The following is a 224,918-nucleotide window of genomic DNA, read 5'->3' as shown; positions in this document are numbered from 1 at the left end:
ATGGCGTAGCCGTAGACATGGCTGGCGGCCTGCTCGACGCTGATGTCCTTGCCGCCCTTGCCGATGGCAACCACCAGTTCCACCTCATAGTGGCAGTTGCCGGTGCCCGGCGGGTACGGGAACGTGCCTTCGGTGTCGTCGGCCACGTAGCTGACCGCGTCCGATGGCTTGCAGAAGAAGAACGGCGGCTCGCGGTCGGGGTCCGAGCCCATCTCGCGTGCGTGCGCGGCATAGTTGCGGCCCACGCAATACACGCGGCGCACGGGGAAGCTTGCGTTGCTGCCGCGCACGGGGACGCCCACCGGGGCTTGCGGGGCAAATACGAACTCGGTCATCCAGATCTCCAGCTTGTCTCTCTTGTGATGGAACGCCGCGCCGGCGCATTCGGTGGACACGGCCAATGTGGCCTCGGCACGGCAGGGAGAAAGCATACACCCAAGGCGGGGCAGCACGCCGCCGGTGCGTTGCGCGGGCCCGGCAGGTGGCGGCCACGGCATGCTCGGCGGCGGGAATCGTGGGCTATCATGAACGCCAACTCCCCACACATCCCGCAGTCATCATGACTTCTGCTTCCGCATTTTCGGCCGCCCGCTATATCAAGGAGATCGGCCGCGGCGTCAACGGCGCCCGCGCCCTGCCGCGCGAAGACGCCCAGGCCCTGTTCGACGCCATGCTGGCCGGGCGCGTGTCCGATATCGAGCTGGGCGCCGTGCTGATGGCCTACCGCATCAAGGGCGAGGCGCCGCACGAGCTGGCCGGCATGCTTGAAGCCGCCCACGCGCACTGCCAGCCGCTGGCGGCGCCCGCCGACAAACCCGTGGTGGTGATCCCCAGCTACAACGGCGCGCGCAAGCAACCAAACCTCGTGCCGCTGCTGGCCCTGCTGCTGGCGCGCGATGGCGTGCCCACGCTGGTGCATGGCGTGCGCGAGTTCGACGGGCGGGTCACCAGCCTGGCGCTGTTCGAGGCCCTGGGCGTGCCGCTGTGCGCCACCACCCAGGCTGCGCAGGATCAACTGGCGGCGCCGGCCAACCCGCTGGCCGTGCTGCCGATCGACGTCCTCTCGCCGGCGCTGTCGACGCTGCTCGACAAGCGCCCCATCATCGGCCTGCGCAATTCGTCGCACACCATCGTCAAGATGCTGCAGCCGGTGGGCCAGCACACGCCGGCCGAGGCGCTGCGGCTCTACAGCTACACCCATCCGGAATACCGCGAGACGCTGACCGATTATTTCTCGCACGAGCCCGCCAACGTGCTGCTGGGACGCGGCACCGAGGGCGAAGTGGTGGCCGACGCGCGGCGCAGCACGCGCATCGACTGGCTCCACGACGGGCATCAGCGGACCATGGTCGACCCGGTGGGCGGCTCGATCGGCGAGGTGCCCGAACTGCCGCCGGGCACCGATGTGGCCGCTACCGCCGCGTGGATTCGCCGGGTGCTGGACGGCGCGGCGCCTGTGCCGGCCCCGCTCGCCACGCAGGTGCAGACGATCAGGGATTGCCTGAAGCAGGCAACCCGGGTGGCCTGGGCCAGCCCGGTCTGAGGTCCGCGCCGCTGCCGGCTATCGGCGCGCCGGCAGCGGAATCCGCTCGGTCTCGCCCGGCACGCGCGGGAACTGGTCGTTCTCCCAGCGCTGGCTGGCTTCCTCGATCGCTTCCTTGCTGCTGGCGACGAAGTTCCAGAAGATGAAGCGCCGGCCATCGGTCGGATCGCCGCCCAACAGCATCAGCCGCGACGGGATCGTGGCCGTGACCGACACCGGCTCGCCCGGCGTCAGCGTCACCAGATGCTCGGCCGGCAGCGTCTCGCCATCCAGTTCCACATTGCCTTCCACCGGATAGATGCCGCGCTGCACGTGCTCGGGCGGAATCACGAGCGTGGCGCCCGCCTCCATCTCGATCGCCACGTACAACGTGCGGCTGTAGACGCGCACCGGCGACTCGGCGCCGAAGGCATCGCCCGCAATCACGGTCATGCGCACGCCCGGCAGTTCGAGCTTGGGCAGCGTGGCGCCGGGATGGTGGTGGAACGACGGCGCATCGGCCTCGTGGGCCTTCGGCAGCGCCACCCAGGTCTGGATGCCGTGCAGGCGCGGGCCAGCTTCGCGGGCGGCGTCGGGCGAGCGCTCGGAGTGCGCAATGCCTCGTCCGGCCGTCATCCAGTTCACGTCGCCGGGGCGGATCACCTGCTCGCTGCCCAGGCTGTCGCGGTGCATGATCTCGCCCTCGAACAGATAGGTGACCGTGGCCAACCCGATATGTGGATGCGGGCGCACATCCATGCCCTGCCCGGGCGCCATCTCCACGGGCCCCATGTGATCGAAGAAGATGAACGGTCCGACGGTTTGCGTGGTGGCGGCCGGCAGCAGGCGGCGGACGGTGAACTCGCCGATGTCCCGCACGTGGGGTTTCAGCAAGTGTTCGATAGCGGACATGTGGGGCTCCGAAATGGGGCTGGAAGACAACTTCCAGTGTAGCGAATCCTGCAATAGACCATCCCAAATTTGCCCCGAATTCGTAGGAAACCGATGGACTTTTCCGCCCTCTAACAATCCTGTCGACGGCAAGGACCGGCTGGAACCGTTGCCTGGCGCGGTTTCAACAGGCATTGTGGCAATCCCCAGTGCCTATTCGAAAAGAGTTTTCGATCGCCAGGAACTATCATTGGTGTAAGCCCTCAAATTAGCACTCACCCGGTTCGAGTGCTAAGATGCGTTGCAATGCGGTGTCCCATCGGGACACACCGGCAACCTGCCGCCGGATGCGAAAGGAGTCAAAGTGAACGCAGTCCTGTCTGCCGATCAAAACCAAGTTTCCCGCCGTCTGCCGACGGCGCCCCAGAACGCTGCCGCGAACGCTTTCGCGCTGACGTTCCCGGGCACGCTGGGCAACCTGGATAGCTATATCCAGGCGGTCCACCGTATTCCGATGCTCACCCCCGAGGAAGAGCTTCGGCTGGCGCGCGACCTGCGCGACAACGAATCCGTCGATGCCGCGCGTCGCATGGTGATGTCGCACCTGCGCCTGGTGGTGTCCATCGCCCGCCAGTACCTGGGTTATGGCCTGCCCCACGCGGACCTGATCCAGGAAGGCAACATCGGCCTGATGAAGGCCGTGAAGCGCTACGACCCCGAGCAGGGCGTGCGGCTGGTGTCGTACGCGATGCACTGGATCAAGGCGGAAATCCACGAATACGTGCTGAAGAACTGGCGCATGGTCAAGGTGGCCACCACCAAGGCCCAGCGCAAGCTGTTCTTCAACCTGCGCAGCCACAAGACCGGCCTGCACACCTTCACGCCCGAACAGGTGGAAGCCGTTGCGCGCGAGCTCAACGTCAAGCCCGAGGAAGTGATGGAGATGGAAACCCGCATGGCGGGCGGCGACCTGGCGCTGGAAGGCCAGGTTGACGATGGCGAGGAGGAATTCGCCCCGATCGCCTACCTTGCGGACAACCACAACGAGCCGACCAAGGTGCTGGAAGCCAAGCGCCAGGATCGCCTGCAGGTCGAGGGCCTGGAAGAAGCCCTGACCAAGCTGGATCCGCGCAGCCGCCGCATCATCGAGGCGCGCTGGCTCGACGTGAACGACGACGGTTCGGGCGGCGCCACGCTGCACGAGCTGGCAGACGAGTTCGGCGTGTCGGCCGAGCGCATCCGCCAGATCGAATCGGCGGCGATGAAGAAGATGAAGGGTGCGCTGGCGGCTTTTGCCTGATCCTGCGCCCCCCGCAAGTCGAAAGGCCGGTCAACTGACCGGCCTTTTTGTTTGCTGCCCCGGCGAAAACGCTCAGGACATCAGCGCCTTGAGGTCATGCGCGATCGGCTCCGGACCCTGCCCGTGGCGGATGAACAGGCGCAGCTGGCCGTTCTGGTCGAACACGTAGCTGCCGGCCGAATGGTCCATCGTGTAGTTCAGCGGTGACGTACCCGGCACCTTGGCGTAGTAGACCTTGAAGTCCTGCGCCACCTTCTTGAGCGCGGCCTCGTCGGCCGGGCGCAGCCCCAGGAAGCGCTTGTCGAACGCCGGCACGTACTGGCCCATCAGCTGGGCGGTGTCGCGCTCGGGGTCCACGGTGATGAACAGCACCTGCACCTTGTCGGCGTCGGGGCCCATTTGCTCCATGACCTGCTTGAGCTCGACCATCGTGGTCGGGCAGACGTCCGGGCAGTGCGTGTAGCCGAAGAACATCAGCACCACCTTGCCCTTGAAGTCGGCCATCGTGCGGGTCTTGCCGGCGGGGTCCAGCAGTGCGAAATCCTTGCCGAAGCCCGAGGCGCCCGAGATATCGACGTTCTTGAACGAAGGCTTCGGCTGGCCGCACCCGGCAAGAAACACGGTGCACAGCGCGAGCAGGCAGAGGCGGCGGAACGAAGCGAGAGTCGGCATGCGGCAGTCTGATGGGATCAGGGAGAGACCCGAAAGTATCGCCGATCACATCGGCCATGGCTTCCGGGCGCGGCAAGATGCCGCAGGCGGGGCATCAGACCTGCGGCACGAACTTGAAGTAGTGATCCACCAGCAGCGCCGCGAACAGCAGCGAGAGGTACAGGATCGAATAGCGGAAGGTCTTCTGCGCGAGCTGGTCCGAGTAGTTGCGGAACAGCTTCCAGGCGTAGCCCAGGAACACCAGCCCCAGCGCGAGCGCGGCAGCCAGATAGATGTAGCCGCTCATGCCGTAGACAAACGGCAGCAGCGTGGCGGCGATCATGACCAGCGTGTAGAGCAGGATGTGGAGCAGCGTGTAGCGCTCGCCATGGGTGATCGGCAGCATGGGCAGGCCCGATTTCTCGTAGTCGGCCCGGCGATAGAGCGCGAGCGCCCAAAAGTGCGGTGGCGTCCACGTGAAGATGATCAGCACCAGGAACCAGCCCTCGGCCGGCACGGTACCCGCCACGGCGGCCCAGCCCAGTGCGGGCGGCATGGCGCCCGACAGCCCGCCGATCACGATGTTCTGCGGCGTGGCTGGCTTCAACAGGATCGTGTAGATGACCGCGTAGCCCAGGAACGTGGCAAACGTCAGCCACATCGTCAGGTCGTTGGCGAAGACGTGCAGCAGGTACATGCCCGCGCCGCCCAGCACGGCCGAGAAGATCAGAGTCTGGACCGTGGTGATCTCGCCCGTGGCCGAGGGGCGCCAGGCCGTGCGGCGCATGCGCGCGTCGATTTTCTGCTCGACCAGGCAGTTGATGGCGAATGCAGCACCCGCGAGCAGCCAGATGCCGGCCGCGCCGCCGATCAGCACCGGCCACGGCACCATGCCCGGCGTGGCCAGGAACATGCCGATCACGGCGCAGAACACGGCCAGCTGCGTCACGCGCGGCTTGGTCAGCGCGGCGTACTGGCGGGCCAGGTGGACGAATCGGCCCACCGGTGATCGGGGGTGGGCGGCGGTGGCGGAGACGGCGGGGGGCATCTTGTCCTTCATGTGGCGCGCGCGGCAATCCGGGATTGAGCGGCGGCGCCGGCGGTGCGGGTCGCGAGGCCGATATTGTAGTTGAGACGGAGCAACAGCATCAGAAGCAGGGCCGCGCCGCCGTTATGGGCCACCGCCGCGCCGAGCGGCCAGTCGAACACGATGTTCGACAGACCCGTGGCCAGTTGCAGCGCCAATACCACCAGCAGCCACCGGCCATGGCGCGCCAGTCCTTCCAGCCGGCTGGCCCGCAGCCCGAACCAGAGCAGGTAGCCCAGCACCACGAACGCGAAGCCGCGATGCACCCAGTGGATGGCCACCAGCGCCGCGTGCGGGATGTAGTCGCCATCGGCCGTCATGCCGAGCTGGCGCCACAGCGTGAAGCCGTGCCGGAAGTCCATCTCGGGCACCAGTTGGCCGTTGCAGAGCGGAAAATCGGTACAGGCCAGCACCGCGTAGTTGGTGCTCACCCATCCGCCGAGGAAGATCTGGATCACCAGCAGCGCCACGCCCAGCACGCCGGCCCAGCGCAGCGCGGCGGCCTGCGGCGCCACCGGATGCGGCGGATCGTTGCGCGAGCCGAGCCAGATCAGCGACGCCAGCAGCAGCATGGCCAGCATCAGGTGCGTGACCACGATGATGGGCTGGAGCTTCATCGTCACGGTCAGCGCGCCGAACAGCCCCTGCACGCAGACCAGTACGAAGACGCCGGTGGCGAACCATGGCGATTGGCGCAGTTCGCGCCGCCTGACCCACGCCAGCACCATCAGCGAGATGATCAGCACGCCCACCGCCATGGCGAAATAACGATGGATCATTTCGATCCACGCCTTCATGAGCGTGACCGGGCCGCTCGGCAGCGCGGTTTCGGCAGCCCGGATCGGCTCCATGGCCGCGTGCGGGTTGGAGTGGCCATAGCAGCCGGGCCAGTCCGGGCAACCCAGCCCGGAATCGGTCAGCCGGGTGAAGCTGCCAAACATGATGAGGTCGAGCGTCAGGAACGCCGTGATCCACACGAGCTTGCGGTACTTGTCACGGCTGCCGCGCACCATCACGTAGGACAGCGGCAGCAGGGCGATCAGGATGCCAATGATGGCGAGCTGGAGCAGCATGGCGATACAACCGATTGGAAATCGTAAAAAGCTTAACAACCGCCCATTATCCGATACGCGAGTACTTGAGCAGCTTCTTGAGGTCGCTGCTGACCTTGGCCGGGTCCGGATCGGCGGGCCAGCGCATCATCAGGTTACCAAGCGGGTCCACCAGGAAAATCGTGTCCTCGATACGGCCGCCGTCGCGTGCCGGCAGCCATTGTGCGATGGCGGCGCGGTCCATGCGCAGGAAACGCACGCCGGCATAGGGTTCGTTGTAGGCCGCCACCAGCCGTTCGTCCACCTGGCCGCCGTCCTGGACCAGCCAGACCGGCACGATGCGCTCGCGGTTCTCGCCCTGCCCGGCCCGGATCTGGCGCATCGTGAACAGCTTGCGCGCGCAGGCTTCGCCGCAGGCCGAGGGGTCGGTCATCAGCATCACCCACTTGCCGCGCAGCGACGCCAGCGGCATGGGCTGGCCGCGCTCGTCGGTCAGCGTGGCGGCCGGCATGGGCCGCTGGGGGTCGACCAGCGCGCCATAGTTGGTGCTGCCGCCTTCGGGCTTGATCACGTAATAGGTGAAATACGAGAACAGCACGGGCGAGGCGCATACCAGCAGCAGCATGAGCATCTGCAGGCGGCCCCGGCGCGTGCGGGCGTCGATGCGGGCGTCGGCGGGGGGCCGGGGCGTGGCCGAGGGATCTTGCTGCGGCATGGGCGAGGTTTGTACGGTCATCGTTCGTTCAGGTTTGCCTGGGGTCCGGCGCGGTATTCGTTACGTGCCCGGCGCCAGCCCAGGATGGCCAGCAGCGCGAGGGTCAGCGCCGACAGGCCGAACCACTGCGCGGCATAGCCGTAGTGGCGGTCGGCGCCCAGATCGGCCGGCGCCCAGTCGCGCGCCAGCCCGTCGCCGGTGTCGGTCGTCTGCTCCAGCACCACGGGCAGCAGCGGCATGCCGGTCTCCCGCGCGAACGCGGCCAGGTCGACATTCTGACGGATCTTCTGCCCGGCCTCGGCCGCCGGGTCCTGGCCCAGGCTGTAGACGCGCGGCAAGGTGGCCAGCGCCGTGCCGGCCACCGTCACCTCCCCGGCCGGTGTTGGAAACGGGGCGATGCGGGCGCGGTCCTGCGCGTCGCGCGCCAGCCAGCCGCGCAGCACCAGCACGGCGGCGCCATCGGGCATGCGCAGCGGCGTCAGCACCAGAAAGCCGGCGCGGCTGTCGGTGCCGTTGCCGTGTGGCCGGTTGTCCAGCAGCACGGTACGGTCGGCGTCGAAGGTGCCCCGGGCGCGCACGCGGCGCTCGGCGAGCTGCGCGGCCTCCGCGGCGGGCACGGTGGCCAGGTCCACCGGCGGCTGGGCCGCCAGCGCGGCCAGCCGTTCGGCGCGGCCGATCTTCTCGTGCGCGCGGTTCAGCTGCCAGTTGCCGAGCACGGCCGTCACGGCGATCACCACCAGCGCGGCCACCACCGGCAGCGGGCCCGGCGAGCGCCAGAGCGTGCGCGGCGTGCGGGTCGTCACGGGTTTCCCCGCCCGGCCACGGTGCGATAATGGGCGCTCCGCAGAACAGGCCCCCACATGCGCTTCGTCATCATCGTCGCCTTCATCCTGATCATCGGCAGCCTGGCCTCCGCGCTGTTCTTCATGATGCGCGACCGGGGCCGCACGCCCAACATGATGCGCTCGCTGATGCTGCGCGTCGGTTTCTCGGTGGCGCTGTTCTTGTTCATCCTGTTCGCCAACTGGATGGGCTGGATCCACAGCACCGGCATCCAGATGTCGCCCTGAGCGGGCAACCTCGCCAGCCTGCCAAGACAAAAGCGCCGCCGGGCCCCTGGCCCTCGCGGCGCTTCGTATTGGTACGGCAAGCCGCCCGGGGGCGGCCTTGCTTACAGCCAGTACACCACCACGTAGAGGCCCAGCCACACCACGTCAACGAAGTGCCAGTACCAGGCGGCGCCTTCGAACGCAAAGTGGTGGTCCGGCGTGAAGTGGCCCTTGAGCACGCGGCCCAGCACCACGGCCAGCATGATCGCGCCCATCGTCACGTGGAAGCCGTGGAAGCCGGTCAGCAGGAAGAACGTCGAGCCATACACGCCCGAGGTCAGCTTCAGGTTCAGATCGCGGTAGGCATGGATGTACTCGTACGCCTGCAGGCCCATGAAGATCGCACCCAGCAGCACCGTCAGCACCAGGCCCTGGATCACCTGGTTGCGCTTGCCGGCCAGCAGCGCGTGGTGCGCCCAGGTCAGCGTCACGCCCGAGGTCAGCAGCAGCGCCGTGTTGATCGTCGGGATCGGCCACGGACCCATGGTGCGGAACGCCTCGACCGTGCCGGCCGGGCCGGTGTTGGGCCAGACGGCGGCAAAATCGGGCCAGATGATCTTGTTGTTCAGGTCGCCCAGCCACGGCATGGCGATGGTGCGGGCGTAGAACAGCGCGCCGAAGAACGCCGCGAAGAACATCACCTCGGAGAAGATGAACCAGCCCATCGACCAGCGGAACGACACGTCGATGTTCTTGCCGTACAGCCCGCCCTCGGATTCGCCGATGGCGTCGCCGAACCAGCTCTTGAGCACGAACAGGAACCAGATCAGCCCGAAGCCGCAAACGTACGGCGCCCACGGCTGCCCGTTGACCCAGCCGGCGGCGCCCGCGCCGGTCAGCAGCAGGCCGAAGGCCGCCGTGATCGGGTGGCGCGACGGGCCCGGCACGAAGTAGTACGGGGCGTTTGCGCGATTCGCACTCATTCTTCTATCTCCAGCTCAAAGTCTCGATGTCATGGTTTTCCGCCCTGCCGGCCCCGGAAGGCTGCCGGCGGGCGTGCTCGCTTTGTATCTGCTGCCCTGCTTTCTTCCTGCTACGCCTGGCTGACCACGATGTTCACGATGACGATCAGGATCGCCACGAACGCCGCCGCCGCCATCAGCCCGGCAATGATCACGTGCACGGGGTTGAGCCGCGCCATGTCCGACTCGTGCTCCGACCCCTTGCGCAGCCCGATGAACGACCACAGCACCGCGCGGATGGTCTGCCCGAAGGACAGCTTGCGATTGACTGGATCGTTGCCCGGCATCTCAGCTTCCCTTCTGTCCGGCGGCCGGCTCGGCCGGGGCCTGTGCCACCGGCGTGCCCACCTCGAAGAACGTGTACGACAGCGTGATGTTCTTCACATCCTTCGGCAGCTTCGGATCGATCACGAAGACCACCGGCATCTCGCGCGCCTCGTTCGCCTTCAGCGTCTGCTGCTTGAAGCAGAAGCACTCCACCTTGCGGAAATACTCGGTCGCCTGCTTGGGCGCATAGCTCGGGATGGCCTGCGCCGAGATATCGCGCGCCTGGCCGTTCGCCACCTCGTAGACGATCGTCGTCAGCTCGCCCGGGTGCACTTCCATCGAGTGCCGCACCGGCCGGAACGCAAACGGGCCGCGCGCGTTGGAATCGAATTCCACGGTAATCGTGCGGGTCTTGTCGACCTGCGTGTTCTTCAGCGATCCGGCGCCGTGCAGGTCGCGCGTGGTGACCACGTTCAACCCGGTGATGTCGCAGATCGCCTTGTACAGCGGCACCAGCGCGTAGCCAAAGCCGAACATGAGCGTGACCAGCACCAGCAGCCGCATCAGCATGCCGCGGTTGAAACGCTTTTCGAGGGCCTTGTCCTGCGCGTCCACCGTTGTCTCCTGCTATCTCATATTTTCTTTAATTTGGAGCGGTTCAGCCGCCAAGCAGGATCATCTTGGCGAAGAACCCCAGGAAGAAGACCGCCACGATCGACAACAGGATCAGGCCCAGGCGCCGGTTCGCGGCTTTCTGGCTGGCTTGTCTTTCCGTGTGCGACGGGCTTTTTGCTGGGGTCTGCATGATTCGGATTCCGTGGGCCGGATGCGCGGGGCATCCGGCCCTTGTCGACAACTTCGTAAAACAGCGATTACTTGACCTGCGGCGGCACTTCGAAGGTGTGGAACGGGGCCGGCGACGGCACGGTCCACTCCAGGCCCTCGGCGCCATCCCACGGCTTGTCGCCGGCGGGTTCGCCACCACGGTACGACGGCAGCACCACGGCAAAGAAGAAGTACACCTGCATCAGCCCGAAGCCCAGCGCGCCCAGCGAAGCCACGGCGTTGAAGTCCGTGAACTGCGTCGGGTAGTCCGCATAGCGGCGCGGCATGCCGGCCAGGCCCAGGAAGTGCATCGGGAAGAAGGTCACGTTGAAGAAGATCAGCGAGCCCCAGAAGTGGATCTTGCCGCGCATTTCGTCATACATGAACCCGCTCCACTTCGGCCCCCAGTAGTAGAAGCCGGCAAACAGCGCGAACAGCGAGCCCGCCACCAGCACGTAGTGGAAGTGGGCCACGATGAAGTACGTGTCCTGGAGCTGGATGTCGATCGGCGCCACGGCCGGCATCAGGCCCGTGAAGCCGCCAATCGTGAACACGAAGATGAAGCCGATGGCGAACAGCATGGGCGTCTCGAACGTCATCGAGCCGCGCCACATCGTGGCAATCCAGTTGAAGATCTTCACGGCCGTGGGCACCGCGATCAGCATCGTGGCGTACATGAAGAACAGCTGGCCCGTGACCGGCATGCCCGTCGTGAACATGTGGTGCGCCCAGACGATGAACGACAGGATGGCGATCGACGCCGTGGCGTACACCATCGAGCTGTAGCCGAACAGCCGCTTGCGCGCGAAGGCCGGCACCACGTGCGACACGATGCCGAACGCGGGCAGGATCATGATGTAGACCTCGGGGTGCCCGAAGAACCAGAAGATGTGCTGGTACATCACCGGATCACCGCCGCCGGCCGCCGAGAAGAAGCTCGTGCCGAAGTGGCGGTCGGTCAGCACCATCGTGATGGCGCCGGCCAGCACCGGCATCACGGCGATCAGCAGGTAGGCGGTGATCAGCCACGTCCAGCAGAACATCGGCATCTTCATCAGCGTCATGCCGGGGGCGCGCATGTTGAGGATGGTCACGATGATGTTGATCGAGCCCATGATCGACGACGCGCCCATGATGTGCATGGCGAAGATGGCCATGTCCATGCCCGGGCCCATCTGCACCGAGAGCGGCGCGTAGAGCGTCCAGCCCGCGGCGGTGGCGCCGCCCGGCACGAAGAACGAGCCCACCAGCAGCAGCGCGGCCGGCGGCATCAGCCAGAAGCTGAAGTTGTTCATGCGCGCGAACGCCATGTCCGAGGCGCCGATCTGCAGCGGGATCATCCAGTTCGCAAAGCCCACGAAGGCCGGCATGATCGCGCCGAACACCATGATCAGGCCGTGCATCGTGGTGAACTGGTTGAACAGCTCGGGGCGGAAGAACTGCAGGCCCGGCTCGAACAGCTCCAGGCGGATCAGCAGCGCCAGCGCGCCGCCGGACAGCAGCATCGTGAACGAGAACAGCAGGTACAGCGTGCCGATGTCCTTGTGGTTGGTGGCAAACAGCCACCGGCGCCAGCCGTGCGGGTGATCGTGCGCGTGGTCATGATCGTGGTCGTGGCCCACACCATGGCCATGGCCGTGATCGTGCGCGTGGTCGTGCGGATGACCCAGTGTCTCCGGGGTAACGGTACTCATCGCAATGACTCCAGTTCCTGAATGCGGGGCAGCCGCGGGTCAGCCTGCGACGCGGTTGCCCGCGAGGCTGGCCTGCTTGTCTTTGGACTCGGAAGGCTGGGCAGCGGCTTTGGGTGCCTGAGGTGCCGCCTCGCCGGCGCCGGCTTGGGCACCGCCGCCTTCCGGGAACTTGCCCGCACGGGCGTTCACGAAGTCCGCCGGCTGGATCACTTCGCCGGTCTTGTTGCTCCAGGCATTGCGCGTGTAGGTCATCACGGCCGCCAGTTCGGTATCGGACAGTTGCTTCCAGGACGGCATGCCCGCCTTGCCTTCGAGCAGGATGTGCATCTGGCCGGCCTTCGGACCGGTCACGACCTTGGAGCCGTCCAGCGCCGGGAACGCGCCGGCGCCCTTGCCGTTGGGCTGGTGGCAGACGGCGCAGTTGGCGGCGTACACCTTCTCGCCGCGCACCTTGATCTCGTCCATCGTCCAGGTCTTGTTGGGATCGTCGGCCGCGGCCGCCATGGCCGTCTTGCGTTCGTCGACCCACTTCGTGTACTCGGCATCCGAGACCACGCGCACCACGATCGGCATGAACGCGTGCTCTTTACCGCACAATTCTGCGCACTGGCCCCGGTACACGCCGGTCTTCTCGGCACGGAACCACGTGTCGCGCACGAAGCCCGGGATGGCATCCTGCTTGACGCCGAAGGCCGGGATCATCCAGGCATGGATCACGTCGTTGGCCGTGGTGACGATGCGGATCTTCTTGTTGACCGGCACCACCAGCTCGTTGTCCACCTCCATCAGGTAGGTGTTCGACTTTTCCTGCTGGTTGTTGATCTGCTCGCGCGGCGTGGTCAGCGTGGACACGAACGAGATGCCCTCGCCCGGCCCCTTGAGGTAGTCGTACCCCCACTTCCACTGGTAGCCGGTGGCCTTGATCGTGATGTCCGAGTTGGTGGTGTCCTTCATGGCCACCACGGTCTTGGTGGCCGGCAGCGCCATAGCGATCACGATCAGGAACGGCACGATGGTCCAGACCACTTCCACCGTGATGCTTTCATGGAACGAGGCCGACTTGGCGCCCTTGCTCTTCCGGTGCTTGAAGATGGAATAGAACATGACGCCGAACACGGCGATGAAGATCACCGTGCAGATGATCAGCATCATCCAGTTCAGCCAGTGAATCTGTTCGGCGATCTTTGTAACGGGTTCGGTCAGGTTCAGCTGCCGTACGGCGGGGCCGCCCGGCATGTCGCTGACCGCGGAGGCCGCCTGGCTGACAAGCAGGGATGCCCCCGCCAGACATGCTGCGGATGCCTTCTTCCACATTTTCATTGTTTATCTACCTAATCTGCAGATTCAAATCTGTCCCCGCCCTGCCCCGCGCCGCATCCGGAACGGATGCAATGCAAGGCCGCCGCGAGTTCCTGCGCGAACTTGCGCCGCCGATACGGGTCCAGATACGACCCCACCCGCACGGTGCGCTTGTCCGACCGCAGAACCACCAGCGCCCGGAACGATTCACCCAGTTCAATCCGCACCCAGTGTGGATTGAAGACTTCCCGCGTGATCCGGCTGGCGCTGGCTGTCTCCACGACCAGCATGCCGTCGGTTACACACACGCGTTCATAATCCGTCGCATGGCGCGCATACGCCAGCAGGGCAATCCCCAGCCCCAGCAGCTCCAGGCCCGCAAACGGCAGCACGAGCCAGGCCCCATGCCACACGGCAACAAAGCCCGCGACGGCAATCGAGAAACATGCGATGGAGAAGTAGAACCAGGCAACCTGGCGGGGAGAGAGCGAGCAGTTCCGCTTCATCAGCCAGTTGCTCGGCAAGGGGGTGCGTCCGTCGAGATTTCCGCCGGAGTCACCTACTGCCGTCTGGAATGCGATACCCAAGTCTTGCATCGCCAACCACTCTGCATCGGATGCACACCCGGGACGAAAGGCGCCACAGGAGCACGTGCGAAGTGCCTTCCGGTAGCGTTCTTGTGCCAGGGGACCACTGCGACAAACCGGCCCATTATATGACCCTTCGCATACCTGAACAACTTAGGATTTGACCGAAGTGCTTGCCTCGTGCGCATTTTTGTGCATGGCACCACACGGGCCGATAGGCAACACAAACGATGCGGCCCGATTGTCGGGCAACCGCGCTGGCGTGGGCGTCAGCGCGGGCGCGGGGAGCGGCCAATCCTGTCGATCGGCACGATGGCGTGGCCCTGATCGTCCGTGGCCTGTTTGCCACGCGGCGGCAATTTCCACGCATGGCCATAGACAATCTCGAATGTCAGCGGTATGACGCCATCGGCGTTGCGCTGCCGGTCGAGCGCGGCCAGCACCGCGCGATGCCAGCGCCGGCCCCGCAGACCCCGGGCGCCGGGCTGGCGCAGGCCGCCGAACGCCTGCACCTCCTGCAGCAGTTTCTCGGGCGATTCGTAGGTGACGGTCAGCGTCTCCATGTCCATCACCGGCGTGGACCAGCCGCTGTGCACCAGCATGTCGCCAATGTCGTGCATGTCGACGAAGCGCAGCGTGTGCGCGTCGAGATCGACGTCCGCGAACGCCGCACGCAGCTCCCGCAGCGTGTCGGGGCCGAACAGCGAGAACATCACCAGTCCGTCGTCGGCCGTCACGCGGTGCCACTCGGGCATGACCCGGTGCGGCTCGGGGTGCCAGTGCAGCGCCAGGTTGGACCAGAGCAGGTCGAAGCTGGCGGCGCCGAACGGCAATGTGGCAAGATCGCCCTGCACCAGATCGAACATCGGGCGCTTGCCGAGCAGGCGGCCGATCCATCCGGGCCGGCGCTGCGGATCGCGCTGCCCGGCCTGTTGCAGCATGGCGCCGGAGATGTCGAGACCGGCGATCTGCGCATCGGGAAAGCGTGCACGCAGACCCGCCAGCCCCTGGCCGTGGCCGCAGCCGATATCGAGCGCGCGGCGCGGCTGCAGCTTGACCACCTCCATCCGCTCCTGCATGCGCTGGCCGATCTCGCCAAGCAGGAAATCGAGCTGGCCGAAGCGCGGGCTGCGGCGGTCGAAGGCAAGCCGGGTCAGCCGCGCGGGCGGCAACCAGGCATCGGGGGAATCGGTGGCATGCAGGGACACGGACGGACAGGGCAGCGAAAAACGGATCGGCGGGCGGCGCAGCAAAGCGCCGCACCTTCGGGGAGCGCGGCCGCGCAACGCGGCCGGGCAGGACCCGAAGTATACGCGCCCGCCTGGGATACTGCCCGGCGCACCCTCGCCCGGGCGGCGCGGCTCTGGCCCGCGCTGCTGCCCTCGGCCTGCCTGGTCTGCGGCGATCTCCAGCGCGACGTGGTCTGCGCCCGGTGCGCCACCGCCCTGCTCCGGCCCAGCCCACACCGCCCGCGCTGCCCCCGCTGCGCCATGCCGGGAAGCACGGGCCTGTGCGGCACCTGCGCCGACGACGACCCGATCGACGCCACGCTGACCCTGGGCGACTACGCCAGCCCGTTCGACCGACTGATCCTGGGGCTCAAGTTCGGTGCCCGGCTGCCCGCCGCCGGCTGGATCGCCGCGCAAATGGCCGCGCAAATGGCCGCCGAAATGACCGCGCAAATGGCCGCTCACACGGCCGCCGCACGACGTGCCAGTACCCTGCCCGACCTGCTGCTGCCAATCCCGCTGGCTCCGCACCGCCTGGCAGAACGCGGCTTCAACCAGGCCTGGGAGATCGCGCGGCCGCTGGCGCGGCGGCTCGGCATCGGCAGTTCGGCCACGCTGCTGTGCCGCCAGCGCGACACGCCCAGCCAGCGCGCGCTCGACCTGGCCGCCCGCCACGCCAACCTGCGCGACGCTTTTTCGTTGATCAGCGATCTTTCCGTGGCCGGCGCGCACGTGGGGCTGGTCGACGATGTGATGACCACCGGTGCCACGCTGCGCGAGGCCGCCCGGGTGCTCAAGGCGCACGGCGCAGTCCGGGTCACCGCCATCGTTGCCTTGCGCACGCCGTGACACCCGCCCCGTGACGCGGTAAGCTGCGCCCCGTTTCCCGAGTCCCTGCCATGTTCAACGTCGTCCTGGTCGAACCCGAAATCCCGCCGAACACCGGCAATGTGATCCGTCTGTGCGCCAACACCGGCGCGCAGCTGCATCTGGTCAAACCGCTGGGATTCCCGCTGGAAGATGCGCGCATGCGCCGCGCCGGGCTCGACTACCACGAGTTCGCGCCGATGCGGGTCCACGACAGCTGGGACGCGCTGATGGCCGCCGAGCAGCCCGATCCCACGCGGATGTTCGCGCTGACCACCCACGGCTCCACGCCGTTCGCGCAGATGCAGTTCCAGCCCGGCGACTGGTTCGTGTTCGGCTCCGAGACGCGCGGCCTGGCGCCCGAGCGGCGCGAGTGGTTTCCGGCCGCGCAGCGCATCCGCCTGCCGATGCGCCCCGACAACCGCAGCCTGAACCTCTCCAACACGGTGGCCGTGGTGGTTTTCGAGGCCTGGCGCCAGCACGGCTACGCCGGCGGGGCCTGATCAGTTCTCGGGCCTGACGCCCGCCGCGCGGATCACGCGCTCCCAGCGCGCCTTCTCCAGCGCCATCATCTGCCGCAGCGATGCCGGCGCCGTGCCGGCCGGCGAGAAATACTGCGCCCGCATGCGCTCGCGCACATCCTCGCTGCCGATGATCTTGACCAGTTCCCGGTACAGCCGGTCGACGATGGACGCTGGCGTGCCCGCCGGCGCCAGGATCGCCTGCCACGAGATCGCCTCGAAGCCCGGATAGCCCGATTCCGCCACCGTGGGCACTGCCGGCAGCAGCGCTGTGCGCCCGGTCGTCGTCACGGCCAGCAGCCGCAGCTTGCCCGCGTTGACCATCGGCATGGCAATGGCCGGCACCATGAAGCCCGCCTGGATCTGGCCGCCGACGATGGCCGTGGTGATCTGCGGAAAGCCGGGGTACGGCACGTGCTCCAGGTCGATGCCCGCCATGGCCTTCAGCTGCTCCATCGCCAGATGGGCGGCGCTGCCGTTGCCCACCGACCCATAGTTCAGCGCGCCGGGCTTCGATTTGGCCAGCGCCACGAACTCGCGCAGGTTATGCACCGGCAAGCGGGCGTCGACCACCAGCACATTGGGCGACGTGGCCACCAGCGTCACCGGCGCCAACTGCTTCATCGGGTCGTAGCTGAGGTTGCGGTACAGCGAGGGCGCCGTCACCAGCGGCCCGTTGATCGTGAACAGCAGCGTGTAGCCATCTGGCGCGGCCTTGGCGACCAGGCCCGTGCCGATGTTGCCACCGGCACCGGGCCGGTTCTCGATCACCACCGGCTGGCCCAGTACCTGCGCCAGCTTTTCCGTCACGATGCGCGCGATCAGGTCGGGCGACGAACCGGGCGGAAACGGCACGATCATGCGGATCGGACGCGCGGGCCAGGTGTCGTTGGCGAGGGCGGGAAAGGTGACGGCGGCTGCGGTGGCAAGCAGCGCTTGGAGGGATTGGCGGCGGGTTGGCATGTTCACGAAGTGGATGCGCTTGCCCTCTCCCCCGGCCCCTCTCCCGCATCGCGGGAGAGGGGCGGGGGAGAGGGCCGGCGGTTCAACAAAAACGGTGCGGCAAGTTCACTCATCCCGCGCATCCCGCTGCAACAACCGCGCAACGGCATCCGCCACAGGCAACCCATCGAACAGCACGGCACACACGGCCCGCGTGATCGGCATCTCCACGCCCAGGCGCCCGGCCAGCGCCGCCACGGCCTGCGCGCAGCGCACGCCTTCGGCCACGTGGCCCAGGTCCTGGAGAATCTGGTCGAGGGTCTTGCCGGCTGCCAGTTGCTGCCCGACCTTGCGGTTGCGCGACAGGTCACCGGTGGCCGTCAGGATCAGGTCGCCCATCCCCGCCAGCCCCATGAACGTTTCCATGCGGCCGCCGAGTGCCAGGCCGAGGCGCGTCATTTCGGCGAGCCCGCGCGTCACCATCGCCGCCCGGGCGTTCAGGCCCAGTCCCAGTCCATCGCTCGCGCCGGTAGCAATCGCCAGCACGTTCTTGACGGCGCCGCCCACCTCGACACCGGTCAGGTCATCGCTGCCATAGATCCGCATCGCGTGATGGTGGAAGGCCGCCTGCGCGCGGTCGGCCAGCGCGTGGTCGGTGCCGGCCACGGTCAGCGCGCACGGCAAACCCTGCGCCACTTCGCGCGCGAAGCTCGGGCCGGTCAGCACGCCGTAGTCGATCTCGCCCGGCGCCACGCCCAGCGCGTCCAGCTCCTCGCGCACCATCTGGTGCGGCAGCGCATGGGTATCCGATTCGAAGCCCTTGCAGAGCCAGAGCATCGCCAGCGGACCCTTGCGCCGCGCGGCCAGCCGCCGCGTCATCTCACGCAGGCCCGAGACCGGCGTGGCGACGATCAGCAGGCCCGCGGCATCGGCCAGCGCGTGGTCCACTGCGCGCCCGAAATCGGGTTCGCAGGCCAGCCGCGCCGACAGCGCGACGCCCGGAAGATAGGCCGCGTTGCTGCCGGTAGCGGCAATGGCGGCAAGCTGGTCCGCGTCGCGGCCCCAGAGCACCACGTCGTGGCGCGCATCGGCGGCGGCATGGCTGGCCAGGGCGGTGCCCCAGGCGCCGGCGCCGAGTACTGTGATTTTCATGGCTGTTCCGCGAGTTTTGCCAGGGAGGCGCTTCAATGGCGACAGTATGACCGCCCGTGGCCGCCAGACAATGCAAAACGGGGCCGAAGCCCCGTTTGCCGGTATCCGGACGCCGTCCGGATCGTGCGCCGTATCAGTGGCGCGCCTGGCTGCCGTCCGGCAGCACGATGCCCGCGCCGGCCTCGGCACCGCCTTGCGCTTCTTCCATCGCGGCCTGCAGGCGTTGCTCGTACAGCGCCTGGAAGTTGATTTCCGACAGGTGGATGGCCTGGAAGCCCGCACGCGTGATGATGTCGGCGATGTTGCCGCGCAGGTACGGATAGAGGATGGTCGGGCAGGCGATGCCCAGCAGCGGGTCAAGCTGCTCCACCGGCACGTTGCGGATGTCGAAGATGCCGGCCTGGTGCGCTTCCACGAGGAAGGCGACCTTGTCCTGCACCTTGGTCGTCACGGTTCCCGTGACCACGACCTCGAAGATGCCTTCCTGCAGTTGGGCGGCACCCACGTTGACCTGCACCTCGACGGACGGCGCTTCCGATTCGAGGAAGATCCCCGGCGAGTTCGGCTGCTCGAGCGACATGTCCTTCAGGTACACGCGCTGGATGTTGAAGAAAGGCTGGTCGTCCTGCTGGGTGGCTTGTTGCTGGTCGCTCATGAAAGGCTTCCGGATGGATCGGTTTGGGCGCGCTGCGCCATACGCTGCCGGCGGTCAGGCCCCCGGCGGGCGGTTGGAAAGCGCATATGGTACATGACGCCGATGGCGAATTCACCGACCGGCGGCAGAATCAGAATCGTCTCTTGATCTGCCGCCGTCCGGCGCCCGGCGTGCGCCAGGCTCAGGCGGCCAGCAGCGGCACGAGCCCGCCCTGGCGGTCGAGCGCCGACAGATCGTCGAAGCCGCCCACGTGGGTCTCGTCGATATAGATCTGCGGCACGGTGCGGCGGCCGGTGCGGGTCATCATCTCCTCGCGGCGGCCCGGTTCGCGGTCGATCAGGATCTTCTCGATCTCGTCGACGCCGCGCTGCCTGAGCAGACGCTCGGCCATCTGGCAGTAGGGGCACACTACCGTGCTGTACATGACGACGCGGGCCATGCGGGATCTCCTTGTATGACAAAAAATAACGGCGCGGACCGCCCGGGGCACCCCGGGCAGATACCGCGCCGCGACTGCTTTTCGAAAAATGGGGCTTACTTGATGACCGGCAGGCCGGCCTGCTGCCAGGCGGCCTGGCCGCCCTCCAGCGCGTAGACCTCACTGTAACCGGCTTCCTTCAACGCTGCTTGGGCCTTGCCCGAGCGCTGGCCGGTCTGGCAGATCACGATGATGGGGGTCGCCTTGTCCTTTGCAAGGCTGGCGGCGCGGCCCGGCAGGTCGGCAAGTGGCGCGCTCTTGGCCTGCGGCAGGTGGCCCTTTGCGAAATCGGCGGCGTCGCGGATGTCCACGACCACCGCGTTGCGACGGTTGATCAGCTGCGTGGCGGCAGCCGTATTGACGCGCTTGCCGCCCGTCCCGGCCTTGATTTGCGGCCAGGCCAGCAGGCCGCCCGAGACCACGGCGATCGCGATCAGGGCCAGGTTGTTGTAATCGGCGAAGAAATTCACGTTGGCATTCCGTTGGGTTGGGTCGGCGGCATTATAAAATACGCGGTTTCGCGCCAGCGCCGATATTTGCGGGGTCGCCTTCCCGGCACTCCACGCGCCCGGCTGGCGCCGCAGGTTACCTCACTACCCTGGAAGCAGCATGTACAAGCTCGTTCTCATCCGCCACGGTGAATCCACCTGGAATCTCGAAAACCGCTTCACGGGCTGGGTCGACGTCGACCTGACCGATACCGGCGTGGCCCAGGCCAAACAGGGCGGCAAACTGCTCAAGGAGGCTGGTTTCGCGTTCGACGTGGCCTACACGTCGGTGCTCAAGCGCGCCATCCGCACGCTGTGGCACGTGCAGGACGAAATGGACCAGATGTGGATTCCGGTGCACAACGAGTGGCGCCTCAACGAGCGTCACTACGGCGCGCTGTCGGGCCTGAACAAGGCGGAAACCGCCAGGCAGTACGGCGACGACCAGGTGCTGGTGTGGCGCCGCAGCTACGACACCCCGCCGCCCGCGCTGGAAGCCACTGACGAGCGCGCCTCGTTCGACGATCCGCGCTACGCCAATGTGCCGCGCGAGCAGATCCCGCTGACCGAATGCCTGAAGGACACCGTGGCCCGCGTGATGCCGCTGTGGAACGAATCCATTGCTCCGGACATCAAAGCGGGCAAGCGCGTGGTGATTGCCGCCCATGGCAACAGCATCCGCGCGCTGGTGAAATACCTCGATCAGATTTCGGATGACGACATCGTCGGCCTCAACATTCCCAACGGCACGCCGCTCGTGTACGAGCTGGACGCCGACCTGCGCCCCCTGCGCCACTACTACCTGGGCGACCAGGACGCCATCGCCGCGTCGCTGGCCGCCGTGGCCAACCAGGGCAAGGCGCGCTGATACCGCCGTTACCGGCCGCGCCGCGCCCGCCCGGACCGCCTCCGGGTAGGCGTGGCCCGCGGCCCTGTGTGGCCGCTCCCACCCGGGGTCGGGTGGCCCGCAGGCCTTTTTCTGCGCACGCTCTTATACTGTCGGTCAACTTCGCGCCGCACGCCCCCGGCCCGGCGCGGAATTGCCCCTTGCACAATCCTCACACGTTCAGGCAGCCCTCATGCGAAAGACGCTCAAGAACATAAGCCTCGTCTCGGTCGGCGTCGTTGCCGGCGTGCTGGCCACGCTGCAGATTTCGGCCACCGCCCAGAATTCTTCCGGGCCGCTGCCGCTCGACCAGTTGCGCCTGATGTCCGACATTTTCGGACAGATCAAGCGCGAGTACGTGGAGCCCGTCGATGACAAGAAGCTGCTGACCGAAGCCATCAAGGGCATGGTCGCCAGCCTCGACCCGCACTCGGCCTACCTCGACGAGAAGGATTTCAAGGAGCTGCAGGAGGGCACGCGCGGCCGCTTCGCCGGCCTGGGCATCGAGATTTCGCAGGAAGAGGGCCTGGTCAAGGTCATCAACCCGATCGAGGACACCCCCGCGTTCCGCGCCGGCATCCAGCCGGGCGACCTGATCACCCGCATCGACGACAAGCCCGTACGCGGCCTGCCGCTGGAACAGGCGGTCAAGCGCATGCGCGGCGAGCCGGGCACCAAGGTCACGCTGACCATCTATCGCAAGAGCGAGGAACGCACGTTCCCGGTCTCGATCACGCGCGCCGAGATCCGCGTGCAGTCGGTCAAGACCAAGATGCTCGACAACAACACCATCGGCTGGGTGCGCCTGACCAGCTTCCAGGAGCGCACCGTGGCCGACCTCGGCCGCCGCCTCAAGGAAATGGCCGAGAAGAACCCGAACCTGAAGGGCATCATCCTCGACCTGCGCAACAACGGCGGCGGCGTGCTGCAGGGCGCGGTCGGCGTGGCCGCGGCGTTCCTGCCGGACGATGCCACGGTGGTGTCGACCAACGGGCAGGTGCCTGACGCCAAGCGCGTCTACAAGGCCACGTTCAACAACTACCGCCTGTCGTCGCTCGAGGACGATCCGCTCAAGGACCTGCCGCCGCAGTTCAAGAAGCTGCCGATGATCGTGCTGACCAACGCCTACTCGGCCTCCGCCTCGGAAATCGTGGCCGGCGCGCTGCAGGACCACAAGCGCGCCCTGATCATGGGCAAGACCACGTTCGGCAAGGGCTCGGTGCAGACCGTGCGCCCGCTGACCAACGACACCGGCATCAAGCTGACCATCGCGTACTACTACACGCCGTCGGGCAAGTCGATCCAGGCCAAGGGCATCCGCCCGGACATCCCGGTCGACCAGAACCCCGAAGGCGATCCGGACGACGCGCTGATCACGCGCGAGATCGACACCGAGCGCCACCTGCACAACAAGCAGGAGTCGGAAGAGCCGGAAATGAACGAGCGCGAACGCCGCCGCGTGGACGAACTGCGCCGCCTTGAGGAAGAAAACTCGAAGAAGACGCCGGAGGAACGCGAAAAGGACCGCAAGAAGAAGCCGGTGGAGTTTGGCTCGGCCGAGGACTTCATGCTCCAGCAGGCCATCGCGCAACTCGACGGCAAGCCGGTGCAGCGTTCGAAGTCGCGCCTGGAAGCGACCGGTACGGCCGGCAAGCCCGACACGAAGGAAGAAAAGCAGGACGGCAAGGCCACCAAGCCCGCGGCCAAGCCGGCCCCGGCATCGAAGCCTGCCGCCCCGGCCAGCCAGCCGCCGGCCAGTGCACCGATCGGCCAGCCGCTGGGCACGCCGACCGGCAAGAAGTGATCCCGGAGGCGCGCCACCAACTGGTGGTGCGCTTCCCTGCCAGACCTCGCGGCCCCCGGTATCGCACCGTCGGGCCGTTTTTGTTTGCACCGACCGACCCATGAACGACGATCAGTTGCTGCGCTACTCGCGCCATATCCTGCTGGACGAACTTGGCATCGAAGGCCAGCAACGGCTGCTGGCCGGCCACGCGCTGGTGATCGGCGCAGGCGGGCTGGGCGCCGCGGCGCTGCCGTTCCTGGCCTCGGCGGGCGTGGGCCGGCTGACGATCGTCGATGACGACGAGGTCGACCTGACCAACCTGCAGCGCCAGATCCTGCACACCACGGCCAATATCGGCCGGCCCAAGGTGGAATCGGCCCGGGAGGGCCTGCTGCGGATCAATCCGGACCTCGACATCCGCCTGGTACCGCAGCGGGTCGGCGACGCCGAACTCGACGCGCTGGTGGCACAGGCCGACGTCGTGCTCGACTGCTGTGACAATTTCGCCACGCGCCAGGCCGTCAACCGCGCCTGCCAGACGCATCGCAAGCCGCTGGTGTCAGGCGCCGCGCTGCGCTTCGACGGACAGGTCAGCGTCTACGACCTGCGCCAGCCCGACGCGCCCTGCTACGGCTGCCTGTTCCCGCCATCGGAGCCTGCCCCGGAGGCCGCCTGCGCCACGATGGGCGTATTTGCCCCGCTGGTCGGCATGGTCGGCACGGTGCAGGCCGCCGAGGCGCTCAAGCTGCTGACCGGCATCGGCCAGACACTGTCGGGCCGGCTGCTGATGGTCAACGCGCTGACGATGGAATGGACCACGATGCGGCTGGCGCGCACGCCGGGCTGCGAGGTCTGCGGCGGCAGCCACTGAATTTCGGAAGGATCTGGGAAGGTCGGCGCCGGCGCTGCCGGCGACCCGTCGCGGTGGAGCCCCCTCCCCGCTGGGTCGCCGTGGCCGGCGCGCGTCGCTGCAACGGCAGCGAATGACTGGATGGAGACAAGAATCCGAATGAGAAAGGTTACTAACCACTTCCACACTCGTGCGCGGCGCCATCCAGCGCCACGCGCCTGACCCGCCACCCCGTTTCCGGAGGCGGCCGGCCGTGGACCGGCGCGCTTATTGGGCGCCCGGCTCCAGTTGCGACTGCAGGTAGTTCTGCAGGCCAACCTTGTCGATCAGGTCGAGCTGCGTCTCCAGGTATTCGATGTGCTCTTCGGTATCGGTCAGGATATCGACCAGCAGTTCGCGGCTGACGTAGTCACCCACCGATTCGCAGTACGCAATGCCTGCCTTGACCGTGCCGTGCGCGGTCTGCTCCAGCTTCAGGTCGCACTTGAGCATTTCCGGCGTGTCTTCGCCGATCATCAGCTTGTGCAGGTCCTGCAGGTTCGGCAGGCCGTCGAGCATCAGGATGCGGTCGATCAGGCGGTCGGCGTGCTTCATTTCGCCGATCGACTCCTTGTACTCGACATCACCGAGCTTCTTCAGGCCCCAGTGGCGGTACATGCGGGCGTGGAGGAAATACTGGTTGATCGCGGTCAGCTCGTTCTTGAGCTGGGCGTTCAGATGCTGGATGACGGTCTTGTCACCTTTCATGGGGGCTCCTGTTGCGTCCGTTGCGGACAGCGATTGCAGACAACAATGAACCCGGCATCGAACGAAGGCCGCTACGAAAAACAGGCAAGCAACAAAGCGCGCCGCGGAGAAATCCGTGGGCGCGCTTCTCGATTCACACGTGATGTCGGTGAATAGTCTCGCTGTTCAGAGTGAGCTTCAGGCAACCAGCGCAGTACGCTGGTCGTTCGCAACTGCCGGGTCACGAGCCTCCATTATGGCATGTGACGAAGCAGACGAACAAACTGAAATTTCGACGACCTTGATGGTCGAAAGGCTGGAGGCCTTCATGGTCTGTACCGCGGCCACGCCTTCGGCGAGCACGTCTCTCGCGCAATCGCGGCAACGGCCACAGCAGGTTCCTACGCCAAGCGTCTCCGCCAGCTCGTCGAGCGTGCTGACGCCAAGATGGGCGGCGCCATGGATCTCATGGTCGGTAACCTGGTTGCAAATGCAAACGTACACAAAAGCCTCCTGGGGGCGGCGTCGGCACCGGCATGCCGAACGCGATGAGAGGCAGAATAACAGGAAACCAAAATGATAACAATTCCCATTAAACGAATGAGAACCGGAGGACACGAGCCGGAGTGACAGTCACGTTTTGAAGGATCTGCTACGCCACTTTCCCATCGAAAAGTGGCGTTCCAGGCGATGACATTGCAGACAAAGACCCTTCGTTGCAAAAGGGTAATCGCCTGGCCGGCGCTCAGGCGGCCAGCAGCTTGAGCGCGCTGGCCAGCTCGTCGGGCTCGTAGCAGTTCAGGATATGGTCCACCGCCTTGCACAGGCGCTCGCAATCGGCGTGGATGATCTCCTGCTTCACACGCAGCAACTGGGCCGGGTGCATCGAGAACTCGCGCAGGCCCATGCCGAGCAGCAACCGCGTCATGGCGGGGTCTCCGGCCATTTCGCCGCACACGGCCACCGGCACGCCGGCGTGGTTCGCGTCGCGGATCGTGCGGGCGATCAGCTGGAGCACGGCCGGGTGCAGCGGGTCGTACAGGTGGGCCACGGCGTTGTCGGCCCGGTCGATCGCCAGCGTGTACTGGATCAGGTCGTTGGTGCCGATCGACAGGAAATCCATGCGCTTCAGGAACAGCGGCAGCAGCAGCACGGCGGCCGGGATCTCGATCATCGCGCCGATCTTGATGCCGGGGTCGTAGGGCTGGCCGCGCTGGTCGAGCTGGCGCTTGGCCTGGGCGATCAGGTCGAGTGTCTGGTCGATCTCGCTGGCGTGGGCCAGCATCGGGATCAGCAGCCGGACGGGTCCGAACGCCGACGCCCGCAGCAGCGCGCGCAACTGCGTCAGGAACATGCCCGGCTCCGACAGCGACCAGCGGATGGCGCGCAGTCCCAGCGCCGGATTCAGCGCGGTCTCGAAATCGTCGCCGAGGCCGTCCAGCGGCTTGTCGGCGCCCACGTCGATGGTGCGGATCGTCACCGGCAGGCCGTGCATGGCCTCGGCGGCGTTGCGGTAGGCCAGGAACTGCTCTTCCTCGTCCGGCATCTCGCTGCGCCTGTTCATGAACAGGAATTCCGAGCGGAACAGGCCCACGCCCACGGCGCCCGCCGCCAGCGCCGCGCCAGCATCCTCGGCCAGTTCGATATTGGCCAGCAGTTCGATTTCCAGCCCGTCGAGCGTCACCGCCGGCATGTGGCGCAGGCGTTGCAGGCGCTTCTTCTCCAGCGCGCGCTCGCTCTGGCGGTGGCGGTATTCCTCCAGGATGATGGCCGACGGGTCGACGATCACCAGACCGGCATCGCCGTCGATGATGACCCAGTCGTCCTGGCGGATCAGCTCGCTGGCGTTCTTGACGCCCACCGCGGCCGGAATATCGAGGCTGCGGGCGACAATCGCCGTATGCGAGGTCCGGCCGCCCAGATCGGTCACGAAGCCGTGGAACACGGTGTGCTTGAACTGCAGCATGTCGGCCGGCCCGATGTCGTGGGCCACCACGATCACGCCGGGGGCCGCCTCGCCGTCCGGCGCCAGCGCCGGTACCGGGGCCGGGGCCAGCACCGGCGCGCCGGCCAGCACCTTCAGGATCCGCTCCACCACCTGCTGGATGTCGGCCTTGCGCTCGCGCAGGTATTCGTCCTCGATCTCGTCGAACTGGCGCATCAGTTCTTCGAGCCGCGTGGTCAGCGCCCATTCCGCGTTGTAGCGGCGCGTCAGGATCAGCTGCTCGGGCTCGCGCGACAGCGCCTCGTCGTCGAGGATCATCGCGTGGACGTCGAGGAAGGCGCCCATCTCCTCGGGCGCGTCGCGCGGCAGGTCGCGCTTGAGCGTGACCAGTTCCGCGCGCACGGCTGCCCGCGCGGCGCGCAGGCGCTCTACCTCCGCATCGAGCCGGTCTTCATCGACCAGGTAATGCGAGACGTCGAGCGCCGCGGGCGCCAGGATGTGGGCGCGCCCGATGGCGACCCCACGCGAAACCGGAATGCCGTGCAAGGCAAAGGGCATGACCCGCTCCGTCAGGAACGTTTATGGAATTTTTGTGGTGGCGAGCCTCACTCGCCCTCGCCGAACCGGTTGGCGATCAGCGCCAGCAGCGCATCCATCGCCTCCTGCTCGTCGGGGCCGTCCGTCTCGATCGTCACCGTCGAACCGATGCCGGCGGCCAGCATCATCACGCCCATGATGCTCTTGGCGTCGACCTGGCGACCGTTCCTCGACATCTTGACCTGGCTCTTGAAATTTCCCGCCAGCTGGGTCAGCTTGGCGGACGCGCGGGCGTGCAGCCCGAGCTTATTGATGATGGTGGTGTCCCTCTGCAGCATATTTGTCGGGATGGTTTGCGGTTTGGTTCTGGACAGTGGTGGTGCCAACCTGCAGCACCCCCTGGGCGCCGCCGGCAAGCGCCTTGGTGGCAAGCTGGTCGAGTTTCTCGGTGCGATAGCAGATGGCGCGCACGAGCATCGGGAGGTTGACGCCGGCCAGTACCTTGACACGGCCGGACTCCGCCAGCTTGGCGGCGATATTGGCCGGGGTGGCGCCGAAGATATCGGTCAGCACGAGCGCGCCGTTCTCCTCGCAGACGGCGTCGAGGCCGCGGCGGGCTTCGGCCAGCACGGCGGCCGGGTCGGCGTCGGCGGCCACGTCGATGGCGGCGAGCCGGGGTGGCTGGCCGCAGTAGACGTGGGCAGCACAATCGCGCAGCGCCGAGGCTAGCGGCGCGTGCGCGATGATCAGAATTCCGGCCATGATGTGAATCCGTTGGACTGCTGCGAATTGTAGCAGGCAGCCTTGCGGCCCCTTCCCGTCTTTATGGCTGAGTGCCGGACTGTGGCGCTCCCGCATCGCCACGCGGGGCGGGCAAGCCCGGCCAGGTGTCAGCGGCGCTCGGCCGCCACCGCCTCTTCCAGCGCGTCGACGAACATCGCGGCCACGTTGAAGCCGGTCTGCTGCGCGATCTCCTGGAAACAGGTCGGACTCGTCACATTCACTTCGGTCAGGTAGTCGCCGATCACGTCGAGACCCACCAGCAGCAGGCCCTGCTTCCAGAGCCCCGGCGCCAGCGTCTCGGCAATTTCCCGGTCCCGCGCGCTCAGTTCCTGCGCGCGGCCCAGCCCCCCGGCGGCCAGGTTGCCGCGGATTTCGGTGCCTTGCGGGATGCGCGCCAGCGAATATGGCACCGGCTTGCCGCCGATCAGCAGGATACGCTTGTCGCCCGCCTTGATCTCGGGGATGTAGCGCTGGACCATCAGCGTGCGCGCACCGTTGTCGCCGAGCGTCTCGACGATCGCGCCAAGGTTCAGCGCGTCGGGGCCCACCCGGAAGATGCCCATCCCGCCCATGCCGTCGAGCGGCTTGACGATGATGTCCTGGTGCTCGGCATGGAAGGCCCGGATCCGGCCCGCGTCGCGCGTGACCAGCGTCGGCGTGATGAACTGCGGAAACTGGCCGATCGCCAGCTTCTCGGAATGGTCGCGGATCGCCTGCGGCTTGTTGAAGATGCGGGCGCCCTGCTTCTCGGCCAGTTCCAGCAGCCAGGTGCTGGTCACGTACTCCATGTCGAACGGCGGGTCCTTGCGCATCAGCACCGCGTCGAACGTGGCCAGCGGCGTCAGCGCGGACTCGCCGAGGCGGAACCAGTCCTGGGCGTCGTCGGTGACGTCCAGCGGCCGGGTCACGGCCTCGACCACGCCGTCTGCCAGCGAAAGCTGGGACTGGAGGCAGAAGAACAGCTCGTGGCCGCGCGCGGCGGCCTCCTTCATCATGGCGTAGGTGGAATCCTTGTAGGTCTTGAAGGTTTCCAGCGGATCGGTAATGAACAGGATGCGCATGATGGGTCGTCGCGTTCGCGTCAGGAAGAAAACGTCCGGCTCAAGCGAGCCGGACCGGGGGCGGACATCGGGCGGGCCCGGCTCCAACCGGCGCCCCGCGGATCAGAGGATCGGGTTCGGATCGGTCTTTTCGAGTTCCACCGAGGCAGCCAGCAGCGCCAGCCGCGCCACCACCCCATACATGTAGAAGCGGTTCGGCACGGCGGCGCCAGGCTTGGCGTGGCTGTCCGGGATGCCGTTCGGGGCAAAGGCCAGCGGCACGAAGTGCATGCCCGGCGCGTTCAGGTTCTCGTCGTTGCCACGGCCGGTATGCACGCGGTAGAAGCCGCCCACCACGTAGCGGTCGATCATGTAGACCACCGGTTCGGCCACGGCCTCGTTGACCTTCTCGAACGTGTGGACGCCCTCCTGGATGATGACGTCGGAGACTTCCAGCCCCTCCTTCACCACGCTCATCTTGTTGCGTTCCTTGCGGTTCAGGCCCTTGATCTCGGACGGGTCGCGCACGGTCATGATGCCCATGCCGTAGGTGCCGGCGTCGGCCTTGACCACCACGTAGGGCGTCTCCTTGATGCCGTACTCGCGGTACTTCTTGGCAATCTTCTTGAGCACGCCTTCCACGGAATCGGCCAGTTCTTCCTCGCCGATCCGCTCGTGGAAGTTCACGCCGGTGGCGCGGGCGAAGTAAGGGTTCACCATCCACGGATCGATGTCGATCAGCTTGGCGAACTTCTTGGCCACCTCGTCATAGGCGGCAAAGTGGCTGCTCTTGCGGCGCGTGGACCAGCCCGCGTGCAGCGGCGGCAGCAGATATTGCTCGTGGATGTTCTCCAGCACGGGCGGGATGCCGGCCGAGAGGTCGTTGTTGAGCAGGATCGAGCAGGGGTCGAAATCCTTCAGCCCCAGGCGGCGGCCCTTGGTGCCCAGGCGCGCCAGCGGCTCGACCACCAGCGTCTGGCCGTCGGGCAGCTCGATCGGGGTGGGTTCGGTGATTTCCTCGGACAGCGAGCCCAGCCGCACGTTCAGGCCGGCCTGGCGCATGATCAGCGACAGCCGCGCCACGTTCTGCAGGTAGAACATGTTGCGGGTGTGGCGCTCGGGGATCAGCAGCAGGTTCTTGGCGTCCGGGCAGATCTTCTCGATCGCGGCCATGGCGGCCTGGACGGCCAGCGGCAGCATTTCGGGGGCCAGGTTGTTGAAACCGCCCGGAAACAGGTTCGTGTCGACCGGCGCCAGCTTGAAGCCGGCGTTGCGCAGGTCGACCGAACAGTAGAACGGCGGGGTATGTTCCTGCCATTCCAGCCTGAACCAGCGCTCGATGGACGGGGTGGCGTCCAGGATCTTCTTCTCCAGTTCGAGCAGCGGACCGTTCAGCGCGGTAATGAGGTGCGGGACCATATCCATCCTAAATATTCAGCTTTATTGTCCGCCCCGATTGTAAGGGAACGGCCACGGGGCTGCTGGCTTGCCACGAATAACCTTATGCGGTCGCCAGCTTAAGGACAGGAATATTGGGCCAATCGCGCCGATTCAAAGCCCGCCGGGCCGGCCGGTGGGGTGCCTGGAACGCGCGGGCAAAAAAAAGCGCGGCTGGCGCCGCGCTTTCAAATGGCCTGACAGATACGGGGAGCGTTCTGCAGGTGGAGGAAACTGCCTCACTGGCACTCTATGCGTGGGCCACCCTAAAGACAATTGAGACTTTTTAAGATCCGATTTAAGCACTCTGCGAATACTGCGCCAGCCTCCGGTCAGCCGCTGATGCGGGTGCCGCCGGCGCCAGCCAACGCGGCCCCCATGCTGGAAATGTCGGTCACGATGCCCTCGCCGCCCGGTTCGCTGCGCACGTACTCCAGCACCGCCTCGATCTTCGGCCCCATCGAGCCGCGCCCGAAATGACCTTCCTCCATGAAGCGCTCGGCCTCGGCCACGGTCAGGTGGTCCAGCCAGCGCTGCTCCGGCTTGCCGAAATGGATGGCCACCTTGGGCACCGCCGTGACGATCACCAGTCGCTGCGCCCCCAGTTGCCGGGCCAGCAGCGCGGACGCCAGGTCCTTGTCGATCACCGCCTCGCGGTTGCAGAGCGTGCCGTCGGCGGCCATCGTGACGGGAATTCCGCCGCCGCCGCAGGCAATCACGATATGGTTCTGCGCCAGCAACGCCCGGATCGTGTCGGTCTCGACCACCCGCTGGGGCCGGGGTGACGCCACACAACGGCGCCAGCCCCGCCCGGCCTCCTCCATGATGTTCCAGCCAAGCGACTGCGCCCGCTGGCGCGCCGTGGCCTCGTCCATGATCGATCCGATCGGCTTGGCTGGGCTCTGGAACGCCGGATCGTGCTCGTCGACCACCACCTGGGTCACCACCGTCACCACGCGCGGGGCCACGCCCCGGCGCTGCAGCGCGTTGTAGAGGCTGCGCTGGAACATGTCGCCGATGGCGCCCTGCGTGTCGGCGGTGGCGTAGTCCATCGGTACCGGCGGCACCTCCTGGATCGCCAGTTCCGAGCGACGCAGGATGTAGCCCACCTGCGGCCCGTTGCCGTGGGTCAGCACCACGCGCCAGCCCTGCTCCGCCACGTCGGCGATATGGCCGGCCGCATCCGCGGCCGCCCGCGCCTGGTCATGCAGGTTGGTGCCACCGCCCTCGGGCGCCAGCGCGTTGCCACCGACCGCGATCACCGCGACCGGTGCGTCCTTTTCACCGAGCTTGCTCATGTCCGGCCTCCGGGTGGCTGGTCCGACTGATCCGGCTGGCCTGGCCGCTGCGGCAACGTGGCCGCCAGTGCCGCGATGGCCTGGCTGAAACACGCCAGCGGTGCATGGGTAATGCCCGCGCCGATCTGGCCAACCCCGGCGTCCTTGTGCGCGATGCCGGTATTGATCACGGGCTGGATGCCGGTATCAAGCACCCGCCTGGCGTCGATGCCCGCCGGCGTGCCGGTGAAATCGAGCGCCGGCAGCGTCAGGGCGCCGTTCTGACCCAGCGTGATGTGGAGCATGCGGCGGGTGTTGGCCACGGCATCGCGCGGCGTGCCACCGATGAACTGCACGATGGCCGGCGATGCCGCCATGGCGAAGCCGCCCACGCCCGCCGTTTCCGTGATGGCGCTGTCGCCCAGATCCCGCGCGGCATCGGCCGGTCCGAAGCCGGGAAAGAACAGACCGTCGATAACGGCCGCCGGCGCGACGAACCATTGGTCGAGCCCGGACAGCCGGATACCGAACTCGACGCCGTTGCGCGCCATCACCGTCACCATCGAGGCGTGCGGCACCCCGTGCGCCGCGTCGAGCATGACCTTGCAGGCAGCCATCGACAGGTTCAGGAAGAAGTGGTCGTTGCCGGCAATGAAGGCCAGCGATTCCGCCATCGCGCGCGCGTCGAGCCGGGTCGATGCCAGCGCCGCCACGGTCAGCTTGCGGAACAGCAGCGCGCTGGCCGCCGCGTTGCGGTTGTGGACCTCGTCGCCCATATGCAGCGCCTGCGCCATCAGCGGCTTCAGTTCGATGCCGCCCATCTCCTCGACCAGCACCGCCAGCGTCGGGCCGAGCGTGCCGGCCATCCAGCGCAGGCGCCGGATCACTTCCTCACCGTTGGCGCCGAAGCGCAGCACCTTGCCCAGGCCTTCGTTCAGATTGCAGCAGGCCACATTGTCGCCAGCGGTGTTCCGCACGATCCAGACCGGCATCGACGGGCTGATGATGCCGGCCATCGGCCCGACCGAGCCATGGTGATGGCACGGCGCCAGCCGGACGGCCCCGGTTTCCACCAGTCCGCGCGCTTCGTCCAGCGAGGCGGCCCATCCCTCGAACAGGATCGCGCCCAGCACCGCACCCTGCTGCGGCCCGCACATACGCGCCCATTCGATTGGCGGCCCGGAATGCAGGATCAGCCGGCCATCCATGCCGGGAATGGCCTGTGCGGCGGTCGATACGCCGGTCAGCACCGGCTGCGCGGCGAGGTAGCGCCCGAAGGCCACCTGGTTGGCGGCTTCGACGCGCGGGTCGGCCAGCATCTGCGCCAGCGCCCAGCCCGCCGCGACATCGCCCCCGGCCGGCGGCTGCCACTGCAGGGTCTGCACCTCGGCGCCGCACTGGCGCAGGTTGTCGGCAAAGCCGGTCAGGCCGACGTTGATGATCACGGGCTTCTGTTTGATCAACGGCATCATGCTCGGGCTCCCTTCCCGTCGGTGGCCATGGCGGCGTGTGCCGCGAGTACCGCGCGGCACAGCCGCACGGCCTGCGCATTGCTGTCCGCCAGTTGCACGCCCGCTTCGGCGAGCACGGCGCGCTGCGCGCCAAGGTTCTGCGGGTCGCTGCCCGTGCCGCAGACATGGCCGATGAAGATCACCTCGCGGCCTGCGGCGGCGGCGGCTTCGCGTGCCGCCCGCAGCGATGGCAGGACGTTGCCCGCCGGGTCCTCGTGCGCGCCATAGCCGAGCACGAAATCGAGCAGGATGATGGCGACGCCGGGGTCCGCCGCTTCGGCCACGATCCGCTCGTTGCGCAGGCCGGGATCGATCATCGGATGGGGCCGGCCGCGCGTGAAATCATCATCGCCAAGGTCGAGAATCGTATTGCCGCGACTCATCCACAGGTCGTCCACGCGAGCCACCTTGCCGGTGGGCGTGTTGGAACGGAGATCGGGCAGCGCATCCTGCAGCATCAGCAATGCCTCATAGCAGAACGTGCCGCCGCAATAGAGGCCGCGCAGCTGCGTCTGCCCCGGCGTCAGTCGGGCAGCCAGGCCGGCTGCCCGCTTCCGCAGGGCATCGGCATCGGCATCATCGCGCGGTGCGGTCCCGTCTGACAACGCGGCCGCCAGCCGCGCCGCGTCCTCCAGCGTGTTGGCCGGCACCACGCCTGCCGCGCGCAACGCATCCGGGTCCGCGCCAAGGAAGCAGGCCACCACCGGCTTGCCGGTCTGGCGCGCGGCAGCCAGCACCTTGTCCGCCACGCGGGCGGCGGGCGGCTTCGAGATCAGCACGATGACGCGCGTCGCCGGGTCGTCCGCCAATTGCGCCAGCGCCGTCAGCATCGTGATGCCGCCCACCGCTTCGGACAGATCGTGCCCGCCGGTGCCGATGGCGTGCGTGATACCGCGGCCGTACTGGTCGATCAGGCAGGTGACCTGCTGCAGGCCCGTGCCCGACGCGGCGACCACGCCGATATCGCCGCGCGCCACGACATTGGCGAAAGCCAGCGGCAGACCGTCGATGATGGCCGTGCCGCAATCCGGCCCCATGACCAGCAGGTTGCGCGACTGCGCGAACTGCTTGAGCGCGATCTCGGCGGCCTCGCTGACGTTGTCCGAGAACAGCATGGCATTCATGCCGAGCCGCAGCGCCTTCATGGCCTCGGCGGCGGCATAGTCGCCCGGCGTGGAAATCAGCACGAGATTGGCCCGCGCGCCGCCAGCGTCCCAGGCCATCTGCACGCTGCGCAGCGGCTCGCTGCGCGCGTCCCCGGCCGTATCGGACACCTTCTCGTCAAACAGCGCCGCCGCCTGCTGCAGCGCGCCCTGCAGCGCTTCCGCCTCGCCGCGCAGCACCAGCAACACATCGTTCGGGCGCGGCTCCGGTACGGCATCGAGCAGCCCGGCACCGGCCATTTGTTCGAGGTTGGCACGCGTGGCCATCTGCGCGGACGCCTGCGCCACGCCGGGCAGCCGGCCGAGGCGGGCCGACAACTGCATCAGGGCGACGGAATCCCGGTACAGGTTCGGGAAGAACTGGACAACGGTCGATGTCATGGCGACGTCCTTTCGCCCTGCCCGCCCGGCACCAGAACAGCGAGCACGGTGGCGGACGGCGCGACCCAGCCGAAAATGCCGCCCTGCGCCTTGATCATGTCGAGCCCGACGCGCTGGAACTCAGGAAAATACGATCCCGTCGCATCCGACACCACCAGGCACTCGAAGCCCCGGTCGTTCGCTTCGCGCACCGTCGTGTGGACGCACACCTCGGTGGTCACGCCGCACACGAGCAACGTCCGGATACCGCGATTGCGCAGGCGCGCTTCCAGGTCCGTGGCGTGGAACGCGCCCTTGCCCGGCTTGTCTATCACGGGCTCGCCGGCAACCGGATATAGCTCGGGAATGATGTCGTGCCCGGCCTCGCCGCGCACCAGGATGCGGCCCATCGGCCCGGCATCGCCGATCCCGGTCTGCAGGCGGCCGCGCGCCAGCTTGGTGGGCGGGCAGTCGCCGAGGTCGGGGCTGTGCCCCTCCCGCGTATGGATCACGAGCATGCCGCGTGCCCGGGCCGCATCGAGCAGTGCCTTGCACGGAGCGATGGCCCCGCGCAGCAGCGACACGTCGTTCCCCAGCGTCTCGCCGAAGCCGCCTGGCTCCAGGAAATCACGCTGCATGTCGATGATGAGCAGCGCGGCCGTGGCGGGGTTGAACGGCATCGCATAGGGCTCCGCCTCGATGGTGCCGGTGCGCGACGCCATGTAGGCTCGCCAGTCGCCAAACCCTGAAATGTCCGGATGCGCCGCCGTGACCTGCCCGCGCGGATAGAGGATGCCGTCGACGACGCTGCCATCGTCGAGCTCCACCGGCCCACAGTACAGGTGCGACGGCTCGCCCGCCTCCACGCGCGCCCAGGTTTCGTCGCTCATGCGGTACATCTCGCCCGCCACCGCCACCCCACCCGTTTCCACCCGGTACATGCCGGGATGGACATCGTTGATCGAGTGCATGCGGTACACCGGCCGGGTGCGGAACTCGCCAAGAAACTCGGCGCCGGCCAGGTTGCCGTGCAGGGCCAGCCCGCGCATGAGGGTGCCGTTCACGAATAGCGTTTTCGCCATGATTGGATCTGCTCCTGTTCAAGCGTGAGGGGAATCGTCTTCCTCGTCATGGGATGGCGCCCAGCTGATGCCCTCGCCGTTTCGCCGCTGTTGCCATGCCAGCCAGACGAAGATCAGCGTGGCCATGCCGTAGCCGAACGACACGCCCGGCGAGGCATTGACCGCCAGGTGCGAGCCATGGATGAAGCCGAAGAAGGAAAGAAGCGTCGCGGCGCCGGCGTAGACCGCCGCCCAGTTGAAACGGCGGTCGATCACGAACACCGCGATGGCGCCAAGCATCAGGCCCGCCAGCACCGCGCCGCCGCCGGTCAGCTCCATGCCGTGATAGAGCACCCCGGCATTGGCCATGCCGCCCAGCACGGGGTCCGGAATCGCCGCGATATTGACGCCGCTGGCGCCCAGCGCGCCGTCAACCTGCGTCCGGGCCCACTCGGCGATGTTCGGCACGAGCGCCAGCACGATGGCTGGGGCGTGGCGTTTCGGCGATGCCTGGAACGCCTGCGCGCCGATCACGAGGCCGATGAACAGCAGGATCGGCACGATCGACACCAGCGGGATCAGCGACAGCAGCAGCGCCGTGAGGCCAAGGAAGCAGATCAGGCCAACGCCCACGCCCGTGGCCAGCGAGTAGCCGATGCGCCCGCCCATCGCTTTCCAGCCCGGGTGGCCGATATAGACTGCCGGCGGGAACGGCGAGCCCAGGAAGGCCCCGACAATGGCGCCAAGCCCGTCCGCCATCAGGATCGCGCGCAGGTTGTAGTTGTCGCCGCCGGCGCTGGCCGACTCGACGTTGTTGATGCCCTCGGTGAAGTTGTAGATGCCCAGCGGGATCGCCGTGACCAGAAGCGGCCAGATCTGCTCGAACGGGATCGAGAGCACGTCACCCCCCACCACCGGCAGGTGCAGCGAGAAATGCGTGATGGCTTCGCCCACGGCGCTCGGCTGCATCATGTCGCTCCAGCCGAGCGCGGTGGCGGTCCACGCCATGCCCGACCCCACCAGCACCACGGCCAGCCCGCCGGGCACGCCGAACGGCAGCCGCACGTTGCCGACCCACGACAGCAGGATGATCATGAAGCAGACCAGCCCGATCCAGGCCCCGTCGAACATCTGGTAGGCCGGCCGCATCGAGATGAACGCGATCGAGATGCCGGCCAGCGTACCCAGCATGGCCGCGCGCGGCGTGTACTTGCGGATGGTGGGGCCCACGAAGGCGCCGAGCAGCACGATGATGCCGACGATCAGCGCCCACACCAGCCCGAGTTTCCAGGCGACGATGGGGTCCTTCGTGGTCAGGTAGGCCGGCAGCATGACCACGAAGACCACGATGAACATGTGGGGTACGCTCGGGCCGTAGGGCATGGCGGTAACGGTGTCGCGCCCCTCCTTCCTGGCCAGTTGCCAAGCCAGCCAGGCGTAGAACAGGTTGCCGAGCGGCAACGCGATGCCCAGCGCCGGAAGGATGCGGCCGTAGACGGTATCGTCCGGCATCTGCACCACGTACAGCGCCAGCCCGGACAGGACCAGCACGTTCAGCAGGACATTGGTGAACAGGCCGAAGAAGGCGTTGAGGTCCCCCGCCACCCATAGGCGCGGATGCATGCCCGTGGCAAGCGGCTGCGTTCCCGAGGAAGTCTGGCTCACGATGACACTCCTTCCACATCAGAATTGTGAATCCGGAAAAGACGTCGTTGGTCGCGGCGGAAGTCCATGGCGGACCGGTTGCCCGGACAGGGCACCTTCCAGAATCTAGTGCGGAAATGGCGAAACGGCGGTCGCATCTCGATTGCACGTTTCTGTTGCCGCGCGTTGCGGACCACGCGGTGTCCGCGCCGGCATCAAGCAACCAATCCGGAGATATTAGGGAGGGTCGCGCGGCGCCGCGCTGCCCGAAATCAAAAGCTGCGGATCGCGTCCCGACAATCGGCGGGAGACCGTTCCGGGAAAATGGCAACAAACCCAGACCTGTAACGATTCCGCGAAAACAATAAAAAAACCCCGGCGCAAGGCCGGGGTCAAACTCCTGAGAGAAGATTCCCAATCAGCTCTCCAGCACAACCCTGTCGTCGGGCATCAGCCTTCGTAGGCGGTTTCGCCGTGCGAGGTGATGTCCAGGCCTTCGCGCTCTTCCTCTTCCGGCACGCGCAGGCCAATCAGCATGTCCACCAGCTTGAAGACCACCAGCGCGACCACGCCCGACCACACCACGGTGGTCAGCACGCCTTCGAACTGGATCCACAGCTGGCCGGCGATCGAGTAGTCGTCCGAGACCTTGTTGGCCACGTAGTCGTAGATGCCCACGCCGCCCAGGCTCGGGGCCGCGAACACGCCGGTCAGCAGCGCGCCGACGATGCCGCCCACGCCGTGCACGCCAAACACGTCCAGCGAGTCATCCACACCCAGCATGCGCTTCAGGCCGCTCACGCCCCACAGGCACAGCAGGCCAGCCACCAGGCCCATCACGATCGAGCCCATCGGGCCGACGAATCCGGCTGCCGGGGTGATCGCCACCAGGCCAGCCACCGCACCCGAGGCGCCGCCCAGCATCGACGGTTTGCCCTTGCCGATCCACTCGCCGAAGGTCCACGACAGCACCGCGGCGCAGGTGGCCAGCAGCGTGTTGACGAAGGCCAGCGCGGCGCCGCCGTTGGCTTCCAGGCCCGAGCCGGCGTTGAAGCCGAACCAGCCGAACCACAGCAGCGAGGCACCCACCATCGTGAAGGTCAGGCTGTGCGGACGAATCGCCTCGCGGCCGAAGCCGATGCGCTTGCCGAACATGAACGCGCCCACCAGGCCCGCCACGGCGGCGTTGATGTGCACCACGGTACCGCCGGCGTAGTCGAGCGCGCCCTTCTGGAACAGCCAGCCGGACTTGGCGGTGGCGGCAGCAGCGGCAGCGGCGTCGGTGTAGGCATCCGGACCCGGCCAGAACCAGACCATGTGGGCCATCGGGATGTACGCGAACGTGAACCACAGCACCACGAACACGAGCACGGCCGAGAACTTGGCGCGCTCGGCGAAGGCGCCGATGATCAGGCCGCAGGTGATGCAGGCAAACGCGCACTGGAACGCGAAGAAGACCAGTTCCGGGATGACCACGCCCTTGCTGAAGGTGGCCGCCACCGCATCGGGCGTCAGGCCCTTCATGAACAGCCGGTCGGTGCCGCCGAAGAACGCGTTGCCCTCGGTGAACGCGAAGCTGTAGCCGTAGATGGCCCACAGGATCGCCACGACCGAGAAGATCACCAGGCACTGCATCAGCACCGACAGCATGTTCTTGGAGCGGACCAGGCCGCCGTAGAACAGTGCCAGGCCCGGCAGCGTCATCAGGATCACGAACGCCGTGGCCACCAGCAGCCAGGCGGTGTCGCCCTTGTTGGGGACCGGGGCGGGTGCCGCGGCCGGTGCGGCCTCGGCCGCCGGAGCCGCTGCGGCGGGAGCGGCCGGCGCTGCTGCGGCGGCTGCCGGGGCAGCAGCGGCAGCCGCAGCGGCGGGTGCCGAGGCTTCGGCGGCGGGCTTGTCCTGTGCCACCGCTTGGGCGGACAGGCCCAGGCCGGCCGTGCCGAGCGCCAGCGTCATCGCGCCGGCCGTCAGGAATCTCTTGAACCAGGTTTTCATTTGCGTTGCCTCTGTCTCTTGTCTCTCTGGTGTCACAGCGCGTCGCTGCCGGTCTCGCCGGTCCGGATGCGGATGACCTGTTCGATCGGCGCGATGAAGATCTTGCCGTCGCCGATCTTGCCGGTGCGGGCGGCCTTCTCCACGGCCTCGATGGCACGCTCCACCACCTCGTCTGGCACGGCCACCTCGATCTTCACCTTGGGCAGGAAGTCGACGATGTACTCGGCACCGCGATACAGCTCGGTGTGGCCTTTCTGGCGGCCGAAGCCCTTGACTTCGGTCACGGTGATGCCGGACACGCCCACGTCGGAGAGCGCCTCGCGCACCTCGTCGAGCTTGAACGGCTTGATGACTGCAATGATGAGTTTCATCGGTTTCTCCTCGGGGGCAGCCCGTCAGGCGGGCCGCCATGCCTCAGGGGTGGTGATTAGAAAGTCTTGGTGATCGATGCCCAGGCCGCCGCCTTGCCGAGATAGCGGCCACGGTTGGCGCTCGTGTAGAACGATTCCTTCGCATTCGTATCCACGTACGCCACGGCCAGCGAGAAGCCCTTGCCCAGATCCTTGGTCAGGCCCACCTTCCAGTCGGTGTACGAGGCATCGCTGTTGCCGTCCACGCGCTGGTAGCCCACATGGGCGTTGAACGTCAGGTCCCAGAAGTTCAGGGGCACGTTGGCGGTCAGGTCGACGTAGTAGCTGTTCTTGCTGTCCGGGATGCCGAACAGGTTGGTCACCGAGTGCGAGTACTTCAGGAAGACCGGGCCGTAGCCGATGCCGGCGTAGAGTTCGGTGGTGTACGGGCGCGTGGTGGTGTAGCCGCCCGGATAGAAGTACTGCAGCACGCCCAGGTCATAGCTGAATTCGAGTTCGGAGACCTTGAACGTGTTCTTGAAGCCGCCGTAGAAGTCCATTTCGACCGGCGCGGACACCGAGCCGTCCGAGTCCTCGAGCCAGCTGATGCTCGAATTCCAGTTGCCGAGGTAGAAGCCGCTCTCGTGCGCGTAGTCGAACCCGCCCTGGATGGCCGGGCGCAGGTTGGTCTGGCTGATGCCGCGATAGCGGTAGTCAGACACCAGCGACACGTTGGCCGTAAACGTGTGGGGCGATGCCGGCTCGGCGGCTGCGGCGGCCGGCGCGGCGGCGTCCGGGGCAGTTTGCGCGAATGCAACCGGAGCTGCCAGGCTGAACAGTACCGCAGCGGCGCTGGCTGCAAGGCTCGACGTCTTCATCGGGTTCTCTCCTTTTCCTGAAATCTTCTGGTGGCTCGTTTTGAGGGATGCTGCTTTGGCTTTTTGCTCTGCTCTTTGGGTGACGCTCCTGGACTCCGATACTGCAACTGCCGTGCCAGCCGGAGACAGCGCGCGGAGCCTCGGCGTGCAGCGCCTTATAATTCACTTTTTTACGGGGATGCGCCGCTGGTCGTCCGCCACGATTTCGTTAAAAGATGTGTGCGGGCCTTGCCGGAGCTTTCATGGCGGGCGCCGACGCGCCATAATCCGCGTCATGAGGGGTCAAGTGCTGCGCGCTTGGCGTCTGGAAGCGGCACCGTCCCGCACGGTTCGCGGAGGGTGCGGGCGCCCCAAGGCGGTGCACCGCAACGCCAGTCGGACGGGTGCGAGACGTGGGTTTCGCGCCCCAATGCGGTGCACGCATGGCGCATGCGCCATCGGCGCCAGCCCCTATCCGAATCGGTTCACACAAAGGAGCCTCACCATGAAACCGACCGATCTGTTCAACGACCTGCAGAACAAGGTCAGCGAAGCGCTGCGCAACTCGCCGGCCAAGGACATCGAGAAAAACGTCCGCAGCATGATGACCCAGGGCTTTGCACGCCTGGATCTGGTCACGCGCGAGGAATTCGACGTGCAGTCGCAGGTGCTGGCGCGTACCCGCGCCCGGCTGGAGGAGCTGGAGGCGCGCGTCGCGGCGCTCGAAGCCCGCGGCGGCGCCGGTACGCCGCCCACGCCGGGAATATGAGCCCAGGCGCTCGCCCGCATTTCTCCCAGCCAGAAAGGCCACCGTTACCCGGTGGCCTTTTTCGTTAACACTTCCGAAAGGGAATTGGTCCCGGTATGAGCCTCGCAGTCCTGCGCAGCCGCGCGCTGACCGGCATCGAAGCGCCGCCCGTCTCCGTCGAGATCCATCTGGCGAACGGCCTGCCGGCGTTCAACATCGTCGGCCTGGCCGATACCGAAGTCCGCGAGAGCCGCGAGCGCGTGCGCGCCGCCCTGCTCAACAGCGACTTCGAATTCCCGAATCGCCGCATCACGGTCAACCTGGCACCGGCCGATCTGCCCAAGGAGTCCGGCCGCTTCGACCTGGCGATCGCGCTCGGCATCCTGGCTGCCAGCGGGCAGTTGCCGCCGGAGACGCTGGAACGCTTCGAGTTTGCCGGGGAGCTGTCGCTGGCCGGCGACCTGCGGCCGGTGCGGGGCGCGCTGGCCATGGCAATGGGATTGGCGCGCGACAACCGCGCCCGCGCCGCTGCCAACCTGCCACCGCGCGCTTTCATCGTGGCGCTGGAGAACGGCGCCGAAGCGGCGCTGGTGGCCGACCTCGCGGTCCATGCCGGCCGCACGCTGCGCGAGATCTGCCACCATGTCGGCCTGCTGCCCGAATGCCGGCTGCCGCGTGCCCGGCCGCCAGAACGCGGCCCGGCGCTCGCCGCGACGCCGGACATGCGCGACGTGCGCGGCCAGTTGCAGGCCCGGCGCGCCATGGAGGTCGCGGCGGCCGGCCAGCATTCGGTGCTGCTCGTGGGCCCGCCGGGCACGGGCAAGTCCATGCTGGCGCAGCGCTTTCCGGGCCTGCTGCCGCCGATGACCGAGGCCGAGGCGCTTGAAGCCGCCACCGTGCTGAGCCTGACGCCGGGGGGCTTCCAGCCCTCGCTCTGGGGCCGGCGCCCGTTCCGCAGTCCGCACCACACGGCCAGCGGGCCGGCCATGGTGGGCGGCGGCGGCAATCCGCGCCCCGGAGAAATCTCGCTGGCTCACCTGGGCGTGCTGTTCCTCGACGAGTTGCCCGAATTCGAGCGCCGCGTGCTCGAAGTCTTGCGCGAGCCGCTGGAGACGGGCCATATCACGATCTCGCGCGCCGCCGCCCAGACCGATTTCCCGGCGCGCTTCCAGTTCGTGGCGGCGATGAACCCGTGCCCGTGCGGCTACCTGGGCCATCCCACGCGCATGTGCCGCTGCACGCCGGACCAGATCCAGCGCTACCAATCGCGCATCTCGGGCCCGCTGCTCGACCGCATGGACCTGCAGATCGAAGTGCCCGCCCAGAACCAGCGCGACATGCTCGACGGCCCGCCCGGCGAGCCCAGCGAGACCGTACGCGAGCGCACCGTGGCCGCCCGCGATCGCCAACTGGCCCGGCAGGGCATGCCCAACAGCGACCTGTCCGGGCGCGCCATCGACACGCACTGCCCGCTCGACCCCGCCGCCCAGACCCTGCTGCGCGGCGCCATGGAGAAACTCGGCTGGTCCGCCCGCGCCTACTTCCGCGTGCTGAAGGTAGCCCGCACCATCGCCGACCTCGACGGCGCGGAAGTCCTGAGCGCGAAGCACGTGGCAGAGGCGATCCAGTATCGGCGGGTGTTGAGGACGGGGTGAGGGAGGACAGAACATGAATCCAATGCAAGCCGTTTTCTCAGACCCCTGGTGGTGGACCGTATTTCTCACGATCTTCCTTTCAGGCATGGCGGGCGGCGTTGTCCGATTTGTCCAGATGCGCCCGCAGGCCACCCGCCGGGGCGACTGGCTTGCCTCCACGATCATGGGCGTCGCATCGGCTTTCCTCGTGCCGCTGTTCCTGAACACGATCTCCAGCTCCCTGATCGCGGAATCCCGCGAAATGCCGGAGAAATTGTTCGTATTGATCGGCTTCTGCATCGCTGCCGGCTTTTTCGCGCAGCAGTTCCTCGATTCCGTGGGCCGGCGGGCACTGCGCATGTCGGAGGAAGCCAAGGCTGCCGCACAGGCCGCGGAAGCGACGGCCCAGTCCGCGCGCGAACACGCCCGGGCGGCCGACAACCGGGCCATCGCCATGTGGAAGGTCATCCAGTTGATCGACGACGAGGCCTACGCGGCCGCACTGGACGAAGCCGAATTCGTCATCAGCATCGACCCTGCCAACGCTGAGTGCTGGGCCTGGAAGGCCTACTGCCACAAGCGCCTGGGCGATCCTCAGGCCGCCGTCACGGCCATTGACCAGGCTCTGCGGATCGAGCGTAGAGACATCTGCAATTGGCTGTTCAATGCGGCTTGCTACCGCGTTTTGGATGGCGCCTCCTTTACCGAGATCAAACCTTTTCTGCTGCGGGCATGGCACGCTGCCTCTCCAAGCCAGCAAACCTGGCTGCACTCGGTAATGCAGAACGAGGTAGATCTGGCCGCCGTTCGGAACTGCCAGGAATATCAAGCCTTTATTTCCATGCTTAAGAAGGAGTCGCGCATGAGAGACGTACGCCCTATCCACTGAACCTCGGCCGGACACTCGCTCCGACACCACTCAACGAAAAAGGCCCCGCCAGAATCTGGCGGGGCCTTCCTGTTTCAAACGGGCGGTTCCAGCGGGGGCGGCGGTGGTTCCTCGATCGGGTCCTGATCGGGTGGGAAGCCCGGCGGCGGCGGTTCGCCGGGGGCGGGCTCGCGGTGGGCGCGCCAGATGGGTACCGCTGCGGTCAGGAGGGTGGCAAGGGGCATCGGGGGTCTCCAGGATGGCCGGTCACCCCTTATTGAAGCAAACCCGGGCGGACTGTGCCAGCCGGGGGGCTGCCCTACCCCTTCAGGCGTGGTGCCGGCGCACGAAGAACAGCGCCGCGCCCACGGCCATCAGCACGCTGCCGAAGAAGCGGTTCTGCCAGCGCACCGCACGGGCATTGCGGAACAGGCCCTGCATGCGCGAGGCCAGCAGCGCGTAGCCGTGCATCACGATCAGGTCGACAAAGACCATCGTGGCGGCCAGGATCGCCAGTTGGGGCCCGAGCGCGTGGGCGGGGTCGATGAACTGCGGCAGCACTGCCACCATGAAAATGATGCCCTTGGGATTGGTCACGTTGGTCAGCAGCCCCGTGACGAAGCGGCGCCGGGGGCTCATCACGGCCACGCGCGCGGCGCCGGGCGCTGCATCGGCATCGGTCTCCACCCGGGCCCGCCACTGTTGCACCCCGAGGTAGATCAGGTACAGGGCGCCAATGGTCTTGACCACCATGAACGCCTCCTCGGACGCCAGCAGCAGCGCGCCGAGCCCGCCGCCGGCAATCAGCAGGATGATGACGAGCCCGGTCTGCAGGCCAAGGATCGTCGTCGAGGTCTTGCGCAGGCCGTACGACAGCCCGTGGCTCATCGACAGCACGGCGCCCGAACCCGGCGACACGGCGATGACCCAGCACGCCGCGAAATAGGCCAACCAGACTTCCCAACGCATACAACTCTCCCTGATATAGAAGGAACGGAATTCAGAACGGGTGGAACCCCGTGAGGAACTGCTCGACCTGCTCGGCCTGACGCGTGTCGCGGGCAGCGTCGCCGGCTTCGAGCACGACTGCCTGGTAGACATGCACGCCCGACGCCACCAGCCGGGCGGTGAGCCGGCGCGGCGACTTGTCTTGCGGCGAGACGCCTGCCACCGACACCTCCACGCCGTCCAGCGGCACCGGCGGCTGGGTGGCGGACATCACCGTCACGGGCCGCGCCTGGGCCGGGGTGTCGGGATGGGCGCCGAGATTCGCCACGAGGCCGGCCTGCATCGAGGCCAGCGCATCGCGCCGCAGCGCCGGATCGTCGCCCGGCAGGGTCACCACGCCCACCGCGAACAGCGTCCCGTCGATATTGGCGGCTTCCATCGTCATTGGCAGCTTGCGGCCGGCAATCGACACCTCGCGGGCGGCGTTGGTCGGCTTGGCCGGATACAGCGCAGCGTACTTGCCGTCACTCGACACGATCGTGCGCCAGTCGTAGCGCGGCGAACAACCCGATAGCGCCAGCGCGAGCCAGAGCACGGCGGACAACAGCAGGGCGGACTTGCCAGGGCGGAGGGGGGCGGGGGCGGGCATATGGGGAGCGGCGCATTCGGGCGCAAGCCGCTATTATCGGGGAAGCCGCGCGGCCACGCACCCCCAACCGCCGCCGGCATCGCATTTCGTGAGGCCAGACATGCCAGTTCGCCCCCTGTTTCGCACCTTCCGATCGCTGTTCTGCGCCGGGCTGCTGGCTGGCGGCATCGGCGTGGCCTCGGCGGCGGCGCACCTGCCGCCCGTGACCGACATCCCCGCGCAGACCGCCGCCGCGGCACGGCATGGCGAGCCGCTGGTGGTGCTGGTGACCCTGCCCGGCTGCACCTACTGCGAGGCCGTGCGCCGCAACTACCTCGGCCCCCAACTGGCCGCCGGCGAAATCACCGCACGCGAAATCGACATGACCGCCGAGTCGCCGATCCGCGACGCGGACGGCACGATGACCACGGGCAAGCAGTGGGCGCAGGCACGCGGCATCACGCTGGCGCCGACCGTCCTGTTTCTCGACCGGCAGGGCCGCAACCTGACCGGCCCGCTGCGTGGCATGCAGGCCGATTTCTACGGAGCGTATCTGGAACAGGCGCTCGACGAGGCGCGCGCCCGGATGGCAGGCCGCTCGGCGGCCCGCTAGGCGGCGCCGGCCTGCCGGACACCTCCATCGGCGCGCGGCGGTAGAATGGCCGCTGTCCGCAGCCGTCCCCACTTACCAAGGCCGTACCCATGTCCACCACGACACCCGCCACTTCCCCGCGCAAACGCTGGCCCCTGGCCGTTGCCGTCGTCATCGTCGCGCTGCTCGGATTCTTCGGCTACCGCGCCCTGACCCCGGCCAGTTCCGTCCCCGACGCCACGTTCACGCTGCTGTCCGGTCAGAAAGTCACCACCGGCGACCTCAAGGGCAAGGTCTACCTGGTCAATTTCTGGGCGACCAGTTGCGTCACCTGCGTCAAGGAAATGCCGCAGATGATCGACACCTACAAGCAATTCAAGGACAAAGGTCTCGATTTTGTTGCAGTTGCGATGAACTACGACCCGCCGATGTACGTCGCCAACTACGCCAAGACCCGCGAACTGCCCTTCAAGGTCGCCATGGACTCCGACGGCTCCGCCGCCAAGGCCTTCGGCGACGTCCAACTGACGCCCACCACGTTCGTGGTCGACAAGAACGGCAAGATCCTCAAGCGCTACGTGGGCGAACCCGAGTGGGATGCGCTGCACAAACTGCTGGATGGGGCGTTGGGGGCAGCGTGATACCGCGCTGCAGTTGAGTGGATAAAACGGGCATCTTCAACGTGGCCTTGCTGCGGCATGGATTCGTCGATGCGGACCAAGCCCTGGCACGCGTGGATGACATGCCGATCGACATCGCCGCCCGGGGCCGGTTGCGGGCTCGCATCAGGCGTTGGGCGACGGCTGCAAGAAGCGTCGCCGAAACGTCCACCGTCAGCGACCCAAAAGCCACCTTGTAGCCACACGTGGCAGGCTCCGCCTTCAATCGCCTTGCCATCCCAAGCTGTATGGATATACAGTGAGCGCCAGATTTTTCCTAATTTCTCCCTCGCCGCCGTGTTGCCGGATCTTGCCCCCGATGCCGACGTTGCCGATCCGGCAGCGGATGGCCCTGCCTATCTTGCCCGCCTGAATCCCGAGCAGCGTGCCGCCGTGGAATACGCGGGCGATGCGCCGTTGCTGATCATTGCCGGGGCGGGGTCGGGCAAGACCAATACGCTGGCGCATCGGGTGGCGCACCTGGTGGTGGCTGGGGCCGATCCGCGCCGCATCCTGCTGCTGACGTTCTCGCGCCGCGCGGCTGCCGAGATGGGGCGGCGTGTCGAGCGGATCGTCGATCAGGCGCTGGGCATCCAGTCAGGCGCCGGGCGGGCGGCGCTGCAATGGTCGGGCACGTTCCACGCCATCGGGGCGCGGCTGCTGCGCGAATATGCCGAGACTCTGGGGCTGGCGCCCACCTTCACGATCAGCGACCGGGGCGACTCGGCCGACCTGATGCACGTGGTCCGGCACGATCTCGGCATGTCCGAGCAGACCTCGCGCTTTCCGCGCAAGGAAACCTGCCTGGCGATCTACTCGCGCGTGGTGAACACCCAGTTGCCGCTGGAAGTGGTGTTGAAAACACAATTTCCGCGCTATGCGATGTGGGCCGACGCGCTCCGGACGCTGTTCGCCGGCTATGTCGAGGCCAAGCAGAAGCAGCAGGTGCTCGACTACGACGACCTGCTGCTCTACTGGGCGCAGGCGCTGACCGAGCCGAGCATCGCGCAGGACATGGGGGCGCGCTTCGACCACGTGCTGGTGGACGAATACCAGGACACCAACGCGCTGCAGGCGTCGGTGCTGCTGGCGCTCAAACCGCACGGGCGCGGGCTGACCGTGGTGGGCGACGATGCCCAGTCGATCTACGCGTTCCGGGGCGCCACGGTGCGCAACATCCTGGACTTCCCGACGCAGTTCGCGCCGGCGGCCGAGCAGGTCACGCTGTCGCAGAACTACCGCTCGACGCAGCCGATCCTGCAGGCGGCCAATGCGGTGATCGGGCTGGCCGCCGAGCGGTTCACCAAGGACCTGTGGTCGGTGCGCGAATCGGCGGAGAAGCCCGGCGTGGTGGTGGTCAATGACGAGGCCGACCAGGCGCGCTTCGTGGTCGAGCAGGTCCTGGCGCGGCGCGAATCGGGGCTGGCGCTGATGCACCAGGCCGTGCTGTTCCGCGCGGCCGATCACAGCGCCCAGGTCGAGATCGAACTGGCCCGGCGCAACATCCCGTTCGTGAAGTTCGGCGGACTGAAGTTTCTGGAATCCACGCACGTCAAGGATGTGATGGCCGTGGTGCGCTGGCTGGAGAATCCGCGCGACCGCATGGCCGGCTTCCGCACGCTGCAACTGCTGCCCGGCGTGGGGCCGAAGACCGCTGCGCGCGTGCTCGAAGGGCTGGAAGCGGCCACCGAGCCGCTGGTGGCGCTCGAAGCCTTCGAGCCGCCGCCGGCCGCCGCGCCGGCCTGGGCTGACCTGCTGACGCTGGCGCGCACGCTGATGGCGCCCGCCTCGCCGTGGCCGTCGGAATTCGAGCAGGTGGTGGCGTGGTACGTGCCGCATCTGGAGCGGATGCACGACGACGCGCCCGCGCGGCAGGCCGACCTGCAGCAGATCGAACGCATTGCCGCCACCTATGGGTCGCGCGAGCGCTTCCTGACCGAGCTGACGCTGGACCCGCCGAGCGCGTCGAGCGACGAATCGGGCGTGCCGTCACGCGACGAAGACTACCTGATCCTGTCGACGATCCATTCGGCCAAGGGCCAGGAGTGGAAGGCGGTGTATGTGCTCAACGCGGTGGACGGCTGCCTGCCTTCGGACCTCGCCACCGGCACGACCGAGGAGATCGAGGAGGAGCGCCGGCTGCTGTACGTGGCGATGACCCGCGCACGCGACCACCTCGACGTGATCGTCCCGCAGCGCTTCTACGTGCACAACCAGGTGGGCTTCGGCGACCGCCACGTGTACGCGTCGCGCACACGCTTCCTGCCGAACCGGCTGATGCCGAATTTCTACAGCCGGTCCTGGCCGCCGCCGCCAATGCCGGGCGACGCGCCGGCCCGGCCCGCGCTGGCGCAGGTGGACCTGGCCGGACGGATGCGGGGGATGTGGAAGTAGTTTCGCTCCCTGCCGGTTTTCTCCCCTCTCCCGCTTGCGCGAGAGGGGAGCAGACACCTCAAAGCCCGTACCGCTTGATCTTGTCGTACAGCGTCGCCTTGCCAACATGCAGCAGGTCCGCCGCCTGGCTCACCGCGCCGCCGGTGCGCGCCAGCGTGTCGGCGATGACCGCGCGCTCGTAGCGCTCCATGCGTTCGCGCAGCGGCGTGGTTTCGTCGGCGGCTTCCGCTTTTGCCGCCGCCCCACCCTCGGGCACGCCGAGCACGAAGCGGTCGGCGGCGTTGCGGAGTTCGCGCACGTTGCCGGGCCAGGGCCGCTGCATCAGCTGCTGGCGCTGCGTCTCGGAGAGGATCGGGGCGGGCCGCGCGTAGCGCACGGCGGACACCAGCGTGAAATGCTCGAACAGCGGCACGATGTCTTCGCGGCGCTCGCGTAGCGGCGGCAGCGGAATCGTCACCACGTTGAGCCGGTACAGCAAATCCTGCCGGAACGCGCCCTGCGCCACCAGCGCCTCCATGTCGCCCTTGGCGGCGGCCACGATGCGCACGTCGATCGGCACGGACGTGTTGGAGCCCAGCCGTTCCAGCGTGCCCTCCTGCAGCACGCGCAGCAGCTTGACCTGCAGCGCCAGCGGCATGCTCTCGATCTCGTCGAGGAACAGCGTGCCGCCCGAGGCGTGTTCCAGCTTGCCAACCCGGCGCTTGCCGGCGCCCGTGAACGCGCCCGCCTCGTGGCCGAACATTTCCGATTCGAAGATCGCCTCGGGCACCGCGCCGCAGTTCAGCGCAATGAACGGGGCGTCGCGCCGCGTCGACAATGCGTGCAGGCTGCGCGCGGCCAGTTCCTTGCCGGTACCGGTCTCGCCGTTGATCATCACCGGCACGTCGGTGGCCGCCACGTTGGCGATCAGGTCGCGCACCTGTGCCATGGCCGGGGAGCGGCCGATGATGCGCGTGCCCGCCGCCTGCCCCGCCAGCTCGCGGCGCAGCGCCAGGTTCTCCAGTTCGAGCGCGCGCCGCTCCAGCGCGCGGCGTACCGTCTCGGTCAGCCGGTCCGCACCGAACGGCTTCTCGATGAAATCGTAGGCGCCCTCGCGCATCGCCTGCACCGCCATCGTAATATCGCCATGTCCGGTGACGAGGATCACGGGCACGCCGGGCGCCACGTTGCGGCAGTGCTGCAGCAGGTCCAGCCCCGAGGCCCCTCCGAGGCGCACATCGGTCACGAGCACGCCGGGGAAATCGGCGTCGAGGTGCGGCATCGCCGCCTCGGCCGAGGGCAGTGCCAGCACCGCGAAGCCGGCCAGCTCCAGGCTCTGGGCGGTGGCCTGGCGCACCAGCGGCTCGTCCTCGACAAACAGCACGCGCAGTCCGTCTTGCATCGCAATCATGTCCTTGTTCCTTGGTCCTGCGCGGCTCACGCCGCCACGGGCTGCCGCGCCCGCCGCAGCGTCACCACGAATTCGGCGCCGCCCCCGGGCATGTTGCCGGCGGTCAACTGCCCGTCGAACTCGCGCACGATCGACGACGAGATGGCCAGCCCGAGGCCCAGCCCCTGGCCGATCTCCTTGGTCGTGAAGAACGGCTCGAACAGGCGTGGCAGGGCCTCCGGGGCGATGCCGGGGCCGTTGTCGCGCACGGCGATGCGCACGCGCTCGTCGGCCAGCGTGACAATCACCTCCACATGGCCCTCGCCCCGGCCCTCGGCGGCGATGGCGTCCAGCGCGTTGCCGATCAGGTTCAGCAGCACCTGTTCCAGCTTCAGTTCATCGGCCCAGACGCCGAGTTCCGGATGGTGTTCCATGCCATGCACGGCCAGCGTGGCGGTGCCGAGCCGCGGGGCGATCAGCTGCAGCACGTGGTCGAGCGCCTTCTGCACCGGCACCGCGTTACGGCGCTGGCGCGCCTTGCCGGCGAACAGCTTGAGCTGGCCCGTGATCTTGCCCATGCGCTCGGTCAGATCGGCGATGGCGGACAGGTTGCCGGTGGCGGCGTCGAGGTTGCCGCGTTCGAGCAGCACGCGCGTGTTGTCCGAGAACGTGCGCAGCGCCGCCAGCGGCTGGTTCAGTTCGTGGGTGATGCCGGCCGCCATCTGGCCCAGCGCGGCGAGCTTGCTGGCCTGCACGAGTTCGTCCTGCGTCGCGCGCAGCTCGCTCTCGGCGCGCGTGCGCTCGGCCACCTCGCCTTCCAGTTGTTCGTTGATCGCCATCAGGTCGGCGGTGCGCGCCTCGACGCGCCGCTCCAGTTCGTCGTAGGCGGCTTCGAGCAGGCGGCGGCTGTACTGCATGTCGCGCGCCCGCTGGCGGCGCTGGCGCAGGTTGACCAGCAGCAGGCACACGCAGGCGTAGGCGAGCGCCGCCCCGATGGTGGCGCCGCGCGCGCTGGCCAGTACCGGGTCGAGCGGCGCCATGACCTGCATGTTCCAGCCGGCCGGGCCCACGGAGCGATTGATCTCCAGATAGCGGTCGGCGCCGTCCGCGGACAGGCCGAAGCGTTTGCCGGCGTCGTCGATGGCGTCGGGCACATCGGCGCTGCCGCGCTCGCTGCCGGCCACGCGTACCAGCCGCTCGCCGTCGTTGAGCGTGGCGCGCGCCAGCCAGCGCGTGACCGGCGAATCGAGCGGCTGCAGCGGCAGCGGGCGCACATCCACGTCGTGGTACTGGCGGGTCTTGTGGATTTCGGCCTGCAGCGCCTCCGGCAGTGGCCGCAGCGTGCGGTACTGCCAGCCGGGCATGGACGACAGGAAAATCACGCCATGGTTGTCCGACACCAGCAGCGGCTCGCCCCGGCCCGACCCGGCGCGCGGAAACCACTCCAGATTGAGCTTCACCACCGTGACGCCGATCACCTTGCCGGCCGCCTCGATCGGCTGGGCGATGTAGTAGCCCGGTTCGTCGCTGGTGATGCCGATGGCGTAGAAGCGTCCGATCTCGCCGTGGATGGCGCGCTGGAAATAGGGGCGGAAGCGGTAGTCGGTGCCGACGAAGCTGCCCGGCTCGCCATGGTTGCTGGCGGCCAGCGCCAGGCCGTTGGCGGCAATCACGTAGGTGGCCGAGGCCCGCGCGCGGCGGTTGACGTCGGCCAGGTAGTCATTGACCGCCGCGATGCGGGCGGGGTCTTCCGGCGCGGCCAGCAGCGCACGCACCGAGGGGTGCAGCGACACCAGCGCGGGCAGGAATTCGTAGCGGTCGAGCGTGGATTCGAGCGTGGCCGCGTAGCGGTCGGCCCGCATGGCCGTGGACTGCTGCAGCGCCGCAATGCCGCGCTGGACCGACAGCAGCCAGGTCAGCCCACACAGGATCAGCAGGCCGGCCAGCAGCGCCACGGCAAACCCCCACCAGCGCGAGCCGGTGCCCGGCGCTGGCAGCGCGCCGGGTGCGGCGGGGTCGTGCACGGCGAGGAAGTCGTCGGAATGGGGCATCGGGGCGCGCGAAAGCTCTCGCGCCGATGATACCCGCTGCCCGGAGGCGCTGCCCCCGGGCCGGGGACCGGTGCCGGCGGCGCCCGGGGCGGGCGTGCCGGAGCCGGCCGGGGTCACGTCAGCGGGCGTCGGCGAGCGCGACACCGTCATCGTCGCCCCGCAGCACGCGGTTAAGGCGCGCGCGGTCGAGTTCGCGTTCCCAGGCCGACACCACCACGGTAGCCACGCCGTTGCCGATGATGTTGGTCAGCGCGCGGCACTCGCTCATGAAGCGGTCGATACCGAGGATCAGCACCATGCCGGCCACCGGGATCGTCGGCACCACGGCCAGCGTGGCCGCCAGCGTGATGAAGCCCGAGCCGGTCACGCCGCTGGCGCCCTTCGAGGTCACCATCGCCACGGCCAGGATCGTCAGTTGCTGCAGCAGCGTCAGCTCGATATTGGTGGCCTGGGCGATGAAGATCACCGCCATGGTCATGTAGATGTTGGTGCCGTCGAGGTTGAACGAGTAGCCGGTCGGCACGACCAGGCCCACCACGGATTTCGAGCAACCCAGCTTCTCCATCTTCTCCATCAGGTGCGGCAGTGCGGCCTCGGACGAGCTGGTGCCCAGCACGATCAGCAGCTCTTCCTTGATGTACGCCACGAAGCGGATGATCGAGAAGCCCGTGAAGCGCGCCACGGTGCCCAGCACCACCAGCACGAACACGATGGCCGTGAAGTAGAACGTGCCGATCAGCTTCAGCAGCGGCACCAGCGAGCCCAGGCCGTACTTGCCGATGGTGAACGCCATGGCGCCGAACGCGCCGATCGGGGCCACCTTGGTGATCACGTGGACGATGTGGAAGAACACCTTCGAGACCTGGTCCACCATCTCGTGGATCACGCGCGCCCGGTCACCCACGATGGCCAGCGCCGAGCCGAAGAACAGCGAGACCAGCAGGATCTGCAGGATGTCGCCGTTGGCGAACGCGCTGAAGATCGTGTCCGGAATGATGTGCATGAAGAACTCGACCGTGCTCTGGCCGTGCGCCTTCGACACGTATTGCGAGATCGACTTGGTGTCGAGCGAGGCCGGGTCGATGTTGAAGCCCACGCCCGGCTTGAGCGCGTGCGACGCCAGCAGGCCGATCAGCAGCGCGAACGTCGAGACGATCTCGAAGTACAGCAGCGCCTTGCCGCCCACCCGGCCCACCTTCTTCATGTCGCGCATGCCGGCAATGCCGGACACCACGGTACAGAAGATGATCGGGCCGATGATCATCTTGATCAGCTTGATGAAGGCATCGCCGAGCGGTTTCATCTCCACGCCGGTCTGCGGCGCGAAATGGCCCAGCATGATGCCCACGGCAATCGCAAACAGAACCTGCACGTACAGGATCTTGTAGAAGGGTTTCCTCGTCATTGTCGTCCTCGGTGTGTTTGACCGGTGCCGGGCACTCGCAGGTGCCCGCGTCGCGCGCCTCTGGCCCGGGGGCATGGCGGCGCGTCTGATGTAACGATTTGCAACGGACGTGCCACCTGCGGCGTTGCCGCCAAGTCATTGATCTGCAAGGAAAAATCGGGGCGCAGGCGCGCGCGGCCGTCCGGGAGTCCGGAAAACCGGAATCGCAGGCTCCGGGGTTTCGGACATCGGCGATGTCCGGGGAGGTATCAAAAGTGTCTTTTACGACTCATTCAGGGCGATCGGCGTCTGCTGGAACGCGAAATGCAGCGTCCGGTCACGCAGCAGGGCATCGTCGTTTCCGGATTTCCGGTCTTGCATCCGCTGCGGGTGGCCGGGCCCGACCACGTATAATTCCGACCTTTCCCGATCCAGGCCGCGCGCGGCCGCCAGTGCGAGCCGCTGGCGACGCCCCCACCGGCACGCCGTCATGAGCAGCTACTACAAACACCACGTCTTCTTCTGCCTGAACGAGCGCGACGACGGCAAGGCCTGCTGTGCCGACCACAACGCCAAGGCCATGCAGGAATACGCCAAGAAGCGCTGCAAGCAGTTGGGCATCGCCGGGGCCGAAGGCCGCGTGCGGATCAACAAGGCCGGCTGCCTGAACCGTTGTGAACTTGGCCCGGTGCTGGTGGTCTACCCCGAGGCCGTCTGGTACACCTTCGTCGACCAGCAGGACATCGACGAGATCATCGACAGCCATCTGGTCAACGGCGTGCCCGTCGAACGGCTGATGGTGGATCGCTGAGCCCCTCAACGCCGAGCCGCGCCGGGTCCGAAGCCCGGTTTTTTGTCGTGCCGTTGCCTTTCCTGCCACCATGAACGCGCATACCCAGGTCACCACCATCGCCGGCCCCGTCGGCGCCATCGACATCTCGATCGATCTGCCGCAGAACGAGCCCGTGCGCGGGCTGGCGCTCGTGGCACACCCGCACCCGCTGTTCGCCGGCACCAAGGACAACAAGGTGGCCCAGACGCTGGCGCGCACGTTCGTCGCGCTGGGCTACGCCACGGTGCGTCCGAACTTCCGCGGCGTGGGCAATTCGGCCGGCGAGCACGACAAGGGCATCGGCGAGCAGGACGACCTGCTGGCCGTGATCGACTGGATGCGCACGCAGACCGCGTGGTCGCCCGATGCCGCCACGCTGCCGCTGGCGCTCGGCGGCTTCTCGTTCGGCAGCTTCGTGCAGACGCACGTGGGGCGCCGCCTGGCCGAGGCCGGCACGCCCGCCGAGCGGCTGGTGCTGGTGGGCACGGCCACGAGCCGCTGGGAGGTGGCCACCGTGCCCGCCGACACCATCGTGATCCATGGCGAGCAGGACGAAACCGTGGCGCTGGCCAGCGTGCTGGACTGGGCGCGGCCGCAGGACCTGCCGGTCATCGTCATTCCCGGCGCCGACCATTTCTTTCACCGCAAGCTGCACCTGATCAAGCAGCTTGTCGTCAACGCGTGGGTACGGTGATCCGTCCCGTCCGCGCAACCTTTTTTTCGTTGGATATCCGCACATGCTGAACAGAGCCACGCCGCACTTCGCATCCGCCCTCGCCCCGGTCGCCGTTGCCGCGACCCTCGCCGCCGCGCTTGCCGCCGCCCCCGCCGCCGTCCTGGCGCAGGGCGTGCCGATGCCGCAGGTGGCCGCCAAGTCCTGGATGCTGTTCGACGTGACCAGTGGCCAGGCCCTGGCATCGCAGAACGCCGACCTGCGCATCGAGCCCGCGTCGCTGACCAAGATCATGACCGCCTACCTGGCGTTCGAGGCGCTCAAGGAAAAGCGCCTGACGCTGGACCAGATCGTCACCCCCACCGACATCGTGCGGAAGGTGAAAAGCGATGAATCGCGCATGTTCATCGAGGCCGGCAAGCCGGTCAGCGTGCAGGACCTGCTGATGGGCCTGATCGTCCAGTCCGGCAACGACGCCGCGCTGGCGCTGGCCGAGGCCGTGGGCGGCTCCGAGGAAGGCTTCGTGGCGATGATGAACCGCGAGGCCCAGCGCATGGGCATGAAGAACACGCACTTCACGAACACCGACGGCGTGCCCGACCCGGACCACTACACCACGGCGGTGGACCTGGCCACGCTGACCACGCGCCTGATCAAGGACTTCCCCGAGTACTACACGATGTACTCGCAGAAGGAGTTCACCTATAACAAGATCAAGCAGCCCAACCGCAACCGCCTGCTGTACATCGATCCGACCGTCGACGGCGTGAAGACCGGCCACACCAAATCCGCCGGCTACTGCCTGATCTCGTCGGCCCAGCGCCCGCTGGCCAACGTGCCCAACGGCCAGCGCCGCCTGGTGTCGATCATGATCGGCACCGCGTCGGACCAGGTGCGCACGCAGGAAAGCCTGAAGGTGCTGAACTACGGCTTCCAGTTCTTCGACACGCTGCGCCTGTACGACAAGGGCCAGGTCCTGGCCACGCCCGATATTTACAAGGGCAAGTCGGGCACGATCAAGATCGGCGTGTCGAACGAGACGTTCGTCACGGTGCCCAAGGGCACGGGCGGCCGCCTGAAGCCGGTGCTGGAGCGCCAGGAACTGCTGATCGCGCCGATCACGGCCGGCCAGCAGGTGGGGACGGTCAAGCTGATGGACGGCAACAACAAGGTGGGCGAGTTCCCGGTGGTGGCGCTGGAGGAAGTGCCGGAAGCCGGCTTCTTCGGCCGCCTGTGGGATACGATCCGCCTCTGGTTCAAGCGCAAGTAATTAGACAGATCCGAGAAGGTTGGCAATGACGACAGATCCGAAGAACGGTCCGCTGATTCCGGGCGACATCCCGCCCGAGCAGTCGCTGATCGAATACCCGAGCGATTTCCCGATCAAGGTCATGGGCGCGATGCAGGACGGCTTTGCCGAGGCCATCGTGACGCTGATCCAGGAATTCGACCCGAACTTCCACGCCGGCAAGATGGAGATGCGTCCGTCGCGCAACGGCAACTACCTGGGCCTGACCGTGACCGTGTGGGTCACCAGCCGCGAGCAGCTCGACGAGCTGTACCGCACGCTGACGGCCCATCCGATGGTCAAGGTGGTGCTGTAAGCGCATGAACGTCATCACCCTGAAGCCGGGCAAGGAAAAATCCCTGCTGCGCCGCCATCCGTGGGTCTACGCCACGGGCATCGCCGCGACCGAGGGCCGCTGCGAGGCGGGCTCGACCGTGGTCATCCGCGCCGCCGACGGCCGCTTCCTGGCGCGCGGCGCCTATAGCCCCGAATCGCAGATCCGCGCCCGCGTGTGGACATTCGACGAGAACGAACCCGTGGACCACGCGCTGTTCAAGCGCCGCGTGGCCGCCGCCGTGGCGCACCGCCGGCAATGGGTGCGCGACACCAGCGCCGTGCGGCTGATCTTCGGCGAGGCCGACCGTATTCCCGGCCTCGTGGTCGATTACTACGGCGAAGGCGAACGCGGCCAGCTGGTCTGCCAGTTCAACTCGGCCGGCGTGGAGCAGTGGAAGGATGCCCTGGTGCAGGCGCTGGTCAAGGAGACCGGCTGCCCGAACGTCTACGAGCGGTCCGACGCGGCCGTACGCCAGCGCGAGGGCCTGGAACTGGTGACCGGCGTGCTGGCCGGTGCCGAACCCGATCCGGAACTGTCGGTGACCGAACACGGCGTGAAGTACTACGTGGACGTGCGCAACGGCCACAAGACCGGCTTCTACGTCGACCAGCGCGACAACCGCAAGCTCGTGGGCGACCTGGCCCAGGGCCGCGAGGTGCTGAACTGCTTCTGCTACACCGGCGGCTTTTCGCTGGCCGCGCTGCGGGGCGGCGCCGCCTCGGTGACATCGATCGACTCGTCCGGCGACGCTCTCAAGATCGCCGCGAACAATGTGGCGCTGAACGGCTTCGACGCCGGCCGCGCCACCTGGCTCGACGCCGACGTGTTCAAGATGCTGCGCGAGTTCCGCGCCGAAGGCCGCCAGTTCGACCTGATCGTGCTGGACCCGCCCAAGTTCGCGCCGTCGGCCGCCCATATCGACCGCGCCGCACGCGCCTACAAGGAGATCAACCTGGTCGGCATGCAGCTGCTGCGCCCGGGCGGCCTGCTGTTCACGTACTCGTGCTCGGGCGCGATCGGCATGGAGCTGTTCCACAAGATCGTGGCCGGCGCCGCCACCGACGCCCGCGCCGACGCCCGCATCCTGCGCCGGCTGTCGGCCGGCACGGACCACCCGATGTCGGCGGCCTTCCCGGAAGGCGAATACCTCAAGGGCCTGCTGCTGGAGAAGGTCTGACCGGCGCTGTCCGAAAATGCCTTGGAACTGTCTTCTGGTGGTCATATTGACCGCCTAAGATTCGTCTCACGGTAAGGCATTGGCAGGTGTCTGACCGTCTCTTCTTATCAGTCTTCGTGGTAATGGCCCCGCTCTCACGAGCGGGGCGTTTTTTTGGTACGGCTTGCGCGGCGGCAAATCGCCCGCCATGGCTTCGGGGTAGCGTGCGACATTGTCAGCCGTACCGCTTCCATGAGACGCCTGCCCGAACCCATCACTGCGCCAATTGCCCTGGCGCACACCACATCCGTCACCACCACCCTGCCGTGGTTCGTGCAGCGCGCCATGTATTATCCGGAGCCATGCACGTTCACTCCGCTGGTCAACGGCGAAGAAGCGTTCCGGGACGTCCATGACGCCATCGCGGGCGCCCGCCATAGCGTGGATATCATCTGCTGGGGCTTCCAGCCGTCGATGTTCTTCCGGCGCGGCCAGGACGGCCACGGCACGGAATGCATCGGCGAACTGCTGGAGACAGTGGGCAAGCGGGGTGTCAAGGTGCGGGTACTGTGCTGGGGCGGGGCGGTGCTGGGCCTGCCCGGTATAGCCTCGCTGGCCGGCCCTGAACCCAACATGCCGGGGCGGATCACCGCCTACATGCGAACCCGCCCCGATCCCCGCAGGAATCCCGACGAGTTCGACCGCTACTGGTACTGGTGCGCCTCCAAGCGGGATCCCAGGCAGTTGACACTGCGCAACCTCATCATGCAGCCGTCGGTAGTGCTTTCGGCTATCCCGTCGGTCTGGCAGCTCGCGGCGTTGCGCAATGTCGACTTCATGACGCGGGACTTCCCCTTCGACGATCGCCTTGAAATCAGCTTCCGGACGGCGTTCTTCGGCAAGGACGAACGGCGCACGGCCGGCACCCGCGCAAAAGGCGGGCTTGCGATGGGCGCGGCAGCCCCCTCCCACCACCAGAAGATGGTGCTTGTGGACTACGAACAGCCCGAGTGCGCGGTGGGCTACGTCATGGGCCACAACATGCTCGACGCCTACTGGGACACCGACCATCACAGCGCGGTCACCCGGACCGGGCATCAGGGGCGCAACGGTCCCACGCCGCGACAGGACATCTCCAGCCGCGTGACCGGTCCCATCCTGAAATGCCTCAACCATGTGTTTTGCGAATCGTGGGACAGGGAAACGGACGAGGGTCTCGGTGATCGCCGCAAGTCCGCCGCGGCCCTCCACAAGTGCCGAGAAGGGCACGGCGCAAAGGTCATGGCACAAGTGCTGCGGACCCATTCGCAGAGCGGCTGGCGGCGTAAGGACGGCGCTTTCGAACCCGTCCAGCACACTGACATCCTGGCCATGTACCTACAGGCGGTCAACAACGTGTCGAGCTTCGTCTATATCGAGAACCAGTACTTCCGCTACCCCCCGGTCGCCGACCAGATCAAGGAGGCGGTCGTGGCCCAACTCAAGGGCGGCCGCGACCCCGGCGAGCATGGCTCCCTCCACCTGTTCGTGGTGACGAATTCCACTGACGAAGGCATGGGCGACGGCACGGTCAACACCTATCGGATGCTCGACGCGCTCGGTCGGGCCGACACCATCCCCGGCGTGGCCGCGCTGGAGCGTCAGGACGACCTCGAAGCGCTCTACGCCGCTGCGCTCAAGCACGAGGAGCGCGCGCGCAGGAGGTTGTATGACGCGGAGCGGATGCGGGGGTTCGACGACACGGCCGGCGCCCGCCAGGCGCAGGCCGAGGGGGAATACCTGCTGGAACAGGCAGAGCGCAGGAAGGCCGAAATCAAGCAGCAGATGAACGAACCGCAGGTCATCGCACCCGTAGACATCCCGGGCCTCAAGGTCCACGTCTGCACGCTGGTGGCGCCCGACTCTCTGCCCGGTAAATGGATCGACGTCTATATCCACTCGAAACTGATGATCGTCGACGACGTGTTCATGACGCTGGGTTCGGCCAACATCAACACCCGCAGCATGGAGGGCGACACCGAACTGAACATCTGCCATGAGAATGCGGCCGTGACGCAGCCTTTGCGGCGGCGGCTTTGGGATATTCATACAGGGGGGCGGGGTGGGCAGGAGAAGGTGGGAGAGGCTTTTAGAGAATGGACGAAGCTCATCAAGAAGAACAAGGACCGAAAGTTGAGTGGCGAAGGACCCGCGGCGTCCCTGATCGAGTTCTATCGCGACGACCCAAAACGAACCTACTGGGACTAAGCCATGCGCACTCTGATTCCAACTCTGCTCCTCGCCTTCACATTGACCGCCTGCTCCAAGGAGTCCAAACCCTTGTACAACGTTCCCGATATTCCGGGCCTCCGTGCCAACCTTGCCTTCACTTGCGCACAGGAAGCCGACCGACTGCCACCACTCGACCCGGAGGCTGACGAACTGTTTCGGTATGGCCGCTACCTGCAGCTGCGGCCCGGTCCGAAGGAGTTCGACGACGTGGCGCGCTACTACCGCATCGCAGCCGCGCATGGCCATTACAAGGCCAACACGAATCTGCAACTACTGATCTCGCAAGGTTTTGCCTGGTCGCCATTCCGTGTCCGGGAAAGCATCGACCTCGCCAGCCAGTTGATCGATGCCGGCGTGCCGTCTGGCTACTACGACATTGGCTTCTACTTGAATCGTGGCTTTGGTCTGAAACAAAACCGGGAAATGGCGCTGCGCTACTTCCGAAAAGCCGCTGATCTGGGCAATCCGGCGGCACAGTTTTATGTGGCAGAGCATCTGCGACCAATGGACAAGGCACCCGACATTGCCATCCAGATGTTCCAATGCGCCGCAGACCAAGGGCATGGCAAGGCAGCGGACACATTGGGGATCATCTTCGACGGTCGCGAGCAATATGCCGCTGCGCTTCCCCCGTACCAGAAGGCAGTACAAGCCGGTCTCTATGCCTCGGCCCATATGCTCGCACAAGCCTTCGACAATCCGTCAACTGACAGCTTGTACTACCTCGCACTCACCCCCGATCCCGAGCGCGTGCGCCGCTACAAGGAGATCGACAAGTTCCTCAACCGCTGGGAATACCACAACCCCAAAATCCCCGATCTCGACCAGATCGTCCCACTGCCCCCCGCCCCGCTGCCGGAATGGGACGGTACCTTCCAGTGGAAGCGGGAACGGGATGCCGCCGGGCCGCCGCCCCAGCCCTCCGACGCACTCATCCGGCGTCTGGCGCAGGCCAAGAAGCTCGATCCCGCCACGGGCTTGCCGCTCGACCTGATGCCGGAGCCCAAGGCCACGCTGAAAACGCTGCCGCCGCTCGGGACGCTGGTCAACTCCGGGGAGCCCTGTCCACAAAACGGGGTGTGGTGTGTCCCGAACGGATTGGGCCTCGACCCCGATTTCAGGAAACAGCATTTCACCGAGGGAACGACCATGCCCCGGCTGATCTACGTGAATCCGCGGCGTTACATGTGGCTCGACCGCTGGCTTGGCTACCGTTACGTCAGCGCCGCGATGACTTGGGAGTTGGTGGCCTATCGCGACCGGCCGGCGTGAAGCCGGCGTGGCCTAGACCCCTGCCTCTACCGCCCGCCACGCCACCCGAAACTCCCTATAATCGAACGATCGTTCAGTTCATCGCCAGCCGAACCATCATTCGAGGAGACTTCATGCCCGGCGCCAAACATATTCCCGCTGCATTGCAGAACCTGGCCCTGCCCGTCATCGCATCGCCGATGTTCATCGTCAGCTACCCGGAGCTGGTGCTGGCGCAGTGCAAGGCCGGCATCGTCGGCTCGTTCCCGGCGCTCAATGCCCGCCCTGCCGAACTGCTGGGCGAGTGGCTGACGCAGATCGAGGCCGGGCTGGCGGAGTTCCGGGCGGCTAACCCCGGCAAGCCGGTGGGTCCGGTGGCCGTGAACCAGATCGTCCATGCCTCGAACGCGCGGCTGGAGCAGGACGTGCGGGTCTGCGTGGAGCACAAGGTGCCGGTTTTCATCACGTCGCTGCGCGCGCCGGTCAAGGAGATGATCGACGCGGTGCACAGCTACGGCGGCATCGTGCTGCATGACGTGATCAACATCCGCCATGCCGAGAAGGCCATCGAGGCCGGCGTGGACGGGCTGATCCTGGTGGCAGCCGGCGCGGGCGGGCACGCCGGCACGCTGTCGCCGTTCGCGCTGGTTGGCGAGGTGCGCAAGATTTTCGACGGCCCGATCGCGCTGTCCGGCTCGATCGCCACGGGCGACGCCGTGCTGGCCGCGCAGGCCATGGGCGCCGATTTCGCCTATGTGGGCACGCGCTTCATCGCGTCGCAGGAGGGGCATGCCAGCGCCGAATACAAGCAGTCGATCATCGGCTCGGCGGCATCGGACATCGTCTACACGAACCTGTTCACGGGCGTGCACGGCAACTACATCCGCGAGAGCATCGTGAATTCGGGGCTGGACCCGGAAAACCTGCCCGTGGCCGACAAGACCAAGATGGACTTTTCGAGCGGCGCCTCGAAGGCCAAGGCGTGGAAGGACATCTGGGGCGCCGGCCAGGGCGTGGGCCAGATCGAAGACATTCCCACCGCCGGGGAGATCGTGGCGCGCATGAAGGCCGAGTACGATGCGGCGCGCGCCCGGCTCGGGCTGGTAGCATAAGGGCCTTCAGCGCCCCGCTTGTCCGACCGTTGCCAGCCCAAGACCCCGACCAACCGATCGACCCCGCCGACCTGCCCGGTACGCTGACGCACCGCGAGCGCGTGATCCGCGCGTTCTGGGTCACGCTCGGCGCGCTCAGCCTCGTGCTCGGCTTCATCGGCATTTTCCTGCCGTTGCTGCCGACCACGCCGTTCGTGCTGCTGGCGGCGGCCTGCTTCGCGCGGGGTTCCGAGAAATTCCACCACTGGCTGGTCACGCATGAGCGCTTCGGGCCGCTGGTGCGCGACTGGCAGGCGCATCGCAGCATTCCGCTGCGGGCCAAGTGCCTGGCGCTGTCGATGATGTGGCTGTCGATGGGCACCACGGCCTGGCTGCTGCGGGCGCGGCCCGTATCGTCGCTGACGCTGCTGGCCATCGGGGCCGCCGTGACCGTCTGGATGGTCAGGCTGCCCACGCGGCCGCGCGGCGGGTATCCGCAACCGGATACCCATGCTGGCGCCGGCGACCAGTCGTCTCAGTCGTAGCGGCGCGCGTCCTCGATCGTCCTGCCGTCCTGCGGCAGCGCGCCTTCCGCCACGAACTTCACCTCGCCGCGCAACCGCAGGACTTCCCGCATCGATTCGGCCACGGCACGGGCCAGCGCGTCGTCGCAGCGCGTGGCGTCGCAATGGAGCGTCATCGTATCGGCGCCCACCGTGCCGGTCACCACCAGCCGCGCGGCGCGGATCTCGGGGTGGCGCCGGATCACATCGGCCACCTGCCCGGGGTGCACGAACATGCCCTTGACCTTCGTGGTCTGGTCGGCGCGGCCCAGCCATCCCTTGAGGCGGATATTGGTGCGCCCGCAGGGACTGGCCTTGGTCCAGGAATCGGTGACGATGGCCGACAGGTCGCCCGTGCCGAAGCGGATCAGCGGATAGTCGCCATTGCCGAGCACCGTGACCACCACCTCGCCCACTTCACCCTCCGGCATCGGCTGCGTGCCGCCCGGCTCGACAATCTCCACGAGCACGCCTTCGTCGACCACCCAGCCGTCGCCGCCCTCGGTTTCGTAGGCGATCAGGCCCACGTCGGCCGTACCGTACATCTGCCGCGCCGTGACGCCGTGATCGCGCAGCCAGCCGCGCAGCGCCGGCGGGCAGGCCTCGCCCGAGACCAGCGCCTTCGAGAGGCTGCCGCACGGCTGCCCCATCTCCTGGCCGCGTTCGATCAGCAATTTCAGGAACGACGGCGTGCCCGCATAGGCAGACGGCTGCAGGCTCGCCAGCGCCTGCACCTGCGATTCGGTCTGGCCCACGCCGGCCGGAAACACGCAGCAGCCCAGCCGGTGCGCGCCGGTTTCCATCATCATGCCGGCCGGCGTGAAGTGATACGAAAACGTGTTGTAGACCAGTTCGCCGGCGCGGAATCCCGCCGCGAACATGGCGCGGGCCGTGCGCCACCAGTCGGCGGCGTGGCCGTCCGGCTCGTGGATCGGCCCCGGCGACTGGAAGATATGCCGCAGGCCGCCCACCGGCGTGGCGTTGAGCCCGCCCAGCGGCGGCGCCCCGCGTTGCCGCGCGGTCAGTTCGGATTTGCGCGTAACCGGCAAGCCAGCCAGCGCCGCGCGCGAGGTGATGTCGCGGGCGTCGACATCGCACAGGATCTCGGCGAAATACGGTGCGTGCGACTGGGCATGCGCCACCTGCCGCGCCACGGCCGCGAGCAGCGCCGCCTCGCGTTCGGCAGGCGCGCGGGTTTCCAGCGAATCGAAATAGTCACCCATGATGGAAGCCATCCCAGGAAAACGGAATTTGGACGAAATATGATGCGAGGTCAGGCCAGCCAGCGCTTGCGGCGGCGATAGCTCTTGACGTCGCGGAACGATTTGCGCGCGCTGCCTTCGGCATCGTTGGCGGCCACGCCGAGGTAGAACTCCTTGACGTCCTCGTTGGTGCGCAGCGATTCGGCATCGCCGTCCATCACCACGCGGCCGTTCTCCAGGATGTAGCCGTAGTCGGCATGGCGCAGCGCCACCATCGTGTTCTGCTCGGCCAGCAGGAAGCTGACCCGCTCGCGCGTGTTCAGGTCGCGCACGATTTCGAAGATTTCCTCGACGATCTGCGGCGCCAGGCCCATCGACGGCTCGTCGAGCAGGATCATCGACGGCTTGGCCATCATTGCGCGGCCGATGGCGCACATCTGCTGTTCGCCGCCCGACGTGTAGCCGGCCTGCGACTTGCGCCGCGTCTTCAGGCGCGGAAAGTAGCCGTAGATCTTCTCCAGCTCGTCGCGCGTCTCGCCGCGCGAGAGGCCGCGCGTGTAGGCCCCGGTCAGCAGGTTCTCCTCGATGCTGAGGTGGGCGAAGCAGTGCCGGCCCTCCATCACCTGGATCACGCCGCGCTTGACGAGGTCGTTGGGCGTGAGCTGGTCCACGCGCTGGCCCTTGTACTCGATCGAGCCCTTGGTCACATCGCCGCGCTCGGCGTGCAGCAGGTTCGAGATCGCCTTGAGCGTGGTGGTCTTGCCCGCCCCATTGGCGCCCAGCAGCGCCACGATACGGCCCTCGGGCACATCGAGCGACACACCCTTGAGCACCAGGATCACGTGGTCGTAGATGACTTCGATGTTGTTGACGGAGAGGAGGGTCATGGTTCTTGTCCCGATGCGTGTGTTTGCTCCCCTCTCCCGCACGCGGGAGAGGGGAATCCAAGCCTCAGCCCTTCACACAAGCCGGCGTAATCCCCTTCTCCTTCGCGTACTGCGCGGCGTTGGCCTTGAACAGCGGGTGGATCAGGCTCTTGTTGCCTTCGATCCAGTCCGAGACCACCACCCACTTGGTGCCGTCCCACTGCTGGATCTTCACCTTGCCCGAGCCCTCGTGGTTGTCGCAGCTGGTCTTGATCTCGGGCAGCAGGCCCGTGGCGCCGAGTTGCTGCAGCCGCGCGTTGGTCACGTTCAGGTTTTCGAAGGCCCAGCGCATCTGGTCGCCGGTCATCACCTTGCCCTTGCCGAACTTGTCCTGGGCCACACGGATCGCTTCCACGGTCACCACGGCCGCCGACACGCCGCGGTTGTAGAGAATCGAGCCCACCTTGTTCTTGTCCTGCATGTTGCCCTTGCCGGCGGCATACACCACCTTCTCGATATCGGCGATCAACGGCACGTTCTTGCCGGCCACGTTCCAGGTGGCGCTCATGTAGCCCTTGGCGGCGTCGCCGGCCGGCACGGTGTCTTCCTCGGAACCGGCCCACCACGAGCCGATCATCTTGTCGCGCGGATAGCCCACCTTCTGCGCGGCCTTCAGCGCGGTCTGGTTCATCACGCCCCAGCCCCAGAACACCACATAGTCAGGATTCTCCTGCCGGATCTTGAGCCACTGCGCGCCCTGCTCGTTGCCGGGGTGCGCCACCGGAATCTCGACGAGGTTGAACTTGTTCAGGCGCGCCTCGGCCTGCATGGCAACGATCGGCTCCTTGCCATACGCCGAGTCGTGATAGAGATAGACGATCTTCTTGCCGGCCAGCGAGCCGCCGCTCTTCGACGCCAGGAACTTGACGATGGCCGACGCCTGCATCTGGTACGTGGTCACCAGCGGGAACGCGTACGGGAAGACCGAGCCGTCCACGGCGTCGGTGCGGCCGTAGCCCATCATCACGAGCGGCACCTTGTCGGCCGAGGTCTTGTCGACCAGCGCGTACGAGATGCCGGTGGACATCGTGTGGTACGCCGTGCCCTTGCTGGTGGGGTTCTTGGCCTTGAGGCGCTCGTAGCACTCCACGCCCTTGGCGTTGTTGTACTCGGTCTCGCACTCTTCCCACGACAGCTTCACGCCGTTGACCCCGTTGTCCTTAAGGTTGACGTAGTTGAGGTAGTCGACGAAGCCGCCGTAGAACGACTGGCCGTTGGCGCCATACGGCCCCACGCGGTAGCTGGGCAGCGCCACGAACTGGTCGTTGGCCTGGGCCATGGCTGGCAGCGACGGCGCCAGCAGGGCAGCCGCGACGCTGACCACCAGGGCGGCGCGCTGCACGTTACGGAATACGGTTGTCATGACAGTCTCCTTCACCTCGGTCGGGTGTAGTTATCGGTGCGACGTTGAATCGATGACGGCAAATTAAAGAAACGGCTAGTGGGGGAACGGCCAGAGCCGCAGCTTCTCCTTGGCGATCTGCCACAGGCGCGCCAGCCCGTGCGGCTCCACGATCAGGAAGAAGATGATCAGCCCGCCGAACACCATGAGCTGGATGTGCGACACCGTGGCGTTCGTGAACGGCAGGTGCAGCAGCGCCGCCAGCCCGGGCAGCGTGTTGTCGAGGAAGATCGGCAGCAGCAGGATGAATGCGGCGCCCAGGAACGACCCCAGGATGCTGCCCACGCCGCCGATGATGATCATGAACAGGATGCGGAACGACAGGTCCAGCGAGAAGCCGTCCGGCTCCACCGAACCCAGGTAGCAGAACGCGTAGAGCGCACCCGCCACGCCGCAGTAGAAGGAGCTGACCGCGAACGCCAGCAGCTTGGTGCGCATCAGCGGGATGCCGATGACCTCGGCGGCCACGTCCATGTCGCGCACGGCCATCCAGGCCCGGCCCGTGGCGGAACGCACGAGGTTCTTGGCCAGCAGCGCCAGCACCGTCACCACGCCGAGCACGAACAGGTACTTCTTCACCGGCGTGTCGATGGCGATGCCGAACAGGTCGAGCCGCTGCGCCGTGATCACGCCCGACGAGCTGTTGTTCGAGAACCAGGGGAACTTGGTCAGCGCCCAGACCACGAAGAACTGCGCCGCCAGCGTGGCCACGGCGAGGTAGAAGCCCTTGATGCGCAGCGACGGCAGCCCGAACGCCACCCCCACCAGCGCCGCCGACAGCCCGGCCAGGATAAAGGTCAGCAGCACCGGGATGCCCTCGATCCGCAGCTGGAAGTTGTAGGCCGCGTAGGCGCCCACGGCCATGAAGGCCGCCGTGCCGAGCGAGAGCTGCCCGGCGTAGCCCGTCAGGATGTTCAGGCCGAGCGCCGCCAGCGAGAAGATCAGGAACGGGATCAGGATCGCGCTGAGCCAGTATTCGCTGCCCGTGAACGGGACGACGACGAACGCCACCGCCATCAGCAAAACAAAGAAAATACGATCTTGCCGGATCGGGAAGATCTGGCTGTCGGCAACGTAGCTGGTCTTGAACTGGCCGGATTCGCGGTAGAGCATCGTGGTCCTCCGTCAGACGCGGTCGATATGTTTCTCTCCGAACAGCCCCTCGGGCCGGACGAGCAGAAACAGCAGCGCAAACACATAAGGGAACCAGCCCTCGATGCCCCCGAAGTTCCCGCCGAACATCGACTGGAACACGGGCGGGATGTAGATCTCGGCCAGCTTCTCCGACGCGCCAATGATCAGCCCGCCGACGATGGCGCCCGGTACCGACGTGAAGCCGCCCAGGATCAGCACGGGCAGCGCCTTCAGCGCCGTCAGCGTCAGGGCGAACTGCACGCCGTTGCGCGAGCCCCAGAGCATGCCCGCCACCAGCGCCACGAAGCCGGCCACGCCCCAGACGATGGCCCAGATGTTCTGCAGCGGAATGCCCAGCGACAGCGCCGCCTGGTGGTCGTCGGCCACGGCGCGCAGCGCGCGGCCCACCTTGGTGTACTGGAAGAACAGCGCCAGCGCGGCCACCAGCACGGCGGCGATCCCCGCGGCAGCGAGGTCGAACTTCGAGATGACGATGTTGAACTGCGTCAGGATCGATTCGATCGGCTCGTCGACGATGCCCAGCTGGATCGGCCGCACCTCGTTGCCGAACAGCAGCGGTCCCAGCCCTTCCAGGAAGAAGGACAGCCCGATGGTGGCCATGAACAACGTGATCGGCGGCTGGTTGACCAGCTTGCGCAGCACGAAGCGCTCGGTGGTCATGCCAACGATGATCATCACGACGAACGCGCCGATCACGGCCGCCCACATCGGCATGCCCTTGTCCATCAGCCCCACCACGGCCAGCGCGGCGAAGTACACCATCGCGCCCTGCGCGAAGTTGAATACGCCGGACGCCTTGTAGATCAGCACGAAGCCCAGCGCCACGAGCGAATACATCAGCCCGGAGAGCAGCCCGCCGATCAGGATCTCGAAGAAGAACGTCATCGTAATTTCCTGAGTTTTGCCAGCGCCGCGCTCAATGCGACGTGCCGAGGTAGGCCCGGATCACGTCGGGATTCGACTTGACCTCTTCGGGCGTGCCATCGCCAATCTTCTTGCCGTAGTCCAGCACGACCACGCGGTCCGAGATGTCCATGACCACGCCCATGTCGTGCTCGATCAGCACGATGGTGGTGCCGAACTGCTGGTTCACGTCGAGGATGAAGCGGCACATGTCCTGCTTCTCTTCCACGTTCATGCCGGCCATCGGCTCGTCGAGCAGCAGCATCGACGGCTCGGCCGCCAGCGCGCGCGCCAGTTCCACGCGCTTTTGCAGGCCGTAGGGCAGCCGCCCGACCGGCGTCTTGCGAATCGCCTGGATCTCCAGGAAGTCGATCACTTCCTCGACGCGGCGGCGGTGCTGCATTTCCTCGGCACGCGCCGGCCCCCACCACAGCGCGTGCGCGAACACGCCCGTGCGGAACTGCGTGTTGCGGCCGGTCATGATGTTGTCGAGCACGGTCATGCCCTTGAACAGCGCGATGTTCTGGAACGTGCGGGCGATGCCCTGCCGCGCGGCGGCCGTGGGGTGCATCTGGCGCCGCTCCTGGCCCCGGAACACGATGCGGCCCTGCTGCGGGTGGTACACGCCGTTGATCACGTTCAGCATCGAACTCTTGCCCGCCCCGTTCGGGCCGATGATGGCGCGGATCTCGTGCTCGCAGACGTCGAACGAGATATCGGTCAGCGCCTTCACGCCGCCGAACGACAGCGAGATGTTCTGCAGGTCCAGGATCACGTCGCCGCGCGTGTGCGTGCCGACCGTGGTCTCGGGGCGATGGGCGTCGCCGGTGCGCGCGTGATCGGCATGGCCGGCGTCGCCATGGCCTGCGTGCCCGGGCGCCCCGATCGTGCCGGGCGCCACGGCCGAGCCGGTCGCGTCTACCCGGGCCATCGGGCCCTGCCATGCGGTGCGGGTTGCGGTCATGCTTTCCCCTCGTTCGATCACGCGGCGCGCGCCCCGCCCACGGGCGGGAAGCGGCGCGCATCCATCAGCTTCAGCGTGGCCGAGACACTGCCTTCGCGGCCATCCTCGAACTTCACGCGCGTTTCAATGAACTGCTCGGACTTGCCGGCGTAGAGCGCCTCCACCAGCGCGCCATATTTCTCGGCGATGAAGCCGCGCCGCACCTTGCGGGTGCGCGTCAGCTCGTCGTCGTCGGGGTCCAGTTCCTTGTGCAGCACCAGGAAGCGCGCCACCTGCGAGCCGGCCAGCATGGCGTCGTTCGCCAGGTCGGCGTTCACCTGCTCCACGCATTCGGCGATCATCGCCAGCACGTCGGGCTGCCCCGCCAGGTCCACGTAGCCCGCGTACGGCAGGTGCCGGCGCTCGGCCCAGTTGCCCACCGCATCGAAATCGATATTGATGAACGCGCAGACCCGGTCGCGGTCGGTACCGAAGGCCACGGCCTCCTTGATGTATGGGAAGAACTTGAGCTTGTTCTCGATGTACTTGGGCGCGAACATCGAGCCATCGGCCAGCTTGCCCACGTCCTTGGCGCGGTCGATGATCTTCAGGTGGCCGTCGGCATCGATCACGCCGGCATCGCCGGTCATGAAGTAGCCCTCGTCGTTGATGGCCTCGCGCGTGGCGTCGTCACGCTTGTAGTAGGACTTCAGCAGCCCCACGCCGCGCACCAGCACCTCGCCGTTGTCGGCGATGCGGATCTCCATGCCCGGCGCCGCCGGCCCCACCGAATCGAACTTCACGTTGCCGTCCGGCTGCAGGCAGACATAGGCGCAGGTTTCGGTCTGGCCGTAGAACTGCTTCAGGTTGATGCCGATCGAGCGGTAGAAGCGGAACAGGTCCGGCCCGATGGCCTCGCCGGCGGTGTAGCCCACGCGGATGCGGCTCATGCCGAGCACGTTGCGCAGCGGGCCGTACACCGCAATTTCGCCAATTCCGTAGCGCAGGCGGTCCAGCATCGACACCGGGCGCTTGTCGAGGATGTCGGCGCCGCAGCGGCGCGCCACGTCCATCGCCCAGTGGAACAGCTTGCGCTTGAGCCAGCCCGCGTCCTCCATGCGGATCATGACTTGCGTCAGCAACCCTTCGTAGATGCGCGGCGGCGCGAAGTAGTAGCTGGGGCCGATCTCGCGCAGATCGGTCATCACCGTTTCACGAGATTCCGGGCAGTTCACCGTGAAGCCGGCCACCATGGCCTGCGCGTACGAGAACAGGTTGTCGCCTACCCACGCCATCGGCAGGTACGACAGCACATCGTCAGCGGGGCCGAGTCCGTCGAACTGGCAGCCGTTGCGCGCCGCGCCGATCAACCCGGCGTGCGAATGGCAGACGCCCTTCGGCTTGCCCGTGGTGCCCGAGGTATAGAGGATGATCGCGGTGTCGCCGGGCGCGCCCTGCGCCACAGCGGCATCGTAAAAACCTGGATTTGCCTGATCGAACTCGCGCCCGATCTCCTGCACGCGCTCATAGGAAAGCAGCGAGGGATGGTCGTAGTCGCGCAGGCCGCGCGGATCTTCGTAGATCACGTAACGCACCGCCCGGCCACGCGAGGCCAGTTGCGGCTCGACTTCGAGCAGCTTGTCCACCTGCTCCTGATCCTCGACGATGGCGAATTCGATCTCGGCATCGTCGAGCACGTAGACCATCTCGTTGGCGATGGCGTCCTGGTAGAGCGGCACGGGCACGCCGCCCAGCGCCTGCGCGGCGGTCATGGCCCAGTACAGGCGCGGGCGGTTGTCGCCCACCACGGCCAGGTTCATGCCCCGGCCAAAGCCGAGCGCCGCCAGCCCGCACGCCAGCGCGCGCACCTGCTGCGCCGCCTGGGCCCAGCTGTAGGTCTGCCAGATACCGAGATCCTTCTCACGATGGGCCGGATGGTCGGGCCGCTGCGAGGCATGCGCCTGCAGCCATCGCGGGAAGGTCGTTGCCGACGATTCCTGCATCGCTGTCTCCTCTCCCCCGCGGATGGCGTAGGTGCCATGCCGGGTATCAAGCCGCCTGACCGGTCGCTATACTGGGCGTTTTCGCGTCGTTGCCGCATCGCGGCACGCCGGTTCCGTGTGATCGTAAGATAGCCGATGCCATCTGACCGGGTTGTCGCGCCGGCGACAATTCCGGGTTAATCCCTACGGGAGCCCGATGCCTGCCGCCTCATCCCACGACTTCATCGACCGCTGCGCCTGGGCCGTCGATCTCAGCCCCGAGCAGCGCGAACGCGTCAAACGCGTGACTACGGTGCGCGAGTACGCACAAGGCGACTACGTCTGTCACAAGGGTGAAATGGCCGAGCACTGGCTCGGCGTGGTCGAAGGCATCGTCAAGATCACCACGGTATCGCCCTCGGGCAAGTCAGTCACCTTCACGGGCGTGCCCACCGGCGGCTGGTTCGGCGAGGGCGCCGTGCTCAAGTCCGAGATCCGCAAGTACGACGTGATGGCCCTGCGCCGCTCGCGCATCGCCTTCGTGCCGCGCGACACTTTTCAGTGGTTGCTGGATACCAGCCTGCCCTTCACCCGCTTCCTGCTGATGCAGTTCAACGAGCGGCTCGGACAATTCATTGCGGCGGTGGAATACGAACGCCTGCTTGATATCGATTCCCGCGTGGCGCGCGCGGTGTCATCGCTGTTCAATGAACACCTGTATCCGGGACTGGGCAATACGATCGAGATCTCGCAGGAAGAGATCGGCCTGCTGGCGGGGATTTCGCGGCAACGCGCGAACCAGGCGCTGAAGGTGCTGGAGCAGCAGGGGCTGGTGCGGGTGGACTACGGGGTGATCGAGGTGCTCGATCTGGAGGGGTTGCGCCAGTATGGGGAGTGATGCGTTTTTCCTCCTGCCGGTTTGCTTCCCTCTCCCGCGCGCGGGAGAGGGAAGCTTGGCCGATGGGAGTTGAAGCCTTACTTGCTATAAACGTACACCCCCCGCCCAGTCTTCCGTCCCAGATACCCGGCCGCCACCATCTCGCGCATCAGCATGGCCGGGCGGTATTTCGGATCGGCGAACTCGGTGTAGAGCACTTCCATCACCGCCAGCATCGTATCCAGGCCAATCATGTCGGCCAGCGCCAGCGGGCCGATCGGGTGGTTGCAGCCGAGCTTCATCCCTTCGTCGATCTCCTCGGGCGATGCCAGGCCCTCGCCCAGCACGCAGAACGCCTCGTTGATCATCGGGCAGAGGATGCGGTTGACCACGAATCCGGGGCTGTTCTTCACGGTAATCGGGTACTTGCCGAGCTGTTTGGCCAGCGCCTCCACATCGGCGTGCGCGGCGTCGCTGGTTTGCAGGCCGCGGATCAATTCCACCAGCGCCATCATCGGCACCGGGTTGAAGAAGTGCATGCCGATGAAGCGGTCGGCGCGTTGCGTCACGGCGGCCAGCTTCGTGATCGAGATCGACGAGGTGTTCGACGCGATGATCACGTCCGGGCCCACGATGCCGTCGATCTGCTTCAGGATCTTGACCTTGAGGTCGTAGTTCTCGGTGGCGGCCTCGATCACGATGTCCGTGCGCTTCAGGTCCTCGTACAACGTGCTGCCCTGGATGCGCGCCAGCGCGGCGGCCTTGTCGGCCTCGGTCGCCTTTTCCTTCTTGATCAGCCGGTCCAGGCTGCCCGCCACCGTGGCGATGCCCTTCTGCACGGCGGCGTCGCTGATGTCGACCATCACCACGTCGAGGCCCGCCACCGCGCACGCCTGAGCAATACCGTTGCCCATCGTGCCGGCACCCACGATGCCTACTGTCCTGATTGCCATGTCTCGCTTCCTTCGGTTGTTTCAGTGATTTCGTAATGGGTTGATTCGGGTCAGGCGCCCTGTTTCGCCAGCGTGGCCGCCAGGCGCTCGGCGTGGGCCCTGAGCACTTCCATGCTCTGCTGCTCGCGGGCGTGGCCACGCAGCGCCTGGTCCGCGTAGCGCGGCACGATGTGGAAGTGCACGTGCGGCACGGTCTGGCCGGCGGCGGCGCCGTTGAACTGGCTGATCACCACGCCATCGGGGCCGAACGTCTCGCGCACGCCGCGCGCCACGATCTGCGTGGCGCGAATGGCGGCGGCGGCAGCCTGCCCGGACAGGCCGAACAGGTCGACGGCCGGCTCCTTCGGCACCACCAGCGTGTGGCCGTCAGATTGCGGCATGATGTCCAGGAACGCGATGGTGTCGGCGTCCTCGTAGACCTTGAAGCAGGGAAGTTCGCCGCGCAGGATGCGGGCAAAGATGTTGTGGCTGTCGTACTCGGCTTGCATGGCGATTTGGCGGTTTTACGATGATGTGGCACGCGTGCGGAAACGCTGAGTGTAGCCCCAGCGCCCCGCCGCGTGAACCACCCGCACCGGCTATCGCGCTCCTTCCGGCTACATATTGCGCCGATACTGCCCGCCCACCTCGAACAGCGCATGCGTGATCTGCCCCAGCGAGCACACGCGTACCGCGTCCATCAGCACAGCGAATACATTGCCGTTGTCGATCACCGTCTGGCGCAGCCGGTCGAGCATCGCCGATGCATCGGACGAATGGCTGCCCTGGAATTCCGCCAGGCGGATCAGTTGGCTCTGCTTCTCGTCGTCGCTGGACCGGGCCAGTTCCAGCGTCTGTGGCGTGGGATCACCGTTCGGATTGCGGAACGTATTCACGCCGATGATCGGCAGCGTGCCGTCATGCTTGAGTTGCTCGTAGTACAGCGATTCCTCCTGGATCTTGCCGCGCTGGTAGCCGGTCTCCATGGCCCCGAGCACGCCGCCGCGCTCGGCAATGCGCTCGAACTCCTGGAGCACCGCTTCCTCCACCAGATCGGTCAGTTCCTCGATCAGGAAGCTGCCCTGGTTCGGGTTCTCGCACTTGGCAACGCCCCACTCGCGGTTGATGATCAGCTGGATTGCCAGCGCCCGGCGCACCGACTCCGCCGTGGGCGTGGTGATCGCCTCGTCATAGGCGTTCGTGTGCAGCGAGTTGCAGTTGTCGTAGATGGCGATCAGCGCCTGCAGCGTGGTGCGGATATCGTTGAAGTCGATCTCCTGCGCGTGCAGCGAGCGGCCCGAGGTCTGGATGTGGTACTTGAGCTTCTGGCTGCGCTCGTTGGCGCCATACTTGTCGCGCATCGTCACGGCCCAGATGCGGCGCGCCACGCGTCCCAGCACGCTGTACTCGGGGTCCATGCCGTTCGAGAAGAAGAACGACAGGTTAGGCGCGAAATCGTCGATATGCATGCCGCGCGCCAGATACGCCTCCACATACGTGAAGCCGTTGGCCAGCGTGAAGGCGAGTTGCGAGACGGGGTTCGCGCCGGCCTCGGCGATGTGGTAGCCCGAGATCGACACCGAGTAGAAGTTGCGCACCTGATGGTGCACGAAATACTCCTGGATATCGCCCATCACCTTCAGCGAGAACTCGGTCGAGAAAATGCACGTGTTCTGGCCCTGGTCTTCCTTGAGGATGTCGGCCTGCACCGTGCCGCGCACGTTCTGCAGCACCCACGCCCGGATCTTGGCTTCCTCGTCGGCGGTCGGCTCGCGGCCGTTGTCGGATCGGAATTTCTCCAGTTTCTGGTCGATGGCGGTGTTCATGAACATGGCCAGGATGGTCGGCGCCGGGCCGTTGATCGTCATCGACACCGACGTGCCGGGGCTCGTCAGGTCGAAGCCGTCATAAAGCACCTTCATGTCGTCGAGCGTGGCGATCGACACGCCCGAGTTGCCCACCTTGCCGTAGATGTCGGGCCGCTCGTGCGGATCTTCGCCGTACAGCGTGACCGAGTCGAACGCCGTGGAGAGCCGCTTGGCGTCCATGCCTTCCGAGACCAGCTTGAAGCGCCGGTTGGTGCGGAACGCGTCGCCCTCGCCCGCGAACATGCGCGTGGGGTCTTCGCCCTCCCGCTTGAACGCAAACACGCCGGCCGTGTACGGGAAGCTGCCCGGCACGTTCTCGCGCATCAGCCATTTCAGGATTTCGCCATCGTCCTCGAAGCGCGGCAGCACCACCTTGCGCACTTTGGTGCCCGACAGCGTCGTGGTGATCAGCCCGGTGCGGATCTCCTTGTCTCGAATTTTTACGACGTACTCGTCACCGCCATAGGCGTCCTGCATCTGCGGCCACATGGCAAGGAGCTTGCGCTCGACCGCCCCCAGCGCCGCATCGCGCTCACCTGCCAACGCTTCGAGCGCCGGGCCGTCGGCATCGCTGTTCGCCGATTTCAGCATGTCCCGGGCCGCGCGCAGTTGCTGGCGCTCGCGCGCCGTGCGGCTCTGCGCCGCCACGCGGCGATGGTAGCCGCGCACGGTATCGGCCAGTTCCGCCAGATAGCGGCCGCGTGCCGGCGGCACGATCACGTTCTGGCCGGTGGAGATGCGGCCCGCCAGCTTCGGCAACACACCCGGCTTGAAGTCCAGTCCGCGCGCGGCCAATGCCTCGGCCAGGCCGTGGTAGAGCATGGTCACCCCGTCGTCGTTGAAGCGCGACGCCTGCGTGCCATAGACCGGCATGTCCTCGGCCTTGCCGTGCCACTGCTCGCGGTTGCGCTGCACCTGCTTGGCCACGTCGCGCCACGCGTCCTGCGCCCCCTTGCGGTCGAACTTGTTGATGGCGACGAAATCGGCGAAGTCGAGCATGTCGATCTTCTCCAGCTGGCTGGCCGCCCCGAACTCGGGCGTCATCACGTACAGCGAGAGATCCACGTGCGGCACGATGGCCGCGTCGCCCTGCCCGATGCCGGACGTTTCCACGATCACCAGGTCGAACGATGCCGCCTTGCACGCCGCGATGACGTCGGGCAGCGCCTGCGAGATCTCCGAGCCCGCCTCGCGCGTGGCCAGCGAGCGCATGAAGATCTGCGGGTGGTTGATCGCGTTCATGCGGATGCGGTCGCCCAGCAGCGCCCCGCCCGACTTGCGCCGCGAGGGGTCGATCGAGATCACGGCCACCGACAGCGCGTCCTGCTGGTCGAGCCGGAAGCGGCGGATCAGCTCGTCGGTCAGCGACGACTTGCCGGCGCCCCCCGTGCCCGTGATGCCGAGCACCGGCGTGGCGGCCGCCTGCGCGCGCTCGTGCAGCGCGCTGACCAGCGCCGGGTCGGCCTGGCCGTTCTCCAGTGCGGTGATCAGTTGCGCCAGCGCGCGGCGGTCGCCGGCGGCCACGGCATCGAGCGTGGTCGGGGCGTAGCGCGTCAGGTCGATGTCGCAACGCTGCACCATGTCGGCAATCATGCCCATCAGGCCGAGCCGCTGGCCGTCCTCGGGGCTGTAGATGCGCGCCACGCCGTACGCCTGGAGTTCGCGGATCTCGTCGGGCACGATCACGCCGCCGCCGCCGCCGAACACCTGGATGTGCTCGCCGCCCTGCTCGCGCAGCAGATCGATCATGTACTTGAAATATTCGACGTGGCCGCCCTGGTAGCTGGAGATGGCAATCCCCTGCACGTCTTCCTGCAGCGCCGCGGTGACCACCTCGTGCACGGACCGGTTGTGGCCCAGGTGGATGACCTCGCAGCCATGGGACTGGAGGATGCGCCGCATGATGTTGATCGACGCGTCGTGGCCGTCAAACAACGACGCCGCCGTGACAAAGCGCACCTTGTTGGCCGGGCCGCTGCCTGCGGACGTCTTCGGACTGACCGGCGCGGGCCGGCTTACATCGGAAAGATCAGTCATTTGTCTCCACCGCTCTGTTTAGTGGCTGGCTGCTCCTTGCGGCTGGCTGGCGAGGCAGGCCGGCGGTTCTGGCGACCGCGCTCACAGGGGCCGGACGATTATATGACGTTTACGTTAACGTAAGTCGAGGGGCGCGGGTAAGCACCGATCGGGCGGCAAACGTCTTCGACGCATCGTGGCACGGCCAGCCGATTCGGAAAAGTACGAGGGAGGGACGGACCAGGAGGAAGAAGGACCCGGAGACCGCGCCCGCGCCGCGGGAGGTCGGCGCAGGTGATGCGTGCGGCTCCGGTTCCCAGGAGAAAGGGAGGACGGGAGGACGAGACCCGTCAGGCGCTGACTTGCGGGCAGTCGCCGAAGGCGGCAGTCTTGCGGGCGTTCCAGCGGCGCGCCAGTTGGCGGGCGATGAACAGCGCGCGGCGCAGCGACCACGGCGCCGGCACTTCGGTCAGCAGGAAGCGGGCGCTGGCCGATTCCGCCGACAGCCAGACGCGCTCGCCTTCGGTCAGCACGCGGGTATCGCCGGGGCGCAGCCAGATGTCGGCAGGCTGGCCTTCCACAGTGAGCCAGAGCTGGCCTTCGAGCGCGGTCACGCTCTGGCCGTGGCGCGCGCGCCAGCTGACCGGATGGCCGGGTTGGTCGAGTTCGAATGTCCTGAGTTCACGCATCGGTGTCTCCTAGTCTTGCCGGACGCTGCGTGGCCTGTCATGGAAAGCCGGAGGCGCTGCGCCATGGCTTCCATTATTCATGGCGGGGACTACAATCCCATGCACAGTTCCGAACAGTTTTCGTTGAACTGTTCAGTAGTTTTTGCTGACAGTTGCCGCCCCCGCTCCCATGAAACTCCTGCTCGACGCCTCCACGGGCGTGCCGCTGACCGAACAGATCGTGCTCGGCGTGAAATCCTGGATCGCCTCGCGCGAAGCCACGCCCGGCGCCCGCCTGCCGTCGATCCGCGCACTGGCCGCCGAGCACCACATCAGCCGCTTCCCGGTAATCGAAGCCTACGACCGGCTCGTCTCGCAGGGCCTGATCGATTCGCGCCAGGGCTCAGGCTTCTACGTGGCCGAGAGCGCGCTGGCCGGGCGCAATGGCCGGGGCTGGTCCGATCCCAGCCTGGCCGAGGACCTGTCGCTCCACATCATCGACCAGTTCCACCACCCCAGCGGCACGCTGAAGCTGGCCGGCGGCTTCGTGCCCGAGGAGTGGCGCGACGTGGAGGGGCTGACGCAGGCCATCCGCCATATCACGCGCCACGACATCGACAGCGTGATCCACTACGCCACCCCGCTCGGCCACCCCGAGCTGCGCAAGCACGTGCTGACGCGCGTGCGGCAGGTGGGCGTGCAGGCCGAGTTGTCGCAGGTGCTGATCACCTCCGGCGCCAGCCAGGCGCTGGACCTGATCGTGCGCCACCTGCTGAAGCCTGGCGACACCGTGTTCGTGGAAGACCCCGGCTACTACAACCTGTTCGGCCTGCTGCGCATGCACGGCGTGCAACTGGTGGGCGTGCCGCACACGCCGAACGGCCCGGACCCGGAAGCCTGCGAGCGGCTGCTGCGCGAGCACAAGCCCAAGCTGTTCTTCACCAACAGCATCCTGCAGAACCCCACCGGTTCCACGCTGGCCCCGCCCGTGGCCTTCCGGCTGCTCGAACTGGCGCGCAGGCACAACTTCCGCTTCGTCGAGGACGACATCTTCTCGGACTTCCAGCTCAATTTCACCGACCGCCTGGCCACCCTCGACCAGCTCGAACACGTGATCTACATCGGTGGCTTCTCGAAGACCGTTTCGGCGGCGCTGAGGGTGGGCTACGTAGTGGCGGATAAGGCACTGATCAAGGACCTGATCGACGTGAAGGTGCTGACGAGCGTGGCGGGATCGCATTTTGCCGAAGCCGTCACGGCGACCATGCTGGAACGCGGCGCCTACCGCAAGTATGTAGAGCGCCTGCGGGTACGCACGCGCGAGGTGACGGCCGATGCGGTGAAGATTCTCGACCAGTACAACTGGGAGGTGTTCTGCGAGCCGGCCGGCGGCAATTTCCTGTGGGCGCGGCCACGCGCCATCGAGGATTCGCGCGAGATCGTGGCGATGGCCGAGCGCTACGGCATCTCGCTGGCGCCGGGGCACTTCTTCCGCCCCGGCGGCGAGACCTCGGCCTGGGTGCGCATCAACTCGGCCTATGCCGGCGACGACCGCTCGCGCGCCTTCTTCGACGAGGCCGGCAGCCGCTGATCAGCCCTGCGCGTCGCCGCCGTGGTTGTGCAGCACGGCGTTGCGGCGCGAGTAGAGGAAGTAGATCGCCATGCCCAGCAGCAGCCAGACAATGAACGCGATCCACGTCAGCATCTGCAGGTGCAGCATCAGGAAGACGCAGAACGCCACGGCCAGCAGCGGCACCACGGGCACGCCCGGGCAGCGGAACGCACGCGGCAGGTCGGGCTGGGTCCGGCGCAGCACCAGCGTGGCGATCGAGATCAGCGTGAAGGCGGCCAGCGTGCCGATATTGATCAGCTCGGCCAGCACGTTCAGCGGCACGAACCCGGCAATCGTGGCAAACACGATGCCGACCGCCCACGTGGCCACGAACGGCGTGGCATGCACCGGATGCACCTCCGACAGCTTCTCGGGCAGCAGCCCGTCGCGCGACATCGCAAAGATGATCCGCGTCTGGCCGTAGGTCATCACCAGGATCACGGTGGTCATGCCAAGGATGGCGCCCAGGTCGACAAACCCGGCCACCCAGTTCTGCCCGGCGTACTGCAGCGCGAGCGACACCGGGTGATCGACCCCTTCGAACTTCGCGAACGGCACGATCCCGGTCATGATGGCCGCCACGATCACGTAGAGCAACGTGCAGACCGCCAGCGAACCGATGATGCCGATCGGCAGGTCGCGGCGCGGATTGCGCACCTCCTCGGCCGCCGACGTTACCGCGTCGAAGCCGATGAACGCGAAGAACACCAGCGCCGCCGCGTTGAAGATGCCGGTGAAGCCGAACGGCGCGAACGGCTGCCAGTTGGCCGGCTCCACGTGCCAGATGCCCACCGCGATGAACAGCAGCACCACGGCCACCTTGATCGCCACCATCACGTTGTTGAGCCGCGTGGACTCGCGCACGCCGTACGACACCACCCACGTGATGGCCAGCATGATCAGCACCGCCGGCAGGTTGACCACGGTCTCGACGCCGGGTACCGCCCCCGGCGCGGCCGTCAGCGCCGCCGGCAGCTTGACGCCGAAGCCGGCGATCAGCGACTGGAAGTAGCCCGACCATCCGACCGACACGGCCGACGTGGCCAGCCCGTATTCGAGCAGCAGGTCCCAGCCGATCATCCACGCCACGATCTCGCCGAGCGTGGCGTAGCTGTAGGTATAGATGGAACCGGAGACAGGTATTGCCGACGCAAATTCTGCGTAGCACAACGCTGCAAACCCGCACGCCATGGCCGCGATCACGAACGACACGGTCAGCGCCGGCCCCGCAGTCAGCGCCCCGGTGCCGGTCAGCACGAAAATCCCCGTCCCGACGATGGCGCCAATGCCCATCAGCACCAGATCGAGCGGCCCGAGCACCTTGCGCAACCCGTCATGCTCGCTGACTTGCAGCATGGCTTCGATGTTCTTCTTGCGAAAGAGGCTCATGAGACGGCTCCGGGGTAGATCGGGTGCATTGAATATAGGTGGAACAAGGCGCGCCGGCGACCGGTAGCGCACGTCTTCCGGTCGCCGGCCAATGACGGCGGAAGGGGCGCGATGATACACGCCCCCGCCCGCCGCGCGCCAGCGGCGGTTACGCCGGGCGCTTGCAGTCCAGCACGGCCACACCGTACTGGGCGCCGTTGGCGGTGTTCAGCTTCCACGGCATCACCACGACGTGGCCGTCGTTGGCGCCGTCGCCGATGGTGAGGCTGTATTCGATCGGCTTCGAGGTGGGAGCGATCAGGCCCACGTAGGTGGTGGAATCAATCCGGGAGAAGCGGTTGTCGAGCACGACCGGCACCGAATTGCCATCGGCCTGCTTCACGGCCAGCTCGCCGCTGACGGAGATGACGCCCTCGGCGATGGTCATCGTTGCGCTGCCCGCCAGCGACTCGCCCTTGCCGATGGCGATGCGCGCGGAAGTGATATGCGGCGTGCAAGCCAGCGTGCCATCGGCCCTGGCAACGGTCGAGCGGTTGAACACGGCGTAGGACATCGCGTTTGGTGCATTGACCTCCACGCCGGTCGTCGCATTGACGACCTTGCCCACCCAGCTGCCCAGCGCGAACGATGCATTGCCGGAAATGCCCCCGACTTCGGCGGCATTGGCGGAGCGGAACGCGCCAATCGTCTGGAATGCGCCGTTGGTGTCCTGCGTCACGCCGTTCAGCGGACCTTGCGCGGTATCCATGCCCATCGAGACGAATCGTGCAGTGCTGCCAGCCACGAACGGCGCATCGACCTTGCCCGTGACGACGGTCGGCGCGGGCGCGGGCGGAGCAGGCGGCGCAATGGACGTGCCGCCCGCATGCTTGTCGTCATCACCACCGCACGCCACCAGCGCCATCGCGCACAACGCCACCGCCCCGAGGCGCACTACCCTTGCATCCAGCTTCATGTTGCATTCCCAGAAAGATTCCCCTGCGCGCAGGGCGGCGGACACTCGATGACCGGGGGATTTGTCGGCAGGTCCGGCGCCATGCAAGGGAAAGATGGTCCCCTGCCGCCACGGGCTGCCGTTGGCAGCCGTGGCTGGACGCGAAAGGGTAGCGATGGGGTCGTGGCCGGGAATTGAGGCGGATCAAACCGGGGGCGGCGCCGGCGTTTTTCTGGCGAAACTACGATGAAAAAAGGCGCTCCGTTGCAGAGCGCCCTGGGTACTCGAAAGCAGGAAAATTACTTCGCCACCGGCATCGTGAACTCCGCGCCCTTGGCGATGCTGTCCGGCCAGCGCTGCATCACGCTCTTGTAGCGCGTGTAGAAGCGCACGCCTTCCTCGCCGTAGGCGTGGTGGTCGCCGAACAGCGAGCGCTTCCAGCCGCCGAACGAGTGCCAGGCCATCGGCACCGGAATCGGCACGTTGATGCCGACCATGCCGACCTGGATCTGGCGTGCGAACGCGCGGGCAATGCCGCCGTCGCTGGTGTAGCACGACACCCCGTTGCCGAACTCGTGCGCGTTGATCAGCGACACGGCCTCGGCAAAGTCGTGCACCCGCACCACGCCCAGCACCGGGCCGAAGATCTCTTCCTTGTAGATCGTCATGTCCGGCTTCACGTTGTCGAACAGCGTGCCGCCGACGAAGAAGCCGTTGTCGTGGCCGTCCACCTTGTGGCCACGGCCGTCGGTCACCAGCGTGGCGCCCTCGGCCACCCCCCTGGCGATATAGCCCTCGACCTTGGCCTTGTGCGCGGCCGTGACCAGCGGGCCCATCTCGGCGTCGTCTTCCATGCCGTTGCGGATCTTCAGCGCGGCGGCGCGCTCGGCCAGGCGCGGCACGAGCTTGTCGGCCACGTCGCCCACGGCCACGGCCACCGAGATCGCCATGCAGCGCTCGCCGGCCGAGCCATAGGCCGCACCAATCAGCGCGTCCACGGCCTGGTCGAGGTCGGCGTCGGGCATCACCACGAGATGGTTCTTGGCCCCGCCCAGCGCCTGTACGCGCTTGCCGTGCCTGGTGCCTTCCGTGTAGATGTATTCGGCGATCGGCGTGGAGCCGACGAACGACAGCGCCTGCACGTCGGGGTGGGCCAGCAGCGCATCCACCGCGGTCTTGTCGCCCTGTACCACGTTGAACACGCCATCGGGCAGTCCGGCCTGCTTGAGCAGGTCAGCGATCAGCAGGCTCGGCGACGGGTCGCGCTCGGACGGCTTCAGCACGAACGTGTTGCCGCAGGCCAGCGCCACCGGGAACATCCACATCGGCACCATCACCGGGAAGTTGAACGGCGTGATGCCGGCCACCACGCCCAGCGGCTGGCGCAGGTTCCAGTTGTCGATACCGCCGCCGATGTTGTCGGTGAAATCGGTCTTGAGCAGGTTCGGAATGCCGCAGGCGAACTCCACCACCTCGATGCCGCGCGTGACTTCGCCCTTGGCGTCGGAAAACACCTTGCCGTGCTCGCGCGTGATCAGGGCCGCCAGATCGTCGTGGTGGCGGTCGAGCAGTTCCTTGAACTTGAACAGGATGCGCGCGCGGCGCAGCGGCGGCATTTCCGCCCAGGCAGGCCAGGCCGCCTTGGCGGCGGCCACGGCGGCCGCCACGTCATCGGCCGTGCCCATGGCCACGCGGGCAGCCACCTCGCCCGTGGCCGGGTTGAACACGTCGGCAAAGCGGTCGGTGGCCGCGCGCTGCACGGTGCCGCCGATGTAATGATGGATTTCGGCGATCTGCCGGTTTTCTGCGATGTTCACTGCGGTCTTCCTCTCGGTGTCTCGGTGTCTGCGTGCGGTCTTACTGGATGGACTGCAGCGCCTTGCGCACGGTATCGAACAGTTGGTCGATCTCGGCCTCGGAAATGATCAGCGGCGGCGAGAACGCCAGGATGTCGCCGGTGTAGCGCACCAGCACGCCCAGCTCCAGGCATTTCAGGAACGCCTCGTAGGCGCGGGCGCCCGGGGCGCCGGGGCGCGATTCCAGTTCCACGCCGGCCACCATGCCCAGGTTGCGGATGTCCTTGACGAACGGCGCGTCGCGCAGGCCGTGCACGGCGGCCTCGAACTTCGGCGCCATCCCGGTGGCGCGCTCGAACAGTTTGTCGCGCTTGTAAAGGTCGAGCGTGGCGATACAGGCGGCCATGGCCAGCGGATGACCCGAATACGTGTAGCCGTGCGGCAGCTCGATGCCACCCTGGGGCGCGGCGTTGACGATGGCGTCATGCACGTCGCGGCGCACAGCCACGGCACCCATCGGCACGGCAGCGTTGTTGATGGCCTTGGCCATCGTGATCAGGTCCGGCGTGACCTTCAGGCGCTCGGCGGCCGTGGCGGCGCCGAGGCGGCCGAACGCGGTGATCACCTCGTCGAAGATCAGCAGGATGCCGTGCTTGCTCGTAATTTCACGAAGTTTTTCGAGGTAGCCGACCGGCGGGATCAGCACGCCGGCGGAACCGGCCATCGGCTCGACGATCACCGCGGCAATGTTCGACGCATCGTGCAGCGCCACCAGGCGCTCCAGTTCGTCGGCCAGATGGGCGCCCCACTGCGGCTGGCCCTTCGAGAACGCCGCCTCGGCGATGTTCAGCGTGGCCGGCAGGTGATCGGTGCCGGGCATCACGTTGGCCGACCACATCTTGCGGTTCGGCCCGATACCGCCCACGCCCAGGCCGCCAAAGCCCACGCCGTGGTAGCCGCGCTCGCGCCCGATGATGCGCGTGCGCGTGCCTTCGCCGCGCGCCCGGTGGTACGCCAGCGCGATTTTGAGCGCCGTATCGACCGATTCCGAACCCGAGTTCGTAAAGAAAATACGATCCAGCCCCTGCGGCATCAGCGACGCCACCTTGGTCGCGGCTTCGAATTCGAGCGGATGCCCCATCTGGAACGGCGGTGCGTAGTCGAGCGTGGCCGCCTGCTGGGCGATGGCCTCGACGATTTCCTTGCGCGCATGGCCGGCTGCCACGCACCACAGGCCGGCACACCCGTCGAGGATGCTGCGGCCGTCGTGCGTCGTGTAGTACATGCCGCTGGCCGAGGCCAGCAGGCGCGGCGCGGCCTTGTACTGGCGGTTGGCCGTGAACGGCATCCACAGGGCTTCGAGATCGGGAATCACGGTCTTGGCGGCGTCCATACAGTCTCCTGGTGGCAATGGGTACGATCGGCGGCGTGGCGGCATGCCACGGAATCCGGCAACTCTACCGGCGGGGTCCGAACTAAAGAATATACGGTCTCGATGGCGCCGCCTGACCGTACAGGTCCCGATACGCCAACCGTGCAGGTCATGCGGTGGCACCTACGGGTTAGTACGAGGCCGCAGACCGCCTGTTACAGCCATGAAACACCGGTTTCACGCTGCGGCGCATCAATGGCCCCGCCCCTGACCGGAAGCGCGGGCAACCAGTACACTGTACAGGTTTCCCCCTTCCATCAAGAGTCGCATGCTTCACCTGAACCTCGTCCGCACCCGTCGCGGCGGTGAAACCCTGACCGAGCAGATCGTCGCCGGCATTGCCGAGATGGTGGACCGGCGCGCGCTGCGGCCGGGCACCGCGCTGCCATCGGTACGGCGCCTGGCCCAGCAGCACAACGTGAGCACGTTCACCGTGGCGGAGGCGTACGGCCGGCTGACCGCGCTCGGCTACCTGGCCGCGCGGCCGGGCTCGGGCTATACGGTGGCCCATCGCCACGCCCCGTCCGGCCATGCACGGGCACCGCACTGGGAGGCGCCGGGGCTCAACGCGGCCTGGCTGCTGTCTGATGTCTTTGCCGACCGTTCGGTGCCGATCAAGGCCGGCGCGGGCTGGCTGCCGGGCGAATGGCTCAACGAGGAAGGCTTGCACCAGGCCATGCGCAGCGCGGCACGGGTGCCCGCCGCGCAGGTGTCCGGCTACGGCCATCCGTACGGCTTCGGCGCGCTGCGCGAGCACATCGCCGTCCACCTCAGCCAGTACGGCATGCCGGTGCAGGCGCAGCAGGTGGTGCTGACCCAGGGTGCCACGCAGGCGCTGGACCTCGTGGTGCGCACGCTGCTGCGGCCCGGCGATACCGTGCTCGTGGAGTCACCGTGCTACTGCAACCTGCTCCAGATCCTGCGGCTGGCGGGCCTGCGCGCCATCGGCGTGCCGCGCACGGCGGCCGGGCTCGATACCGATGCGCTCGAGGACGCCATCCGCCAGCACGCGCCGCGCGCACTGTTCGTCAACACCGTACTGCAGAACCCCACCGGCGCCAGCCTCAGCAGCATGAACGCGTTCCGCGTACTGCAACTGGCCGAGCAGCACCGGCTGCTGGTGGTGGAGGACGACATCTACCGCGAACTCGCCCCGGCCGGCTCGCCGATGCTGGCCGCCATGGACGGGCTGTCGCAGGTGGTCTACGTGAACGGTTTCTCGAAGACGATCGCGCCGTCGCTGCGCGTCGGCTACCTGGCCGCCAGCCCTGACCTGGCCAAGGCGTTCGCGCGCACCAAGATGGCGGTGGGCCTGACCTCTTCGGAAGTGACAGAACGGCTGGTCTACTCGGTGCTCACCAGCGGCCACTACGGCCGCCACGTGGGCGCGCTGGCCGAGCGGCTGCGGGCGCAGCAGGACCGGGTGACGGAAAAGATGGAGGCCCACGGGCTGGAAATCATGCTGCGGCCCGAAGGCGGCATGTTCGCGTGGGCCCGGATGGCGCCGGGGCCGGACGGCATGGCGCCCGGCGGCAACCAGTTGGCGACGCTGGCGCTGGAGCACGGCATCTGGCTGGCGCCGGGTTCGTACTTCGATCCGGACGAGGCCGATTCGCCGTGGATCCGCTTCAACGTGGCCACCAGCGATGCGCCGGCGCTGTGGGCGTTCTTCGACGCCATCCGCAGCGGCGTAGCCACGAAGGCGCGCGCCGCCTGACGGATGGCCGCCGCTCAGAAGCGGTGGCGGATGTAGCCGGTGTAGAAGTTGCTGCCCGGGTTCGGTTCCTTGATGCCGGCGTTGGAGATGTGCTGGAAGCGGAAGCCCACCTCGGTGGCAGCGTTCTTGCCGAAGCCCACGCCCACGCCGAGCATGTCGGAGAACTGGAACGCGCTGCCCATGCGGTGTTCGTCGGACGTACCGGCATGGCTCAGCACGCGCAGGCCCACCGACGCCTCGGCGAACGGCACGAAATAGCCGCCGCGCTTTTCCACGCGCAGGATCGGCGAGATGCCGAACTCGAACAGATTCTGCTGGTTCGTGCCCGAGCGCGTATCCCAGCCGGCCAGGTTCACTTCGGCCTGCAGGCGGAACAGCCAGCCCTGCGGGTTGCCATACTGGATCGGCGTGTTGAAGTTGATGCCAACTTCGTACTTGTTGATGTCATGGCTCGGGTCGCGGCCATAGGCCACGTGCACCGCGGGATGTTGCCAGCCCACCAGTTCCTCGGCGCCGGCGGCCGAACTGGCGCCCGCGACGAGTGCGGCGGCGGCCAGGGTGCGGCCAAGAAGCTTGAGTCGGGCGTGGGGGGCAGTGTGCATGCGGTGTTCTTGTTTTGCTGTCTTCATGTTGGAAGGCATCGAAGAGAGTGAAGCTTGGAAAAGACGCACGCGATTTGCCCGATCCGTCCCGCGCACGTCAGCACACGGGGCGCGTCAGGTCCAAAGCCGTTCAACCAGCCAGCCAGCAGTGAGACAGATGCCGAGCCAGGCGGCGATGCAGCTTGCGATAAATCGGTACGTCATTGTTTGAATGAACAGCAGGTGGGATTTTTTGGACGAATTTTTGCGAGGCATTATACATGCATCCATGAATGTATGTATCAGGCGCGTTGCAAGCGTCACGCGAATGCCAAGGAATTTGATTCGTCAGTGAAATCCCATCGCAATAATGCCAGTGCCCGTGGAAAGTTGCAGACGGATGAAACGCCGGCGCCGCACGGACCGTTGCGAAGTGGACGAAATACGATTTGGGGGAGTTCGGGGCGGGCCGGCGCAGGCAATGGCCGGCAAGCCCCCGGGAGGGCCGCCGGGAGGCCGGGAAAGCGCTTTTCGATCAGGGACTTACGAGGCCGGGCCGCGCAGGAACGGCAGCACTTCGGCGAGCAATTGCTCGGGAATTTCTTCGGCGATGTAGTGGCCGCACGGCAGCGCGTGGCCTGTCACCCGGCGCGCCACCTTGCGCCACTCTTCCAGTGGCTGGAAACACTGTCCCACGGCGCCGTCGCGTCCCCACAACGCCAGCATGTCGCATTCGACCTGCCGGCCGGCTTCGAGGTCGGCGCGGTCGTGTTCGAGATCGATGCCGGCGCTGGCCCGGTAGTCCTCGCAAAGCCCGTGCGCGGCACCGGGCAGGCGCAGGCAGCGTTCGTACTCGGCAAGGGCGGCTTCCGTGAACGGCCCGAGCCCGGCGCTGCGGCTGCCCATGGTCTGGCGCAGGTACTGCGCGGGGTCGGCCTCGATCAGCGTCTCCGGGAACGGGGCCGGACGGATCAGGAAGAACCAGTGGTAGTAAGCCCGCGCAAAGGCTTCGTTGGTCTGCGCATACATCGCCAGGGTCGGTGCGATGTCGAGCGTGACGAGCTTCTCGACGGCCTGGGGATGGTCCAGCGCAAGCCGGTGCGCCACGCGGGCGCCCCGGTCGTGGGCGAGCACGCGGAAACGCGCGAAGCCCAGATGGCGCATCACGGCCATCTGGTCGGCAGCCATCGTTCGCTTGCTGTAGTTGCCGTGATCCGGCAACCCTGCCGGCTTGCCGCTGTCGCCGTAACCGCGCAGATCGGTCGCCACCACCGTGAAATGCCGCGCCAGCTCGCCCGCCACCTTGTGCCAGATCACATGCGTTTGCGGGTGGCCGTGCAGCAGCAGCAGCGGCGGGCCCTCGCCCCCCACCACGGCGTGGATCGGTACGCCGTCATGATCGATACGATGCGTGGCAAAACCTTCAAACATGGGGGTCTCCTCGTCTCTGCGGTGCTGGGACACGTCTGCCGGTAGTCTATCCGCGAACCGGAGCGACATTGTTTCGCGCCGCGCACGTCATTCGGGCCTGGAATTCAAGAAACGGTAACGCCCTGCTGGCAGCAGGGGCGTGGCCGGTACGGATCGTGCCGCTGGTACGCTCAGGACTTTTGCAGCGCCACTTTCTCCGCCATGCATACGCACAATTTCTCCGCGTGGACGCACTCGCACGTCTTCGACACCGGCAACCAGGCCGCCGAGCGCGGCACCCGCATCGTGATGTGGGTCACGCTGGCCATGATGGCCATCGAGATCGCCGCGGGCCTCGGTTTCAATTCGATGGCACTGCTGGCCGATGGCTGGCACATGAGTTCGCACGCGGTGGCAATCGGATTGTCCGCCTTCGCCTACGCCGCCGCGCGCCGGCTGGCGCAGGATGCCCGCTTCACGTTCGGCACCTGGAAGATCGAAGTGCTGGCCGCGTTTGCCAGCGCCGTGTTCCTGCTGGGCGTGGCCGGGCTGATGGCCTTCGGATCAGTGGAGCGCCTGCTGAGCCCGGAGCCGATCCACTACCGCGAGGCCATGGCGGTGACGGCGCTTGGCCTGCTGGTGAACCTGGGCTGCGCGCTGATCCTGGGCGGCGCCCACGGGCACGGGCACGACCACCACGGCCACGGCCACGACCATGCGCATGGACACGGGCACGACCACCACCATCACCACCACCACGACATCAACCTGCGCGCCGCCTACCTGCACGTGGTGGCCGATGCGGCCACGTCGCTGCTGGCCATCGTCGCCCTGGCGGGTGGCTGGTGGCTGGGCTGGAGCTGGCTCGACCCGGTCATGGGCCTGGTGGGCGCCGTGCTGGTGGGCAAGTGGGCGATCGGGCTGCTGCGCCAGAGCGGCACGGTGCTGCTCGACCGCGAGATGGACCACCCGGTCGTGGACGAAGTGCGCGAGGTACTGGCCCGGTTCGCCGATGCCGGGCACGGCGAGGAAGGAACGCGCGTCGCCGACCTGCACGTCTGGCGCGTGGGCCGCGAGCAGTTCGCCTGCATTGCCAGCCTGGTCACGCACGACACCGACTTGACGCCGCAACGCGTGCGCCAGGCGTTGTCGATCCATCAGGAACTGGTGCATGTCAGCGTCGAGATCAATCTCTGCGCTGACGCCGCACCCCACCGATAGGCAGCCGGGCCGCCGGCTACGGCATCAGCAGGATGGCCCCGGTGGTCTCGCGCCGCTCGGCGGCCTCGTGGGCGCGCGCCACATCGGTCAGCGGGAACCGTGCGCCGATATCGACCCTGACATGGCCGGCGGCGATCGCGTCGAACAGGTCGCGCGCGTTGGCGCGGAAGCGCGCCGGGTCCGCATTGTGCGGGAACACTGACGGACGCGTCAGGAACAGGCAGCCCTTCTTGTTCAGCAGTTCCGGCTCGATGGCCGGCGCCGGGCCGGAGGCCGCGCCGTAGAGCACCACCAGGCCAAACGTCTGCGCGCAGTCAAGCGAGCCCAGGAAGGTGTCCTTGCCAACCGCGTCGTAGACCACGGTCACGCCGTGCCCGTCGGTGGCCTCGCGCACCTGCTTGACCCAGTCACCGTGGCTGTAGTCGATCGTCACATCGCAGCCGGCCGCCCGCGCCCGCTCGCATTTGGCCGCCGAGCCGGCCGTGCCGATCACGCGGGCGCCGAGCGCCTTGGCCCAGCCGCTCAGTATCTGTCCCACGCCGCCCGCCGCCGCGTGTACCAGCACGGTATCGCCGGGCTTCACGGCATGGGTATGGCGCACCAGGTATTGCGCGGTCATGCCCTTGAAGATCGTGGCGGCCGCCTGTTCGTCGCTGACCGCGTCGGGCAGCTTCACAAGGCGATCGGCCGCCACGTTGCGGCCCTCGGCATACGCGCCAAGCCCCGCGTTCATATAGGCCACGCGATCGCCCACGGCCACATCGGATACACCCTCGCCCACGGCCTCGACCACGCCGGCGGCCTCGAACCCCAGCCCGGTGCCGGCCGGCAGCGGATAGACGCCGCGCCGCTGGTAGATATCGATGAAGTTGAAGCCGATGGCCGTGTGCCGCACGCGGGCCTCGCCGGCGGCGGGCGGCGGCAGTTCCACCGATTCGAGCCGCATCACCTGCGGCTGACCAAATTCGTGAAGACGGATGGCGCGGACTGCGGTGGGCATGGGGTCTCCTTGAGATGAGACCCGATTATTAAGGGAAATACGATTTCCTGCCGGGCGTCACTGCAATTCGGCGCACATGCACAGCGCGCTGGTGTTGCGCAGCCGCTGGAACTCCTGGCTTTCCTGCACTTCCTCGGGCAGCTTGGACGCGTGGATCAGAGAGAAGCCGTAGCGCGAGAAATAGCTGGGGCACGTGGACGTCAGCAGCACGGCGCGGCGGATGCCATTGGCCCGCGCGCGCATCATCACGGCACTGATCAGGTGGGTGGCGATACCCTGGTCGCGCCATTCGCGCAGTACCGCGACGGACCGGATAATCGCCGTATCGCCAAAAAGCTGGGCACACGCGCAGCCAATCAGCTGGGATTCGAGCACCGCCACGTGGAACTCGCAGGCAAGGCGCGGCAGATCGTCCACGGGCAGGCCGCACCGCTCAAGGACGGCCCCGATGGCTGACACGTCCGCCGGCTGAGCCAGGCGGATTCGCAGATCTCTAATCATCGTGAGCCTCTGTTTCTCTCATCACATTGGGACGGATACGCCATGGAAGCCCTGCATGGTGAAGCGCGTGCGCCAAGGGGAGCGGTGCGATGCTGGCGAATGGTGCACGTGCCCCACACTATCGCAATCGGCGTGCGGATTCCAGAAGGGAAAGCACTGAAAGCGACGGCCTGGATGCATGGACTGCCTGACTTCGCCACGAGCACGAAACAGGCCATCGCGGCGCAGCAGTATTACCGCGGTGCGTGACAGCATCGGGTAACGGCATCGGGAACGAAAACTGGAGCGGTAAAACTGGAGCGGTGGAGGCGGGGATACGGAATCGAACCGTCGTAAACGGCTTTGCAGGCCGTCGCATAACCACTCTGCCACCCCGCCACGGGGAAGGCGGAACCGGACGGACCGCCTGTGGTGCGGGCGCAGTGTAGCCGAAGTCGGAAATTCGTGCAGGACACGGCGCAAAGGCGCCGGCCGGCGCCCCTACCCGCCGAACTCGCCCATCGCCGCCTGGAGGTAGTTCTGCAGGCCGACCTTGCGCACCAGTTCGAGCTGCGTCTGCAGCCACTCGATGTGGTCCTCGGTATCGTCGAGGATTTCGGTCAGGATGTCGCGCGAGACGTAGTCGCCCACCGACTCGCAGTATTTGATCGCTTCCTTGAGGCTGGTCTGCGACACCAGTTCGAGCTTGAGATCGCAGCCGAGCATCTCCTCGGTGTTCTCGCCGACCATGAGCTTGTCGAGGTCCTGCAGGTTGGGCAGGCCTTCGAGCATCAGGATGCGGTCGATCAGCTTGTCGGCATGCTTCATTTCCTCGATGGACTCGTCGTACTCGTGCTTGCCCAGCGACTTGAGCCCCCAATGGCCGTACATCCGCGCGTGTAGAAAATACTGGTTGATCGCCGTCAGTTCATGGCGGAGCTGCCCATTCAACAACTGAATGACTTTCTTGTCGGCTTTCATGGCGGCATTCCCCAGAAAATCCCCATCGATGATTTTCATGGTAATTCGCCAGCCCGGAAGGTCAAGCTGGATGCGGCTTTCCGGCTTCCGAATGCATGATCCGGCGATTTGGAACTGATATTGATTCCGATTCCCGAAAATAAAACGGCGCCTCGCGACGGAGGCGCCGGATTAATCGCACGGCTGATTATTCACCGCTCGCGCGATAGCGGTTCCGCAAATCGCGGATCAGGTCATGATTGCGCAGCACGCCCTGGTATTGGCGTTCGATCAGCGCGCGGATATCGAAGCTGAGGTCGGTTTCCTGCAGCGCATCGGCGTATTTCTTCTTGGCGACGTCCTCGCCCTTCTCGGTTTCTTCCAGGATTGCCAGGTCCGAGCGGTCGGACACGGCACTGCGCAGGCTCACCCAGCCGCGATGGATCGCACCGGCCATGCTGCCGTGGTCCTCGGGCTTGGCGCCCAGCGCCGTTACCTGGCTCTGCAGTTCACGCACGGCGGCGCCGCATTCCGTGGCCCGGCTCGAAAACAGCGTCTTGAGTTCGGGATTCTTGGCATCCTCGGCGGCCTTGCGGAAGCCTTCCTCGCCATCGCGCGAGACTTCGATCAGGTCGTTCAGTACAGACACGTTGTTGTCAGCCATCACAGACTCCTCATCATCTCCTGGGGCGCGTCGCCCTCGGTTGGACGCGCCATGGAACATTCCGCACGCTGCTCGGCGCAGCGCGCGGCCCTTGGTTCCAAGATAGAGGAGACGGCTTGGCAGGACTGTCGGGACGGCTCGCAACCGGGTGTCGGCCTGCGCCTACACCCTTCCCGCGTCCGGCGGGTCAGTCCAGCAGGTGGCCCATGCGCGACCTCTTGGTCGCCAGATACTTCTCGTTTTCGGAGTTCGAGGGCACGATATGACGCATCTGCTCGGTCACCACGATGCCGGCATCTTCGAGCGCCTTGATCTTGACCGGATTGTTGCTCATCAGCCGCACCGAAGTCACGCCCCACTGGCGCAGGAAATCGGCGGCGAAGGCATAGGTGCGGGAGTCGATGGCCTGCCCCAGCGCCAGGTTGGCGTCTACCGTGTCGAGTCCGCCGTCCTGCAGCGCATAGGCGCGGATCTTGTTCGACAGGCCGATGCCCCGCCCCTCATGGCCGCGCAGGTACAGCAGGATGCCCCGCCCTTCCTCGGCAATCTTCTTCATCGCAAGGTCGAGCTGCTCGCCGCAGTCGCAGCGGCAGGAGCCGAACACATCGCCGGTCAGGCACTCGGAATGCAGGCGGACCAGGACGTTCTCGCCCGAAATATCGCCCATCGACAGGGCCAGATGCTCGGTTCCGGTATCCACACCCTGGAAGGCATGGGCGGTGAATTCTCCGTAGCTGGTCGGCAGGCGGGCAGAGCCGATCAGCTCACTTTCTAGGTCTTTCATATGGTGTGCAGGGCTGGAAGCGCCATGGTGCCCGCGCGGCATGATGCAGGGACGGGGCAGGCGCACCGCGCCGGGCCGATTGGGAGGCGCTGGCGCAGCATGCCGGCAAGGATACCCCGAAATGCATTCCGCCATCCGCGGAAGGGTTACCGGGCGGTAGGCACCCCACGCGCTCAGTCCGGCACGAAAAGCCCGCTGACATGGGCGCGGCGCACTTTTACCGGCTGGTTGCGGCGATGGATCGCGGTAAAGCGGTAGCGGAATTCCGTGGGTGTCAGCACTGTCGGCGCCGCTACATGCTGCCGCAGCCGATAGCGCGCTACCCCTCGCTCGGTCAGAAGGAAATCCAGCCGCTGGCGCCAACTGGCGTACTTCAGGTCGTCATGCAGGGAGCGGTCGATGAAGCCGGTGGCATCCTCGACCAGCGTCATCAGTCGGCGCAGACGGTGGAGGCTGTCGGACTGGGTGCGGGAGGGTGGGAGAATCACGGCCTGCGCGCCTGCGTGCTGGGCACGCAAGGCGCGAAATTTCCATAACGGCTCATGGTGGGCTAGCCGATTGCGGAATGCCTGCAGCTCCAGAGTGAAGTCGAGCGCGGCGCGCCGTACTCGAGCATCGCTCCATTGCTCGGACCGGGCGCTCAGCGGATGGTGGCAAAAGACGCCAGAGAGGATCCGGCTTGCGTGAACCGGGCTGAGATTGTTCAGAATGACCGGCCAGAATCCGAATGACAGGCTCGACACGATCTCGTCGGGACTCAATTTGCAACCCGGACGCCGTTCGCGCACATCGTTGATCTTGTTCCTCGATGTTTGCTTCAGTGTCGCCCAGGTCGCGTCATACCAGTGGAAACTCTCGCTGGCCTCTCGACTATGCAGTAATGACATCGCGCGATGGATGCTGTTGCGCAGCGCAATCTCGAAGTAGGCCAAATGGGACGCGAAGCACGAAGATACCTCACCGTTCCACAGATACAAGCCAATGGCTTCGTCCATCGTATTCGTCTTAAAGTAGGTTCTATAGCTATTCAGCCGTGGCAACGAGACGACACGTTGAAAGCTCTCGCAGGAAGAGGTTTGCATGGCGATTGACAGTCTTAATCGAGGCAACTAGGATCACTCCCGGCACGTCGATCGGCACAACCCGCAAGGGCGCCCCGGCGTAAGGAGTGGAAGGCCTCCCGATCGCAGGATCGGGAGGCCTTTTGCTTTGTAGCCGAGGGAAAGCCACCTGGATATGAGACAACGCCGCAATCTGCACGGCAGGCCCGATTTGGACAATGCGTGAGGCCATGAACGACAAAGCCGCCCCTCGGGGCGGCTTTGTCGTTTGGCGAAACTTTCGATGTGCCCGTGGGCTGGCTTACTCCACCGTGACCGACTTCGCCAGGTTGCGCGGCTTGTCCACGTCGGTGCCGCGTGCGCAGGCCGTGTGGTAGGCCAGCAGTTGCAGCGGCACCGTGTGCAGGATCGGCGAGAGCGCGCCGTAGTGCTCGGGCATGCGGATCACCTGGATGCCGTCGGACGACTGGATGTGCGTGTCGGCATCCGCGAACACGTAGAGGCGGCCACCACGGGCGCGCACTTCCTGGATGTTCGACTTCAGCTTTTCCAGCAGCGCGTCGTTCGGCGCCACGGTCACGACCGGCATGGCTTCGGTGACCAGCGCCAGCGGGCCGTGCTTGAGCTCGCCGGCCGGATAGGCTTCGGCGTGGATATACGAGATTTCCTTGAGCTTGAGCGCGCCTTCCAGGGCGATCGGGTAGTGCAGGCCGCGCCCGAGGAACAGCGCGTTCTCGCGGCGGGCGAAGTCCTCGGACCAGGCGATGATCTGCGGCTCCAGCGCCAGCACGCCGTGCAGCGCGGCCGGCAGGTGGCGCAGGTTGGTCAGTGCCTCGGCCTCCTGCTCGTCGGTCAGGTGGCCGCGTACCTTGCCCAGCGCCAGCGTCAGCATGTACAGCGCCGCGAGCTGGGTCGTGAAGGCCTTGGTCGATGCCACGCCGATCTCGGTGCCGGCGCGCGTCAGGAAGCGCAGTTCGGTCTCGCGCACCATGGCGCTGGTGGCCACGTTGCAGACCGCCAGCGTGTGCGTGTGGCCCAGCGAGCGGGCGTGGCGCAGCGCGGCCATCGTGTCGGCGGTTTCGCCCGACTGCGAGATCACCACCACCAGCGCGCGCGGGTTCGGCACGGTGTCACGGTAGCGGTATTCGCTGGCCACCTCGACCTGGGTCGGGATCTTCGCAATCGATTCCAGCCAGTACTTGGCCGTGCAGCCCGAGTAGTAGCTGGTGCCGCAGGCCAGGATCAGGATGCTGTCGATGCCGGCGAACACCTGCTCGGCGTTGTCGCCGAACAGCTCGGGCGTGATCGCGGCGATGCCTTCCAGCGTATCGCCCAGCGCGCGCGGCTGCTCGAAGATTTCCTTCTGCATGAAGTGGCGGAACGGGCCCAGCTCCACGGCGGCGGCGTGCGCCTCCACGACGCGCTCCTCGCGGACCACCTCGATATCGTTGATATCGCGGATCGTGGCGCCGGCGCGCGTCAGTTCCACCACATCGCCCTCTTCCAGATAGACGATGCGGTTGGCGGTGCCGGCCACGGCCAGCGCATCCGAGGCGAGGAACGTCTCGTCGGTGCCGAGCGCCACCACCAGCGGCGAGCCGGCGCGGGCGCCGACCACCACATCGGGGTTGTCGCGGGCCACCACGGCAATGGCGTAGGCGCCGTGCAGGCGCTTGGTCACCACGCGCACCGACGCGAACAGGTCGCCGCGGGTGGCGCTGCTCGGGTACGTGTAGGCCTGGTGGATCAGGTGGGCCACCACTTCGGTATCGGTCTGCGACTCGAAACCGTAGCCCACGGCGCGCAGTTCCTCGCGCAGCGGCTCGTAGTTCTCGATGATGCCGTTGTGCACCAGCGCGATGGTCTCGTCCGAGAAATGCGGGTGCGCGTTGACGGTGTCGGGCTTGCCATGCGTGGCCCAGCGGGTGTGGGCGATGCCCAGGTTGCCGCCCAGGCCCGACGATTGCGTCTGGGCGTCCAGCTCTGCCACGCGCGACACCGTGCGCGCACGTTCGAGAATGGCGTCGCGCACCACGGCCACGCCGCACGAGTCATAGCCGCGATATTCCAGGCGACGCAGCCCTTCGACCAGGACCGGAACGATATTGCGGTGCGAAACCGCGCCAACGATGCCACACATGCTGTAACCCCTTATTTTTTCGGTTGCTTGACCGGACGCTGCCAGGCGTCGATCGTCATCTGCTTCGCGCGCGACAGCGTCAGCTTGTCGGCCGGCGCCTCTTTCGTCAGCGTGGTGCCGGCGCCGATCGTGGCGCCGCGGCGCACGGTCACGGGCGCCACCAGCTGCGTATCGGAGCCGATGAAGACATCGTCCTCGATGATGGTGCGGTGCTTGTTCACACCGTCGTAATTGCACGTGATGGTGCCGGCGCCGATGTTCACGCGCTGGCCCACCGTCGTATCGCCCACGTAGGCCAGGTGGTTGGCCTTGCTGTGGTCGGCGATCTGGCTGTTCTTGACCTCGACGAAATTGCCGATATGCACGTCCTTGCCCAGTTCGGCGCCAGGACGCAGACGGGCGTAGGGCCCGATGCGGCCGTCCGGCCCGATCTTTGCTTCCTCGAAATGGCAGAACGGTTGCACGCGTGCCCCGGCGCCCACGCTGGTATTGCGGATCACGCAGTGCGCCCCGATGTGCACGCCATCCTCGAGGTGCACGCGGCCTTCGAAGACGCAGCCCACGTCGATGGTCACGTCGCGGCCGCAGGTCAGCTCGCCACGCACGTCGATGCGCGCCGGGTCCAGCAGGGTGACGCCTGCTTCAAGCAGCCGTTGGGCGATGTTGCGCTGATGGATGCGCTCGATCTCGGCCAGTTGCACCTTGCTGTTGACGCCCAGCGTCTCCCAGAGTGCGGCGGGCTGCGACGACACGATCTCCACGCCGTCGGTTGCGGCGCGCTCGATGGTGTCGGTAAGGTAGTACTCACCTTGCGCGTTGTCGTTGCGCAGCGTGGAAAGCCAACGGCGCAGGTGAGCCGTGGGGCAGACGATGATGCCGGTGTTGATCTCGCGGATCGCGCGGATTTCCTCGCTGGCGTCCTTCTGCTCGACGATGCGGACGATGTTGCCGGCGGCGTCGCGCACGATGCGGCCGTAGCCGGTAGGATCGGGCATCTCGACGGTCAGCACGCCCAGGCGCTCGGCGCCGGCGGCCTGCACCAGGTGCTGGAGCGTGGCGGCCGAAGTCAGCGGCACGTCGCCATAGAGCACCAGCGTGGGCTGGGCGTCGTCGAGCAGCGGCAGCGCCTGCATGACGGCGTGGCCGGTGCCCAGTTGCTGGGCCTGTTCGGCAAACGCCACATCGTCGGCGGCCACGGCCTGGCGCACGTGCTCGGCGCCGTGGCCCACCACGACGACGAGCCGTGACGGCGAGAGCGTGCGGGCGGTGTCGAGAACGTGGGCGAGCATGGGACGGCCGGCAACCGGGTGCAGCACCTTGGGCAACGCGGAGTTCATGCGCTTGCCCATGCCGGCGGCAAGAATGACGATATTCACAAGGAGGGTCCTAAGTGAGTGTGTCTGAGAAAAATCTGAAGAATCCGTGCCCGGAAGCGATGCAGTCGAGGTGGCCAAACCGTTGCCACGACTGGGCTGGCGGGCGATCCACCACCCCAGGAAACATGCGCGCCGATTCTAGCATGCACCCCCGCGCCACATTGGGACGATCACCTCACGTTACGGTTGTTCACATTTGGACACGACGCGTTTTTGCATGGTTTGCAGCATTTACCGTCCTTGCGGCGTTGGGTGGATGCAACGCCATGAAGCTCGGCTACCAGCAGGGCGACCGCCTGGCCTATTGGTGGGTAGACCGCTATGTCGATGTCTCAGACCTCCAGGAGCCGCCCACCAAGGACGCCATCGCCCGCTTCTTCTCGTGGCACCGGCAGGCCCAGTTGCCCGAGATCGCCACGGTCCTGACCCGCGTGAAGGGCGAGGTGGCGGGGCCGATCGACGCCTCGATGGTGCGCCAGGTGCAGCAGGACACCAACCGCCTGGGCCGGCGCGCCTTCGACAACGCCGTACCCGACGTGGCCGACCTGATGCTGACGCTGACGCCCGAACAGATCAAGCGTATGGAAGGCAAGTTTGCCGAAAGCAACGCCAAATACCGCAAGGAGTTCCTCAAGCCTGACCCGAAGGCGCGCACCGAGGCCCGCTTCGACAAGATCATGGACTATGCGAAGCTGATCTACGGCAACTTCTCGGGCGAGCAGGAAAACACGATCCGCGAGTCGATGGGACCGTACATGGAGGGCGCCGAGGCCCGCTACGCCGAGCGCGTCAAGCGGCAGCAGGAATGGCTGGCGCTGGCGCGCGAGGTGGCGGCCAGCAAGCCGGCCAAGGCGCAGGTGGAGGATATGTTGCGCAAGTATGCCGACCACTGGCAGCACCCGACGGGCGGCCAGCAGCGCAGCAACGAGGCCGGCGTGAACCTGTCGGTCAAGATCGCCAACCTGACCACCCCCGAGCAGAAGGCCCATGCCGTGGACCGCTTCCAGAAGTGGATCGACGATACACGGTCGCTGATGCGGGAGGGGGCGTCCCAGGCGTCGAAGTAACGAAGCTCCCGCTGCGAATCAGGCTCCCCTCTCTTCCGGAGGGAGAGGGGAGAAAACGTCAGGCCGCAGGTTCTTCCGCCTTCTGGATCTTGTCGAACCGGACGAACTCCATCCGGTTCGGCTCGACGCTGCCCGTGAAGGTCAGCGCCTGCTGGTTGAACGTGGTTTCGCCGAACAGCGATGCCTCGTCGACCTTCGCCAGCCCGGTCGCCAGGCCGTTGAACGGGAACAGTTCGGTATCGGCCAGGTGCGACGGCACCACGTTGCGCAGCGCCGAGAAAATGTTGTCGATGCGGCCCGGATGCTCGCGTTCCCAGGATTGCACCATTTCGCTGACCTTCTTGCGCTGCAGGTTTTCCTGCGAGCCACAGAGGTTGCACGGGATGATCGGGAATTCCATGGCGCGCGCATAGGACGCGATGTCCTTCTCCGCGCAGTACGCCAATGGACGAATGACGATGTGCTGGCCGTCGTCGGTGGCCAGCTTCGGCGGCATGGCCTTCATCTTGCCGCCGAAGAACATGTTCAGGAAGAACGTGTTGACGATGTCGTCGCGGTGATGGCCCAGCGCAATCTTGTTGGCGCCCAGTTCCTTGGCCGTGCGGTAGATCACGCCCCGGCGCAGCCGCGAGCATAGCGAGCACGTGGTCTTGCCCTCGGGCACCTTCTCCTTGACGATCGAATACGTGTCCGCCTCGACGATCACATACTCGACCCCCACCGATTTCAGGTAGGCGGGCAGGATTTCCTCGGGGAATCCGGGCTGCTTCTGGTCCAGGTTCATCGCAATCAGCTTGAACTGGACCGGGGCCCGCTTCTGCAGCGCCATCAGCACCGACAGCATCGTGTACGAGTCCTTGCCGCCGCTCATGCAGACCAGCACGGTGTCGCCGTCCTCGATCATGCCGAAGTCGCCGATGGCCTTGCCGGTCAGCGACTGCAGCCGGGTTTCCAGGCGGTAGAAATTAGCGGAGTGACTCATAAGACTTATCTGAAGCGGGGGCGGGCGCTGAACAATGGCCTGGCGCCTCCGCGGACATTCCGGAATGGACGGGGCGATATTCTACTGGACCCGACCCACCGGCGCTCTGCCCGGTTCAGCCCCGGGTTCAGCCTTGCTTCAGGTGGAACACCTCCACGCCCACCGAGTCGCAGTCCGGATAGACATCGGGCTTTTCGGTCGAGACCCGCACCGCGCGCACCTTCGGGTGCTGCAGCATGGCACGCGCCACGTCGTCGCAGAGCGTTTCCTGCAGGTGGATATGGCCCTGCGCCATGCGCGCCGCCACCGTGTTGCGCATGAAATCGTAGTCCACCACCTCTTCGAGCCGGTCTTCCTGCGGCGTGGTTTCGGCCAGCGAGACGAACAGGTCGATGTTGACCAGCACCCGCTGCTCGCCCTTCTTCTCGAATTCGTGCACGCCGATGTTGATCTGCACCTCGTAGTTGCGCAGGAACATGCGGCGGCAGTTCAGCAGGCTGGGGTGGGAAAGGGCGGCAAAGGTCATGGCTGAAACTATCGTAAAAACTTTATTCGGTCAGGAACATCACGTCGCGGGCCAGCGGCATCAGGTGCTGGCCGCCGTCGACGTAGAGCGTGGAGCCGGTCACGGCGCGGGCCATGGCGAGGTAGGCCACGGCCTGGGCGATGTCGTCGGGCGTGCTCGACTTGCCGAGCGGCGTCATCCCGTGGGCGCGCACGAAGCCCGGATCGGACTGGTCGCCCGACACCAGCGTGATGCCCGGCGCCACGCCTACCACGCGCAGGCGCGGCGCCAGCGCCTGGGCCAGTTGCACCGTGGCGGTCTGCAGCGCAGCCTTCGACAGCGTGTACGAGAGGAAATCGGGGTTCAGGTTGTTGAGCTTCTGGTCGAGCAGGTTGATCACCACGCCGCGCTGCTCGGTCTCGTTGCCGTCGGCGCCAAGCGCCTTGTGCATCTCCCGGGCCAGCAGCAGCGGAGCCGCCACGTTGGTGCGCATGTGCGTGTCGAGCGACCCGTACGAGAAGCTCGTTGCCACGTCATACTGGAACAGCGAGGCGTTGTTGACCAGGCAGGTCGGCACGCCCAGCGCCGCAACACAGGCCGCGATCAGCTTGCCAGTGGCGGATTCATCGGAAAGATCGGCCTGCAGCACGGCGGCGCGGCGGCCGAGATCGCGGATCTGCGCGGCCAGCGCTTCGGCCTCGTCGCGCGAGCGGTTGCAGTGGACGGCCACGTCCCAGCCCTGCGCGGCGAGTTCGAGGGCGATGGCGCGGCCCAGGCGGCGCGCGCCGCCGGTCACCAGTGCCACGCCACGCGCGGGCCGGGTCTGGGCGCCGGCGGCGCCCTCGGTATTGAAATCTGGCATTGCTACAATTCGCGGTATGCAGAAAGTCGCTAGTCTACCCCTTCCCTCCGCCGACGCGCTTGGCGCCTCCGCCGCCCTTTCCACGGCCATTGCCGACGCCATCGCCGCCTCCGGGGGCTGGATCGGCTTCGACCGCTACATGTCGCTGGCGCTCTATGCCCCGCGCCTGGGCTACTACAGCGGCGGCGCCGCCAAGTTCGGCCGCGACGCCGGCGACGGCAGCGACTTCATCACCGCCCCCGAACTGACCCCGTTCTTCGCCCGCACGCTGGCGCGCCAGTTCGCCCCGCTGCTCGGCACGGATTTGCGCGAAGTCATGGAATTTGGCGCGGGCACGGGCCGGCTGGCAGCCGATCTGCTGCTGGCGCTCGAAGCCGAGGGCGCGCTGCCCGACGCGTATCGGATCGTCGAACTGTCTGGCGAGCTGCGCGTGCGCCAGCAACAGACGCTTGCCGAGCGCGCCCCGCACCTGTCGGACCGCGTGACCTGGCTCGACACGCTGCCGGAGCGTTTCGAAGGCGTGGTGGTCGGCAACGAGGTGCTCGACGCCATGCCGGTACGCCTGTTCGCCCGCGCTGGCGGCCAGTGGCACGAGCGCGGCGTGGCGCGCGACGGCGACGGCTTTGCCTATGAAGACCGGCCGCTGGACCCCGCGGCAATTCCCGCCGCGCTCCAGGCCGTACCGGGCAACCACGACGTGGTCACAGAGACCCACGCCGAGGCCGAGGGCTTCGTGCGGGCCGTGGGCGCCATGCTGGCGCGCGGCGCCGCGTTCTTCATCGACTACGGCTTTCCGTCGAGCGAGTATTACCACCCGCAGCGCGTGGGCGGCACGCTGATGTGCCACTACCGCCATCACGCCCACCCCGACCCGTTCCTGTATCCCGGGCTGCAGGACATCACCGCCCACGTGAACTTCAGCGGCCTCGCCGAGGCGGCCGTCGACGCCGGCCTCGCCGTGTCCGGCTTTGCCTCGCAGGCGCGCTTCCTGATGAATGCCGGGATTACCGACCTGATGATGTCGCTCGATCCGTCCGACGCCCGCGCCTTCCTGCCGCAGGCCAACGCGGTGCAGAAGCTGCTGTCGGAAGCCGAAATGGGCGAGCTGTTCAAGGTGATCGCCCTGACGCGCGGCCTGGACGAGGCGCTGCCTCTGGCCGGCTTTGCGCGCGGCGACCGCAGCTTCGCGCTCTGACCGGGATCACGCCATGCTGCGCTGGACTTTCACCATCTTCCTCTGCGTGATCGTGCTGTCGGCCTCGCTGCCGTGGCTGCAGAAAATCGGCCTCGGCCGGCTGCCGGGCGACCTGCGGTTCCGGTTGTTCGGCAGGGAGTTCGTACTGCCGTTCGCGTCGACGATCCTGCTGTCGCTGGTGGCGCTGGTGATCGGGAAGTTGTTGTAGGGGAGTCAGCCGCCAGTTATTCCGGCACCCCCAGCCGCTCCGCCACCGCCCTCACCCGTGCCTTGTGTACCCGGTCCTTGATCTGGTCCACGCGGTCGCCGCATTGCTTCGCAATGGCGCCGGCGTCCACCGAGGCCGCCGCGTCGCGCGCCGCCATCAGCCGTTCCGTCTGCGGATAGGCCCGATCCTCGAAGCCGAGCCTGCCGCGGGCGTCGGCCTCGCAAGCCTGGAGCGCCTCGGCGAAGCGGCCGGGCTTGCGCAGCGCGTCGCAGCGTTCCACGAGCCGGGTCAGCGCCGCGGCGCCGAACTCGGTGGACCGATGGATGTTGCCGTGTTCGCGCGCCACCAGCACGGCCAGTTCGCGGCAGTCGTTGGGCACGCGCAGCCGCTGGCAGACCGCTTCGAGCAGCCGGACGCTGCGCTGCTCGTGGCCGATATGGCGCGGCAGCACGTCCTCGGGCGTGGTGCCCTTGCCGAGATCATGGGTCAGCGCGGCAAAGCGCACCGGCAGCGAGGCGCCCACGCCAGCGGCGTGGTCCACCACCATCATCACGTGCACGCCGGTGTCGACTTCCGGGTGGTAGTCGGCACGCTGCGGCACGCCCCACAGACGGTCGAGCTCGGGCATCAGGCGCGCCAGCGCGCCGCATTCGCGCAGCACGCCGAACATGCGGGACGGCCGCGCCTCCATCAGGCCCCGGGCCAGTTCCTGCCAGACGCGCTCGGGCACCAGCGCGTCGACCTCGCCCAGCTCCACCATCCGGCGCATCAGCGCCACGGTCTCCGGCGCCACCGTGAAGTCGTGGAAGCGCGCCGCAAACCGCGCGGCGCGCAGGATCCGCACCGGGTCTTCGGCGAACGCGTCGGAGACATGGCGGAACCGGCGCGCCGCCAGATCCTGCTGGCCGCCGTAGGGATCGACGATCGGCCCCGTGAAATTGCCGTCCGCGTCCACGGCCCGCGCCATGGCGTTGACCGTCAGGTCGCGCCGCACGAGGTCATCTTCGAGCGTGACCTCCGGGCCGGTGTAGAACGCAAACCCCTTGTAGCCCACCGCCGTCTTGCGCTCGGTGCGGGCCAGCGCGTACTCGGCCTTGGTCCGCGGATGCAGGAAGACCGGAAAATCCTTGCCCACCGGCTTGTAGCCGGCGGCTTCCATCTCCGCCGGCGTGGCGCCCACCACCACGTAGTCGCGGTCCTGGCTCGGCAGCCCGAGCAACTGGTCGCGGATGGCTCCGCCGACGACATATACCTGCATGCTTATCCTGTCACGATGATGGCGTCCGCGCGGTCCGGCTGCAGCCGGTACGGCTCGTCGGCCACCACGAAATCGCGTTCCTCGCGGGCCGCCGCCACCCACTCCTGCATGGCGGGCAGGGTCAGGATGAAGTCGGCATAGGTCTTGGCGGCTTCGGGCAGGTGCACGCCGTAGGTGGCGAAGCGGCTGACCACGGGCGCGTAGAACGCGTCGGCAATCGAGAACGTGCCGAACAGGAACGGGCCGTCGGCACCGTACCGGGTGCGCAGGCCGGTCCAGATCGATGCGACGCGGTCGATATCGCGCTGCACGGCAACGTTCCAGCCGATGCCCGGCAGCACCGCCGTGATATTCATCGGCATCTGGCTGCGCACGTTGCCGAAGCCCGAATGCATCTCCGCGCAGATCGAACGTGCCACGGCGCGCGCAGCCGGGTCGGCCGGCCAGAGCTGCTTGTCAGGGAACCGCTCGGCCACGTATTCGGAGATCGAGAGCGAATCCCAGACCGTCACGTCGCCATCGATCAGCGCCGGCACCTTGCCGGCCGGCGAATACTGCGCGATCTCGGCTTCGAACGCCCTGGTGAACAGGCGCAGCGGGATTTCCTCGAACGCGATGCCGGCGTGGCGCAGCAGCAGCCACGGACGCAGCGACCAGGAGGAGTAGTTCTTGTTGCCGATGACGAGCTTCATCGCAGAATCCTTGGGGGCGGAGATCGATAAACGGGGCTGGCGCGCCGCATGTGCCGCGCGCCATGGACCGGACATTCTATCGACCCGGCCCGCGCCGCTCCAAACGAATTGCTTTCGCAAACCTGTGAGCGCCAGTCACATCGAACCGGCGCCCGGCCCTAGCGATGCACGCTGCCGCGCATCTCCTGCAGCGCCGTATCGCGGTTGCGGCCCGCCAGCACGTCGGTCATCACCGCCTCCAGGCTCACCGGATGGACCCCGAGTTCGGGCGCCATCGGCTGGGCCAGCACGTTGTCGAGCCGCATCGAGTCGAAGTTGTCGCGCGACAGCACCGTGCCGCCCGGCATGTGTTCGAGCACCGCCGCCTGCATGCGCGCCAGCGCGTCGGGCAGCGCAATCACCGGGCGCGGATGCCCCGACGCGCGGCCGGCAAACCGCACCAGCTCCTCCAGCGTGTAGACCTGCGGCCCGCCCAGTTCGTAGGCCTGGCCGATGGTCGCCGGATTCGCCATCGCATTGGCAAACGCCTGCACCACGTCGAGCACGAACACCGGCTGGAAGCGCGCGTGCGCGCAGGCCAGCGGCACCACCGGCGCCATCTGCTGCAACTGGGCGAACAGGTTCAGGAAGTGATCGTCGGGACCGAACACCACCGAGGGCCGGAAGATGGTCCAGTCCAGCCCGCTTTCGCGGACCAGCCGTTCGCCCTCGCCCTTGCTGCGCAGGTACATCGACGGGCCGGCCGGGTCGGCGCCGAGCGCGCTCATGTGGATCAGCCGGCGGACCCCGGTGCGCTGGCAGGCATCGACCAACTGGCGCGGCAGGTCCACATGCGCGGCGGCGAACTGGGGGCCGTACGGATCGCCACGGTCGCCGTGCAGCACGCCCACGAGGTTGACGACGATGCCGTCCATGCCGAGCGAGCCGATGGCGTCATCGAGCACGGCCGAGTCGGCCAGCCCGAGTTCCACCACTTCCACGCGCGGCAACAGCAACAGGTGCTGCGCGTGTTCCAGGCTGCGCGCGCCGACCACGATGCGGTCGGGGGCGATGGGACTATCGGGATTGGCTGCCGGATCGAGCGGCGCGCCGGACGCGGACGCCGCGCCGGCCAGGCGGGAGACGAGGTGGCTGCCGATAAAGCCGGCGCCACCGATGATCAGGACGTTGCTGGTTCGCATGCTGGGCTCCGTGACGACCACACCGCGCCGCCCGTGAAGGCGGACGCGGCACGATCTACGCATTGAGATCTCCGTACGCGCGCATCGATGCGCCCGTCCGCGTCACGCAGCCCTGCCCCGTGCCGGGGCACCGACGTTTCAGGGCAGGCTGGTCGTCGTGACGGTGGACGGCGCGACCACCCCGAGCCGGTCCTTCAGGGACTGGGGACGGCCGCTCATCAATGCAGAATAGTACGTGGCGTTGGAAAGCACATTCTTGACGTAGACGCGCGTTTCCGTAAACGGGATCGTCTCTGCAAAGATCGCGCCTTCCACGGGCCGCGCCAGGCTCGACCGCCAGTTCTTCGGGCGTCCCGGGCCGGCGTTGTAGCCCGCCGAGGCCAGCGTCCATGAACTGTCGAGGTCCGTCAGCACCATGCTCATGTAATTTGTACCGAGCAAGATGTTGATGTTGGGGTCGCTCATCATCGTCGGCGAGAAGTCCGTCATGCCGATCTTCTTCGCCACATAGCGGGCCGTGGCCGGCATGACCTGCATCAAGCCGTGGGCGCCGGCCGACGAGCGCGCGTCCATGATGAAACGCGATTCCTGGCGGATCAGGCCGTAGGCCCAGGCCATGTCCAGCCCCACCGCCTCGGTGTTCCGCTGCATGATGTCCTGGTACGGCATCGGGAAGCGCTGCGCGAAATCATGCTCGGCCTTGGTGCGGTCCGACGTGTTGACCGTGCGGTCGAGCAGCGAGATCTTGCGTGCGTACTCGGCGGCGGCCAGCAGCTCGCGGTCGTTCATGCCGCGCAGCTCCCAGTTCCACTCGCGGTTGCCCTCGAAACGCAGATTCAGGCTGTAGAACTTCTGCGCACGGACAAGGCCCGGCCGCGTGCGCATCGCCATCGCCTCGGCGTCGCTGACGGCGGTGCGCTGCGGTACCGTGATGCGGCGGCCCAGTTCCTCGCTGGCGAGCTGGCCGTAGAAATTGAACTGGCCGGCGATCGACTGGAACTGCTGCTCGGCGTCGCTGGTGCGGCCATCAGCCTTCAGCGCGCGGCCGTACCAGTACGTCCAGGCCGGGTCCTTGGCCCGCAGTTCGGGGCGCATCAGTTCGATCGACTGCCGCACCTGCTTCCAGTCGCCCTGGCGCAGCGCGGCGCGCACGCGCCACTCCTGCGTCTCGTCGGACAGCCACTGGTTGCCGCCCATGTCGAGCTGGCGGCGATAGTAGCCGGCTGCCTCGGGCATCAGCTTCTTGGCCGCGTACTGGCCGATCACACCCCACGCCGCGCCCTGCTCGTCGCGCGAGAGGTTGCCGAGCACCGTGCTCAGGTATGCGGCGGCCTGGGCGGGGTCATTGCGCGCCATCTTGACGACGGTGGCCAGCGCGTCGCTGTCCACGCGCACATCGGGCAGCGTGGCGGCGATCTTCGCGGCCAGCGTCGTGTAGTTCTGTTCGAGCGCCTGGCGTGCATAAAACGCCACATCGCTGCGCTGGATCTGCTGCGCCTGGGCCAGGTAGCCAATCAGGTCGACGCAGCCTTCGCCGAAGTAGCGCGGGTCCACCAGCAACGTGCGCGCCTCGGCGGCCACGTTCTGGCCCTTGAGCGCCTTCGACAGCAGCGCGTAGCACTCCACCTGCGTGTCGTCCTTGAGCACGAACTGCGGATACTGGATGTCGAAGTTGGCCCAGTCGCGCTTCTTGCCAAGCACCAGCAGCCAGTCGTTGCGCATGCGGTCGGCAATCGCCTCGCCCTGGTAGCGTTGCAGGAACGCGGCCACTTCGGCGTCGGGCGTGTCGATGCGCGCCTGGCCGCTGCTGTCGAACATCTGCGGCTTGATGCGGAAATACTCGACGTACGACGGGATCGGATAGTCGACCAGCGTGGCAGAGATCGCCGCGGCGCGATCCGCATCGTTCTTGCGGGCGGCCTCGCGCAGCGCCACGAAGGCATCGTCCGGGTTGGACGGAATGGTCTGTGCAGCCGGCTGCTGGGGCGCGGACCGCGCCTGCGGTGCTGGCTTCTTCTGGGCGAAGGCCGGCGTGGCCAGCATGGCGCCCGCGAACGCCAGCCATGCGATGCGGCCTGCGCGGCGCAGATATACTCCCTTCGGCATTCTTGCTATCCCTTATGTGGTCGTGCCTGCCCATACGCGGGCAGCCACGCGAATATTCGTTTGACAGAATCTGTCTGATCGCCGGCCATTATTGCACGCCATGCCACCCATCCAAGCACCGGACAAAGGCCCGGACGACCGCCAATTCGACGCCGCCGAAGACCGCCGCGCCATGCGCCGCCGCCTGCTCGGCCTGCGCGCCGCATTGCCGGACCGCGCCGGCGCCGATGCGCGTATCGGAACCGCGCTCGCGCCGCTGCTCGAACGGCTCGGCGTGCGGCAGGTTGGCTTCTACTGGCCCATCCAGGAAGAGTTCGACGCACGCGCCGTGGTGGCTCGCTGGCTGGCCGCGATGCCGGGCCGCGTGGCCGCGCTACCGGTGGTCAGCCGGCCCGGCGCGCCGCTCGACTTCCATGCATGGACGCCAGACACGACAATGCGCGCCGGCCATTACGGCATTCCGGTGCCAGATGGCACCGGGGCCGTGATGCCCGACGCGCTGCTCATACCCTGTGTCGGTTTCAGCGCCGATAAGTTCCGGCTTGGCTACGGCGGGGGGTTCTACGACCGCACGCTGGCGGCACTGGCCGGGGCCGGCACGACGCCGGTGGCGATTGGCATCGGCTACGAAGCCTGCAGGGTGCCGCTGGTCGCGGAACCGCATGACCTGCCGATGGAATGGATGGTGACGGAGGCGGGGGTGTTCTAGCCGGCTGACGGGCTTGCTCCCCTCTCGCGAGCGGGAGAGGGGAGCACGTCAGTGACAATGATCAGAGCTTCAGCCGCTGCCAGATCGCCTTGGTGGCGGCCGCCGTGTTCAGCGTGTAGAAGTGCAGCCCGGGCACGCCGGCGGCCAGCAGGCGTTCGCAGAGCGCGGTCACCACGTCCAGGCCGAAGGCGCGGATCGATTCGCGGTCGTCGCCGAACGATTCCAGCTTCTTCGCCACCCAGCGCGGCACTTCGGCACCGCACATTTCCGAGAAGCGCATCAGCTGGGAGTAGTTCGTGATCGGCATGATGCCGGGCACGATCGGAATTTCCACGCCCGTCGCGCGCGCCTCGTCCACGAAGCGGAAGTAGGCGTCGGCATTGAAGAAATACTGCGTGATCGCGGAATCCGCGCCGGCCTTGACCTTGCGCGCGAAGTTCTCCAGGTCGTGGCGCGGCGAGCGCGACTGGGGGTGGTACTCGGGATAGGCCGCCACCTCGATGTGGAACCAGTCGCCGGTCTCGGCGCGGATGAATTCCACCAGTTCGTTGGCGTAGCGGAACTCGCCAATCTCGCCCATGCCGGACGGCATGTCGCCGCGCAGCGCCACGATATGGCGGATGCCGCCGGCGCGATAGGCGCTCAGGATCTCGCGGATGTTCTCGCGCGTGGAGCCCACGCACGACAGGTGCGGCGCGGCCTCGATGCCCTCGCGCTGGATTTCCAGCACCGCGTCGAGCGTGCCCTGCTGCGTGGTACCGCCGGCACCGAACGTCACCGAGATGTACTTGGGCTGCAGCGGCGCCAGCTGGGCGCGCGTGTTGCGGAGCTTTTCCGCGCCCTCCGCCGTCTTGGGCGGGAAGAATTCGAAGCTGAAGTAGCGGTCAGTCATGGTTGGCACGCCGGGGGCGGCGTCCTTTGGAATTCGCTGGCGTCTCAGTCGCGGTCGCCCAGCAGCACGCTGGCCAGGATCGTCGAGATCACGCTGTAGAGGATCGAGCCGAGCAGCGCCGCGCCGAAACCGCTCACGACAAACCCCTGCAGCAGGTTGCCGACAAACAGGAACAGCAGCGCGTTGATGACGAAGATGAACAGTCCCAGCGTCACCAGCGTCACCGGCAGCGTCAGGATGACCAGGATCGGCCGGATCAGCGTGTTGACCAGCCCCAGCACCAGCGCGGCAACCATGGCCGAGCCGAAGCCGCCGAGTTCGATACCGCTGAGCAGGTAGCTCACCAGGAACAGCGAGGCGGCGTTGATGATCCAGACAGCCAACAGTCTCATTGCGACTCCTTTTTCTTGGTTCGGATGGAACGGTGCGCAGTGCGGGGCGGTATCGCGCGGTCAGCGCCTGCCCTCTCCCCCGGCCCCTCTCCCGCGCAGCGGGAGAGGGGCGAAGAACTGCCCGGGGAAGCGGGAGGGCCGATCAGTAGCGGTAGTGGTCGGCCTTGTACGGACCCTGCTTCGACACGCCAATGTAGGCGGCCTGCTGCTCGGTCAGTTCGGTCAGCTGGGCGTTCAGCTTCTTGAGCTGCAGGCGCGCCACCTTCTCGTCCAGGTGCTTGGGCAGCACGTAGACGCCCACCGGGTACTTGCCGCTGTCACGCTCGGCCCACAGTTCGATCTGGGCGATCGTCTGGTTGGCGAACGAGCTGCTCATCACGTACGACGGGTGGCCCGTGGCGCAGCCCAGGTTCACCAGGCGGCCCTTGGCCAGGATGATCAGCTTCTTGCCGTCCGGGAAGATCACGTGGTCAACCTGCGGCTTGATCTCGTCCCACTGGTACTTCTCGATCGAGGCGATGTCGATCTCGTTGTCGAAGTGGCCGATGTTGCAGACGATGGCCTGGTCCTTCATCTTGGCCATGTGGTCGTGCGTGATCACGTGGTAGTTGCCCGTGCAGGTCACGAAGATGTCGCCGTGCTCGGCGGCGTAGTCCATCGTCACCACGCGGTAGCCTTCCATGGCGGCCTGCAGCGCGCAGATCGGGTCGATTTCCGTGACCCAGACCTGGGCCGACAGCGCGCGCAGGGCCTGGGCGCTGCCCTTGCCCACGTCGCCGTAGCCGGCCACGATGGCGACCTTGCCGGCGATCATCACGTCGGTGGCGCGCTTGATGCCGTCCGCCAGCGATTCGCGGCAGCCGTACAGGTTGTCGAACTTGCTCTTGGTGACCGAATCGTTCACGTTGATGGCCGGGAAGCGCAGTTCGCCGCGCTGGGCCATCTGGTACAGGCGGTGCACGCCCGTGGTGGTTTCCTCGGTCACGCCACGGATGGCGTCGAGGTTGCGGCTGTACCAGGTGGCGTCCTTGGCCAGCTTGTCCTTGATCGCGGCGAACAGGAAGGTTTCTTCCTCGCTGGTCGGCTTGGCGATGACCGAGGCGTCCTTCTCGGCGCGCGCGCCCAGGTGCAGCAGCAGCGTGGCGTCGCCGCCATCGTCCAGGATCATGTTCGGGGTGCCGCCGTCGGCCCACTCGAAGATGCGGTGGGTGTAGTCCCAGTATTCCTTGAGCGTCTCGCCCTTGAACGCGAAGACCGGCGTGCCCGTGGCGGCGATGGCCGCGGCGGCGTGGTCCTGCGTCGAATAGATGTTGCACGAGGCCCAGCGCACGTCGGCGCCCAGCGCCTTGAGCGTCTCGATCAGCACGGCGGTCTGGATCGTCATGTGCAGCGAACCGGCGATGCGGGCACCCTTGAGCGGCTGCGCAGCGGCGAATTCGTCACGAATGGCCATCAGACCCGGCATTTCGGTCTCGGCGATGGCAATTTCCTTGCGGCCCCAGCCGGCCAGGCCGATGTCGGCCACGAGGTAGTCTTGCTTGAGTTCGGTTACAGCGTTCATGAGTCACTCCGGTCGATGTGGCGGGGATGCGGGGACGGGAGTTATGGGCCGTAACGACCGCGCCACACGCGGCAGGCGCGTGCATGGCGGGCAGGCAGGTCGACTCGCGTCCCGTGCAAACCACGGAACAGCGAGCGCCGTTGAGACATTCCGAGCCTGGCGGACGGCGGGGCCATCCGTTGCAACGCTCCTCGGGAGGGTAGGAGCATACCATTCCTGGTGACGCTCCCCCCTAAGAACCGTACGTGCGGGTTTCCCCGCATACGGCTCAAGCCTCAACAAAGTGGTCGAATAAACCGAACACCGGCTTCACAACGGTTCTGCCGTGGTGATGAACTTGAACATGACAACCCGGATGCACCAGCACTCGATTTCCTAGAGCGTCGGAGCCGCCGAGAACGCGCGGCACGATGTGGTGATCATCCCACCCCGTCTCCTTGGTCATCTTGCACTGACACAGCGCACATAAACCACGCTGGGACGTATACAGCTTGATCCACTGCTTGCGGTGCGACATGCTTTGCAGCATGCGCTCCTGTCGCAACTTCTCGCCATACATTTCCCAGGCCGGATCAAAAGGATTGTATTCCCACTTGACCTTCGCGTGCCTCCTGATCGGCGTGCCCGCGAGCGGGTATAACTCCAACCAGAAGGGATTGCCCTTCTTATCCACGGTTGTGGTACCAAACACCCAGTTCCGATTGCCGATGGTTACGAAATACCGCTTGCGCACCCAGTCAGCGTTCTTACCTCGATGTCGCCGCTTTGCCCACCGCCACAGAGCCTGAAAAACCATGCGCTCCATTCTGGTGAACATTGCCTTCGCTACCACTGGACTGTGATATTGCGCCCAGCCCCTTAGCATCGGGTTCAGCAGTCGGATCAGATCTTCTTGCTTTCTCCCCTTCTTGGCACTGATGACTCCTTTGACCTTGCGGTAAAACGCTTGCGCGTTTTTCTTGCTCGGCTTGATGAGCAGTTTCCCCGAGTACTTCCGGAAATTCCACCCAAGGAAATCAAAGCCTTCGGCGATATTGACGATCCGCGTTTTCTCCGTCGATAGTGTCAGCCCCCTGACAGCGAGGAACTGCTCCACCCACGGCTTCACTTCGCTTTCTAAGACCTCCGGTGTGTTACCGGTGATCACGAAGTCGTCCGCATAGCGCACAACATTTACCTTGTGCCTTCGCAGGTTGTGGGCCCCTAATTTCGCCTTGAGGGCGGTGGTCAGTTGCTGTTCCAACCCGTTCAGCGCCACATTTGCCAGAGTCGGGGAAATGATGCCCCCCTGTGGTGTTCCGGCGTCGGTCGCCTGAAACTGGCCTTGAAATATCACGCCAGCTTTCAGCCATTTCCTAAGGATGGCTTTGTCCATTGGGACATTGCGCTCCAACCAGTCGTGACTGATATGGTCAAAGCACCCCTTGATATCCGCCTCCAGCACCCACTGGGCCGAAACCTTCTGGGATAGGGAGGCGAATAGCTGGCTCATGGCATCCGCAGTAGACCGATTGATACGGAACCCATACGAGTTCGGATCGCTCGTTCCTTCGGACACCGGTTCCAGCGCCAGCAGATACAACGCTTGCATGGCTCGGTCCAACATGGTCGGAATGCCCAGGGGGCGCTTCTTACCGTTGGCTTTGGGAATGTAGACCCTCCGTAATGGCAGTGGCCTGTACCCCCGGCGCTTCAACTGCCCGATGGCTTCCCACCGGACTTCAGGCGTTTCCCACGTTACGCGATCGACTCCCGCCGTCCGCGCACCTTGGTTCATCGTCACTCGCCGTACCGCCGATGCCTTGGCGGAGAACGAGCGGGTCAAGGACCTTTGCAGGGCTTTCACCCGGCGCCAATCCTTTTCCTGTGTTGCCTTCGCAATTCGAATCTGCATTACTCGAACGTTCCGCTCTATGCGGCGCCAATCGATGTCGCCCCATTTTTGCGGTACGCCGGAAGGCGCAGATTCATCCTCGCGGATCAATGCTTCCATGCTGCCCTCCTATCTTGAGGATCTTCCCCAACATCGAGAGACAACATGCCCCTTGTGGGACAGGCTGTCCCACAAGGGAAGAAAAGTTAAACAAGCGAGTTCAGTCAGTCGTCTTGCGACGAGTAGACCAGTTGGAAGTCTGCCCGCTTTCGCGTGGGATGATGTTTCAATCCCTATCCGGATCATTACAACCCGGCATTCGCTTTTTCCAACCTCCCATACCCGCACAGCCGACAGCGTTCCTTGCGGTTCGCCTGCCTGAGCCAAACTGCACTCGGGCAGCCATACGGGCTTACCACGTTCCCCACGCGTTACACGACTGGGTTAGGGCCTGCCTCTTCGCCGGTGGCTTAACGACGACGTACTCCGACCACTCAACGGAGTATCCAGCCACGTACCTTTTGGTTGGTGCCTATCATCAGCTTTGGCACCGTAATACTCACGACGTTTATCAGCAGTTCACATGTGTTGCCCATACCAGCCAGCCTAGCTCCTCAACCGATGCTGCTTCGGTTTGCTGCCTACGGATCTCACGATCCATTGGCACCCTTACGGGGGCTACATTGTCAGGGAAGCTTCACACCCCACCGTTACCAGTGACGCATGTCCCCCTAGGCTACCGCTAGTCGCATAGCGGGTTCTCTATCAAGGCGCCCTCGCGGGCGTGCTCGACCGAACCATAACGCGTAGAGCTTTACGCTCCGGGCCTCAGTCCTTACTTATGTGCTCCCGTAAAGGCGAGCGCTTACCGACGTGCGAGCGCAGTGGCTGCAGTCGGTCCAAGACGCGATGCCGACCCGATGGATCGGTTTAAATCGTGTGGCTGTTATGCAACAGAGACGAGCGCAGACGCCTTCCCGCTGGGAAGGTGTCAAGGCGAATTCGCCCAAAGGCGAGCGTCCCCGCCTTGGGCAATGGCTGGCTGTTGACCAGCAAAAGAAAGCTACAATCCCTACCGAAAATCCGGCAGGCATTGCACCAGTATCGACTTACCTCACCTTGCGGCTCGGCTTGTCTAAGCAAGAAATGGTTGGGATTGGACGGTGCCAGCCGAGGCCGCCACCTTGTCCCAACAAAGGTCGATGCTCCTTACGTTGGAGCTACCCGGACACGAGAGTGCGTGTCGCACGAGTGGCGGTATTGTAGCGTGCCTGTCCGCGCCCTGCGGCGCGAATTGCCAGAATATTTCCAGCCAATTCCACCGAAACCATCCCGCCTCGCCCATGCATTCCACGCCACCCCGCACCCTGACCATTGCCGGCTCCGACTCCGGCGGCGGCGCCGGCATCCAGGCTGACCTCAAGACTTTTGCCGCGCTCGGCTGCTTCGGCATGAGCGCGATCACGGCCATCACGGCCCAGAACACGCTCGGCGTCACGGGTGTCCATGCGATCCCGGCCGACATGGTGGGCGCGCAGATCGACGCCGTGGCCGGCGACATCGGCGTGGACGCGGCCAAGACCGGCATGCTCGGCACCGCCGCCATCGTCGAGGCCGTGGCGGGCGCGGTGGACCGGCACGGCATCCGCCGCCTGGTGGTCGACCCGGTCATGATCTCGACGTCCGGCGCCACGCTGTCCGACGACGCCACGAGCCAGGCCATGGTCCGGCTGCTGTTCCCGCGAGCGATCCTGGTCACGCCGAACCTGCCCGAGGCGTCCTACCTGCTGGGCCGGCGCATCGCGCGGCGTGCCGAGATGGAAACCGCCGCCGCCGACCTGCTGGCGATGGGCTGCCAGGCCGTGCTGCTCAAGGGCGGCCACCTGGAGGACGACGGTCCCGGCGCCACCGGCCTGGACGACCTGCTGATGCTGGCCGACGGCACGGTGCGCGTGTACACCCATCCGCGGCTCGATACACCAAACCTGCACGGCACCGGCTGCACGCTGGCCGCCGCCATCGCGGCCCAACTGGCGCGCGGCGAGGCCCTGCCCGATGCGGTCAGCACCGCGCTCGATTTCGTCGCCCAGGCCATCGCCGCCGGTGCACGCCTGCGCCTGGGCGCCGGCAACGGCCCGCTCAACCACGGCTTCGCGCCGCGCGTGCTGGGCTGAGGCGCCATGGAGACGCTGAAGCACATCGACCTGCGCACCGACCCGGCCGCGCGCTGGTATGTGAAGGATGAAACGGTGCAGGTGACGTTCGCCGCGGAACCGGGCGAACTGGCCAGCCGCGAGGGGCCGAACCGGTATGCGGCGGGCGACGCCATTGTGACCGGCGCCACGGGCGACCGCTGGGTGGTGTCACGCGAGCGCTTCGACGCGCGCTACCTGCCGGTGGCACCGGGCGTGTATCGCAACCGGCCCGTGCCGGTGTTGGTCAGGGAGATGGCGCAGGCGTTCGCCATCGAGCGCTCGGCTGGCGGCGACGTGCTGACCGGCAAGCCCGGCGACTGGCTGATGCAGTACGGCCCCGGCGACTACGGCATCACCGAGCGCGCACGGTTCGAGGCCGTCTACCGGCCTGCGGCAGACCCCGCCGCCTAGTTCCCGCCCGCCAGCTGCACGAGCTTGAACGACGCCCGCGCCACGCAGCACACGGTGCCCGAGGCGTCGCGGGCCTCGCCCTCGCAGAAGGCGATCTTGTTGCCCCGGCGGATGCAGCGCGACTCGAACGTCAGTTCGCCACGCGCCGCCGCGAGGAAGTGGGTGGACATGTCGATCGTGATCACGCCCACGTCCAGCGGCGCATGCGAACGCGCGGCGCCGCTCAGCGTGAAGTCCAGCACCGCCATCAGCGTGCCGCCGTGCACATCGCCCCGGCTGTTCACCACATCGGGGCTGGCCGGCAGCCGCGTGCGGCACAGCCCGTCCTCCATGTGCTCCGGCTGCAGGCCGAGCAGCCGCATCAGCGGAATGTTGATACCGAAATAGGGTTTTTCCGGCGTGCCCGGCGCGGCGGGGATGATCTCGTTCACTGCTGTTTCCTCTCTGCAGGGTTCCGTATGGCGGAACCTCATTCCTCTGGTGACTGGAGGGAGAGGATATGCGGATTCGGCGGGAGCCGGAAGCGCGGTGGCCGGTTAGCGCCCAATGTGTGGGCCGGGCGGCGGTTCGCTCCCCTCCCGCCTCGCGGGAGAGGGGAGAAGAACAGCAGGGATGAGACGTTTGAGCAAGAAACCACTACCTTTCTGGCTCAAACGTCTCACGACATCGCAATTTACTCAAAAAGCCCCTTCAACCCCGCCACCGCCGCCGCCACGTCGTCTGCCTCGGTGACGGCCCTGACCACCGCGGCGCTGCCCACGCCCACCGCCAGCACTTCGCGCATGTTGCCGGCGTTGACGCCGCCGATGCCCACCAGCGACGGGATCACCGGTTTCATCAGCGCCACGTAGGACTGGAAGCGGCCCATGCCTTGCGGCTGGGTCGGCATGACCTTGGTCGTGGTCGGGAAGATGGCGCCTAGCGCCAGGTAGCTCGGGCCGATGGCGGCCACGCGCAGCATCTCGGCGTAGCCGTGGGTCGAGACGCCGAGGCGCAGGCCCGAGGCGCGGATCGCGTCCAGATCGGCCTCGTCGAGGTCTTCCTGGCCGAGGTGGATGCCGTAGATGCCGCTGTCGCCGCCGCAGGCCGCGTGATGGTCGATCGCCACGCGCCAGTGGTCGTTGATGAACAGCCGGCTCTGGCTGCCCCGGGCGGCACTGGCCGCACGGGCGATCTCGGCCTGGATGGCGGCCGGGTCGTCGGACTTGAAGCGCAGCTGCACGGTTGGCACGGCCAGCGGCACCAGCCGTTCGATCCAGTCGGCGCTCGGCAGCACCACGTAGAGGCCCAGGTCCGGGCACGGCGCGAACGGCCGGACCGGCGCGTCGGGCGAGGCCAGCGCGGCGTGGCGCACGCGCGGGAAGCGCGCGAACGCGCCCGGCCATGCCGTGCTGCCCGGCTGCCACGCGCGGGCGATGCACAGCGCGTCGTGCGCCGGGAAATGCAGCGACAGCGCCGCGCACAGCACCGCCACGAAGGCCGGCGAGTGCGGATTGCCGTCGTCGGCCTGCACGTCGAGCACCCAGGTACCCATCGGCGAGCGCACCGTGTCGATCCATCGCCCGCCTTCGCGCTCGGTCTCGATCAGCACGGCGCCGGCGGCGGCCACGCGGTCGATGGCGGCGGCATCGGCCTCGCCATCGGACAGCAGCACGTCATGGGCGCCGGGGCTCGCCGGGCCGTTGGCCAGCAGCCATGCCTGCCAGGGCGCCTCGTCGCGCCCGAACATCGCCGCGTAGCGGCGCACCAGATCGTCGAACAATGCAGCGTCCAGCGCTGCTGCCACACCCTGGCGCGTCATGCGCGATCCTCCGCGCCGGCGGCGTGCCAGAACGGCATGCCCACCACGGGCGTGCTGGCCTGCGCCACCTCGCGCTCGGGCATCGGGCCGGCAAGATACGCCGTGCGGCCCGCCTCCACGGCCAGCGCGAAGGCGCGCGCCATGTTCACCGGGTAGGCCGACTGCGCCACGGCCGTGTTCAGCAGCACGCCGTCGTAGCCCCACTCCAGCACCTGCGCCGCGTGCGACGGCAGGCCCAGCCCGGCATCGACGATCAGCGGCGTGTCCGGCAGGCGGTCGCGCAGCGTGCGCATCGCATGCGGATTCACGGCGCCCCGGCCCGTGCCGATCGGCGCGGCCCACGGCATCAGCGCCTGGCAGCCCACGTCGAGCAGGCGGCGGCACAGCACGAGATCCTCGGTGCAGTACGGCAGCACCTTGAAGCCTTCCCTGACCAGCGTCTCGGCCACGGCGGGCATGTTGAGCGTGTCCGGCTGCAGCGTGTAGTCGTCACCGATCAGTTCCAGCTTGATCCAGTCGGTCTCGAAGACCTCGCGGGCCATCATCGCGGTGGTGATCACTTCCTGCGCGGTGAAGCAGCCGGCGGTGTTGGGCAGCACCGGCACGCCCAGCGTGCGCAGCATCTGCCAGAACGTGTCGCCGCCCAGCGTCTGGCCGTCGCCGCTGCCCACGGCGGACTGGCGGCGCAGCGCCACGGTGATCATCGCCGGACGCGACGCCTCGACGGCCGCCTGCAGCGTGGCCGGCGACGGATAGCGCGCGGTACCCAGCAGCAGGCGCGAATCGAACGATTCGCCGTACAGCACGAACGGGTCGCGCAGGGTTTCAGTGGGTTCGAAGGTCATGGTCGGACTAGCCTCCCGTCACGGGTTGCACGAGGTCGATCTGGTCGCCCGCGTTCAGGACACGGGCCGCATGGGCGGCGCGCGGGACGAATTCGCCGTTCACGGCGGCGGCAAACGGGGGCGCGATGGCCGCCGCGCTGACCGCGTCCGCCAGCGTGGCGGTGTCGGGCAGGTCCAGCGGCTGGCCATTGAGCAGGATGTTCATAGGGGCTTTCGGGTTAGTGAAGCATGCCGGTGCCGCTCTCGGCCAGCACGCCCGGGAGGCCCGGCGCGGTCTCGCGCACGGCCTGGATCATGCCGGGCCAGCGCAGCGAGGCCGGCACCGCGTGGGCGGCCGGGTCGTCGTCGAGCAGCGCGCGCACCACGTGGCAGGCGGCTTCGGTCACGGCCGGGGCAATCAGCCAGCCGTGACGATACAGGCCGTTCACGCGCACGATGCGCGCGGACTGGTCCACGCGGATCGCGGGCAGGTGGTCGGGGCGCGTCGGGCGGCGCTGCACGTTCAGTTCGAGCACGCGCGCCTCGCCAAACGCCGGATGCAGCGAGTGCGCCGCCGAGAGCAGTTCCAGCGCCGAGCGCACGCTCATCGGCGACTCGTCCTCGCTTTCCAGTTCAGTGGCGCCGATCACGTAGAGATCGTTCGGCTTGGGCGCAATGTAGATCGGGTAGCGCGGATGCAGCAGCCGCACCGGCCGGTGCAGCTTCACGTCCGGGGCGTGCACGCGCACCACCTCGCCACGCAGGCCGCGCAGGCCCGGCAGCGCGCGGCCGGTGCCGTCCTCGGGGCCGTTCCACGCCGAGCGCGCGCCCAGGCCACGGCAATCGAGCACCACGCTGGCGTTGATGCCCATCGCGGGCAGCGATCCGGCATCGACCTCGCCGGCTTCCCAGACACATTGCAGCCCTTCGGCAATGGCGCACGACAGCAGCGCGCGCATGGCGCCACGGTTGTCCAGCTGGCCCTCGCCCTGCAGCAGCAGGCCCTGCGCGAAGCGGCCCGCGAGCTCGGGCTCCACCTCGGCCAGGCCCTTGCCGTCGAGCGTGCGCAGGCGCTGCTGCACCAGTTCGGGCGGCGCCACGGCGCGCATGCGGCCCGTGAACAGCGACAGCTCGCTGCGGTCGCGGGCGTGCCAGACCACCAGCGTGCCGTCTTCCTGGAAGAACACGGGTTCGGGCAGTTCGTGGAGCCAGGTGCGCCAGAGATCGACGCTGGCAATGCCGAGATCGACGATGCGCCGCTCGGCAATGGCGGATTCGGCCAGCGGCGCGAGCATGGCCGCGGCCACGTGCGCGGCCGAGCCGCTGCCGTCGGGGCCGCCACGCTCGACCAGCACCACGCGGGCGCCGGCGCGCACCAGGAGCCAGGCGGACAACCGCCCGGCCAGGCCGGCGCCGAGGATGGCAACATCGAAGGACTGTACTGCTGTCATGGGCTTGTTTGCCGGCGGCGTTGGCAAGAAGGTTGCGCCAGCCGGCCTCCGGTTGGGTGAATACCGCCGCGCCGCGTGGGGGCGCCGCGCGCGGGACTCGGGTACTGCGGTTGCTGCGGTAACTGCGGGGCCCGCGCGGCGCGCGGGCCCGTCCTGCAAGGCTGGCTTACGAGTAGATCTTCGAACCCGTCTTCACGAACTCGATCGACTTCTCTTCCATGCCGCGCTGCGCTTCCGGCAGCGACGCCGCGTAGTCGCGCACTTCCTGCGTGATCTTCATCGAGCAGAACTTCGGCCCGCACATCGAGCAGAAGTGGGCGATCTTGGCGCCCTCGGCCGGCAGCGTGGCGTCGTGGAACGAACGCGCGCGCTCGGGATCGAGGCCGAGATTGAACTGGTCTTCCCAGCGGAACTCGAAACGTGCCTTGGACAGCGCATTATCGCGCAACTGCGCGCCCGGCCAGCCCTTGGCCAGGTCGGCGGCGTGGGCGGCGATCTTGTACGTGATGATGCCTTCGCGCACGTCTTCCTTGTCCGGCAGGCCCAGATGCTCCTTCGGCGTCACGTAGCAGAGCATGGCCGTGCCCATCCAGCCGATGTTGGCCGCACCGATGCCGCTGGTGATGTGGTCGTAGCCCGGCGCGATGTCCGTGACCAGCGGCCCCAGCGTGTAGAACGGCGCTTCGTAGCAGTGCTTGAGCTCTTCGTCCATGTTGGCCTGGATGCGCTGCAGCGGCACGTGGCCCGGGCCCTCGATCATGACCTGCACATCGTGCTCCCACGCCTTGGCGGTCAGTTCGCCCAGCGTGCGCAGTTCACCGAACTGGGCGTCGTCGTTCGAGTCCGCGATGCAACCCGGACGCAGGCCGTCACCGAGGCTGAACGACACGTCGTACGCCTTCATGATTTCGCAGATCTCGTCGAAGTGCGTGTACAGGAAGTTTTCCTTGTGATGCGCCAGGCACCACTTGGCCATGATCGAGCCGCCGCGCGACACGATACCCGTCACGCGGTCCGCCGTCATCGGCACATAGCGCAGCAGCACGCCGGCATGGATCGTGAAATAGTCCACGCCCTGCTCCGCCTGCTCGATCAGCGTGTCACGGAACATCTCCCAGGTCAGGTCCTCGGCGATGCCGCCGGTCTTGTCCAGCGCCTGGTAGATCGGCACCGTGCCGATGGGTACCGGCGAGTTGCGCAGGATCCATTCGCGCGTTTCGTGGATGTGCTTGCCCGTGGACAGGTCCATGATGGTGTCCGCGCCCCAGCGGATCGACCAGACCATCTTTTCCACTTCCTCGGCCAGCGACGACGTCACCGCCGAGTTGCCCAGGTTGCCGTTGATCTTCACGCGGAAGTTGCGGCCGATGGCCATCGGCTCCAGTTCCGTGTGGTTGATGTTGGCGGGGATGATGGCGCGGCCGGCGGCGATCTCGCGGCGCACGAATTCCGGCGTCATGTCCTCGGGGCGCAGCGGCAGCGCGGCGCCCAGCGCGTTGCCGGGGTGCTGGCGCAGCAGGGCCTTGTACTCGGGCTTGTCGTACAGCGCCTGGAGATTCAGCGATTCGCGCAGCGCCACGTATTCCATCTCGGGCGTGATGATGCCGCGGCGCGCGTAGTGCATCTGCGACACGTTGGCGCCGGCCTTGGCGCGGCGGGGGTTGGTCAGCTGGGCAAAGCGCAGGTGCGCCGTGGCCGGGTCGTTGGCCCGCGCCAGGCCGTATTCGGACGACAGGCCCGGCAGGATCTCGGTGTCGCCGCGCTCGGCAATCCACTGCTCGCGCACGGCCGGCAGGCCGGCCTTCAGGTCGATGTGCACGTCCGGGTCGCTGTACGGGCCCGAGGTGTCGTAGACCGGAATCGGCGGGTTGGCCATCTCGCCCTTCTCGGTGCGCGTGGCGGTCTGCAGGATCGTGCGCATCGGCACGCGGATGTCGGGGCGGCTGCCGGGGATGTAGGTCTTGCTGGAAGCCGGGTAGGCGAATTTCTGGTCGAGATCGCTTTCGAGCGATTCGAACGAAGCGGCAGGGGCGGTACGGGCCATGAGTGTCGTCCTCTCTTTGCGGGGATGGACGAAACCAGGAGCCCTGTGAGCCGGCGGCGCGCGGCATGGCCGGCGGCGGCGTCCCGTTGCGGATTTCCCGCGGGACAAGAGGCATTCGGTTCTACTGTGAAACTTCCCACGCCGGTACTAGCCGGATCGGGTTCGAAGGGACTCTCTCAGCCGCCCGGCCCATCCGGACGGCACCCCTGTTTCATCCAACGGGGTGAATTTAAGCACAACCCCCTGCCCCGCGCTACCCAAAATTCGGTTGTGTCAGCCGTGCGCGCAGGTATCGGAACACCATGCTGCACCGCACGATGCGGGCCGGGTGCGTCCGGCGCCCTCCCCCGGGCTGCACTCGATTTGGCGAATCGGCGAGTTGCCGTACCATGGCCCGCAGCAGGTTGTTCCCATCGCCAGGAGACGCCATGACCGCCGCAGGAACTGACGACGCGCAAACCCACAGTGTGTTCAACCAGGTTCCCGACCTGGCCCGCCATGACCTGTTCGGCACCGATCCCGGCCTGCGCGCCGCGCTCGGCCGGCTGGGCGGCGGGTGGCACGCCGAGGCCCTGTCCACCTATGGAACACGGCTCGGCGATCCCGAGGTGCAGGGCTGGGCCGCCGACGCCAACCGCTTTACCCCCGAACTCCACACCCACAGCCGCACCGGCGAGCGCATCGACCTGGTCACGTTTCATCCGGCCTGGCACCAGTTGCTGGCCCTGCTGCGCAGCCAGCAACTGCAGGCGCTGCCGTTCGCCGCGCCGCGCCCCGGCGTGTGGGCCGCGCGCACGGCCGGCTACTTCCTGCAGGCGCAGGTGGAGTCGGGCTCGCTGTGCCCCACCACGATGACGCTGGCCAGCATCCCGGTGCTCGCCAGGGAGCCGGCGCTGTTTGCCGATCTCGAATCTCGTCTTTTCACGAAGGAACACGACGCGCGTGACCTGCCGTGGCGCGACAAGGCGGCCGTGATGATCGGCATGGGGATGACCGAGAAGCAGGGCGGCTCCGACGTGCGCGCCAACACCACCGTGGCCGTGCCGGTGCGCGGCGAGGGGCGCGGCGCCGAGTACGCGCTGACCGGCCACAAGTGGTTTTTCTCGGCGCCGATGTGCGACGCGCACCTCGTGGTGGCGCGCATGGGTGCGATCGACGGCCCGCTGTCGTGCTTCTTCGTACCACGCTGGCGCGACGACGGCAGCAAGAACCCCATCCTCATCCAGCGGCTCAAGGACAAGCTCGGCAACCGCTCCAACTCCAGCAGCGAAGTGGAGTTCCGGGGCGCCATCGGCATCCTGATCGGCGAGGAAGGCCGGGGTATCCCGACGATCATCGAGATGGCCACCAACACGCGGCTCGACTGCGTGATCGGCAGCGCGGCGCTGCTGCGCGCCGGACTGGTGCAGGCCATCCACCACGCGCGGCACCGCATGGCGTTCGGCAAGCGGCTGGCGGACCAGCCGCTGATGCGCAACGTGCTGGCCGACCTCGCGCTCGAATCGGCCGCCGCCACGCAGATGATGATGGCGCTGGCCCACGCGTTCGAACATGCCGACGCCGATCCGCTGGCGGCAGCGTGGAAGCGCGTGATGACGCCTGCCGCAAAGTTCTGGATCTGCAAGCGCGCGCTCGAAGCCACCGGCGAGGCCATGGAGGTCTGGGGCGGCAATGGTTACGTCGAGGAAGGCCCGATGGCGCGGCTGTACCGCGAGGCGCCGGTCAATTCGATCTGGGAAGGGTCGGGCAACATCATGTGCCTCGACGTGTTGCGTGCCCTGCAGCGCACCCCCGAGGACGGCGCGCTGATCCTGCAGGACCTGGCCCGGCTCTCGAACGGCCACGCCGCCGTGCGTGCCGAACTTGCCTCGCTGCAGGCCATGCTGCGCGCCCCCGCCGACACGCTCGAAGCCAGCGCGCGACGCTTCGCGCAGGGGCTCGTGCTGACCGCGCAGGCCGCGCTGATGATTGCGCACGGCGACGCAGGCAGCGCCGAACTGTTCATCGGCAGCCGGCTGGGCCGCCAGCATGGGCGCGTGTTCGGCACTCTGGATGGCGATACCGGCACATTCGAACGCGTCATCGCGGCGGCCTGGCCGGGCTGAGACGAAGCGCCGGAAACGCCGCGGCGGCGAACATCGCACAGCGATTGCTGCATTGCACGATTGTCACCTTCAGTGCGTGATAGCGCCGCCGTAAACGTTGTGGCGACGGGCTGCCGGCCCGCTGCGCAAACCAAGTTGTCACAACGGGACGGTCCGCGCCAAGCAGCGTGTGCCGCCAAAGCCTCTCATGAATATCAGCAAACGCCTGCTTCTTACGTTTTCCCTCTCATTGCTTGCGCTTCTCTTCGTCGGCCTTGGCGGCATCTGGCAGATGAAGAAGTCCGAGGAACGCTTCCAATACTTCAACGACAACACGCTGACCAGCGTGCGCGACCTGAACAACGTCAGCGGCGCGCTGAACACGGTGCGCACGGCCCTGTACCGTCACGCCCTGACCGACGACGTCGCCGCCAAGACCGACGCCGAAGCCATGCTGGAGCGCGGCAACAAGCGCTTCGACGAGCTGGTCGCCAAGTACGAGCGCAACAACCTCTCGGACGCCACCGATCGCAAGCTGCTGGAGGCCGACCGCGACGCCATGAAGCGCTACCGCGAACTGACGCCGGCCTACCTGGAGCGCTCGCGCGCCAACGATTTCGCCGCCACGCAAAAGATGATCACGAGCGGCGACCTCAGCCTGGCGTCGAATGCCGTGCGCAAGGCGCTCGACGACCATCTGGAATACAACACCAGGCTTGGCGATGAAGCCGTGGCACGCAACACGGCCCAATACGACGCCTCGGTGCGGCTGTTCTGGATCGTGATGGTGGCCGCCGTCGCCGTGACCGCGTTTCTGGCGTTTTCGCTATACCAGCGCATCCGCCACAGCCTGGCCGAGATCCAGGGCACGCTTGAGCACGTGAGCCAGTCGCTTGACCTCGACCACCGCGCGCCGGTGGACCGTCTCGACGAAATCGGCCTGACCGCGCAGTCGTTCAACACGCTGATCGAGCGCGTGGGCGGCACGCTGAAGGAAGTCCGCCGCTCGACCGATTCGGTCAGCGTGGCTGCCGCGCAGATTGCCGCGGGCAACGTGGACCTGTCGTCGCGCACCGAGGAACAGGCCGCCTCGCTGGAAGAAACCGCGTCGAGCATGGAGCAGCTCACGGCCACCGTGCGCCAGAACGCCGAGAACGCGCGCCAGGCCGCGTCGCTGGCCACCAACGCCGCGCTGGTGGCCGACGAGGGCAACCAGGTCGTGCAGCAGATGGTGGACACCATGGGCGCCATCACTGGCAGCTCCGCGCGCATCGCCGACATCACCAACCTGATCGAGGGCATCGCGTTCCAGACCAACATCCTGGCGCTGAACGCGGCCGTGGAAGCGGCCCGCGCCGGCGAACAGGGCCGCGGCTTTGCCGTGGTGGCCGGCGAGGTGCGCAGCCTGGCGCAGCGCTCGTCGAGCGCCGCCAAGGAAATCAAGGAACTGATCGAGACATCGGCAGACACCGTGCGCACCGGCTCCGCGCAGGCGCATGGGGTAGGCAACACGATGAGCGAGATCCGCCAGGCCGTGAAGCGCGTCTCGGACATCATCGCCGAGATCTCGGCGGCGTCGCAGGAACAGAGCGCCGGCATCGAGCAGGTAGGCCACGCGGTCGGCCAGATGGATCAGGTCACGCAGCAGAACGCCGCGCTGGTGGAAGAAGCGGCCGCCGCCGCGCAATCGCTGGACGAACAGGCCGGCAAGCTGCGCGAGATGGTGGGGCAGTTCCAGATGCGGGGGTAAGAGTCCCTGTCTGTTTTCTCCCCTCTCCCGCCATGCGGGAGCGGGGAGAAAAAACCGTAGTAATTCCTCCAAATTACTCCACCACCGCCGTCTCCCTGATCCGCAGCGTCACATGCGGTGCGAAGCGGATCAGGTCGTGGGCGCGCTCCCCGATCATGATGGCCGGTGCGTTGGTGTTGCCCCCGATCAGGGTCGGCATGATCGACGCATCCACCACGCGCAACCCTTCCACCCCTCGCACACGCAACTGTGGGTCCACCACGGCCAGCGCGTCCATGCCCATGCGGCAGGTGCCCACCGGGTGATAGATGGTGTCCGCGTGCTGGCGGATCAGTGCGCGCGCCTCGGCCTCGTCGCGGCCCTCGGCGCGTAGCGGCCGCCCGCCGAACACGGCCAGCGGCGGTTGCGCGAGGATGTCGCGCACGATGTCCAGCCCGGCCAGCAGCCCATCCATGTCCTGCGGATCAGACAAATAGCGCGGATCGATCAGCGGTGCCTCGCGCATGTCGGGCGACGCCAGCCGGACCTCGCCCCGGCTGCGCGGCCGCAGCAGGCAGACGTGGCACGAGTAGCCATGGCCCATCCGCAGGCGGCGCATGTGGTCGTCCGCCATGCCGACCACGAAATGCAGTTGCAGGTCGGGCTCGGGCAGTCCGGGCTGGCTGCGCACGAAGGCGCCGGCCTCGGCGAAATTCGAGGTCATCATGCCGTCGCGCTCGCGGCGGTAGCGCAGTGTCTCGCCGATCAGCCGCCGCACGCCGGCCAGCGACACCCCGAACAGCTCCGGCGACGCCACGCGCCGGTGCACGGCGATATCGACATGGTCCTGCAGATTCTGGCCCACGCCGGCCAGGTCGTGCACCACGGCGACGCCCTGCTCGCGCAGATGGGCCGCCGGACCCACGCCCGACGCCATCAGTAGTTGCGGCGAGCCGAACGCGCCCGCCGACACGATCACTTCGCGCCGCGCGCGCAGCACCACTTCCACGCCGTCGCGCCACGCCACCACGCCCACCGCGCGGCGGCGCTCGAACACGATGCGCAGCACCTGCGTGCCGGTCATCACGTGCAGGTGGCTGCGGCCGCCGTTGCAGCGGCGGTCGCGCGCGTTGCCGCCGTGCAGATAGGCGCGCGCCGCGTTCCAGCGCTCGCCGTCGTGCTGGGTGAGCTGGTACCAGCCCACGCCCTCCTGCTCCTCGCCGTTGAAGTCGTCGTTGCGCACGATGCCCGCATGCTGGGCGGCATCGATGAAATGCTGGGCAAACGGATTGGGCGAGCGGAGATCGCTCACATGCAGCGGGCCGGTGCCGCCGTGCAGCGGATCGTCGTCATGGCCCGCCACGCGCTCGTTGCATTCGGCGCGGCGGAAGTACGGCAGCACGTCGTCCCAGGCCCAGCCGTCGCACCCGTGCGCGGCCCAGCCGTCATAGTCGGCGGGGCGCCCGCGCGTGTAGATCATCGCGTTGATCGACGAACACCCGCCCAGGCCCCGCCCCCTTGGCTGGAAACCGCGCCGGCCGCCGAGCGCGGGCTGCGGCACGGTCTGGAAGGCGTAGTTGCGGGCCCCGGCGCGCGGCAGCATCGCGGCCAGCCCGGCAGGTGTGCGCACCAGCACATGATGGTCGTGCCCGCCGGCTTCGAGCAGCGCGATGCTGTCGCTGCCGCTGTCGGCCAGGCGCCCGGCCAGCGCGCAGCCTGCCGACCCGGCCCCAACGACGAGATAGTCAAAGGTCGTTTCCATCCGTCTCCCCGCCTGTCCGGTGCCGGCGTTGTCCCGGCGGACGCCTGCCGCGATAGTCCAGTGTAGGCGCTGCCACCGGGCTGGTGAAGCAGTGCAACCCCGCATCGGCGCGCTGCCCCACGCTGCACCCGGCGTTTGAGGGCTGCCCTCCATTGATATAACGGGCGGTCTGGCTTATGGTGCGCGATGGTCCATCGAGCCAGGCAAGGAGACGACGAATGAGAGAAGTGCCCGCCATGTCGACGGTGTTCGACGCCATGCTCGCCGCCTCGCGCCATGACCAGACGCCGCCCTGGGATATCCGCGCCGACCGCCTGCGCCGGCTCAAGCGGCTCGTGCGCGACAACCACGAGGCCATCGCCAGCGCCATCAGCGCCGATTTCACGAACCGGCCGCGCCAGGAAACGGCGCTGCTCGAGGTATTTCCGAGCCTGGCCGGTATCGACGACGCCTTGCGCCATGGCCGCCGCTGGATGCGCGTGCGCCGCGCCAGGACCGGGCTCTGGTTCCTCCCGGGCAAGTCGCGGTTGATGCCGCAACCGCTGGGCGTGATCGGCATCGTCGTGCCGTGGAACTATCCGCTCTACCTGGCCGTTGGCCCGCTGACCGGCGCGCTGGTGGCCGGCAATCGGGCCATGGTCAAGCTGTCGGAATTTACGCCGCGCTTTTCTGACCTGTTCGCCCGGCTGGTACAGGCCAGCTTCGCGCCGGATGAAGTGACCGTGGTCAATGGCGACGCCGCCGTGGCCGCCGGGTTCAGCGCGCTGCCGTTCGACCACCTGCTGTTCACCGGCTCGACCCAGGTTGGCCACCACGTGATGAAGGCGGCCGCCGCCAACCTGACGCCGGTGACGCTGGAGCTGGGCGGCAAGTCGCCGGCCATCGTCGGACCGGGGGCCGATTTCGAGCGGGCGGTGGAGCGCATCCTGGTCGGCAAGCTGCTCAACGCGGGCCAGACCTGCATCGCGCCGGACTACGTGCTGGTGCCCGCCGACCAGCGCGACCGCTTCGTCGAGACCGCGCGGCGCTGCGTGGGCCGGCTCTATCCAGATATCGCGCGCAACCCCGACTACACGAGCATCATCAGCCCGCGTCATTTTGGCCGGCTGGTCTCGATGATCGATGCCGCCGCCGACGCCGGCGCCCGCGTGGTGCCGCTGACCGACGCCGCCCCGGACGCCGCCGCGCGCCGGCTGCCGCCGGTGCTGCTGACCGATGTGCCCGGCGAGATCCAGGCCATGCAGGAAGAGATTTTCGGGCCGGTACTGCCCGTGGTGACCTACCGCGCCGTCGACGACGCCATCGCCTTCGTCAACGCCCGCCCGCGCCCGCTGGCGCTGTACGTATTCGACAAGGGCCGCGACGTGGTGGACCGCGTGATGCAGCAGACCGTGGCCGGCGGCGTGACCGTCAACGACACGCTGTTCCACATCGCCCAGGACGACCTGCCATTCGGCGGGGTCGGCCCCAGCGGCATGGGCGTGTACCACGGCAAGGCCGGTTTCGAGACGTTCTCGAAGGTCAAGCCGGTGTTCTATCAGGCGGGGCTGAACGCCGCCGGGCTGCTGAAAGCGCCGTACGGCAAGCGGTTCGAGGCGATGGTGAAGATGCTGATGCGCTAGGTCATGCGCAAGCTTCTACGCGTCCACCATCGGCCGACCCAGCATCCGCGACAGCACCGCTTCCGGCGAGTGCGTGCGGTCACCGATGGCCGCCGGATCGAGGTAGATGGTCTGTTCCATCATCGCCTTGCCGCGCATCGCGGCGTGCAGAAGCTGATCGCTGAACACGATCCACGTGGCGCCCGGCGGGAAGTGGAACTCCTGCTGGGGCACGGCCTTCTGGTAGTCGAGATCGGCCTTGGCAAGGTCGTGGAGTTGCAGCATGCGGTGGTCGTACTCGCTGCGCGTGCGCTTGGTGATCTGCAGCGTCTTCATGAGCCACGCCTGACCGGGCCACATGCCGTGCGTCTTCGGCACGAAATGCTTCGCAAAATCGCCAAAAGGCTCGCCCACGCGCCATACGCGCGGCGCTTCGGGGTCGATGTTGTGGAACACGCGCAGCAGCCGCTTGCCCAGCATCGGGTTGGACGGGAACGAATCGACGTGCAGCCGGGTGTCGTCCTTGCGCCAGCTCACCGGCCGCCCGGCAATCTCGCTCGGGCGCAGCGAGGTGCCGGCACGCGTCATATGCCCCTTGTACTCGGGAAACAGCGCATGGATCAGCGACTCGCTCGATTCCGCATAGCGCCGGATCAGGTTGTACAGGTCGGTCAGGTCCTGCGCCGTACCCGCCGCGCCACGCACCGCCGTCTCGTTGGCGCGCAGGTTGATGTTCTTCGACTTGCCATCGGAATAGCGCGGATCGAGAAAGCGTTCCTCGCCCGGCGCAAACTTGAAGTCCAGCTTCGGGAAATACAGCACGGCGCCCTGCTCCAGCTCTCGGCGCAGAGCGGCGCGTGTCTCGGGCGTTACCTCGGGCGACCAGTCGGTATAGGGCTGGGTTCGGATCAGGTCCAGGGACATGGCAATTCCGCTAGATTTGGTTTCTTGGATGGACCGGATTCTACTCGCTTGCCGGTCGTTCGCATGTGATGCAGGGGCGACAAAAAACCCCGCGGGTCCCGAAGGACCGGCGGGGTTTCTTCCAGGCCGAAGCCGGAACGCTTACAGGCCGGCGGCGGCGCGCAGCACGGCAGCCTTGTCGGTGGCTTCCCACGAGAACTCCGGCTCCTCGCGGCCGAAGTGGCCGTAGGCGGCGGTCTTCTCGTAGATCGGACGCAGCAGGTCCAGCATCTGGACGATGCCCTTCGGGCGCAGGTCGAAGTGTTCCTGCACCAGCTCGGCGATCTTCTCGTCCGAGATCTTGCCGGTGCCTTCCGTGTACACGGTCACGTTGATCGGGCGGGCCACGCCGATGGCGTAGCTGACCTGCACCTGGCACTGGCGCGCCAGGCCGGCGGCCACCACGTTCTTGGCCACGTAGCGGGCGGCGTAGGCGGCCGAGCGGTCCACCTTCGACGGGTCCTTGCCCGAGAAGGCGCCACCGCCGTGCGGCGAAGCGCCGCCGTACGTGTCGACGATGATCTTGCGGCCGGTCAGGCCGCAGTCGCCCTGCGGGCCGCCAATCACGAAACGGCCGGTCGGGTTGACCAGGTACTTGGTGTCCTTGAGCATGTCGGCCGGCAGCACCGGCTTGATGATCTCCTCGATCACGGCTTCGCGGATCTGGGCCTGGGTGACATCCGGGTGATGCTGGGTCGACAGCACCACGGTGTCCACGCTGTGCGGACGGCCGTCCACATAGCGCACCGTGACCTGCGACTTGGCGTCCGGACGCAGCCAGGGCAGGCGGCCGTCGCGGCGCAGTTGCGACTGGCGCTCGACCAGGCGGTGCGAGTAGTAGATCGGGAACGGCATCAGTTCCGGGGTCTCGTCGCAGGCGTAGCCGAACATCAGGCCCTGGTCGCCGGCACCCTGGTTCAGGTAGTCGTCCGAAGCGCGGTCCACGCCCTGGGCGATGTCCGGCGACTGCTTGTCGTAGGCCACCAGCACGGCGCAGCCCTTGTAGTCGATGCCGTAGTCGGTGTTGTCGTAGCCGATGCGCTTGATGGTGTCACGTGCGACCTGGATGTAGTCGACGTTCGCATTCGTGGTGATTTCACCTGCCAGGACGACCAGGCCGGTATTGCAAAGCGTCTCGGCCGCCACACGCGAATACTTGTCCTGGGCCAGGATGGCATCCAGGATGGCGTCCGAAATCTGGTCGGCTACTTTGTCGGGATGGCCTTCGGAGACGGATTCCGAAGTAAAGAGGAAATCGTTCGACACGATCTGGGTTCTCCAGGTTGGCTGTTGATGGCTATTGCGCGCCACCCTGAAAACCGTGCGGCGACGCTTTAGCGGTATTTAGAGCCGCCCGATTCGAGCGGTATCGCCCCGCAAGTTGTCAGTTAACTCGGCGATGGCAGGTATTATACGCGCCTGCCGGACGCGCTGCACAAGGCCCTATCGGGCGAGCAACCACCCTTATCGGCGTTTATTCGCCGTCAGACGGGTCTGAAGTTGCGCAGCACGATGCCGATTGCGCGCGACCGTTTGCGCGAGATCATCCCGGGAAACTTTTCCCCTAATGCCGTCATGACCTTTCTCTTCTGGCTCATTTCCCGCCTGCCCCTGCGTGTGCTGCACGCCATCGGTGGCGCGCTGGGATTGCTCGCCGCCCGGCTGCCCGGCCGTTACGGGCGCCGTCTCGTCGAGAACTTCCGCCACGCCTACCCCGACGCCACCGACGCGATGATTGCCGAGGCCGCGCGCCACACGGGGCGGATGATCGTGGAGATGCCCTATTTCTGGAGCCGCAAATCGCTGACGGTGCCAACCTACGGCTTCGACGACTACATGTGGAAGGAGCTGGCCGACCTGGTTAAGGACGGTAAAGGCGTCATCCTGACGACGCCGCACCTGGGCTGCTTCGAGGTGCTTCCGCAATCACACGCCCGGCTGCGCCCGATCACCTGCCTGTTCAAGCCGCCGCACCAGCCCTGGCTGCGCGAATTCGTCGAGCGGATGCGCACCCGGAAGAACATCGCCATGGCGCCGGCCAATCCGCGCGGCGTGCGCATGCTGGTCAAGGCACTCAAGCGGGGGCAGTCCGTGGGCATCTTGCCGGACCAGGTTCCAAGTGGCGGTGAAGGCACTTGGGCGCCGTTTTTCGGCAAACCCGCCTATTCGATGACGCTGGTACACCGGCTGCACAAGCTGACCGGCGCGCCGGTGGCCATGCTCTACGCGCAACGGCTGCCGCGCGGTGCGGGCTACCGCGGGCACTTGCGCATGGTGGGCGAGGGCGGCATGCTGCCCGATGATCCCGGCACGGCGTCGGCGATGATCAATGCCACCATCGAAGAGATGATCGCGATCGATCCCGCCCAGTATCTGTGGGGCTACAACCGCTACAAGCAGCCGGCCGGCGCCGGCGCACCCCCGGCCACCCTCCCCTCGGCTCCGGCTCCGGCTCCCGCCACTGCCGCCGCGCCGCCCGAGTCCGCCACCCATCCCGACAATCGATGAGCCGCTTCTTCACCTGGCTCGGCATCGGCCTGCTGACCGTGCTGGGCAAGCTTCCCTACCCCTTCGTGGCCCGTTTCGGCGAGGCGCTGGGCAGCCTGCTGTACCGCATTCCCAGTTCGCGCCGCGAGGTCGTGCGCGCCAACCTGCGCCTGTGCTTTCCGGAAAAGTCCGATGCCGAGATCGACGCGATGTCGCGCGAGACCTTCCGCAAGGTGTTCCGCAGCTTCGCCGAGGGCGGCATCTTCTGGACCTGCGGCGAGGAAAAGATGCGCCGGCTCGTGCAGATCGACGACCAGGCCAACCTGCCCGCGCTCGACGGCACGCCGCACATCCTGGTCACGCCGCATCTGTCCGGCCTGGAGGCAGGCGCCATCCGCCTGACCATGTACCTGCGCGACAACGTGGGACGCTCGGGCGCCTCGCTGTACACGGTGCAGAAGAACGCGCTGTTTGACGATTTCCTGAAGGTGGCGCGCGGCCGCTTCGGCGCCAACATGATCTCGCGCAATGACAGCGCCCGGAACATCCTGCGCGTGCTCAAGCAGGGGGAGGCCCTGCAGTTGATCTCCGACATGGATTTCGGCCCGCGCGACTCCGAGTTCATCCCGTTCTTCGGCGTGCCGGCGCTGACGCTGACCGCCGTGTCGCGGCTGTCCCGCGCGTCCGGCGCCCGCGTGGTGCCGATCTATACCGAGCAGTTGCCCGACTACAAGGGCTACGTACTGCACATCCTGCCGCCCTGGGACAACTATCCCGGCGAGACCGTGACCGAAGACACGCGGCGCATGAACCAGTTCTTCGAAGACGCGGTGCGGCCGCGCGTGGCGGACTATTACTGGGTGCACAAGCGCTTCAAGCACCGGCCGCCCGGCGAACCCGACATCTACTGATTACAATGCCGAGCATGAAACTCCAGTTCACCAAAATGCATGGCGCGGGCAACGATTTCATCGTGCTCGACGGCATCCACCAGCGGCTCGACCTGACGGACGCCCAGTGGCGCGCGCTGGCGAGCCGGCACTTCGGCATCGGCGCGGACCAGATCCTGATCGTCGAGAAATCCGATCGCCCCGACGTCGATTTCCGCTACCGCATCTTCAACAATGACGGCGGCGAGGTAGAGCACTGCGGCAACGGCGCGCGCTGCTTCGTGCGCTTCGTGACCGACAAGGGCATGACCGACAAGCGCACCGTACGCGTGGAGGTCATGAACGGCGTGATCACGCTGACGCTGCAGGACGACGGCCAGGTGACCGTGGACATGGGCGCGCCCGAGCTGGAGCCGGCGCGCGTACCGTTCGTCGCCGAGGGCCTGCCCACGCGCGGCGAGGGCAGCGACACCCTCTTCGGCCTCGAAATCAATGGCCGCACCGCCTGGATCTCGCCCGTCTCGATGGGCAATCCGCATGCCGTTCAGGTCGTGGACGATGTCGAGCAGTTCCCGGTGCTGCAGGACGGCCCGGTGATCGAGCACCACAAGACCTTCCCCAACCGCGTCAACGCCGGCTTCATGCAGGTGGTGGATCGCCAGACCATCCGGCTGCGCGTGTTCGAACGCGGCGCCGGCGAGACGCTGGCGTGCGGCACCGGCGCCTGCGCGGCCGTGGTCGCCGGTATCCGGCGCGGCCTGCTTGAGTCGCCGGTCAAGGTCCACACCCATGGCGGCGACCTGACGATCGCCTGGGATGGCGCCGGCCAGCCAGTGCAGATGACCGGCCCTGCCACCACCGTTTTCGAAGGGTCGATTGACCTGGCTCTGCTGAAGACGGCCGGCTGAGCGTCCTTACCCGATCCAGGCCGCCGATCAGATCGGGACCACGCCCCGCTGCGCGCCCAATTGGCGCCCTGCCACGGCAGCGGCCAGTTCGCCGCGACGGAGCTTGCCGTTGGGAGAACTGGCCAATCCCGGCACGATCTCGATGCGATCCGGCCGCAACGCATGCGGCTGCAACGCGTCCCGCATGCGGCGCATCAGCGCCGCCACCACGGCATCCCCGTCCCGGTGCGCATCGCCCAGCACAATGAAGGCTCGCAACCGCTGCAAGCCCTCCTCCGTGGTCACGGGAACGGCCGCCACCTGGAGCACCCGCTCGTCGGTCAGCAGGAAGCTTTCCAGGTCCTGCGGAGAGACCCAGTGCCCGGCAATCTTGACGCGCTCGCTGTGCCGGGAGAGAAACGACCACCCGTTCGCCGCACTGGTGAACAAGTCGCCAGTGGCCAACCACGGCGACTGCCGCAACCGGCACAGTTCGGCGTCCGGTTCGAGATATCCGAGCATCATCAGCGGCCCGGCCAGCGACACGGTCATCGCCGACGTATCCCCTGCCGCACGATCGGCGATGGCGTAGGCGTAACGGAACGCCGACGTCTCCCGCAGGCCCGGCCCCTGCCCGGGCAGTTCGGTGAAGTACGGCAGAAAGCTCTCGGTCGTCCCGATCGAATCAACCAGCGGTGCCCCGGCAAAGGCGGCCCAGCGGGTCCGGATCACGTCGGGCAGACGCTCACCCGCCGACAGGCAAAGCCGCAGCGAGCCAAGGGTGTACCGGCGGCTCGCGCGCGTCATCAGCAGGTGGTACAGCGTGGGGACCGCCAGGAAAACCGTGACGGCCTCGCGCTCGATAGTTTCCAGGAAAGCCTCGTGGCGCGCCCATTCGGGCAGCAGCACGGCCCGCGCGCCCAGTGACAGCGCGGTATGGATGCCCTGCAACCCAAACGAGAAATAGGGACCACTGCTACCTAGCACGACATCATCGGCGTGCATCTGCCAGAGCGGGCGCGTGACATGGGAATCGAATCCCGGGATGGCACCGTGCGCATGCACGCACAGCTTCGCGCTGCCGGTCGATCCCGAGGACGCCAGGCAGAAGGCGGGATCATCCCGTGCCACGGCCAGCGCGGGCGTCTGCGTCGCCGGGGTCGGCGACAGCGCGTCCGCAGGGCAGATCTCGCCCAATTCAACGCCGGCCCCGGCCGGGCCAGTGCGGTCCCGGAATATGGCATCGGGCCGGAAATCGGCAACCAGCCTGGCGTGGGCATCCGCGCCCAGGCCGGGGTGCATCACACATGGCAAGCATCCCGCCCTCATGGCGCCCAGCCAGGCACATACGGTTTCGAGCGTGCTGCCGCCCACGATCGCCACCCGCATCGGTTCGGCGCGCCGCAGGGCTACCGCACCAAACAGATCGGCCATGCGCAGGCTTCCGGCCAGTAACTGGCCATAGGTCAGCTCACGGCGTCCGTTGGCGCCGCACTCGACGAGCGCCACGCGATCTCCGTGGCCACCCCTGACGTGGCGGTCCACCATCCAGTCGGCGCAGTTCAGCGAAGCATGACGGTCTGCGCTCATATCGTTGCCTGCTGCCGGCTGGCCTGCGCGCTGCGGGCAGACGTTCGCGCTGCGTACGGCAGATGCATCGCCGCGCCTTCGGCTTCATCCGTCCCGCCCGAGCGAAGGACCTGCGCCAGCCGGCGCAGGATGGCCGGTGGATCGTCTCGCTGGAACACGTTCCGGCCCGCGCACAGCCCGGCCCCGCCGCACGCAACGACGCCATGTGCCAGCGCGATCAGCGTCTCGTCCGGCATCATCGCGCCACCGGCCAGCACCACGGGCGTATGCGTCTGGATGCCGTCCAGCAACTCGCCAAGCCGTTCCGGATCGCCCGGCGCGCAGATCTTGAGCACGTCAGCCCCCAGTTCGACGGCGGCACGCATGAAATGCCGCATGCGCGCGATGCCGTCCTCGGGCCGCCCGTCCATCCTGTCGTAGACCATCGCCATCAGCGGCAGGCCGTACAGATGCGCCTGCTCCACGGCCTCGCCGATCAGCCTCAGATTGTGCGCCGCGGTGTGCGCGGAGAAATTGGTCTGTACCGATACCGCGTCCGCGCCGAGCCGCACCGCGGCCTCCACGCTCGTCAGCAGCACCTTGCGGTCTGGCTCCTCATCCAGCGCCAGCGCACCGTTCAGATGGACCATCATCCCGCATCCGGCGATGTCCAGCCCGAAGCGCTCGGCCAGGCCCTTGTGCAGGACAACGCCTGTGACCAGTTCCGGCGTGAGCCAGCGGGATATCGTCTCCAGGCGTTCCAGGCCGCGAACCGGGCCCAGCGTGAGGCCGTGGTCCATCGGGACGATCAGCGCGAGGCCGCTCGCGGGATCGAGGAATCGCGACCAGCGTCGCGCGCGTGCATTGTCAGTCATGGCATTGTCCTTGGGGGAGTGCAACAACTTCAGATATCGGTGAGCGCGCTCCGGATGGGCGCGGCCAGAATGCGGCGCGTGGGAATCCAGCTTGCCAGGATCGCCAGCAGCACCAGACCGGCAAAGACCACGGCGTAGGTCGTCGGCACCCATGCGATGGTGACCGGGACGGCGTTGCTGGACCCGGGCGGCGTCCACATCCAGCCCGCCTGCCGCACGCCGTACGTCACGGCCAGCGCGCCAAGCGTTCCGCCCACTGCCGCCGCCGCTGCCAGCCAGACGTTCTCCAGCGCCGTCATGGCCGAGACGAAGCCGCGCGAATAGCCCACGCTGCGCAGCGTGGCAAGCTCGCGTTTGCGGCGCATGACGTTCATGTAGCTGGCATTGAGCAGGCTGGTGAAGGAGACGATCGAGGCCACCGCCAGCACGAATCCGAAGAACGAGAGCAGTACGCCGCGCACCTCATGGTAGAAAGTGGCGCGATCCGACCAGCGGAACACGCTGGCATCGATCCCGGAACCCCGGAATGCCTCGACGATGCGGCGCTGCGCGGCCGGCATGTCGGCTCCGGGGTGCAGCAGCACGCGGTACTCGGACACGTCCCCGGTGTCCAGCAGGCGCTGCGCCGTCGCCAGCGGAAGCACCACCAGCCGGTCGTTGACCTCCTTGATGCCCCAGTCCATCACGCCGGTCGTCTTCAGCTGCGTCGCGTTGACATAGCCAGTGTGCTCGGTCACCGTCGACAACTGCACCGGACCCGGCGGGCAAGAGAAGCGCCGCTCGGCGGGCGACTCGCCCACACGCAGCGGTGCGAATCCCTCCTGTGGCACATTGCAGCCGAGCATGCCGGCGAGCCCCTGGCCGAGCACCACGGCATCTGCATTGGCCGTCATCCAGAGCGGCTGCCCCGCCACGACGTCATACTCGTAGGCCGGCCCCTTGATCCGGCGCACGGCGTCGGCGTCATAACCCACACCCTCGAAGATTCCCGTCACGCCCGCGCTCGTGATCATGCCGGTCACCCCCAGCGAGCGCGAATAGGCCGCCACGGCGCCCTCGTCCGCGAGAATGCTCTCGATGGCGCGCTGCGCCGGCGGCTCGATAAGATGCTGCCCCACACCCTCGAATCGTTCAGCCAGTGGCGAAACCGGCCTTTCGATCACCAGATGGCCGCGCGCCCCCCAGCGCATGAAGGCATCCTGCGTCAACTGCAGGTTTGCCGCCACGTAGCCGAACAGGACGTCCAGCGCCAGCACCGATACCAGCATGATGGCGAATGTGCCGGCCGAGCGTCGTCCGTGCCGCCAGACATTGCGGGCGGACAGGGACATCAACAGTTTTTCCCGCATCGTTGCTCTCCTTGGTTCCGGGGCCGCCTACATCGACGTGAGCTGATCGCGCGAAAACGCCGTGGCCGGATGGCTGGCCGCCGTGACATCGCGATAGACCAGGCGGCTGAACCGGTCGGGGAATGCGGCGTTCGCGATCGTCATGCTGGAAACGAACGGATGCCGCTTTCCCGCATGGATGACGGTATTGCCGTACTCGAACGCGGCGGTCTTGAACACATCGCCGGCCGCCGTCATGAAATCGGCCTTGATGCCAAGCAGGGTCGACGTCTCCAGGTAGTAGACGATGCCGGCATACGTCACCGCCTTGTGCGTCGCCTTCAGCACGAGCTTGTGGCAGTCCCGCCCGTCCACGGACACTACCCCGCCGTACTCGGGCACATAGTCGCGCGCGTATTGGGTGGCCGCGATGTCGCCGTTGGCCGCCTCCCCGACCAGCCTCTGCTGCGGGCTCACGCTGATCGGCCGCCGCAGGCCGGGCTTCGTGTACCACATGGCATGAGAGGCAATCAGTATCCTTTCGCCCTGATACCGGCGCGGCGCCGTCGTGCGGATCAACGCATCGCCGTCGCGCACCTGGACCGCGTACTCGGTGTCGGTGTTGCCGGCGGGATCCTCCGAGTGAACGGCCACGTCCCACGAGAGGTTGGCGAATCCGCCGCGCGCCATGTCCGCCTGCTTCAGCCATTGCCGCATGGTTTCCACGTCGGGCATGGCATCCGCGGCGGCGGCGGGGGGCACGGGAAACCAGACGAAGCCGGCCAGCGCCGCGACACCGCCAGCGAGCACGCGTGACAGCGAATGACTGCGCTGCCCTCCGAACCGCACCGAGCGCCGCAGGCGACGCCACGTCGTCAGTGCGCTGGAGAGGACGATCAGTACGCAGGCCCCCACGACCACGGTGAAGGTTTCGACCGCAGTCAGTTGCAGCACCAGCGGAACGCGCTGCGCCACGCGCGGCAGCGAGGTCGTGACACCAGCGGCCGCTATCCCCGCACGCACCGCCCACGCCAGCAGCACGGCGAGGAGCGCGACCGCCAGCGCCGTCACCGCCGTCTCGATCACGAACATCGCGACGATCCTGGCGCGCGGGTAGCCAATGGCCCGCAGCGTCGCCACTTCCTTCATCCGGTCCTCGATGTTCATGGCCACCGTGTGCTGGACGGTGGCCACGGCCACCAAGGCAATCACAACCCCTGCGAATGCAAACAGCATGTTGAAGAACCCCATGAAGCTGTTGTAGAGCTGCCCCACGTGGGGGCTCCGCCACGTCGTCACGTCGAACCGCCCCGGCTTGGCGGCTTCCAGCGCCTGCGTCAGGTGAGCCGCGACCCGATCTGTGTCGGCCCGGTCGTCAACCTGGACGATCATTCGCGAGACGGCTTCGGTGTCGTAGAGCGACTGCATGTCGGCCAACGGCATGCGCAGCCCCTTGCTCTCGATGGCCTCGATGCCAGTGGAATACGAGGTATCGCGCACTTCGGCGTCCATCGCATTGGCACGCTGCGCATACGACGTTGCCGCCAGTTGCACGACGTCGCCCGCCGATGCTCCGATCCGATCCGCCATATGCGGTGTGATGCGGATCGAAGCGAGGTCCTTTGGCGCCGCGACGGCCTCGCCGTCCTCGCCGCGCAACGCGGCCTCGAACTCCGGGTCGATGCCACTGGCCAGGAATACCGTGCTGCGGTTGTCGAGCTGGACCATGCCCACCCCGGTCATGTCAGCCCCGGCGCGGCGCACGCCCGGAACCGTGGCGACCAGTTCCCGGATCCGCGCCTGGTCGGCCGCATCGAGCGCATATCGGGCCGGGAACGCTGCCAGATTGGCCTGGCCGCCGGTCCGGTAGACCTGGACGTGGCCGTTGCCCTGCGCATGGATGACCACTCTGGCCATCGATGCCTCGACGAAACTCATGTACGCGAGGAACAGCAGCACGGCCACCAGTCCGCTGGTGAGGGCCACCATCGTGGCCACGGTGCGCCGACGATCCCGGCGCAGGTTGTTCAGCGCTAGTTTGAGCATCAGGCCAGCTCCGTCTCCGGCATCCGCCTGGCCGTTTCGATGCGGCCATCCCGCAGCCTCACGATATCGCGGACATTGCGCAGCAGCCGGTCGTCGTGGGTCGAGAAGAGGAAAGTCACACCGTGGTCCCGGTTCAGCGACTGCATCAGTTCGATCAGCGCAAAGGCATTGGCGCTGTCGAGGCTTGCGGTGGGTTCATCCGCCAGGATCAGCCTTGGCGCCGTGACCAGCGCCCGGGCAATGGCGACGCGTTGCCGCTGGCCGCCCGACAGGCGCTCCGGCAGGCTCGATGCGAAGGGCGTGAGCCCCACCGCCGCAATCGCCTCGGCCACCCGCTCGCGGCGCTCGCTCGCTGCCATCCCGTGCAAATGCAGCGGCAGGGCAACGTTTTCCTGCACATTGAGCACGGGGATGAGATTGAACGACTGGAAGATCATGCCGATCGTCCGGCTTCGCAGTTGGTCCAGTGCCGCCTCGCCAAGGTCCGTCGTGCGGACTCCGTCAATGCACACGTCGCCCGACGTCGGCAGGTCGAGGCAGCAGATCAGGTTCAGCAGCGTCGACTTGCCGCTTCCGCTCGGTCCCGTCAGCGCCAGGAAATCCCCTGCCCTGACCGTCAGATCGACGCCGTCGAGCGCATTGACCGTGGTGTCCCCAAGGGGGTAGACCTTTGTCACCGCCCTCACTTGTACGATCGCCATTTCCAGATTTCCCCAGTTAGAGATAGATTTCGATAGCCGCATAGATGCCGTGGCTGAGCGACCTGACCAGTGGCGAGTCGGCGGGGCCGAACGTGCGGGTCATTCCCAGGAAGGCCGTGATGTCGTCGCGCGGACTGAACGACAGTTCGAGGAAGGTCAGGTTGCCGCCCGACGCGAGTCCGGTCAGCGTACGGAAGACAACGCCGAACCGGCGGTCGCCGAACAGGTTGGGCAGCAGCGCCTGCAGATTGAGGTAGTGCCCCTCGGGCAGCGGATGAAGCGGAAGATTGCGGGTCTGCCAGGCGCCTCCCGCAGGCTGCGCAGCCAGCAAGGGCTGTTGCATCGCTTGCTGCCCGAGCCGGTAGCCGTTGTAGATGTATTCCGCACCAAGCTCGCCGCCGGACCGCATGCCGTATCGCAGGTTGACCAGCGCGTCGGCCATCCAGCGCCGGTCGTTCTCGCGCAGCACCGGACCGCTCCCCGACGACCGTGCATACCCGTTCGATGCCGAGAATTCGGCGCCAATCGTCCAGGCGTCGTCCAGCAGGTGTTGGATGTAGCCGCCCACATAGGGACGGTAGGCACCGCCGCCCCCGGCCACCACGCCGGCGCTCGTGGGCCGGACGCCCGAGGACTGGTACTCGGCATGCAGCAGTCCGAAGCCGCCCGATCCCGTTACGCCGGGCGCCGCCTGTATGTAGGGGTCCGCGAACAGGCCGGAGACGGTTGCCGATGGCGTCGGCGAGTAGGACGCCATACCCATCCACTTTCCCGCGATCTCGCGTCTCGGCGTTGCCGTGCCATTGTCGGGAAACAACCGGTTTGTCGGCGAGTAAAGCAGGCCAGGCCCCCAGGCCAGGTAGCGCTTGCCGGCCAGCCATGTGAACGCGTCCGCGACGTGCCCCGTCGCGTACGCCTCGGTCCACGAGAACGCCTTCGGCTCGGGGATGCCGGGAAGTTCGCTGTCCGAATTGAAGTAGCGCACTCTCGGCTTCAGCATCACGCGCGCACCGCCGCACCAGTCGGCGACGCACCGGGCGGCCACATCAAGACGCACCTCCGCGTTCCAATATCGGTCATGTCCGGCCGCCGCTCCGTAGTGGTCATCCGCAACCAATCCCTGCAGCGTGGTTTCTGCGCGGATGTCGAAGCCGGGGATTGCCGTCTCTAACGCGTGCGCAGCCGGTTGCACGGCCACCCCTGCCAGGAGGGCCAGAAGCCATCGGCTTCGGCTGAGATATCCCATGTAGGCGGCGGCCCGCGATGCCATCACGCCTCCTCCGTCGCCACGCGATGCGGCGGCACGTGGCTTTCCGGCGGCGCGGAGAAGCGCTCCCGCAGCACGCGTCGAGTGTCTTCCCGGTCGCACCGATCGGGAACGACGACCATGCTTCGATCCATACGTATGCGAGCTTGTCCGTCGGACCAAGCACCGCATTCCATGCCGTCCGAAGCTGCTCGCCAGTCGTGCCGCTGACACCGGGATGCAGCGCGACCACGGCCGCCGGCATCGCCACGCCGTCCGGCCCGGTCACGCCGAACACGCTGACGTCCATCACGTCCGGGTGCTTGAGCAGGAACTCCTCGATCAGCAGCGTGTAGGCGTGACCCGTGGCGCCGCGGATGACGTCGACTTCGCGGTCGAGGTGGACGTACTCGCCGCCCGCGACACGCATGACCATGTCTCCGGTCGCCCACCACCCGTCGTGTGTCGCCTTCATCAGCAGATCGTGGGCGTTCCAGTACCCCCGGAACATCGCGGGACCCTTGATCATCAGCCGGCCGGGCTGCCCTGTCGGCGCCGGGCTGCCGGCCTCGTCGACAACCTTGACGCGTGGACCTCCGGGCGTGGGGCGGCCGACCCGCCGGCCGAATTGCCGCGTCCAGGGTGTGACAATGCGCAACAACGCGGCAATGCCCACCTCCGTCGACCCCAGCCCGTCCAGGAACACGGCGCCATCTTTCGGTATCCCGAGCCGCCGGAAGAAGCTGCCATGCCGCACGAACGCGCGTTGATGTACCTCGTGGCTGGCATCGGCCGTCGTTCCCCATATCCGGATCGATGACAGGTCGCGGGCCTCCGCACCGGCGGCCAGCAGCTTCGTGTAGGTGATGGGGAAGCCGAAGAACGTCGTCACCCGCCGGCTCTCGATGGTGTCGAGCGCGTGCCGGGCGTCCAGCCTGCTTCCGAGGCAGGTCCGCACACCGAGCAGCATGATGGCGTACAGGTAGAGGTGCGAGACCTGGTGGTTCAGCGGCAGCGCAAAGTACACGTAGTCACGCGGCGAAACCAGATTGAACTTGAGCACCGAGCGGAGCGCGTCGATCAGCCCGCCGGCTGCCACCATCACGCCCTTTGGCACGCCGGTCGTGCCAGAGGTGTGGAAAATGAACGCCAGATCGTCCGCGCCGCAGGGCGCCTGCTGGCCCACGGCCACCGCATCGCCGAGCAACGCGGAGAGCGGCGCCATGCGCGGGCCGTCCGGCACAGCGTGTACGTCGCGCTCCGGCGCATCGACGACGATGAGCTCCGGCACGTTGCACAGCTCCAGCCCGGCCGCCTTCAGGCGCTCCAGCCCCTCCCGGTCGGTCACCAGAACCGTGGCGCCGAGCCGGCCGATGTACGGACCTGCAATGGCGGGAGCGAGGTTCGCATTGATCGGCGCCGCCACGGCACCGAGCCAGTTGCTGGCCGCCGAGAACAGGAAGATGTCGAAGGCATTGGCCTTGTAGATCGCCACGCGGTCGTTGGGCGCGACGCCTCGGGCCTTCAATACGCCAGCGAGCAGGCGAACCGTGTCGTAAATGGCGCGCGCCGACCATTCGCACGGCGCATGCGTCTGCCCCACTGCCGGCGCATGCCACCCGAGTGGCGCGTCAAGTTCCACGAGGATGCGGTCCGGCGTCCTGCGCGCCGCGCGACTGAGGATTGCCACGTGGGGTGGCGACACATGTCGCAGGCACGCCAGACGACTCACTATGCCAATCTCGCGCGCAACATGCACGAGATAGAGCAGGAGCGCACACAGCGCGACCGCGCCAGAAAGAATGGTTATTGTCGTCATCATGACTGGCCTCCTGCGCCAGTGGCGCCCCCGCCGGCCGACGTCGGCGCCACATTGCCGGCGATGCCACGGATCAGCGCCAGCAACGCGTCGCGATAGGGCGCCACGAACTCGCGCTCGATGTCAGTGAATGCCGCCCGGCGAAAAACGACATCCCACTGCAGCCGCCCGTTGACGGTCGGCGGATAGAAGATGAAGTCGTAGGGTTCGAGCAGGCAGCCGAAACCGGTGTACTGCCGCGTCGGATGCTGTGGACCGAACCCGGAAAGATCCTCGGCAATCCGGCCCGGGTTCGACAGGCACGCGTTGGTACCCTGCGAGCGGGCAATCACGAAGCGCGAGACGGGATCGAGCCATGGCATGGAAATGGAGGCGGCCAGCGACTCCAGCCGCCCCAGTTCCCGCTGCAGCGACGCAGGGCGCCTCGCAGCGCGCACCGCGGATTGGAGGTGGCCGAGCAGGTCGGCATCACCGAGACCACGCGCCGTCCGCACGGCCACCGGCAGCAGGTAGTTGCGGAACGACTCGCCGTATGCGGGATCGAGGCTGTATCGCAGGCTCACGGCACACGTCAGGCGCGTCGTGGCGCGCTTCCCGCTGCGCTCCATCAGTCGCACCAGCGCGGCCAGGAACAGCGTGTTCATCGTGACGCCCGCACGACGCGCGTTCCGGGCGATCGTGTCAGCGAACTCGGGTTCCAGCGTACTGTGGAAGAAATCGAGTTCCGCGGGCGGGACACCGGGGCGGCGCCGGCGGCGCAGTCCCTGATCCCCGCGCACGAGATCCTGCGCCAGGCTCCGCCCGGCTGACGCCAGCCGGCGCATGCGCGCAACACCGCCGTACCACGACGGCAGGATGTCCTGCAGCGATGCGAATTCGTGGACCGGCATGCCCTGCTTCCGGTCCGAATCAGGCGCGCAGCCCTCGGGCGCGGAGAGCCGGGCATATTCCCGCATGAGGCGCGCCAGCAGCAGGCAGTCGCTACGGGCATCGGCCACCGCATGCGCACTCGTCAGGTAGACGCATGACGAAAGCCCATCCGAAGCCAGGATCAGATAGATCTGGAAGGCGGGGCGGTTCGGCCAGTCCAGCCGGTTGTCCCGGCTCAATGCCATCAGCATCCGGCGGAAGCCCACGTCGCCGAAGTTGCAGCGCCCCTTCCAGCGATGCAAAGACAGGCCGTGCGACGCACTGCCAGATCCGGCAGGATTGCCGCCGCGCACCCCGAGCAACGGGAATGCGCGTGCGGCGGCTTGCACCGCGTCGGCCATCCGGCTCGCGCACAGTTGCCCGTCGACGACCACGATCTGATTCGTGTTCGTGTTCTCGATCCGGGCCAGCTTCGCGAAAGCCGTTGTCAGCGCATCGGTCGGCGCGGCGCGGGGCATCGTTGGCGTGGACGTCATGGTCATCACCCCGCCATCTCCGTTTCCGCGTTGACGTACCAGCGAATCAGCTTCTGGAGCTGGTCTGGACTCAGAGGGGGGTGGCGGGCAGTGCGGCCGAGCACCGCATCCAGCTTTGCGCAGCAGAAGTCCCAGTCCGTCAGTGCGAAGGGATGGTTGGCGGCCACGGCCCGCGCGAACCGGCGATCGACAGGCGTCTGTGGTGCGGCGAAACAGATCTGGAGGGCCAGGACGTCGGCAATGGCCTCCAGCATGGCCCGGCTGGACATCCTGCGCCCGCCTATGCAATGGAATACTTCGAAATCCTGGCGCGCGGATGCTGACAGGGTCAGGTCGACGGCAGCACCCACGACCTGGTCGACGGCCACGAGGTCGATGCAGACGCCCTCCGGCAGATCGTAGGAGAAGCTTCGATGACCTGCCGCACGGACCGCCTCCATCGCCTCCACGAACATATAGAAGCCAAAGCCGTTGCGACGCGTCCAGCCGGTGCGGCTGTGGCCGACCACAATCGAGGGGCGGAACAGCGTGACCGGGAGGCCGCAGGATTCGAGCTGCGTCCGTAGCGACTGCTCCGCGGACCACTTGGTGACCTGGTAGGCGTTCGACAGGCGCTGGCCGGCATGGAGCCGCTCCTCGGTCTTGCCGCCCTGCATGCCCGCCGTGTAGGCGGTGGAAACATAGTGGAATCGACGGCAGCGCGGCGCATGGGCGGCTGCCCAGCGGTAGAGCGCCGTCGTCTCGCAGACGTTGGCTTCGAACGCCTGCGTCAGGCGGAGCCCGGAGTGACTCATGTCGGCGGCACAGTGCCAGACGGCATCGATGTCATCGATGACAAGGCCCTCCAGCGCACGGCCGAGGCCGCCGTCGCCGATATCGATCGTTCGCAGCCGGCCGGCCATTGCGCCGTCGAGCGCGATGTCGCATCCCGCCGCCGCCGCAGCCACGGCCGAGCGAGTTCTTTCTCCGTCGGGATCGCGACGAGACAACGCCACGACAGAAATGCCACGTGACAGGAAAGTCGCCGCCAGGACGCTGCCGACGAACCCGGTCACGCCGGTGATGAGTAGGTTCTTGGTCAGCATTCGATGATGTGTTCGTCGACCTGCACCCCGACATGCCGGCCCGGCCGCGACGTGAATCCGAGGACCCTGTCTCCCGGGCAAAGCTCCGTGATATGGCGCGGCTTCGCCTCCGCCGAGAAGATCCGCACGTGCCAGTCGTCCTGCATCACGATGTTGACGAGTTCGCCGCCATCGAAGCGGACCTCGATCAGTAGCAGCGGCCGGATTTCGGTCTTGATGCGGCCGACGTAGACCTGGCGGCAACGGCCCGCGGCATTCACCGCCGTCACCTGCGAACCCGCCTTCAGTTCACTGATGTAGTTGGTCCGCTCGTTGGCATGGAACACGTAGCTGTGGACTGCCGCCGCATTGATCCGGAACGGGCGAAGCTCCATGTAGGGCAGGTGAAAGACTTCCGGACAGCACAGGACGCCGCCGGTTGACGTAGACCCCACCAGCAGCCCCTCGTCCGGCTCGAACATGTGGGTCGTGTCGATGCAGGCGCGGTACCCGAGCCCCAGGTGTCGCGTACCGACCACGGTCCCGGCCTGGATCTGCAGCGTGGGAGTTCCGACCGACAGCAGCCGCATCCGGAACGCCTCGAACTGCGCGGGATCGTCAAACGCGGCGATCACGCCATCGCTGCCGAGTTCGAGCACGCCAAGGGCGATGATCGCGTCATCGACGTCTGTGCCGACCTCCTTGATCAGTTGGACGTCGGTGCCGTGCAGCTCGGCAATGACGAGTTCGAGCGGGATGTTCGTTGGATCCTTGAACGACACCATGACGACGTCGTGGTCCACGCCCTCCTCGTACGATTCGCCCAGCGTCGCGGCATCGTCCACGTGCTTGCGCATGCAGGTGCGCCATCCCGCCTCCCTGGCGAGCGCCAGGACCGCGCCATCCGCGCTGGCGATACACGGGGCGCCACCGCCCGCAGCGACGAATTCCGTACAGAGGGCCTGGGCACTGTCCCAGTCCGACTGCGCCTCCACATCGAGGATGCGCAGGACATCGGCGTCGAAGGTCCGGAGGAATTCATGCCAGTTGTCCGGGTGCAGGAGGACGCCGTTGAAGCCGGACGCGGCGAACGCCGCGATCAGCGCTGCGCGGCGGTCCGCCTCGTGCCGGCTCAGCGCGCGGGTGTCGTACCAAAGCGCCACGGCGCTGTTACTCGGTTCGCTGGCAGCATCATGGAGGGCGGAGACCGAATTTCGACGCTTTCGACCGATCTCCGGTATGGACGCAAGAGGTTTCACCTGAACATCTATCATCTCAACCACTCCTTTTTTTAAATGAACTGAATGTGCTGGCTATTTCCAAAAAAGAATTAAATTAATTACTATCGATTAATGCCGTTAATGGCTCCGGATACGATTCACGGAGTTTCCGATAACCTTTCCGGCATTCGATGCGTTCCCAGTCCAGGTTGCGAAGCGGGTCGAGATCCAGGACACCGGCGCGACGCATTTCGCGGAAGACGCCGGCACACGCCCACTCCCTGAACCGGCGATGCACCGTGCTTCCTGAACCGGGGCGGCCGTAATGATCCAGCGCCTTCCAGTGGGAGCGGGACCGCAGGACAAGGAGGATGGCGTCCATGATGATGCGGTCGTCGATGCGCGGGCGATGCCTGGCCGCGCTGGTGCGCGTGCTCTGGCTTGCAGGCAGGAACGACTTGACTCGGGTCCACAGCGCGTCGTCCATCCGCCAGTCGTCATCGCAAACCAGGTATCGCATGCAATCGCTCGCTCTAGTGCCGGCGTGGTTCACCGAATTGTCAGAGGCTAGCACCGCTGCATACGTTATGTATCCCAAAACCAAGATCTTTGAGTGCAATCAAAGTCCGGCATTAATGGGATATGTCGGGGTTTTTTTCAGTTTTTTCTTATTTTTTATCGGTGGCTTTCAGAGCGGCTTGTGCGGCCGGCGCGAGGACCACGCATTGACGGCGTGCGCGGCATGGCAGACCATGGCACCTGGACGCGACGCCACAGGAGAGTGCCCCCATGAATCTGGACGATTTTCGTATCACCGCCGGCAAGTCCTTCAAGCTGGCGGACTTTTCCGCAAAGAGCAAGCCGCTTTCCGGCGGCGCCAAGGCCATCGATCAGGCGCGGGTGGCCGAAATCTCCGAGTGGCTCGATGCCCAGCAGGACATCTTCTACGCCGAACATTCACGCAAGCTGCTGGTGATCCTGCAAGGCATGGACACCAGCGGCAAGGACGGGACCGTGCGAGGGGTGTTCCGCAGCTTCGATCCGCTGGGCCTGCGCGTGGTCAGCTTCAAATCTCCCACCCCCGAGGAACTGGCGCGCGACTACCTGTGGCGCGTGCATGCCCAGGTGCCGCGCAAGGGCGAGATCGTCGTCTTCAACCGCAGCCACTATGAGGACGTGCTGATCACGCGCGTGCACGGCTGGATCGACGATGCCGAATGCGCGCGGCGCTACCGGCAGATCCGCGCCTTCGAGCAGATGCTCGCCGAGACTGGCACCACCATCGTGAAGTGCTTCCTGCATATCTCGAAGGACGAGCAGAAGGAGCGCCTGGAGCAACGTATCGGCGATCCGCAGAAGCATTGGAAGTTCGACGCGCAAGACCTGGCCGAACGCAAGTTCTGGCACGAGTACCAGCAAGCCTACGAGGACGCGATTGCCGCCACGGCCACGCCGGAGTGCCCGTGGTACATCGTGCCGGCCGACTCCAAGACGCACCGCAATGTGATGGTGGCGGAGATCCTGCGCGCGGTGTTCGCCCGGCTCAAGCCCGAGTACCCGCCGCCCAAGCCCGAACTGGCGAAGCTCGTCGTGGAATGAGTGGACGCTGGCGCGGCGGCTAGCTGCCGCCGTTGCCGCGATGCACGTCGTGCGTGACGAACGGCCGCTCGGCGGTTGGCATGGCCAGCCAGTGCGGATGCTTGAGCGTGTTCCGGATGTCGTCGAGTCCGCTCGACCAGTGCTCGTGCATCGTCAGAACGCCAAATTGATAGTCCTTGGCGCTGCCTTCGAATGACTTGTCGCGATAGATCAGCTGGATCACGTTGCGGCGCGCGTCGCAGGCGTGCTCGGCGGCGCGCTGGAACCAGGGGTCGTCGCGCCTGGACGGCGGTACCAGGGCCATGACCTCGCTGAGCATGCGCCGGTAGTTCTGCTGTTCGCGCATGGAGTCGGTGATCGTGCGGGTGCGGCTCGAATACTGGATGTCTTTCTGGCGCTCGGCCACATCCAGCAGGTTGTGCGGCAGCTTGCCACGCGCGCTCCAGAGGTCTACCTGGAAGATCAGCGCGTCGCGGCGCGGCTGGGCCACCAGCACCTCCTGCAGCGGCGTGTTGGAAACCAGCCCGCCATCCCAGTAATACTCGCCATCGATCTCCACGGCCGGAAAACCCGGCGGCAGCGCGCCCGATGCCATGAAATGCTCCGCGCGCAGCGTCATGCGCGTGTTGTCGAAGTAGGCGAAGTTGCCGGTCTTGACGTTGACCGCGCCCACCGAGACGCGCATCTCCTTCGAGCGGTTCACGCGGTCGAAATCGACAAAGCGCTCCAGCGTGGCCTTGAGCGGCCCGGTGTCGTAATAGCTGGCGCTGCCCGGATCGTCGAAGCGCGACCAGAGATCGGCGATGTTGCGCGGCGAGAAGAAGCCGCGCTGCCCCTCCACCAGCGCGCGCGCCGCGTTCAGGCCGTCGAACCAGACGCGCATCGGCTCCGGCCACATCGGTGCAGCCTGGGTCAACAGGTCGAGCGGCAGGCCCGGCAGCCACGGCTGGGCGCAGATGTGCTCCCAGAACGCCCGCAGTTGCGCCACGCGGGTCTCGGGCGGATTACCGGCAATCACCGCCGCGTTGAGCGCGCCGATCGAGATGCCGGCCACCCAGTTCGGATGGATTCCGCCCTCGGCCAGCCCCTGGTAGACGCCTGCCTGGTACGAGCCGAGCGCCCCGCCACCCTGCAGCACCAGCGCGCGGATCGCATAGGCCTCATGGGCCGGCCCCTCATGCGGCGGGGCGTCGCCGGCGCAGTTCGTGGCGGGCAATGGATCGCGCTGCGCCGCCGGCCGCCTGGCCCTGGCCGGCGTGGCGGCGTCCGGCGCCGAATCCTGCGGCGGGGCAACCTGTTTCCCAACCTGCTGCTTGACCGCTGCCACGTCCTGCCGCTGTTTCTTTGCCACGCCGGTGCTCCCTGGAAATGAAAACGGCCCCAAGCGGGGCCGTCGTAATGTGTGCTGTCAGACGCCGTACTTCTGACGATAGGCAGCTACCGCATCGCGGGAGTTCCCCAGCGCGGGATCCTGCGACGCATCCAGGTAGGCCAGCAGGTCCTTGAGCGTGGCAATGGCAATCACCGGTACGCCAAATTCGCGCTGCACATCCTGCACGGCCGAATGGGTGCCGATGTTGTCGGCGGTGCCGCTCTTCTCCATGCGGTCCAGCGCAATCAGCACGGCTGCCGGTTCGGCGCCGGCCGCGCGGATCATCTGCACCGATTCGCGCACCGAGGTGCCGGCCGAGATCACATCGTCGACGATCACCACCTTGCCCTGCAGTTTCGCGCCCACCAGCGTGCCGCCCTCGCCGTGGTCCTTGGCTTCCTTGCGGTTGTAGGCAAACCCCACGTCACGGCCGGTGCCGGCCAGCGCCACCGCGGTGGCCGACGCCAGCGTGATGCCCTTGTAGGCCGGCCCGAACAGCACGTCGAACGCCACGCCCGAGCCCAGCAGGGTCTTCGCGTAGAATTGCGCCACCTGGCCCAGCATCGCGCCCTGGTTGAACAGCCCGGCGTTGAAGAAGTACGGCGACTTGCGCCCGGCCTTGGTCACGAACTCGCCGAAGGACAGCACACCGGCCTCCAGTGCAAAGCGGATAAAGGACTGGCTGAGGTCGTCCGGCGTGGTCTGCTGCGTCATCATTTCCCTCTGAATTCAAAAATTTCCCGAGATGTTACGGATTATCAGCGCCAACCTCAACGGCATCCGCTCGGCCTCCAAGAAGGGCTTCTTCGAGTGGATGGGCAAGCAGGACGCGGACATGGTCTGCGTGCAGGAACTCAAGGCCCAGGAAGCCGACATGACCGAGGCGTTCCTGGCGCCGCATGGCTACCACGGCTTCTTCCACTACGCCGAGAAGAAGGGTTATAGCGGCGTGGGGCTCTACACCCGCCACAAGCCCGAGCGCGTGGTCACCGGCTTTGGCTGCGCCGAATTCGATGCCGAGGGCCGCTATGTCGAGGTGCAGTATCCGCACCTTGCGGTGATCTCGGTCTACGTGCCGTCCGGTTCCAGCGGCGAGGAACGCCAACTGGCGAAATTCCGATTCATGGAAGCCTTCCTGCCCCACTTGCTGGCGCTCAAGGCCACCGGGCGCGAGATTGTGTTGTGCGGCGACGTCAACATCGCCCACAAGGAAATCGACATCAAGAACTGGAAGGGCAACCTGAAGAACTCGGGCTTCCTGCCCGAAGAGCGCGCCTGGATTGGCGCCCTGTTCGACAGCCACGGCTACGTGGACGTCTTCCGCCAACTCGACCCGCGCCCCGACCAGTACACCTGGTGGAGCAACCGCGGCCAGGCCTACGCCAAGAACGTCGGGTGGCGCATCGATTACCACCTGGCCACCGCGAAGATGGCCGCCACGGCAGCCGGCTGCGCCATCTACAAGGACGAGAAGTTCAGCGACCACGCGCCGCTGTCGATCGACTACGACTTCCCGTTGTGATCGAGGAGTCTCTTGATCGGTGGGGCACCCAATTTGGCGTAAACCCGGCGACCCGCCTCCAACCTCGCTACAATGCAGGTTCTCGCCCCCCAGGGATTTGAGACCTTTCGCATTTGCATTTTTCGGAGTGAGTCCGCCATGGTTTTCAAAGTGTTCGTTGATGGTCAGGAAGGCACCACCGGTCTCCGGCTGCTTGACTATCTCTCGGGTCGCAGCGACGTCGAGCTGCTGCGCATTGCCGATGACAAGCGCAAGGACCCGCAGGAGCGAGCACGATTCCTGAACGCCTCGGACGTGTCGTTCCTGTGCCTGCCTGACGTGGCCTCGCGCGAGGCCGTGTCGCTGGTGACGAACCCCGATACCTGCGTGATCGACGCCAGCACGGCGTTCCGTACCGCCGACAACTGGGCCTACGGCCTGCCGGAGCTGACCCGTGGCCAGCGCGAGAAGGTCCGCGCCAGCAACCGCATCGCGGTGCCGGGCTGCCACGCCAGCGCCTTCGTGCTGGCCGTGCGGCCGCTGGTGGAAGCTGGCCTGATGCCGGCCGACTACCCGGCCACGGCGTTCTCGCTGACCGGCTACAGCGGCGGCGGCAAGTCGATGATTGCGGAGTTCGAAGCCGGCGGTAACCCGAAGCTGATGAGCCCGCGTCCGTACGCGCTGGGCCTCGGCCACAAGCACCTGCCGGAAATGCGCGTGCAGACCGGCCTGGCGCAGGCGCCGATCTTCAACCCGGTGGTGGGCAACTTCCTCAAGGGTCTGTCGGTCACGGTGCCGGTCTATCCGTCGCTGCTGTCGCGCAAGGCCGATGCCGAGGCCATCCTCGACATCTACCGCAAGCACTACGAGGGCGAGCAGTTCGTGCGCGTGCACCCGTTCAACGCCGACGAGAATCTCGACCGCGGCTTCTTCGACGTGCAGGCCAGCAATGACACCAACCGCGTGGATCTGTTCGTGTTCGGCAACGAGAACAACCTGAACCTCGTGGCCCGCCTGGACAACCTCGGCAAGGGTGCGGCCGGCGCGGCGGTGCAGTGCATGAACGTGCGGATCGGCGCCGACGAGGCCACCGGCCTGGCAGCCTGACGGCCCTGGTTCACCGCAACAAGAAAAAACCGGCTCCGCGGAGCCGGTTTTTTCATGGGCAATCCGGAGCGCGAAGCGGTCAGCCGCCCACCTTGGCCAGCGTACCCTTGAGCGCCACGCCGATATAGGCGGCGCCCCGGGCGCAGACGTAGGTCTTGTCGCTCGATGTCTCGTCGTCCTTCCAGTTGCTGCGGATCTCCATCACGGCGTTGGCGCCGGTGGCGCTGGCCTTCTGCTGCAACTCCTGGAGCGCCTCGACGAACATGGCCTGGCACTGCTCGGCCTCGGTCGGCACCGGTGTGCCCTGAACCTGGCTCGTGGGGCGGCGCACCCGCTTGATCGACTTGAACGACACCGGGTCCTGGGCGCCGTCGATCCGGTTGAAGCCCCACGACAGCCGGATATTCGGATCGATCCGCGACGCCGCCACCGGCGACTTCAGCGCGTCCTCGATCGGCATGTTGAGCAGCTTGTCCGCCGCGCTGGCGGCTCCCGAGCCCAGTATGGCCGTCGTGGCGGCCACGGCCAGGGCAATGCGCAAGGTGGTCTTCATTGGGCTTCTCCCTTGTTGAGGCAGTTCGGCAGCGCCGGGGCGGCGCTGCCGCGCCTCGGACGCCACTTCGGACCATGCTACCCGATCCCGCGATGAACGAAATCGTGACTCGTGCTTACTTTTTTAGCGGACTCTGCTGGTCCTCGTCGCCCGCATCCACCGGGGCGCCGCCGAGGTTGGCCATGTTCGGCCGATGCGCCGGCAGCTTCTCCATCGGCATGCTGATGGCGGCCGCGTAGAGCGGCAGCACTTCCTTCATGTGGGCTTCGAGCACGGCGATCCGGCTGCGGCCGGACGGATGGGTCGACGTGAACTCGTCGCCGGCTGCCAGCACCGTGCCCATCTTGCGCCAGAGCGTGATGGCGGCGCGCGGGTCATAGCCGGCGCGCGCCGCGATGTCCATGCCGATCAGGTCGGCCTCGGTCTCTTCCCGGCGCGAGAACCGCAGCGACAGCATCTTGGCGTTGGCGCCGATATCCATGTTGCCGAGGTTGCCGAAACCGGTCAGTTGCGACACCACGTTGGCGCCCAGGTTCGAGATCTCGGCCTGCGCGGCGCGCTGGCGGGCGTGTTCCTCCAGCGCGTGGGCGATCTCGTGGCCCATCACCATGGCTACCTCGTCATCGGTCAGCTTGAGGTCGTCGAGCAGCCCCGTGTAGACGGCCATCTTGCCGCCGGGCATGCAGAACGCGTTGACCTGGTTCGCGCGGATCACGTTGATCTCCCACGGCCAGCGGCCGGCGCGCGGGTTCCAGAGCACGGTCTGGGGCAACAGCCGGATGCCGATCTCGCGCAGGCGCTGCACCTGGGGATCGTCGTCGCCGAGCAGCGTTTTCTTGGCGATGGCCTCCTGCTTGACCTGTTCGTACTCGCGGGCGGCCTGCTGGTCGATGACCTCCATCGGCACGATCATCCGCACGCGCGAATCATTGCGCGCCACGCGCACGCCATCGTCGGGCGCGGCCACCACGGCCACCTCCTGCGCGGCCGCGGGCAGCGCCAACGTGGAAATCGCAACGGCCAGGGTGGCGCGCAGGCAGGTCTGACGCATGGGTTCGGGGACGATAAAGGTGGCGGCGGCGCGAACGGGTGATGCAATAATACACGCCAGCCTTCGCGCCTCCCCATCATGAATTTCCACACTTATCTAGATATTTTTCGGAATCGCCGCATCGGCGCCATGCTGACGCTCGGCTTTGCCTCGGGGCTGCCGCTGGCGCTGACCTCGGGCACCCTGCAGGCGTGGATGACCGTGGAGGGGCTCGATATCAAGACGATCGGCTTCTTCTCGCTGGTCGGGCAGGCCTACATCTTCAAGTTCCTGTGGGCGCCGCTGATGGACCGCTACACGCCGCCGCTGCTCGGCCGGCGGCGCGGCTGGCTGCTGGTGACCCAGCTCGGCCTGGTGGCCAGCATCGCCGCCATGGCGTTCTGCCCGCCGCAGCAGGCGCTCTGGACGCTGGCCGCGCTGGCCACGCTGGTGGCCTTCCTGTCCGCCTCGCAGGACATCGTGTTCGATGCCTACAGTACCGACGTGCTGCGCTCCAGCGAGCGCGGCGCCGGGGCAGCCGTCAAGGTGCTTGGCTACCGGCTGGCGATGCTGGTCTCCGGGGGGCTGGCACTCTATCTGGCGGACCGCGTGCTGGGCTGGTCGAACATGTACCTGCTGATGGCCGGCCTGATGGGCGTGGGCCTGCTGACCCTGCTCTGGGCGCCCGAGCCGGACGCGCCGGCGCGTGCGCCGCGCACGCTGGAAGAAGCGGTGCTCGGCCCGCTGCGCGACTTCTTCGGCCGCCAAGGCGCGTGGTGGCTGCTGCTGCTGATCGTGCTGTACAAGCTCGGCGACGCCTTCGCCGGCAGCCTGTCCACCACCTTCCTGATCCGTGGCCTGGGGTTCGATCCGGGCCAGGTCGGCATCGTCAACAAGACGCTGGGGCTGGCCGCGACGATCATCGGGGCGCTGTTCGGCGGCTCGCTGATGGTGCGGCTCGGGCTGTACCGCTCGCTGATGGTGTTCGGCATCCTGCAGGCGGTGTCGAACCTTGGCTACTGGGTGCTGGCGGTCACGCCGCCGCACCTGTGGACGATGGGCGCGACCATCGCGGTGGAAAACCTCTGCGGCGGCATGGGCACCGCGGCCTTCGTGGCGCTGCTGATGACGCTGTGCAACCGCTCGTTCTCGGCCACCCAGTACGCGCTGCTGTCCGCGCTGGCGTCGATCGGCCGGGTCTACGTGGGGCCCACCTCGGGCTACATGGTCGAGGCCTGGGGCTGGGCGCCGTTCTACCTTGGCACGGTCGTGGCGGCGTTGCCGGGCGTGGCGCTGCTGTGGGCGATGCGCCGCACGGTCCACCGCTACGAGGCGCAGGCGCGCGAGCCGGAACCGGTGGCCAACGCCCGCCCGGCCTGACCTGGCCAGGGCGCGGCCCGGGGCGCCCGGGTCCTGCCGCTATTCCTTGTAGTAGACGATCTGGTGGGACGTGGCGAGCAACTCGCCGTCCGGGCTCCAGATCTCGGCCGTCTGGTCGAAGAAGCCCTGCCGGAACACGCGCGCCTGGGCGCTGCCGAGCACATGGCGGTCGCCGAGCGCGGCCAGCGTGGCCGCATCGGCATGGAAATAGGTGGTCAGCGAGACCGTGCCAGCCGGCACGAAACCGGCGCGCTTGAGGAAAATGCGCGGGTAGAACGCGTCGCACCAGGCGGCGATCGACGTGTAGTCAGGCGTGCGCGCCGGTGCGTCGCGGAGCCAGAACTGGGTCAGGCTGTCCGGGTTCTCGGTACCGGCCGCCGCGTCGGGCTTGGCACCACGCACGGCCCGCATGTCGTAGCTGCCGAGCCACTTGACCGGGGCGAAGCCAGCCATGCGCGGCAGTGAGTCGGCCGCCGGCACTGCGGGCATCACAGCCTCGCCGCAGTTCCACGTGTCGCGCCGGACCGCGAAGACCGCACTTCCGGTCGTCGTAATTTCGCCATTCTGTAGCAGTTCGAGGTGCCAGTGCTGGGTCGAACGGTTGGTGCGCGCCGGCCGCGCCACCACTTCGAAGGCGCCCTCGGCAATCGGCCCGGCAAAGTTGACGGTCAGCGCGCTCGGGTCGCCGAGCCGCTCCGGATGATCGAGCGCCGCCTGCAGCATCACGGCGGCCGTGGCACCGCCGAACGGGCCGATCATGTTCCAGTAGGCTTGGCTGGTATGGCCGCGGTAGCGGTGTTCGCCGGCCGGTTCGAGTTGCACGGCTTGATCGAGCGGATGCAGGGGCGCTTGCGTCATGGCAAAAAAAGTACGGTCGTTCGATGATTGCCGTACGGTATGCCCACCCCGGCCCGCCGTCAAGACGGGCCCGCCCGTGTCAGACGGCCGTCACCCGGTACACCGCCAGGCTGCCGCGCCAGTTCACGCCCCAGTTCACGGTCACGCCCTCGTGCATGACCACGCGGTCCAGCACGCGCAGCCCCACCTTGGGCGCCAGTTCCTCGAAGTCGCCGATGGTCAGCACGCGCACGTTCGGCGTGTTGTACCACTGGTACGGCAGCGATTCCGACACCGGCATGCGGCCCCGGAACACCGACAGCCGGTGCGGCCAGTAGCCGAAATTCGGGAACGAGACAATGCACTCGCGCCCCACCCGCAGCGTGTCGCGCAGCACCTGGGCGGTGTTGTGGATGGTCTGCAGCGTCTGGGACAGGATCACCGTGTCGAAGCTCTTGTCCTCGAACAGCGCCAGCCCGCCTTCCAGGTTCTGCTGGATCACGTGCACGCCCTTCTGGGCGCAGGCCAGCACGCCCTCGTCGCGGATCTCGATGCCATAGGCATGCACGTCCAGCTCGTCCTGCAGCACGCGCAGCAGGCTGCCGTCGCCGCAGCCGGCGTCCAGCACGCTCGAATTCGGTTCGATCCAGCGCGCGATGGCGCGGAAGTCCGGCCGCAGCGCCAGGATATTGGGATTGGTGGCGGCGTTCATGCACCGATCTCCTCGGCAATGCGTTCGTAGTAGGCGCGCATCAGGTTGTGATAGCGCGGATCGTCGAGCAGGAAGGCGTCGTGGCCGTGCGGGGCGTCGATCTCGGCGTACGACACGCGCCGCTTGTTGTCGAGCAGCGCCTTGACGATCTCGCGGCTGCGGTTCGGCGCAAAGCGCCAGTCCGTGCTGAAGCTCACCACCAGGAAGTTGGAATGGGTCTGCGCCATGGCCTGCGTCAGGTCGCCGTTGAAGCGCAGCGCGGGGTCGAAGTAGTCCAGCGCGCGCGTGATCAGCAGGTAGGTGTTGGCGTCGAAGTACTCGGCGAACTTGTCGCCCTGGTAGCGCAGGTAGCTCTCCACCTGGAACTCGACATCGAACGAGAACTGGATGTCTTCGGCCTTCAGCGTCCGGCCGAATTTCTCGGCCATGTCCTCGTCGGACAGGTACGTAATGTGACCGATCATGCGCGCCACGCGCAGGCCGCGCTTGGGCTTGGCGTTGTGGGCGTAGTAGTTGCCGCCGTGGAAGTCGGGGTCAGACAGGATCGCGCTGCGCGCCACCTCGTTGAACGCGATGTTCTGGGCCGACAGCTTCGGCGTGGACGCCACCACGATGCAGTGGCGCAGCCGGTCCGGATACATCAGGCTCCAGGCCAGCGCCTGCATGCCGCCGAGGCTGCCGCCCATCACCGCGGCGAACTGCCCGATGCCGAAGTGATCGGCCACGCGCGCCTGGGCGTTGACCCAGTCTTCCACCGTCACCACCGGGAACAGCGCGCCGTAGGGCTGGCCCGTGGCGGGGTTGGTGCTCATCGGGCCGGTCGAGCCGAAACACGAGCCGAGGTTGTTGACCCCGATCACGAAGAAGCGGTTGGTGTCGAGCGGCTTGCCGGGGCCGACCATGTTGTCCCACCAGCCGATATCGCGCGGATTGTCGGCGGCGATGCCGGCCACGTGGTGCGAGGCATTGAGCGCGTGGCACACCAGCACGGCGTTGCTGCGGGCGGCGTTGAGCGTGCCGTAGGTCTCGACCATCAGGTCGTAGCCGGCCAGTTGGCTGCCATTGCGCAGTTGCAGCGGCTCGGCGAAATGCAGGCGCTGGGGCGTGACGACTCCGACCGAATCGGTCGGCACGTCGAGGACGCCAGCGGGAGGAGCGACATCGGTCATTGAGCGGGCCCGCGCGAAACGGCAGGCATAAAAAAACCCGACCGGCATATGCGTTGGAGCGCAGCCAAGTCGGGCTTTCCGCGGTGTCCCGCGTGCCGGCGCCGTAGCGTGGATGAATCCATCCGCGAGGCACCGACCCAACCTCTTTAGCCGCATTTATATTGGCATCCCGGGGACACTCCCCAGGCTGCCGCGCGCCCGCAAGCCAGTCATCAAATCGGCGCGACCCGCACATTATAGTGCAAAGCGCGGGACGTGCTCACGTCCCTGCGCCCGGTACGGGAATCAGCCCAGCAGCACGCGCAACTGGGCGTCGATGTTTTCCGAAGGCAGCTTGCGGAAGCCGCCCTTGGCGTAACGGTGCCAGTGGCCCTGCACCGCGGCCATGATCAGCGCCACGCGCACCGGCACATCGGCGTCGGCCGGAAACGCGGCCTGGGTGACGGCCACCTTCAGGCACTGGCGCAGCGATGCCTCGATGCGGTCCACCATCTGGTTGATGCGCTCCTGCAACCGCTCGTGCTCGCCCACCAGCGCCTCGCCGGTCAGCACGCGCGTCATGCCGGGGTTCTTCTCGGCGAACGTCAGCAGCATGCGCACGATGGCCTGCAACTGGCGCACGCCATGCTCTTCCTGCGTGGTGATCTGGTTGATCAGCCCGAACACGGTCTGCTCGATGAAGCCGATCAGCCCTTCGAACATCTGCGCCTTGCTGGCGAAATGGCGGTACAGCGCGGCCTCGGAGACCGACAGCTTCGCGGCCAGCGCCGCCGTGGTGATCTTTTCCCCGCGCGGATGTTCGAGCATGCCCGCCAGCGTCTGCAGGATCTGGATGCGGCGTTCGCCGGGGCGCGGACGCTTGCGCGCCGGCGCCTCGGGATCGGCAACCGTGGTGACGGGAGGCATAGGCGCCTCGGCCTGGCGAGCGATGGTTTGCGTCATGACCCGATTCTCCGCTTTTGTTTTAGGAGTTGATGCATTGATTGTACTTTTATGTCCACATAGCGCGGGCGATTGACCCACCGCACCCCGCCTGCCGGGGCCACGCCGGCCTCGGTCTGTGGCGCCGTTGCCGCAGTCCGGCCCGTCGCCGGGTCCTGGCTCTCTGCGGCGACCAACGTCACCGAACGCTCCTGCGCGGCGTGCCCCGCGTGCTGGCGGTCTTCCGCCGCCAGGGTCTGGCGCGTGGCGGCGTCGCGCGTGGCGCCGTCCACGGCGGGCGCCACGGGATGCGGCCGCGACGGCGCCACCGTGCGCAGGAAGCCCGTCACCCAGGCCGTGCGGACACCCATGCCCCGATAATGCTTCAGGTGCGAGAGCGTGTCTTCCACCAGCACCGCCCGGTGCGCGGCCACGCCGGCCTGCGTCAGCAGCCGCTGCAGCATGCGGCGGTCGGGCTTGGGCCGCAGATGGCCGTGCACCCACATGTCGTCGATGGCCACCACGCGCTCGAAACAGTGTTCGATGCCGGCCAGCGCCATTACCGCGTGGGCGTAGTCGCGCGGCGCATTGGTCACCAGGATCTTGCGCCCCGGCAGCCGCCGCAGCGCCGCCGCCAGCCCCCGGCGCACGCGCACCATCCGGGCCAGTTCCGGAAACTCGTGCGCGGCGCGCAGGAAATCGCCGGCATCCACGCCGTGGTGGCGGACCATGCCGAGCAGCGTGGCGCCGTAGCGCCGCCAGTAGTCCACCCGCACGCGGCTGGCCTCGGCCGCGTCGCAGCCGAGCACGCGCGCCACGTAGGCCGTCATCAGCGCGTTGATGGCCGGGAAGATCGCGTGCGAGGCGTCGTGCAGCGTGTTGTCGAGGTCGAACAGCCAGACCGTGCCGCCCGAGGTATCGCCCGCCACGTCGCGCCGCAGGTGCCGGCGCGCACGATGTCCGGCACCAGGCGTGCGGGCGCGCGCGGGCACCTCGCCACGATGCCGCGAGGGCTGATGGATGAACACGCCGGGATTGCGGGAATGCAAGGAGCGGGGGGAGTCTGGGAGAACGGACCGGGAAGCCGCGTCAGGCGGGGCTTCCCGGTGGCGCACTCAGTGCGAGCGGATCATCGTGCCGAACGCCTGTTCGGTCAGGATTTCGAGCAGCAGCGAGTGTTCGATGCGGCCGTCGACGATGTGCACCGAGTGCACGCCGCTCTTGGCGGCGTCGAGCGCGGACGAGATCTTCGGCAGCATGCCGCCCGAGATCGTGCCATCGGCGAACAGTTCCTCGATCTCGCGCGCCGACAGGTCGGTCAGCAGGTTGCCCTTCTTGTCCATCACGCCGGGGATGTTCGTCATCATGACGAGCTTCTCGGCCTTCAGGATCTCGGCCATCTTGCCCGCCACCACGTCGGCGTTGATGTTGTAGGCCTGGCCGTCGTCGGAGAAGCCGATCGGCGAGATCACCGGGATGAACGCGTCGTCCTGCAGCGCCTTGACCACGGCGGGGTTGATCGCCTCGATATCGCCCACGAAGCCGATGTCGATGAACGTGCCCGGGTTCTCGCGGTCCGGCATCTGCAGGCGCTTGGCGCGGATCAGCCCGCCGTCCTTGCCCGTCAGGCCCACCGCCTGGCCGCCGTATTGGTTGATCAGCATCACGATGTCCTGCTGGACTTCGCCGCCGAGCACCCATTCCACGACTTCCATGGTCTCCTCGTCGGTGACGCGCATGCCCTGGATGAAGGTGCCGACCTTGCCCACCTTCTTCAGCGCCTCGTCGATCTGCGGGCCGCCGCCATGCACCACCACCGGGTTCATGCCCACGAGCTTCAGCAGGATCACGTCGCGCGCAAAGCCGTGCTTGAGCTTTTCCTCGGTCATCGCATTGCCGCCGTACTTGACCACAATGGTCTTGCCGTGGAACTTGCGGATGTAAGGCAGCGCCTCGGCGAGGATCTCGGCCTTGAGGGCGGGGGCGATGGCCGCAACCGTGGTGGCGGCAGGCCCAGGATTGTCAGCGTTCATGGCTTCGGACATTCCGTGTGATGTGGAGCAGGTATCATGATTAACCGTCCGCCGGGTAGGCGATACGGGCGAGGCCGGCGTTGCGGCTGCCGTCCGTGCGGCAGGCGCCGATTTTACAAGAAACCGGCGCCCCCATCGCAATCGCTGCTTTGCAACAACGTGATACCCCATGACCGATCCGTCCACGATCCAGACCGGGCAACTGCGTCCGGTGGAACGCTGCAGCGCCTGCGGGGCCCCGTTCGTGTGCGGGTACGTGGCCGGATTGCCCGAGTGCTGGTGCGCCAGCCAGCCGCTGCTGCCCTCGCGCCAGATCGTGGCCGGCCAGCACTGCCTGTGCCCGGCCTGCCTGAAGCAGCGCCAGGCGGCCCCGGATTGAGACAGTTCTGAAACCCTCCGAAAATTTTTGTTGTTTGCCGGTGTTTTGCACCTTGCGAATGACAAAAGCGGCGAATTCCGGTTTAACATTCGCGGCATGAATAGCCTACGCGGAATCGATCTGAACCTGCTGGTAGTGCTGGAAGCGCTGCTGGCGGAACGCCATATCTCGCGCGCCGCCTTGCGGCTGCAGCTGAGCCAGCCCGCCGTCAGCCACTCGCTGGCACGGCTGCGGCAGCTATTGGACGATCCGTTGCTGGTACGTGGCCAGGGGGGCCTGGTGCTGACCCCGCGCGCGCACGAACTGGCCGGCCCGCTGGCCGAGGCGCTGGCGCAGGTCCGCATCCTGCTGGGCCCGGGCGGCTTCCAGCCCGCCACGGCCCGGCGTACGTTCCGGCTGGCGATGTCGGACTACGGCGCGCTGGTGGTGCTGCCGCGCCTGCTGCGTACGGTGCGCAAGGCGGCGCCGAACATCGATCTCACGGTCACGCAGTCGAGCCGGGAATCGATGACCGGGCAGATTGCCGACGGCGAGCTGGACGTGGCGCTGGGCGCTTTTGCCTTCGAACCCGAGGGCGTGCGCACCGCGGCGCTGTTCAACGACGATTTCGCATGTGCCGTGGACGCCGCCACGGTGCGCGACACCGGCCGGCTCGACCACGTGGCCTACCTGGCGCGCTCCCACGTGCTGGTGACCGGTCCGACCGAGCGCGGCGAGGCGATCGACGCCGCCGTCACGCGGCTGGGCGGGCGGCGCAAGATCGCGTGCGTGGTGCCGCACTGGAGCGTGGCGCCGGGGCTGATCCTGGGTACCAACATGGTCCTGACCGCCGCCCGGCGCACGCTGGAGGCGCTGGCCGACGAGCGGCTGGCGATCTTCGAGGCGCCGTTCACGATCCCCGGCTTCACCTACAGCATGATCTGGCCCGAGAAGGCCGACGCCGACCCCGGCCACACCTGGCTGCGCGAGCGCGTGCAGCATGCCGCCGCCGTCACCGAAACCGAGGACGAGAGCGCCGCGATCAGCCTGCGCGGCTGATCAGTGCTTGTGGTCGCCGTGGCTCATCGCGCCGGCGGCCGGGGCGGTCACGTCGCGCACCTGGGCCTTGACGGTCTGCTCGATCGTCTTGCCGTTCTGCTCGAACTTCAGCGTGATGGGCACGGTATCGCCGGCCTTGAGCTGCTGCTTGAGGCCCATCAGCATCACGTGGTAGCCACCCGGCTTGAGCTGGACGTTCTGCATCGGCGGCAGGTCCAGCGCCGGAATCTGGCGCATCCGCATCACGTTGTTGTCCATCTTCATCTCGTGCAGTTCGGCGCTCGCCACCGGCGACGATACGCCGACGAGCTTCGCGGCCTGGTGCGCATGGATCGTCATGAACGCGCCCGAGGCGGACTGCGCCGGCACGGTGCCGCGCACCCAGGCGTCGCTGACATCGACCTGGGCAAACGCCTGCGCGCTGGCCAGCAGGCCCGTCAGGGCGGCGGTGGCGATCGAGGCGGCGCGCAGGGCGCGGAATCTGGCTTGCATACGAAACATCTCCACGAATTGGCTGGTCGGCGGACATTAGACCACGACGCGCCGCCGCGCGTGAGCGGCAGCCGAATGCGGCACGGTGTCGCACGCCGGGCAGCCCGGCCCGGCATTGCTACACTCGCGCCATGCAAGCCTCGATCGCCCCCTCTCCGGACCCCTCGCACCCTTCGCCGCCGCTGGCCGCCGTGTCCGGCCTGCCCGCGCCGCGCCACAGCCTGGTAAGCCTGCGCCGGCTGTGCTGGCTGCGCTGGGCGCTGCTGTCCGGCCAGGGGCTGCTGCTGGCGCTGTGCGAGTCGGTCGCCGGCATCCACCTGCCGTACCAGCCGCTGCTGTTCCTGTTCGTCGTCCAGGCCGCGTTCAATATCTATACGGTGGCGCGCCTGCGCTGGCACGCCCGCCGCAACACCATGCCGGGCGATGCCGAGCTGATGGTGCAGATGCTGGTCGACCTGAGCGCGCTGTCGGCCATCCTGTTCTATACCGGCGGCGCCACCAACCCGTTCGTGTCGTTCTACCTGCCGGGGCTGGCGATTGCCGCGGCCATCCTGCCGTGGCGGCTGGTGGCGCTGCTGGCCGGCTACGCGCTGACCTGCTACTCGCTGCTGCTGCTCGACTACGTGCCGCTGCACCTGCACAACCCCGACAACGCCGTGAACTACCACCTGGCGGGGATGTGGCTCAACTTCGTGGCCAGCGCGGTGATGATCGCCATCTTCGTGGCGCGCCTGTCGAACGTGCTGCGCCAGCGCGACGCCCAGCTCAACGACGCCCGCGAACTGCTGCTGCGCGAGGCCCGCGTGGAGGCGCTCAATGACCAGGCCGCCGCCGTGGCGCACGAGATCGGCACGCCGCTGGCCACGCTGGCCGTGATCGCCGGGGAGCTGCGCGGCGACGCCGCCGACGCCGCGCGTGGCCGCACCGTGATCGCCGACTATCTGCCCGACCTGCGCACGATGGAGCAGCAACTCGACCTGTGCCGCTCGATCCTGGCGCGGCTGCGCGAGGACCACCAGACGCTGGCGCCGCAGCGCGTCGATGCCTGGGTGGGCCCGTTCGTCGAGCGCTGGCAGTTGCGCCATCCGCAGGCCAGCCTGCGGGCCGAGGTGGCGCCCGACGCCGGCCCGCAGGCCGTGGACACCGCCCGGGTAGCGCAAATCCTCACCATCGTGCTCGACAACGCCGCGCGCAGCCAGCAGGACACCGCCGATGACACCTTCCGCGCCCCGCCGCTGCGGCTCGACATCGCCCGTGACGGCGACGCGTTGCTGCTGCGCGTGACCGACCACGGCAGCGGCATCGCGCCGGCACTGCGCGGCCAGTTGGGCGAGCGCCCCGTGGCCAGCACGCTGGGCGGGCACGGCATCGGCCTGTACCTGGCCCAGAGCGCCGCGCGCCAGCTTGGCGGGCGCCTGGCGTGGCTCGACAATCCCGCCGGGGGCACCGTCACCGAACTGCGGCTGCCGACTGGCGGCGCGGCGGGCCACTCCACCTTCAACCGCAACGCATTCCAGCCGTGATGACCGACGCCCAGGCGCCTTCCGACGCGATTCCCTTCCTTGTGGTTGATGACGACGAGGTGTTCTCCGGCACGCTGGCGCGGGCCCTGACGCGGCGCGGCTACGCGGTGCAGGTGGCGCACGATGGCCGCAGCGCGCTGGCGCTGGCCGCGCGCACGCCGTTCGCCTATGTCACGCTCGACCTGCACCTGGGTCCGCCGCCCGACGCGGGCGGCACGGCCCCGGCCGAGTCGGGACTGCATCTGGTGGGGCCGCTACGTCACACGCTGCCCGAGGCGCGCATCCTGGTGCTGACGGGCTACGCGAGCATTGCCACGGCTGTGGCAGCGGTAAAACAGGGGGCTGACGAGTATCTGGCCAAGCCGGCCAACGTCGATTCGATCCTGACCGCGCTGATGGCGGGCATCTCGGAGGACGCCGCGGAAGCCGCGCTGGAGGAACCGGTGCCGCTCTCGGTGGCCCGGCTGGAGTGGGAGCATATCCAGCGCGTGCTCACCGAGCACGGCGGGAATATCTCGGCCACGGCGCGCGCACTGAACATGCACCGGCGCACGCTGCAGCGCAAGCTCGGCAAGCGGCCGGTCTCGCGCTAGATCGTTCCGGAAGGCTTACAGGCGCAGTTGGACATAGTCCCAGCCGAGGTCGTCCTCGGCGGCATCGGCCATGCGCTCGGCATCGCGTGCGTGGCGGTCGGCCAGCGTGACCAGTGCGCCCGAGGCCATGGCCTCGGCCGCCAGCGCCGCCTGACGGCCCGACTGGCTGGCCGGCACCGGCTTGATCTGCACCTGGGCGACCACTTCAGGACGGATGCACAGGAACACCGTGGCCGCCGTGATCGCGGCGACGACGCTGCCCGTGGCCACCGCCACCCGTCGCTTGCGCACGCGGTTGCTCTTGAAAAAAGGGGTACGTGACATTGGCTCGCTCCCGTGTGTCTGTTATTGGAAGGTGCGGAAGGGTCTCATTCCGGACCAGCCATGCGCCAGCGGGCTTACCAATGCTTACGGGTGTAAGGGAAGGTGAAACAGGGGTGTGGCTCCCCTCGCCCGCAGGAGAGGGGAGCCAGGCGACTTACAGCACGTATCGCGACAGATCCTCGTTCCCGGCCAGATCCCCGAGCCGTTCGTCGACGTAGGCGGCATCCACGGTCACCGTGGCACCCGACGACTTCGTGGCGTGGAACGACAGGTCTTCGAGCAGGCGCTCCATCACCGTGTACAGGCGGCGCGCGCCGATGTTCTCGACCTTCTCGTTGACCGAGAACGCGATCTCGGCCAGGCGGCGGATGCCGTCTTCGGCGAACTGGAGGTCCACTTCCTCGGTCTTCAGCAGCGCCTGGTACTGCTTGGTCAGGCTGGCGTCGGTCTGCGTCAGGATGGCCTCGAAATCCTGCACGGACAGCGAATCGAGTTCCACGCGGATCGGGAAGCGGCCCTGCAGTTCCGGGATCAGGTCGCTCGGCTTGGACAGGTGGAACGCGCCCGACGCGATGAACAGGATGTGGTCGGTCTTGATCATCCCGTACTTCGTGTTGACCGTGGTGCCTTCCACCAGCGGCAGCAGGTCGCGCTGCACGCCCTGGCGCGACACCTCGGCGCCGCCCACGTCGCTGCGGCTGGCGATCTTGTCGATCTCGTCCAGGAACACGATGCCGTTCTGCTCGACATTGGCGATGGCCTTGTGCTTGAGCTCCTCCTCGTTGAGCAGCTTGCCGGCTTCCTCGTCGATCAGCAGCTTGAACGCCTCGCGCACCTTCATCTTGCGGCGCGCCTTCTTGCCCTGGCCCAGCCCCTGGAACATCGTGCGGATCTGCTCGGTCATGTCCTCCATGCCCGGCGGGCCCATGATGTCCATGCCCGGCATGGCGGCCGCCACTTCCAGCTCGATGTCCTTGTCGTCGAGTTCGCCCTGGCGCAGCTTCTTGCGGAACACCTGGCGCGTGTTCGAATCCTTGTCTTCCTGCTGCTGGAAGCCGATATCGCGCGGCGGCGGCAGCAGTACGTCGAGCAGGCGGTCCTCGGCGGCGTCCTCGGCCTTGGCGCGCACCTTCTTCATCTCGGACTCGCGCGTCTGCTTGACGGCCATCTCGGCCAGGTCGCGCACGATGGTATCCACATCGCGGCCCACGTAGCCCACCTCGGTGAACTTGGTGGCCTCGATCTTGATGAACGGCGCGTCGGCCAGCTTGGCCAGGCGGCGCGCGATCTCGGTCTTGCCCACGCCCGTGGGCCCGATCATGAGGATGTTCTTGGGCGTGATTTCCTGGCGCAGGGGGTCGGCCACCTGCTGGCGGCGCCAGCGGTTGCGCAGCGCCACGGCCACGGCTTTCTTGGCCTTGTTCTGGCCGATGATGTGCTTGTCGAGTTCGGAAACGATTTCCGACGGGGTCATGGTTTGCGACATGGGGTTCCGTTCAGCGTCGGTCAGTCGATGGTCTCGATGACGAAGTTGGTGTTCGTGTAGATGCAGAGTTCGCCGGCGATGGTCAGGGCCTTCTCCACTACGTCGCGCGGCGCCATGTCGGTGTTCTCCGCCAGCGCCTTGGCGGCGGACTGCGCGTAGGCGCCGCCCGAGCCGATGGCCGCAATGCCGCCTTCGGGGTCGAGCACGTCGCCGTTGCCGGTGATGACCAGCGTGGTGTCCTTGTCGGCGGTGATCAGCATGGCCTCCAGCCGGCGCAGCGCGCGGTCCGAGCGCCAGTCCTTGGCCAGGTCCACGGCGGCGCGGGTCAGGTTGCCCTGGTACTTCTCCAGCTTGGCCTCGAAGCGGTCGAGCAGCGAGAAAGCGTCGGCCGTGCTGCCGGCAAACCCGACCAGCACCTTGCCGTTGTAGATGCGCCGGACCTTGCGGGCCGTTCCCTTCATCACGATATTGCCAAGCGTGACCTGGCCGTCACCGCCCAGCGCGACCTGGTTGCCGCGCCTGACGCTGACGATGGTGGTGCCGTGATACTGTTCCATGGTGCCTTTGCGTGAGAGGTGTCAGCGGCCTAGGTGGCGCCACCCGGCCCGCTTTCAAGTGCGGATTTTTCCGGTGCCGTCCCCGACGGCAGCTTTCCCACTATAGGCAACCCCGCGGCAGGCCCCGGCCGCCACAAAGAAAAAAGGCCACGCGCTGGCGTGGCCTTTGATGCATTTTGAGGCAGTTTCGGTCAGCCGTTTCAGTCGGCGTAGACCCCGGCCTTCTTGATCACCGGCGTCCACTTGGCGATTTCCGAGCCCAGGAACGTGCGCAGCGAATCCGGCGTGGCGCGCTGGGCCGGCACGGCCTCGGCGCCCAGCTCGGCCATCTTGGCGCGGAAGGTCGGGTCGGTGACCGACTTCTGCAGCGCGGCCGACAGCTTGTCGATGACCGGCTTCGGCGTGCCCTTCGGCGCGTACATGGCATGCCAGATCTTGACTTCCACGCCCGGCATGCCCTGTTCGGCGGCCGTCGGGATGTCCTTGAACGCCTCGACGCGGCGCGACTGCATGGCCGCGTACGGCTTGAGCGCGCCCGCCTTGAGCTGGCCGGCGATGTTGGTGGTCTGGTCGCACATCAGGTTGACCTGGCCGCCCAGGATGTCGGTCAGCGCCGGGGCGGTGCCCTTGTACGGCACGGTCGTCAGTTCGGTCTGGATCGCGCTCTGGAACAGCAGGCCGCACAGGTGCGAGGCCGAGCCGATGCCGGCGTTGGCCAGCGACAGCTTGCTGGCGTTGGCCTTGATGTACGGCAGCAGGTCCTTGAAGTTGGCCGGCGGCAGTTGCTTGTTGCCGACCATGATCATCGGCACGTCGGCCACTTCGCCCACCATCTCGAAATCCTTGAGCGGATCGAAGCCCAGGTTGCGGTAGAGCGCCGGGGCCGTGGACATGCCGATATGGTGGATCAGGATCGTGTAGCCGTCGTTCTTGGCCTGCGCCACCTTCTTGGCGCCGATCGTGCCGCCGGCGCCGCCGAGGTTCTCGATCACGATCGTGGTGCCCAGATGCTTGGACATGATCATCGTCAGCTCGCGCGCCACCTTGTCGGTGGGGCCGCCGGCCGCGAACGGCACCACGGCCTGCACGGGCTTGCTGCCCGGATATTCCTGAGCCTGGGCTCCCGCGAAGGCACCCACGCCGGCCACAACCAGCGCGGCTGCAAAGTTCATTGCAACTCGTTTCATTACGTCTCTCCTGTTCCCTCTGTAACCCGTTCCAGCGCCGCTCGCGCCGCCAGGGCAATCTCGCGTTTCGCGAGCCCCGGCCCCGTCGATCCATATCGGAAAACACGGGGTGACCATCGGCACGATGTATGGGTGGTAAGCGGCCGCAAACCCCGCCGACAGGCGGAGCCGGAGGTGGATGTTAGCAACCGCGAACAAGCGCCAGGTATAGGGGCTAACCCGCGAGAAACAGACGTTGCCGACGAAACCGAAGACTTCCTCCAGCCCTCCCCCGAACGGGTGCCGGGCGCCTTCCGGAATAACCTTGCTTGTGCAACTGAATTGCAACTCGGCGGGCGCTATGGTTAAATCTTCGGCATGACCCGCCCCACATCCGAACCCGCCCACGCGCACGCCCCGGCGTTGCCCGCCGAGGCGGAGCCCGCCCAGGCCGCCCAGGCGCGGCTGCGCCATCTGGGCGCGCGCGTGACGCAGCCGCGCGTGGCCATCCTGGCCTGCCTGATCGAAGCCGACGAGCCGCTGACGCATCAGGCCGTGATCGACCGCCTGCCGCCCGACGGCGACGTGGACCGCGTGACCGTGTACCGCGTGCTCGACTGGCTGGTAGACCAGGGCGTGGCCCAGAAACGCGCCGGCAAGGACCGCGTGTTCCGCTTCACGCTGCTGGAGCACGAGGCGGCCCGCGCCCAGGTGCACCGCCAGCACAGCCACTTCCACTGCACGCGCTGCGACCGGACCTTCTGCCTGGAATCGGCAGGCAAGTCCGTGGCGCCACGCGTGCCGAGCGGCTTCGCCGTGGAGCATGTCGAACTGACCGTGAACGGACTGTGTGCCGACTGCGGCCGGGCGCGCGCTTCCGGCGAGCACTGACCGCCAACCCATTCCAGACGCCGGCGCCGCCGGCCCCTAGATCTTCCCTGGAGCATCATCCATGTCCAAACTCATTCCGGTCACGATCCTGACCGGCTTCCTCGGCAGCGGCAAGACCACGCTGCTCAAGCGCATCCTGAACGAGCAGCACGGCATGAAGATCGCCGTGATCGAGAACGAGTTCGGCGAGGAAAACATCGACAACGAGATCCTCGTGCAGGACGGCCGCGAGCAGATCGTGCAGATGAGCAACGGCTGCATCTGCTGCACGATCCGCGGCGATCTGGTGCAGGCGCTGTCCGACCTGGTCACCCAGCGCGACGAGGGCAAGCTCGACTTCGACCGCGTGGTGATCGAGACCACCGGCGTGGCCAACCCCGGCCCGGTCGCGCAGACCTTCTTCATGGACGAGGAGATTGCCTCGCGCTACCTGCTCGACGCCGTGATCACGCTGGTGGATGCCAAGCACGGCAACATCCAGCTCGACAAGCAGGAAGAGGCGCAGCGCCAGGTGGGCTTTGCCGACGCGATCTTCATCACCAAGTCGGACCTCGTGCCCGCCGCCGAGGTGGACGAACTGCGCCACCGCCTGAAGCACATGAACGCGCGCGCGCCGATCCGCACCGCCAATTTTGGCGAAACGCCGATTGACACGATCTTCGACCTGCGCGGCTTCAACCTGAACGAGAAGCTGGAGATCGACCCCGATTTCCTGCGTGCCGACGAACACGAGCATGACCACGGCCATGCGCACGGCGAGCAGTGCGGCGCCGACTGCGGCCATGACCATGGTCACGACCACGGGCACGAGCACGGCCACGGCCATGCGCACGACCACCACCACCATCACCACCATACGGACCGCATCGCCTCGTTCGTCTTCCGCAGCGACCGGCCGTTCCACTACGGCAAGCTGGAGGAGTTCCTGTCCGGCATCCTGTCGGTGTACGGCGAGAAGCTGCTGCGCTACAAGGGGGTGCTCTATATGGAAGGGGTGGACCGCAAGGTGGTGTTCCAGGGCGTGCACCAGCTGATGGGCAGCGACATCGGCGCCAAGTGGGACAGCGAGACCCCGGGCACCAAGATGGTATTCATCGGCGTGGATCTGCCGCGCGACGCCATCCTCAAGGGCCTGGCCGCCTGCCTGGCCTGATTCCCCCCGCCTGACGGGCCGGCCGGCCCGTCACATGACCCCGTGTGCCTCTGCCGCCACCCTGGCCGGCGGGGCGCCCGGCGCGTTTTCTGTGCCCGAAACCCTCCGGATGGGTGGGAATACCGGGAAAACTCCTGTCTCTTGTCGGTCTTTCTCCCATATCTCCTAAAAATTTGTTCAAGTACAATAGGCCGGATTTGATACTGGCGGCGCACCTCTGGGCGCGGCCGGTATCCGCAGGGCGGCAGTCGTCGTCAGCACGAGGCGGGGCCGCCAGCAGGCGCGGTCGCAGGGCTTTTGTGCGGAGACCGCCCTCCGCCCTGGGGTTCCTCGAATGCGCCGTCACTCTTCGACGCGTAGAGAGAGGTGCCCCATGACAGCCGCAACAAAAAGCAAGGAAAGCCGCAGCAAGACAGTTACCGCTGCGACGGAGACGCCAGCTCCCCGCGGCAGTACGGCGCACGCCGAAGCGGGCGAGGCCAAGGGAGGCACGCGAAGCAGCAAGACTGCAGCCAGCCAGAGTGAAACAGCCGCACCGCGCAAGCGGACGGCGACTGCACCCGAGCGGACGACGACACCGCCGGTCGCATCAACAAGAGAATCAGCAGGTACCATGAGCAGCAACAAACTTCTGACTGAAGCTGAAATCCTGAAGATGAGCGACAAGGACTACATGAACGAGGCGCAACTGGCCTTTTTCAAGAATCGCCTTCAGCAGCTTCGCGACGAGATCCTCAAGAATGCGGACCAGACCACGGAACACCTGCGCGAGACGGTGATCGTGCCGGACCCGGCAGATCGCGCCACGATCGAGGAAGAACACGCCCTCGAACTGCGCACCCGTGACCGCGAGCGCAAGCTGCTGAAGAAGGTGGAGCAGTCGCTGCAGCGGATCGACTCCGGCGACTACGGCTGGTGCGAGGAAACCGGCGAGCCGATCGGCGTGCCGCGCCTGCTGGCCCGCCCGACCGCCACGCTGTCGCTGGAAGCCCAGCAACGCCGCGAACTGCGCCAGAAGCTGTTCGGCGACTGATCCGCCGCCCGGCGCATCCTTCAGCTGGCCAGACGGCCCGGCCTGGCCGGGCCGTTTTCGTTGGGTGCGGCACGGCATGCTGCGCCCCACACCATGACGGACTCCGCCCCGTCATCGGGACGCACTACCATAGCTGAACGGGCAACCTGTCGCCCGTGTCAGGTTTCTGTTACAGTCGCAACCTTGTTGCAATAACGACCCACCGTCATGGCCGCTCGCCTGCCCGTCACCGTCCTGTCCGGATTCACCGGCGCCGGCAAGACCACCGTGCTGCACCACCTCGCCGCGCAGTCTGGCGCGCGCGTGGCCGTGCTCGACAGCCGGAGCGACCTGCTGGCTGAGGTGGAACGGCTGGCGCAAGCCGGCCAGCATGACTTCGTGCTGATCGAGGCTGCCGCCACCGACGAACCGATCGGCATTGCCGAGGGCTTCGCGTTCGAAGACCAGCATGGCGAACCCGGCGGACAAGCGCCGGGCGTGGCGCATCTCGACACGCTGGTCACGGTGGTCGACGCCAGCCGCTTCCTGCGGGATTTCCACGACGCTGACTTTCTCTCGGCGCGCGGGCTGGCCGAGGCCGACGATGACCGTACGGTCGTTGACGTGCTGATTGACCAGGTCGAAGTCTGCGATGTCATCGTCATCAACAAGATCGATCTGGTCGACGCCGGCCAGCTGGGGCGCCTGCACGTGGTGCTGCGCGCGCTCAATCCGCGCGCCGAACTCGTCGATGCCAGCCACGGCAACGTGCCCGCCGGGCGCGTGCTGGGTACCGGCCGCTTCGACATCGACGCCACGCCGAACGCCGCCGGCTGGCAGGCCGCGTTGCAGGGCGACGCCGTGCCGGACGCCGCCGGAGTCTCGACGCTGGTCTACCGCCGCCGCCGCCCGTTCCATCCGCAACGTTTCGCGGACCTGATCCATACCGACTGGATGCGCGAGCATGGCGACGTGCTGCGCTCGCGGGGCCTGTTCTGGCTGGCGAGCCGCATGGATATTGCCGGCGACTGGGCGCAGGCCGGCGGCGTGTGCCGTCCCGGCGCGGCCGGCGCCTGGTGGGCTGCCATCGACGCCGGGGAATGGCCGTCCGAAGGACTGGCCCGTGCCGCCATCGAGGCCGACCTGCTCGAAGACGGCCTGCCGGCCGAATATGGCGACCGTCGCCAGGAACTGGTGCTGGTGGGCCTGGACCTCGACGCCGGCGCGCTGCTCGAACGGCTCGACACCTGCCTGCTGACCGACGACGAGATGGCGGCCGGCCCGGACGCCTGGGCCACCTACCCCGATCCGTTCCCGGACTGGGGCGATGCCTTCGACGACGTGCACGACCACGATCACGACCATGGCGGCGGGCACGAGCGTGCGCACGACCACGACCATGACGACAGCGACGGCCCGTGCGGCTGCGGGCATGCGCACTGACTTTCCGCTGCTCTCGCGCTGGCGGGCACGCGGCGTCGGCGTCTGGCCGGCGCTGTGGCTCGTGGCGTGCCTGTTGCTGGCACAGCATGCGGGGCTGGTGCACCGCGTGGTGCATGGCGGGCTGCCCGCCGTGCCACAGGCCGCCGCCGCGCTGGCGTCGCCCACGCATGCGGCCCATGCCCACGGCGGCGTGTCGTTCCTGAAGCTCGGCCTTCACTCGTGCGTGCTGTTCGACGGCGCCACGCTGGCCGACACACATTCTGGCAGCTTCGCGCTACCGCAACTCGCCTTCGGCAAGCCGGTCAAGCCGGCAAACCTGGCCTGGCGCTGGCCCGACCTGCCAGCCGCCCGCCCTTTCCACTCGCGCGCCCCGCCTTTCGCATTCGACTTCGCCTGACAACCGGGCGCGTGGCGGTTCGCCACGCCCTCGCGTCTGCCTGACCGCGCGTGCGGGCCTTGAGCCGCGCCGCACGCGCGCCCACTCGAATTCGAATCGCGAGCCATGTACTCGAACTCCAACTTTATTCCGGCGGTGCGCCGCACCCCGCTGGCGGCACTGGCCGCCCTGATCGCAGCAGGTCTGTCGTCCCACGCACTGGCGCAGGACGCCGCCGCCCCGGCCGCTCCCGCCGCGCCCCAGACGCTGAAAGAGGTGGTGGTGACCGCCAATCCGCTCGGCAGCGACCTCAACGACATGGTGGCGCCGGTCTCGTCGCTGGGCGGCGATGCGCTGACCGTGCGCGAAGCCAGCACGCTTGGCGAGACCCTGAACAGCCTGCCCGGCGTGACCTCGTCATATTTCGGCCCCAACGCCAGCCGCCCGGTCATCCGCGGCCTGGACGGCGACCGCATCAAGGTGCTGCAGAACGGCGGCTCCACGCTCGACGCCTCGACACTCTCCTATGACCATGCGGTGCCCATCGATCCGCTGGTGGCCGAGAAGATCGAGGTGGTGCGCGGCCCGGCGGCGCTGCTGTACGGCGGCAACGCCGTGGGCGGCGTGGTCAACGTGATCGACAACCGCATCCCGCGCGACCCGATCACCGGTGTATCCGGCGCCGCCGACGTCAGCGGCACCGCCGGCGGTGACAAGGGCCGCAACGCCAGCGGGCTGCTCGAAGCCGGCAACGGCCAGTTCGCCGTGCACGCCGATGCCTTCGTGCGCCAGACCAGCGACCTGAAGATTCCCGGCTTCGCGCGTAGCGGCAACCTGCGCGCCACGCAGCCGCTGCCCGAGGGCGAGAGCGAGGCGTACGGCAAGATTCCGAACACCAACGCACACCAGGAGGGCGGCTCGCTGGGCGGCTCGTACACGTGGGTGGACGGCTTCGTGGGCGCGAACTGGTCCACCTACCGCAATGACTACGGCACGCCGGCCGAGGAAGACGCGCGCATCAAGCTGCGCCAGGACCGCTTCGCGGTGGCCGGCGAGGCCCGCAACCTGTCAGGCAGCACTGGCGGCATCATCGAGTCGGTCAAGGGCGACTTCAGCTACACCGATTACGAGCACCGCGAGATCGAGGACGGCGAGACCGGCACCACGTTCAAGAACCGCGGCTGGGACGCGCGCCTGGAGGCCAGGCACGGCAAGATCGGCAACATGACCGGCGTGTTTGGCACGCAGTTCGGCCACACCGACTTCTCGGCGCTGGGCGAGGAAGCCTTCGTGCCGACCACCACCACCGACAACGCCGCCTTCTTCGTGTTCGAGGAACTGCCGCTGATCTCGTCGGGCGACCTGAAGCTGAACTTCGGCGGGCGGCTCGACCACAGCCGCGTGAAGGCCAGCGCCAACGGCAACGACCGCTTCAGCGACGCGGAACGCAGCTTCAACGCCGGCAGCGCCTCGGCGGGCCTGCTCTACAAGCTGAACCCGGTCTGGACGGTCACGTCGAACCTGTCGTACACCGAGCGTGCGCCCACCTTCTACGAGCTGTATGCCAACGGTCCCCACCTGGCCACCGGCTCGTACGAGACCGGCGACCCGAACGCGAGCAAGGAACGCGCGACGTCGATCGACCTCGGCGTACGCTTCAAGCAAGGCGACCACAGCGGCAGCGTGTCCGGCTACTACAGCCGCTTCCAGAACTACCTCGCGCTGATCAACACCGGCGGCTTCCGCGACGAGGAAGGCAATGCCGTGGCAGGCGGCGCCGACGGCGCCCTGCCCGCCTACCAGTACCTGGGCGTGCCGGCCACGCTGTATGGCTTCGAGGCGGAAGGCAAGACCCGCCTGCTGCAGAAGATGCTGACCACCAGCGACACGCTCGACTTCGAGGCCCGCGCGGACTACGTGCACGGCGAGAACCGCAGCAACGGCGAACCGCTGCCGCGCCTGTCGCCGCTGCGCCTGGGTGGATCGCTGGTGTACGGCGCCGGCCCGTGGGGCGCGCGCATCAACGTGGACTGGAACGCCCGCCAGAGCCGCGTGCCGGCCGGCGATACGCCGACCGACGCCTACACGATGCTGGGCGTGGCGCTCACGTACAAGATGAAGCTGGCGGGCACGCAGACGCTGTTCTATGTGCGCGGGGACAACCTGACCAACACCGAGGCCCGTAGCGCAACGTCGATCCTGCGGGACATCGCGCCGCTGCCGGGACGTAGTGTGCGGGTGGGGATGCGGACGCGGTTTTGATTGGCGTATTCGCTGGTTTGCTTCCTCTCCCGCTTGCGGGAGAGGCGAGAAAACCATGGGGTGCGCGATGCAGCAATCAATCCAGATTGCTCACCCTCTCCCCATCCCGCACCAACGCCCCCACCTTCTCCAGCCCCTTCATCGCCTGATCGAAGGTGGCCTCCATCGACTGCGATGGCAGGTAGCGGGCCTGCATGCGCTGCATCAGCGGTGTACTGGCAAACCATGCAAACAAGTCCGCCCGTGAGATCGTCTGCGCTTCCAGCAGCTTGAACTTCACCAGCACCCTGATCGCATGCGTGGCATTGCGCAAGGGATCGGCGCGCAGATATTCCAGCCGACCCCGGGCGCGGCTCACGGCACCTGCCACATCGTCGAACACGCGGCCATGGCCCGGGATCACGAGCCGGGCGTCCAGCGTCTCGATACGCGAAAGAATCGCGGCCTGTTCGGCGAAGCCGCTCTCGCCATCCAACTCGGGGAAGATCACACCGAAGCCGTTTTCCCATAGTGCATCGCCGGAAATCAGGATGCGCGGCTGCGGCGCGAACAGCATCACGGCGTGCGGGTCATGCCCCGGCGCGGCGATCACCTGCCAGTCGATGCCGCCGAGATGCAACGCGTCGCCATCCTGCAGGACTGCATCGAACGCAAAGCGCGCGCATTGCTGGCCCGTTGCCGCGAAGCTCAACGCGTCGTCGTCCCACGCGGCTACCGCGGCCGCTTCGGCGGCCGGGATCGCCGTCACCGGCTGCCAGCGCGCCTGCAGCGCCGCGTTGCCGCCGCAATGGTCGGAATGGAGGTGGGTGTTGAGGATACGGCGTAGCGGACGCCCGGCCAGCGCGGCGTCCACCAGCGCCACGGTCTGCGCCGCGTGCGTGACGTAGCCCGTATCGACGATGGTCGTGTCCTGCGTGGCATCGTCGATGAACAGCACGTTGTTGGCCGACAGCCAGCCACGTTCGAACACGCGGATCGTGTCGGGCAGCGCGCTCATGCCTGGCTGCCTTCCTCGCAGAGCTGCGAGACGCGTGCCGGAAGCAGCGCCCAGACGCGGCGGCGTTCGGCGTCGTCGGCGTTCGACCAGGCCGCGATTTCCTCGATGGTACGCAGGCAGCCCTCGCAAAAGCCGCTCGCGCGCTCCATCTTGCAGATGCTGCGGCAAGGCGACGGCACGGGCGAGACAATCTGCGCCGCCGCCGCGCCGCGCACGAGGTCCGCCAGCAGGCGGCGCCGCGCGGGGGTCATTGCGCGGCCTGCGCCACGTCCACCACCGGCGCGCCGGTCATGGCCTGCAACTGCTGCGGCGTGAAGTTGAACACCGCGTGCGGATGCCCGGCGGCGGCCCAGACGCTCTCGTAGCGGAACAGATCCGCATCGAGCAGCATCACGGGCGCCACCGCATGGCCGATCGGGCAGACGCCACCGATCGCATAGCCTGTCTTCTCGCGCACGAACTTCGCATCGGCCTTGCCAAGCGGGCCCACGCGCGCGGCTACCTTGGCCTCGTCCACGCGATTGCTGCCGCTGGCGATCACCAGCACCGGCGCGTCGTCCTTCACCCGGCGGAAGATGATCGACTTGGCAATCTCGGCCACGCTGCAGCCCAGGCCCGCCGCCGCCTCGGCGGAGGTCTTGCCGGTGGCGGGCAGCATCACGACCGGACGGTCATGCCCGATGCCGGCCAGCAGGTCGGCCACGCGCTGCGCGGATTCGGGGAGGGCGGCAAGGGATTCGGGGGGCTGGCTCATGGTCGTTGTTGTTGTCGGTTGGAGCGATCACACGCAGGTGGCGGCGCCGGCCTCGGCGGCCGTGGCCCACTTGGTCAGCAGCGCCTTGCCCACGCGCGAGCTGTTGGGGCGGCCGATGGCCTGCGAGATGAAATCGCCAGTGCGCACCACGGCTTCGAGATCGATGCCGGTGTGCAGCCCCATGCCGTGCAGCATGTACAGCACGTCCTCGGTCGCCACGTTGCCCGTGGCGCCCTTCGCATAAGGGCAACCGCCGAGGCCCGCCACCGACGCGTGGAAGATGGCAATGCCCACTTCCAGGCTCGCGAGGATGTTCGACAGCGCCTGGCCGTAGGTGTCATGGAAATGGCCCGAGAGCCGGTCGATGGCGAACTCGGCCGAGACGGCGCGCATGACCTCCTGCACCCTGGTGGGCGTGCCCACGCCGATGGTGTCGGCAATGTCGATCTCATCGCAGCCCAGTTCGCGCATGCGGCGCACCACGTCCACCACGGCGCTGACCGGCACCTCGCCCTGGTAGGGGCAGCCCAGCGAGCACGAAATGCTGCCGCGCAGCCGCACGCCCGCTTCCTTCGCCGCCGCCGCCACCGGCTCGAAGCGCGCGATCGATTCGGCGATCGAACAGTTGATGTTCTTCTGCGAAAACGCCTCGCTGGCCGCGCCGAAGATCACCACCTCGTCCGCGCCGGCGGCCACGGCAGCCTCGAAGCCCTTCATGTTCGGCGTCAGCACCGAGTACAGCGTGCCGGGCCGGCGCGTGATGCGCGCCATGACCTCGGCACCATCGGCCATCTGCGGCACCCACTTGGGCGACACGAACGACGCGGACTCGATATTGACGAAGCCGGCGTCGGTCAGCTGATTGACCAGCGCCACCTTGACGTCGGCCGGCACCATCGCTTTCTCGTTCTGCAGGCCGTCTCGCGGGCCCACTTCGACGATCTTCACATACTGGGGAATGGTCATGCTGTCTCCTCGTCTGGCGCGGCGTCAGTAGCCGCGCTGCAGGTCCACCACGCCGGCGATCGGCTTGCCCTGGGCCAGCAGACGGATCTTGCCGGCGATCTGGGCGATGCTGTCCTCGCGCAGCGTCAGCGCTGAAATATGCGGCGTGATCGTGATGCGCGGCTCCTGCCAGAACGGATGCTCGGGCGGCAGCGGCTCGGTGCGGAACACGTCGAGCGTGGCGCCGGCGATCTGCCCGTCCTGCACGGCCGCCAGCAGGTCCTCTTCCACCACGTGCGGGCCGCGTGCCACGTTGATCACGTAGGCACCCCTGGCAAGCTTGTAGAGCAGGTCGGTGCCGATGATGTCCTCGGTCTCGGGCGTCAGCGGCAGCACGTTCACCAGCACCTTCAGCCCGTCGAGGAAAGCCACCTGGCCGTCATCGCCGTGGAATGATGTCACGCCCCCGACTTCCTTGGCCGAGCGGCTCCAGCCGCGCACCGGGAAGCCGAAGCTGGCCAGCGTGCGCGCGATGTGCGAACCGAGCGTGCCGATTCCCATCACGCCGATCGTGAAATCGGCGCGGCGGTGGGGCTTCAGGAATTTCCACGTGCCCGCCTTGTGCTGCGCGTCATAGGCATCGAGCTTGCGGAAATAACGCAGCACGGCGGCGGTCACGTACTCGCTCATCTGCGCGGCCATGCCGGCATCGTCGAGGCGCACGATCGGCACGCCGGCCGGCAGTGCGTCCGGATCGGCATCGCGCAGCCGCAGGATGCCGTCCACGCCGGCGCCGAGGTTGAACACGCCCTTGAGGTCCGTTCTGCCCCGCAGCATTTCCAGCGGCGGGCGCCACACCACGGCGTAGTCCACGGGCTGGCCCTGGCTCTCCTCCCACGTCACGCATTGCGCTTCGGGCAACACCTCGGCGAATCCCTCGATCCACGGCGCATAGCGGCCATCGGGCACGTACAACTGCAACTTCATCTCGACTCCATTGTTGTGTGGGGCTATCCGGCGATTATGCGCTCGTCTTCTGGTTGTGGGACAGCGGTGGGCGGTTAGCGCACGGCGTGTGCGCAGGTCACCAGCCGTTGCCATGCGTTCCCCTCTCCCATGCAGTGGGAGAGGGACCAAACCGAGAGCAGGAACAACGGCTAGGCGCCAGCCACTTCCTCTACCGCAAACGCCAGCAACTGCGCGCCCTCGGCAACCTGTTCTCCCACGCCATACAACACTTCGCTCACCACGCCGTCGGTAGGCGCCGTGATGGTGTGTTCCATCTTCATCGCCTCCATCACCAGCAGCGGCGTGCCGCGCGTGACCTGGCTGCCCGGCTCCACCATCACGGCGATGACCTTGCCAGGCATGGGCGCGGTCAGCTTGCCGCCCTCGCCCTCGGCTTCGCCGGCGTGCGACAGCGGATCGAGCCACCCGAGAACGGTGTGGCGGCCGGCGTGGAAGACGTGGAACGTGTCGCCCTCGCGGTGCACCTGCCCGTGCGTGCGGCGCGTGCCGAGATCGACGCGGATATCGTCGGCCTTGAACGTGTACGCGAATGGCGCGGCCTGATCGGCGTAGATCAGCGTGTTCTTGCGGGTGTCGCGGGCGTCGCCCTTGAGCACGACTTCCAGCTTGTGCCCGGCGCCTTCGAAGTACAGCGTGCGCGTGTCGCGGCCGTTCAGGCGCCAGTTGCCGGCCTGCGTCCAGGGCGAGTGGCGGTCTGCCTCGTCCACGCGGCGCTCTTTCGCCTCGCGTTCCAGCAGCGCCGCCACGGCCAATGCGATCGATTCGATGCCGACCGACTTCTGCGGCGGGAACAGCGTGGCCTGGTTGCGTTCGATCAGGCCGGTGTCGAGGTCGGCCGTGCGGAAGGCGTCGGACCTGATCAGCCGCTGCAGGAATGCCACGTTGGTCGACAGCCCCACCACGTGGTACTGCGCCAGCGCCTGGCTCATGCGCGACAGCGCCTCGTCGCGGTCCCGGCCCCAGACGATCAGCTTGGCGATCATCGGGTCATAGAACGGGCTGATGGTGTCGCCCTCGCGCACGCCGGCGTCGATACGGATGCCTGCCGGGCCGTGCGCGTCACCGCCGCGCATGAACTGCACCGCCGGGGGCGTGCGCAGGAAGCGCAGCGTGCCCGTAGAGGGCAGGAAGCCCTTCTCCGGGTTTTCGGCGTAGATCCGCGCTTCCAGCGCGTGGCCGTCGATGCGCAGCTGATCCTGCGTCAGCGGCAGCGGCTCGCCCGAGGCGACGCGCAACTGCCACTCCACGAGATCCTGGCCTGTGATCATCTCGGTGACCGGATGCTCCACCTGCAGCCGCGTGTTCATCTCCATGAAATAGAACGAGCCGTCCTGGTTGGCGATGAACTCGACCGTGCCGGCGCCCACATAGCCCACGGCCCGCGCGGCGGCCACGGCGGCTTCACCCATGGCGCGGCGACGCTCCTCGGTCATGCCCGGGGCCGGCGCTTCTTCCAACACCTTCTGATGGCGGCGCTGCACCGAGCAGTCGCGCTCGAACAGGTAGACGCAGTTGCCGTGCGTGTCGGCAAACACCTGGATTTCAATGTGCCGGGGACGCGTCAGGTACTTCTCGACCAGGACCTTGTCGTCGCCGAAACTGGCCGACGCCTCGCGCTTGACCGATGCCAGCGCGGCCTCGAAGCCCTCGCCGGCATCCACCACGCGCATGCCCTTGCCACCACCGCCGGCGCTGGCCTTGAGCAGCACCGGGTAGCCGATGCCATCGGCCTCGCGCCGCAGCAGCGCGGCGTCCTGATCCTCGCCGTGATAGCCGGGCACCAGCGGCACCGCGGCCTTCTCCATCAACTGCTTGGCCGCGCTCTTGCTGCCCATCGCGTGAATGGCCTCGGCCGGCGGGCCGATGAAGACGAGACCTGCCTCGGCGCAGGCACGGGCGAAGTCTTCGTTCTCCGAAAGAAAGCCGTAGCCCGGATGAATGGCCTGGGCGCCGGTCTCCTTCGCCATCTCGATGATGTGGTCCGCGCGCAGGTAGCTGTCACGCGCGGCCGGGCCGCCGATATGCACGGCCTCGTCGCAGAACGCGACGTGCCGCGCGTCGGCGTCGGCGTCCGAGTAGACGGCCACCGTGCGGATGCCCAGCCGGCGGCACGTGGCCGCCACGCGGCAGGCAATCTCGCCACGGTTGGCGATCAGGATCTTGTTGAACATGGCTCCTCCCTTGTTGTCTCCGGTCGGCGAGCCAGCGTCCTCAGATCGGCAAACCCCGTCCTGTTACCCCGCGAAGCCTTCCGCGCGGATATCCAGGCGTGCCAGCAGCGCGCGGTCGCGCTCCGCCTGCGGGTTGCCGGTCGTCAGCAGCCTTTCGCCGTAGAAAATGGAATTGGCGCCGGCCATGAAGCACAGCGCCTGCAATGCTTCGTCCATGGCCTCGCGGCCTGCGGACAGGCGCACCATCGCGCGCGGCATCGTGATGCGTGCCACGGCAATCGTGCGAACGAACTCGAACGGGTCCAGCGCCTCGGTGCCGGCCAGCGGCGTGCCCTCGACCTGCACCAGGTTGTTGATGGGCACCGACTCCGGGTACGGGTCCATGTTGGCCAGCTGTGCGATCAGCCCGGCCCGCGCCGCACGCGATTCCCCCATGCCCACGATGCCGCCGCAGCACACGTTGATGCCGGCCTCGCGGACGTGGCCGATGGTGTCGAGCCGGTCCTGGTACGTGCGCGTGGTGATGATCTTGCCGTAGAACTCGGGCGAGGTATCGAGGTTGTGGTTGTAGTAGTCCAGGCCCGCGTCCTTCAGGCGCTGCGCCTGTTCGGCCTTGAGCATGCCCAGCGTCACGCATGTCTCCAGTCCCATGGCCTTGACCTCGCGCACCATGTCGATCACGGGCTCCAGGTGGCGCTCCTTGGGGCTGCGCCAGGCGGCGCCCATGCAGAAGCGCGTGGCGCCGTTGGCCTTGGCGGCCTTGGCGGCGTCGAGCACGGCTTCCAGATCCATCAGCTTCTCGGCCTTGACGTCGGTGTCGTGGTGCGCGCTCTGCGGGCAGTAGCCGCAGTCTTCCTCGCAACCACCGGTCTTGATCGACAGCAGCGTCGACAACTGCACGGTATTGGCGTCGAAATGCTCGCGGTGCACCTGCTGCGCGCGGAACAGCAGGTCATTGAACGGCAGCGCGAACAGCGCGGCCACATCGTCGACGCGCCAGGCATCGGTGTCCTTCGGCGCGGCGGCGGCGAGGTTGCGGGCCGACTGGCGCAGGGCATCGGCGGAGATCGAGGCGACGGTCTGGGTTTCAGCGATTTGGTTCATGTTCGGTATTTCGTATTCTGTTCGTGGGGCGCGTCAAGCGTGACGCGGCGCGGGGGGACCAGCCAGCAGCGGCGCAAGGTCCAGGTGTTGGGCGGCGGCGGCGGGGGCCACCTGCCAGGGGAGTTCGCCGAGCAGTGGCGCATCGAGCGCGTCCTGCAGCGTGACGATGTTCTCCGTGGGCAGCAGCATGTCGGGGTCGATGCGGTTGGCGATCCAGCCGGCCAGCTTCAGCCCGCGCGCGCGCACCGCCTCGGCGGTCAGCATCGCGTGGCTCAGGCAGCCCAGGCGCACACCCACCACCATGATCACGGGCAGGTCGAGCATCACGGCCAGATCCGCCGTGTTCCAGCGGGCCGCGCCCACATCGAGCGGCACGATGAAGCCGCCCACGCCCTCCACCACCACGGCCTCGGCCCTCTGCCGCAGGCCGTCGAACGCGGCGCGGATCGGCTCGCGCGTGATGCGCTCGCCCTCCAGCGCGGCGGCCAGATGCGGGGACGCTGGCGTGCGGAAGAAGAACGGGCACATCTCGTCCTGCGGCACGATCACCGAACCCGCCGCGCGCAACTGGTCCACATCGTCGTTCTGCCAGCTGTCGTCGAGCCATTCCCCGCCGGCCGCCACGGGTTTCATCCCCACGGTGCTGTAGCCGGCCTCGTGCAGCGCGTGCAGCAGCGTGGCCGTGGCGTGCGTCTTGCCCACGCCGGTGTCGGTACCCGTGACGAAGCAGGCAAAGCGCCCGGGCCGGTTTTCGATCACGCGGCTCATGCGGCTTCCCTGTGCTGGTGCGCAACCGGCACGGCCCGCGCGATGGCGGCGAGCAGGCGCGCCACGTCCTGCTCCGTGTGCGAGGCCGACAGCGTGATGCGCAGCCGCGCCGTCCCCGCCGGCACCGTGGGCGGGCGAATCGCGCCAACGCGTATGCCTTCGGCTTCCAGCGTCGCCGACAGCGCCAGCGCCGCGGCGTTGTCGCCGACGACCAGCGGCTGGATTGCCGTATCGCTCGCGCCCAGCGTCCAGCCGGCCTGCGCCGCCAGCACGCCAAGCCCGGCGCGCAGTTGCGCGATCAGGTCGGCAAGGTGCGCGCGGCGGCAGTGGCCTTCCTCGCCGGCGATGATGTCGAGGCTGGTCAGCAGCGCGTGCGCCACGGCCGGCGGTGCGGCGGTCGTATAGATATAGGGACGCGCCGTGTTGACCAGATGCTCGATGATCGTCGCGTGCGCGGCCACGAACGCGCCGGCCACGCCAGCAGCCTTGCCGAGCGTACCGATGTAGATCAGCCGCTCCGAGCGCAGGCCCAGGTGTTCAAGCACGCCCCGGCCCTGCGCGCCCAGCACGCCGAAGCCGTGGGCATCGTCGACGACGATCCACGCGTCATGCCGTTCTGCCAGCGCCAGCAGCGCGGCCAGCGGCGCGATATCGCCATCCATGCTGAACACGCTGTCGGTGACGATCAGCTTCAGTTGGCTGGCACTGTCGCGCAGCAGCGTGTCGAGCGCTGCGGCATCGCCGTGCGGGTAGCGCTGCACGTCGGCCTTTGCCAGCCTGGCGCCGTCGATCAGCGACGCGTGGTTGAGGGTCTCGCAGAACAGCGTCGCGCCCGCCGTGCCGAGCGACGTCAGCACCGCGAGGTTCGCCATGTAGCCCGTGCAGAAGTACAGCGCCTGCGCCTCGGGGATATGCGGCGCCAGCCAGCTTGCGAGTGCCTGTTCGAGCTGCGCATGGGCCAGCGAGTGGCCGCTGACCAGATGCGAGGCGCCACTGCCGGCGCCATAGCGATGCGCGCCCTCGGCCAGCGCGTGGGCGATGGAGGGGTGGTTGGCCAGCCCGAGGTAGTCGTTGCTGCAGAACGTCAGCAGCGGCGTGGGTTCGGCGTCTGCCGCACCCACTGACTGATGCGGCGCGCACGCGGTGTGCGCGATGCGGCGGCGGCGCGTCAGCGCCTGCGCCTCGCGCTCGGCGGCGGCCTGTTGCAGGAGATCAAGCAGCATGGCGGACCTCCTCTCCAGTTACCGGGCCGATGACCGCGTGCAGCGTCGACAGCAACTGCCCGCCCAGCCAGTTGGCCAACGCGGCGTCAAAGACGTACGGGGGCATCACGTACAGCGTGTTGCCGATGGGCCGCGCCAGCACGCCGTGTTCGCGCGCGGCAAGATGGAAGCGGGCCGCGAAGTCGGGCCCGGCTGCGTCGGCATCGACATCGGCCGCCCAGATCAGGCCGCGCTGGCGGACGTTGCCCACGCGCGGATCGGCGGCAATGGCGGCCATGGCCCCGGCCAGCCATTGTGCGCGGTCGTGGTTGCGGGCCAGCACGTCGTCCTGCCCGAACAGGTCGAGCGTGGCGAGCGCGGCGCGGCAGGCCAGCGGATTGCCTGTGTACGAGTGCGAATGCAGGAAGCTGCGCGCGATATCGTCGGCCACGAACGCACGCTGGATCTCGGGGCGCGACAGCACGAGCGACAGCGGCAGGTAGCCGCCGGTGATGCCCTTCGACAGGCACAGGAAGTCAGGCCACGCGTGCGCGGGCACCGCCTCGCCATCGCGCGTCTGCTCCCAGGCGAAGAACGTGCCGGTACGGCCGCAGCCCACCGCGATCTCGTCGGCGATCAGGTGGACACGGTAGCGGTCGCACAGCGCCCGCGCGCCGTCCAGGTACGAAGGATCGTACATCGCCATGCCGGCGGCGCCCTGTACCAGCGGCTCGACGATCAGCGCGGCGATCTGGCCCGCGCGGTCACGCAGCAGGGCTTCGAGTTCGGCCAGGGCGCGCGTGGCGACATCGGCCGCCGTCTCGCCGCCCGCGGCCTGACGCGCGTCGGGCGACATCACCACATGGGCGCGCCGCGTGAGCGGGTCGTAGGCGTCGCGGAAGATCTCGACATCGGTCACGGCCAGCGCGCCAACCGTTTCGCCGTGGTAGCCATGGCGCAGGCACACGAACTCGCGCTTGGCGGCGAGCCCGGTGTTCCGCCAGTAGTGAAAGCTCATCTTCAGCGCGATCTCGACCGCCGAAGCGCCGTCCGAGGCGTAGAAGGCGTTGCCGAGCGCGTGGCCGGTCAGCGCGGACAGCCGCTCGGCCAACTCCACGGCCGGCGCGTGCGTGCAGCCGGCCAGCATCACGTGTTCCAGTGTCTGCAGTTGCGCCATCAGCGCCGCATTGATGCGCGGATTGGCGTGGCCGAACAGGTTGACCCACCACGAACTGATGGCATCGAAATAGCGGCGGCCTTCGGTATCGACCAGCCACGGTCCTTCACCACTGGCGATGGCCAGCGGCGGCTCGTTGGCGGCCGCGTCGGGCCGCAGGCGCGTGCAGGGATGCCACACGGCGCGCTGGCTGCGTGCCGCAAGCGTGGTATCGCCTGGCGGTGTCTGGGGGACAGGATGTGTCAATGGACCCTCCTTGGAATTGCCATGAGCCGCCCCGCCGGCGATGCGTGCCGGGCGGTGTTGGCTTTGGGGAAGCTCATGGTAGGAAGGTCCATCGTTGATTGGCAAATTGGGAGGGGGCCGAGGTTTATCGACGGGTTACAAGAGGAAGCGCGAAGTTGTGGGCGTTCGTGGTTTGTGTGTCACTTGGATGGGGCGTTTGGCGGCTAACTCCGGGCATATTTTTTCCCCACCAGGGGTGGAATCAAAGCACTCTCAAACCTTCCAAGCCGCCGCCCGCTTTTCCAGGAACGACCGCACGCCTTCCTTGCCCTCTTCCGACGCCCGGATCGCCGCAATCCGGTTTGCCGTATCCGCCAGCAGGTCGCCATCGATCTCGCGTCCCGACACTTCCTGAACCAGCCGCTTGCTCTCGCGCACGGCGTTGGGGCTGTTGCCGATCAGCGTGGCGGCGATCTCGGCCACCTTCTCGTCCAGTGCCTGAGGCGTGGTCACGGCGTGGACGAAGCCGAGCCGCAGCGCCTCGGCCGCGTCGAAGCGCTCGGCCGTGATGAAATAGCGGCGCGACGCCTGTTCGCCCATCGCCCGGATCACGTAGGGGCTGATGGTCGCGGGCAGCAGCCCCAGCCTGGCCTCCGACAGGCAGAAGTGCGCCGACTCCACCGCCACGGCGATATCGCAGGCGGCCACCAGCCCCATGCCGCCGGCGTAGGTGTCGCCCTGCACGCGCGCGATCACGGGCTTGGGGCACGACCAGACCGTGTGGAGCATCTGCGCCAGCGTGAGCGCATCGGCACGGTTCTCGTCGTCCGAGTAGCCGGCCATCTTCTTCATCCAGTTCAGGTCGGCGCCCGCGCAGAACGCCGGGCCGTTGCCCGTCAGCACGATGGCGCGCACCTCGGGCGTATCGCCCAGCGCGCGGAAGGCGCCGGTCAGCTCGGCAATGACTGTCTCGTTGAATGCGTTGCGCACCTCGGGCCGGTTCAGGGTGATCGTGGCGAGGTGGCGTTCGGCCGTGACCGTCAGCGTGGTGAATTGCATGTCTGCTCCAGGATCGAATGATTGTCAGGAAGCCTGTTCGGCGGCGCGCGTCGCGGCGGGGTTGCCCCGCTCGGGCACTTCGTCGAACGGCAAGCCCAGATGGCGGAAAAACGCGCCCACTTCGGGTAGCCACAGCGCCAGGCCCTTGCGGCTGCTGAACAGCTTGTGCGAGTCGCCGTCGAACTCGCCCATGTCGACGAAGCGCGCATCGGCCGCCACGCCCTTCGCCTGCGCCTTGTAGTGGTTGAACATGCGCTCGGGCAGTGGCCATGGCCAGAAGCTGTCGTTGTCGCCGTAGATCCACAGCGACGGGTACTGCGCGCTGCGCCCGTACTCGCCGAACGCATCGATCAGGCTGTTCTCCCATCCGGCGCACTTCTCGTTGCGCAGGCCGCCGGCGAAGTTCACCACGCCGAGCACGCCCGGATAGCCGATGGTCGCCAGTGCCATGGTCGACAACCCGCCATACGACTGCCCCAGCACCACGATGCGGGTCGGGTCCACATACGGTCGCTGCACCAGGTAGTCGAGCGCCGCCACCACGTCCTCGGCCTGCTTCATCCCGTTGGCATGGAAGTCGCACCCGCCACCCGCATAGATGCCGCCCGATTTCGAGAAGCCCTGGCGCATCGGCAGCGCCACCGCGTAGCCGCGCCGCAGGAACTCGGCCGTCTGTGCCTCGAACCGGGCGCGGCCCTGGTAGGCCGGCTTGCCCGGCGACTTGCCGTGGTTGATCACCACCAGCGGGAACGGCCCCGCGCCCGCCGGCCGGAAGATCGTCGTTTCAAGGTTGATGGTCCGGTCCGGCCCCGTCTTGGGCAGCATCACCACCTGCTCCACGGCATGCTGCGGCAGCACCGCCTGCGCAAGCGCATGGCCGCACCACGCGATGCCGCCAAGCGCAGCCAGCGTGAAACCGAGGGCAGTGGAAACGACACGGGACATCACGGCAACCAACCTTCTTCGCTCGAAAAATGACTACATGCGGAACACGCCGAACTTCATGTCGCCGATCGGCGCATTGAGGCTGGCGGACAGGCCCAGGCCCAGTACCGTGCGCGTCTGCGCCGGGTCGATGACGCCATCGTCCCAGAGCCGCGCGCTGGCGTAGTACGGATGGCCCTGGCGCTCGTACTGGTCGCGGATCGGCGACTTGAACGCTTCTTCCTCGTCCGCGCCCCACTGCCCGCCTTTCGCCTCGAGGCCGTCGCGGCGCACCGTGGCCAGCACACTGGCCGCCTGCTCGCCGCCCATCACCGAAATCCGCGCGTTCGGCCACATCCACAGGAAGCGCGGCGAGTACGCGCGGCCGCACATGCCGTAGTTGCCGGCACCGAACGAGCCGCCGATGATGACCGTGAACTTCGGCACCTGCGCCGTGGCCACCGCCGTCACCATCTTGGCGCCGTTGCGGGCGATGCCTTCATTCTCGTACTTGCGGCCCACCATGAAGCCCGTGATGTTCTGCAGGAACACCAGCGGGATCTTGCGCTGGCAGCACAGCTCGATGAAGTGCGCGCCCTTGAGCGCCGACTCCGAGAACAGGATGCCGTTGTTGGCGATGATGCCGACCGGGTAACCCCAGATCCGCGCAAAGCCGCACACCAGCGTGGTGCCGTAGCGCGCCTTGAACTCGTCGAACTCGGAGCCGTCGACCACGCGGGCGATCACCTCGCGCACGTCGTAGGGCTTGCGCGTATCGGTGGGGATCACGCCGTACAGCTCTTCCACCGGATACAGCGGCTCCTGCGGCGCATGCAGGCGGATCTGGTCCGGCTTGCGGCGGTTCAGGTGCTGGACGATGTTGCGCGCCAGGCTCAGCGCGTGATGGTCGTTCTGCGCAAAGTAGTCGGCCACGCCCGACAGGCGCGTGTGCACATCGGCGCCGCCGAGGTCTTCGGCGCTGACTTCCTCGCCCGTGGCGGCCTTCACCAGCGGCGGGCCGCCCAGGAAAATCGTGCCCTGGTTCTTGACGATGATCGACTCGTCGCTCATCGCCGGCACATAGGCGCCACCGGCGGTACATGACCCCATCACCACGGCGATCTGCGGGATGCCCTTGGCCGACAGGTTGGCCTGGTTGTAGAAGATACGGCCGAAGTGGTCGCGGTCCGGGAACACGTCATCCTGGTTCGGCAGGTTGGCGCCGCCGGAATCCACGAGGTAGATGCACGGCAGGTTGTTCTGCTCGGCAATCTCCTGCGCGCGCAGGTGCTTCTTGACCGTCATCGGGTAGTAGGTGCCGCCCTTGACCGTGGCGTCGTTGCAGACGATCACGCACTCCTGCCCGGCCACGCGGCCGATGCCGGTGATGATGCCCGCGCCGGGCGCGGCATCGTCATACATCTCGTACGCGGCCAGTTGCGACAGTTCGAGGAACGGCGTGCCCGGATCGAGCAACTGCTGTACGCGGTCGCGGGGCAGCAGCTTGCCGCGCCCCAGGTGCTTGTTGCGTGCGTCCTCGCCGCCGCCCTCGGCCAGCTTCGAGATCTTCTGGCGCAGGTCGGCCACGAGTGCCTGCATTGACTCGGCGTTGGCCTTGAACGATTCGGAGCGCGCGTTCAGTTTGGTTTCCAGCGTGGGCATGTCTCTTCCTGTGAATGCTTTCTACGTTGCCTGCTTCTGCCGGTGCTGCGGTACTGCGGTGCTGCGTTGTTCAGTCCTGGTCCTTCACCTCGCCATCGACGTAGAGCCAGCGCGCCGGGGTGCCGGGCTCGCGCGGTTCGAAGACGAAGCGGCTCAGTTCTTCCAGGCGATGCGCGCGGCCGCCCACCTTGTAGCGCGCCACGAACTGCACCGTGGCGTGGGTGTCGTCCTGCTGCGCGTGCGACTTGACGGCCAGCCCGAGCCAGCGCGTGCCGCTGTCGAACGACAGGTCTTCCGGGCAATTCGAGGCGTACCAGGTCTGGCGCAGCCACCCGGCGTCACCGAGCACGTAGGCGCTGTAGCGCGAGCGCATCAGCGCCTCGGCCGTGGCCGGTGTCGCTTCGCCGCGATGGAAGCGGCCGCAGCAGCTCGCATAGGGACCGTTGCCGCACGGGCAGGCATCGGCGGCGGCGTTGGCGGCGCGCTTTTTCGTCATCCGATCAGCTCCGGCAGGTCGCGCATGTCCGCGAAGATGGTGTTGGCCCCGGCTGCGCGCAGTTCATCGGGCGAATTGAGCGCGGCGTAGCCGAATACGGTCATCCCCGCCGCCACGCCCGCCGTGGTGCCAGTCGGGCTATCCTCGACCACGGCGCAGCGTGCCGGGTCCACGCCCATGGTGCGCGCGGCCAGCAGGTAGACGTCCGGCGCGGGCTTGGTGCGCTCGACTTCGGTCGACGAGAAGATGTGCTCGCGGTCATCGTCGACAAACAGGTCGATCAGCCCCGTATGGTTGAGCTGCAGCTTGACCTTGATGCGGTCCGCGCCCGACGCCACGCAGACGGGCAGCCCGCGCGCCTTGATCGCCTCGATGGCCTGGCGGATGTACGGCACGGCTTCCAGTTCGGCCTGCAGCGTGGCGTTGCGGCGCACGAACCAGTCCGACAGGAAGTTCTCGGGCAGCGGGCGGCCCAGGCGGGCCTCGATGTTGCCGAGTTCGTCCTTGACCGCGCGGCCCAGGAACCAGCGCGTGGATTCCTCCAGCGTGATCACGATGCCCAGTTCGTTGAGCACGCGGTTCAGCAGGCGGTGGACGATCGGCTCGCTGTCGACGAGCACGCCGTCACAGTCGAAGATCACGCAATCAAAGCGGGCGGACGGGGTTGCTGCGGTCATGCGGGTTTCTTTTCCTTCAGGATGTCGTTACCGCCAACGGCGCGCAGTTCCGGCTGCCGCAGGCTTTTCAGATAGGCTTCCACCTGGTCGAACCGGTCGAAGCCCCAGAACGGTTCACCGTCGATGATGACGAAGGGCGAGCCAAACACGCCCTTGGCCAGCGCCACATCGACCTCGGCCTTGAGCTGGTCCTTGATCTGGTAGCTCGTGGCGCCTTCGTTCAGCGCAACGGGATCGATGCCAAGCCCTTCGGCCAGCTTCGCCAGCTCGGCGGGCTCGGCAATGTTGATGTCGTCGACGAACAGCGCGCGGTAGACGGCCTTGGCGAACGCGGTGGCCAGGTCGCCGCCGCGATGGTTCTGCAGCCACAGCGTTGCGCGGGCCGCGTGCTGGGTCGGCAGCGGGAAGTGCGTGGGGCGCTTGTACTCGATGCCGTGGAACGCCGCGGTGCGCTCGAAATCGCGCCAGCAGTACTCGCCCTTGAGCGGAATCGATGGCAGCGGCGCCGAGCCCGTGGTCTTGAACACCACGCCCAGCAGGATCGGATGCCACTGCACGCCGCGCCCGTACTTGCGCGCTATCTCGTCGATGCGCGTGCTGGCGAAATAGCCGTAGGGCGAGGAGAAATCGAAATAGAAATCGATGGGGGCGGTCATCGCGGGTGAGGCTCCGGTTTCGGGTTTCAGGGGTATTGCGTCAGCCAAGCGCACGGGCGATCAGGATCTTCTGGATGTCGCTGGTGCCCTCGTAGATCTGGCACACGCGCACATCCCGATAGATTCGCTCGACCGGGAAATCGTTCACATATCCGTATCCGCCGAACACCTGGATGGCGTCCGAGCACACCCGCTCGGCCATCTCGCTGGCGAACAGCTTGGCCATCGCGGCCTCTTTCAGGCAGGGCCGGCCGGCATCCTTGAGCGACGCGGCGTGCCACACCATCTGGCGGGCAACCTCCATCTGCGTAGCCATGTCCGCGAGCCGGAACTGCACGGCCTGGTGCTGGAACAGCGGCTGGCCGAAGCTCTCGCGCTCCTTCGCATAGGCCAGCGCGGCGTCGAACGCGGCGCGCGCCATGCCGATGCTTTGCGAGGCGATGCCGATGCGGCCGCCTTCCAGCCCCGACAGCGCCATCTTGTACCCGGCCCCTTCCTCGCCGAGCAGGCAGTCCGCCGGAATGCGGCAGTTCTCGAACACGATCTGCGCGGTGTCCGACGAATGCTGGCCCAGCTTCTCCTCCAGCCGCGCGACGATGTAGCCGGGCGTCGACGTCGGCACCAGGAAGGCGCTGATGCCACGCTTGCCGGCCGCCTTGTCGGTCACGGCCATCACAATGGCCACGTCGGCGTGCTTGCCGCTGGTGATGAACTGCTTCACGCCGTTCAGCACATAGTGGTCGCCATCGCGCGTGGCCGTGGTGCGCAACGCCGAGGCATCGGAACCCACGTGCGGCTCGGTCAGGCAGAACGCGCCGAGCATCTCGCCGCGCGCCAGCGGCACCAGCCATTGCTGTTTCTGCGCGTCGTTGGCGAACGCCATCAGCATGCTGCACACCGGGCAGTTGTTGACGCTGATGACCGTGGACGTGCCGCCGTCGCCGGCCGCGATCTCTTCCAGGATCAGCGCGAGCGACAGGTAATCGAGCCCGGCCCCGCCCAGGTCCTCGGGCACGGCGACGCCGTAGGCGCCGAGCCGCGCCAGCTCCCGATGCACGTCCTTCGGGAAAGTCTTGTCGCGGTCCCACTGCGCGGCCTGCGGCGCGATGACCTCTTGCGCGAACTGGCGCACGGCGTCGCGGATCATTTCCTGTTCGGGGGTCAGCAGCATGAACGTTGTCTCGCGTTGCGCGGCACGCGCGCGCCCTTTACCAGGGAATCGGCGTGCCGTCGTAGTTGTGGAAACTGCCGTTGTCGTTGTGCGTCAGGCCAGCCAGCGTGCGGCGCATGCCGCTGACGCTCTGCTGCGGCGTGAGGTCGGCCTGCGGCCCGCCCATGTCGGTCTGCACCCAGCCCGGGTGCAGCGCCACGCAGATCGCGTGGCGCGCATCGAGCGACACGGCCTTGAGCACCGCATTGGCCGCGGCCTTGCTGACGCGATACATCCAGGCGCGGTTGCTCTCCATGCCGCCGATGCTGCCCATCTTTGAAGACAGAACCGCCAGCACGCCGCCGCGTCCGTGGTTGCCGGTCTCGACGAACGGCAGCAGCAACGGCAGCGCCATCATCGGGCCCAGCACGTTGGTGTGCATCACCGCGTCGAAATCCTGCCGGGGCACCGGCTGCGCGGCCTCGGTGCGCGGGCCGATCACGCCGGCGTTGTAGATCGCGACGTCGATGGTCTCGCCATCGAGTTTCCAGCCCAGCCCGGCCACCGCGCCCGCATCGGTCAGGTCAACCTTGTGCGCCTCGGCGCCGAGCGCCTTGATCGCCTCGACCCCTTCGTCGCTGCGCGCCGCCGCTATCACGCGCCAGCCATCGGCACGATACTGGCGGACAAATTCAAGGCCCAGTCCGCGCGAGGCACCGAGAACGAGAGCGGTTGGCATGGAGAAGCTCCTTGTTATTGTTGGAGACGGGCGGCGCTCAGACGATCTCGATACCGACCGCCGTGGCTTCGCCGCCGCCGATACACAGGCTGGCCACGCCGCGCTTGCCGCCGGTCTTGCGCAGCGCGCCAATCAGCGTGGTCATGATGCGCGCACCCGAGGCGCCGATCGGATGGCCCAGCGCGCAGGCACCGCCGTGGATGTTGACCTTGTCGCGCGGAATCTTCAGGTCGTGCATGGCGGCCATCGGCACCACGGCAAACGCCTCGTTGATCTCGAACAGGTCCACGCTGTCGCTGGTCCAGTCGAGCTTGCGGTACAGCTTGGCGATCGCATCGACCGGCGCGGTGGTGAACCAGCCCGGCGCCTGCGCGTGCGAGGTGTGGCCCAGCATGCGGGCCAGCGGTTGCAGGCCCAGCGCGCGGGCCGTGGACTCGCGCATCATCACCAGCGCGGCCGCGCCGTCATTGATCGACGACGAGGATGCCGCAGTGATCGTGCCGTCCTTCGCAAACGCCGGCTTCAGCGAGGGAATCTTGTCGACCTTGATGCGGCGGGGGCCTTCATCGGTGTCGATCACCGTGTCGCCGCCCTTGCCGGACACCGTCACCGGCACGATCTCCCAGCGGAAATCGCCCTGCTCGGTAGCCTGCTGCGCGCGGCGCACCGACTCCATCGCAAACGCATCCTGCTGTTCGCGCGTGAACTGGTACTTGGCCGCGCACTCCTCGCCGAAGGTGCCCATGGCACGGCCCTTCTCGTAGGCGTCCTCCAGGCCGTCGAGCATCATGTGGTCGTAGATCATGCCGTGGCCGATGCGGTAGCCGCCCCGGCCCTTCGGAATCAGGTAGGGCGCGTTGGTCATGCTTTCCATGCCGCCGGCCACGGCGATGTCGAACGAGCCGGCCAGCAGGCCGTCATGGACGCTCATGGCCGCGCGCATGCCCGACCCGCACATCTTGTTGACCGTGGTGCATGCCACGTCCAGCGGCAGCCCCGCACCGAGCGCCGCCTGGCGCGCCGGCGCCTGGCCCTGCCCGGCCGGCAGCACGCAGCCGAACACGACCTCCTGCACCTGCTCCGGCTTGAGGCCGGCCCGCTCCACGGCCGCGCGAATGGCGGCGGCGCCCAGTTGCGGCGCCGTGAGGCTGCTCAGTTCACTCTGAAACGCGCCCATCGGGGTGCGTGCCGCAGAAACGATGACTACGTGGTCTTGCATGTCTGTCTCCTCGTGAAGCGGGGGGCCGGCCATGGGCGGCACGGCCCGATATCGTCAGTCCGTCAGCGGATCGATGCGTGGGGCGGCTCGCCGTACTGCTGCAGCGCGGCAGCGGTCTGGGCGTGCAGTTCCTCGTTGTTGCTGGCGGCCATGCCCAGGTCGCGCAGCAGGCCGTCCGAGACGCCGTAGATCCAGCCATGCACGGTCAGCTCCTGGCCGCTGGCCCAGGCGTCCTGCAGCACGGTGGTCTGGCAGACGTTGTTGACCTGCTCGATCACGTTCAGCTCGCACAGGCGGGTATGGGCGTCGTCCTCGCGCAGCACCGTGCCGAGGTAGGTGGAATGCTTGTCGGCCACGTCGCGCACATGGCGCAGCCAGTTGTCGGCCAGGCCCACGCGCTCGCGCTTGAGCGCCACCTTGACGCCGCCGCAGCCGTAGTGGCCCACCACGGTGATGTGGCGCACCTTGAGCACTTCCACCGCAAACTGGATCACCGACAGCGCGTTAAGGTCGCTGTGCGCGATCACGTTGGCGATATTGCGATGGACGAACACCTCGCCCGGCGCCAGGCCCAGGATCTGGTTGGCCGGCACGCGCGAATCGGAGCAGCCGATCCATAGGTACTCGGGCGCCTGCTGGTTGGCCAGGCGCGTGAAGAATTCCGGGTCTTCCGCGTTGACGCGGTCTACCCAGTCACGGTTGTTGCGGAACAGCTGGGCGATGGCGTCACTCATGCTGCCCTCCTTGCGTCGTCGGTTGAGGCGCCGCCGTAGCGGTGGATGAAGCGGTCATGCTGTGCATAGGAAAAAAAGTCATGGACATGGCCGGCCTGGAGCCGGTCTTTGTAGTGCTGCCACATGGCAGCGTCAAAGAAATCGGGATGGTGCCGCAGGAACGCGGCGCGCACGCGCGGATCGCCGAGCAGGAACGTGCGATAGGTCTCGGGGAAGATGTCGTGCGGACCGACGGTGTACCACACGTCGCCCGACATTTCTTCTTCCTCGTTGCGCGGTGCCGGCACGCGGCGGATATTGCAGTCGGTCAGGTACTCGATCTCGTCGTAGTCGTAGAACACCACGCGGCCATGGCGCGTGACGCCGAAGTTCTTGTAGAGCATGTCGCCCGGAAAGATGTTCGCGGCGATCAGTTCCTTGACCGCGTCGCCGAACTCGCGCACGCCGTGGTCTACCTGTTCGTCGCTGCCTTCCTGCAGCCAGATGTTCAGCGGCGTCATGCGGCGCTCGATGTAGAGGTGCCGTACCACGATCTCCTCGCTGCCGTCCTTGGCGCGCTGGTATTCGACCATCGACGGCGCGTGCTGTTCCAGCTCGCGCACCAGTGCCTCGTCGAAGCGCGCAAGCGGGAACGCCACGTCCGAATACTCCAGCGTATCGGCCATGCGGCCCACGCGGTCGTGGCGCTTCACGAGCTGGTATTTCGATTCCACCAGCGCGCGCGTGGTTTCCTTGGGAGCCGGGAAGGCGTCGCGGATCACCTTGAACACGTACGGAAAAGACGGCAGCGTGAACACCAGCATCACCAGCCCCTTGATGCCGGGCGCGCTGATGAAGCGGTCCGACGAATGCTGCAGGTGGTGCAGGAAGTCGCGGTAGAACAGGTTTTTGCCCTGCTTCTGCAAACCCAGGCTCGTGTAGATCTCGGCGCGCGACTTGCGCGGCAGCAGGTCGCGCAGGAACGTGACGTAGGCCGACGGAATTTCCATGTCGACCATGAAATAGGCATGGGCGAACGAGAACAGCAGCAGCAGTTGCTCGGCTCGCAGCAGCACGGTGTCGAGCACGAGCCTGCCCGAGGCGCCGTGGATCACCGGGATCACCATCGGCCAGGTCTGGTCGCCGTTCAGGATGCGCCCGATGATGAACGCCGACTTGTTGCGGAAGAACAGCGAAGACAGCGTATGCACCTGGAAGTTGGGTGCAATGCGGAAGTCTCCGGCATGCTCGGCAATCGCCTTCAGCAGGTAGCCCACGTCGCGGGGCAGGTCCTCGAACGGCAGGTCCAGCTCGAAATTCCGCACGATCCGCTCGAAGCACGCCGCCATGCCCTCGCGGCTGCCGGGATAGTAGGCCCGGTAGGTGGGCCGTACCGGCGACTCCTCGTTCTCGATGTACTCGGTCGAAATGGCCGGGCGCACGAAGATGAAATCGTTGTTGAAGTACGAACGGTGCAGTATCCGCGTGCAGACCGAGTTGAAGAACGTCTCGGCCAGTTCGGGCTGGTGGTGGTTGGTCAGCAGGCCGATGTAGTGCAGCTTGATCTGCTGCCAGATCGCGTCGTCGATGTGCCCGGCGTCGTATTGCTCCTGCAGCAATGCCACCGATTCCTGGACGCGCTCGTTGTAGAACGCGATCCGGTCCCGCTGCAGCTGCTGCAGGCCATGCCAGTCGCCCGCCTCGAACCGCGCCTTCGCCGCCACGCTGACCTCGCGGAACAGCCGGTGATGCTTGTCGAACCCGTCCAGCATGGTCCGCGCCACATCGTAGGCAATCTGCGAGGAGAGCAGCTTGGGGAAGTGGGACATGGATCGGCTTTTTCGGAGCAGGAACAGGCGTACGCGTTGCAGGTGAGATTGTACGGGCGTTCGGCACTTACCATTCGGTAACCGTCAGGCAGCGCCGAACGCACGGGGCGATTACATCGTTTCGGCGAACAATTCGCGGCCAATGAGCATGCGGCGGATCTCAGACGTGCCTGCGCCGATCTCGTACAGCTTGGCATCGCGCCACAGCCGCCCCACCGGATACTCGTTGATATAACCGTTGCCGCCCAGGATCTGCACCGATTCGCCGGCCATCCACGTGGCCTTCTCGGCTGTGTACAGGATCACTGCCGCGCAGTCCTTGCGCACCTGGCGCACGTGGCCGCTGCCCAGCGCGTCCAGGTTCTTGCCCACCGTATACAGATAGCTGCGGGCCGCCTGCAGCGTCGTGTACATATCGGCCACCTTGCCCTGAATGAGCTGGAATTCGCCGATGCTCTGGCCAAACTGCTTGCGGTCGTGGATGTATGGCGTGACCACGTCCATGCAGGCCTGCATGATGCCGACCGGGCCGCCCGACAGCACCGCGCGCTCGTAGTCCAGCCCGCTCATCAGCACCTTGGCGCCGCTGTTTTCCGCGCCGAGGATGTTTTCCACGGGCACTTCCACGTCCTGGAACACCAGTTCACCGGTGTGCGAGCCGCGCATGCCGAGCTTGTCGAGCTTCTGCGCCACCGAAAACCCCTTCATGCCCTTCTCGACGATGAACGCGGTCATGCCGCGTGCGCCCAGGTCAGGCTCGGTCTTGGCGTAGACCACCAGCACGTCGCAGTCCGGGCCGTTGGTGATCCACATCTTGGTGCCGTTCAGCACGTAGCGGTCGCCCTTGAAGTCCGCGCGCAGCTTCATGCTGACTACGTCCGACCCGGCGTTCGGCTCGCTCATGGCCAGCGCGCCGATCCACTCGCCCGACACCAGCTTCGGCAGGTACTTCGCTTTCTGGGCGTCGGTGCCGTTGCGGTGGATCTGGTTCACGCACAGGTTCGAATGTGCGCCATAAGACAGTCCGACCGATGCCGATGCGCGGCTGATCTCCTCCATCGCGATCATGTGCGCGAGGTAGCCCATGTTGGCGCCGCCGTATTCTTCAGCCACTGTGATGCCCAGCACGCCAAGGTCGCCCATCTTCTTCCAGGCGTCCATCGGAAACTGGTCGGTGCGGTCGATCTCGCCGGCGCGCGGCGCCAGTTCGGCCTGGGCCCAGTTGCGCACCGATTCGCGCAGCATCTCGATGTCTTCGCCAAGGTCGAATCTGAGGCCGGGAAGTTCGGTCATGGTTGTCTCCTAGTCTGGGCAGGGTTTCCGCTATTTTATTGACGTTTACGTAAACGTCAATTAGGTGGGCTACGCGGTATGGCGGCTACGGCTCACGCGGCCTTGTGGCCGGTGGCGTGGTGCACGGCCAGCAGGTCCTTGCACTGGCGCTCGTGCTGGTCGATCTCGGCAAGTTGGGCCTGCAGGTCTTCCATTTGCCGTTCCAGCGTGCCGCGATGTTGTGACAGCAGGTGCAGGAAACGTTCGAGTTGTGGCGCCGTGTCGCGTGGCGACTCGTACAGATCCAGAATCTCGCGGATCTCGTTGAGAGTGAGCCCTAACCTTTTTCCGCGCAGCGTCAACTTGAGGCGAGTACGCTCGCGGGCGTTGTAGACGCGCTTGCGGCCGCTCGGCCCCTCGCGGTCGGGCGAAAGCAGGCCCTGGTCCTCATAGAACCGGATGGCGCGCGGCGTGACTTCGAACTCGCGCGCAAGCTCGGTGATGGTGTAGGTGGCGGATGATGGCTGTGCCGACATAGGGCGTCCTGCAAAAGTGAACGGTCGTTCGTCCATTCGTTGCGCGATCAAGTTTTTCGTCTAAGATGACGAACGGAGGTCGCGAATTGACGTTAACGTTAGCGTCAACTGCGCCGCCTGACAATCGACATTCGAGAGTGCGCCGGCACCTGGCCGAGCGCGCCGGTTTTTCCGTGAGACATCCCATGAACGCACTCGAACACCAGCTCCAGTACCCGTTTGGCGAAACCATGCCCGCGCCGGGCACGCGCCAGGAAGTGGCCCCCGGCGTCTACTGGCTGCGCATGCCGCTGCCCTTTGCGCTGGATCACATCAACCTGTGGCTGGTGCGCGACCGCCTCGAAGGCCGCGACGGCTGGACCGTGATCGACTGCGGCATCACCAACGACACCATCCAGGCCCACTGGGAGACCATCTTCGCCAACGAACTCGACGGGCTGCCGGTGCTCCGCGTGCTGGTGACCCACTGCCACCCGGACCACGTGGGCCTGGCGCACTGGATCTGCGGCCGCTGGGACGCGCGGCTCTGGATGAGCCTGGGCGACTACATGACCGCCCGCGTGATGGCCGGCGGCTCCGGCGTGGGCTCGAATGCCGGCGGCGATTTCGCGGCGAGCCACTTTGCCCGCCACGGCCTGGCCGACCCCGACAACCTCGAAAAGCTGCGCGCCCGCAAGGCCTACTACCCGTCGCTGGTGCCTGACCTGCCCACGCAGTATCGCCGCCTGATGGACGGCGACACGGTCCATATCGGCACCGACCCGAGCACCTCCGCCTGGCGCGTGATCACCGGTTTCGGCCACGCCCCGGAGCACGTGGCGCTCTACAACGCCGCCACCAACGTGCTGGTGTCCGGTGACATGGTGCTGCCGCGCATTTCCACCAACGTCAGCGTGTTCGACATGGAGCCCGAGGCCAATCCGCTGCAGCTCTACCTCGACTCGCTGGGCAAGTATGACGACCTGCCGGCCGACGTGCTGGTGCTGCCCTCTCACGGCCGCCCGTTCCGCAACATCCACACCCGTATCCGCCAGCTCCATGAGCACCACGTGGACCGCCTGGCCGAGACGCTGGCCGCCTGCGCCGAAAAACCGTGCAATGCGTTCGATATCGTCGGCGTCATCTTCCGCCGGCAGTTCGACATCCACCAGCTCACGTTCGCCATGGGCGAGGCGCTGGCGCACCTGCACGCGCTCTGGCACCGTGGCGAACTGGTGCGGCACGTGGGCGAGGACGGCGTGGTGCGCTTCACCACGGCCTGACCGTCCAGGGGGCGGTCAGATTCCGGCCGCCGCCAGACGCTCCAGATAGCGCACGCCGGCCACCGCCCGGCTGCCGTACCACGACAGCATCTCGCCGTCGACGAGCAGCACCGGCTTGCCGATCTGGCGCTCCAGCGCGTCGGCATGGTCGTCGGTAAAGCGGTATGGTTCGGTCGACAGCAGCACGGCGTCGAGTTCGCGCACCAGCGCATCGCTCCAGCGGAAGGTCGGATACCGCTCGCCCCCGGCGTTCGGCCGGCTGCAGTCGCCGTCCACGCAGGCCACGAGCGCGTCGTCAGGCCAGGTCGACCAGTTCACGAGCGCCAGCATCCGGCTGATGTATGTGGCGCGCGACACCGTCATCCACGGGTCCTGCCAGATCGCGTACAGCACCCGCCGGGCGGGCCAGCGGCGCGCCTGCAGCACATCGAGGGCCGCGCAGAGTTCGGCCGAGAGCCGCGCGGCCTCGTCCTGCCGGCCGAAGATGCCGCCCAGCAGGTCGTACAGCGCGAAGTTGTCCGTCGGCGCGCAGGGATGGGTGACGATCACGTGCGGCACAAAGCCTCGGATCTCGTCCACGGTCTCGCGGCGGTTCTCGTCGATATTGACCACCACGTGCGTCGGCGCCAGTGCGCGCAGCCGGTCGAGCTTCACGTCCTTGGTGCCGCCCACCTTCTCCACCGCGCGCACGGCCGGCTCCGGATGGATGCAGAAGCCCGTGCGCGCCACCGTCCGGCTGCCCAGGCCGAGGTCGAACAACAACTCGGTGATCGACGGCACGAGCGACGCGATCCGGACCTCGCCCGAGGCCGCGCCGTGCTGCTGGCCGAGCGCGTCGGCCCACATCATGCGCCCCTGGATTGCCGGGGCTTGCGCGGCGCGCGGCGGAACAGCGCGTCGTAGAGCCAGAACGGCATCACGTGGAGCACCGACGCCACCACGCCCATCTGCCACGGGATCACCGTGAACCGCGCGCCGCCGGCAATCTTGCGCAGCGCCTTGCGCGCAAAGGCGTCGGCATCCATCAGGAACGGCATCCGGTACGGGTTGTGCTCGGTCATCGGCGTGCGGATATAGCCCGGCGCGATCGTCACCACGCGAATCCGCTCGCGCGACTGCTCCAGCCGCAGGCTTTCCAGCAGCTTGATGACCGCCGATTTCGACGCGCTATACGCCCCGCCGCCCGGCAGGCCCCGCACCCCGGCCACGCTGGCGATACCCACCAGCGTGCCGCGCCACCCGCCGGCGCCCGGCGGCTGCGCGCGCATCGGCGCCAGGAACGGCTGGAACGTGGTCAGCAGCCCGAACCAGTTGGTGTCCATCACGGTGCGGAACAGTTCCAGATCCTCGCGCTCGCTGGCCACGGTACCCACCGAGATGCCGGCGTTGGCGATCACGACGTCTGGACATCCCACGTTGGCCAGAAAATCGGATGCCGCCGCAAGCATCGCATCGGCATCGCGCACATCGACGGCGTACAGGCGGACCGCGCCGGGATTCGGCAGCGTATCGGCAAAGGCCCGCAACGCGTCCTCGCGCCGCCCCACGAGCCCGAGCACGGCGCCCTGCTCCGCGTAGGCGCGCGCCAGCGCCTGCCCGATACCGCTGGACGCGCCGGTGAGAAAGATTTTTTGGTGTCGCATGGGGGGAATATAGCCGAGTCGTGGTCGCTTCCCCGCAAGCGGGAGAGGGGAGCAAACCGTCGGCAAGCGAAAAGCCATAAAAAAACCCGGCGCAAGACGCCGGGCTTTTCATCCACGCAGCGCAGCTCAGAGCTTCTTGCCGCGCACGCCATCCACGAGGAATTCCATCGCCTTGATGGCGCCGGGGATCGTGCCGGCGATCGAGGGCGAAGTTTCGTACTTGCCCTGCACCACCACGGTCGGCACGCCGTCGATCTTGTACGCGTCGGCGATCTTGTTGGCGCGCTGGGCGCTGGTGGTCACCGAGAACGAGTTATAGGTATCGAGCCACTGCTTCTTGTCGATGCCGTTGGCCGCCATGAAATCGGCGATCTCGTCCGAGGTCAGCATGCGCTTGCGCTGCTTGTGGATGGCGTCGAACACCTTGCCGTGCAGGGCGTCGAGCTTGCCCAGCGATTCCAGCGCGTAGTAGATCTTGGTGTGCGGCAGCAGGTCGTCGCGGAAGGCCACCGGCACGCGCTTGAACACCACGTCCTTGCCCTGCTTCTTGACCCAGGCTTCCAGCTCGGGCTCGAAGTCGTAGCAGTGCGGGCAACCGTACCAGAAGAACTCGGTCACCTCGATCTTGCCGGCAGGCACGGCCTGCGGGGCTTTCAGGACCGTGTAGTCCTTGCCTTCGGTCGGCGCGGCCATGGCGGCGGGCGCGGACATCAGCAAGCCGCCCACGGCGGCGGCGGTAGCGATCAATGCGGCGAATTTCTTCATGTTCGAAGGGCCTTACGGGGTTGAACGGGCTGGACAGGCAAAACGGTCAGGCGAATGCGACTCAGACCACGGCGGCGGCGCTTGGTTCACGCCGGCACCGTGGCCGCTGGACTACTGCTTGGTGAAGCGGATCACCGAGGCGTCGAAACCGGACGATTGCAGGCGGTCGCGCACGCGGTTCATGTCCTCGATGCGGTTGAACGGCCCCACCCGAACGCGGTACATCTTGATGCCGTTGACATCGCGGTCCGTCACGCGGGCCTCGAAGCCCTGCATGGCCAGGTTGGCCTTCTGGCGGTCCGCGTCGTCCTGCGAGCGGAACGCGCCAACCTGCAGCAAGTATCCGACCTTGTTGGCATCGGCCTGGGCAATTTCTGCGATCGGGTCGGCCACGGGCTTCTCGGCCGGACGCGCGGCGGGCTTCTCGGCCAGCTTGTCGGCCGGCTTCGTGGTGGCCGCGCCATTGCTGGCGCCGTTCGTGGCGCCCGGCACGTCCGCCGGACGCGTGGTCGCCACCGGCGGCTGGGCCGGCGCCGCCGGCTGCTCGGCCGGGCCCACCGGCTTGGCCGGGGTCTTGCTCCACAGCGGCCGGTTCGGGTCGCTGGGCTCGGTGCCCTGCTGCGGCTGCTGCGTGGGGCTCGGCAGCGCGCTGGCCACGTTGCCGGGCTCGGTCGCGCTCGGCGGCTTGGCGCCGTTGCCGCCCTTCTGCTGGAACGGCGCGGGCGACTTGGTGATGTACAACGCCACGACCACGGCAATGGCCAGGCCGACGATCAGGCCGAGCACCAGGCCCAGGAACGTGCCGCCGCGCTGTGTCAGGCGATGGCGGACGGTGCGCGCGGCGCGCTTGGCTTTGTGTTGCATGAAGTCCTCTTCGGTGATGCCGGGGATTATAGAGCCACCCGCGCCGGTGTCAGGCGGCCGGCTGTTCGCGGTCCATCCGTTGCGGCGCCGATACACCGATCACGGCCAGCCCGTTCTTGAGCACCTGACGGGTGGCGGCCAGCAGCGCCAGGCGGGCGCGCTTGACCTGCTCGTCGTCCACCAGCACGCGGTCGGCGTTGTAGAACGCGTGGAAGTCGCCCGCCAGGTCGCGCAGGTAGAACGCCACGGCGTGCGGCGCCAGTTCGCCGGCGGCGGCCGTCAGCATGTCCGGGAACTCGGCCAGGCGGCGGCCCAGCGCGATGGCCTGGGCGCTCACGTCGGGCGCGGTCACGGCCGCCAGGTCCACGCTGCCCAGTTCGGACAGGCGGGCTTCCCAGCCGGCGCCGCCCCAGGCCTCGAAGATCGAGCAGATGCGGGCGTGGGCGTACTGGACGTAATACACCGGGTTCTCGTCGTTCTGCTTCAGTGCCAGATCGACATCGAACACGAACTCGGTGTCGGCCTTGCGCGACAGCAGGAAGAAGCGCACCGCATCGCGGCCGCGCGTGAAGTGGGCCGGCCAGTCAGCCACGCCGCCTTCCAGGCAGCCGCGGATCGTCTCGCCGCCGCCATTGCTCCATTCGATCAGGTCCCGCACGGTCACGTACGAGCCGGCGCGCTTCGAGATCTTGACCTCCTCGCCGTCCTTCATCACGGTGACCATCTTGTGCAGCACGTAGTCGGGGTAGCCCTGCGGGATGCCGACGTCCAGCCCCTGCAGGCCGGCCCGCACCCGGGCGATCGTGCCGTGGTGGTCGCTGCCCTGCACGTTGATGACCTTGGCGAAGCCGCGCTCCCACTTGGTGGTGTGGTAAGCCACGTCCGGCACGAAGTACGTGTAGGTGCCGTCGGACTTCTTCATGACGCGGTCCTTGTCGTCGCCGTCGTCGGTGGTGCGCAGCCACAGCGCGCCTTCGTTCTCGTAGGTCTTGCCCCTGGCCACCAGCGACTGCACGGCGGCATCGACGCGGCCGTCGCTGTACAGCGACGACTCCAGGTAGTAGCGGTCGAACTTCACGCCAAACGCCTGCAGGTCGATGTCCTGCTCGTTGCGCAGGTAGGTCACCGCGAACTTGCGGATCGACTCGATATCCTCGATGTCGCCCGACGCCGTGACCGGCTCGCCGTCCGAGGCGGCCACGGTCTTGCCGGCCTTGAAGTCGGCGGCGATGTCGGCGATGTAGTCGCCGTTGTAGGCCGACTCCGGCCAGCCGGCGTCGCCGGGCTTCAGGCCGCGCGCGCGGGCCTGGACCGAGATCGCCAGCGTCTGGATCTGCACGCCGGCGTCGTTGTAGTAGAACTCGCGGTGCACCTTCCAGCCCTGCCAGGCCAGCAGGTTGGCCAGCGCGTCGCCAAGCGCCGCCTGGCGGCCGTGGCCCACGTGCAGCGGGCCGGTGGGGTTGGCCGAGACGAACTCCACCAGTACCTGGCCCTGCGCGCCGGCCGCCTGGGCGCCGTAGCGGTCGCCCTCGGCCAGCACCGCGCGCAGCGCCTCGGCGCGCGCCGCCGGCGTCAGGCGCAGGTTGATGAAGCCGGGACCGGCGATCTCCAGCGCCGCCACCAGCACCGCTGCGCGCGGGTCGGCCTGCACCGCATCCACCACCTTCTGCGCCAGTTCGCGCGGGTTGGTCTTGAGCGCCTTGGCCACCTGCATGGCGATGTTGCAGGCCAGGTCGCCGTGGGCGGCCGCCTTGGGGCGCTCGAACGTGACCGCGGGCAGGTTGACGTCGGCCGGGGCCAGCGCACGTACGGCATCGGTGAACGCGGCGGCGAGTTGGGAGGTCTGAACAGGCAGCATGGATATCTTGGCCTCGAGGGCGGAAGCTGCCGGCTTCGGGGTGGCGGCCAAGTGCTGGCCGCGCCGCGCCGCCGGCGGAGCAAATCGGGAAACGCGGAATTTTATCAGGTGCTATGCTGACATCATGCGACGGGTCGTGCGCCTGCGGTGCGCGACCCTGCCACTCGAGAAAGGAAACATCATGCTGATCACCTTCAAATCCCATGCCGCGCAGGACCTGATCATGATGAAGGATCTTGCCGTCACGCTGCTTGGCATCATCGGCAAGCATCTGGGCGAGCGTGGGGTGATCACGTCCGCCGAGATGCCTGCGGCCATCCGCAAGCTCGAAGCCGCGGTGCTGGACGCCAAACGGACCCACCCGGCGGACACGACGGTACACCCCGGCAACCCGGACGAGAAGGAAGAGGAACCGCTGCATCTGGGCCAGCGCGCCTACCCCTTCCTGGACATGCTGCGCGCCTCGCTCAAGGAAAACACCGACGTCCTCTGGGGCGTCTGACCCCACCACCCGCCGCCCACGCAAAAAAGCCCGGACACCTTGGAGGTGCCCGGGCATCCCGGATCAGGGATATATCCGGAAAGGGGGTTGCTGCGGGGTTGACCCCGGGCCCATCCGGGCCCCTGGGTCGAATCGGTGCCTTTGCCGGTTACTCGTCCGAGCGGCGGCCGGCGAGCATCAGCCCGATGCAGGCGCCCACCAGTGCGGCAATGCCGATGGCCTTCATCGGCGATTCGGCCACGCGCTGGCGGCCATGGTCCACGGCCACGCTGGCCTGGTCGCGCGCCCAGTGCATGCCGTCCAGGCTGCGTTCGCGCATGCGCTCGGCCACTTCATGGGCCCGCATGCGCAGGCGGCGGCCGGCGGCCAGGCTCTCGGCCGAGCCTTCGTGCGTGAGCACGTCGATGGTGTTCTGCAGCTGGCTGATCAGCGCCTTGACCTCGTCCGAGGCCGGGCCCATGGCGTCGCGGGTATCGCGGGCAGCATGCTTGATCTGGCGGACGGCCGAGTCGGCGCTGTCATGCAGATGATTGATTTCCTTACGGACCTTGGGATTTTGCGTGAGCATGTATTGACTCCTGTTTCCGGTTGGGGATGATCTTCAGCATGGTGCCCGCCAGCGGCGCCGGCGGGCAGAGAGCCGAATCCTGGCGCTTACCGTCGGCGCACCAGGCCCATCACGAAGGTCACCAGGGCCACCACCAGGAAGATGAAGAACAAGATCTTGGCGATTTCCACAGCGCCGGCGGCGATACCGCCGAAGCCGAAGATGGCCGCCACCAGGGCGACAACGAAAAAGACGAGTGCGTAGTACAGCATGGCCGGTCTCCCGAGGTTAGCGGGCGCCCCGGCTCTCCGGTTTGCCCGGCTTGCGCCACGGTGCGCAAGCTCATAGCCTCATGCTAGGGGCCGCCCCGTTGACCGCACACCGAAACCTGACCGATTCAGATGTCAGCCGAGTCCTACAGCGCACCGGGCCGCGCGCCGGATGCGGCGCCGGGCTCGCCTCGGTACGATTGACCCCGCTCCACCTATGTGATTCCATGGCCGCTCGTGCGCCCCTCTCCGGGCCGGGCGGCGCTCCAACCGGTACTTTCCCGATGGCCAAGCATTCCCTTCTTCTCAGAAACTCCCTGTTGCTGGCCGGGGGCATCGTGCTGACCCTGGCCGTGCTGATTGCGTCCGAAACCGGCAACCTGCGCCTGCGCGAGGGCTACACCGAGGCCATCCGCTCCCAGCAACTGCAGAGCGATCTCGGCGCGCTGGCGGCCGAACTGGTCAACGCCGAGGCTGGCCAGCGCGGCTACCTGCTCACCGGCAAGGACAGCTACCTCGACCCCTACTACAAGGCGCTCCCCCATATCACCGAGCTGATGGGCCGCATCCGCCAGCATTACGCCGAGGACCCCGAGGGTCTGCGGCTGTTTGGCGAGACCTCGCAGTTCGTGACGCGCAAGCTCAGCGAGATGGCGCTGACGCTGGTCTACGGCAAGCGCGACGTCGACGTGGCGCTCGACATGATCCGCACCGATTTCGGCAAGCAGACCATGGAGAGCGCCCGGCGCGGGCTGGAACACCTGCAAGTGCGCGAGTCGGGCACCGTGACCCACAACCTGGAGGCTGCCGAGCATGACCTGCAGCTGTCGCGCTACGGCATCGGCCTGCTGACTGCGATCAACATCCTGCTGCTGGTGACCGTGGGGCTGGGACACCAGCGCCGCATGACGATGGCCGAGGCCGCCCGTACCCAGCTCGAGGAAGAAAGCGCGCGCCTGGACCGCAAGGTGCGCGCGCGCACCCGGCAGCTTTCCGCACTGGCGGCCCACTTGCAGCGCGTGACCGAGGACGAGAAGACGCGGCTGGCGCGGGAACTGCACGACGAACTCGGCGCCATCCTGACCGCCATCAAGCTGGACCTGCACTGGGTCAAGATGCGCGTCCAGGCCACCCACCCCGAGGCGCGCGACAAGATCACGCGCGTGATGCAGCACGCCGACCAGGCGATCCAGATCAAGCGGCGGCTGATAGAAGATCTGCGCCCCACGGTGCTGCTGAACCTGGGGCTGCGCGAGGCCATCGTCCAGCTGGTGGAGGACGTAGGCGCCCGCAACCAGTGGGAGACGCAGCTGGAACTGCCGGAATCGCTGCCGCAGCTACGCGACAACGCCGCGATCGCCATGTACCGCATCGTGCAGGAATCGCTCAACAACGCCAGCAAGTACGCCGAGGCCACCAAGGTCTATGTGGGCCTGGCCTGCACCGAACAGCAGCTCACGCTGACCGTGCGCGACAACGGCCGGGGCATGCCGCCCGATTTCGACGTCAGCACCACGGCCGGCCACCATGGCCTGCTTGGGATGGAACAGCGCGTGCTGGCACTGGGTGGCACGATGCACGTGGATTCGTCGCCCGAGCATGGCGTGTCGATCCGGACCGAAGTGCCGTTGACGACGACGGTGCTGGCGCCTCCGGAGGCGGCGGCAGAGGTATAGGGGGTTGTTTCTGCGCCCCTCTTCCGCTCAGCGGGCGAGGGGTCGGGGGAGAGGAAAGACAGGGAAGACAGGGAAGACAGTCAAAGGCCGAAGCGGGCCCGCCTTCAATCCGCCGAGGTCGCATAATCCTCGATCACCCGGAACACCTGTTCCAGTTCCAGCGACTTGTCGAAGAAATAGTCCGCGCCCGCATCGGTGCACTGGCGACGGTACATCGAGACCTGCGCGTGGTTCGTGTAGACGATGCGGATGCCCGGCAGGCTCGCGCGCTGCATCTCGCGCAGCACGTTGATGCCGTTGCCCTGGCGCAGCTGCAGGTCAACGATCACCACGTCGTAGTTGCCGCGCGAGGCCAGTCCTACCGCCATGCTTTCGGTATCTGCCCAGTCCACCTCCCGCACGAACGGGAAGGCGGTGAGGTATTCCAGCAGCATGCCCCGCAGCACCTCCGAATCCTCGATCAGGAGGACTCGCAGCGAGCGTGGGGAAGAGGCCGTGGCGTGCTCCGGCATGGTGGATGATGCGGGGGTGCGTTATGCGATAGCGGGTCCGGCTTTTGACGGGGATTCCTATTCGACCAGGCCGTTCTTGATGGCGTAGTAGGTCAGGTCGGCGTTGGTCTTCATGCCCATTTTCTCCAGGATGCGCGAGCGGTAGGTGCTCACCGTCTTCACGCTCAGGAACAGTTCGTCGGCGATCACCGAGACCGACTGGCCGCGCGAGAGTTTGCAGAAGATCTGGAACTCGCGCTCGGACAGCGTCTGGTGCACGGGCTGTTCGGTCGGCTTGTCGAGCCCGCCGATCAGCAGGTCGGCCACGGTCGGGCTTACATAGCGGCGGCCCTGCGCCACGGTGCGGATGGCCTTGACGAGATCGTCCGGCGCGGACTCCTTCGTCAGGTAGCCAGAGGCTCCCGCACGGATCAGGTTGATCGCGTACTGGTCTTCCGGGTAAGTGGAAAGGATCAGCACCGGCAGGTTGGGCAGGCGCTGTCGGATCAGTTTCAGCACATCGATGCCATTGCGGTCAGGCATCGAGATGTCGAGTACGAGTACGTCGAACTCGCTGTCGCGCAACTGCGCCATCACTTCATCGCCGCTCGCGGCTTCGCCCGTCACCTTGATGTCGGGCTCCTCTGAAATGAACTGGCGCAGACCGGCGCGCACGATCTCATGATCGTCGGCGATCAAGACGCGAATCATCGGGTGTCTCCACGGTGAGGGGTACGGCCGGGCTGCCGAAGCACGAACCGGGCCGGTTTCCTGCATTGTAGTGCCGGCGCCGCGCGGAAGATGTCGGTGTCAGGCTGACATGGCTGGCGCTGGCGGCCTTGCCGGCCCACGGGCGGGGGGATTCTGCTGCACCGCGTCGACGCCGGGTCGGAAACGACGACGGGCGCCGTCGAGGCGCCCGTCATTGACCGGTCATGGGGTGGGAAGCTGGCAGTCTGGAGGGTCCCGCCGCTCCCCGCCGGCCGGCGGCGTGGCTTACTGGATCCTGGTTCCGGCGTCCGCACCGGCCGAGGCGCCCAGCGCGCTGGTCTTCGCGCCGTCCTTCTTCGACTTCGACTTGCTGGCGTGGCCCTGCCGCGTCTTGCCCGCCTTGTCGGTCTTGTCCGCCTTGTCAGCGTGGGTGGCCGGATCGGCGGCGCCCGGGCTGGCCGGCGTCACCGCCCCGCCTGCAGCGCCGCCCGCGTTGACGCCGGCATTGGCGCCCGCCCCCAGGCTGCCCGACGGCGAAGCCGGCGTGGTGGCCGACAGGCCGCCGCCGGCCTGCGAACCGGCAGTAACACCCGTGCCCTGGGCCATCGCCAGCGACGAGGCGGCGGCGAACGACAGGGCGGACAGCGAGATCAGCAGCTTCTTCATGGATGAGACTCCTTGTCTGGATGCGCCGCGGCGAGTATTCGCCGCGGCATTCACGCGGTGTCACGTGAACTGGAGTCCAGTCTAGGGACGGCTCCCATGCCGGTCTGTGAGCACTTGTAATGCCCTGTAAGCAGTAGTGAAGACATTACGGACATGCGCGGGACGCCATCCACGGGCACCCGCCAGGCCTGCCTCCATCGTCATTCCCTTGGTTTTCAACGTGCCGGGCAGCCTGCGCGGGCAACAAAAAGCCGGGAGGCCACTGGCGAGCGGCGTCCCGGCCATTGCAACTGCTTACAGCTGCGACTTCGGCGCTTACAGGTTGGGCGCCAGCGCCCGCTCCAGCGTGAGGCGGTCCTCACCCCGGCGCGCCACCATGTCGTCAAGCTGGTCCTGGCCGATCTTGCCGACGCTGAAGTACGTCGAGTCCGGATGCGCCAGGTAGAAGCCGCTGACCGAGGCAGCCGGCGTCATCGCCAGCGCCTCGGTAATGCCCATGCCGATATCGGCGGCGTCGAGGTAGTCGAACATCGCCGCCTTGACCGTGTGCTCCGGGCAGGCCGGGTACCCCGGCGCCGGACGGACGCCACGATAGGTCTCGGCGATCAGTTGGTCATTGCTGAGCGTCTCGGCCGCGTCGTAGCCCCACAGGTCCTTGCGCACGCGCTCGTGCAGGCATTCGGCGAACGCCTCGGCCAGCCGGTCAGCCAGCGCCTTGAGCATGATCGCGCTGTAGTCGTCATGGTCGGCCTCGAACTGCGCCTCCTTCTTCTCGACGCCCAGGCCGGCGGTCACGGCGAACAGACCGATATAGTCGGCAATGCCGCTCGACTTCGGCGCGACGAAATCGGCCAGGCAGCGGTTCGGACGCTTCACGCCATCCACCACCGGGCGCTCGCTCTGCTGGCGCAGGTTGTGCCAGGTCAGCGCCACCTTCGTGCGCGACTCGTCGGTGTAGATCTCGATGTCGTCGTCATTGACCATGTTGGCCGGCAGCAGCGCCATCACGCCGTTGGCGGACAGCCAGCGGCCCTGGATCAGCCGGGCCAGCATGCTCTTGCCGTCCGAGTAGACGCGGCGCGCGGACTCTCCCACGATCTCGTCGTTGAGGATGTCCGGGAATTTGCCGGCCAGGTCCCAGGTCTGGAAGAACGGGCCCCAGTCGATGTAGTTGGCCAGTTCGGACAGGTCGTAGTTGCGGAACACGCGGCGCCCGATGAACTTCGGCTTCGGCGGTACGTAGCTGCTCCAGTCCACCGGCGTCTTGTTGGCGCGTGCCTGGGCCAGCGTCACCATCGGCGTGGCCTTCTTGTTGGCATGCTGCAGGCGGATGCGGTCGTAGTCGGACTTCAGCTCGTCCAGGTACTTCGCCGCGCCCTCGTCGGACAGCAGGCTCGACGCCACGCTGACCGAGCGCGAGGCATCGGGCACGTAGACCACCGGACCTTCGTAGTTCGGCGCAATCTTGACCGCCGTGTGCACGCGCGACGTGGTGGCGCCGCCAATCAGCAGCGGGATCTTCTTGATGCGGAAGTAGTCGTCGCGCTGCATCTCGGACGCCACGTAGGCCATTTCCTCCAGCGACGGCGTGATCAGCCCCGACAGGCCCACGATGTCCGCGCCCTCGACCTTGGCGCGCGCCAGGATCTCGTTGCACGGCACCATCACGCCCATGTTGACCACTTCGTAGTTGTTGCACTGGAGCACCACCGACACGATGTTCTTGCCGATGTCGTGCACGTCGCCCTTCACCGTGGCGATCACGATCTTGCCGCGCGCGCGCACGTCGCCGCCGGCCTCGGCCAGCAGGCGCTTCTCTTCCTCGATGTACGGCAGCAGATGCGCCACCGCCTGCTTCATCACCCGGGCGCTCTTGACCACCTGCGGCAGGAACATCTTGCCCGCGCCGAACAGGTCGCCCACCACGTTCATGCCGTCCATCAGCGGGCCCTCGATCACCTCGATCGGGCGGCCGCCGCGCGCCGCCACTTCCTGGCGCACTTCCTCGGTGTCCTCGACGATGAACGTGGTGATGCCATGCACCAGCGCGTGCGTCAGGCGCGCCGACACCGGCACCGGCTGCCCGGGCGTGCCGCGCCAGGCCAGGTTCTCTTCCTTCTTCTGGCCGCCGCCCTTGAACTTGTCGGCGATCTCCAGCAGGCGATCGGTGGCGTCGTCGCGGCGGTTCAGCACCACGTCTTCCACGCGCTCGCGCAGTTCCGGGTCGAGCTGGTCGTACACGCCCAGCTGGCCGGCGTTGACGATGCCCATGTCCATCCCCGCCGCAATGGCGTGGTACAGGAACACCGTGTGGATGGCCTCGCGCACCACGTCGTTGCCGCGGAACGAGAACGACACATTGGACACGCCGCCGCTCACCTTCGCGTACGGCAGGTTCTGCTTGATCCAGCGCGTGGCCTCGATGAAGTCCACGGCATAGTTGTTGTGCTCCTCGATCCCGGTAGCCACCGCGAAGATGTTCGGATCGAAGATGATGTCCTCGGGCGGGAAGCCCACCTCGTTGACCAGGAAGTCGTAGCTGCGCTTGCAGATCTCGGTCTTGCGCGCGAAGGTGTCGGCCTGGCCCTTCTCGTCGAAAGCCATCACCACGCTGGCGGCGCCATAGCGGCGGATCATCGTGGCGTGGTGGCGGAACTGCTCCTCGCCCTCCTTGAGCGAGATCGAGTTCACCACGGCCTTGCCCTGCACGCACTGCAGCCCGGCCTCGATCACCTCCCACTTCGACGAGTCGATCATGATCGGCACGCGGGCGATATCCGGCTCGGAGGCGATCAGGTTCAGGAAGCGCACCATCGCCGCCCTGGAATCGAGCATCGCCTCGTCCATGTTGATGTCGATGATCTGCGCGCCATTCTCGACCTGCTGGCGCGCCACGGCCAGCGCCTCGTCGAACTGGCCGTTCAGGATCATCCGGGCAAACGCCTTGGAACCGGTGACGTTGGTGCGCTCGCCGACATTGACGAACAGCGTGTCGTCATCGATCGTGAACGGCTCCAGGCCGGACAGGCGCATCGGACGCGGGGGCAGGTTTTGCTGGCTCATGATTCTTTTCTCTGGGCTCGGGGCGGGCGATGGGTCAGGCGGCAGCGTCTTCGCTGTAGTTCGCCCACGCACGCGGGGCCTTGTTGGCCACCCGCTTGGCGATGGCCGCGATATGGTCCGGCGTCGTGCCGCAGCAGCCGCCCACCAGGTTCACGAGGCCCGAGGCCGCGAATTCCTCGACCAGCGCCGAGGTGACTTCCGGGGTCTCGTCGAAGCCGGTGTCGCTCATCGGGTTCGGCAGGCCGGCGTTGGGGTAGCACGACACGGCGGCGTCGCAGATCTTGGCCAGTTCGGCCACGTACGGGCGCATCAGCGTGGCGCCCAGCGCGCAGTTCAGGCCGAAGGTAACCGGACGGGCGTGGCGCAGGCTGTTCCAGAACGCCTCGACGGTCTGGCCCGAGAGGATGCGCCCCGAGGCGTCGGTCACGGTGCCCGAGATCATCACGGGCACGCGCTCGCCGGTGTCCTCGAAGAGCTGGTCGATGGCGAACAGCGCGGCCTTGGCGTTGAGCGTGTCGAAGATCGTCTCGACCAGGAACACGTCGGCGCCGCCTTCGAGCAGCGCCTTGCCCTGTTCGTAGTACGAATGGCGCAGTTCCTCGAACGTGACGTTGCGCGCGCCGGGGTCGTTCACGTCCGGGCTGATGCTGGCGGTCTTCGGCGTCGGGCCGAACGCGCCGGCCACGAAGCGCGGCTTCTCGGGCGTGCTGTACTTGTCGCAGGCAAGGCGCGCCAGCCGGGCGGCCTCGACGTTCATCTCGTACGCCAGGTCGGCCATCTTGTAGTCTTCCTGCGCCACGCGCGTGGCGCCGAAGGTGTTGGTCTCGATCAGGTCGGCGCCGGCGGCCAGGTACTGCTCGTGGATCTCGCTGATGACCTCGGGGCGCGTCAGCAGCAACAGCTCGTTGTTGCCCTTGACGTCAATCGGGTGGTCCGCGAAGCGCGTGCCGCGGTACTCGGCCTCGCCCAGCTTGTAGCGCTGGATCATGGTGCCCATCGCGCCGTCGAGAATCAGGATTCGTTCACGGAGCAGCCTGGGAAGGCTGGCGGCCCGGGTATAGGGGCGGGGGACGGACTGGACGGCGCTCATGAAGGCTCTACTCGGGGGTGACCAACGGACGGATAACGGATTAACGGCCGGCTGGCGCACAATTTGGGCAAGATTGCGATTTTATCAGGTAGATCAAGGAATCGCGGGCGCCTCGTCGGCCTGCGTGCGGCGGCGCCCGCGCGGTTGTCAGCGCCGGCGCCCGCGCCTACACTGAGAGACGCATACGCCACCGTACGCCTTCCCGAACGCCCTGACCCCACGCCACGCCATGCAACACCTCACGCCCAGCGACGCCCGCACCCTGCTCGATGCCGAACCCGACGGGCTGTTCATCGACTGCCGCAGCGAAATGGAATACCTGTTCGTCGGCCACCCGCAGGGCGCGCACAACGTGCCCTGGAACGATGGGCCGGACTGGGAGGTCAATCCGCACTTCGTCCAGGCCGTGAAGAAGCTGGCGGGCCACGCCTCGGCGCGGCCCGTGGTGCTGATCTGCCGTAGCGGCAACCGCTCGGCGGCCGCCGCGCGTGCGCTGGAAGGCGCAGGCTTCACCACGGTCTACAACGTCCTGCACGGCTTCGAGGGCGATCTCGACCCCCAGCGCCACCGCAACACGGTCAACGGCTGGCGCCACGACGGCCTGCCCTGGGAACAGTACTGACGGCAAGACCAAATAAAAACGCCCGCGGCAGCGGGCGTCGTCCAGTGGGCCGTGCGCGGTCAACGCATGTCAGGGCATCAATGCATGACCAGCGGGTTGTTCATCACGGTGTCGAACTTGCCGAGAAACTCGTCCACTTCTTCCACGGAAGGCTCTGACTCGATCAGACGGGTCACATCGGCGCGGAAGGTCTCGGCCATATGGCCGCCGAGGAAAATTTCGCGTTTCAGGTTCTTGTCGACGATTTCGTAGCCGCCCGAGGCAAGGGTCGCATGCTCGACATCTGCTCCAAACTCGACAATGCAATAGTTGTCGCTGTTGTAGATCATTTGCATCGCACTACCTCCTGGCGTATGGTTGGCGCCGCGTTCCAGCCGGAACCGGCGCGATTTCCTCTCCAAGCTGAGGGTAGCGGTCCGTAATTCAAGTTCTGGGACCCGCCTCGTGCCTGCTGTTCTTGCTGCCCTCATACTGTTGGGCATCGGCGCGATCTGCAAGTTTCTTGAGCGCCGGGCATTACTGTGTTGCGAACCACACCGTTGCGTTACGGAATATCACACTGGCCGCCACATGCCGCGTGACCCAGGAAGCTGTCGAGCGCCGCGTGGAACCGTTCCGGCTGCTCGATGAAGGACAGATGCGCGGCATCCGGCAGCACCTCCAGCTTGGCACCATGAATCTTGCCGGCAATGGATTGGGCCATCGATACCGGCGCGCCTTCGTCCTTGTCTCCCACCACCACCAGCGTCGGACACTGGATCCGGCCGATGGCTTCGGCCAGGTCGAATGCGACGATGGCCTGCGCCACGCCCACGAATCCATGCACCGGCGTACCGCGCAGCATCTCGCCAATGCGCTCCACCTGGTCCGGATGGGCCTCCCGGTAAGCCGGCGTCAGCCACCGTTCCAGCGTGGTATCGCGCATGCCCTGCATGCCGTGCGCTTCCGCCTGGCCGATGCGGTTGGCCCACATCGGATGGGCCGACATCGGCGTATGGTCGATCGTGTCGACCAGCGTCAGCGACAGCAGCCGTCCCGCGTGCCGCACGCCCAGCGTCTGGGCCACCATGCCGCCCACCGATACGCCGCAGACATGCGCCTGGCCGATATCGAGGGCGTCCATGGCTGCGATCACATCATCTGCCAGCCGCGCCATGGTGTAGGCGCCCACCGGTGCATCGCTGCCGCCATGGCCGCGCAGGTCGATCCGCAGCACGCGATAGCGCGGCGCCAGATGGCGGGCCGTCTCGTCCCACATCGACAGGTTGGCCCCGAGCGCATGGACCAGCACCACCCAGGGGCCGTCGCGTCCGTCGATGGCAATTTGAAGACCGATGTCGCCGGCCTGGATTCGCTGCAAAACTGTGTCAGGCATGTTGCAGTTTCCCGTGTTGTCACGGCAGTCACGTCACCGCCCTTCACTACTACGATAGACGAGATCGATTTGTGTGCCATCGGGTTCCGTCTGACGCAAGCGCGCGGGCATCCAGTCGAGCGACGGTGCGAGCCAGATTTCCACGCGCCGCTGGTCTCCCGGGTGCCGGGGCAGGCGCACGAAGTGGCGTGTACGCACCATCCCGGTGCCGATATCGATGTTTTCCTCGCCCACGTACTGCACCTGCATCGGCTCGACTTCCGTTGTATCTGCCACACTGAACGACTCCGTAGCGCCAGGCGTGACGTAGCGTTGCGGGTCGCCGCGTGCCCATCCCACCAGTTGCAGGAACACGCTGAAGCGGTCCTGGAAGTTTGCCGGCATCGGCGCCTGTCCACCACGCGTTTCAAACACCACCATGTTCGCGGCATGGTCGAAGCGGGCCACCGCGCGCTTGTTGCGGCGCGCCTCCTCATAGCGCGTGGGCTGCAGGCCGCGCTCGGTCATGTTGCCCTGGCTTTCGAACACGAAGCGGAACCACAGTACGCGGGTCTCGACGGCCAGCCGGTATTGGCGGCCGTCCTGCTCCCAGCGGATGATGCCGTCGGGGTTCTGCACGCCATTGACGAAGCTCGCGTAGCGCAGCGTCACCGAAGGCGGCGCGGCATAGCGTGGCGCGGGCGCCGCCGGTGCCTCGGCCGGTGCGGCAGGGGCGCCCTTGGCACCCTCCGCCGTGCTGCCGGCACCGCCCGCGCCGGCATGGGCCGTGGTGTCGCCGCCGGGCGAGGTGGCCAGCGCCGGCGCGTCGGGTTCCGGTTGCGGGGCGGGTGTCGGGCTGGGCGGGGCCGGGCGCGCCTGCGGGGGCACGCGCGGTCGGGCCGGAGGGGCCGGGGGTGCCGGAGGCGGCAGCAGGATCGCTTCGAGCGCCGGAATCTGCTTCAGGTCCGGCAAGCTGGGAACCGGCATGCGCAGCAGGCCGAACAGCAGCACCACATGTGCCACCGCCACCACCACGAGCACCGCCAGCCAGCGGCGCAGGCGCGAGGCCCCGCGCGTGCGGGAGCCTGGCTTACGAGGGTTGGCCGTCCTGTCCGGCCGCTTGGCTGTGGCCACGGTAACCGAGTTCCGTCGAAATCTGCCGCGCGAGGTCGCGCACACGCCGATCCACCGCACCGCCCCATTCTGCATCGAATACGCTTTGCGCGCCGAGCACGATCAGCGCCATCGACAGATGTCCGTTGGCGTCGAACACCGGCGTGGAGATCGCGTTGATGCCCGGCAGCACGCCGCCGCGCGTGCGCGCCGCGCCGCGCTGGCGCACCTCGGCGCAGATCGCGTCGTATTCGGCCAGCGTCGCCGGCATGTCGGGCAGCGCCACGTCGCCGCGCGTGGCCAGTTCGCGCTCGATCAGCGGCAGCGTCTGGCGGCGCGACAGGTACGCGCCGTAGAGCCGCCCCGTGGCCGAGTTCAGCAGCGGCATCACATCGCCAAGCCGCAGGCTCACGCTGACCGGGTGGCTCGATTCCTCCCAGTGGACGATGGTCGGCCCATGGTTGCCCCAGACGGCGATGCCGGCGGTCTGGTCGATTTCGTCGCGCAACTGCGAGAGCACGGGCCGTGCCTTGCGCACCGGATCGAGCCGGTTCAGGCCGGCCAGCCCCAGTTCGAGCGCAAACGGGCCAAGGTCGTAGCGCTGGCTGGCCGCATCCTGCGTCACTGCGCCCAGCCGCTGGAAGCTCACCAGATAGCGGTGCGCCTTGGCCGGGTTCATATCGGCGGCGGCGGCCAGGTCGCGCAGCATCATCGCGCGCGGCGACGCCGCCAGCGCCTGCAACAGCCGGAAGCCAACCTCGATGGATTGGATGCCGGCGCGCTTCGCGTCGTCGCGGGCGTCGTCGTCAGGGGTATCGTCAGGGGCAGCGTGGCCGTCCACAACCGTCATGCGAACTCTTCAGGTGAAAAAATGGCGAAAGTACGAGCACCTAGTGCTGCCGGCCATTCTATACAAGCCGGCAGTCCCGGCCCGCTCCGGTAGACTACCGCCCATCCGAATCCGCCAATGTTGGCAAACGTTCAGAACCAGCATGAAACTCGCCACCCTCAAGGACGGCTCGCGCGACGGCCAGCTTGTCGTCGTCTCGCGCGACCTGAAGACCGCGCACTACGCCACCGATATCGCCGGCAAGCTGCAGACCGTGCTCGACGACTGGCAGTTCTACGCGCCCCAGTTGCAGGATCTCTATGACGCCCTGAACGCCGGCCGCGCGCGCCACCCGTTCGCGTTCGAGCCCAGGCACTGCATGGCGCCGCTGCCGCGCGCCTACCAGTGGGCCGACGGCTCGGCCTACGTCAACCACGTGGAGCTGGTCCGCAAGGCCCGCGGCGCCGAGATGCCGCCCGAATTCTGGACCGATCCGCTGATGTACCAGGGCGGCTCGGACGACTTCATCGGTCCGCAGGACGACATCGTCTGCGCCAATGAATCGTTCGGCATCGATTTCGAGGCCGAAGTGGCCGTGATCACCTCCGATGTGCGCATGGGCGCCACGCCCGAGCAGGCCGGCGAGGCCATTCGCCTGGTGATGCTGGCCAACGATGTGTCGCTGCGCAACCTGATCCCGGCCGAGCTGGGCAAGGGCTTCGGCTTCTTCCAGAGCAAGCCGGCCACGGCGTTCTCGCCCGTGGCCGTGACGCCCGACGAACTTGGCGACGCCTGGCACGACCGCAAGGTCCACCGGCCCATGGTCGTCCACTGGAACAGCAAGAAGGTGGGCACGCCCGACTGCGGCACCGACATGGTCTTCGACTTCGGCCAGTTGATCGCCCACGTCTGCAAGACGCGCAACGTGCGCGCCGGCAGCATCATCGGCTCGGGCACGATCTCGAACGTGGACCGCAAGAAGGGCTACGCCTGCATTGCCGAGAAGCGCACCATCGAGACCATCGACAACGGCAAGCCCGAAACCGAGTTCATGAAGTACGGCGACGCGGTGCGCATCGAGATGTTCGACGCCGACGGCAAGTCGATCTTCGGCGCCATCGACCAGGTGGTGGCGGCGCGCTGACCGCCCGACCGGGTGCAAACCCGGCTTGCCGCACCCCGTACCGATCTGCCTATAATTCCCCGACCAACCGGTCGGGGAATTTTTTCCTGGGTGCTCCGCCCTGCCCCGGCCGGCCTGCCGCCTTCCCTTGCGAGCCGAGCCATGACTTCCGACGATCAAACGCTGTCCCCCCGCCTGTCGCGCTACCAGGCGCTCACGCTGCGCCGCCACGGCCCTGTGCTCGAAGTAATCATGGGCGCCGCGCAGGCCGCCAACCGCAAGCTGGCCACCGCCGACGCCAGCATGCACCGCGAACTGGCCGAGATCTGGCGCGACATCTCGGCCGATCCCGATATCCGCGTGGCGCTGATCCGGGGCGAGGGCAAGGGCTTCTCGGCCGGCGGCGACCTGGCGCTGGTGGAAGACATGGCCAATGATTTCGAGACCCGCACGCGGGTCTGGCACGAGGCGCGCGACCTGGTCTACGGCGTCATCAACTGCGACAAGCCGATTGTCTCGGCCATGCACGGCCCGGCCGTGGGCGCGGGGCTGGTGGCCGGGCTGCTGGCCGATATCTCGATCGCCGCGAAGACCGCGCGCATCGTCGACGGCCATACCCGGCTGGGCGTGGCGGCCGGCGACCACGCCGCCATCGTGTGGCCGCTGCTGTGCGGAATGGCCAAGGCCAAGTACTATCTGATGCTGTGCGAGTCGGTCAGCGGCGAGGAAGCCGAGCGGATCGGCCTGGTATCGCTGGCGGTGGACGAGGACGAACTGGTGGCCCGCGCGTTCGAGGTGGCCAACCGGCTCGCGGCGGGGTCGCAGACGGCCATCCGCTGGACCAAGTACGCGCTCAACAACTGGCTGCGCATGGCCGGTCCCGCGTTCGATACCTCGCTGGCGCTCGAATTCATGGGCTTTGCCGGCCCCGACGTGCACGAAGGCATGGCGAGCCTGCGCGAGAAGCGGCCGCCCCAGTTCCGGTAACCGGCCGCCCCGCATCGGGCGGCCCCGACAGATGGAGTGCCGCACCATGTTCGGACAGATCCCCGATTTCTCCAACAGCTTCGACCTCATGCGCCGGCTGTGGTCCGGCGGCGGCATGCCCGGCGGCCTGATGCCGGGCCTGAGCGCCATGACCCCGCCGATGGACCTCGACGAGGTCGACAAACGCATCCAGGACCTCAAGGCCGTGGAAAGCTGGCTGCAGCTCAACACCAACCTGCTGCGCACGACGATCCAGGGGCTGGAGGTGCAGCGCGCCACGCTGGTGGCGCTGCAGACCTTCGGCAATGCGCTGTCGCCCGAGAAGATGCAGAGCGCGATGGAAAACGTGGCGCGCGCGGCCAACGCGCCGAGCGCCCATCCGCACCACGCCAATCCGTTCGCCGCCGCGCAGACCGTCTCCGAGGCGCAGGCCGACGCCGAGAACGACGAGCCGGACGATGACGAGGTGGAAGCTCCGCCCGAATCCGCCGCCGAAGCAGCATCGGAAGCGGCCGGCGAAGCCGGCGCCGCCGGAGAACAAGGCCCGGCCCAGGTGCCGCCCAATGCCGGGCTGTGGTGGGATCTGCTGCAGCGCCAGTTCACCCAGATCGCCAGCAGCGCGGCCGCGGCCAGCACGGCGCCGTTCGGGGGCATGGGTGGAATGGGTGGGATGGGCGGGATGCCGGGCTTCGGCGGTGCCGGGGGTGCCGCGGGCGCCGAAGGTGTGGAACCGGGCGTGAAGGGCGACCCGCCCGCCCAGCCGGCGTCCGTCCCGGCGGCCGAGCCCGCGCCGGCCCCGCGCAAGCCTGCCCCGAGGAAGGCGGCAGCGAAGAAAGCGGCACCGAAGAAAGCGCCGGCCAAGGCCACGGCGCCGAAAAAGCCAGCCGCCGCCAAGCGCACACCGCGCGGCGAGGGGCCCGGGGAAGTGTCGTAGTCGCACCACTTTCGGGCGCCGTGTCAGTCTCAGCGGAAAAAATCCATCGGCGTTTGCTGAAACGCACTAGAGAAAACATTCGAGAATGATTCTTGTCTGGTAGAATCCGCCAGTAATTTCAAAGGCTTAGCATGCTCTACCCCGAACTCTTCAAATCGCTGGAAGCGGTCCGCTGGCACATGGACAAGGACATCCCCTGGGATTCCTTCGACCCGAGCCTGCTCACCGACGACCAGGCGAAGACCATTCGCATGAACGCCATTACCGAATGGTCGGCGCTGCCCGCCACGGAAATGTTCCTGCGCGACAACCGCGACGATTCCGACTTCTCGGCGTTCATGAGCGTCTGGTTCTTCGAAGAGCAGAAGCATTCGCTGGTGCTGATGGAGTACCTGCGCCGCTTCCGTCCGGACCTGGTCCCGACCGAGGAAGAGCTGCACGCCGTGCGCTTCGAGTTTGATCCGGCGCCGCCGCTGGAAACGCTGATGCTCCATTTCTGCGGCGAGATCCGCCTGAACCACTGGTACCGCCGCGCTGCCGAATGGCACTCGGAACCGGTGATCAAGCATATCTACCGCACGCTGTCGCAGGACGAAGCCCGCCACGGCGGCGCCTACCTGCGCTACATGAAGAAGTACCTGGCCCAGTTCGGCGACACCGCCCGCGCCGCGTTCGCCAAGATCGGCGTGCTGATGGCTTCGGCGCGCCGCACCGAGAAGCCGCTGCACCCGACCAACCTGCACGTGAACAAGGCCCTGTTCCCGAACGACACGGTGCAGTCGCGCCTGCCGGACCCGGACTGGCTCGAACACTGGCTCGACGAGCAGATCCGCTTCGACGAGGTGTGGGAAAAGAAGGTGATCGAACGGATCCTGCACAACATGTCGCTGCTGTTCGAACGCACGTTCGATTCGGTCCAGGACCTGAACCGCTACCGCAAGGAACTGAACGCCAACCTGCAGGCCGCGCAAGCCTGAAGCTGGCAGTTTCCGCCGGACGACGAACCCCATCGGATACGATGGGGTTTTTCTTTGGCGCGCCCCCTTTCCCGACCCGCCCTTCCCATGAACGCACCCGCCTACGAATCGAAGCTCGTTCCTCCTGACGATGTTGCCGCGCTGCAGGCCGCCGTGGCCGCGCTGCCGCGCCCGCTGGTCTTCACCAACGGCGTGTTCGACATCCTCCACCGCGGCCACGCCACCTATCTGGCGCAGGCGCGCGAGATGGGCGCCAGCCTGGTGCTCGGCGTGAACAGCGACGCGTCAGTGAAGATGCTGGGCAAGGGCGACGACCGCCCGCTCAACAACGAGGCCGACCGCATGGCGCTGCTGGCCGCGCTGGCCGCCGTGGACCTCGTGGCAATGTTCCGCGAGCAGACCCCGGTGGAACTGATCCGGCTGGTGCGGCCCGATATCTATGTGAAGGGTGGCGACTACGATATCGACACCCTGGAAGAAACGCGGCTGGTGCGCAGCTGGGGCGGCGAAGCCTACGCGATCCCGTTCCTGCATGACCGGTCGACGACGAAGCTGCTGACGAAGGTGCGGGCGGGGAACTGATTTCGCGCCAGTGGGAGCGCTGAACCCCTACCCCGCCACCCCCACCCCGCGTTCTCCGCGCGCCTGCATTCCCCCCTTGCATTCCTGCATCACTTCCGCCCCGTAGCGCTGGCGCACCTCGTCCATCCTCGCCCGTACCGCTTCATCGGCGTTGGGCACGCGCAGCCACTGGCGCGCGACCGTGCGCGGGGCGTCGCTGACCAGGGCCGTGCGGACGCCCTG

Annotated in this window: 214 protein-coding genes, 1 tRNA gene and 2 riboswitches (2 of these 217 cut by a window edge); of the genes, 63 read left to right on the top strand and 152 right to left on the bottom strand. The window is 67.1% G+C overall.

Translation table 11 applies throughout. The features are described 5' to 3' along the window. A protein-coding gene (locus EV147_RS15950; RefSeq protein ID WP_130392181.1) for a fumarylacetoacetate hydrolase family protein crosses the window boundary here: on the bottom strand, positions 1-335 show its start. 367 nt of this gene lie to the left of the window's left edge; the window shows 335 of its 702 coding nt (coding positions 1-335); it begins with the start codon at positions 333-335; the stop codon falls past the left edge of the window. A gap of 224 nt (positions 336-559) precedes the next feature. On the opposite strand from EV147_RS15950, the gene ybiB reads away from it, so the two are divergent. After that, positions 560-1,543 carry a DNA-binding protein YbiB gene (ybiB, locus tag EV147_RS15945; protein WP_130392180.1) on the top strand — a complete coding sequence of 328 codons (984 nt, stop codon included), beginning with the start codon at positions 560-562 and terminating at the stop codon, positions 1,541-1,543. Positions 1,544-1,561: 18 nt separating this feature from the next. Here ybiB and EV147_RS15940 read toward each other — a convergent pair whose 3' ends face one another. Beyond that, positions 1,562-2,434, bottom strand: a complete 873-nt coding sequence (locus EV147_RS15940) for a pirin family protein (RefSeq protein WP_130392179.1) — start codon at positions 2,432-2,434, stop codon at positions 1,562-1,564. A 343-nt stretch (positions 2,435-2,777) separates the two neighbouring features. On the opposite strand from EV147_RS15940, the gene rpoH reads away from it, so the two are divergent. After that, a complete protein-coding gene (rpoH, locus tag EV147_RS15935) occupies positions 2,778-3,713 on the top strand; it encodes an RNA polymerase sigma factor RpoH (RefSeq protein ID WP_130392178.1) in 936 nt (311 codons plus the stop codon). A gap of 72 nt (positions 3,714-3,785) precedes the next feature. Here the strand turns inward: rpoH and EV147_RS15930 are convergent, their stop codons facing one another. The 5 genes from EV147_RS15930 to EV147_RS15910 all read right to left on the bottom strand — a co-directional run bounded on the left by EV147_RS15930 (position 3,786) and on the right by EV147_RS15910 (position 8,021). Then, positions 3,786-4,385, bottom strand: a complete 600-nt coding sequence (locus tag EV147_RS15930; protein WP_130392177.1) for an SCO family protein — start codon at positions 4,383-4,385, stop codon at positions 3,786-3,788. A 94-nt stretch (positions 4,386-4,479) separates the two neighbouring features. Then, positions 4,480-5,412, bottom strand: coding sequence for a heme o synthase (gene cyoE / locus EV147_RS15925; protein WP_407923241.1), 933 nt, complete (start codon positions 5,410-5,412; stop codon positions 4,480-4,482). Between the two features lie 8 nt (positions 5,413-5,420). Next, positions 5,421-6,524 (bottom strand): COX15/CtaA family protein, encoded by a 1,104-nt coding sequence (locus EV147_RS15920; RefSeq protein ID WP_130392176.1) that lies wholly within the window; start codon positions 6,522-6,524, stop codon positions 5,421-5,423. Positions 6,525-6,570: 46 nt separating this feature from the next. After that, positions 6,571-7,239 (bottom strand): SCO family protein, encoded by a 669-nt coding sequence (locus tag EV147_RS15915; RefSeq protein WP_130392175.1) that lies wholly within the window; start codon positions 7,237-7,239, stop codon positions 6,571-6,573. Continuing rightward, a complete protein-coding gene (locus tag EV147_RS15910; protein ID WP_235844763.1) occupies positions 7,236-8,021 on the bottom strand; it encodes an SURF1 family protein in 786 nt (261 codons plus the stop codon). Before EV147_RS15910 ends, EV147_RS15915 begins: the two co-directional genes overlap by 4 nt. Positions 8,022-8,078: 57 nt before the next feature. Here EV147_RS15910 and EV147_RS15905 point away from each other — a divergent pair, with 57 nt between their 5' ends. Then, entirely contained in the window at positions 8,079-8,288 is a 210-nt protein-coding gene (locus EV147_RS15905) for a twin transmembrane helix small protein (protein WP_130392173.1), read from the top strand. Positions 8,289-8,389: 101 nt separating this feature from the next. On the opposite strand, the gene EV147_RS15900 is transcribed toward EV147_RS15905, so the two are convergent. The 8 genes from EV147_RS15900 to EV147_RS15870 all read right to left on the bottom strand — a co-directional run bounded on the left by EV147_RS15900 (position 8,390) and on the right by EV147_RS15870 (position 15,169). Further along, the gene (locus EV147_RS15900) at positions 8,390-9,250 is read right to left on the bottom strand and encodes a cytochrome c oxidase subunit 3 (protein WP_130392172.1); all 861 of its coding nucleotides are present in this window, start codon (positions 9,248-9,250) and stop codon (positions 8,390-8,392) included. 110 nt (positions 9,251-9,360) lie between these two features. Beyond that, a complete protein-coding gene (locus tag EV147_RS15895) occupies positions 9,361-9,576 on the bottom strand; it encodes a DUF2970 domain-containing protein (RefSeq protein WP_130392171.1) in 216 nt (71 codons plus the stop codon). 1 nt (position 9,577) lies between these two features. Next, positions 9,578-10,171 carry a cytochrome c oxidase assembly protein gene (locus EV147_RS15890; RefSeq protein ID WP_130392170.1) on the bottom strand — a complete coding sequence of 198 codons (594 nt, stop codon included), beginning with the start codon at positions 10,169-10,171 and terminating at the stop codon, positions 9,578-9,580. A gap of 43 nt (positions 10,172-10,214) precedes the next feature. Then, positions 10,215-10,361, bottom strand: a complete 147-nt coding sequence (locus EV147_RS26115) for a cytochrome oxidase small assembly protein (protein WP_198680264.1) — start codon at positions 10,359-10,361, stop codon at positions 10,215-10,217. A gap of 67 nt (positions 10,362-10,428) precedes the next feature. After that, positions 10,429-12,075 (bottom strand): cytochrome c oxidase subunit I, encoded by a 1,647-nt coding sequence (gene ctaD / locus EV147_RS15885; protein ID WP_130392169.1) that lies wholly within the window; start codon positions 12,073-12,075, stop codon positions 10,429-10,431. A gap of 39 nt (positions 12,076-12,114) precedes the next feature. Beyond that, positions 12,115-13,395: a cytochrome c oxidase subunit II gene (gene coxB, locus EV147_RS15880; RefSeq protein WP_130392168.1), complete on the bottom strand. Its 1,281-nt coding sequence runs from the start codon at positions 13,393-13,395 to the stop codon at positions 12,115-12,117. A gap of 11 nt (positions 13,396-13,406) precedes the next feature. Beyond that, the gene (locus tag EV147_RS15875) at positions 13,407-13,970 is read right to left on the bottom strand and encodes a DUF2244 domain-containing protein (protein WP_130392235.1); all 564 of its coding nucleotides are present in this window, start codon (positions 13,968-13,970) and stop codon (positions 13,407-13,409) included. A gap of 260 nt (positions 13,971-14,230) precedes the next feature. Beyond that, the gene (locus tag EV147_RS15870) at positions 14,231-15,169 is read right to left on the bottom strand and encodes a methyltransferase domain-containing protein (RefSeq protein WP_130392167.1); all 939 of its coding nucleotides are present in this window, start codon (positions 15,167-15,169) and stop codon (positions 14,231-14,233) included. Between EV147_RS15870 and EV147_RS15865 the strand changes: the two genes are divergently transcribed. After that, the gene (locus EV147_RS15865; protein WP_130392166.1) at positions 15,158-16,039 is read left to right on the top strand and encodes a ComF family protein; all 882 of its coding nucleotides are present in this window, start codon (positions 15,158-15,160) and stop codon (positions 16,037-16,039) included. The genes EV147_RS15870 and EV147_RS15865 overlap by 12 nt on opposite strands. A 50-nt stretch (positions 16,040-16,089) precedes the next feature. Next, positions 16,090-16,560 (top strand): tRNA (uridine(34)/cytosine(34)/5-carboxymethylaminomethyluridine(34)-2'-O)-methyltransferase TrmL, encoded by a 471-nt coding sequence (trmL, locus tag EV147_RS15860; RefSeq protein ID WP_130392165.1) that lies wholly within the window; start codon positions 16,090-16,092, stop codon positions 16,558-16,560. Here trmL and EV147_RS15855 read toward each other — a convergent pair whose 3' ends face one another. From EV147_RS15855 to EV147_RS15835, 5 genes are all read right to left on the bottom strand, one after another. Then, positions 16,561-17,541 (bottom strand): Bug family tripartite tricarboxylate transporter substrate binding protein, encoded by a 981-nt coding sequence (locus EV147_RS15855; RefSeq protein ID WP_130392234.1) that lies wholly within the window; start codon positions 17,539-17,541, stop codon positions 16,561-16,563. Positions 17,542-17,646: 105 nt separating this feature from the next. Beyond that, positions 17,647-18,672, bottom strand: coding sequence for an NAD(P)H-dependent glycerol-3-phosphate dehydrogenase (locus EV147_RS15850; RefSeq protein WP_130392164.1), 1,026 nt, complete (start codon positions 18,670-18,672; stop codon positions 17,647-17,649). Positions 18,673-18,805: 133 nt separating this feature from the next. Further along, on the bottom strand, positions 18,806-19,327 hold the full coding sequence (gene secB / locus EV147_RS15845; protein ID WP_130392163.1) for a protein-export chaperone SecB: 522 nt from the start codon (positions 19,325-19,327) through the stop codon (positions 18,806-18,808). Between the two features lie 181 nt (positions 19,328-19,508). Continuing rightward, positions 19,509-19,766, bottom strand: coding sequence for a glutaredoxin 3 (gene grxC, locus EV147_RS15840; protein WP_130392162.1), 258 nt, complete (start codon positions 19,764-19,766; stop codon positions 19,509-19,511). Positions 19,767-19,861: 95 nt separating this feature from the next. After that, the gene (locus EV147_RS15835; protein ID WP_130392161.1) at positions 19,862-20,275 is read right to left on the bottom strand and encodes a rhodanese-like domain-containing protein; all 414 of its coding nucleotides are present in this window, start codon (positions 20,273-20,275) and stop codon (positions 19,862-19,864) included. A 139-nt stretch (positions 20,276-20,414) separates the two neighbouring features. Here EV147_RS15835 and gpmA point away from each other — a divergent pair, with 139 nt between their 5' ends. The 3 genes from gpmA (at position 20,415) to EV147_RS15820 (ending at position 23,836) form a co-directional block, all read left to right on the top strand. Beyond that, complete coding sequence (gpmA, locus tag EV147_RS15830) at positions 20,415-21,161, top strand: 2,3-diphosphoglycerate-dependent phosphoglycerate mutase (protein WP_130392160.1); 747 nt, start codon at positions 20,415-20,417, stop codon at positions 21,159-21,161. A gap of 211 nt (positions 21,162-21,372) precedes the next feature. Then, complete coding sequence (locus tag EV147_RS15825; protein WP_130392159.1) at positions 21,373-22,983, top strand: S41 family peptidase; 1,611 nt, start codon at positions 21,373-21,375, stop codon at positions 22,981-22,983. Between the two features lie 100 nt (positions 22,984-23,083). Then, complete coding sequence (locus EV147_RS15820; protein ID WP_130392158.1) at positions 23,084-23,836, top strand: HesA/MoeB/ThiF family protein; 753 nt, start codon at positions 23,084-23,086, stop codon at positions 23,834-23,836. 246 nt (positions 23,837-24,082) lie between these two features. Here the strand turns inward: EV147_RS15820 and bfr (EV147_RS15815) are convergent, their stop codons facing one another. From bfr (EV147_RS15815) to EV147_RS15745, 15 genes are all read right to left on the bottom strand, one after another. Further along, complete coding sequence (gene bfr / locus EV147_RS15815; RefSeq protein WP_130392157.1) at positions 24,083-24,562, bottom strand: bacterioferritin; 480 nt, start codon at positions 24,560-24,562, stop codon at positions 24,083-24,085. A gap of 177 nt (positions 24,563-24,739) precedes the next feature. Then, positions 24,740-25,045: a (2Fe-2S)-binding protein gene (locus EV147_RS15810; protein WP_130392156.1), complete on the bottom strand. Its 306-nt coding sequence runs from the start codon at positions 25,043-25,045 to the stop codon at positions 24,740-24,742. A 241-nt stretch (positions 25,046-25,286) separates the two neighbouring features. Next, on the bottom strand, positions 25,287-27,044 hold the full coding sequence (gene ptsP / locus EV147_RS15805) for a phosphoenolpyruvate--protein phosphotransferase (RefSeq protein ID WP_130392155.1): 1,758 nt from the start codon (positions 27,042-27,044) through the stop codon (positions 25,287-25,289). Positions 27,045-27,091: 47 nt separating this feature from the next. Then, on the bottom strand, positions 27,092-27,361 hold the full coding sequence (locus tag EV147_RS15800; RefSeq protein ID WP_130392154.1) for an HPr family phosphocarrier protein: 270 nt from the start codon (positions 27,359-27,361) through the stop codon (positions 27,092-27,094). Continuing rightward, a complete protein-coding gene (locus tag EV147_RS15795) occupies positions 27,330-27,785 on the bottom strand; it encodes a PTS sugar transporter subunit IIA (protein ID WP_130392153.1) in 456 nt (151 codons plus the stop codon). Before EV147_RS15795 ends, EV147_RS15800 begins: the two co-directional genes overlap by 32 nt. A 128-nt stretch (positions 27,786-27,913) precedes the next feature. Continuing rightward, positions 27,914-28,867, bottom strand: a complete 954-nt coding sequence (gene gshB / locus EV147_RS15790; protein WP_130392152.1) for a glutathione synthase — start codon at positions 28,865-28,867, stop codon at positions 27,914-27,916. Between the two features lie 102 nt (positions 28,868-28,969). Then, the gene (gene gshA / locus EV147_RS15785) at positions 28,970-30,265 is read right to left on the bottom strand and encodes a glutamate--cysteine ligase (RefSeq protein ID WP_130392233.1); all 1,296 of its coding nucleotides are present in this window, start codon (positions 30,263-30,265) and stop codon (positions 28,970-28,972) included. A 350-nt stretch (positions 30,266-30,615) separates the two neighbouring features. Beyond that, positions 30,616-31,581 (bottom strand): carbamate kinase, encoded by a 966-nt coding sequence (locus EV147_RS15780; RefSeq protein WP_130392151.1) that lies wholly within the window; start codon positions 31,579-31,581, stop codon positions 30,616-30,618. Further along, positions 31,578-33,032, bottom strand: a complete 1,455-nt coding sequence (locus EV147_RS15775) for a YlbE family protein (RefSeq protein WP_130392150.1) — start codon at positions 33,030-33,032, stop codon at positions 31,578-31,580. Before EV147_RS15775 ends, EV147_RS15780 begins: the two co-directional genes overlap by 4 nt. Further along, positions 33,029-34,615 carry an acyl-CoA synthetase FdrA gene (gene fdrA, locus EV147_RS15770; RefSeq protein WP_130392149.1) on the bottom strand — a complete coding sequence of 529 codons (1,587 nt, stop codon included), beginning with the start codon at positions 34,613-34,615 and terminating at the stop codon, positions 33,029-33,031. The genes EV147_RS15775 and fdrA overlap by 4 nt, the downstream gene beginning before the upstream one ends. Then, positions 34,612-35,676 carry an isochorismatase family cysteine hydrolase gene (locus tag EV147_RS15765; RefSeq protein ID WP_130392148.1) on the bottom strand — a complete coding sequence of 355 codons (1,065 nt, stop codon included), beginning with the start codon at positions 35,674-35,676 and terminating at the stop codon, positions 34,612-34,614. Before EV147_RS15765 ends, fdrA begins: the two co-directional genes overlap by 4 nt. Positions 35,677-35,694: 18 nt before the next feature. Next, positions 35,695-37,320 (bottom strand): hypothetical protein, encoded by a 1,626-nt coding sequence (locus EV147_RS15760; protein WP_198680263.1) that lies wholly within the window; start codon positions 37,318-37,320, stop codon positions 35,695-35,697. A 429-nt stretch (positions 37,321-37,749) separates the two neighbouring features. Continuing rightward, positions 37,750-39,294, bottom strand: a complete 1,545-nt coding sequence (locus tag EV147_RS15755; protein WP_130392147.1) for an ammonium transporter — start codon at positions 39,292-39,294, stop codon at positions 37,750-37,752. A 32-nt stretch (positions 39,295-39,326) separates the two neighbouring features. Then, positions 39,327-39,665 (bottom strand): P-II family nitrogen regulator, encoded by a 339-nt coding sequence (locus EV147_RS15750; protein WP_130392146.1) that lies wholly within the window; start codon positions 39,663-39,665, stop codon positions 39,327-39,329. A gap of 56 nt (positions 39,666-39,721) precedes the next feature. Beyond that, a complete protein-coding gene (locus EV147_RS15745) occupies positions 39,722-40,522 on the bottom strand; it encodes a TorF family putative porin (protein ID WP_130392145.1) in 801 nt (266 codons plus the stop codon). A 484-nt stretch (positions 40,523-41,006) separates the two neighbouring features. On the opposite strand from EV147_RS15745, the gene EV147_RS15740 reads away from it, so the two are divergent. From EV147_RS15740 to EV147_RS15730, 3 genes are all read left to right on the top strand, one after another. Continuing rightward, on the top strand, positions 41,007-41,270 hold the full coding sequence (locus EV147_RS15740) for an accessory factor UbiK family protein (protein WP_130392144.1): 264 nt from the start codon (positions 41,007-41,009) through the stop codon (positions 41,268-41,270). A 95-nt stretch (positions 41,271-41,365) separates the two neighbouring features. Continuing rightward, positions 41,366-42,904 (top strand): YifB family Mg chelatase-like AAA ATPase, encoded by a 1,539-nt coding sequence (locus EV147_RS15735; RefSeq protein WP_130392143.1) that lies wholly within the window; start codon positions 41,366-41,368, stop codon positions 42,902-42,904. 13 nt (positions 42,905-42,917) lie between these two features. Then, complete coding sequence (locus EV147_RS15730) at positions 42,918-43,772, top strand: tetratricopeptide repeat protein (protein WP_130392142.1); 855 nt, start codon at positions 42,918-42,920, stop codon at positions 43,770-43,772. A gap of 306 nt (positions 43,773-44,078) precedes the next feature. Here the strand turns inward: EV147_RS15730 and EV147_RS15725 are convergent, their stop codons facing one another. Together EV147_RS15725 and EV147_RS15720 are read right to left on the bottom strand one after the other, a co-directional pair. Next, a complete protein-coding gene (locus tag EV147_RS15725; RefSeq protein ID WP_130392141.1) occupies positions 44,079-44,720 on the bottom strand; it encodes a LysE family transporter in 642 nt (213 codons plus the stop codon). Positions 44,721-44,751: 31 nt separating this feature from the next. Next, complete coding sequence (locus EV147_RS15720; protein ID WP_130392140.1) at positions 44,752-45,348, bottom strand: hypothetical protein; 597 nt, start codon at positions 45,346-45,348, stop codon at positions 44,752-44,754. Between the two features lie 100 nt (positions 45,349-45,448). On the opposite strand from EV147_RS15720, the gene EV147_RS15715 reads away from it, so the two are divergent. The 3 genes from EV147_RS15715 to EV147_RS15705 all read left to right on the top strand — a co-directional run bounded on the left by EV147_RS15715 (position 45,449) and on the right by EV147_RS15705 (position 48,972). Continuing rightward, complete coding sequence (locus EV147_RS15715) at positions 45,449-45,940, top strand: thioredoxin domain-containing protein (RefSeq protein WP_235844762.1); 492 nt, start codon at positions 45,449-45,451, stop codon at positions 45,938-45,940. Between the two features lie 89 nt (positions 45,941-46,029). Next, the gene (locus tag EV147_RS15710) at positions 46,030-46,560 is read left to right on the top strand and encodes a TlpA disulfide reductase family protein (protein WP_130392139.1); all 531 of its coding nucleotides are present in this window, start codon (positions 46,030-46,032) and stop codon (positions 46,558-46,560) included. A 315-nt stretch (positions 46,561-46,875) separates the two neighbouring features. Beyond that, positions 46,876-48,972 (top strand): ATP-dependent helicase, encoded by a 2,097-nt coding sequence (locus EV147_RS15705; RefSeq protein WP_130392138.1) that lies wholly within the window; start codon positions 46,876-46,878, stop codon positions 48,970-48,972. Positions 48,973-49,030: 58 nt separating this feature from the next. Here EV147_RS15705 and EV147_RS15700 read toward each other — a convergent pair whose 3' ends face one another. The 3 genes from EV147_RS15700 to EV147_RS15690 form a co-directional block, all read right to left on the bottom strand. After that, complete coding sequence (locus EV147_RS15700; RefSeq protein WP_130392230.1) at positions 49,031-50,353, bottom strand: sigma-54-dependent transcriptional regulator; 1,323 nt, start codon at positions 50,351-50,353, stop codon at positions 49,031-49,033. 35 nt (positions 50,354-50,388) lie between these two features. Further along, the gene (locus EV147_RS15695; protein ID WP_130392137.1) at positions 50,389-52,392 is read right to left on the bottom strand and encodes a sensor histidine kinase; all 2,004 of its coding nucleotides are present in this window, start codon (positions 52,390-52,392) and stop codon (positions 50,389-50,391) included. Positions 52,393-52,510: 118 nt separating this feature from the next. After that, positions 52,511-53,797, bottom strand: coding sequence for a dicarboxylate/amino acid:cation symporter (locus EV147_RS15690; RefSeq protein WP_130392136.1), 1,287 nt, complete (start codon positions 53,795-53,797; stop codon positions 52,511-52,513). 469 nt (positions 53,798-54,266) lie between these two features. Between EV147_RS15690 and EV147_RS15685 the strand changes: the two genes are divergently transcribed. The 9 genes from EV147_RS15685 to EV147_RS15645 all read left to right on the top strand — a co-directional run bounded on the left by EV147_RS15685 (position 54,267) and on the right by EV147_RS15645 (position 63,220). Next, positions 54,267-54,587, top strand: a complete 321-nt coding sequence (locus tag EV147_RS15685) for a (2Fe-2S) ferredoxin domain-containing protein (protein WP_130392135.1) — start codon at positions 54,267-54,269, stop codon at positions 54,585-54,587. A gap of 70 nt (positions 54,588-54,657) precedes the next feature. After that, a complete protein-coding gene (locus tag EV147_RS15680; RefSeq protein ID WP_130392134.1) occupies positions 54,658-55,302 on the top strand; it encodes an alpha/beta hydrolase in 645 nt (214 codons plus the stop codon). A 43-nt stretch (positions 55,303-55,345) separates the two neighbouring features. Then, positions 55,346-56,551 carry a D-alanyl-D-alanine carboxypeptidase family protein gene (locus EV147_RS15675; RefSeq protein ID WP_130392133.1) on the top strand — a complete coding sequence of 402 codons (1,206 nt, stop codon included), beginning with the start codon at positions 55,346-55,348 and terminating at the stop codon, positions 56,549-56,551. Between the two features lie 25 nt (positions 56,552-56,576). Beyond that, the gene (locus tag EV147_RS15670) at positions 56,577-56,885 is read left to right on the top strand and encodes an HP0495 family protein (protein ID WP_130392132.1); all 309 of its coding nucleotides are present in this window, start codon (positions 56,577-56,579) and stop codon (positions 56,883-56,885) included. Positions 56,886-56,889: 4 nt separating this feature from the next. Then, complete coding sequence (locus tag EV147_RS15665; RefSeq protein ID WP_130392131.1) at positions 56,890-58,083, top strand: class I SAM-dependent rRNA methyltransferase; 1,194 nt, start codon at positions 56,890-56,892, stop codon at positions 58,081-58,083. Between the two features lie 231 nt (positions 58,084-58,314). Further along, complete coding sequence (locus tag EV147_RS15660) at positions 58,315-60,309, top strand: phospholipase D-like domain-containing protein (protein WP_130392130.1); 1,995 nt, start codon at positions 58,315-58,317, stop codon at positions 60,307-60,309. Positions 60,310-60,312: 3 nt separating this feature from the next. Continuing rightward, complete coding sequence (locus EV147_RS15655) at positions 60,313-61,605, top strand: SEL1-like repeat protein (RefSeq protein ID WP_130392129.1); 1,293 nt, start codon at positions 60,313-60,315, stop codon at positions 61,603-61,605. A gap of 113 nt (positions 61,606-61,718) precedes the next feature. Beyond that, complete coding sequence (locus EV147_RS15650) at positions 61,719-62,696, top strand: NAD(P)H-dependent flavin oxidoreductase (protein ID WP_130392128.1); 978 nt, start codon at positions 61,719-61,721, stop codon at positions 62,694-62,696. Between the two features lie 29 nt (positions 62,697-62,725). Then, a complete protein-coding gene (locus EV147_RS15645; RefSeq protein ID WP_407923240.1) occupies positions 62,726-63,220 on the top strand; it encodes a YbaN family protein in 495 nt (164 codons plus the stop codon). On the opposite strand, the gene EV147_RS15640 is transcribed toward EV147_RS15645, so the two are convergent. The 7 genes from EV147_RS15640 to EV147_RS15610 all read right to left on the bottom strand — a co-directional run bounded on the left by EV147_RS15640 (position 63,211) and on the right by EV147_RS15610 (position 71,772). Then, on the bottom strand, positions 63,211-64,461 hold the full coding sequence (locus EV147_RS15640; RefSeq protein ID WP_198680262.1) for a phenylacetate--CoA ligase family protein: 1,251 nt from the start codon (positions 64,459-64,461) through the stop codon (positions 63,211-63,213). The two genes, EV147_RS15645 and EV147_RS15640, sit on opposite strands and share 10 nt — an antisense overlap. 50 nt (positions 64,462-64,511) lie before the next feature. Beyond that, a complete protein-coding gene (locus tag EV147_RS15635) occupies positions 64,512-65,327 on the bottom strand; it encodes an ABC transporter ATP-binding protein (protein WP_130392126.1) in 816 nt (271 codons plus the stop codon). A 64-nt stretch (positions 65,328-65,391) separates the two neighbouring features. After that, a complete protein-coding gene (locus tag EV147_RS15630; RefSeq protein ID WP_130392125.1) occupies positions 65,392-66,729 on the bottom strand; it encodes an ABC transporter substrate-binding protein in 1,338 nt (445 codons plus the stop codon). Positions 66,730-66,804: 75 nt separating this feature from the next. Beyond that, positions 66,805-67,881 carry a branched-chain amino acid ABC transporter permease gene (locus EV147_RS15625; RefSeq protein WP_130392124.1) on the bottom strand — a complete coding sequence of 359 codons (1,077 nt, stop codon included), beginning with the start codon at positions 67,879-67,881 and terminating at the stop codon, positions 66,805-66,807. A gap of 12 nt (positions 67,882-67,893) precedes the next feature. Then, positions 67,894-68,808: a branched-chain amino acid ABC transporter permease gene (locus EV147_RS15620; RefSeq protein WP_130392123.1), complete on the bottom strand. Its 915-nt coding sequence runs from the start codon at positions 68,806-68,808 to the stop codon at positions 67,894-67,896. A gap of 31 nt (positions 68,809-68,839) precedes the next feature. Further along, entirely contained in the window at positions 68,840-69,790 is a 951-nt protein-coding gene (locus tag EV147_RS15615) for an ABC transporter ATP-binding protein (RefSeq protein ID WP_130392122.1), read from the bottom strand. A 17-nt stretch (positions 69,791-69,807) separates the two neighbouring features. Continuing rightward, complete coding sequence (locus EV147_RS15610; protein ID WP_130392121.1) at positions 69,808-71,772, bottom strand: AMP-dependent synthetase/ligase; 1,965 nt, start codon at positions 71,770-71,772, stop codon at positions 69,808-69,810. A gap of 196 nt (positions 71,773-71,968) precedes the next feature. Here EV147_RS15610 and EV147_RS15605 point away from each other — a divergent pair, with 196 nt between their 5' ends. Next, complete coding sequence (locus EV147_RS15605; protein ID WP_130392120.1) at positions 71,969-72,649, top strand: Crp/Fnr family transcriptional regulator; 681 nt, start codon at positions 71,969-71,971, stop codon at positions 72,647-72,649. A 77-nt stretch (positions 72,650-72,726) separates the two neighbouring features. Here EV147_RS15605 and EV147_RS15600 read toward each other — a convergent pair whose 3' ends face one another. From EV147_RS15600 to EV147_RS15585, 4 genes are all read right to left on the bottom strand, one after another. Then, positions 72,727-73,581 carry a 3-hydroxybutyryl-CoA dehydrogenase gene (locus tag EV147_RS15600; protein ID WP_130392119.1) on the bottom strand — a complete coding sequence of 285 codons (855 nt, stop codon included), beginning with the start codon at positions 73,579-73,581 and terminating at the stop codon, positions 72,727-72,729. Positions 73,582-73,631: 50 nt separating this feature from the next. Next, positions 73,632-74,069, bottom strand: coding sequence for an HIT family protein (locus tag EV147_RS15595; protein ID WP_130392118.1), 438 nt, complete (start codon positions 74,067-74,069; stop codon positions 73,632-73,634). Positions 74,070-74,177: 108 nt separating this feature from the next. Beyond that, positions 74,178-77,465: a fused isobutyryl-CoA mutase/GTPase IcmF gene (gene icmF, locus EV147_RS15590; RefSeq protein ID WP_130392117.1), complete on the bottom strand. Its 3,288-nt coding sequence runs from the start codon at positions 77,463-77,465 to the stop codon at positions 74,178-74,180. A 329-nt stretch (positions 77,466-77,794) separates the two neighbouring features. Then, positions 77,795-78,133: a DUF2917 domain-containing protein gene (locus tag EV147_RS15585; protein ID WP_130392116.1), complete on the bottom strand. Its 339-nt coding sequence runs from the start codon at positions 78,131-78,133 to the stop codon at positions 77,795-77,797. 169 nt (positions 78,134-78,302) lie between these two features. On the opposite strand from EV147_RS15585, the gene EV147_RS15580 reads away from it, so the two are divergent. Next, complete coding sequence (locus tag EV147_RS15580) at positions 78,303-79,703, top strand: aminotransferase-like domain-containing protein (protein WP_130392115.1); 1,401 nt, start codon at positions 78,303-78,305, stop codon at positions 79,701-79,703. Here the strand turns inward: EV147_RS15580 and EV147_RS15575 are convergent, their stop codons facing one another. The 4 genes from EV147_RS15575 to EV147_RS15560 form a co-directional block, all read right to left on the bottom strand. Then, the gene (locus EV147_RS15575) at positions 79,704-81,113 is read right to left on the bottom strand and encodes an amino acid permease (protein WP_130392114.1); all 1,410 of its coding nucleotides are present in this window, start codon (positions 81,111-81,113) and stop codon (positions 79,704-79,706) included. Between the two features lie 148 nt (positions 81,114-81,261). Next, the gene (locus EV147_RS15570; protein ID WP_130392113.1) at positions 81,262-82,068 is read right to left on the bottom strand and encodes a hypothetical protein; all 807 of its coding nucleotides are present in this window, start codon (positions 82,066-82,068) and stop codon (positions 81,262-81,264) included. Positions 82,069-82,346: 278 nt separating this feature from the next. After that, positions 82,347-83,864: a CoA-acylating methylmalonate-semialdehyde dehydrogenase gene (locus tag EV147_RS15565; RefSeq protein ID WP_130392112.1), complete on the bottom strand. Its 1,518-nt coding sequence runs from the start codon at positions 83,862-83,864 to the stop codon at positions 82,347-82,349. Positions 83,865-83,904: 40 nt separating this feature from the next. Beyond that, a complete protein-coding gene (locus EV147_RS15560; RefSeq protein WP_130392111.1) occupies positions 83,905-85,236 on the bottom strand; it encodes an aspartate aminotransferase family protein in 1,332 nt (443 codons plus the stop codon). A gap of 307 nt (positions 85,237-85,543) precedes the next feature. Between EV147_RS15560 and EV147_RS15555 the strand changes: the two genes are divergently transcribed. Then, positions 85,544-86,992, top strand: a complete 1,449-nt coding sequence (locus tag EV147_RS15555; RefSeq protein WP_130392110.1) for an aminotransferase-like domain-containing protein — start codon at positions 85,544-85,546, stop codon at positions 86,990-86,992. 14 nt (positions 86,993-87,006) lie between these two features. Here EV147_RS15555 and EV147_RS15550 read toward each other — a convergent pair whose 3' ends face one another. Next, a complete protein-coding gene (locus EV147_RS15550) occupies positions 87,007-87,594 on the bottom strand; it encodes an acyloxyacyl hydrolase (protein WP_235844761.1) in 588 nt (195 codons plus the stop codon). Positions 87,595-88,116: 522 nt separating this feature from the next. Next, positions 88,117-89,004 carry an alpha/beta fold hydrolase gene (locus EV147_RS15545; RefSeq protein WP_130392108.1) on the bottom strand — a complete coding sequence of 296 codons (888 nt, stop codon included), beginning with the start codon at positions 89,002-89,004 and terminating at the stop codon, positions 88,117-88,119. Between the two features lie 201 nt (positions 89,005-89,205). Here EV147_RS15545 and dmeF point away from each other — a divergent pair, with 201 nt between their 5' ends. Next, a complete protein-coding gene (gene dmeF, locus EV147_RS15540; protein WP_130392107.1) occupies positions 89,206-90,204 on the top strand; it encodes a CDF family Co(II)/Ni(II) efflux transporter DmeF in 999 nt (332 codons plus the stop codon). A gap of 16 nt (positions 90,205-90,220) precedes the next feature. Here the strand turns inward: dmeF and EV147_RS15535 are convergent, their stop codons facing one another. After that, on the bottom strand, positions 90,221-91,204 hold the full coding sequence (locus tag EV147_RS15535; protein WP_130392106.1) for a quinone oxidoreductase family protein: 984 nt from the start codon (positions 91,202-91,204) through the stop codon (positions 90,221-90,223). Between the two features lie 57 nt (positions 91,205-91,261). Beyond that, positions 91,262-91,705, bottom strand: a complete 444-nt coding sequence (locus EV147_RS15530; protein ID WP_130392105.1) for a GNAT family N-acetyltransferase — start codon at positions 91,703-91,705, stop codon at positions 91,262-91,264. A 42-nt stretch (positions 91,706-91,747) separates the two neighbouring features. On the opposite strand from EV147_RS15530, the gene EV147_RS15525 reads away from it, so the two are divergent. Then, complete coding sequence (locus EV147_RS15525; RefSeq protein ID WP_130392104.1) at positions 91,748-91,954, top strand: hypothetical protein; 207 nt, start codon at positions 91,748-91,750, stop codon at positions 91,952-91,954. Positions 91,955-92,008: 54 nt separating this feature from the next. Here the strand turns inward: EV147_RS15525 and EV147_RS15520 are convergent. The 7 genes from EV147_RS15520 to glmU form a co-directional block, all read right to left on the bottom strand. Beyond that, a tRNA-Cys gene (locus tag EV147_RS15520) sits at positions 92,009-92,083 on the bottom strand. Positions 92,084-92,185: 102 nt separating this feature from the next. After that, positions 92,186-92,665, bottom strand: coding sequence for a bacterioferritin (gene bfr, locus EV147_RS15515; protein WP_130392228.1), 480 nt, complete (start codon positions 92,663-92,665; stop codon positions 92,186-92,188). Positions 92,666-92,852: 187 nt separating this feature from the next. Then, positions 92,853-93,308: a PA2169 family four-helix-bundle protein gene (locus EV147_RS15510; protein WP_130392103.1), complete on the bottom strand. Its 456-nt coding sequence runs from the start codon at positions 93,306-93,308 to the stop codon at positions 92,853-92,855. Between the two features lie 187 nt (positions 93,309-93,495). After that, on the bottom strand, positions 93,496-94,092 hold the full coding sequence (gene ribA / locus EV147_RS15505; protein ID WP_130392102.1) for a GTP cyclohydrolase II: 597 nt from the start codon (positions 94,090-94,092) through the stop codon (positions 93,496-93,498). Positions 94,093-94,265: 173 nt separating this feature from the next. Beyond that, entirely contained in the window at positions 94,266-95,174 is a 909-nt protein-coding gene (locus tag EV147_RS15500) for an Abi family protein (protein ID WP_130392101.1), read from the bottom strand. Positions 95,175-95,454: 280 nt separating this feature from the next. Next, positions 95,455-97,293: a glutamine--fructose-6-phosphate transaminase (isomerizing) gene (glmS, locus tag EV147_RS15495; protein ID WP_130392100.1), complete on the bottom strand. Its 1,839-nt coding sequence runs from the start codon at positions 97,291-97,293 to the stop codon at positions 95,455-95,457. A gap of 11 nt (positions 97,294-97,304) precedes the next feature. Next, on the bottom strand, positions 97,305-98,669 hold the full coding sequence (glmU, locus tag EV147_RS15490) for a bifunctional UDP-N-acetylglucosamine diphosphorylase/glucosamine-1-phosphate N-acetyltransferase GlmU (RefSeq protein WP_130392099.1): 1,365 nt from the start codon (positions 98,667-98,669) through the stop codon (positions 97,305-97,307). 266 nt (positions 98,670-98,935) lie between these two features. On the opposite strand from glmU, the gene EV147_RS15485 reads away from it, so the two are divergent. After that, positions 98,936-99,736, top strand: a complete 801-nt coding sequence (locus EV147_RS15485) for a DUF6279 family lipoprotein (protein ID WP_130392098.1) — start codon at positions 98,936-98,938, stop codon at positions 99,734-99,736. A 58-nt stretch (positions 99,737-99,794) separates the two neighbouring features. Here the strand turns inward: EV147_RS15485 and ttcA are convergent, their stop codons facing one another. The 3 genes from ttcA to EV147_RS15470 form a co-directional block, all read right to left on the bottom strand. Further along, the gene (gene ttcA / locus EV147_RS15480; protein ID WP_130392097.1) at positions 99,795-100,718 is read right to left on the bottom strand and encodes a tRNA 2-thiocytidine(32) synthetase TtcA; all 924 of its coding nucleotides are present in this window, start codon (positions 100,716-100,718) and stop codon (positions 99,795-99,797) included. Between the two features lie 127 nt (positions 100,719-100,845). Then, the gene (locus EV147_RS15475; protein WP_130392096.1) at positions 100,846-101,244 is read right to left on the bottom strand and encodes a dihydroneopterin aldolase; all 399 of its coding nucleotides are present in this window, start codon (positions 101,242-101,244) and stop codon (positions 100,846-100,848) included. A 22-nt stretch (positions 101,245-101,266) separates the two neighbouring features. Next, positions 101,267-102,085 carry an SDR family oxidoreductase gene (locus EV147_RS15470; protein WP_130392095.1) on the bottom strand — a complete coding sequence of 273 codons (819 nt, stop codon included), beginning with the start codon at positions 102,083-102,085 and terminating at the stop codon, positions 101,267-101,269. Between the two features lie 16 nt (positions 102,086-102,101). On the opposite strand from EV147_RS15470, the gene EV147_RS15465 reads away from it, so the two are divergent. After that, the gene (locus tag EV147_RS15465; RefSeq protein ID WP_130392094.1) at positions 102,102-103,280 is read left to right on the top strand and encodes a class I SAM-dependent methyltransferase; all 1,179 of its coding nucleotides are present in this window, start codon (positions 102,102-102,104) and stop codon (positions 103,278-103,280) included. Between the two features lie 13 nt (positions 103,281-103,293). Continuing rightward, positions 103,294-103,488 carry a DUF2905 domain-containing protein gene (locus tag EV147_RS15460; protein WP_130392093.1) on the top strand — a complete coding sequence of 65 codons (195 nt, stop codon included), beginning with the start codon at positions 103,294-103,296 and terminating at the stop codon, positions 103,486-103,488. 16 nt (positions 103,489-103,504) lie between these two features. Here EV147_RS15460 and EV147_RS15455 read toward each other — a convergent pair whose 3' ends face one another. The 4 genes from EV147_RS15455 to EV147_RS15440 form a co-directional block, all read right to left on the bottom strand. Next, positions 103,505-104,746: a multifunctional CCA addition/repair protein gene (locus tag EV147_RS15455; RefSeq protein WP_130392092.1), complete on the bottom strand. Its 1,242-nt coding sequence runs from the start codon at positions 104,744-104,746 to the stop codon at positions 103,505-103,507. A 2-nt stretch (positions 104,747-104,748) separates the two neighbouring features. Then, positions 104,749-105,438 (bottom strand): glutathione S-transferase family protein, encoded by a 690-nt coding sequence (locus tag EV147_RS15450; RefSeq protein ID WP_130392091.1) that lies wholly within the window; start codon positions 105,436-105,438, stop codon positions 104,749-104,751. A gap of 158 nt (positions 105,439-105,596) precedes the next feature. Continuing rightward, positions 105,597-106,619, bottom strand: a complete 1,023-nt coding sequence (locus tag EV147_RS15445; protein WP_130392090.1) for a complex I NDUFA9 subunit family protein — start codon at positions 106,617-106,619, stop codon at positions 105,597-105,599. Between the two features lie 138 nt (positions 106,620-106,757). Beyond that, positions 106,758-108,725, bottom strand: coding sequence for a lytic transglycosylase domain-containing protein (locus EV147_RS15440; protein ID WP_130392089.1), 1,968 nt, complete (start codon positions 108,723-108,725; stop codon positions 106,758-106,760). A 100-nt stretch (positions 108,726-108,825) separates the two neighbouring features. On the opposite strand from EV147_RS15440, the gene EV147_RS15435 reads away from it, so the two are divergent. Beyond that, positions 108,826-109,434 carry a 5-formyltetrahydrofolate cyclo-ligase gene (locus EV147_RS15435; protein ID WP_130392088.1) on the top strand — a complete coding sequence of 203 codons (609 nt, stop codon included), beginning with the start codon at positions 108,826-108,828 and terminating at the stop codon, positions 109,432-109,434. Positions 109,435-109,495: 61 nt separating this feature from the next. Here the strand turns inward: EV147_RS15435 and metF are convergent, their stop codons facing one another. The 4 genes from metF to ltrA all read right to left on the bottom strand — a co-directional run bounded on the left by metF (position 109,496) and on the right by ltrA (position 114,272). Then, positions 109,496-110,326, bottom strand: coding sequence for a methylenetetrahydrofolate reductase [NAD(P)H] (gene metF / locus EV147_RS15430; RefSeq protein ID WP_130392087.1), 831 nt, complete (start codon positions 110,324-110,326; stop codon positions 109,496-109,498). Between the two features lie 44 nt (positions 110,327-110,370). Beyond that, positions 110,371-110,718, bottom strand: coding sequence for a phage holin family protein (locus EV147_RS15425; RefSeq protein WP_130392086.1), 348 nt, complete (start codon positions 110,716-110,718; stop codon positions 110,371-110,373). 142 nt (positions 110,719-110,860) lie between these two features. After that, a complete protein-coding gene (ahcY, locus tag EV147_RS15420) occupies positions 110,861-112,279 on the bottom strand; it encodes an adenosylhomocysteinase (protein WP_130392085.1) in 1,419 nt (472 codons plus the stop codon). A 125-nt stretch (positions 112,280-112,404) separates the two neighbouring features. Beyond that, a riboswitch (S-adenosyl-L-homocysteine riboswitch) is annotated at positions 112,405-112,478 on the bottom strand. Positions 112,479-112,547: 69 nt separating this feature from the next. Continuing rightward, positions 112,548-114,272: a group II intron reverse transcriptase/maturase gene (ltrA, locus tag EV147_RS15415; RefSeq protein WP_130392084.1), complete on the bottom strand. Its 1,725-nt coding sequence runs from the start codon at positions 114,270-114,272 to the stop codon at positions 112,548-112,550. 1,223 nt (positions 114,273-115,495) lie between these two features. Here ltrA and thiD point away from each other — a divergent pair. Next, complete coding sequence (gene thiD, locus EV147_RS15410) at positions 115,496-116,326, top strand: bifunctional hydroxymethylpyrimidine kinase/phosphomethylpyrimidine kinase (RefSeq protein ID WP_130392083.1); 831 nt, start codon at positions 115,496-115,498, stop codon at positions 116,324-116,326. Between the two features lie 6 nt (positions 116,327-116,332). Further along, the gene (locus tag EV147_RS15405) at positions 116,333-116,758 is read left to right on the top strand and encodes a PGDYG domain-containing protein (protein WP_130392082.1); all 426 of its coding nucleotides are present in this window, start codon (positions 116,333-116,335) and stop codon (positions 116,756-116,758) included. On the opposite strand, the gene EV147_RS15400 is transcribed toward EV147_RS15405, so the two are convergent. The 6 genes from EV147_RS15400 to thiC form a co-directional block, all read right to left on the bottom strand. Further along, the gene (locus EV147_RS15400; protein ID WP_198680261.1) at positions 116,755-117,231 is read right to left on the bottom strand and encodes a PaaI family thioesterase; all 477 of its coding nucleotides are present in this window, start codon (positions 117,229-117,231) and stop codon (positions 116,755-116,757) included. The genes EV147_RS15405 and EV147_RS15400 overlap by 4 nt on opposite strands. A 200-nt stretch (positions 117,232-117,431) precedes the next feature. Next, positions 117,432-118,559 carry a thiamine phosphate synthase gene (locus tag EV147_RS15395; RefSeq protein WP_130392080.1) on the bottom strand — a complete coding sequence of 376 codons (1,128 nt, stop codon included), beginning with the start codon at positions 118,557-118,559 and terminating at the stop codon, positions 117,432-117,434. Next, positions 118,556-119,404 (bottom strand): thiazole synthase, encoded by an 849-nt coding sequence (locus EV147_RS15390; RefSeq protein WP_130392079.1) that lies wholly within the window; start codon positions 119,402-119,404, stop codon positions 118,556-118,558. Before EV147_RS15390 ends, EV147_RS15395 begins: the two co-directional genes overlap by 4 nt. A gap of 7 nt (positions 119,405-119,411) precedes the next feature. After that, positions 119,412-119,609: a sulfur carrier protein ThiS gene (gene thiS / locus EV147_RS15385; protein WP_130392078.1), complete on the bottom strand. Its 198-nt coding sequence runs from the start codon at positions 119,607-119,609 to the stop codon at positions 119,412-119,414. A 13-nt stretch (positions 119,610-119,622) separates the two neighbouring features. Beyond that, a complete protein-coding gene (locus tag EV147_RS15380; RefSeq protein WP_130392077.1) occupies positions 119,623-120,834 on the bottom strand; it encodes an FAD-dependent oxidoreductase in 1,212 nt (403 codons plus the stop codon). Positions 120,835-121,000: 166 nt separating this feature from the next. Further along, positions 121,001-122,878, bottom strand: coding sequence for a phosphomethylpyrimidine synthase ThiC (gene thiC, locus EV147_RS15375; RefSeq protein ID WP_130392076.1), 1,878 nt, complete (start codon positions 122,876-122,878; stop codon positions 121,001-121,003). A gap of 116 nt (positions 122,879-122,994) precedes the next feature. Then, positions 122,995-123,096: riboswitch (TPP riboswitch) on the bottom strand. A 210-nt stretch (positions 123,097-123,306) separates the two neighbouring features. Between thiC and EV147_RS15370 the strand changes: the two genes are divergently transcribed. After that, positions 123,307-124,983, top strand: a complete 1,677-nt coding sequence (locus EV147_RS15370; protein WP_130392075.1) for an acyl-CoA dehydrogenase family protein — start codon at positions 123,307-123,309, stop codon at positions 124,981-124,983. Between the two features lie 187 nt (positions 124,984-125,170). Next, positions 125,171-126,712, top strand: a complete 1,542-nt coding sequence (locus EV147_RS15365; protein ID WP_130392074.1) for a methyl-accepting chemotaxis protein — start codon at positions 125,171-125,173, stop codon at positions 126,710-126,712. Between the two features lie 73 nt (positions 126,713-126,785). On the opposite strand, the gene EV147_RS15360 is transcribed toward EV147_RS15365, so the two are convergent. After that, the gene (locus EV147_RS15360) at positions 126,786-128,453 is read right to left on the bottom strand and encodes a GMC family oxidoreductase (RefSeq protein ID WP_130392073.1); all 1,668 of its coding nucleotides are present in this window, start codon (positions 128,451-128,453) and stop codon (positions 126,786-126,788) included. Positions 128,454-128,671: 218 nt separating this feature from the next. On the opposite strand from EV147_RS15360, the gene EV147_RS15355 reads away from it, so the two are divergent. Further along, on the top strand, positions 128,672-130,075 hold the full coding sequence (locus tag EV147_RS15355) for a coniferyl aldehyde dehydrogenase (RefSeq protein ID WP_130392072.1): 1,404 nt from the start codon (positions 128,672-128,674) through the stop codon (positions 130,073-130,075). A 15-nt stretch (positions 130,076-130,090) separates the two neighbouring features. Here EV147_RS15355 and EV147_RS15350 read toward each other — a convergent pair whose 3' ends face one another. Beyond that, positions 130,091-130,978, bottom strand: a complete 888-nt coding sequence (locus EV147_RS15350; RefSeq protein ID WP_198680260.1) for a Kdo hydroxylase family protein — start codon at positions 130,976-130,978, stop codon at positions 130,091-130,093. A gap of 141 nt (positions 130,979-131,119) precedes the next feature. Then, positions 131,120-132,283: a methionine adenosyltransferase gene (gene metK / locus EV147_RS15345; protein WP_130392070.1), complete on the bottom strand. Its 1,164-nt coding sequence runs from the start codon at positions 132,281-132,283 to the stop codon at positions 131,120-131,122. Between the two features lie 309 nt (positions 132,284-132,592). Here metK and EV147_RS15340 point away from each other — a divergent pair, with 309 nt between their 5' ends. Genes EV147_RS15340 through dapF form a run of 3 tightly spaced genes read left to right on the top strand, consistent with a single transcriptional unit; the run spans position 132,593 to position 135,302 of the window. After that, entirely contained in the window at positions 132,593-133,525 is a 933-nt protein-coding gene (locus tag EV147_RS15340) for a lysophospholipid acyltransferase family protein (protein ID WP_130392227.1), read from the top strand. Then, the gene (locus EV147_RS15335; protein WP_130392069.1) at positions 133,522-134,415 is read left to right on the top strand and encodes a lipid A biosynthesis lauroyl acyltransferase; all 894 of its coding nucleotides are present in this window, start codon (positions 133,522-133,524) and stop codon (positions 134,413-134,415) included. The genes EV147_RS15340 and EV147_RS15335 overlap by 4 nt, the downstream gene beginning before the upstream one ends. A gap of 14 nt (positions 134,416-134,429) precedes the next feature. Continuing rightward, on the top strand, positions 134,430-135,302 hold the full coding sequence (dapF, locus tag EV147_RS15330; protein WP_130392068.1) for a diaminopimelate epimerase: 873 nt from the start codon (positions 134,430-134,432) through the stop codon (positions 135,300-135,302). Positions 135,303-135,329: 27 nt separating this feature from the next. Here dapF and EV147_RS15325 read toward each other — a convergent pair whose 3' ends face one another. The 11 genes from EV147_RS15325 to EV147_RS15275 form a co-directional block, all read right to left on the bottom strand. Then, positions 135,330-136,871, bottom strand: a complete 1,542-nt coding sequence (locus tag EV147_RS15325) for an AMP-binding protein (protein WP_130392067.1) — start codon at positions 136,869-136,871, stop codon at positions 135,330-135,332. Next, positions 136,868-137,752, bottom strand: a complete 885-nt coding sequence (locus EV147_RS15320; RefSeq protein ID WP_235844760.1) for a class I fructose-bisphosphate aldolase — start codon at positions 137,750-137,752, stop codon at positions 136,868-136,870. Before EV147_RS15320 ends, EV147_RS15325 begins: the two co-directional genes overlap by 4 nt. Positions 137,753-137,754: 2 nt before the next feature. Then, positions 137,755-139,056 (bottom strand): ABC transporter permease, encoded by a 1,302-nt coding sequence (locus tag EV147_RS15315; protein WP_157994694.1) that lies wholly within the window; start codon positions 139,054-139,056, stop codon positions 137,755-137,757. Positions 139,057-139,101: 45 nt separating this feature from the next. Continuing rightward, on the bottom strand, positions 139,102-141,099 hold the full coding sequence (locus tag EV147_RS15310) for an outer membrane lipoprotein-sorting protein (RefSeq protein ID WP_130392064.1): 1,998 nt from the start codon (positions 141,097-141,099) through the stop codon (positions 139,102-139,104). Then, positions 141,099-141,800, bottom strand: a complete 702-nt coding sequence (locus EV147_RS15305) for an ABC transporter ATP-binding protein (RefSeq protein ID WP_130392063.1) — start codon at positions 141,798-141,800, stop codon at positions 141,099-141,101. The genes EV147_RS15310 and EV147_RS15305 overlap by 1 nt, the downstream gene beginning before the upstream one ends. 16 nt (positions 141,801-141,816) lie before the next feature. Then, positions 141,817-142,992 carry a hypothetical protein gene (locus tag EV147_RS15300; protein WP_130392062.1) on the bottom strand — a complete coding sequence of 392 codons (1,176 nt, stop codon included), beginning with the start codon at positions 142,990-142,992 and terminating at the stop codon, positions 141,817-141,819. Continuing rightward, complete coding sequence (locus EV147_RS15295) at positions 142,904-144,868, bottom strand: class I adenylate-forming enzyme family protein (RefSeq protein WP_130392061.1); 1,965 nt, start codon at positions 144,866-144,868, stop codon at positions 142,904-142,906. The genes EV147_RS15300 and EV147_RS15295 overlap by 89 nt, the downstream gene beginning before the upstream one ends. After that, positions 144,865-146,253, bottom strand: coding sequence for a hypothetical protein (locus tag EV147_RS15290; protein WP_130392060.1), 1,389 nt, complete (start codon positions 146,251-146,253; stop codon positions 144,865-144,867). Before EV147_RS15290 ends, EV147_RS15295 begins: the two co-directional genes overlap by 4 nt. Before the next feature lie 23 nt (positions 146,254-146,276). After that, complete coding sequence (locus EV147_RS15285; protein ID WP_130392059.1) at positions 146,277-147,356, bottom strand: SDR family oxidoreductase; 1,080 nt, start codon at positions 147,354-147,356, stop codon at positions 146,277-146,279. After that, positions 147,350-148,609: a 3-dehydroquinate synthase II gene (locus EV147_RS15280; RefSeq protein WP_130392058.1), complete on the bottom strand. Its 1,260-nt coding sequence runs from the start codon at positions 148,607-148,609 to the stop codon at positions 147,350-147,352. The genes EV147_RS15285 and EV147_RS15280 overlap by 7 nt, the downstream gene beginning before the upstream one ends. A 61-nt stretch (positions 148,610-148,670) precedes the next feature. Further along, positions 148,671-149,075 (bottom strand): transposase, encoded by a 405-nt coding sequence (locus tag EV147_RS15275; RefSeq protein ID WP_130392057.1) that lies wholly within the window; start codon positions 149,073-149,075, stop codon positions 148,671-148,673. A 269-nt stretch (positions 149,076-149,344) separates the two neighbouring features. Between EV147_RS15275 and EV147_RS15270 the strand changes: the two genes are divergently transcribed. After that, on the top strand, positions 149,345-150,154 hold the full coding sequence (locus EV147_RS15270) for a polyphosphate kinase 2 family protein (protein WP_130392056.1): 810 nt from the start codon (positions 149,345-149,347) through the stop codon (positions 150,152-150,154). Positions 150,155-150,173: 19 nt separating this feature from the next. Here the strand turns inward: EV147_RS15270 and EV147_RS15265 are convergent, their stop codons facing one another. Continuing rightward, positions 150,174-151,370 carry a DUF3734 domain-containing protein gene (locus tag EV147_RS15265; protein WP_407923246.1) on the bottom strand — a complete coding sequence of 399 codons (1,197 nt, stop codon included), beginning with the start codon at positions 151,368-151,370 and terminating at the stop codon, positions 150,174-150,176. Positions 151,371-151,562: 192 nt separating this feature from the next. Then, a complete protein-coding gene (gene pyrE / locus EV147_RS15260) occupies positions 151,563-152,240 on the bottom strand; it encodes an orotate phosphoribosyltransferase (protein ID WP_130392226.1) in 678 nt (225 codons plus the stop codon). 31 nt (positions 152,241-152,271) lie between these two features. On the opposite strand from pyrE, the gene EV147_RS15255 reads away from it, so the two are divergent. Continuing rightward, on the top strand, positions 152,272-153,048 hold the full coding sequence (locus EV147_RS15255; protein ID WP_130392054.1) for an exodeoxyribonuclease III: 777 nt from the start codon (positions 152,272-152,274) through the stop codon (positions 153,046-153,048). A gap of 138 nt (positions 153,049-153,186) precedes the next feature. Next, positions 153,187-154,134 (top strand): N-acetyl-gamma-glutamyl-phosphate reductase, encoded by a 948-nt coding sequence (gene argC, locus EV147_RS15250; RefSeq protein WP_130392053.1) that lies wholly within the window; start codon positions 153,187-153,189, stop codon positions 154,132-154,134. Positions 154,135-154,213: 79 nt separating this feature from the next. Here argC and EV147_RS15245 read toward each other — a convergent pair whose 3' ends face one another. Together EV147_RS15245 and EV147_RS15240 are read right to left on the bottom strand one after the other, a co-directional pair. After that, a complete protein-coding gene (locus tag EV147_RS15245; RefSeq protein WP_130392052.1) occupies positions 154,214-154,687 on the bottom strand; it encodes a heavy metal-binding domain-containing protein in 474 nt (157 codons plus the stop codon). Positions 154,688-154,802: 115 nt separating this feature from the next. Further along, a complete protein-coding gene (locus EV147_RS15240; RefSeq protein ID WP_130392051.1) occupies positions 154,803-155,738 on the bottom strand; it encodes a M48 family metallopeptidase in 936 nt (311 codons plus the stop codon). Positions 155,739-155,816: 78 nt separating this feature from the next. Between EV147_RS15240 and EV147_RS15235 the strand changes: the two genes are divergently transcribed. Further along, positions 155,817-157,097: a muropeptide transporter gene (locus tag EV147_RS15235; protein WP_130392050.1), complete on the top strand. Its 1,281-nt coding sequence runs from the start codon at positions 155,817-155,819 to the stop codon at positions 157,095-157,097. A gap of 39 nt (positions 157,098-157,136) precedes the next feature. Here EV147_RS15235 and EV147_RS15230 read toward each other — a convergent pair whose 3' ends face one another. From EV147_RS15230 to argB, 6 genes are all read right to left on the bottom strand, one after another. Then, complete coding sequence (locus EV147_RS15230) at positions 157,137-157,955, bottom strand: acyl-CoA thioesterase (protein WP_130392049.1); 819 nt, start codon at positions 157,953-157,955, stop codon at positions 157,137-157,139. Positions 157,956-158,034: 79 nt separating this feature from the next. Further along, entirely contained in the window at positions 158,035-158,646 is a 612-nt protein-coding gene (metW, locus tag EV147_RS15225; RefSeq protein ID WP_130392048.1) for a methionine biosynthesis protein MetW, read from the bottom strand. Further along, positions 158,643-159,815 (bottom strand): homoserine O-succinyltransferase MetX, encoded by a 1,173-nt coding sequence (metX, locus tag EV147_RS15220; protein ID WP_130392047.1) that lies wholly within the window; start codon positions 159,813-159,815, stop codon positions 158,643-158,645. The genes metW and metX overlap by 4 nt, the downstream gene beginning before the upstream one ends. Before the next feature lie 285 nt (positions 159,816-160,100). Beyond that, positions 160,101-160,721, bottom strand: coding sequence for a nucleoid occlusion factor SlmA (gene slmA, locus EV147_RS15215; protein WP_235844768.1), 621 nt, complete (start codon positions 160,719-160,721; stop codon positions 160,101-160,103). A gap of 32 nt (positions 160,722-160,753) precedes the next feature. After that, positions 160,754-161,764 (bottom strand): pyrimidine 5'-nucleotidase, encoded by a 1,011-nt coding sequence (locus tag EV147_RS15210; protein ID WP_130392045.1) that lies wholly within the window; start codon positions 161,762-161,764, stop codon positions 160,754-160,756. Between the two features lie 87 nt (positions 161,765-161,851). Then, positions 161,852-162,769, bottom strand: a complete 918-nt coding sequence (gene argB / locus EV147_RS15205; protein WP_130392044.1) for an acetylglutamate kinase — start codon at positions 162,767-162,769, stop codon at positions 161,852-161,854. Positions 162,770-162,938: 169 nt separating this feature from the next. Between argB and EV147_RS15200 the strand changes: the two genes are divergently transcribed. Next, on the top strand, positions 162,939-163,148 hold the full coding sequence (locus EV147_RS15200; protein WP_130392043.1) for a cysteine-rich CWC family protein: 210 nt from the start codon (positions 162,939-162,941) through the stop codon (positions 163,146-163,148). 96 nt (positions 163,149-163,244) lie between these two features. Next, complete coding sequence (locus EV147_RS15195; RefSeq protein WP_130392042.1) at positions 163,245-164,186, top strand: LysR family transcriptional regulator; 942 nt, start codon at positions 163,245-163,247, stop codon at positions 164,184-164,186. On the opposite strand, the gene EV147_RS15190 is transcribed toward EV147_RS15195, so the two are convergent. Next, on the bottom strand, positions 164,187-164,678 hold the full coding sequence (locus EV147_RS15190; protein ID WP_130392041.1) for a copper chaperone PCu(A)C: 492 nt from the start codon (positions 164,676-164,678) through the stop codon (positions 164,187-164,189). 131 nt (positions 164,679-164,809) lie between these two features. On the opposite strand from EV147_RS15190, the gene EV147_RS15185 reads away from it, so the two are divergent. Both EV147_RS15185 and EV147_RS15180 read left to right on the top strand, forming a co-directional pair. Next, complete coding sequence (locus tag EV147_RS15185; RefSeq protein ID WP_130392040.1) at positions 164,810-166,201, top strand: ATP-binding protein; 1,392 nt, start codon at positions 164,810-164,812, stop codon at positions 166,199-166,201. After that, positions 166,201-166,794, top strand: coding sequence for a response regulator transcription factor (locus tag EV147_RS15180; protein ID WP_130392039.1), 594 nt, complete (start codon positions 166,201-166,203; stop codon positions 166,792-166,794). The genes EV147_RS15185 and EV147_RS15180 overlap by 1 nt, the downstream gene beginning before the upstream one ends. 15 nt (positions 166,795-166,809) lie before the next feature. On the opposite strand, the gene EV147_RS15175 is transcribed toward EV147_RS15180, so the two are convergent. The 4 genes from EV147_RS15175 to EV147_RS15160 form a co-directional block, all read right to left on the bottom strand. Next, positions 166,810-167,118 carry a hypothetical protein gene (locus EV147_RS15175; protein ID WP_130392038.1) on the bottom strand — a complete coding sequence of 103 codons (309 nt, stop codon included), beginning with the start codon at positions 167,116-167,118 and terminating at the stop codon, positions 166,810-166,812. A 154-nt stretch (positions 167,119-167,272) separates the two neighbouring features. After that, a complete protein-coding gene (gene hslU / locus EV147_RS15170; RefSeq protein WP_130392037.1) occupies positions 167,273-168,604 on the bottom strand; it encodes an ATP-dependent protease ATPase subunit HslU in 1,332 nt (443 codons plus the stop codon). 20 nt (positions 168,605-168,624) lie between these two features. After that, complete coding sequence (hslV, locus tag EV147_RS15165) at positions 168,625-169,161, bottom strand: ATP-dependent protease subunit HslV (protein WP_130392036.1); 537 nt, start codon at positions 169,159-169,161, stop codon at positions 168,625-168,627. A gap of 200 nt (positions 169,162-169,361) precedes the next feature. After that, entirely contained in the window at positions 169,362-170,348 is a 987-nt protein-coding gene (locus tag EV147_RS15160) for a tripartite tricarboxylate transporter substrate-binding protein (protein ID WP_130392035.1), read from the bottom strand. A 357-nt stretch (positions 170,349-170,705) separates the two neighbouring features. On the opposite strand from EV147_RS15160, the gene EV147_RS15155 reads away from it, so the two are divergent. The 6 genes from EV147_RS15155 (at position 170,706) to EV147_RS15130 (ending at position 177,464) form a co-directional block, all read left to right on the top strand. Further along, positions 170,706-171,218, top strand: a complete 513-nt coding sequence (locus EV147_RS15155; protein ID WP_130392034.1) for a Fur family transcriptional regulator — start codon at positions 170,706-170,708, stop codon at positions 171,216-171,218. Positions 171,219-171,279: 61 nt separating this feature from the next. Next, positions 171,280-172,371 (top strand): CobW family GTP-binding protein, encoded by a 1,092-nt coding sequence (locus EV147_RS15150; protein WP_130392033.1) that lies wholly within the window; start codon positions 171,280-171,282, stop codon positions 172,369-172,371. Between the two features lie 613 nt (positions 172,372-172,984). After that, a complete protein-coding gene (gene dksA, locus EV147_RS15145; protein ID WP_130392032.1) occupies positions 172,985-173,404 on the top strand; it encodes an RNA polymerase-binding protein DksA in 420 nt (139 codons plus the stop codon). 207 nt (positions 173,405-173,611) lie between these two features. Further along, positions 173,612-174,826, top strand: a complete 1,215-nt coding sequence (locus tag EV147_RS15140) for a GTP-binding protein (protein ID WP_130392031.1) — start codon at positions 173,612-173,614, stop codon at positions 174,824-174,826. After that, on the top strand, positions 174,816-175,223 hold the full coding sequence (locus EV147_RS15135; RefSeq protein ID WP_130392225.1) for a hypothetical protein: 408 nt from the start codon (positions 174,816-174,818) through the stop codon (positions 175,221-175,223). Before EV147_RS15140 ends, EV147_RS15135 begins: the two co-directional genes overlap by 11 nt. Positions 175,224-175,328: 105 nt before the next feature. Further along, the gene (locus tag EV147_RS15130; RefSeq protein ID WP_130392030.1) at positions 175,329-177,464 is read left to right on the top strand and encodes a TonB-dependent receptor; all 2,136 of its coding nucleotides are present in this window, start codon (positions 175,329-175,331) and stop codon (positions 177,462-177,464) included. A 76-nt stretch (positions 177,465-177,540) separates the two neighbouring features. Here the strand turns inward: EV147_RS15130 and EV147_RS15125 are convergent, their stop codons facing one another. The 23 genes from EV147_RS15125 to EV147_RS15015 all read right to left on the bottom strand — a co-directional run bounded on the left by EV147_RS15125 (position 177,541) and on the right by EV147_RS15015 (position 200,768). Further along, the gene (locus EV147_RS15125; RefSeq protein ID WP_130392029.1) at positions 177,541-178,461 is read right to left on the bottom strand and encodes an MBL fold metallo-hydrolase; all 921 of its coding nucleotides are present in this window, start codon (positions 178,459-178,461) and stop codon (positions 177,541-177,543) included. Next, positions 178,458-178,712 (bottom strand): DUF1289 domain-containing protein, encoded by a 255-nt coding sequence (locus EV147_RS15120; RefSeq protein ID WP_130392028.1) that lies wholly within the window; start codon positions 178,710-178,712, stop codon positions 178,458-178,460. Before EV147_RS15120 ends, EV147_RS15125 begins: the two co-directional genes overlap by 4 nt. Further along, a complete protein-coding gene (locus tag EV147_RS15115; RefSeq protein WP_130392027.1) occupies positions 178,709-179,215 on the bottom strand; it encodes a YbaK/EbsC family protein in 507 nt (168 codons plus the stop codon). Before EV147_RS15115 ends, EV147_RS15120 begins: the two co-directional genes overlap by 4 nt. Positions 179,216-179,242: 27 nt before the next feature. Then, positions 179,243-180,181 (bottom strand): hydroxymethylglutaryl-CoA lyase, encoded by a 939-nt coding sequence (locus EV147_RS15110; protein WP_130392026.1) that lies wholly within the window; start codon positions 180,179-180,181, stop codon positions 179,243-179,245. A gap of 24 nt (positions 180,182-180,205) precedes the next feature. Continuing rightward, positions 180,206-181,147 (bottom strand): 2-hydroxyacid dehydrogenase, encoded by a 942-nt coding sequence (locus EV147_RS15105; protein ID WP_130392025.1) that lies wholly within the window; start codon positions 181,145-181,147, stop codon positions 180,206-180,208. A 170-nt stretch (positions 181,148-181,317) separates the two neighbouring features. After that, a complete protein-coding gene (locus EV147_RS15100; protein WP_130392024.1) occupies positions 181,318-183,360 on the bottom strand; it encodes an acetyl/propionyl/methylcrotonyl-CoA carboxylase subunit alpha in 2,043 nt (680 codons plus the stop codon). Positions 183,361-183,423: 63 nt separating this feature from the next. After that, positions 183,424-184,464: a biotin synthase BioB gene (gene bioB / locus EV147_RS15095; protein WP_130392023.1), complete on the bottom strand. Its 1,041-nt coding sequence runs from the start codon at positions 184,462-184,464 to the stop codon at positions 183,424-183,426. Between the two features lie 33 nt (positions 184,465-184,497). Next, a complete protein-coding gene (bioD, locus tag EV147_RS15090) occupies positions 184,498-185,232 on the bottom strand; it encodes a dethiobiotin synthase (RefSeq protein ID WP_130392022.1) in 735 nt (244 codons plus the stop codon). Continuing rightward, positions 185,229-186,455, bottom strand: a complete 1,227-nt coding sequence (gene bioF / locus EV147_RS15085) for an 8-amino-7-oxononanoate synthase (RefSeq protein WP_130392021.1) — start codon at positions 186,453-186,455, stop codon at positions 185,229-185,231. The genes bioD and bioF overlap by 4 nt, the downstream gene beginning before the upstream one ends. Continuing rightward, a complete protein-coding gene (gene bioA / locus EV147_RS15080) occupies positions 186,445-187,857 on the bottom strand; it encodes an adenosylmethionine--8-amino-7-oxononanoate transaminase (protein WP_130392020.1) in 1,413 nt (470 codons plus the stop codon). The genes bioF and bioA overlap by 11 nt, the downstream gene beginning before the upstream one ends. 252 nt (positions 187,858-188,109) lie before the next feature. Beyond that, positions 188,110-188,895, bottom strand: coding sequence for an enoyl-CoA hydratase/isomerase family protein (locus EV147_RS15075; RefSeq protein WP_130392019.1), 786 nt, complete (start codon positions 188,893-188,895; stop codon positions 188,110-188,112). 24 nt (positions 188,896-188,919) lie between these two features. After that, positions 188,920-189,840, bottom strand: a complete 921-nt coding sequence (locus EV147_RS15070; RefSeq protein WP_198680259.1) for an alpha/beta hydrolase family protein — start codon at positions 189,838-189,840, stop codon at positions 188,920-188,922. A 33-nt stretch (positions 189,841-189,873) separates the two neighbouring features. After that, on the bottom strand, positions 189,874-191,481 hold the full coding sequence (locus tag EV147_RS15065; RefSeq protein ID WP_130392017.1) for a carboxyl transferase domain-containing protein: 1,608 nt from the start codon (positions 191,479-191,481) through the stop codon (positions 189,874-189,876). 70 nt (positions 191,482-191,551) lie between these two features. After that, positions 191,552-191,977, bottom strand: coding sequence for a YchJ family metal-binding protein (locus EV147_RS15060; RefSeq protein WP_130392016.1), 426 nt, complete (start codon positions 191,975-191,977; stop codon positions 191,552-191,554). Further along, positions 191,974-192,654 carry an HAD family hydrolase gene (locus EV147_RS15055; RefSeq protein WP_130392015.1) on the bottom strand — a complete coding sequence of 227 codons (681 nt, stop codon included), beginning with the start codon at positions 192,652-192,654 and terminating at the stop codon, positions 191,974-191,976. The genes EV147_RS15060 and EV147_RS15055 overlap by 4 nt, the downstream gene beginning before the upstream one ends. Then, positions 192,651-193,310 (bottom strand): 2-hydroxychromene-2-carboxylate isomerase, encoded by a 660-nt coding sequence (locus EV147_RS15050; protein ID WP_130392014.1) that lies wholly within the window; start codon positions 193,308-193,310, stop codon positions 192,651-192,653. Before EV147_RS15050 ends, EV147_RS15055 begins: the two co-directional genes overlap by 4 nt. A 40-nt stretch (positions 193,311-193,350) precedes the next feature. Continuing rightward, positions 193,351-194,481 carry an acyl-CoA dehydrogenase family protein gene (locus EV147_RS15045; RefSeq protein WP_130392013.1) on the bottom strand — a complete coding sequence of 377 codons (1,131 nt, stop codon included), beginning with the start codon at positions 194,479-194,481 and terminating at the stop codon, positions 193,351-193,353. A 37-nt stretch (positions 194,482-194,518) separates the two neighbouring features. Continuing rightward, complete coding sequence (locus tag EV147_RS15040; protein WP_130392012.1) at positions 194,519-195,199, bottom strand: SDR family oxidoreductase; 681 nt, start codon at positions 195,197-195,199, stop codon at positions 194,519-194,521. Between the two features lie 37 nt (positions 195,200-195,236). Then, the gene (locus EV147_RS15035; RefSeq protein ID WP_130392011.1) at positions 195,237-196,418 is read right to left on the bottom strand and encodes an acetyl-CoA C-acetyltransferase; all 1,182 of its coding nucleotides are present in this window, start codon (positions 196,416-196,418) and stop codon (positions 195,237-195,239) included. A 62-nt stretch (positions 196,419-196,480) separates the two neighbouring features. Beyond that, the gene (gene can, locus EV147_RS15030; RefSeq protein ID WP_130392010.1) at positions 196,481-197,152 is read right to left on the bottom strand and encodes a carbonate dehydratase; all 672 of its coding nucleotides are present in this window, start codon (positions 197,150-197,152) and stop codon (positions 196,481-196,483) included. Then, positions 197,149-198,960: a bifunctional isocitrate dehydrogenase kinase/phosphatase gene (aceK, locus tag EV147_RS15025; RefSeq protein WP_130392009.1), complete on the bottom strand. Its 1,812-nt coding sequence runs from the start codon at positions 198,958-198,960 to the stop codon at positions 197,149-197,151. The genes can and aceK overlap by 4 nt, the downstream gene beginning before the upstream one ends. 111 nt (positions 198,961-199,071) lie before the next feature. After that, a complete protein-coding gene (locus tag EV147_RS15020) occupies positions 199,072-200,253 on the bottom strand; it encodes an isovaleryl-CoA dehydrogenase (protein WP_130392008.1) in 1,182 nt (393 codons plus the stop codon). Positions 200,254-200,345: 92 nt separating this feature from the next. Then, entirely contained in the window at positions 200,346-200,768 is a 423-nt protein-coding gene (locus EV147_RS15015) for a MerR family transcriptional regulator (RefSeq protein WP_130392007.1), read from the bottom strand. Positions 200,769-200,953: 185 nt separating this feature from the next. Here EV147_RS15015 and EV147_RS15010 point away from each other — a divergent pair, with 185 nt between their 5' ends. Then, positions 200,954-202,030 carry an MBL fold metallo-hydrolase gene (locus EV147_RS15010; RefSeq protein ID WP_130392006.1) on the top strand — a complete coding sequence of 359 codons (1,077 nt, stop codon included), beginning with the start codon at positions 200,954-200,956 and terminating at the stop codon, positions 202,028-202,030. A gap of 15 nt (positions 202,031-202,045) precedes the next feature. Here EV147_RS15010 and EV147_RS15005 read toward each other — a convergent pair whose 3' ends face one another. From EV147_RS15005 to argS, 5 genes are all read right to left on the bottom strand, one after another. Next, positions 202,046-202,876: a helical backbone metal receptor gene (locus EV147_RS15005; RefSeq protein ID WP_130392224.1), complete on the bottom strand. Its 831-nt coding sequence runs from the start codon at positions 202,874-202,876 to the stop codon at positions 202,046-202,048. Beyond that, positions 202,876-203,673 (bottom strand): SDR family oxidoreductase, encoded by a 798-nt coding sequence (locus EV147_RS15000; protein WP_130392005.1) that lies wholly within the window; start codon positions 203,671-203,673, stop codon positions 202,876-202,878. Before EV147_RS15000 ends, EV147_RS15005 begins: the two co-directional genes overlap by 1 nt. A 126-nt stretch (positions 203,674-203,799) precedes the next feature. Then, positions 203,800-204,438, bottom strand: coding sequence for a thiol:disulfide interchange protein DsbA/DsbL (locus EV147_RS14995; RefSeq protein WP_130392004.1), 639 nt, complete (start codon positions 204,436-204,438; stop codon positions 203,800-203,802). A gap of 111 nt (positions 204,439-204,549) precedes the next feature. Then, positions 204,550-205,302: an SPOR domain-containing protein gene (locus EV147_RS14990; protein ID WP_130392003.1), complete on the bottom strand. Its 753-nt coding sequence runs from the start codon at positions 205,300-205,302 to the stop codon at positions 204,550-204,552. Between the two features lie 49 nt (positions 205,303-205,351). Further along, positions 205,352-207,160 carry an arginine--tRNA ligase gene (gene argS, locus EV147_RS14985; protein WP_130392002.1) on the bottom strand — a complete coding sequence of 603 codons (1,809 nt, stop codon included), beginning with the start codon at positions 207,158-207,160 and terminating at the stop codon, positions 205,352-205,354. A 181-nt stretch (positions 207,161-207,341) separates the two neighbouring features. Between argS and EV147_RS14980 the strand changes: the two genes are divergently transcribed. Next, positions 207,342-207,662 (top strand): DUF1840 domain-containing protein, encoded by a 321-nt coding sequence (locus EV147_RS14980; RefSeq protein ID WP_130392001.1) that lies wholly within the window; start codon positions 207,342-207,344, stop codon positions 207,660-207,662. A 148-nt stretch (positions 207,663-207,810) separates the two neighbouring features. Here the strand turns inward: EV147_RS14980 and EV147_RS14975 are convergent, their stop codons facing one another. Both EV147_RS14975 and EV147_RS14970 read right to left on the bottom strand, forming a co-directional pair. After that, on the bottom strand, positions 207,811-208,230 hold the full coding sequence (locus EV147_RS14975; protein WP_130392000.1) for a DUF883 family protein: 420 nt from the start codon (positions 208,228-208,230) through the stop codon (positions 207,811-207,813). An 86-nt stretch (positions 208,231-208,316) separates the two neighbouring features. Further along, entirely contained in the window at positions 208,317-208,481 is a 165-nt protein-coding gene (locus EV147_RS14970) for a DUF1328 domain-containing protein (RefSeq protein WP_130391999.1), read from the bottom strand. Positions 208,482-208,762: 281 nt separating this feature from the next. Here EV147_RS14970 and EV147_RS14965 point away from each other — a divergent pair, with 281 nt between their 5' ends. Then, entirely contained in the window at positions 208,763-210,154 is a 1,392-nt protein-coding gene (locus tag EV147_RS14965) for a sensor histidine kinase (RefSeq protein ID WP_130391998.1), read from the top strand. A gap of 104 nt (positions 210,155-210,258) precedes the next feature. Here EV147_RS14965 and EV147_RS14960 read toward each other — a convergent pair whose 3' ends face one another. From EV147_RS14960 to EV147_RS14940, 5 genes are all read right to left on the bottom strand, one after another. After that, positions 210,259-210,666 (bottom strand): response regulator, encoded by a 408-nt coding sequence (locus EV147_RS14960; RefSeq protein WP_130391997.1) that lies wholly within the window; start codon positions 210,664-210,666, stop codon positions 210,259-210,261. Between the two features lie 57 nt (positions 210,667-210,723). After that, positions 210,724-211,356 (bottom strand): response regulator, encoded by a 633-nt coding sequence (locus tag EV147_RS14955; RefSeq protein WP_061956399.1) that lies wholly within the window; start codon positions 211,354-211,356, stop codon positions 210,724-210,726. Positions 211,357-211,641: 285 nt separating this feature from the next. Next, a complete protein-coding gene (locus tag EV147_RS14950; protein WP_130391996.1) occupies positions 211,642-212,022 on the bottom strand; it encodes a hypothetical protein in 381 nt (126 codons plus the stop codon). 315 nt (positions 212,023-212,337) lie between these two features. Beyond that, positions 212,338-215,085 (bottom strand): methionine synthase, encoded by a 2,748-nt coding sequence (metH, locus tag EV147_RS14945; RefSeq protein ID WP_130391995.1) that lies wholly within the window; start codon positions 215,083-215,085, stop codon positions 212,338-212,340. A gap of 34 nt (positions 215,086-215,119) precedes the next feature. Continuing rightward, complete coding sequence (locus EV147_RS14940) at positions 215,120-216,175, bottom strand: homocysteine S-methyltransferase family protein (protein WP_130391994.1); 1,056 nt, start codon at positions 216,173-216,175, stop codon at positions 215,120-215,122. A 229-nt stretch (positions 216,176-216,404) separates the two neighbouring features. On the opposite strand from EV147_RS14940, the gene EV147_RS14935 reads away from it, so the two are divergent. Next, on the top strand, positions 216,405-216,797 hold the full coding sequence (locus EV147_RS14935) for a rhodanese-like domain-containing protein (protein WP_130391993.1): 393 nt from the start codon (positions 216,405-216,407) through the stop codon (positions 216,795-216,797). A 77-nt stretch (positions 216,798-216,874) separates the two neighbouring features. Here EV147_RS14935 and EV147_RS14930 read toward each other — a convergent pair whose 3' ends face one another. The 4 genes from EV147_RS14930 to EV147_RS14915 all read right to left on the bottom strand — a co-directional run bounded on the left by EV147_RS14930 (position 216,875) and on the right by EV147_RS14915 (position 220,114). Further along, positions 216,875-217,132 carry a BTH_I0359 family protein gene (locus EV147_RS14930; protein ID WP_061956410.1) on the bottom strand — a complete coding sequence of 86 codons (258 nt, stop codon included), beginning with the start codon at positions 217,130-217,132 and terminating at the stop codon, positions 216,875-216,877. Between the two features lie 209 nt (positions 217,133-217,341). Next, a complete protein-coding gene (pcaD, locus tag EV147_RS14925; protein ID WP_130391992.1) occupies positions 217,342-218,172 on the bottom strand; it encodes a 3-oxoadipate enol-lactonase in 831 nt (276 codons plus the stop codon). A 33-nt stretch (positions 218,173-218,205) separates the two neighbouring features. Continuing rightward, positions 218,206-219,285, bottom strand: coding sequence for a DUF3108 domain-containing protein (locus EV147_RS14920; protein WP_328591123.1), 1,080 nt, complete (start codon positions 219,283-219,285; stop codon positions 218,206-218,208). Further along, the gene (locus EV147_RS14915; RefSeq protein WP_130391991.1) at positions 219,242-220,114 is read right to left on the bottom strand and encodes an IclR family transcriptional regulator; all 873 of its coding nucleotides are present in this window, start codon (positions 220,112-220,114) and stop codon (positions 219,242-219,244) included. The genes EV147_RS14920 and EV147_RS14915 overlap by 44 nt, the downstream gene beginning before the upstream one ends. Before the next feature lie 142 nt (positions 220,115-220,256). Here EV147_RS14915 and EV147_RS14910 point away from each other — a divergent pair, with 142 nt between their 5' ends. The 5 genes from EV147_RS14910 to rfaE2 all read left to right on the top strand — a co-directional run bounded on the left by EV147_RS14910 (position 220,257) and on the right by rfaE2 (position 224,696). Beyond that, positions 220,257-221,237 (top strand): fumarylacetoacetate hydrolase family protein, encoded by a 981-nt coding sequence (locus EV147_RS14910; RefSeq protein WP_130391990.1) that lies wholly within the window; start codon positions 220,257-220,259, stop codon positions 221,235-221,237. Between the two features lie 141 nt (positions 221,238-221,378). Then, positions 221,379-222,203 carry an enoyl-CoA hydratase/isomerase family protein gene (locus EV147_RS14905; RefSeq protein WP_130391989.1) on the top strand — a complete coding sequence of 275 codons (825 nt, stop codon included), beginning with the start codon at positions 221,379-221,381 and terminating at the stop codon, positions 222,201-222,203. A 46-nt stretch (positions 222,204-222,249) separates the two neighbouring features. Then, positions 222,250-223,137: a PhaM family polyhydroxyalkanoate granule multifunctional regulatory protein gene (locus EV147_RS14900; RefSeq protein WP_130391988.1), complete on the top strand. Its 888-nt coding sequence runs from the start codon at positions 222,250-222,252 to the stop codon at positions 223,135-223,137. Positions 223,138-223,268: 131 nt separating this feature from the next. Next, entirely contained in the window at positions 223,269-224,114 is an 846-nt protein-coding gene (locus EV147_RS14895; protein ID WP_130391987.1) for a ferritin family protein, read from the top strand. Positions 224,115-224,201: 87 nt separating this feature from the next. Next, the gene (rfaE2, locus tag EV147_RS14890; protein ID WP_130391986.1) at positions 224,202-224,696 is read left to right on the top strand and encodes a D-glycero-beta-D-manno-heptose 1-phosphate adenylyltransferase; all 495 of its coding nucleotides are present in this window, start codon (positions 224,202-224,204) and stop codon (positions 224,694-224,696) included. Between the two features lie 27 nt (positions 224,697-224,723). Here the strand turns inward: rfaE2 and EV147_RS14885 are convergent, their stop codons facing one another. Continuing rightward, positions 224,724-224,918 carry the 3' portion of an SPOR domain-containing protein gene (locus tag EV147_RS14885; RefSeq protein WP_130391985.1) on the bottom strand. Its footprint extends 570 nt past the window's final position, so the window shows 195 of its 765 coding nt (coding positions 571-765); its start codon lies beyond the right edge, outside the window — the gene reads right to left on this strand; it ends in the stop codon at positions 224,724-224,726.

The organism is Cupriavidus agavae, assembly GCF_004217045.1.
Taxonomy (GTDB): Bacteria; Pseudomonadota; Gammaproteobacteria; order Burkholderiales; family Burkholderiaceae; genus Cupriavidus; species Cupriavidus agavae.
This window is presented reverse-complemented; position numbering and strand designations above follow the sequence as displayed.

Bases quoted from the DNA above. Each gene is read 5' to 3' on its own strand.
- EV147_RS15100 (WP_130392024.1), bottom strand. From the start codon at position 183,360: ATGTTCAACAAGATCCTGATCGCCAACCGTGGCGAGATTGCCTGCCGC.
- EV147_RS15700 (WP_130392230.1), bottom strand. From the start codon at position 50,353: ATGCAAGACGGACTGCGCGTGCTGTTTGTCGAGGACGAGCCGCTGGTG.
- metW (WP_130392048.1), bottom strand. From the start codon at position 158,646: ATGAACGCCGCCACCAATCCCAATATCCTGGCGCTGCGGCCGGACTTC.
- EV147_RS15185 (WP_130392040.1), top strand. From the start codon at position 164,810: ATGCAAGCCTCGATCGCCCCCTCTCCGGACCCCTCGCACCCTTCGCCG.
- EV147_RS14900 (WP_130391988.1), top strand. From the start codon at position 222,250: ATGTTCGGACAGATCCCCGATTTCTCCAACAGCTTCGACCTCATGCGC.
- metX (WP_130392047.1), bottom strand. From the start codon at position 159,815: ATGACCGATGTCGCTCCTCCCGCTGGCGTCCTCGACGTGCCGACCGAT.
- EV147_RS14950 (WP_130391996.1), bottom strand. From the start codon at position 212,022: ATGAAGAAGCTGCTGATCTCGCTGTCCGCCCTGTCGTTCGCCGCCGCC.
- slmA (WP_235844768.1), bottom strand. From the start codon at position 160,721: ATGCCTCCCGTCACCACGGTTGCCGATCCCGAGGCGCCGGCGCGCAAG.
- EV147_RS15825 (WP_130392159.1), top strand. From the start codon at position 21,373: ATGCGAAAGACGCTCAAGAACATAAGCCTCGTCTCGGTCGGCGTCGTT.
- EV147_RS15045 (WP_130392013.1), bottom strand. From the start codon at position 194,481: ATGCTGCTGACCCCCGAACAGGAAATGATCCGCGACGCCGTGCGCCAG.
- EV147_RS14955 (WP_061956399.1), bottom strand. From the start codon at position 211,356: ATGATTCGCGTCTTGATCGCCGACGATCATGAGATCGTGCGCGCCGGT.
- EV147_RS15725 (WP_130392141.1), bottom strand. From the start codon at position 44,720: ATGCGTTGGGAAGTCTGGTTGGCCTATTTCGCGGCGTGCTGGGTCATC.
- EV147_RS15405 (WP_130392082.1), top strand. From the start codon at position 116,333: ATGGAGACGCTGAAGCACATCGACCTGCGCACCGACCCGGCCGCGCGC.
- EV147_RS15400 (WP_198680261.1), bottom strand. From the start codon at position 117,231: ATGAGGTTCCGCCATACGGAACCCTGCAGAGAGGAAACAGCAGTGAAC.
- EV147_RS15580 (WP_130392115.1), top strand. From the start codon at position 78,303: ATGAAACTCCTGCTCGACGCCTCCACGGGCGTGCCGCTGACCGAACAG.
- EV147_RS15060 (WP_130392016.1), bottom strand. From the start codon at position 191,977: ATGACGAAAAAGCGCGCCGCCAACGCCGCCGCCGATGCCTGCCCGTGC.
- EV147_RS15155 (WP_130392034.1), top strand. From the start codon at position 170,706: ATGACCCGCCCCACATCCGAACCCGCCCACGCGCACGCCCCGGCGTTG.
- ribA (WP_130392102.1), bottom strand. From the start codon at position 94,092: ATGAAAGACCTAGAAAGTGAGCTGATCGGCTCTGCCCGCCTGCCGACC.
- EV147_RS14895 (WP_130391987.1), top strand. From the start codon at position 223,269: ATGCTCTACCCCGAACTCTTCAAATCGCTGGAAGCGGTCCGCTGGCAC.
- EV147_RS15435 (WP_130392088.1), top strand. From the start codon at position 108,826: ATGCCACCCATCCAAGCACCGGACAAAGGCCCGGACGACCGCCAATTC.
- EV147_RS15855 (WP_130392234.1), bottom strand. From the start codon at position 17,541: ATGCCAACCCGCCGCCAATCCCTCCAAGCGCTGCTTGCCACCGCAGCC.
- EV147_RS15245 (WP_130392052.1), bottom strand. From the start codon at position 154,687: ATGAAGACCACCTTGCGCATTGCCCTGGCCGTGGCCGCCACGACGGCC.
- EV147_RS14965 (WP_130391998.1), top strand. From the start codon at position 208,763: ATGGCCAAGCATTCCCTTCTTCTCAGAAACTCCCTGTTGCTGGCCGGG.
- pyrE (WP_130392226.1), bottom strand. From the start codon at position 152,240: ATGACGCAGCAGACCACGCCGGACGACCTCAGCCAGTCCTTTATCCGC.
- EV147_RS15455 (WP_130392092.1), bottom strand. From the start codon at position 104,746: ATGCAGGTATATGTCGTCGGCGGAGCCATCCGCGACCAGTTGCTCGGG.
- EV147_RS15720 (WP_130392140.1), bottom strand. From the start codon at position 45,348: ATGCCCGCCCCCGCCCCCCTCCGCCCTGGCAAGTCCGCCCTGCTGTTG.
- EV147_RS15865 (WP_130392166.1), top strand. From the start codon at position 15,158: ATGCAGGGACACGGACGGACAGGGCAGCGAAAAACGGATCGGCGGGCG.
- EV147_RS14975 (WP_130392000.1), bottom strand. From the start codon at position 208,230: ATGCTCACGCAAAATCCCAAGGTCCGTAAGGAAATCAATCATCTGCAT.
- EV147_RS15680 (WP_130392134.1), top strand. From the start codon at position 54,658: ATGAACGCGCATACCCAGGTCACCACCATCGCCGGCCCCGTCGGCGCC.
- bfr (WP_130392157.1), bottom strand. From the start codon at position 24,562: ATGAAAGGTGACAAGACCGTCATCCAGCATCTGAACGCCCAGCTCAAG.
- EV147_RS15190 (WP_130392041.1), bottom strand. From the start codon at position 164,678: ATGCAAGCCAGATTCCGCGCCCTGCGCGCCGCCTCGATCGCCACCGCC.
- EV147_RS15555 (WP_130392110.1), top strand. From the start codon at position 85,544: ATGCTTCACCTGAACCTCGTCCGCACCCGTCGCGGCGGTGAAACCCTG.
- ctaD (WP_130392169.1), bottom strand. From the start codon at position 12,075: ATGAGTACCGTTACCCCGGAGACACTGGGTCATCCGCACGACCACGCG.
- EV147_RS15445 (WP_130392090.1), bottom strand. From the start codon at position 106,619: ATGCGAACCAGCAACGTCCTGATCATCGGTGGCGCCGGCTTTATCGGC.
- EV147_RS15020 (WP_130392008.1), bottom strand. From the start codon at position 200,253: ATGACCGAACTTCCCGGCCTCAGATTCGACCTTGGCGAAGACATCGAG.
- EV147_RS15070 (WP_198680259.1), bottom strand. From the start codon at position 189,840: ATGTCCCGTGTCGTTTCCACTGCCCTCGGTTTCACGCTGGCTGCGCTT.
- EV147_RS15920 (WP_130392176.1), bottom strand. From the start codon at position 6,524: ATGCTGCTCCAGCTCGCCATCATTGGCATCCTGATCGCCCTGCTGCCG.
- secB (WP_130392163.1), bottom strand. From the start codon at position 19,327: ATGAGCGACCAGCAACAAGCCACCCAGCAGGACGACCAGCCTTTCTTC.
- dmeF (WP_130392107.1), top strand. From the start codon at position 89,206: ATGCATACGCACAATTTCTCCGCGTGGACGCACTCGCACGTCTTCGAC.
- bioB (WP_130392023.1), bottom strand. From the start codon at position 184,464: ATGAACCAAATCGCTGAAACCCAGACCGTCGCCTCGATCTCCGCCGAT.
- EV147_RS15295 (WP_130392061.1), bottom strand. From the start codon at position 144,868: ATGATGACGACAATAACCATTCTTTCTGGCGCGGTCGCGCTGTGTGCG.
- glmS (WP_130392100.1), bottom strand. From the start codon at position 97,293: ATGTGTGGCATCGTTGGCGCGGTTTCGCACCGCAATATCGTTCCGGTC.
- argC (WP_130392053.1), top strand. From the start codon at position 153,187: ATGGTTTTCAAAGTGTTCGTTGATGGTCAGGAAGGCACCACCGGTCTC.
- EV147_RS15255 (WP_130392054.1), top strand. From the start codon at position 152,272: ATGTTACGGATTATCAGCGCCAACCTCAACGGCATCCGCTCGGCCTCC.
- EV147_RS15240 (WP_130392051.1), bottom strand. From the start codon at position 155,738: ATGCGTCAGACCTGCCTGCGCGCCACCCTGGCCGTTGCGATTTCCACG.
- EV147_RS15125 (WP_130392029.1), bottom strand. From the start codon at position 178,461: ATGAGCGCGCTGCCCGACACGATCCGCGTGTTCGAACGTGGCTGGCTG.
- EV147_RS15010 (WP_130392006.1), top strand. From the start codon at position 200,954: ATGAACGCACTCGAACACCAGCTCCAGTACCCGTTTGGCGAAACCATG.
- EV147_RS15655 (WP_130392129.1), top strand. From the start codon at position 60,313: ATGCGCACTCTGATTCCAACTCTGCTCCTCGCCTTCACATTGACCGCC.
- EV147_RS15640 (WP_198680262.1), bottom strand. From the start codon at position 64,461: ATGGGTGACTATTTCGATTCGCTGGAAACCCGCGCGCCTGCCGAACGC.
- EV147_RS15290 (WP_130392060.1), bottom strand. From the start codon at position 146,253: ATGCCCCGCGCCGCGCCGACCGATGCGCTGACAACGGCTTTCGCGAAG.
- EV147_RS15750 (WP_130392146.1), bottom strand. From the start codon at position 39,665: ATGAAACTCATCATTGCAGTCATCAAGCCGTTCAAGCTCGACGAGGTG.
- EV147_RS15570 (WP_130392113.1), bottom strand. From the start codon at position 82,068: ATGAAGCTGGATGCAAGGGTAGTGCGCCTCGGGGCGGTGGCGTTGTGC.
- EV147_RS15130 (WP_130392030.1), top strand. From the start codon at position 175,329: ATGTACTCGAACTCCAACTTTATTCCGGCGGTGCGCCGCACCCCGCTG.
- can (WP_130392010.1), bottom strand. From the start codon at position 197,152: ATGAGTGACGCCATCGCCCAGCTGTTCCGCAACAACCGTGACTGGGTA.
- thiD (WP_130392083.1), top strand. From the start codon at position 115,496: ATGCATTCCACGCCACCCCGCACCCTGACCATTGCCGGCTCCGACTCC.
- EV147_RS15485 (WP_130392098.1), top strand. From the start codon at position 98,936: ATGAAGCTCGGCTACCAGCAGGGCGACCGCCTGGCCTATTGGTGGGTA.
- coxB (WP_130392168.1), bottom strand. From the start codon at position 13,395: ATGAAAATGTGGAAGAAGGCATCCGCAGCATGTCTGGCGGGGGCATCC.
- EV147_RS15355 (WP_130392072.1), top strand. From the start codon at position 128,672: ATGAGAGAAGTGCCCGCCATGTCGACGGTGTTCGACGCCATGCTCGCC.
- EV147_RS15115 (WP_130392027.1), bottom strand. From the start codon at position 179,215: ATGAGCCAGCCCCCCGAATCCCTTGCCGCCCTCCCCGAATCCGCGCAG.
- EV147_RS15065 (WP_130392017.1), bottom strand. From the start codon at position 191,481: ATGCCCACGCTGGAAACCAAACTGAACGCGCGCTCCGAATCGTTCAAG.
- EV147_RS15930 (WP_130392177.1), bottom strand. From the start codon at position 4,385: ATGCCGACTCTCGCTTCGTTCCGCCGCCTCTGCCTGCTCGCGCTGTGC.
- EV147_RS15365 (WP_130392074.1), top strand. From the start codon at position 125,171: ATGAATATCAGCAAACGCCTGCTTCTTACGTTTTCCCTCTCATTGCTT.
- hslV (WP_130392036.1), bottom strand. From the start codon at position 169,161: ATGGAACAGTATCACGGCACCACCATCGTCAGCGTCAGGCGCGGCAAC.
- EV147_RS15000 (WP_130392005.1), bottom strand. From the start codon at position 203,673: ATGCGACACCAAAAAATCTTTCTCACCGGCGCGTCCAGCGGTATCGGG.
- EV147_RS15900 (WP_130392172.1), bottom strand. From the start codon at position 9,250: ATGAGTGCGAATCGCGCAAACGCCCCGTACTACTTCGTGCCGGGCCCG.
- trmL (WP_130392165.1), top strand. From the start codon at position 16,090: ATGTTCAACGTCGTCCTGGTCGAACCCGAAATCCCGCCGAACACCGGC.
- EV147_RS15660 (WP_130392130.1), top strand. From the start codon at position 58,315: ATGAGACGCCTGCCCGAACCCATCACTGCGCCAATTGCCCTGGCGCAC.
- EV147_RS15525 (WP_130392104.1), top strand. From the start codon at position 91,748: ATGGAAGCCCTGCATGGTGAAGCGCGTGCGCCAAGGGGAGCGGTGCGA.
- EV147_RS15730 (WP_130392142.1), top strand. From the start codon at position 42,918: ATGAATCCAATGCAAGCCGTTTTCTCAGACCCCTGGTGGTGGACCGTA.
- EV147_RS15335 (WP_130392069.1), top strand. From the start codon at position 133,522: ATGAGCCGCTTCTTCACCTGGCTCGGCATCGGCCTGCTGACCGTGCTG.
- EV147_RS15465 (WP_130392094.1), top strand. From the start codon at position 102,102: ATGCAGAAAGTCGCTAGTCTACCCCTTCCCTCCGCCGACGCGCTTGGC.
- EV147_RS15035 (WP_130392011.1), bottom strand. From the start codon at position 196,418: ATGCAAGACCACGTAGTCATCGTTTCTGCGGCACGCACCCCGATGGGC.
- EV147_RS15105 (WP_130392025.1), bottom strand. From the start codon at position 181,147: ATGAAGTTGCAGTTGTACGTGCCCGATGGCCGCTATGCGCCGTGGATC.
- EV147_RS15820 (WP_130392158.1), top strand. From the start codon at position 23,084: ATGAACGACGATCAGTTGCTGCGCTACTCGCGCCATATCCTGCTGGAC.
- EV147_RS15395 (WP_130392080.1), bottom strand. From the start codon at position 118,559: ATGACGCGCCAGGGTGTGGCAGCAGCGCTGGACGCTGCATTGTTCGAC.
- dksA (WP_130392032.1), top strand. From the start codon at position 172,985: ATGAGCAGCAACAAACTTCTGACTGAAGCTGAAATCCTGAAGATGAGC.
- EV147_RS15510 (WP_130392103.1), bottom strand. From the start codon at position 93,308: ATGGCTGACAACAACGTGTCTGTACTGAACGACCTGATCGAAGTCTCG.
- EV147_RS15450 (WP_130392091.1), bottom strand. From the start codon at position 105,438: ATGAAGCTCGTCATCGGCAACAAGAACTACTCCTCCTGGTCGCTGCGT.
- EV147_RS15475 (WP_130392096.1), bottom strand. From the start codon at position 101,244: ATGACCTTTGCCGCCCTTTCCCACCCCAGCCTGCTGAACTGCCGCCGC.
- aceK (WP_130392009.1), bottom strand. From the start codon at position 198,960: ATGTCCCACTTCCCCAAGCTGCTCTCCTCGCAGATTGCCTACGATGTG.
- EV147_RS15235 (WP_130392050.1), top strand. From the start codon at position 155,817: ATGAATTTCCACACTTATCTAGATATTTTTCGGAATCGCCGCATCGGC.
- EV147_RS15275 (WP_130392057.1), bottom strand. From the start codon at position 149,075: ATGCGATACCTGGTTTGCGATGACGACTGGCGGATGGACGACGCGCTG.
- EV147_RS15595 (WP_130392118.1), bottom strand. From the start codon at position 74,069: ATGCAAGCCGAGTACGACAGCCACAACATCTTTGCCCGCATCCTGCGC.
- EV147_RS15535 (WP_130392106.1), bottom strand. From the start codon at position 91,204: ATGCCCACCGCAGTCCGCGCCATCCGTCTTCACGAATTTGGTCAGCCG.
- EV147_RS15675 (WP_130392133.1), top strand. From the start codon at position 55,346: ATGCTGAACAGAGCCACGCCGCACTTCGCATCCGCCCTCGCCCCGGTC.
- bioD (WP_130392022.1), bottom strand. From the start codon at position 185,232: ATGAGCCGCGTGATCGAAAACCGGCCCGGGCGCTTTGCCTGCTTCGTC.
- EV147_RS26115 (WP_198680264.1), bottom strand. From the start codon at position 10,361: ATGCAGACCCCAGCAAAAAGCCCGTCGCACACGGAAAGACAAGCCAGC.
- EV147_RS15270 (WP_130392056.1), top strand. From the start codon at position 149,345: ATGAATCTGGACGATTTTCGTATCACCGCCGGCAAGTCCTTCAAGCTG.
- EV147_RS15370 (WP_130392075.1), top strand. From the start codon at position 123,307: ATGACCGCCGCAGGAACTGACGACGCGCAAACCCACAGTGTGTTCAAC.
- thiS (WP_130392078.1), bottom strand. From the start codon at position 119,609: ATGAACATCCTGCTCAATGGCCAGCCGCTGGACCTGCCCGACACCGCC.
- EV147_RS15745 (WP_130392145.1), bottom strand. From the start codon at position 40,522: ATGAAGACGTCGAGCCTTGCAGCCAGCGCCGCTGCGGTACTGTTCAGC.
- ltrA (WP_130392084.1), bottom strand. From the start codon at position 114,272: ATGGAAGCATTGATCCGCGAGGATGAATCTGCGCCTTCCGGCGTACCG.
- EV147_RS15280 (WP_130392058.1), bottom strand. From the start codon at position 148,609: ATGATAGATGTTCAGGTGAAACCTCTTGCGTCCATACCGGAGATCGGT.
- EV147_RS15055 (WP_130392015.1), bottom strand. From the start codon at position 192,654: ATGACCGCAGCAACCCCGTCCGCCCGCTTTGATTGCGTGATCTTCGAC.
- EV147_RS14915 (WP_130391991.1), bottom strand. From the start codon at position 220,114: ATGACGGTTGTGGACGGCCACGCTGCCCCTGACGATACCCCTGACGAC.
- EV147_RS15710 (WP_130392139.1), top strand. From the start codon at position 46,030: ATGTCCACCACGACACCCGCCACTTCCCCGCGCAAACGCTGGCCCCTG.
- EV147_RS15180 (WP_130392039.1), top strand. From the start codon at position 166,201: ATGACCGACGCCCAGGCGCCTTCCGACGCGATTCCCTTCCTTGTGGTT.
- EV147_RS15325 (WP_130392067.1), bottom strand. From the start codon at position 136,871: ATGAGCGCAGACCGTCATGCTTCGCTGAACTGCGCCGACTGGATGGTG.
- EV147_RS15530 (WP_130392105.1), bottom strand. From the start codon at position 91,705: ATGATTAGAGATCTGCGAATCCGCCTGGCTCAGCCGGCGGACGTGTCA.
- gpmA (WP_130392160.1), top strand. From the start codon at position 20,415: ATGTACAAGCTCGTTCTCATCCGCCACGGTGAATCCACCTGGAATCTC.
- EV147_RS15585 (WP_130392116.1), bottom strand. From the start codon at position 78,133: ATGCGTGAACTCAGGACATTCGAACTCGACCAACCCGGCCATCCGGTC.
- EV147_RS15735 (WP_130392143.1), top strand. From the start codon at position 41,366: ATGAGCCTCGCAGTCCTGCGCAGCCGCGCGCTGACCGGCATCGAAGCG.
- metF (WP_130392087.1), bottom strand. From the start codon at position 110,326: ATGACTGACCGCTACTTCAGCTTCGAATTCTTCCCGCCCAAGACGGCG.
- EV147_RS15305 (WP_130392063.1), bottom strand. From the start codon at position 141,800: ATGGCGATCGTACAAGTGAGGGCGGTGACAAAGGTCTACCCCCTTGGG.
- EV147_RS15380 (WP_130392077.1), bottom strand. From the start codon at position 120,834: ATGACAGCAGTACAGTCCTTCGATGTTGCCATCCTCGGCGCCGGCCTG.
- argS (WP_130392002.1), bottom strand. From the start codon at position 207,160: ATGCTGCCTGTTCAGACCTCCCAACTCGCCGCCGCGTTCACCGATGCC.
- EV147_RS15135 (WP_130392225.1), top strand. From the start codon at position 174,816: ATGCGCACTGACTTTCCGCTGCTCTCGCGCTGGCGGGCACGCGGCGTC.
- gshA (WP_130392233.1), bottom strand. From the start codon at position 30,265: ATGGTCCCGCACCTCATTACCGCGCTGAACGGTCCGCTGCTCGAACTG.
- EV147_RS15195 (WP_130392042.1), top strand. From the start codon at position 163,245: ATGAATAGCCTACGCGGAATCGATCTGAACCTGCTGGTAGTGCTGGAA.
- EV147_RS15895 (WP_130392171.1), bottom strand. From the start codon at position 9,576: ATGCCGGGCAACGATCCAGTCAATCGCAAGCTGTCCTTCGGGCAGACC.
- EV147_RS15780 (WP_130392151.1), bottom strand. From the start codon at position 31,581: ATGAGCAAGCTCGGTGAAAAGGACGCACCGGTCGCGGTGATCGCGGTC.
- EV147_RS15440 (WP_130392089.1), bottom strand. From the start codon at position 108,725: ATGCCGAAGGGAGTATATCTGCGCCGCGCAGGCCGCATCGCATGGCTG.
- ybiB (WP_130392180.1), top strand. From the start codon at position 560: ATGACTTCTGCTTCCGCATTTTCGGCCGCCCGCTATATCAAGGAGATC.
- EV147_RS15545 (WP_130392108.1), bottom strand. From the start codon at position 89,004: ATGTTTGAAGGTTTTGCCACGCATCGTATCGATCATGACGGCGTACCG.
- EV147_RS14970 (WP_130391999.1), bottom strand. From the start codon at position 208,481: ATGCTGTACTACGCACTCGTCTTTTTCGTTGTCGCCCTGGTGGCGGCC.
- fdrA (WP_130392149.1), bottom strand. From the start codon at position 34,615: ATGACATCGACCGTTGTCCAGTTCTTCCCGAACCTGTACCGGGATTCC.
- EV147_RS15665 (WP_130392131.1), top strand. From the start codon at position 56,890: ATGAACGTCATCACCCTGAAGCCGGGCAAGGAAAAATCCCTGCTGCGC.
- EV147_RS15460 (WP_130392093.1), top strand. From the start codon at position 103,294: ATGCTGCGCTGGACTTTCACCATCTTCCTCTGCGTGATCGTGCTGTCG.
- EV147_RS15795 (WP_130392153.1), bottom strand. From the start codon at position 27,785: ATGGCCGGAATTCTGATCATCGCGCACGCGCCGCTAGCCTCGGCGCTG.
- EV147_RS14905 (WP_130391989.1), top strand. From the start codon at position 221,379: ATGACTTCCGACGATCAAACGCTGTCCCCCCGCCTGTCGCGCTACCAG.
- EV147_RS15390 (WP_130392079.1), bottom strand. From the start codon at position 119,404: ATGACCTTCGAACCCACTGAAACCCTGCGCGACCCGTTCGTGCTGTAC.
- gshB (WP_130392152.1), bottom strand. From the start codon at position 28,867: ATGCGCATCCTGTTCATTACCGATCCGCTGGAAACCTTCAAGACCTAC.
- EV147_RS15755 (WP_130392147.1), bottom strand. From the start codon at position 39,294: ATGAAAACCTGGTTCAAGAGATTCCTGACGGCCGGCGCGATGACGCTG.
- EV147_RS14990 (WP_130392003.1), bottom strand. From the start codon at position 205,302: ATGCAACACAAAGCCAAGCGCGCCGCGCGCACCGTCCGCCATCGCCTG.
- EV147_RS15630 (WP_130392125.1), bottom strand. From the start codon at position 66,729: ATGACAACCGTATTCCGTAACGTGCAGCGCGCCGCCCTGGTGGTCAGC.
- rfaE2 (WP_130391986.1), top strand. From the start codon at position 224,202: ATGAACGCACCCGCCTACGAATCGAAGCTCGTTCCTCCTGACGATGTT.
- metH (WP_130391995.1), bottom strand. From the start codon at position 215,085: ATGAGCCAGCAAAACCTGCCCCCGCGTCCGATGCGCCTGTCCGGCCTG.
- EV147_RS15075 (WP_130392019.1), bottom strand. From the start codon at position 188,895: ATGCAATTCACCACGCTGACGGTCACGGCCGAACGCCACCTCGCCACG.
- EV147_RS15695 (WP_130392137.1), bottom strand. From the start codon at position 52,392: ATGCCCCATTCCGACGACTTCCTCGCCGTGCACGACCCCGCCGCACCC.
- EV147_RS15360 (WP_130392073.1), bottom strand. From the start codon at position 128,453: ATGGAAACGACCTTTGACTATCTCGTCGTTGGGGCCGGGTCGGCAGGC.
- EV147_RS14935 (WP_130391993.1), top strand. From the start codon at position 216,405: ATGCAACACCTCACGCCCAGCGACGCCCGCACCCTGCTCGATGCCGAA.
- EV147_RS15775 (WP_130392150.1), bottom strand. From the start codon at position 33,032: ATGATGCCGTTGATCAAACAGAAGCCCGTGATCATCAACGTCGGCCTG.
- EV147_RS15470 (WP_130392095.1), bottom strand. From the start codon at position 102,085: ATGCCAGATTTCAATACCGAGGGCGCCGCCGGCGCCCAGACCCGGCCC.
- EV147_RS15310 (WP_130392064.1), bottom strand. From the start codon at position 141,099: ATGCTCAAACTAGCGCTGAACAACCTGCGCCGGGATCGTCGGCGCACC.
- cyoE (WP_407923241.1), bottom strand. From the start codon at position 5,412: ATGCCCCCCGCCGTCTCCGCCACCGCCGCCCACCCCCGATCACCGGTG.
- EV147_RS15690 (WP_130392136.1), bottom strand. From the start codon at position 53,797: ATGACGAGGAAACCCTTCTACAAGATCCTGTACGTGCAGGTTCTGTTT.
- EV147_RS14940 (WP_130391994.1), bottom strand. From the start codon at position 216,175: ATGAGCGCCGTCCAGTCCGTCCCCCGCCCCTATACCCGGGCCGCCAGC.
- EV147_RS15040 (WP_130392012.1), bottom strand. From the start codon at position 195,199: ATGCCAACCGCTCTCGTTCTCGGTGCCTCGCGCGGACTGGGCCTTGAA.
- EV147_RS15550 (WP_235844761.1), bottom strand. From the start codon at position 87,594: ATGCACACTGCCCCCCACGCCCGACTCAAGCTTCTTGGCCGCACCCTG.
- thiC (WP_130392076.1), bottom strand. From the start codon at position 122,878: ATGGCCCGTACCGCCCCTGCCGCTTCGTTCGAATCGCTCGAAAGCGAT.
- EV147_RS15230 (WP_130392049.1), bottom strand. From the start codon at position 157,955: ATGACGCAAGCGCCCCTGCATCCGCTCGATCAAGCCGTGCAACTCGAA.
- EV147_RS15285 (WP_130392059.1), bottom strand. From the start codon at position 147,356: ATGCTGACCAAGAACCTACTCATCACCGGCGTGACCGGGTTCGTCGGC.
- EV147_RS15915 (WP_130392175.1), bottom strand. From the start codon at position 7,239: ATGACCGTACAAACCTCGCCCATGCCGCAGCAAGATCCCTCGGCCACG.
- hslU (WP_130392037.1), bottom strand. From the start codon at position 168,604: ATGTCGCAAACCATGACCCCGTCGGAAATCGTTTCCGAACTCGACAAG.
- dapF (WP_130392068.1), top strand. From the start codon at position 134,430: ATGAAACTCCAGTTCACCAAAATGCATGGCGCGGGCAACGATTTCATC.
- EV147_RS15200 (WP_130392043.1), top strand. From the start codon at position 162,939: ATGACCGATCCGTCCACGATCCAGACCGGGCAACTGCGTCCGGTGGAA.
- EV147_RS15625 (WP_130392124.1), bottom strand. From the start codon at position 67,881: ATGCTCTACCGCGAATCCGGCCAGTTCAAGACCAGCTACGTTGCCGAC.
- grxC (WP_130392162.1), bottom strand. From the start codon at position 19,766: ATGGCCCGCGTCGTCATGTACAGCACGGTAGTGTGCCCCTACTGCCAG.
- EV147_RS15610 (WP_130392121.1), bottom strand. From the start codon at position 71,772: ATGCAGGAATCGTCGGCAACGACCTTCCCGCGATGGCTGCAGGCGCAT.
- ptsP (WP_130392155.1), bottom strand. From the start codon at position 27,044: ATGCCCTTTGCCTTGCACGGCATTCCGGTTTCGCGTGGGGTCGCCATC.
- bioF (WP_130392021.1), bottom strand. From the start codon at position 186,455: ATGCTGCTTGATCTCCTGCAACAGGCCGCCGCCGAGCGCGAGGCGCAG.
- EV147_RS15670 (WP_130392132.1), top strand. From the start codon at position 56,577: ATGACGACAGATCCGAAGAACGGTCCGCTGATTCCGGGCGACATCCCG.
- EV147_RS15940 (WP_130392179.1), bottom strand. From the start codon at position 2,434: ATGTCCGCTATCGAACACTTGCTGAAACCCCACGTGCGGGACATCGGC.
- EV147_RS15425 (WP_130392086.1), bottom strand. From the start codon at position 110,718: ATGAGACTGTTGGCTGTCTGGATCATCAACGCCGCCTCGCTGTTCCTG.
- EV147_RS15875 (WP_130392235.1), bottom strand. From the start codon at position 13,970: ATGCAAGACTTGGGTATCGCATTCCAGACGGCAGTAGGTGACTCCGGC.
- EV147_RS15175 (WP_130392038.1), bottom strand. From the start codon at position 167,118: ATGTCACGTACCCCTTTTTTCAAGAGCAACCGCGTGCGCAAGCGACGG.
- EV147_RS15765 (WP_130392148.1), bottom strand. From the start codon at position 35,676: ATGGCGAAAACGCTATTCGTGAACGGCACCCTCATGCGCGGGCTGGCC.
- EV147_RS15110 (WP_130392026.1), bottom strand. From the start codon at position 180,181: ATGACCATTCCCCAGTATGTGAAGATCGTCGAAGTGGGCCCGCGAGAC.
- EV147_RS15715 (WP_235844762.1), top strand. From the start codon at position 45,449: ATGCCAGTTCGCCCCCTGTTTCGCACCTTCCGATCGCTGTTCTGCGCC.
- EV147_RS15140 (WP_130392031.1), top strand. From the start codon at position 173,612: ATGGCCGCTCGCCTGCCCGTCACCGTCCTGTCCGGATTCACCGGCGCC.
- EV147_RS15575 (WP_130392114.1), bottom strand. From the start codon at position 81,113: ATGAGCCTCTTTCGCAAGAAGAACATCGAAGCCATGCTGCAAGTCAGC.
- EV147_RS15685 (WP_130392135.1), top strand. From the start codon at position 54,267: ATGAGCAGCTACTACAAACACCACGTCTTCTTCTGCCTGAACGAGCGC.
- EV147_RS15315 (WP_157994694.1), bottom strand. From the start codon at position 139,056: ATGTCCCTGTCCGCCCGCAATGTCTGGCGGCACGGACGACGCTCGGCC.
- EV147_RS15560 (WP_130392111.1), bottom strand. From the start codon at position 85,236: ATGGACGCCGCCAAGACCGTGATTCCCGATCTCGAAGCCCTGTGGATG.
- EV147_RS15605 (WP_130392120.1), top strand. From the start codon at position 71,969: ATGCCTGCCGCCTCATCCCACGACTTCATCGACCGCTGCGCCTGGGCC.
- argB (WP_130392044.1), bottom strand. From the start codon at position 162,769: ATGAACGCTGACAATCCTGGGCCTGCCGCCACCACGGTTGCGGCCATC.
- bfr (WP_130392228.1), bottom strand. From the start codon at position 92,665: ATGAAAGCCGACAAGAAAGTCATTCAGTTGTTGAATGGGCAGCTCCGC.
- EV147_RS15905 (WP_130392173.1), top strand. From the start codon at position 8,079: ATGCGCTTCGTCATCATCGTCGCCTTCATCCTGATCATCGGCAGCCTG.
- EV147_RS15005 (WP_130392224.1), bottom strand. From the start codon at position 202,876: ATGTGGGCCGACGCGCTCGGCCAGCAGCACGGCGCGGCCTCGGGCGAG.
- EV147_RS14930 (WP_061956410.1), bottom strand. From the start codon at position 217,132: ATGCAAATGATCTACAACAGCGACAACTATTGCATTGTCGAGTTTGGA.
- EV147_RS15150 (WP_130392033.1), top strand. From the start codon at position 171,280: ATGTCCAAACTCATTCCGGTCACGATCCTGACCGGCTTCCTCGGCAGC.
- EV147_RS15615 (WP_130392122.1), bottom strand. From the start codon at position 69,790: ATGACCGCAACCCGCACCGCATGGCAGGGCCCGATGGCCCGGGTAGAC.
- ttcA (WP_130392097.1), bottom strand. From the start codon at position 100,718: ATGAGTCACTCCGCTAATTTCTACCGCCTGGAAACCCGGCTGCAGTCG.
- EV147_RS15160 (WP_130392035.1), bottom strand. From the start codon at position 170,348: ATGAAACGAGTTGCAATGAACTTTGCAGCCGCGCTGGTTGTGGCCGGC.
- EV147_RS15015 (WP_130392007.1), bottom strand. From the start codon at position 200,768: ATGTCGGCACAGCCATCATCCGCCACCTACACCATCACCGAGCTTGCG.
- EV147_RS15340 (WP_130392227.1), top strand. From the start codon at position 132,593: ATGACCTTTCTCTTCTGGCTCATTTCCCGCCTGCCCCTGCGTGTGCTG.
- EV147_RS14910 (WP_130391990.1), top strand. From the start codon at position 220,257: ATGAAACTCGCCACCCTCAAGGACGGCTCGCGCGACGGCCAGCTTGTC.
- EV147_RS15620 (WP_130392123.1), bottom strand. From the start codon at position 68,808: ATGACGTTCTTCTTCGAGATCCTGATCGGCGGGCTGCTCTCCGGGCTG.
- EV147_RS14960 (WP_130391997.1), bottom strand. From the start codon at position 210,666: ATGCCGGAGCACGCCACGGCCTCTTCCCCACGCTCGCTGCGAGTCCTC.
- EV147_RS15120 (WP_130392028.1), bottom strand. From the start codon at position 178,712: ATGACCCCCGCGCGGCGCCGCCTGCTGGCGGACCTCGTGCGCGGCGCG.
- EV147_RS15800 (WP_130392154.1), bottom strand. From the start codon at position 27,361: ATGCTGCAGAGGGACACCACCATCATCAATAAGCTCGGGCTGCACGCC.
- icmF (WP_130392117.1), bottom strand. From the start codon at position 77,465: ATGACTGATCTTTCCGATGTAAGCCGGCCCGCGCCGGTCAGTCCGAAG.
- pcaD (WP_130391992.1), bottom strand. From the start codon at position 218,172: ATGCCTGACACAGTTTTGCAGCGAATCCAGGCCGGCGACATCGGTCTT.
- ahcY (WP_130392085.1), bottom strand. From the start codon at position 112,279: ATGAACGCTGTAACCGAACTCAAGCAAGACTACCTCGTGGCCGACATC.
- EV147_RS15740 (WP_130392144.1), top strand. From the start codon at position 41,007: ATGAAACCGACCGATCTGTTCAACGACCTGCAGAACAAGGTCAGCGAA.
- EV147_RS15850 (WP_130392164.1), bottom strand. From the start codon at position 18,672: ATGAAAATCACAGTACTCGGCGCCGGCGCCTGGGGCACCGCCCTGGCC.
- EV147_RS14995 (WP_130392004.1), bottom strand. From the start codon at position 204,438: ATGAAGAAATTCGCCGCATTGATCGCTACCGCCGCCGCCGTGGGCGGC.
- EV147_RS15350 (WP_198680260.1), bottom strand. From the start codon at position 130,978: ATGTCCCTGGACCTGATCCGAACCCAGCCCTATACCGACTGGTCGCCC.
- EV147_RS15650 (WP_130392128.1), top strand. From the start codon at position 61,719: ATGCCCGGCGCCAAACATATTCCCGCTGCATTGCAGAACCTGGCCCTG.
- EV147_RS14980 (WP_130392001.1), top strand. From the start codon at position 207,342: ATGCTGATCACCTTCAAATCCCATGCCGCGCAGGACCTGATCATGATG.
- EV147_RS15050 (WP_130392014.1), bottom strand. From the start codon at position 193,310: ATGACCGCCCCCATCGATTTCTATTTCGATTTCTCCTCGCCCTACGGC.
- EV147_RS15500 (WP_130392101.1), bottom strand. From the start codon at position 95,174: ATGCAAACCTCTTCCTGCGAGAGCTTTCAACGTGTCGTCTCGTTGCCA.
- EV147_RS15600 (WP_130392119.1), bottom strand. From the start codon at position 73,581: ATGGCAATCAGGACAGTAGGCATCGTGGGTGCCGGCACGATGGGCAAC.
- EV147_RS15635 (WP_130392126.1), bottom strand. From the start codon at position 65,327: ATGACCCTCCTCTCCGTCAACAACATCGAAGTCATCTACGACCACGTG.